This window comes from Microbacterium sp. DT81.1, from assembly GCF_049844955.1.
In the GTDB taxonomy this organism is placed as follows: Bacteria; Actinomycetota; Actinomycetes; order Actinomycetales; family Microbacteriaceae; genus Microbacterium.
In genome coordinates, this window is record NZ_JBNCMA010000001.1 from 209,505 (window position 1) to 437,161 (window position 227,657).

The 227,657-nt window shown below is 69.5% G+C and carries 209 protein-coding genes and 1 tRNA gene (2 of these 210 cut by a window edge); 127 read left to right on the forward strand and 83 right to left on the reverse strand.

Going from position 1 to position 227,657, the window contains the following annotated elements:
* The 7 genes in view from ACLQ2Q_RS00915 to sdhC are tightly spaced (at most 57 nt apart) and all read right to left on the reverse strand, a layout consistent with a single transcriptional unit that may run on beyond the window.
* Positions 1-363, reverse strand: the 5' end (the start) of a protein-coding gene (locus tag ACLQ2Q_RS00915) for an exodeoxyribonuclease III (RefSeq protein WP_425817013.1). 486 nt of this gene lie to the left of the window's left edge; only the first 363 of its 849 coding nucleotides appear in the window; the start codon lies at positions 361-363; its stop codon lies off the left edge, out of view.
* A 36-nt stretch (positions 364-399) separates the two neighbouring features.
* Positions 400-1,632, reverse strand: coding sequence for a YihY/virulence factor BrkB family protein (locus ACLQ2Q_RS00920; RefSeq protein ID WP_425817015.1), 1,233 nt, complete (start codon positions 1,630-1,632; stop codon positions 400-402).
* A gap of 9 nt (positions 1,633-1,641) precedes the next feature.
* On the reverse strand, positions 1,642-2,841 hold the full coding sequence (locus ACLQ2Q_RS00925; RefSeq protein ID WP_425817017.1) for an MFS transporter: 1,200 nt from the start codon (positions 2,839-2,841) through the stop codon (positions 1,642-1,644).
* A gap of 57 nt (positions 2,842-2,898) precedes the next feature.
* The gene (locus ACLQ2Q_RS00930; RefSeq protein WP_425817019.1) at positions 2,899-3,696 is read right to left on the reverse strand and encodes a succinate dehydrogenase iron-sulfur subunit; all 798 of its coding nucleotides are present in this window, start codon (positions 3,694-3,696) and stop codon (positions 2,899-2,901) included.
* 2 nt (positions 3,697-3,698) lie between these two features.
* Complete coding sequence (gene sdhA / locus ACLQ2Q_RS00935; protein WP_425817021.1) at positions 3,699-5,501, reverse strand: succinate dehydrogenase flavoprotein subunit; 1,803 nt, start codon at positions 5,499-5,501, stop codon at positions 3,699-3,701.
* Positions 5,502-5,535: 34 nt separating this feature from the next.
* Positions 5,536-5,997: a succinate dehydrogenase hydrophobic membrane anchor subunit gene (locus ACLQ2Q_RS00940; protein WP_425817023.1), complete on the reverse strand. Its 462-nt coding sequence runs from the start codon at positions 5,995-5,997 to the stop codon at positions 5,536-5,538.
* A complete protein-coding gene (gene sdhC / locus ACLQ2Q_RS00945) occupies positions 5,997-6,425 on the reverse strand; it encodes a succinate dehydrogenase, cytochrome b556 subunit (RefSeq protein WP_425817025.1) in 429 nt (142 codons plus the stop codon). The genes ACLQ2Q_RS00940 and sdhC overlap by 1 nt, the downstream gene beginning before the upstream one ends.
* 185 nt (positions 6,426-6,610) lie before the next feature.
* Here sdhC and ACLQ2Q_RS00950 point away from each other — a divergent pair, with 185 nt between their 5' ends.
* The 8 genes from ACLQ2Q_RS00950 (at position 6,611) to ACLQ2Q_RS00985 (ending at position 16,298) form a co-directional block, all read left to right on the forward strand.
* Positions 6,611-7,726, forward strand: coding sequence for a mannose-1-phosphate guanylyltransferase (locus tag ACLQ2Q_RS00950; RefSeq protein WP_425817027.1), 1,116 nt, complete (start codon positions 6,611-6,613; stop codon positions 7,724-7,726).
* 159 nt (positions 7,727-7,885) lie between these two features.
* Entirely contained in the window at positions 7,886-9,040 is a 1,155-nt protein-coding gene (locus tag ACLQ2Q_RS00955) for a BMP family lipoprotein (RefSeq protein WP_425817030.1), read from the forward strand.
* Positions 9,041-9,138: 98 nt separating this feature from the next.
* Positions 9,139-10,659: an ABC transporter ATP-binding protein gene (locus tag ACLQ2Q_RS00960; RefSeq protein ID WP_425817032.1), complete on the forward strand. Its 1,521-nt coding sequence runs from the start codon at positions 9,139-9,141 to the stop codon at positions 10,657-10,659.
* Positions 10,660-10,700: 41 nt separating this feature from the next.
* Complete coding sequence (locus tag ACLQ2Q_RS00965) at positions 10,701-12,029, forward strand: ABC transporter permease (RefSeq protein WP_425818569.1); 1,329 nt, start codon at positions 10,701-10,703, stop codon at positions 12,027-12,029.
* Entirely contained in the window at positions 12,026-13,324 is a 1,299-nt protein-coding gene (locus ACLQ2Q_RS00970) for an ABC transporter permease (protein WP_425817034.1), read from the forward strand. Before ACLQ2Q_RS00965 ends, ACLQ2Q_RS00970 begins: the two co-directional genes overlap by 4 nt.
* 66 nt (positions 13,325-13,390) lie before the next feature.
* The gene (locus tag ACLQ2Q_RS00975; protein ID WP_425817036.1) at positions 13,391-13,792 is read left to right on the forward strand and encodes a cytidine deaminase; all 402 of its coding nucleotides are present in this window, start codon (positions 13,391-13,393) and stop codon (positions 13,790-13,792) included.
* Between the two features lie 32 nt (positions 13,793-13,824).
* Entirely contained in the window at positions 13,825-15,120 is a 1,296-nt protein-coding gene (locus tag ACLQ2Q_RS00980) for a thymidine phosphorylase (protein ID WP_425818571.1), read from the forward strand.
* Positions 15,121-15,182: 62 nt separating this feature from the next.
* Entirely contained in the window at positions 15,183-16,298 is a 1,116-nt protein-coding gene (locus ACLQ2Q_RS00985; RefSeq protein WP_425817038.1) for an adenosine deaminase, read from the forward strand.
* A 100-nt stretch (positions 16,299-16,398) separates the two neighbouring features.
* On the opposite strand, the gene ACLQ2Q_RS00990 is transcribed toward ACLQ2Q_RS00985, so the two are convergent.
* The 7 genes from ACLQ2Q_RS00990 to ACLQ2Q_RS01020 all read right to left on the reverse strand — a co-directional run bounded on the left by ACLQ2Q_RS00990 (position 16,399) and on the right by ACLQ2Q_RS01020 (position 22,916).
* Positions 16,399-17,184, reverse strand: a complete 786-nt coding sequence (locus ACLQ2Q_RS00990) for an alpha/beta hydrolase (protein ID WP_425818573.1) — start codon at positions 17,182-17,184, stop codon at positions 16,399-16,401.
* Between the two features lie 48 nt (positions 17,185-17,232).
* Positions 17,233-18,384 (reverse strand): mannitol-1-phosphate 5-dehydrogenase, encoded by a 1,152-nt coding sequence (locus ACLQ2Q_RS00995; RefSeq protein WP_425817040.1) that lies wholly within the window; start codon positions 18,382-18,384, stop codon positions 17,233-17,235.
* A complete protein-coding gene (locus ACLQ2Q_RS01000) occupies positions 18,381-18,821 on the reverse strand; it encodes a PTS sugar transporter subunit IIA (protein WP_425817042.1) in 441 nt (146 codons plus the stop codon). Before ACLQ2Q_RS01000 ends, ACLQ2Q_RS00995 begins: the two co-directional genes overlap by 4 nt.
* A 124-nt stretch (positions 18,822-18,945) precedes the next feature.
* Entirely contained in the window at positions 18,946-20,502 is a 1,557-nt protein-coding gene (locus ACLQ2Q_RS01005) for a PTS mannitol transporter subunit IICB (protein ID WP_425817044.1), read from the reverse strand.
* Between the two features lie 47 nt (positions 20,503-20,549).
* The gene (ptsP, locus tag ACLQ2Q_RS01010) at positions 20,550-22,220 is read right to left on the reverse strand and encodes a phosphoenolpyruvate--protein phosphotransferase (protein ID WP_425817046.1); all 1,671 of its coding nucleotides are present in this window, start codon (positions 22,218-22,220) and stop codon (positions 20,550-20,552) included.
* A gap of 12 nt (positions 22,221-22,232) precedes the next feature.
* Entirely contained in the window at positions 22,233-22,508 is a 276-nt protein-coding gene (locus ACLQ2Q_RS01015) for an HPr family phosphocarrier protein (protein ID WP_425817048.1), read from the reverse strand.
* Positions 22,509-22,523: 15 nt separating this feature from the next.
* Positions 22,524-22,916 (reverse strand): PTS sugar transporter subunit IIB, encoded by a 393-nt coding sequence (locus ACLQ2Q_RS01020; protein WP_425817050.1) that lies wholly within the window; start codon positions 22,914-22,916, stop codon positions 22,524-22,526.
* Between the two features lie 174 nt (positions 22,917-23,090).
* On the opposite strand from ACLQ2Q_RS01020, the gene ACLQ2Q_RS01025 reads away from it, so the two are divergent.
* Positions 23,091-25,019: a BglG family transcription antiterminator gene (locus ACLQ2Q_RS01025; protein ID WP_425817052.1), complete on the forward strand. Its 1,929-nt coding sequence runs from the start codon at positions 23,091-23,093 to the stop codon at positions 25,017-25,019.
* A gap of 179 nt (positions 25,020-25,198) precedes the next feature.
* On the opposite strand, the gene ACLQ2Q_RS01030 is transcribed toward ACLQ2Q_RS01025, so the two are convergent.
* From ACLQ2Q_RS01030 to ACLQ2Q_RS01050, 5 genes are all read right to left on the reverse strand, one after another.
* Positions 25,199-26,152, reverse strand: a complete 954-nt coding sequence (locus ACLQ2Q_RS01030) for a hypothetical protein (protein WP_425817054.1) — start codon at positions 26,150-26,152, stop codon at positions 25,199-25,201.
* A gap of 279 nt (positions 26,153-26,431) precedes the next feature.
* Complete coding sequence (locus tag ACLQ2Q_RS01035; protein ID WP_425817056.1) at positions 26,432-27,028, reverse strand: GNAT family N-acetyltransferase; 597 nt, start codon at positions 27,026-27,028, stop codon at positions 26,432-26,434.
* A gap of 9 nt (positions 27,029-27,037) precedes the next feature.
* Positions 27,038-28,447: an MFS transporter gene (locus ACLQ2Q_RS01040; RefSeq protein WP_425817057.1), complete on the reverse strand. Its 1,410-nt coding sequence runs from the start codon at positions 28,445-28,447 to the stop codon at positions 27,038-27,040.
* Between the two features lie 96 nt (positions 28,448-28,543).
* Positions 28,544-30,238, reverse strand: coding sequence for a phospho-sugar mutase (locus ACLQ2Q_RS01045; RefSeq protein ID WP_425817059.1), 1,695 nt, complete (start codon positions 30,236-30,238; stop codon positions 28,544-28,546).
* The gene (locus tag ACLQ2Q_RS01050; protein WP_425817061.1) at positions 30,235-31,065 is read right to left on the reverse strand and encodes a purine-nucleoside phosphorylase; all 831 of its coding nucleotides are present in this window, start codon (positions 31,063-31,065) and stop codon (positions 30,235-30,237) included. Before ACLQ2Q_RS01050 ends, ACLQ2Q_RS01045 begins: the two co-directional genes overlap by 4 nt.
* Positions 31,066-31,181: 116 nt before the next feature.
* On the opposite strand from ACLQ2Q_RS01050, the gene ACLQ2Q_RS01055 reads away from it, so the two are divergent.
* Positions 31,182-32,636: an NAD(P)H-quinone dehydrogenase gene (locus ACLQ2Q_RS01055; protein ID WP_425817063.1), complete on the forward strand. Its 1,455-nt coding sequence runs from the start codon at positions 31,182-31,184 to the stop codon at positions 32,634-32,636.
* Positions 32,637-32,971: 335 nt separating this feature from the next.
* Here the strand turns inward: ACLQ2Q_RS01055 and ACLQ2Q_RS01060 are convergent, their stop codons facing one another.
* Together ACLQ2Q_RS01060 and ACLQ2Q_RS01065 are read right to left on the reverse strand one after the other, a co-directional pair.
* Positions 32,972-34,738 carry an acetyl/propionyl/methylcrotonyl-CoA carboxylase subunit alpha gene (locus ACLQ2Q_RS01060; protein WP_425817065.1) on the reverse strand — a complete coding sequence of 589 codons (1,767 nt, stop codon included), beginning with the start codon at positions 34,736-34,738 and terminating at the stop codon, positions 32,972-32,974.
* A gap of 139 nt (positions 34,739-34,877) precedes the next feature.
* On the reverse strand, positions 34,878-35,528 hold the full coding sequence (locus tag ACLQ2Q_RS01065; RefSeq protein WP_425817067.1) for a Maf family protein: 651 nt from the start codon (positions 35,526-35,528) through the stop codon (positions 34,878-34,880).
* Positions 35,529-35,562: 34 nt separating this feature from the next.
* Here ACLQ2Q_RS01065 and ACLQ2Q_RS01070 point away from each other — a divergent pair, with 34 nt between their 5' ends.
* Genes ACLQ2Q_RS01070 through ACLQ2Q_RS01085 form a run of 4 tightly spaced genes read left to right on the forward strand, consistent with a single transcriptional unit; the run spans position 35,563 to position 39,812 of the window.
* The gene (locus ACLQ2Q_RS01070) at positions 35,563-36,834 is read left to right on the forward strand and encodes a class I SAM-dependent RNA methyltransferase (protein ID WP_425817069.1); all 1,272 of its coding nucleotides are present in this window, start codon (positions 35,563-35,565) and stop codon (positions 36,832-36,834) included.
* Between the two features lie 29 nt (positions 36,835-36,863).
* A complete protein-coding gene (locus tag ACLQ2Q_RS01075; protein WP_425817071.1) occupies positions 36,864-37,529 on the forward strand; it encodes a response regulator in 666 nt (221 codons plus the stop codon).
* Complete coding sequence (locus ACLQ2Q_RS01080; protein WP_425817073.1) at positions 37,519-38,766, forward strand: ATP-binding protein; 1,248 nt, start codon at positions 37,519-37,521, stop codon at positions 38,764-38,766. Before ACLQ2Q_RS01075 ends, ACLQ2Q_RS01080 begins: the two co-directional genes overlap by 11 nt.
* Positions 38,766-39,812, forward strand: coding sequence for a hypothetical protein (locus ACLQ2Q_RS01085; RefSeq protein ID WP_425817075.1), 1,047 nt, complete (start codon positions 38,766-38,768; stop codon positions 39,810-39,812). The genes ACLQ2Q_RS01080 and ACLQ2Q_RS01085 overlap by 1 nt, the downstream gene beginning before the upstream one ends.
* Positions 39,813-40,184: 372 nt before the next feature.
* Here ACLQ2Q_RS01085 and ACLQ2Q_RS01090 read toward each other — a convergent pair whose 3' ends face one another.
* Positions 40,185-40,424, reverse strand: coding sequence for an acyl-CoA carboxylase subunit epsilon (locus ACLQ2Q_RS01090; RefSeq protein ID WP_425817077.1), 240 nt, complete (start codon positions 40,422-40,424; stop codon positions 40,185-40,187).
* The gene (locus tag ACLQ2Q_RS01095; RefSeq protein WP_425817079.1) at positions 40,421-42,010 is read right to left on the reverse strand and encodes an acyl-CoA carboxylase subunit beta; all 1,590 of its coding nucleotides are present in this window, start codon (positions 42,008-42,010) and stop codon (positions 40,421-40,423) included. The genes ACLQ2Q_RS01090 and ACLQ2Q_RS01095 overlap by 4 nt, the downstream gene beginning before the upstream one ends.
* Positions 42,011-42,167: 157 nt before the next feature.
* Here ACLQ2Q_RS01095 and ACLQ2Q_RS01100 point away from each other — a divergent pair, with 157 nt between their 5' ends.
* From ACLQ2Q_RS01100 to ACLQ2Q_RS01130, 7 genes are all read left to right on the forward strand, one after another.
* Positions 42,168-42,950 (forward strand): biotin--[acetyl-CoA-carboxylase] ligase, encoded by a 783-nt coding sequence (locus ACLQ2Q_RS01100; RefSeq protein ID WP_425817080.1) that lies wholly within the window; start codon positions 42,168-42,170, stop codon positions 42,948-42,950.
* A gap of 54 nt (positions 42,951-43,004) precedes the next feature.
* Entirely contained in the window at positions 43,005-43,565 is a 561-nt protein-coding gene (locus ACLQ2Q_RS01105; RefSeq protein ID WP_425817082.1) for a PH domain-containing protein, read from the forward strand.
* Between the two features lie 31 nt (positions 43,566-43,596).
* The gene (locus tag ACLQ2Q_RS01110; RefSeq protein WP_425817084.1) at positions 43,597-44,745 is read left to right on the forward strand and encodes a 5-(carboxyamino)imidazole ribonucleotide synthase; all 1,149 of its coding nucleotides are present in this window, start codon (positions 43,597-43,599) and stop codon (positions 44,743-44,745) included.
* A gap of 67 nt (positions 44,746-44,812) precedes the next feature.
* On the forward strand, positions 44,813-45,280 hold the full coding sequence (purE, locus tag ACLQ2Q_RS01115) for a 5-(carboxyamino)imidazole ribonucleotide mutase (RefSeq protein ID WP_425818575.1): 468 nt from the start codon (positions 44,813-44,815) through the stop codon (positions 45,278-45,280).
* Positions 45,277-46,746: an LCP family protein gene (locus tag ACLQ2Q_RS01120; RefSeq protein ID WP_425817086.1), complete on the forward strand. Its 1,470-nt coding sequence runs from the start codon at positions 45,277-45,279 to the stop codon at positions 46,744-46,746. Before purE ends, ACLQ2Q_RS01120 begins: the two co-directional genes overlap by 4 nt.
* Positions 46,747-46,765: 19 nt before the next feature.
* Complete coding sequence (locus ACLQ2Q_RS01125) at positions 46,766-47,854, forward strand: glycosyltransferase (RefSeq protein ID WP_425817088.1); 1,089 nt, start codon at positions 46,766-46,768, stop codon at positions 47,852-47,854.
* An 80-nt stretch (positions 47,855-47,934) separates the two neighbouring features.
* A complete protein-coding gene (locus ACLQ2Q_RS01130) occupies positions 47,935-49,695 on the forward strand; it encodes a DUF4214 domain-containing protein (protein WP_425817090.1) in 1,761 nt (586 codons plus the stop codon).
* A gap of 70 nt (positions 49,696-49,765) precedes the next feature.
* Here the strand turns inward: ACLQ2Q_RS01130 and ACLQ2Q_RS01135 are convergent, their stop codons facing one another.
* Both ACLQ2Q_RS01135 and ACLQ2Q_RS01140 read right to left on the reverse strand, forming a co-directional pair.
* Positions 49,766-51,481, reverse strand: coding sequence for a hypothetical protein (locus ACLQ2Q_RS01135; RefSeq protein ID WP_425817092.1), 1,716 nt, complete (start codon positions 51,479-51,481; stop codon positions 49,766-49,768).
* Positions 51,474-52,214, reverse strand: coding sequence for a polyprenol monophosphomannose synthase (locus tag ACLQ2Q_RS01140; RefSeq protein ID WP_425817094.1), 741 nt, complete (start codon positions 52,212-52,214; stop codon positions 51,474-51,476). The genes ACLQ2Q_RS01135 and ACLQ2Q_RS01140 overlap by 8 nt, the downstream gene beginning before the upstream one ends.
* A gap of 23 nt (positions 52,215-52,237) precedes the next feature.
* Here ACLQ2Q_RS01140 and ACLQ2Q_RS01145 point away from each other — a divergent pair, with 23 nt between their 5' ends.
* Entirely contained in the window at positions 52,238-52,762 is a 525-nt protein-coding gene (locus ACLQ2Q_RS01145; RefSeq protein WP_425817096.1) for a GtrA family protein, read from the forward strand.
* 103 nt (positions 52,763-52,865) lie between these two features.
* Here ACLQ2Q_RS01145 and ACLQ2Q_RS01150 read toward each other — a convergent pair whose 3' ends face one another.
* Genes ACLQ2Q_RS01150 through ACLQ2Q_RS01165 form a run of 4 tightly spaced genes read right to left on the reverse strand, consistent with a single transcriptional unit; the run spans position 52,866 to position 57,281 of the window.
* Entirely contained in the window at positions 52,866-54,281 is a 1,416-nt protein-coding gene (locus ACLQ2Q_RS01150; RefSeq protein ID WP_425817098.1) for a sugar nucleotide-binding protein, read from the reverse strand.
* Positions 54,281-55,279 carry a dTDP-glucose 4,6-dehydratase gene (gene rfbB / locus ACLQ2Q_RS01155; RefSeq protein WP_425817100.1) on the reverse strand — a complete coding sequence of 333 codons (999 nt, stop codon included), beginning with the start codon at positions 55,277-55,279 and terminating at the stop codon, positions 54,281-54,283. Before rfbB ends, ACLQ2Q_RS01150 begins: the two co-directional genes overlap by 1 nt.
* A 49-nt stretch (positions 55,280-55,328) precedes the next feature.
* Complete coding sequence (locus ACLQ2Q_RS01160) at positions 55,329-56,297, reverse strand: GDP-mannose 4,6-dehydratase (protein ID WP_425817102.1); 969 nt, start codon at positions 56,295-56,297, stop codon at positions 55,329-55,331.
* Positions 56,298-57,281, reverse strand: coding sequence for a GDP-mannose 4,6-dehydratase (locus tag ACLQ2Q_RS01165; protein WP_425817104.1), 984 nt, complete (start codon positions 57,279-57,281; stop codon positions 56,298-56,300). It abuts the gene before it with no gap.
* Between the two features lie 101 nt (positions 57,282-57,382).
* Here ACLQ2Q_RS01165 and ACLQ2Q_RS01170 point away from each other — a divergent pair, with 101 nt between their 5' ends.
* Genes ACLQ2Q_RS01170 through ACLQ2Q_RS01180 form a run of 3 tightly spaced genes read left to right on the forward strand, consistent with a single transcriptional unit; the run spans position 57,383 to position 61,342 of the window.
* Entirely contained in the window at positions 57,383-58,339 is a 957-nt protein-coding gene (locus tag ACLQ2Q_RS01170; RefSeq protein WP_425817106.1) for an FkbM family methyltransferase, read from the forward strand.
* Positions 58,282-59,853 carry a glycosyltransferase gene (locus ACLQ2Q_RS01175; RefSeq protein WP_425817108.1) on the forward strand — a complete coding sequence of 524 codons (1,572 nt, stop codon included), beginning with the start codon at positions 58,282-58,284 and terminating at the stop codon, positions 59,851-59,853. Before ACLQ2Q_RS01170 ends, ACLQ2Q_RS01175 begins: the two co-directional genes overlap by 58 nt.
* The gene (locus ACLQ2Q_RS01180; RefSeq protein ID WP_425817110.1) at positions 59,840-61,342 is read left to right on the forward strand and encodes a glycosyltransferase family 4 protein; all 1,503 of its coding nucleotides are present in this window, start codon (positions 59,840-59,842) and stop codon (positions 61,340-61,342) included. The genes ACLQ2Q_RS01175 and ACLQ2Q_RS01180 overlap by 14 nt, the downstream gene beginning before the upstream one ends.
* 76 nt (positions 61,343-61,418) lie before the next feature.
* Here the strand turns inward: ACLQ2Q_RS01180 and ACLQ2Q_RS01185 are convergent, their stop codons facing one another.
* From ACLQ2Q_RS01185 to rfbA, 5 genes are all read right to left on the reverse strand, one after another.
* The gene (locus tag ACLQ2Q_RS01185) at positions 61,419-62,999 is read right to left on the reverse strand and encodes a hypothetical protein (protein WP_425817112.1); all 1,581 of its coding nucleotides are present in this window, start codon (positions 62,997-62,999) and stop codon (positions 61,419-61,421) included.
* Between the two features lie 95 nt (positions 63,000-63,094).
* The gene (locus tag ACLQ2Q_RS01190; RefSeq protein WP_425817114.1) at positions 63,095-65,431 is read right to left on the reverse strand and encodes a glycosyltransferase; all 2,337 of its coding nucleotides are present in this window, start codon (positions 65,429-65,431) and stop codon (positions 63,095-63,097) included.
* Positions 65,428-67,353, reverse strand: a complete 1,926-nt coding sequence (locus ACLQ2Q_RS01195; RefSeq protein WP_425817116.1) for a rhamnan synthesis F family protein — start codon at positions 67,351-67,353, stop codon at positions 65,428-65,430. Before ACLQ2Q_RS01195 ends, ACLQ2Q_RS01190 begins: the two co-directional genes overlap by 4 nt.
* Positions 67,350-69,278, reverse strand: a complete 1,929-nt coding sequence (locus ACLQ2Q_RS01200; RefSeq protein WP_425817118.1) for a rhamnan synthesis F family protein — start codon at positions 69,276-69,278, stop codon at positions 67,350-67,352. The genes ACLQ2Q_RS01195 and ACLQ2Q_RS01200 overlap by 4 nt, the downstream gene beginning before the upstream one ends.
* Positions 69,279-69,297: 19 nt before the next feature.
* Positions 69,298-70,170: a glucose-1-phosphate thymidylyltransferase RfbA gene (gene rfbA, locus ACLQ2Q_RS01205; protein WP_425817120.1), complete on the reverse strand. Its 873-nt coding sequence runs from the start codon at positions 70,168-70,170 to the stop codon at positions 69,298-69,300.
* 165 nt (positions 70,171-70,335) lie between these two features.
* Here rfbA and ACLQ2Q_RS01210 point away from each other — a divergent pair, with 165 nt between their 5' ends.
* The 7 genes from ACLQ2Q_RS01210 to ACLQ2Q_RS01240 all read left to right on the forward strand — a co-directional run bounded on the left by ACLQ2Q_RS01210 (position 70,336) and on the right by ACLQ2Q_RS01240 (position 77,361).
* On the forward strand, positions 70,336-71,250 hold the full coding sequence (locus tag ACLQ2Q_RS01210) for an ABC transporter permease (RefSeq protein WP_425817122.1): 915 nt from the start codon (positions 70,336-70,338) through the stop codon (positions 71,248-71,250).
* A gap of 3 nt (positions 71,251-71,253) precedes the next feature.
* Positions 71,254-72,477, forward strand: a complete 1,224-nt coding sequence (locus ACLQ2Q_RS01215) for an ABC transporter ATP-binding protein (protein ID WP_425817124.1) — start codon at positions 71,254-71,256, stop codon at positions 72,475-72,477.
* A 258-nt stretch (positions 72,478-72,735) separates the two neighbouring features.
* Positions 72,736-74,040 carry a hypothetical protein gene (locus ACLQ2Q_RS01220; protein WP_425817126.1) on the forward strand — a complete coding sequence of 435 codons (1,305 nt, stop codon included), beginning with the start codon at positions 72,736-72,738 and terminating at the stop codon, positions 74,038-74,040.
* Positions 74,041-74,059: 19 nt separating this feature from the next.
* Positions 74,060-74,926 carry a glycosyltransferase family 2 protein gene (locus ACLQ2Q_RS01225; RefSeq protein ID WP_425817128.1) on the forward strand — a complete coding sequence of 289 codons (867 nt, stop codon included), beginning with the start codon at positions 74,060-74,062 and terminating at the stop codon, positions 74,924-74,926.
* Between the two features lie 26 nt (positions 74,927-74,952).
* The gene (locus ACLQ2Q_RS01230; RefSeq protein ID WP_425817130.1) at positions 74,953-75,684 is read left to right on the forward strand and encodes a glycosyltransferase family 2 protein; all 732 of its coding nucleotides are present in this window, start codon (positions 74,953-74,955) and stop codon (positions 75,682-75,684) included.
* Positions 75,681-76,121, forward strand: coding sequence for a DUF2304 domain-containing protein (locus ACLQ2Q_RS01235; protein WP_425817132.1), 441 nt, complete (start codon positions 75,681-75,683; stop codon positions 76,119-76,121). Before ACLQ2Q_RS01230 ends, ACLQ2Q_RS01235 begins: the two co-directional genes overlap by 4 nt.
* On the forward strand, positions 76,108-77,361 hold the full coding sequence (locus ACLQ2Q_RS01240; RefSeq protein ID WP_425817134.1) for a hypothetical protein: 1,254 nt from the start codon (positions 76,108-76,110) through the stop codon (positions 77,359-77,361). The genes ACLQ2Q_RS01235 and ACLQ2Q_RS01240 overlap by 14 nt, the downstream gene beginning before the upstream one ends.
* Before the next feature lie 20 nt (positions 77,362-77,381).
* On the opposite strand, the gene ACLQ2Q_RS01245 is transcribed toward ACLQ2Q_RS01240, so the two are convergent.
* Positions 77,382-78,260: a glycosyltransferase family 2 protein gene (locus ACLQ2Q_RS01245; RefSeq protein ID WP_425817135.1), complete on the reverse strand. Its 879-nt coding sequence runs from the start codon at positions 78,258-78,260 to the stop codon at positions 77,382-77,384.
* Between the two features lie 164 nt (positions 78,261-78,424).
* On the opposite strand from ACLQ2Q_RS01245, the gene glf reads away from it, so the two are divergent.
* Positions 78,425-79,561, forward strand: a complete 1,137-nt coding sequence (gene glf / locus ACLQ2Q_RS01250) for a UDP-galactopyranose mutase (protein ID WP_425817137.1) — start codon at positions 78,425-78,427, stop codon at positions 79,559-79,561.
* Between the two features lie 52 nt (positions 79,562-79,613).
* Here glf and ACLQ2Q_RS01255 read toward each other — a convergent pair whose 3' ends face one another.
* A complete protein-coding gene (locus ACLQ2Q_RS01255; RefSeq protein WP_425817139.1) occupies positions 79,614-80,744 on the reverse strand; it encodes a glycosyltransferase family 4 protein in 1,131 nt (376 codons plus the stop codon).
* A 138-nt stretch (positions 80,745-80,882) separates the two neighbouring features.
* Between ACLQ2Q_RS01255 and ACLQ2Q_RS01260 the strand changes: the two genes are divergently transcribed.
* On the forward strand, positions 80,883-82,289 hold the full coding sequence (locus ACLQ2Q_RS01260) for a hypothetical protein (RefSeq protein ID WP_425817141.1): 1,407 nt from the start codon (positions 80,883-80,885) through the stop codon (positions 82,287-82,289).
* Here ACLQ2Q_RS01260 and ACLQ2Q_RS01265 read toward each other — a convergent pair.
* From ACLQ2Q_RS01265 to ACLQ2Q_RS01280, 4 genes are all read right to left on the reverse strand, one after another.
* On the reverse strand, positions 82,286-82,795 hold the full coding sequence (locus ACLQ2Q_RS01265; protein WP_425817143.1) for a GtrA family protein: 510 nt from the start codon (positions 82,793-82,795) through the stop codon (positions 82,286-82,288). The genes ACLQ2Q_RS01260 and ACLQ2Q_RS01265 overlap by 4 nt on opposite strands.
* A 78-nt stretch (positions 82,796-82,873) precedes the next feature.
* On the reverse strand, positions 82,874-83,902 hold the full coding sequence (locus ACLQ2Q_RS01270; protein WP_425817145.1) for an NAD-dependent epimerase/dehydratase family protein: 1,029 nt from the start codon (positions 83,900-83,902) through the stop codon (positions 82,874-82,876).
* A complete protein-coding gene (locus ACLQ2Q_RS01275) occupies positions 83,902-84,663 on the reverse strand; it encodes a glycosyltransferase family 2 protein (protein WP_425817147.1) in 762 nt (253 codons plus the stop codon). Before ACLQ2Q_RS01275 ends, ACLQ2Q_RS01270 begins: the two co-directional genes overlap by 1 nt.
* A complete protein-coding gene (locus ACLQ2Q_RS01280; RefSeq protein ID WP_425817149.1) occupies positions 84,660-85,859 on the reverse strand; it encodes a nucleotide sugar dehydrogenase in 1,200 nt (399 codons plus the stop codon). The genes ACLQ2Q_RS01275 and ACLQ2Q_RS01280 overlap by 4 nt, the downstream gene beginning before the upstream one ends.
* 120 nt (positions 85,860-85,979) lie before the next feature.
* On the opposite strand from ACLQ2Q_RS01280, the gene ACLQ2Q_RS01285 reads away from it, so the two are divergent.
* Together ACLQ2Q_RS01285 and ACLQ2Q_RS01290 are read left to right on the forward strand one after the other, a co-directional pair.
* Positions 85,980-86,771, forward strand: coding sequence for an ABC transporter permease (locus tag ACLQ2Q_RS01285; RefSeq protein WP_425817151.1), 792 nt, complete (start codon positions 85,980-85,982; stop codon positions 86,769-86,771).
* Positions 86,771-87,511, forward strand: a complete 741-nt coding sequence (locus ACLQ2Q_RS01290) for an ABC transporter ATP-binding protein (RefSeq protein ID WP_425817153.1) — start codon at positions 86,771-86,773, stop codon at positions 87,509-87,511. The genes ACLQ2Q_RS01285 and ACLQ2Q_RS01290 overlap by 1 nt, the downstream gene beginning before the upstream one ends.
* A 10-nt stretch (positions 87,512-87,521) precedes the next feature.
* On the opposite strand, the gene ACLQ2Q_RS01295 is transcribed toward ACLQ2Q_RS01290, so the two are convergent.
* From ACLQ2Q_RS01295 to ACLQ2Q_RS01310, 4 genes are all read right to left on the reverse strand, one after another.
* On the reverse strand, positions 87,522-90,158 hold the full coding sequence (locus ACLQ2Q_RS01295; RefSeq protein ID WP_425817155.1) for a hypothetical protein: 2,637 nt from the start codon (positions 90,156-90,158) through the stop codon (positions 87,522-87,524).
* Positions 90,159-90,224: 66 nt separating this feature from the next.
* Positions 90,225-91,193 carry a glycosyltransferase gene (locus ACLQ2Q_RS01300; RefSeq protein WP_425817157.1) on the reverse strand — a complete coding sequence of 323 codons (969 nt, stop codon included), beginning with the start codon at positions 91,191-91,193 and terminating at the stop codon, positions 90,225-90,227.
* A gap of 60 nt (positions 91,194-91,253) precedes the next feature.
* Positions 91,254-92,606 carry an O-antigen ligase family protein gene (locus tag ACLQ2Q_RS01305; RefSeq protein WP_425817159.1) on the reverse strand — a complete coding sequence of 451 codons (1,353 nt, stop codon included), beginning with the start codon at positions 92,604-92,606 and terminating at the stop codon, positions 91,254-91,256.
* The gene (locus ACLQ2Q_RS01310) at positions 92,603-94,027 is read right to left on the reverse strand and encodes an O-antigen ligase family protein (protein WP_425817161.1); all 1,425 of its coding nucleotides are present in this window, start codon (positions 94,025-94,027) and stop codon (positions 92,603-92,605) included. Before ACLQ2Q_RS01310 ends, ACLQ2Q_RS01305 begins: the two co-directional genes overlap by 4 nt.
* A 42-nt stretch (positions 94,028-94,069) precedes the next feature.
* Here ACLQ2Q_RS01310 and manA point away from each other — a divergent pair, with 42 nt between their 5' ends.
* The 4 genes from manA to ACLQ2Q_RS01330 all read left to right on the forward strand — a co-directional run bounded on the left by manA (position 94,070) and on the right by ACLQ2Q_RS01330 (position 100,089).
* Positions 94,070-95,242 carry a mannose-6-phosphate isomerase, class I gene (gene manA, locus ACLQ2Q_RS01315; RefSeq protein WP_425817163.1) on the forward strand — a complete coding sequence of 391 codons (1,173 nt, stop codon included), beginning with the start codon at positions 94,070-94,072 and terminating at the stop codon, positions 95,240-95,242.
* A 201-nt stretch (positions 95,243-95,443) separates the two neighbouring features.
* A complete protein-coding gene (locus tag ACLQ2Q_RS01320; RefSeq protein ID WP_425817165.1) occupies positions 95,444-95,767 on the forward strand; it encodes a WhiB family transcriptional regulator in 324 nt (107 codons plus the stop codon).
* Positions 95,768-95,824: 57 nt separating this feature from the next.
* Positions 95,825-98,686: a glycosyltransferase gene (locus ACLQ2Q_RS01325; RefSeq protein ID WP_425817167.1), complete on the forward strand. Its 2,862-nt coding sequence runs from the start codon at positions 95,825-95,827 to the stop codon at positions 98,684-98,686.
* Positions 98,683-100,089: a DUF5719 family protein gene (locus ACLQ2Q_RS01330; protein WP_425817169.1), complete on the forward strand. Its 1,407-nt coding sequence runs from the start codon at positions 98,683-98,685 to the stop codon at positions 100,087-100,089. Before ACLQ2Q_RS01325 ends, ACLQ2Q_RS01330 begins: the two co-directional genes overlap by 4 nt.
* A 33-nt stretch (positions 100,090-100,122) precedes the next feature.
* Here ACLQ2Q_RS01330 and ACLQ2Q_RS01335 read toward each other — a convergent pair whose 3' ends face one another.
* A complete protein-coding gene (locus tag ACLQ2Q_RS01335; RefSeq protein WP_425817171.1) occupies positions 100,123-100,557 on the reverse strand; it encodes a metallopeptidase family protein in 435 nt (144 codons plus the stop codon).
* 96 nt (positions 100,558-100,653) lie between these two features.
* Between ACLQ2Q_RS01335 and ACLQ2Q_RS01340 the strand changes: the two genes are divergently transcribed.
* Together ACLQ2Q_RS01340 and ahcY are read left to right on the forward strand one after the other, a co-directional pair.
* Positions 100,654-100,863 (forward strand): DUF3499 family protein, encoded by a 210-nt coding sequence (locus tag ACLQ2Q_RS01340; protein ID WP_425817173.1) that lies wholly within the window; start codon positions 100,654-100,656, stop codon positions 100,861-100,863.
* A gap of 50 nt (positions 100,864-100,913) precedes the next feature.
* Positions 100,914-102,404, forward strand: a complete 1,491-nt coding sequence (gene ahcY, locus ACLQ2Q_RS01345; RefSeq protein ID WP_425817175.1) for an adenosylhomocysteinase — start codon at positions 100,914-100,916, stop codon at positions 102,402-102,404.
* Between the two features lie 26 nt (positions 102,405-102,430).
* On the opposite strand, the gene ACLQ2Q_RS01350 is transcribed toward ahcY, so the two are convergent.
* Positions 102,431-103,279 carry an RDD family protein gene (locus ACLQ2Q_RS01350; protein ID WP_425817177.1) on the reverse strand — a complete coding sequence of 283 codons (849 nt, stop codon included), beginning with the start codon at positions 103,277-103,279 and terminating at the stop codon, positions 102,431-102,433.
* A 16-nt stretch (positions 103,280-103,295) separates the two neighbouring features.
* Between ACLQ2Q_RS01350 and ACLQ2Q_RS01355 the strand changes: the two genes are divergently transcribed.
* A complete protein-coding gene (locus ACLQ2Q_RS01355; RefSeq protein ID WP_425817179.1) occupies positions 103,296-104,291 on the forward strand; it encodes a stage II sporulation protein M in 996 nt (331 codons plus the stop codon).
* 103 nt (positions 104,292-104,394) lie between these two features.
* Here ACLQ2Q_RS01355 and ACLQ2Q_RS01360 read toward each other — a convergent pair whose 3' ends face one another.
* From ACLQ2Q_RS01360 to ACLQ2Q_RS01385, 6 genes are all read right to left on the reverse strand, one after another.
* The gene (locus tag ACLQ2Q_RS01360; protein ID WP_425817181.1) at positions 104,395-105,225 is read right to left on the reverse strand and encodes an aquaporin; all 831 of its coding nucleotides are present in this window, start codon (positions 105,223-105,225) and stop codon (positions 104,395-104,397) included.
* A gap of 136 nt (positions 105,226-105,361) precedes the next feature.
* Positions 105,362-106,669, reverse strand: a complete 1,308-nt coding sequence (locus tag ACLQ2Q_RS01365; RefSeq protein ID WP_425817183.1) for a DUF58 domain-containing protein — start codon at positions 106,667-106,669, stop codon at positions 105,362-105,364.
* A gap of 8 nt (positions 106,670-106,677) precedes the next feature.
* Positions 106,678-107,673 (reverse strand): AAA family ATPase, encoded by a 996-nt coding sequence (locus tag ACLQ2Q_RS01370; RefSeq protein ID WP_425817185.1) that lies wholly within the window; start codon positions 107,671-107,673, stop codon positions 106,678-106,680.
* The gene (locus tag ACLQ2Q_RS01375; protein ID WP_425817187.1) at positions 107,670-108,839 is read right to left on the reverse strand and encodes a DUF4350 domain-containing protein; all 1,170 of its coding nucleotides are present in this window, start codon (positions 108,837-108,839) and stop codon (positions 107,670-107,672) included. The genes ACLQ2Q_RS01370 and ACLQ2Q_RS01375 overlap by 4 nt, the downstream gene beginning before the upstream one ends.
* Complete coding sequence (locus ACLQ2Q_RS01380; RefSeq protein ID WP_425817189.1) at positions 108,836-109,480, reverse strand: DUF4129 domain-containing protein; 645 nt, start codon at positions 109,478-109,480, stop codon at positions 108,836-108,838. The genes ACLQ2Q_RS01375 and ACLQ2Q_RS01380 overlap by 4 nt, the downstream gene beginning before the upstream one ends.
* Entirely contained in the window at positions 109,477-110,709 is a 1,233-nt protein-coding gene (locus tag ACLQ2Q_RS01385) for a glycerophosphoryl diester phosphodiesterase membrane domain-containing protein (RefSeq protein ID WP_425817191.1), read from the reverse strand. The genes ACLQ2Q_RS01380 and ACLQ2Q_RS01385 overlap by 4 nt, the downstream gene beginning before the upstream one ends.
* A gap of 237 nt (positions 110,710-110,946) precedes the next feature.
* On the opposite strand from ACLQ2Q_RS01385, the gene mtrA reads away from it, so the two are divergent.
* The 5 genes from mtrA (at position 110,947) to hpf (ending at position 116,594) form a co-directional block, all read left to right on the forward strand.
* A complete protein-coding gene (gene mtrA, locus ACLQ2Q_RS01390; RefSeq protein WP_425817193.1) occupies positions 110,947-111,627 on the forward strand; it encodes an MtrAB system response regulator MtrA in 681 nt (226 codons plus the stop codon).
* Positions 111,628-111,634: 7 nt separating this feature from the next.
* Positions 111,635-113,392: an MtrAB system histidine kinase MtrB gene (mtrB, locus tag ACLQ2Q_RS01395; RefSeq protein ID WP_425817195.1), complete on the forward strand. Its 1,758-nt coding sequence runs from the start codon at positions 111,635-111,637 to the stop codon at positions 113,390-113,392.
* Complete coding sequence (locus tag ACLQ2Q_RS01400) at positions 113,389-115,080, forward strand: GerMN domain-containing protein (RefSeq protein ID WP_425817197.1); 1,692 nt, start codon at positions 113,389-113,391, stop codon at positions 115,078-115,080. The genes mtrB and ACLQ2Q_RS01400 overlap by 4 nt, the downstream gene beginning before the upstream one ends.
* Before the next feature lie 91 nt (positions 115,081-115,171).
* Positions 115,172-115,840, forward strand: coding sequence for a ComF family protein (locus tag ACLQ2Q_RS01405; RefSeq protein ID WP_425817199.1), 669 nt, complete (start codon positions 115,172-115,174; stop codon positions 115,838-115,840).
* An 88-nt stretch (positions 115,841-115,928) separates the two neighbouring features.
* On the forward strand, positions 115,929-116,594 hold the full coding sequence (gene hpf / locus ACLQ2Q_RS01410) for a ribosome hibernation-promoting factor, HPF/YfiA family (protein WP_425817201.1): 666 nt from the start codon (positions 115,929-115,931) through the stop codon (positions 116,592-116,594).
* A gap of 134 nt (positions 116,595-116,728) precedes the next feature.
* Here the strand turns inward: hpf and ACLQ2Q_RS01415 are convergent, their stop codons facing one another.
* The 3 genes from ACLQ2Q_RS01415 to ACLQ2Q_RS01425 all read right to left on the reverse strand — a co-directional run bounded on the left by ACLQ2Q_RS01415 (position 116,729) and on the right by ACLQ2Q_RS01425 (position 120,772).
* A complete protein-coding gene (locus tag ACLQ2Q_RS01415; RefSeq protein ID WP_425817203.1) occupies positions 116,729-118,042 on the reverse strand; it encodes a hypothetical protein in 1,314 nt (437 codons plus the stop codon).
* A gap of 322 nt (positions 118,043-118,364) precedes the next feature.
* On the reverse strand, positions 118,365-120,110 hold the full coding sequence (locus tag ACLQ2Q_RS01420) for a DEAD/DEAH box helicase (protein WP_425818577.1): 1,746 nt from the start codon (positions 120,108-120,110) through the stop codon (positions 118,365-118,367).
* Between the two features lie 62 nt (positions 120,111-120,172).
* On the reverse strand, positions 120,173-120,772 hold the full coding sequence (locus ACLQ2Q_RS01425) for a PadR family transcriptional regulator (protein WP_425818579.1): 600 nt from the start codon (positions 120,770-120,772) through the stop codon (positions 120,173-120,175).
* A gap of 202 nt (positions 120,773-120,974) precedes the next feature.
* Between ACLQ2Q_RS01425 and secA the strand changes: the two genes are divergently transcribed.
* From secA to ACLQ2Q_RS01515, 18 genes are all read left to right on the forward strand, one after another.
* Positions 120,975-123,806 carry a preprotein translocase subunit SecA gene (gene secA / locus ACLQ2Q_RS01430; RefSeq protein ID WP_425817205.1) on the forward strand — a complete coding sequence of 944 codons (2,832 nt, stop codon included), beginning with the start codon at positions 120,975-120,977 and terminating at the stop codon, positions 123,804-123,806.
* 221 nt (positions 123,807-124,027) lie between these two features.
* On the forward strand, positions 124,028-124,366 hold the full coding sequence (locus ACLQ2Q_RS01435; protein ID WP_425817207.1) for a hypothetical protein: 339 nt from the start codon (positions 124,028-124,030) through the stop codon (positions 124,364-124,366).
* A gap of 39 nt (positions 124,367-124,405) precedes the next feature.
* Positions 124,406-124,714, forward strand: a complete 309-nt coding sequence (locus ACLQ2Q_RS01440; RefSeq protein WP_425817209.1) for a pore-forming ESAT-6 family protein — start codon at positions 124,406-124,408, stop codon at positions 124,712-124,714.
* Between the two features lie 75 nt (positions 124,715-124,789).
* Entirely contained in the window at positions 124,790-125,134 is a 345-nt protein-coding gene (locus tag ACLQ2Q_RS01445; protein ID WP_425817211.1) for a DUF6507 family protein, read from the forward strand.
* Positions 125,135-125,146: 12 nt separating this feature from the next.
* The gene (locus ACLQ2Q_RS01450; RefSeq protein WP_425817212.1) at positions 125,147-127,261 is read left to right on the forward strand and encodes a hypothetical protein; all 2,115 of its coding nucleotides are present in this window, start codon (positions 125,147-125,149) and stop codon (positions 127,259-127,261) included.
* Positions 127,262-127,323: 62 nt separating this feature from the next.
* Positions 127,324-127,845, forward strand: coding sequence for a DUF6301 family protein (locus ACLQ2Q_RS01455; RefSeq protein WP_425817214.1), 522 nt, complete (start codon positions 127,324-127,326; stop codon positions 127,843-127,845).
* Positions 127,846-127,918: 73 nt separating this feature from the next.
* Positions 127,919-128,443, forward strand: coding sequence for a DUF6301 family protein (locus ACLQ2Q_RS01460; RefSeq protein WP_425817216.1), 525 nt, complete (start codon positions 127,919-127,921; stop codon positions 128,441-128,443).
* Positions 128,444-128,487: 44 nt separating this feature from the next.
* On the forward strand, positions 128,488-128,790 hold the full coding sequence (locus ACLQ2Q_RS01465) for a DUF6301 family protein (RefSeq protein WP_425817218.1): 303 nt from the start codon (positions 128,488-128,490) through the stop codon (positions 128,788-128,790).
* 95 nt (positions 128,791-128,885) lie between these two features.
* Complete coding sequence (locus tag ACLQ2Q_RS01470) at positions 128,886-129,821, forward strand: FHA domain-containing protein (RefSeq protein ID WP_425817220.1); 936 nt, start codon at positions 128,886-128,888, stop codon at positions 129,819-129,821.
* Positions 129,818-130,888, forward strand: a complete 1,071-nt coding sequence (locus tag ACLQ2Q_RS01475; protein ID WP_425817222.1) for a DUF6177 family protein — start codon at positions 129,818-129,820, stop codon at positions 130,886-130,888. Before ACLQ2Q_RS01470 ends, ACLQ2Q_RS01475 begins: the two co-directional genes overlap by 4 nt.
* A complete protein-coding gene (locus ACLQ2Q_RS01480) occupies positions 130,885-131,175 on the forward strand; it encodes a hypothetical protein (RefSeq protein WP_425817224.1) in 291 nt (96 codons plus the stop codon). The genes ACLQ2Q_RS01475 and ACLQ2Q_RS01480 overlap by 4 nt, the downstream gene beginning before the upstream one ends.
* Positions 131,172-132,488 (forward strand): EsaB/YukD family protein, encoded by a 1,317-nt coding sequence (locus tag ACLQ2Q_RS01485; protein ID WP_425817226.1) that lies wholly within the window; start codon positions 131,172-131,174, stop codon positions 132,486-132,488. The genes ACLQ2Q_RS01480 and ACLQ2Q_RS01485 overlap by 4 nt, the downstream gene beginning before the upstream one ends.
* Position 132,489: 1 nt before the next feature.
* Positions 132,490-133,326, forward strand: a complete 837-nt coding sequence (locus ACLQ2Q_RS01490) for a hypothetical protein (RefSeq protein ID WP_425817228.1) — start codon at positions 132,490-132,492, stop codon at positions 133,324-133,326.
* Positions 133,323-137,291 (forward strand): type VII secretion protein EccCa, encoded by a 3,969-nt coding sequence (gene eccCa / locus ACLQ2Q_RS01495; protein WP_425817230.1) that lies wholly within the window; start codon positions 133,323-133,325, stop codon positions 137,289-137,291. The genes ACLQ2Q_RS01490 and eccCa overlap by 4 nt, the downstream gene beginning before the upstream one ends.
* Positions 137,281-137,637 (forward strand): hypothetical protein, encoded by a 357-nt coding sequence (locus ACLQ2Q_RS01500; RefSeq protein ID WP_425817232.1) that lies wholly within the window; start codon positions 137,281-137,283, stop codon positions 137,635-137,637. The genes eccCa and ACLQ2Q_RS01500 overlap by 11 nt, the downstream gene beginning before the upstream one ends.
* Positions 137,634-138,272, forward strand: coding sequence for a hypothetical protein (locus ACLQ2Q_RS01505; protein WP_425817234.1), 639 nt, complete (start codon positions 137,634-137,636; stop codon positions 138,270-138,272). The genes ACLQ2Q_RS01500 and ACLQ2Q_RS01505 overlap by 4 nt, the downstream gene beginning before the upstream one ends.
* 84 nt (positions 138,273-138,356) lie before the next feature.
* Positions 138,357-139,583 (forward strand): pyridoxal phosphate-dependent aminotransferase, encoded by a 1,227-nt coding sequence (locus ACLQ2Q_RS01510; RefSeq protein ID WP_425817236.1) that lies wholly within the window; start codon positions 138,357-138,359, stop codon positions 139,581-139,583.
* A 68-nt stretch (positions 139,584-139,651) separates the two neighbouring features.
* On the forward strand, positions 139,652-140,002 hold the full coding sequence (locus ACLQ2Q_RS01515; RefSeq protein ID WP_425817238.1) for a hypothetical protein: 351 nt from the start codon (positions 139,652-139,654) through the stop codon (positions 140,000-140,002).
* 97 nt (positions 140,003-140,099) lie between these two features.
* Here the strand turns inward: ACLQ2Q_RS01515 and ACLQ2Q_RS01520 are convergent, their stop codons facing one another.
* Positions 140,100-140,537: an Rv3235 family protein gene (locus ACLQ2Q_RS01520; RefSeq protein ID WP_425818581.1), complete on the reverse strand. Its 438-nt coding sequence runs from the start codon at positions 140,535-140,537 to the stop codon at positions 140,100-140,102.
* Between the two features lie 135 nt (positions 140,538-140,672).
* Between ACLQ2Q_RS01520 and ACLQ2Q_RS01525 the strand changes: the two genes are divergently transcribed.
* Positions 140,673-141,293, forward strand: a complete 621-nt coding sequence (locus tag ACLQ2Q_RS01525; RefSeq protein ID WP_425817240.1) for a hypothetical protein — start codon at positions 140,673-140,675, stop codon at positions 141,291-141,293.
* A gap of 25 nt (positions 141,294-141,318) precedes the next feature.
* On the opposite strand, the gene ACLQ2Q_RS01530 is transcribed toward ACLQ2Q_RS01525, so the two are convergent.
* Complete coding sequence (locus ACLQ2Q_RS01530; RefSeq protein WP_425817242.1) at positions 141,319-141,597, reverse strand: helix-turn-helix domain-containing protein; 279 nt, start codon at positions 141,595-141,597, stop codon at positions 141,319-141,321.
* 100 nt (positions 141,598-141,697) lie between these two features.
* Between ACLQ2Q_RS01530 and ACLQ2Q_RS01535 the strand changes: the two genes are divergently transcribed.
* The 3 genes from ACLQ2Q_RS01535 to ACLQ2Q_RS01545 are packed head-to-tail and all read left to right on the forward strand — an operon-like array spanning position 141,698 to position 145,134.
* On the forward strand, positions 141,698-142,324 hold the full coding sequence (locus ACLQ2Q_RS01535) for a hypothetical protein (protein ID WP_425817244.1): 627 nt from the start codon (positions 141,698-141,700) through the stop codon (positions 142,322-142,324).
* Complete coding sequence (locus ACLQ2Q_RS01540) at positions 142,321-143,631, forward strand: AAA family ATPase (RefSeq protein ID WP_425817246.1); 1,311 nt, start codon at positions 142,321-142,323, stop codon at positions 143,629-143,631. Before ACLQ2Q_RS01535 ends, ACLQ2Q_RS01540 begins: the two co-directional genes overlap by 4 nt.
* 9 nt (positions 143,632-143,640) lie before the next feature.
* The gene (locus ACLQ2Q_RS01545; RefSeq protein ID WP_425817248.1) at positions 143,641-145,134 is read left to right on the forward strand and encodes a sensor histidine kinase; all 1,494 of its coding nucleotides are present in this window, start codon (positions 143,641-143,643) and stop codon (positions 145,132-145,134) included.
* A gap of 3 nt (positions 145,135-145,137) precedes the next feature.
* On the opposite strand, the gene ACLQ2Q_RS01550 is transcribed toward ACLQ2Q_RS01545, so the two are convergent.
* Positions 145,138-145,386: a WhiB family transcriptional regulator gene (locus tag ACLQ2Q_RS01550; protein WP_036295594.1), complete on the reverse strand. Its 249-nt coding sequence runs from the start codon at positions 145,384-145,386 to the stop codon at positions 145,138-145,140.
* A gap of 253 nt (positions 145,387-145,639) precedes the next feature.
* Between ACLQ2Q_RS01550 and ACLQ2Q_RS01555 the strand changes: the two genes are divergently transcribed.
* Positions 145,640-146,071 carry a histidine kinase gene (locus tag ACLQ2Q_RS01555; RefSeq protein WP_425817251.1) on the forward strand — a complete coding sequence of 144 codons (432 nt, stop codon included), beginning with the start codon at positions 145,640-145,642 and terminating at the stop codon, positions 146,069-146,071.
* Here the strand turns inward: ACLQ2Q_RS01555 and bcp are convergent.
* From bcp to aroA, 3 genes are read right to left on the reverse strand one after another with little or no spacing between them, the layout of a single operon-like run.
* The gene (gene bcp, locus ACLQ2Q_RS01560; protein ID WP_425817253.1) at positions 146,068-146,544 is read right to left on the reverse strand and encodes a thioredoxin-dependent thiol peroxidase; all 477 of its coding nucleotides are present in this window, start codon (positions 146,542-146,544) and stop codon (positions 146,068-146,070) included. The two genes, ACLQ2Q_RS01555 and bcp, sit on opposite strands and share 4 nt — an antisense overlap.
* Before the next feature lie 9 nt (positions 146,545-146,553).
* Positions 146,554-147,603, reverse strand: coding sequence for a ribosome small subunit-dependent GTPase A (rsgA, locus tag ACLQ2Q_RS01565; protein WP_425817255.1), 1,050 nt, complete (start codon positions 147,601-147,603; stop codon positions 146,554-146,556).
* Entirely contained in the window at positions 147,600-148,994 is a 1,395-nt protein-coding gene (gene aroA, locus ACLQ2Q_RS01570) for a 3-phosphoshikimate 1-carboxyvinyltransferase (RefSeq protein WP_425817257.1), read from the reverse strand. The genes rsgA and aroA overlap by 4 nt, the downstream gene beginning before the upstream one ends.
* A 36-nt stretch (positions 148,995-149,030) precedes the next feature.
* Between aroA and ACLQ2Q_RS01575 the strand changes: the two genes are divergently transcribed.
* Both ACLQ2Q_RS01575 and ACLQ2Q_RS01580 read left to right on the forward strand, forming a co-directional pair.
* Complete coding sequence (locus tag ACLQ2Q_RS01575) at positions 149,031-149,705, forward strand: sigma-70 family RNA polymerase sigma factor (RefSeq protein ID WP_425817259.1); 675 nt, start codon at positions 149,031-149,033, stop codon at positions 149,703-149,705.
* The gene (locus ACLQ2Q_RS01580) at positions 149,702-149,947 is read left to right on the forward strand and encodes a zf-HC2 domain-containing protein (RefSeq protein ID WP_425817261.1); all 246 of its coding nucleotides are present in this window, start codon (positions 149,702-149,704) and stop codon (positions 149,945-149,947) included. Before ACLQ2Q_RS01575 ends, ACLQ2Q_RS01580 begins: the two co-directional genes overlap by 4 nt.
* Before the next feature lie 48 nt (positions 149,948-149,995).
* Here ACLQ2Q_RS01580 and ACLQ2Q_RS01585 read toward each other — a convergent pair whose 3' ends face one another.
* Positions 149,996-150,880, reverse strand: coding sequence for a diacylglycerol kinase (locus ACLQ2Q_RS01585; protein WP_425817263.1), 885 nt, complete (start codon positions 150,878-150,880; stop codon positions 149,996-149,998).
* Positions 150,877-152,532, reverse strand: a complete 1,656-nt coding sequence (locus tag ACLQ2Q_RS01590; RefSeq protein WP_425817265.1) for an FAD-binding oxidoreductase — start codon at positions 152,530-152,532, stop codon at positions 150,877-150,879. Before ACLQ2Q_RS01590 ends, ACLQ2Q_RS01585 begins: the two co-directional genes overlap by 4 nt.
* A 34-nt stretch (positions 152,533-152,566) precedes the next feature.
* On the opposite strand from ACLQ2Q_RS01590, the gene ACLQ2Q_RS01595 reads away from it, so the two are divergent.
* Genes ACLQ2Q_RS01595 through ACLQ2Q_RS01605 form a run of 3 tightly spaced genes read left to right on the forward strand, consistent with a single transcriptional unit; the run spans position 152,567 to position 156,037 of the window.
* Positions 152,567-153,145, forward strand: a complete 579-nt coding sequence (locus ACLQ2Q_RS01595) for a TetR/AcrR family transcriptional regulator (RefSeq protein ID WP_425817267.1) — start codon at positions 152,567-152,569, stop codon at positions 153,143-153,145.
* The gene (locus ACLQ2Q_RS01600; protein ID WP_425817269.1) at positions 153,145-154,683 is read left to right on the forward strand and encodes a glycerol-3-phosphate dehydrogenase/oxidase; all 1,539 of its coding nucleotides are present in this window, start codon (positions 153,145-153,147) and stop codon (positions 154,681-154,683) included. The genes ACLQ2Q_RS01595 and ACLQ2Q_RS01600 overlap by 1 nt, the downstream gene beginning before the upstream one ends.
* Positions 154,684-154,729: 46 nt before the next feature.
* Positions 154,730-156,037 (forward strand): GNAT family N-acetyltransferase, encoded by a 1,308-nt coding sequence (locus ACLQ2Q_RS01605; protein ID WP_425817271.1) that lies wholly within the window; start codon positions 154,730-154,732, stop codon positions 156,035-156,037.
* A gap of 63 nt (positions 156,038-156,100) precedes the next feature.
* On the opposite strand, the gene ACLQ2Q_RS01610 is transcribed toward ACLQ2Q_RS01605, so the two are convergent.
* On the reverse strand, positions 156,101-159,889 hold the full coding sequence (locus ACLQ2Q_RS01610; protein ID WP_425817273.1) for a multifunctional oxoglutarate decarboxylase/oxoglutarate dehydrogenase thiamine pyrophosphate-binding subunit/dihydrolipoyllysine-residue succinyltransferase subunit: 3,789 nt from the start codon (positions 159,887-159,889) through the stop codon (positions 156,101-156,103).
* Between the two features lie 170 nt (positions 159,890-160,059).
* Here ACLQ2Q_RS01610 and ACLQ2Q_RS01615 point away from each other — a divergent pair, with 170 nt between their 5' ends.
* From ACLQ2Q_RS01615 to ACLQ2Q_RS01635, 5 genes are all read left to right on the forward strand, one after another.
* Positions 160,060-161,523: a GuaB1 family IMP dehydrogenase-related protein gene (locus ACLQ2Q_RS01615; protein ID WP_425817275.1), complete on the forward strand. Its 1,464-nt coding sequence runs from the start codon at positions 160,060-160,062 to the stop codon at positions 161,521-161,523.
* A 215-nt stretch (positions 161,524-161,738) separates the two neighbouring features.
* Positions 161,739-162,719 carry a hypothetical protein gene (locus ACLQ2Q_RS01620; protein ID WP_425817277.1) on the forward strand — a complete coding sequence of 327 codons (981 nt, stop codon included), beginning with the start codon at positions 161,739-161,741 and terminating at the stop codon, positions 162,717-162,719.
* Positions 162,720-163,044: 325 nt separating this feature from the next.
* Entirely contained in the window at positions 163,045-164,370 is a 1,326-nt protein-coding gene (locus ACLQ2Q_RS01625; RefSeq protein WP_425817279.1) for a hemolysin family protein, read from the forward strand.
* Complete coding sequence (locus ACLQ2Q_RS01630) at positions 164,363-165,418, forward strand: hemolysin family protein (RefSeq protein ID WP_425817281.1); 1,056 nt, start codon at positions 164,363-164,365, stop codon at positions 165,416-165,418. The genes ACLQ2Q_RS01625 and ACLQ2Q_RS01630 overlap by 8 nt, the downstream gene beginning before the upstream one ends.
* Before the next feature lie 76 nt (positions 165,419-165,494).
* Positions 165,495-166,598, forward strand: a complete 1,104-nt coding sequence (locus ACLQ2Q_RS01635; protein ID WP_425817283.1) for an epoxide hydrolase family protein — start codon at positions 165,495-165,497, stop codon at positions 166,596-166,598.
* Between the two features lie 70 nt (positions 166,599-166,668).
* Here the strand turns inward: ACLQ2Q_RS01635 and ACLQ2Q_RS01640 are convergent, their stop codons facing one another.
* Complete coding sequence (locus ACLQ2Q_RS01640; protein ID WP_425817285.1) at positions 166,669-167,787, reverse strand: NADH:flavin oxidoreductase/NADH oxidase; 1,119 nt, start codon at positions 167,785-167,787, stop codon at positions 166,669-166,671.
* Between the two features lie 32 nt (positions 167,788-167,819).
* On the opposite strand from ACLQ2Q_RS01640, the gene ACLQ2Q_RS01645 reads away from it, so the two are divergent.
* From ACLQ2Q_RS01645 to ACLQ2Q_RS01670, 6 genes are all read left to right on the forward strand, one after another.
* Positions 167,820-168,644 carry an ADP-dependent NAD(P)H-hydrate dehydratase gene (locus ACLQ2Q_RS01645; RefSeq protein ID WP_425817287.1) on the forward strand — a complete coding sequence of 275 codons (825 nt, stop codon included), beginning with the start codon at positions 167,820-167,822 and terminating at the stop codon, positions 168,642-168,644.
* A 65-nt stretch (positions 168,645-168,709) separates the two neighbouring features.
* A complete protein-coding gene (locus ACLQ2Q_RS01650; protein ID WP_425817289.1) occupies positions 168,710-169,960 on the forward strand; it encodes a glycosyltransferase 87 family protein in 1,251 nt (416 codons plus the stop codon).
* 85 nt (positions 169,961-170,045) lie between these two features.
* Complete coding sequence (locus ACLQ2Q_RS01655) at positions 170,046-170,363, forward strand: thiamine-binding protein (protein ID WP_425817291.1); 318 nt, start codon at positions 170,046-170,048, stop codon at positions 170,361-170,363.
* A gap of 19 nt (positions 170,364-170,382) precedes the next feature.
* A complete protein-coding gene (locus ACLQ2Q_RS01660; RefSeq protein ID WP_425817293.1) occupies positions 170,383-171,606 on the forward strand; it encodes an MFS transporter in 1,224 nt (407 codons plus the stop codon).
* A 9-nt stretch (positions 171,607-171,615) separates the two neighbouring features.
* Positions 171,616-172,389 carry an NUDIX hydrolase gene (locus tag ACLQ2Q_RS01665; RefSeq protein ID WP_425817295.1) on the forward strand — a complete coding sequence of 258 codons (774 nt, stop codon included), beginning with the start codon at positions 171,616-171,618 and terminating at the stop codon, positions 172,387-172,389.
* 9 nt (positions 172,390-172,398) lie between these two features.
* The gene (locus ACLQ2Q_RS01670) at positions 172,399-173,130 is read left to right on the forward strand and encodes a hypothetical protein (RefSeq protein WP_425817297.1); all 732 of its coding nucleotides are present in this window, start codon (positions 172,399-172,401) and stop codon (positions 173,128-173,130) included.
* Positions 173,131-173,616: 486 nt separating this feature from the next.
* On the opposite strand, the gene metX is transcribed toward ACLQ2Q_RS01670, so the two are convergent.
* On the reverse strand, positions 173,617-174,822 hold the full coding sequence (metX, locus tag ACLQ2Q_RS01675; RefSeq protein WP_425817299.1) for a homoserine O-acetyltransferase MetX: 1,206 nt from the start codon (positions 174,820-174,822) through the stop codon (positions 173,617-173,619).
* A 160-nt stretch (positions 174,823-174,982) separates the two neighbouring features.
* Here metX and ACLQ2Q_RS01680 point away from each other — a divergent pair, with 160 nt between their 5' ends.
* On the forward strand, positions 174,983-175,678 hold the full coding sequence (locus ACLQ2Q_RS01680; RefSeq protein ID WP_425817301.1) for an SDR family oxidoreductase: 696 nt from the start codon (positions 174,983-174,985) through the stop codon (positions 175,676-175,678).
* 13 nt (positions 175,679-175,691) lie between these two features.
* Here ACLQ2Q_RS01680 and ACLQ2Q_RS01685 read toward each other — a convergent pair whose 3' ends face one another.
* Positions 175,692-176,696, reverse strand: a complete 1,005-nt coding sequence (locus ACLQ2Q_RS01685) for a DUF2332 family protein (protein WP_425817303.1) — start codon at positions 176,694-176,696, stop codon at positions 175,692-175,694.
* Positions 176,697-176,776: 80 nt separating this feature from the next.
* On the opposite strand from ACLQ2Q_RS01685, the gene ACLQ2Q_RS01690 reads away from it, so the two are divergent.
* Positions 176,777-177,739 (forward strand): hypothetical protein, encoded by a 963-nt coding sequence (locus ACLQ2Q_RS01690; protein WP_425817305.1) that lies wholly within the window; start codon positions 176,777-176,779, stop codon positions 177,737-177,739.
* A gap of 52 nt (positions 177,740-177,791) precedes the next feature.
* Here ACLQ2Q_RS01690 and ACLQ2Q_RS01695 read toward each other — a convergent pair whose 3' ends face one another.
* Positions 177,792-179,114, reverse strand: a complete 1,323-nt coding sequence (locus ACLQ2Q_RS01695; RefSeq protein ID WP_425817307.1) for a bifunctional o-acetylhomoserine/o-acetylserine sulfhydrylase — start codon at positions 179,112-179,114, stop codon at positions 177,792-177,794.
* A gap of 147 nt (positions 179,115-179,261) precedes the next feature.
* Here ACLQ2Q_RS01695 and ACLQ2Q_RS01700 point away from each other — a divergent pair, with 147 nt between their 5' ends.
* Genes ACLQ2Q_RS01700 through ACLQ2Q_RS01715 form a run of 4 tightly spaced genes read left to right on the forward strand, consistent with a single transcriptional unit; the run spans position 179,262 to position 181,892 of the window.
* Entirely contained in the window at positions 179,262-180,038 is a 777-nt protein-coding gene (locus tag ACLQ2Q_RS01700; RefSeq protein WP_425817309.1) for an SDR family oxidoreductase, read from the forward strand.
* A 46-nt stretch (positions 180,039-180,084) separates the two neighbouring features.
* Positions 180,085-180,576 (forward strand): phosphoribosyltransferase, encoded by a 492-nt coding sequence (locus tag ACLQ2Q_RS01705; RefSeq protein ID WP_425817311.1) that lies wholly within the window; start codon positions 180,085-180,087, stop codon positions 180,574-180,576.
* A gap of 40 nt (positions 180,577-180,616) precedes the next feature.
* On the forward strand, positions 180,617-181,273 hold the full coding sequence (locus ACLQ2Q_RS01710) for a uracil-DNA glycosylase (protein ID WP_425818583.1): 657 nt from the start codon (positions 180,617-180,619) through the stop codon (positions 181,271-181,273).
* Positions 181,274-181,283: 10 nt separating this feature from the next.
* Complete coding sequence (locus ACLQ2Q_RS01715; protein WP_425817313.1) at positions 181,284-181,892, forward strand: GNAT family N-acetyltransferase; 609 nt, start codon at positions 181,284-181,286, stop codon at positions 181,890-181,892.
* Positions 181,893-181,895: 3 nt separating this feature from the next.
* Here the strand turns inward: ACLQ2Q_RS01715 and ACLQ2Q_RS01720 are convergent, their stop codons facing one another.
* The 8 genes from ACLQ2Q_RS01720 to ACLQ2Q_RS01755 form a co-directional block, all read right to left on the reverse strand.
* Positions 181,896-182,219 carry a protealysin inhibitor emfourin gene (locus ACLQ2Q_RS01720; protein WP_425817315.1) on the reverse strand — a complete coding sequence of 108 codons (324 nt, stop codon included), beginning with the start codon at positions 182,217-182,219 and terminating at the stop codon, positions 181,896-181,898.
* A gap of 31 nt (positions 182,220-182,250) precedes the next feature.
* Positions 182,251-183,321: a M4 family metallopeptidase gene (locus ACLQ2Q_RS01725; RefSeq protein ID WP_425817317.1), complete on the reverse strand. Its 1,071-nt coding sequence runs from the start codon at positions 183,319-183,321 to the stop codon at positions 182,251-182,253.
* 35 nt (positions 183,322-183,356) lie between these two features.
* Complete coding sequence (locus tag ACLQ2Q_RS01730; RefSeq protein WP_425818585.1) at positions 183,357-184,109, reverse strand: ABC transporter ATP-binding protein; 753 nt, start codon at positions 184,107-184,109, stop codon at positions 183,357-183,359.
* A gap of 41 nt (positions 184,110-184,150) precedes the next feature.
* The gene (locus ACLQ2Q_RS01735; RefSeq protein ID WP_425817319.1) at positions 184,151-184,939 is read right to left on the reverse strand and encodes an ABC transporter ATP-binding protein; all 789 of its coding nucleotides are present in this window, start codon (positions 184,937-184,939) and stop codon (positions 184,151-184,153) included.
* A complete protein-coding gene (locus tag ACLQ2Q_RS01740; RefSeq protein WP_425817321.1) occupies positions 184,936-185,832 on the reverse strand; it encodes an ABC transporter permease in 897 nt (298 codons plus the stop codon). The genes ACLQ2Q_RS01735 and ACLQ2Q_RS01740 overlap by 4 nt, the downstream gene beginning before the upstream one ends.
* Complete coding sequence (locus tag ACLQ2Q_RS01745) at positions 185,829-186,779, reverse strand: ABC transporter permease (protein WP_425817323.1); 951 nt, start codon at positions 186,777-186,779, stop codon at positions 185,829-185,831. Before ACLQ2Q_RS01745 ends, ACLQ2Q_RS01740 begins: the two co-directional genes overlap by 4 nt.
* Positions 186,780-186,792: 13 nt before the next feature.
* Entirely contained in the window at positions 186,793-188,292 is a 1,500-nt protein-coding gene (locus ACLQ2Q_RS01750) for an ABC transporter substrate-binding protein (protein WP_425817325.1), read from the reverse strand.
* 130 nt (positions 188,293-188,422) lie between these two features.
* Positions 188,423-189,394, reverse strand: a complete 972-nt coding sequence (locus tag ACLQ2Q_RS01755) for an alpha/beta fold hydrolase (protein ID WP_425817327.1) — start codon at positions 189,392-189,394, stop codon at positions 188,423-188,425.
* Positions 189,395-189,633: 239 nt separating this feature from the next.
* On the opposite strand from ACLQ2Q_RS01755, the gene ACLQ2Q_RS01760 reads away from it, so the two are divergent.
* From ACLQ2Q_RS01760 to ACLQ2Q_RS01775, 4 genes are all read left to right on the forward strand, one after another.
* Entirely contained in the window at positions 189,634-190,101 is a 468-nt protein-coding gene (locus ACLQ2Q_RS01760; RefSeq protein ID WP_425817329.1) for a carboxymuconolactone decarboxylase family protein, read from the forward strand.
* Positions 190,098-190,829 carry a tyrosine-protein phosphatase gene (locus ACLQ2Q_RS01765; RefSeq protein ID WP_425817331.1) on the forward strand — a complete coding sequence of 244 codons (732 nt, stop codon included), beginning with the start codon at positions 190,098-190,100 and terminating at the stop codon, positions 190,827-190,829. Before ACLQ2Q_RS01760 ends, ACLQ2Q_RS01765 begins: the two co-directional genes overlap by 4 nt.
* 49 nt (positions 190,830-190,878) lie before the next feature.
* Entirely contained in the window at positions 190,879-191,343 is a 465-nt protein-coding gene (locus tag ACLQ2Q_RS01770) for an SIP domain-containing protein (RefSeq protein WP_425817333.1), read from the forward strand.
* A gap of 186 nt (positions 191,344-191,529) precedes the next feature.
* Entirely contained in the window at positions 191,530-191,841 is a 312-nt protein-coding gene (locus ACLQ2Q_RS01775; RefSeq protein WP_425817335.1) for a hypothetical protein, read from the forward strand.
* 59 nt (positions 191,842-191,900) lie between these two features.
* Here ACLQ2Q_RS01775 and ACLQ2Q_RS01780 read toward each other — a convergent pair whose 3' ends face one another.
* The 4 genes from ACLQ2Q_RS01780 to ACLQ2Q_RS01795 form a co-directional block, all read right to left on the reverse strand.
* On the reverse strand, positions 191,901-192,359 hold the full coding sequence (locus ACLQ2Q_RS01780) for a Fe-S oxidoreductase (RefSeq protein ID WP_425817337.1): 459 nt from the start codon (positions 192,357-192,359) through the stop codon (positions 191,901-191,903).
* Positions 192,356-193,177, reverse strand: coding sequence for an arginase family protein (locus ACLQ2Q_RS01785; protein ID WP_425817339.1), 822 nt, complete (start codon positions 193,175-193,177; stop codon positions 192,356-192,358). Before ACLQ2Q_RS01785 ends, ACLQ2Q_RS01780 begins: the two co-directional genes overlap by 4 nt.
* 132 nt (positions 193,178-193,309) lie before the next feature.
* Positions 193,310-194,071: a PspA/IM30 family protein gene (locus tag ACLQ2Q_RS01790; protein ID WP_425818587.1), complete on the reverse strand. Its 762-nt coding sequence runs from the start codon at positions 194,069-194,071 to the stop codon at positions 193,310-193,312.
* Positions 194,072-194,156: 85 nt separating this feature from the next.
* A complete protein-coding gene (locus tag ACLQ2Q_RS01795; protein ID WP_425817341.1) occupies positions 194,157-196,187 on the reverse strand; it encodes a TPM domain-containing protein in 2,031 nt (676 codons plus the stop codon).
* 187 nt (positions 196,188-196,374) lie between these two features.
* On the opposite strand from ACLQ2Q_RS01795, the gene ACLQ2Q_RS01800 reads away from it, so the two are divergent.
* The 6 genes from ACLQ2Q_RS01800 to ACLQ2Q_RS01825 all read left to right on the forward strand — a co-directional run bounded on the left by ACLQ2Q_RS01800 (position 196,375) and on the right by ACLQ2Q_RS01825 (position 200,949).
* The gene (locus ACLQ2Q_RS01800; protein ID WP_425817343.1) at positions 196,375-197,208 is read left to right on the forward strand and encodes a DUF3097 domain-containing protein; all 834 of its coding nucleotides are present in this window, start codon (positions 196,375-196,377) and stop codon (positions 197,206-197,208) included.
* Between the two features lie 175 nt (positions 197,209-197,383).
* Complete coding sequence (trmB, locus tag ACLQ2Q_RS01805; RefSeq protein WP_425818589.1) at positions 197,384-198,049, forward strand: tRNA (guanosine(46)-N7)-methyltransferase TrmB; 666 nt, start codon at positions 197,384-197,386, stop codon at positions 198,047-198,049.
* Between the two features lie 74 nt (positions 198,050-198,123).
* The gene (locus tag ACLQ2Q_RS01810; protein ID WP_425818591.1) at positions 198,124-199,368 is read left to right on the forward strand and encodes an MFS transporter; all 1,245 of its coding nucleotides are present in this window, start codon (positions 198,124-198,126) and stop codon (positions 199,366-199,368) included.
* A gap of 4 nt (positions 199,369-199,372) precedes the next feature.
* On the forward strand, positions 199,373-200,230 hold the full coding sequence (locus tag ACLQ2Q_RS01815; RefSeq protein WP_425817345.1) for a CPBP family intramembrane glutamic endopeptidase: 858 nt from the start codon (positions 199,373-199,375) through the stop codon (positions 200,228-200,230).
* Positions 200,231-200,443: 213 nt separating this feature from the next.
* The gene (locus tag ACLQ2Q_RS01820; RefSeq protein ID WP_425817347.1) at positions 200,444-200,857 is read left to right on the forward strand and encodes a hypothetical protein; all 414 of its coding nucleotides are present in this window, start codon (positions 200,444-200,446) and stop codon (positions 200,855-200,857) included.
* A gap of 16 nt (positions 200,858-200,873) precedes the next feature.
* Positions 200,874-200,949 (forward strand) — tRNA-Arg (locus tag ACLQ2Q_RS01825).
* A 102-nt stretch (positions 200,950-201,051) separates the two neighbouring features.
* On the opposite strand, the gene ACLQ2Q_RS01830 is transcribed toward ACLQ2Q_RS01825, so the two are convergent.
* Positions 201,052-201,858, reverse strand: a complete 807-nt coding sequence (locus ACLQ2Q_RS01830) for an SGNH/GDSL hydrolase family protein (RefSeq protein ID WP_425817349.1) — start codon at positions 201,856-201,858, stop codon at positions 201,052-201,054.
* Between the two features lie 159 nt (positions 201,859-202,017).
* On the opposite strand from ACLQ2Q_RS01830, the gene ACLQ2Q_RS01835 reads away from it, so the two are divergent.
* The 10 genes from ACLQ2Q_RS01835 to ACLQ2Q_RS01880 all read left to right on the forward strand — a co-directional run bounded on the left by ACLQ2Q_RS01835 (position 202,018) and on the right by ACLQ2Q_RS01880 (position 214,547).
* Positions 202,018-202,836, forward strand: coding sequence for a transglutaminase domain-containing protein (locus ACLQ2Q_RS01835; RefSeq protein ID WP_425817351.1), 819 nt, complete (start codon positions 202,018-202,020; stop codon positions 202,834-202,836).
* 59 nt (positions 202,837-202,895) lie between these two features.
* Complete coding sequence (locus ACLQ2Q_RS01840; RefSeq protein ID WP_425817353.1) at positions 202,896-204,560, forward strand: arginine--tRNA ligase; 1,665 nt, start codon at positions 202,896-202,898, stop codon at positions 204,558-204,560.
* 2 nt (positions 204,561-204,562) lie between these two features.
* Positions 204,563-205,405: a DUF2993 domain-containing protein gene (locus ACLQ2Q_RS01845; protein WP_425817355.1), complete on the forward strand. Its 843-nt coding sequence runs from the start codon at positions 204,563-204,565 to the stop codon at positions 205,403-205,405.
* A gap of 149 nt (positions 205,406-205,554) precedes the next feature.
* Complete coding sequence (gene lysA, locus ACLQ2Q_RS01850; protein WP_425817357.1) at positions 205,555-206,979, forward strand: diaminopimelate decarboxylase; 1,425 nt, start codon at positions 205,555-205,557, stop codon at positions 206,977-206,979.
* 31 nt (positions 206,980-207,010) lie between these two features.
* On the forward strand, positions 207,011-208,435 hold the full coding sequence (locus ACLQ2Q_RS01855) for a homoserine dehydrogenase (protein ID WP_425817359.1): 1,425 nt from the start codon (positions 207,011-207,013) through the stop codon (positions 208,433-208,435).
* A gap of 1 nt (position 208,436) precedes the next feature.
* Positions 208,437-209,525: a threonine synthase gene (gene thrC / locus ACLQ2Q_RS01860; RefSeq protein ID WP_425817361.1), complete on the forward strand. Its 1,089-nt coding sequence runs from the start codon at positions 208,437-208,439 to the stop codon at positions 209,523-209,525.
* Positions 209,522-210,472, forward strand: coding sequence for a homoserine kinase (gene thrB, locus ACLQ2Q_RS01865; protein WP_425817363.1), 951 nt, complete (start codon positions 209,522-209,524; stop codon positions 210,470-210,472). Before thrC ends, thrB begins: the two co-directional genes overlap by 4 nt.
* Positions 210,473-210,643: 171 nt before the next feature.
* Positions 210,644-212,839 (forward strand): transcription termination factor Rho, encoded by a 2,196-nt coding sequence (rho, locus tag ACLQ2Q_RS01870; RefSeq protein WP_425817365.1) that lies wholly within the window; start codon positions 210,644-210,646, stop codon positions 212,837-212,839.
* Between the two features lie 21 nt (positions 212,840-212,860).
* Entirely contained in the window at positions 212,861-213,940 is a 1,080-nt protein-coding gene (gene prfA / locus ACLQ2Q_RS01875) for a peptide chain release factor 1 (RefSeq protein WP_425817367.1), read from the forward strand.
* Between the two features lie 196 nt (positions 213,941-214,136).
* On the forward strand, positions 214,137-214,547 hold the full coding sequence (locus ACLQ2Q_RS01880) for a phage holin family protein (RefSeq protein WP_425818593.1): 411 nt from the start codon (positions 214,137-214,139) through the stop codon (positions 214,545-214,547).
* A 62-nt stretch (positions 214,548-214,609) separates the two neighbouring features.
* On the opposite strand, the gene epsC is transcribed toward ACLQ2Q_RS01880, so the two are convergent.
* Entirely contained in the window at positions 214,610-215,179 is a 570-nt protein-coding gene (epsC, locus tag ACLQ2Q_RS01885) for a serine O-acetyltransferase EpsC (protein WP_425817369.1), read from the reverse strand.
* A gap of 2 nt (positions 215,180-215,181) precedes the next feature.
* The gene (gene cysK, locus ACLQ2Q_RS01890; RefSeq protein WP_425817371.1) at positions 215,182-216,120 is read right to left on the reverse strand and encodes a cysteine synthase A; all 939 of its coding nucleotides are present in this window, start codon (positions 216,118-216,120) and stop codon (positions 215,182-215,184) included.
* Between the two features lie 125 nt (positions 216,121-216,245).
* Between cysK and prmC the strand changes: the two genes are divergently transcribed.
* The 14 genes from prmC to ACLQ2Q_RS01960 form a co-directional block, all read left to right on the forward strand.
* On the forward strand, positions 216,246-217,142 hold the full coding sequence (gene prmC, locus ACLQ2Q_RS01895; protein ID WP_425817373.1) for a peptide chain release factor N(5)-glutamine methyltransferase: 897 nt from the start codon (positions 216,246-216,248) through the stop codon (positions 217,140-217,142).
* 34 nt (positions 217,143-217,176) lie between these two features.
* On the forward strand, positions 217,177-217,881 hold the full coding sequence (locus ACLQ2Q_RS01900) for an L-threonylcarbamoyladenylate synthase (protein WP_425817375.1): 705 nt from the start codon (positions 217,177-217,179) through the stop codon (positions 217,879-217,881).
* Positions 217,878-219,101 carry an MraY family glycosyltransferase gene (locus ACLQ2Q_RS01905; protein WP_425817377.1) on the forward strand — a complete coding sequence of 408 codons (1,224 nt, stop codon included), beginning with the start codon at positions 217,878-217,880 and terminating at the stop codon, positions 219,099-219,101. Before ACLQ2Q_RS01900 ends, ACLQ2Q_RS01905 begins: the two co-directional genes overlap by 4 nt.
* Complete coding sequence (locus tag ACLQ2Q_RS01910) at positions 219,098-219,589, forward strand: hypothetical protein (RefSeq protein WP_425817379.1); 492 nt, start codon at positions 219,098-219,100, stop codon at positions 219,587-219,589. The genes ACLQ2Q_RS01905 and ACLQ2Q_RS01910 overlap by 4 nt, the downstream gene beginning before the upstream one ends.
* A 144-nt stretch (positions 219,590-219,733) precedes the next feature.
* On the forward strand, positions 219,734-220,543 hold the full coding sequence (gene atpB / locus ACLQ2Q_RS01915) for a F0F1 ATP synthase subunit A (protein ID WP_425817381.1): 810 nt from the start codon (positions 219,734-219,736) through the stop codon (positions 220,541-220,543).
* 40 nt (positions 220,544-220,583) lie between these two features.
* The gene (atpE, locus tag ACLQ2Q_RS01920; RefSeq protein ID WP_425817383.1) at positions 220,584-220,820 is read left to right on the forward strand and encodes a F0F1 ATP synthase subunit C; all 237 of its coding nucleotides are present in this window, start codon (positions 220,584-220,586) and stop codon (positions 220,818-220,820) included.
* A 28-nt stretch (positions 220,821-220,848) separates the two neighbouring features.
* The gene (locus ACLQ2Q_RS01925; RefSeq protein WP_425817385.1) at positions 220,849-221,421 is read left to right on the forward strand and encodes a F0F1 ATP synthase subunit B; all 573 of its coding nucleotides are present in this window, start codon (positions 220,849-220,851) and stop codon (positions 221,419-221,421) included.
* The gene (locus tag ACLQ2Q_RS01930) at positions 221,421-222,212 is read left to right on the forward strand and encodes a F0F1 ATP synthase subunit delta (RefSeq protein WP_425817387.1); all 792 of its coding nucleotides are present in this window, start codon (positions 221,421-221,423) and stop codon (positions 222,210-222,212) included. Before ACLQ2Q_RS01925 ends, ACLQ2Q_RS01930 begins: the two co-directional genes overlap by 1 nt.
* 58 nt (positions 222,213-222,270) lie before the next feature.
* Positions 222,271-223,911 carry a F0F1 ATP synthase subunit alpha gene (atpA, locus tag ACLQ2Q_RS01935; protein ID WP_425817389.1) on the forward strand — a complete coding sequence of 547 codons (1,641 nt, stop codon included), beginning with the start codon at positions 222,271-222,273 and terminating at the stop codon, positions 223,909-223,911.
* An 18-nt stretch (positions 223,912-223,929) separates the two neighbouring features.
* Positions 223,930-224,829 carry a F0F1 ATP synthase subunit gamma gene (locus ACLQ2Q_RS01940; RefSeq protein ID WP_425817391.1) on the forward strand — a complete coding sequence of 300 codons (900 nt, stop codon included), beginning with the start codon at positions 223,930-223,932 and terminating at the stop codon, positions 224,827-224,829.
* 61 nt (positions 224,830-224,890) lie between these two features.
* On the forward strand, positions 224,891-226,348 hold the full coding sequence (gene atpD, locus ACLQ2Q_RS01945; RefSeq protein WP_425817393.1) for a F0F1 ATP synthase subunit beta: 1,458 nt from the start codon (positions 224,891-224,893) through the stop codon (positions 226,346-226,348).
* A gap of 2 nt (positions 226,349-226,350) precedes the next feature.
* Positions 226,351-226,611, forward strand: coding sequence for a F0F1 ATP synthase subunit epsilon (locus tag ACLQ2Q_RS01950; RefSeq protein ID WP_425817395.1), 261 nt, complete (start codon positions 226,351-226,353; stop codon positions 226,609-226,611).
* 81 nt (positions 226,612-226,692) lie between these two features.
* Positions 226,693-227,493, forward strand: coding sequence for a YaaA family protein (locus tag ACLQ2Q_RS01955; protein ID WP_425817397.1), 801 nt, complete (start codon positions 226,693-226,695; stop codon positions 227,491-227,493).
* Positions 227,494-227,570: 77 nt separating this feature from the next.
* Positions 227,571-227,657 carry the beginning of a large exoprotein gene (locus ACLQ2Q_RS01960; protein WP_425817399.1) on the forward strand. Its footprint extends 777 nt past the window's final position, so only the first 87 of its 864 coding nucleotides appear in the window; it begins with the start codon at positions 227,571-227,573; its stop codon lies beyond the right edge, outside the window.

Sequence of the window (227,657 nt, forward strand, 5' to 3'; positions counted from 1 at the left end):
CGTGTCCGCTTCGCCGGTCGGGACGTAGGCGCTGATCACCGCGAGGCGCTCGCCGTCGATGTCGAAGTCGGCCTCGATCCAGCGACCGGAGGTGTCGCCGGCGTCGACGCCCAGTGTCGTTCGGGACTCGAGGGATCCCGCGCGACTCGCGATGGCGACCCCGGCGCGGCCCTTGGCCACCGCTTCGTCGCCGACGATCGTCCACCCGGGCAGCGCGCTCGCGAGGTCCTCCGCGCTCGCACGGACCTCCTGAAGGGTCAGGATGTCGACATCCGCCGTTTCCAGCCAGGGGTGCATGCCCTTGCGCGCTGCGGCGCGGATGCCGTTGACGTTGACGGAGGCGATGCGTACGCGGCGGGGCATACATTCCAGCCTAATCAGCGCCGCGGACACCGGCCGTCATGATCGGAGCGACGCACCCAGGAGGCCACGCGGCTGCGGCTTCGGCTCGAGGCCCTTCACCCGCTCCAGCTCCGCCTCCGCCTTGCGCACCGCGCGGTCCGCCTGCCACGATCTGACCCACGGCGCCGCCTCCCGTTCGCGGCGTGCCTCGCGCAGGGCCACTTCGGCGGTGAGCAGCATCGCCTGATACTCCTTGACCCGGCGGTCGTACTCGGTCTCTGGGATGAGCGGGACATCGGCGTCCTCCGCGGCCACGGCGATCCACGCAGCCGCGACGAGCGTGATGATGCCGACGAGACGGAACCACAGCAGCATCCCGATGAAGACGGCGAACGTGGCGAGCAGAGGATTGGTGGGTCCGCGGGAGAACAGCCACCCGGCACCGATCTGCACGATGACGACCGCGGCGCCGCCGAGCAGGGACCCGGGCCAGATCAGCCGCCACCGCAACGACGTGCCCGAAAGGAACCGGAAGAGCGACGCGAGCGCCAACGCGTCGATGGCGAACGCGACCAGAAGCGCGGCCGCCCGGGCGGTCGATTCGTACCAGAGCGAATCCATGGTCCAGCCGAAAAGCGAGAACACGGTGTTCAACGCCCACGTGGCGAATCCTCCGATGGCTGCGCCGAGGAGCAGCGCCACCCCGAAGACGACCGCGGCCAGCAGATCGCGCGCCTTCATCAGCACGTACGGTCGCGGTTCCTTCGGCAGCCCGAAGATGTCCCGCACGGCGTAACGCGAGTAGGTGACCCAGCCGATCGCCGTCCAGATCAACGCGATGAGGGCGACGCTTCCCGTGAGTCCGAAGAGGCTCGTGCTCGCCGTGGCGATGGAGTCGATGGATTCCGGGGTGATCGGCCCGTTCGCGTCAATGAGGCCCGGGATGTAGGTGTTGATGACCCTGATGAGGGACTCGGTCAGGTTGTCGCTTCCGATGACCAGGAGCCCCGCGACGGCGAAGGCCACATAGATGGCTGCGAAGATCGCGAACAGGGCCTGGTAGCTCACGCCCGCCGCGAGGAGGAAGCCGTTGTGCGCCAGGAAATGCCGCCACACCCGCACGGGGAACCATGCGAGCGTGCGCCGCGTGAGCTCGGTCGCCCGTTCCACCGGCTCTTCGAACCGCTCGCGCCAGGCAGGGCCGGATGCCGCGCCGGATGCCGCGCCGGAATCCTGATCGACGGATGCCGCCTGGCCGCCTTTCACAGGGCGCACGGGCTGGTCGGACACAGCAACAGACTAGCGAGGCGCCGCGGCCACGACGTCGGAGTCTGCGCCCACAGGCACCGGCGCCCGGAACCGCCGGGCCACGAAGAGCACCCCGACGAGCGCGACTGCGGGCAGCAGGAAGGCGATCGCGAGCCCCGGACCGTCCGCAAGAAGGCCGATCAGCACCGCGCCGAGCACCGCCCCCGCGTAGTTGAAGAGGTTGACGCGCGCGATCACCTCGTCCCCCCGGGCCGGTTCCAGCGCCCCCGCCGAGGTGAACGCGAGGGGGACCAGCGCACCGACGGCGACGCCCGCCAGCGCGAACCCGGCGATCGCGGCTCCGACGAAGGGGAGGAACGCAACGACGATGCATCCGAGGATGGAGACGCACGTCGCGGTCACGACCACACGCTGGCGGCCCCAGCGCCGGGTGGCCCGGTCGGCCGCCAGGCGCGTGACCAGCACCGCGGCCTGATAGGCGGCGTAGCCGAGGGGCGCGATCGCGGCGGCGGCCAGGAGGTCGTCGTTCATGTAGACGGTGCTCCAGGTGCTCACTCCGGAATCGAGCGTGAAGGCCGCCAGGATGACGAAGCCGAAGAGCCACATGCCGGTACGCGGCAGCGGCGCCTTGGTGTGGCTGCCGACCGGCGTGGCCGCCCGCGAGCGGTCGAAGCGTCCCACACCCAGCAGCGCCACCGACCCGGCCACGACCGCGGCGAACAGGAGCACCGTTCCGGAGGGCAGTCCGAGTGCGGAGCCGCCGGCGACCGCGAGTGCGCCCACGATCCCGGCCCCGGTCGCCGCGGCGAAGTAGCCGCCCATGATGTCGCGTCCGTACCGCCGCTGGATGAGCACGCCCTGCATGGCGCCGGATGCGTCGACGGCGCCGAGCCCGACGCCGTAGATCCCGAATCCCGCGACGAAGAGGGGGAAGGGAGAATCGGCGGCCACGAGCACGAGACCGGTGACCTCGATGACGAGCCCGACGGCCAGGGCGACGCGGCTTCCGCGCCACTTCGCCAGCACGTCCGCCAGCACCGAGCCGCACGCCGCCGTGACGCACACGAGCAGCACCATCAGGGCCACCGCGGTGTCGTCGATGCCGTACCGCTGCTTGAGCAGCGGCAGCGACGTCACGACGACGGCGTAGCCCAGACCCTGGGCGGCGTAGGCCGCGGTGACGGCGACACGCGAAGATCGAGCGGGGACTTCCGGCGCTCCGACGCTCACAGGGTGGGGCTCGGGCACTGGGGGGCGGCGTTGCTCACGCTGGGAGCATACCGGCGACTACCGCCCTCGCAGGACCGCCTGCTTGACCTCCGCGATCGCCTTCGTGACCTCGATGCCGCGGGGGCACGCCTCGGTGCAGTTGAAGGTGGTGCGGCAGCGCCACACGCCTTCCTTGTCGTTGAGGATGTCGAGGCGCACATCGCCCGCGTCGTCCCGGGAATCGAAGATGAACCGGTGCGCGTTGACGATCGCGGCGGGTCCGAAGTACTGGCCGTCGGTCCAGAACACGGGGCACGACGAGGTGCACGCGGCGCACAGGATGCACTTGGTCGTGTCGTCGAAGATCTCGCGATCGACGATGGACTGCACGCGCTCCTTGCCCTTCTCGGGCACCGAGTTGGCGATCAGGAACGGCTGCACCTCGCGGTACGAGGCGAAGAACGGCTCCATGTCGACGATGAGGTCCTTCTCGAGCGGCAGACCCTTGATCGCCTCGACGTAGATCGGCTGCGAGATGTCGAGGTCCTTGATGAGCGTCTTGCACGCGAGGCGGTTGCGGCCGTTGATGCGCATGGCATCCGAGCCGCAGATGCCGTGGGCGCACGACCGACGGAAGGACAGCGAGCCGTCGACCTCCCACTTGATCTTGTGCAGGGCATCGAGCACGCGGTCGGTCGAGAACAGCTCCACGTCGTAGTCGACCCAGCGCGGCTCGGCGTCGACCTCCGGGTCGAATCGCCGGATGATGAAGGTGATCAGGAACGACTGGATGCCGGTGTCGCCGGCCTCCGCCTGCTTGGCGATGTTCCCGGCGTCGGCGTCGGTGCGCTCGATGATGTCCGTCGCGGTCGTCATGGCTAGTACTTCCTCTCCATGGGCTGGTAGCGCGTGATCACCACGGGCTTCCAGTCGAGCGAGATGTGGTCATCGGCCTGCGACGAGTGGGGGTCGCCGGTGAGGTAGGCCATCGTGTGCTTCATGTACTCGGCGTCCTCGCGATTCGGGAAGTCGTCGCGCATGTGACCGCCGCGGCTCTCCTTGCGGTTGCGGGCCGCGTAGACGACGACCTCGGCGAGGTCGAGCAGGAAGCCGAGCTCGACCGCCTCGAGCAGGTCGGTGTTGTACCGCTTGCCCTTGTCGTCGACGTGGATGTTCAGGAAGCGGCCTCGGAGATCCTCGATGACCCCGAGCATGTGCTTGAGCGAGTCCTCGGTGCGGAAGACCTGGGCGTTCTTGTCCATCTCGTCCTGCAGCGTCTTGCGCAGCACCGCGATGCGCTCCGTGCCGTTGTTGGCGCGCAGGCCCTCGATGAGTTCGCGCACCTCCTTGGCCGGGTCCTCGGGGAGGGGCACGAATTCGGCGGTCTGCGAGTACTTCACCGCGTTCTTGCCGGCGCGCTTGCCGAAGACGTTGATGTCGAGCAGCGAGTTGGTGCCGAGGCGATTCGAGCCGTGCACCGACACGCACGCGCACTCGCCGGCGGCGTAGAGCCCGGGCACGACCGTCGTGTTGTTCGAGAGCACCTCGGCGTCGTTGTTCGTCGGGATGCCGCCCATGGCGTAATGCGCGGTGGGCATGACGGGGACGGGCTCGACGACCGGGTCGACGCCGAGATAGGTGCGGGCGAACTCCGTGATGTCGGGCAGCTTCGTCTCGAGCACCTCCGCGCCCAGGTGCGTGCAGTCCAGCAGGACGTAGTCGCGATGCGGACCGGCGCCCCGGCCCTCCGCGACCTCCTGCTGCATGCAGCGGCTGACGATGTCGCGCGGCGCGAGGTCCTTGATCGTGGGGGCGTAGCGCTCCATGAACCGCTCGCCGGAGACGTTGCGCAGGATCGCGCCCTCGCCGCGTGCACCCTCGGTGAGCAGGATGCCGAGGCCGGCCAGGCCGGTGGGGTGGAACTGGAAGAACTCCATATCCTCCAGGGGCAGGCCCTTGCGCCAGACGATGCCGACGCCGTCACCGGTGAGGGTGTGCGCGTTGGATGTCGTCTTGTAGATCTTTCCGAACCCGCCGGTGGCGAAGATCACGGCCTTGGACTGGAAGACGTGCAGGTCGCCGGTCGAGAGCTCGTAGGCCACCACGCCGGCGATCTTGGTGCCGCCCGCGGCATCCTTCACCGTGATGAGGTCGAGCACGTAGAACTCGTTGAAGAAGTTGATGCCGAGCTTCACGCAGTTCTGGAACAGCGTCTGCAGGATCATGTGCCCCGTGCGGTCGGCGGCGTAGCACGCCCGCCGGACGGGGGTCTTGCCGTGGTCGGCGGTGTGGCCGCCGAAGCGGCGCTGGTCGATCTTGCCCTCGGGCGTGCGGTTGAAGGGAAGGCCCATGTTCTCGAGGTCGATGACGGCGTCGATCGCCTCCTTCGCCAGGATCTCGGCCGCGTCCTGATCGACGAGGTAGTCGCCGCCCTTGACCGTGTCGAAGGTGTGCCACTCCCACGAGTCCTCCTCGACGTTGGCGAGCGCCGCGGCCATCCCGCCCTGCGCCGCGCCCGTGTGCGAGCGGGTCGGGTAGAGCTTCGAGATGACCGCCGTCTTGGCGCCCGGTCCCGCCTCGATGGCCGCGCGCATGCCGGCACCGCCGGCTCCCACGATGACGACGTCGAACTGGTGGTAGTGCACGCCGTCGCGCACGACGGAGTCGGTGGTCTGGGTCACTTGGTGGGAGCCTTCTTCGTTTCGATCCGCTGATTCATGCTGCGGCCTGGCAGGTCGCCCAGAGCACGCTGTCTTCGGTGACACCGAGGCAGGGGTCGAACGTGAACACGACGAGCGTCCCGAGCAGGATGAGGAATGCGGCCGAGAGTCCCAGCGCCCAGACGAGCACCCGGCGCACCTTCGGGGTGGTGACGTAGTCGTTGACGATCGTGCGCATGCCGTTGGCGCCGTGGATGAGTGCGAGCCACAGCATCAGCACGTCCCACCACTGCCAGAAGGGACTGGCGAACTTTCCGGCGACGAAGGCGAAATCGAGGGCATGGATGCCTTCGCCGACCATCAGGTTGACGAAGAGGTGCCCGAAGATCAGGACGATCAGCAGCACGCCCGAGACGCGCATGTAGATCCAGCCCCACTTCTCGAGGTTGACGCCCCGGTTGCGCGGGGCGGTGGAGCGCGGCGAACGAGGCGGATCCAGTGGCACGGCGGTGGTCATCACTCTCCCCCTCCCGCGAACACGTTCATCAGATGTCTGGGTGCGAAACCGGCCATCGTTACGGCCCAGAGGCCCAGCACTCCCCAGAACAGCTGCCGGTGGTAGCGGGCGCCCTTCGACCAGAAGTCGACGACGATGATGCGCAGCCCGTTGTAGGCGTGGAAGACGATCGCCGCGACGAGCACGACCTCGCCGAGACCCATGATCGGGTTCTTGTACGTGCCGAGCACGGCGTCGTACGCCTCGGGGGACACCCGGATCAGCGCCGTGTCGAGCACGTGCACGAGGAGGAAGAAGAAGATCGCGACGCCCGTGATGCGGTGCAGCACCCACGACCACATGCCCTCGCGGCCCCGGTACAGCGTCCCCCGGGGAACCCTGGACGTGGTCTCCGATATGGACGGTGTCACGCGTATTCCTGCAGACACTGTCGTCCTCCCTGCTTCATCTCGGCGAGGCGTTCGCTGCCCCGCAACCCCGCGCGGGCGCTCGCATCCATCCTATTCGGACACGGCAGGGCGGGCGACTGAGCCCCGCCCAACTGTCTCGACGTCGAGATGTCCCGTTCCCCTCGTGTCGCAGGCCGGAAACATGCCCGCACTACCCTGAAGGCATGGCTGAATCGATCCCCGGCTTCTACGCCGTCATCCCCGCAGGCGGCATCGGCAGCAGGCTGTGGCCGCTCTCCCGAGCGGACGCGCCGAAGTTCCTGCACGACCTGACGGGGTCTGGACAGACCCTCCTCCGCGACACCTGGGACCGGCTGGCCCCCCTCTCCGGTGAGGACCGCATCGCGGTGGTCACCGGCCGCGCGCATCGCGCGGCCGTCGAGCGGGAGCTGCCCGACATCGCGGACCACAACGTCATCCTCGAATCCGAGCCGCGCGACTCCGCCGCGGCGATCGGGCTGGCCGCGGCCATCCTCTCCCGGCGCGAGCCCGACGTCATCATCGGCTCCTTCGCCGCCGATCACGTCATCCGCCAGGTGCGCCAGTTCGACTGGGCGGTGCAGCAGGCGGTGGCCGTCGCCCGCGAGGGCTACATCTGCACGATCGGCATCCAGCCGTCGGAGCCGGCGGTCGGTTTCGGCTACATCAAGAAGGCCGGCGAGCTGGTCATCGACGGCGCCCCCGAGGCGGCGTTCGTCGAGCGCTTCGTCGAGAAGCCCGACCTCGACACGGCGCGCGAGTACGTCACCGATCGCGCCTACCTGTGGAACGCCGGCATGTTCATCTCCCGTGCCGATGTGCTGCTCGCGGAGATCGCCGAGAACCAGCCCGAGCTGCACGCCGGGCTCATGGAGCTGGCGGAGGTCTGGGACGACCGGGAGGCGCGGGGTCCGGTGGTCGACCGCATCTGGCCGAACCTGACCAAGATCGCGATCGACTACGCGGTGGCGGAGCCCGCCGCCGACAAGGGCCGGCTCGCGGTGATCCCGGGGCACTTCGACTGGGACGACGTGGGCGACTTCGCCAGCGTCGCCAAGCTCAACTCGCACGGCCGCGGCAACGACCTGGCGATCCTGGGCGAGAACGCGCGCGTGCTCGCCGACGCGTCCAGCGGCATCGTGGTCAGCCAGACGCGGCGCGTGATCAGCCTCATCGGCGTCAAGGACATCGTCGTGGTCGACACCGAGGACGCTCTGCTGGTCACGACCAGCGAGCACGCTCAGCGGGTGAAGGGCGTGGTGGATGCCTTGAAGCTGAACGGCCGGGGCGACGTGCTCTGATCCTGGATGCCGCCGATCACGGCATCGGATGTCGGCACTGTTGCGTCTTTGTAACCATTGCCCCCCGGGGGACTCGTCGATATGCAAACGGGCCGTCACAGTAGGTAATTTCGTACAGTCACCCGCGAGGTCCGCGGGTGCATCCCTGTGGAGGCTGAGTTGACCATTTCAACCCGTAAAAGAGTGCTCGGCGGATTCCTTGCTGCAAGCGTCTTCGTAGCCCTGGCGGGTTGCGCGTCCCCCCCGCCCGAGACCGACGCGACCGAGGAACCCGGCGGCGGCGCCGCCGCGGTCGAGGGCTACAAGCCCTGCCTCGTGTCGGATGACGGCGGCTTCAACGACAAGTCGTTCAACCAGTCCGCGCTGGAGGGCATGGAGCGCGCCGCCGATGAGCTCGGCGTCGAGATGATCGAGGTGGAGTCCGCGTCTGCCAACGACTACGCGCCGAACCTCGAGAACCTCGTGGCCGAGGGCTGCACGCTCATCGTCTCGGTCGGCTTCAAGCTGTCGGCCGACACGGTCGCCTCCGCAAAGGCGAACCCTGAGATCAGCTACGCGATCATCGACGACTGGGCCGACAACGAGGGCGACACCGACGCGGATGGGAAGCCGACGTTCGACGGCGAGACCGACGCGCCCAACATCAAGCCGCTGATGTTCGACACCGTTCAGGCGGCCTACTTGGGCGGCTACGCCGCCGCGGCGTGGTCGGCTCAGTCGGGCGCCAACAAGGTGGGCACCGTCGGCGGCATCCCGATCCCGCCCGTCACGATCTTCATGGACGGCTTCGTCGACGGCGTCGCCAAGTACAACGAGGACAAGGGCGCCAACGTCGCGACCGTCGGCTGGGATGTCGCAGCCCAGCAGGGCTCCATGACCGGTGGCTTCGCCGCCAACGACACCGCGAAGCAGGCCATGCAGGGCGTCCTCGACCAGGGTGCCGACGTGCTCCTGCCGGTCGGTGGCCCGATCTACCAGAGCGCGCGCGACGCGATCGCCGACAGCGGCGCCGACACCGTGATCCTCGGTGTCGACTCCGACCTCGCCGTCGTCGACCCGACCGTCGCCGACATCGTGCTCGTGTCGATCATGAAGCGCATCGACCAGGCCGTCTACGAGGCCACCATGGCCGCCGCCACCGGCGACTTCGACGTCGCCCCGTACGTCGGCACGCTCGAGAACGAGGGCGTCGGACTCTCCGGCTTCGGCGCGTTCGAGTCGCAGCTGCCCGATGGTCTCGTCGAGGAGCTCGCCGCGCTGCAGGAGCAGATCATCTCGGGTGAGCTCGAGGTGACCTCGCCCAGCTCGCCGTAGTCGGCAGCACCACCATCACCGCGGCCGGTCCGGATGCTTCGCATCCGACCGGCCGCGGTTCCTTCCCGCCCCTGACCCGACTCGATAGGGTGCACAGTATGAAGCTCGAGCTCCGCGGAATCACCAAGCGGTTCGGCAGTCTCGTCGCCAACGACCACATCGATCTCGTGGTCCAGCCCGGCGAGATCCACGCCCTCCTCGGCGAGAACGGGGCCGGGAAGTCGACCCTGATGAACGTCCTGTACGGGCTCTATCAGGCGGACGAGGGTGAGATCCTCCTCGACGACGCCGTGCAGCGGTTCCGGGGACCTGGCGATGCGATGGCGGCGGGCATCGGCATGGTGCACCAGCACTTCATGCTGATCCCGGTCTTCAGCGTCGCCGAGAACGTCATGCTCGGGCACGAGGACACCAAGGCCCTCGGTTCGCTGGACCTCCCGAAGGCGCGCCAGCATGTGCGTGACGTGGCCAAGCGCTTCGGCTTCCATGTGGATCCGGACGCCCTGGTCGGCGATCTGCCGGTCGGCGTTCAGCAGCGGGTGGAGATCATCAAGGCGCTGTCCCGCGATGCGAAGGTGCTCGTCTTCGATGAGCCCACGGCCGTGCTCACCCCGCAGGAGACCGACGAGCTGATGGCGATCATGCGCCAGCTGCGTGATGAGGGGACCTCGATCGTCTTCATCACCCACAAGCTCCGCGAGGTGCGTGCCGTCGCAGACCGCATCACCGTCATCCGGCTCGGCAAGGTCGTGGGCGAGGCCGCTCCGACGGCGACGAACGCGGAGCTCGCGTCGCTCATGGTCGGCCGCGCCGTCGAACTGACCGTCCACAAGAACGCGCCTCAGATTCGTGATGAAGGCGGTCTCGTGGTGCGCAACCTGCGCGTCCTCACGCCCACTGGCGCGGTCGTCGTCGACGACATCAGCTTCGACGTGCGGCCGGGGGAGGTGCTGGCCGTGGCCGGGGTGCAGGGGAACGGGCAGACGGAGCTGGTCGAGGCGATCGTCGGCCTCGCCGACAAGGTGACCGGCTCGGTGGCACTCGCCGGGGTGGAACTGGTCGGCAGGAGCGTGCGCGGCATCCTCGACGAAGGCGTCGGATTCGTGCCCGAGGACCGGACAGAAGACGGCCTGGTCGGCACGTTCACGGTGGCCGAGAACCTGATCCTCGATCGCTCGGGCGACCGCGCGTTCGTCCGCGGGGGGACGATCCGCAGCGGCGTGCTGAGCGAGTTCGCCGACGAGCGGATCCGCGAATACGACATCCGCACACAGGGCGCCGGGACTCCCGCCGGTGCGCTGTCCGGAGGCAACCAGCAGAAGGTCGTGATCGCGCGCGAGATGAGCCGAGAACTGAAGCTTCTCCTCGCCGCCCAGCCGACGCGTGGCGTGGACGTGGGCTCGATCGAGTTCATTCACAAGCGGATCATCGAGACGCGGGATGCCGGCATCCCCGTGGTCGTCGTCTCGACCGAGCTCGACGAGGTCGTCGCGCTCGCCGACCGGATCGCGGTGATGTACCGCGGCCAGATCGTCGGAATCGTGCCGGGCGACACGCCGCGAGAGACGCTCGGCCTCATGATGGCCGGCGAGAAGCCGGAGGAGGTGGTGGCCGCGTGAACGACGGAACGAGCGGCAGAACGCCCGGAACCGGCGAGCCGATGAAGGGGCTGCCCTCCGACGAGCTGCCACCGGTCTCCGGGCCGCTGACGGGCACGCCCGAGGTCCGTGCCGATGTGGCGGGCGCCGAGGTCACGGGAGCCGATGTTCCCGGCCCCCCGCGCCAGAACGTGTTCATCAAGGACCTTCTCCGGGGCAGCGCCGTCACCACGATCCTCGCCATCGTCGCGGCGATGGTCGTCGGCGGCATCCTGATGGCCATCACCGACGAGGAGGTGCGCGCCGCATCGGTCTACTTCTTCTCGCGCCCCGGCGACACGTTCGCCGCCGTCTGGAGCGCGGTGTACGGAGGGTACGAGGCGCTCTTCCGGGGGGCCGTCTTCAATGCGCGAGTCGCCGACTTCGCGGCGCAGATCCGCCCCCTCACGAACACCCTCGGCTTCGCCGCACCGCTCATCGCCGCGGGCCTCGGAGTCGCATTGGCGTTCCGCGTCGGCCTCTTCAACATCGGCGGCCGCGGTCAGATCCTGATCGCCTGCGCGACCGCGGCGCTGGTGACGTTCAACCTCGACCTGCCGATGATCCTCCAACTGCCCCTCACCCTTGCGGCCGGTATCGCGGGCGGCGCGATCTGGGGTGGCATCGTCGGTGTGCTCAAGGCCCGCACGGGTGCGCACGAGGTCATCCTCACCATCATGCTGAACTACGTCGCGTTCTACCTCGTGACGTGGATGGTCCGCTCGCCGGCGCTGCTGCAGCGCCCCGCGGGTGACCAGCCGATCTCCTCTCCGACGCCGCCGAACGCCCAGTTCCCGGACCTGTTCGGTCCTCGCTTCCCGCTGCTGGACTGGGGGTTCATCCTGGCGATCGCGGCCACGGTGTTCGTGTGGTGGCTCATCGAGCGCTCCAGCCTCGGCTTCCGCCTGCGCGCGGTGGGCGAGAATCCGCACGCGGCCCGCGCATCGGGCATCTCGGTGCAGCGCATGTACATCTACGCGATGCTCTTCGCGGGTGGGCTTGCGGGCCTCGCCGGAATGAACCAGATCCAAGGGGCGGTCACCACCGGATTCGACGGCTACATCGACGCGGGAATCGGGTTCGACGCGATCACGGTCGCTCTCCTCGGCCGCAGCCGCGCGTGGGGCGTGTTCGTCGCCGGCCTGCTCTTCGGAGCACTGAAAGCCGGAAGCTTCACCATGCAGGCATCGCAGGGCATCCCCGTCGACATCGTGCTGGTCGTGCAGTCGCTGATCGTGCTCTTCATCGCGGCGCCCCCGCTGGTGCGGACCATCTTCTTCCTGCCGAAGACGGATGCCGAGAAGGCGGCCAAGGCCAGAGCCAAGGCCGCGAAGAAGGCGGTGTCGGCATGACGGCGCTCGCCCCCACCCCGGCCCCCGTTCCCGCTCCGGATGACGTCATCCAGCTCGCAACCGTGCAGGTGCGGCACTGGAAGCTCGCCATCTCACTGGCAATCGCCACCGTGCTTCTCGGGCTGCTGTTCCTGCTCGTTCCCAGAGACGGCGTCAGCACGTTCCGGCTCGGCGACCCGACGTCATCGATCGCGCTGCCCAACGTCAGCGTGCCGACCGCGGCGACGACGTGGATCGTGTTCGGCGTGCTCGTCCTGCTCACGGCCTGGGCCTTCTGGGATGCATGGGCCTACCGGCGCAGCGGCATCTGGCTGTCCATCGTCTACGGCGTGCTCGCCATGTTCGGCTTCCTGGTGTGGGCGGCCGCGGGCGGGCTCGTGCCGGTCACCGGCCTGCTCTTCGGGGCGCTCTCGCTGTCCATCCCGCTCATCTTCGGTGCGCTGGGAGGCGTCATCGGCGAGCGCGTCGGCGTGGTCAACGTGGCGATCGAGGGCCAGTTCCTCTTCGGCGCCTTCAGCGCCGCGCTTCTCGCGAGCATCACCGGGAACCCCTTCGTGGGGCTCGTGGGCGCGATGATCGGGGGCGTCCTCGTCGCCTTCGTGCTCGCGGCCTTCTCGATCAGGTACCTCGTCGACCAGGTGATCGTCGGTGTCGTCCTGAACGTGCTCGTGACGGGTCTCACCGGCTTCCTCTACGGTGCACTGCTCGTGCCGAATGAGGCCGCGCTCAATCGTCCGGTCCGCTTCACGCGGTGGGAGATCCCGGTCCTCGGCGACATCCCGATCATCGGCCCGGTGCTGTTCAACCAGACCTTCATCGTCTACCTGATGTACGTCACGGTCGCCCTGGTCGCATGGGGCCTGTACCGCACCCGGTGGGGACTGCGCCTGCGCGCCGTCGGCGAGCATCCGCAGGCCGCCGACACGGTCGGCATCAAGGTGAACACATCCCGGTTCTGGAATGTGTCGCTCGCCGGCGCCATCGCCGGCATCGGCGGCGCCTACTTCACCCTGGTCTCGGTCGGCCAATTCTCGAAGGAGATGACCGCCGGGCTCGGCTTCATCGCTCTTGCGGCGGTGATCTTCGGTCGCTGGGACCCGATCCGAGCCACTCTGGCGGCCCTCCTGTTCGGCTTCGCCACCAACCTGCAGAACCTGCTGACGGTGCTCGGGACCCCGATCCCCAGCGAGTTCATGCTGATGCTCCCCTACCTCGTCACGATCATCGCCGTGGCCGGCTTCGCCGGGCAGATACGCGGCCCCGCCGCGGCGGGCAAGCCCTACGTCAAGGGCTGACGTCGTGAATTCATCGCGTGGTGGCATCACCGACTCTTTTGACACCAACCCGAAAGAAGGCCGTCCGTGACCGACATCGACTGGGACGAGCTGCGTGCCGTCGCGACCGAGGCGATGGAGAAGGCCTACGCGCCGTACTCCCGCTTCAGGGTCGGGGCGGCCGCCCTCGTCAGCGACGGGCGGATCGTCTCGGGGTGCAACATCGAGAACGCGTCGTACGGAGTCACCCTCTGCGCGGAGTGTGCCCTCGTCGGCGACCTCTTCATGTCCGGTGGCGGTCAGCTCGTCGCATTCGTGTGCGTCGACGGCGGCGGGGCCACCCTGATGCCGTGCGGCCGGTGCCGGCAGCTGCTCTTCGAGCACGCGATCCCGGGCATGCTGCTCGAGACGGTGTCCGGCATCCGGACCATCGACGAAGTGCTCCCGGATGCCTTCGGACCCCGCGACCTCGAAGAGGCGTCGCGGTGAGCACGGGATCCCTCGACACGGCGTCGATCAGCATGGTGGAGCCGTTCGACGCGGTCGATGTGATCCGCGCGAAGCGCGACGCTTCGCCGGTGCCCGAAGACGCGCTGCGCTGGATGATCGACGCGTACACCCGTGGATACGTGTCCGACGCGCAGATGTCCTCCTTCGCGATGGCCGTGCTGCTCAACGGGATGACCCGCGACGAGATCCGCGTGCTCACCGACGCGATGATCGATTCCGGCGAGCGGATGAGCTTCGAAGGTCTCGGCAAGAAGACGGTCGACAAGCACTCCACCGGGGGCGTCGGCGACAAGATCACGCTCCCGCTCGCGCCGCTGGTCGCCGCGTTCGGTGTCGCCGTGCCGCAGCTGTCCGGCCGGGGCCTCGGCCACACGGGCGGAACGCTCGACAAACTCGAGTCCATCCCGGGCTGGCGGGCGGCGCTTTCGAACGAGGAGCTGTTCGACCAGCTTCGCGATGTCGGAGCCGTCATCTGCGCCGCGGGCTCGGGCCTCGCGCCTGCCGACAAGAAGCTCTACGCGCTGCGGGATGTCACCGGCACCGTGGAGGCGATCCCGCTCATCGCCTCGAGCATCATGTCGAAGAAGATCGCGGAGGGAACGGACGCCCTGGTGCTGGATGTGAAGTTCGGCTCCGGCGCGTTCATGCGCGACATCGACAAGGCGCGCGAACTCGCCCGCACGATGGTCGAGCTGGGCACGGACTCGGGTGTCGCGACGACGGCGCTGCTCACCGATATGAACACGCCCCTCGGGCTTGCGATCGGCAACGCCAACGAGGTGCGCGAGTCGGTCGAGGTGCTCTCCGGCGGCGGACCCGCGGATGTGGTCGAGCTGACCGTGGCCCTCGCGCGGGAGATGCTCGCCCTGGCCGGTCAGCCCGATGCCGACGTCGAAGCCGCGCTGGCCGATGGGCGGGCGATGGACTCTTGGCGGGCCCTCATCGGCGCCCAGGGCGGGGATCCGGATGCCGCGCTTCCCGCACCCCGCGAGACCCAGACGGTCGTGGCCGACCGCGACGGAGTGGTCGATCGCATGGAGGCGCTGCCCTTCGGAATCGCGGCCTGGCGCCTCGGCGCCGGGCGCGCCCGCGCGCAGGACCCCGTCATCCACGCCGCGGGCATAGACCTGCACGTGAAGCCAGGCGATGCGGTGAGCGCCGGTCAGCCGCTGTTCACGCTGCTCGCCGACGACCCGTCGCGGTTCGGCCGGGCACTCGGCGCCCTCGACGGCGCATGGGGCATCGGCGACGCGGAGACGACGACGCTCGCCCGCGGTCCGCTGGTGCGCGAGCGCATCTCGGTCTGATCGACCCGCGCACGTCGCCGAGCACTTCCCTTCCACGAAGCTTCCCCAACAAAGGAGACACCATGTCGATCGACCAGGCCGGGGACCCGCGCGTCCAGGGGACCTCTCTCCGCTCACTGCCCAAGATCTCGCTGCACGACCACCTCGACGGTGCGGTCCGGCCCGCGACGATCATCGAGCTGGCCGACGCCATCGGCCTCGACGTGCCGGAGACCGACCCCGCGGCCCTCGCCGACTGGTTCTCGCTGAAGAGCGATTCCGGGTCGCTGGTCGAGTACCTGAAGACGTTCGACCTGACGACCGCGGTCATGCAGACCCGCGAGGGACTGACCCGCGTCGCCCGGGAGTTCGTGCAGGACCTCGTCGAGGACGGCGTCATCTACGGCGAGGTGCGCTGGGCGCCCGAGCAGCACCTCGCGGGCGGCCTCTCGCTGGAGGAAGCGGTGGAAGCGGTTCAGGCGGGGATCGAGGAGGCGGAGGACGGCGCGGAGCGCGGCGGTCGCGGCATCCGCGTCGGCCAGCTCATCACCGCGATGCGGCACACCGATCGCTCCCTCGAGATCGCGAGGCTCGCCGTGGCGTACCGCGGCCGTGGTGCGGCCGGCTTCGATATCGCCGGGCCGGAGGACGGCTTCCCGCCGTCACGGCACCGCGAGGCATTCGACTATCTGGCGTCCGAGTTCTTCCCCGTCACCGTGCACGCGGGGGAGGCCGCGGGGCTCGACTCGATCCGTTCGGCCCTTCTCGACGGACGGGCGCTGCGCCTCGGGCACGGCGTGCGCATCGCCGAGGACCTCGAGGTGGTCTCGCGCTCGGGAGAAGAGGTCATGGTGCAGTTCGGCGACCTCGCCCGGTGGGTGCGCGACCGGGAGATCCCGCTCGAGCTGTCGCCGTCATCCAATCTGCAGACCGGGGCGATCGCGGCGTGGGGCACGGAGCTCAGCGATCACCCCTTCGACCTGCTCTACCAGCTCGGATTCGCCGTGACGGTCAACGTCGACAACCGGACGATGAGCCGCACGTCGCTGACCAGGGAGCTGGGGCTTCTCGTCGACACGTTCGAGTACGACCTCGATGACATCGAGACCTTCCAGCTCAACGCCGCGGCGGGTGCGTTCCTCCCCGTCGAGGAGCGCGAGGAGCTGATCGACCTGATCGTCGACGGCTTCGACGCCTGACAGCATTCGGATGCGCCCCGCGCATAGTGCGGCAGATGTCGCCGCCATGGCGGGTGTCAGCCAGGCCACCGCGCAGAGGGGGCTCAACGGCTGATCGCCTTCACTGCTGCAGCAGGAAGGGCGCCAGCGCGTCCGTGATCTGCGCGCGCATCTCCTCGGCCGGGATCGTCGCCTCGCCGTCGCCGGGCTGCGGCCCGTAGGCGCCGAACCCCGCGTGGTTGCCGCCCTCGATCACGACGAAGATCACGTCGGCGGGCAGCAGGCCGGCGGCGGCATCCACCTTCTCGGTCGTGGACAGGCCGTCCTCGGTCGCCGAGATGCTGAGCGCGGCCAGCCCCGAGTCGGAGAGGTCGTTCGCGCAGTAGCTGGCGAAGAGCACCAGTCCCGCGGTGCCCTCCGCGAGCTGGCACGCTCGGACGCCGCCGAGGGAGTGCCCGCCGACGAACCACTCGTCGACCTCTGGAGCGAGCTCGGTGAACGTGGACAGCGGGCGGAAGTCGAAGAAGGCGAGGTTGAGCGTCGGCTTCGTGATCACGACGGTGGCGCCCTCTTCGACCGCACCGACCAGCGTCGACGCATAGGCGACGGCGTCCACCTTGGCGCCGGGGATGAAGACCAGCCCGGTCTCCGATTCTCCGGATGCCGGCGCCAGCACCCACGCGGGGCCCGCATCCGTCAGCGTCACGTCCGGGTTCTCCTGCACCTCTCCGAGCGCGTCGGGTTCTGCGCCCATCACGCCGACATAGGCGTAGACCAGGAATCCGACCACGAGCAGCAGGATCAAGGCGCCGAGCGCACCGAGCACCCCCGCGAGAACCCTGCGGGCGCGGCGCTTGCGCGGCGCCGGCTGTGCGGCGGTCGCCGGCGGCGCGGATGCCGGATCCATGGGTGCGTCGTAGGGACGGGGCGAGGAGTCGGCGGTCACTGAGTCAGGCTACGCGAGCTCAGACTGCCGCTGCTCCACGAGAGCCTTTACGCGCGGGAACAGCGGGTGCGACGGCTCGAGGCCGGTCACCTCGGCCGTGAAGGCTGCGGCATCCGATTCGCGAAGCATGCGCTCCAGGTCGACCGCCTGCGGGTCCTCTGAGTCGTCGAACGCCAGCGCCGCCCCCATGGCGCCGAGCAGGGCGTCCACGCCGAGGCCGCGCTCCGACGCCTCCGCCGCCGGGCCGACGAAGCGCTCGTGCCGCGACAGCTTGCGCAGCGGCTGCCGACCGACCCGCCACACCGTGTCGGGCAGCGCGGGGTTGCGGAACCGCTGAAGGATCGTCGCCCGATACTCGGCGAGGTCGGCCGGATCCAGCCCGTGCTTTGCGGCGAGAAGGGCGGATGTCTCCTCCAGGGCTGCCGCGACGCGGACGGCGATCGACTCGTCGGCGAGGGCGTCGGAGATCTTCTCGACCCCCGCCTGCGCTCCGAAGTACGCCGTCGCGGCATGTCCGGTGTTGACGGTGAAGAGCTTGCGCTCGATGTAGGGAGCCAGCTCGCCGACGAAGTGCGCCCCCGGGATGCGGGGCGGGTCGTCGCCGAACGGCGGTCGCTCGATGGCCCACTCGTAGAACGGCTCGACCGTGACGTCGATGCCCTCGCCGGGGTCCTGAGCAGGAACGATCCGGTCGACCGCCGTGTTGGCGAACACCGCTCGCGAAGCGAGGCCGTCCCACGAGTCACCGGCCTGCGTCCGGATCTCGTCCTGCAGCAGGTCGGTCGCATCGATGGCGTTCTCGCACGCCATGATCTGCAGCGGGGAGGCCGACGGATCCCGCATGGCGAGGCCGGCCAGCACGAGCGGGGCGACGAACCTGAGGATCGTCGGACCGACGGCGGTCGTCACGACGTTCGCGGTCGCGATCTCTTCGATGACGTCCTGCGCATGCGTCGCGCTGTTGAGAGCGCGAAACCCCGTGACGACCTTGTCGACGCCCCCATCGCCCACCTCGTGCACGGTGTAGGACGAGTGCGCATTGATCGCGTCGACCAGGTTGGCGGCGACATCCGAGAAGACCAGCTCGTAGCCGCCCTCGTGCAGCAGCAGTCCGACGAACCCCCGGCCGATGTTTCCCGCGCCGAAGTGGACGGCCTTCATGACTCGTTGACCGCGCTCAGGATGCCGTACAGCTCCTCGGGGGTGCCCGCGTTCTTGAGACGCGCGACGTCGTCGTCGTCGGAGAAGAGGAGCGCGATCTGGGAGAGGATCTCGAGGTGCTCGTCGCCCTTGCCCGCGATGCCCACCACGAACGTGACCGGCTCGCCGCCCCAGTCCACGCCGCCGTCGTAGCGGACGACCGACAGGGCCGAGCCGAGGATGGTGTTCTTCGTCTCGTTCGTGCCGTGCGGGATGGCGAGCTCGTTGCCCATGTAGGTCGAGACGGTCTCCTCCCGCTGCTGCATCGCGTCGAAGTATCCGCTCGTGACCGCACCCGCCGCCTCGAGGATGTCGGCCGCCTCTCTCATCGCCTCTTCCCGCGTGGCGCTGCCGGAGTGGATGCGGACCTGTCCGACTGCGAGGACGTCGCGTGCCATGGTGTTGCCTTTCTCTCGATGGATGCGGCGCTCAGCGCCGCTTCGCCGCGCTCATTGCCGGCGGATGGAAAGGGCCACGGGGCCGGGGGCATCGCGCCGCCCGGCCCCGCAGCGGTCTTATCGCCTACGCACCATCCTTGTGCTGGGCGCGCACGAGGTCTACGACCTCCTCGTACTTCGGCGAGTTCATGAAGTTGTCGACCGAGACGTGCACGGAGTTCGGCGTCTGCTGGCGAGCGCGGTCGGTCAGCTGGTTCTGCGTGATCACGAGATCGGCGGACTTGTCGAGCGCCGCGATCGCCTTGTTCACGACCGTGACGTCTTCGATGCCCGCCTTCTTGATCTTGTTGCGCAGCACGCTCGCGCCCATCGCGGATGACCCCATGCCGGCGTCGCACGCGAAGACGATGTTCTTGATCTGGCGCTCGGTCATCACCGCGGGCTCGATGCCGCCGCCCGCCGCGCTCGCCGCTCCTCCGCGAAGACCGCCGAGAGCGTCGGACGACTTGCCCTTGGCGGCCTCGGTCTGGGTGATGGCCGCGCCGAACGCGTCATCGGTGGCAGCCATCGCCTCGAGGTCGCGCGTCCGCGAGGCTCGGAGGATGAGCGCCGTCAGGACGAAAGTGACTGCGGCAGCGAGGATCACCGACAGGATGACGGCGAAATACGCCCCCGTGGCCGTCTGGGCGAGCACCGCGAAGATGCTGCCTGGGGCCGCCGGAGCGCGAAGCGCGCCGCCGAGCAGCATGTTCGTGGTGACGCCGGTCGCGCCGCCCGCGATGAGAGCAAGGATGACCATCGGCTTCATGAGCGCGTACGGGAAGTACACCTCGTGGATGCCGCCGAAGAACTGGATCACGGCGGCGCCCGGAGCCGAGGCGCGCGCGGCCCCGATGCCGAAGAAGGTGAACGCCAGCAGCAGACCCACACCCGGACCGGGGTTCGCCTCGAGAAGGAAGAGGATCGAGGAGCCGTCGTCCGCCGCCTGCTGGATGCCCAGGGGCGTCAGCACGCCGTGGTTGATGGCGTTGTTGAGGAACAGCACCTTGGCCGGCTCGATGATGATGCTCGTCAGAGGCAGCAGATTCATCTCCACGAGCCAGTCCACCGCATTACTGAGAACCCGCATGAGGCCGTTGACGAGCCAGGCGACGGGGTAGAACCCGACGACGGCCATGACGAAGCCCCAGATGCCGGCGGAGAACATGTTGACGAGCATCTCGAAGCCCGCCTTGATCTTGCCCTCCCAGAGGCTGTCGAGCCACTTCATGGTGTACGCCGCGAGCGGCGCCATGATCATCGCGCCGATGAACATGTGCACCTGTCCGAGTTGGTTGTCCTCGGGCAGGGTCGCGTTGATCTGCGCGATGAGGAAGTCCGATCCTGCGATCGCACCCATGACGCCGATCGAGGCTACGACGCCGCCTCGCACGCCGTAGACGATGTTGCCACCGGTGTAGGCGATGATGATCGGCAGCAGGTAGTGGATGAACGGACCGACGATGGTCGCGAGGTCCGCGTTGGGGGTCCACCCCACCTGGATGAAGAACGCGGTGAAGATGCCCCACGCGATGAGCGCGGGGATGTTCGGCATGATCATGCCGGAGAGGTAGGTACCGAAGCGCTGGACTCCGACCCGTGCCCGGCTGGTGCCCTTTACGGGCGTCGACGCCGTTGTCATTTGCTGTGTCTCCCTTGGTGTGAGTTTTCTGCGGCCGCGTCGGCGGCCTATCGGGTCGCGGCCTCTTGCGCCGCGGTTCTTGCGGTCGCCGCGTCATCCGCGGCGAGGGCGGCCTCGGCGATGCGGCGAGCATCCTCGAGGGAGTGTTGGAGGAGGGTGGCCCGCACGTCGGCGAGCGCGGTGGGAGCCATCGACAGAGTCGTGGCACCGAGCCCGACGAGCACGACGGCGAGCAGCGGATCGGCCGCCGCCTCCCCGCAGATGCCGACGGGCTTGCCGAGGCTCTGTCCTGCGGCGCCCACCTCGCGAATGAGGCGGAGCACCGCGGGGTGCCACGGGTCCTGGAACGAGGCCACCGAGCCCAGCAGGCGGTCGGCGGCGAGCGTGTACTGCGTCAGGTCGTTGGTGCCGATGGAGGCGAAATCGGCGTACTTGAGCACGCGGTCCGCCAGCAGGGCGCTGGAGGGCACCTCGACCATCACGCCGGCGGTCTTCACGCCGTAGTCGCGGGCGAGGGTGACGAAGTACTCGGTCTCCTCGACCGTGGCCACCATCGGAGCCATCACCCACAGGTCGGCCCCGCCCCCGTTCGCCCTGGTGGCGGCATCCGCTTCTGCCAGCGCGGTCAGCTGCTCTCGGAGGATGTCCTCACTGGCGCGCAGCGCGCGGATTCCGCGGAGTCCGAGGGCCGGGTTCTCCTCGTGAGCGTCGTTCAGGAACGGGAGCGGCTTGTCGGCTCCGGCATCCAGCACCCGCACGACGACCTTCTGGCCCGGGAAGGCCGCGAGCAGCTTCTCGTATGAGACGCGCTGCTGCTCGATCGTCGGCGCCTGGCTGGAGCTGAGGAAGAGGAACTCGGTGCGGAACAGCCCGACGCCCTCGGCGCCGAGGGCCACGGCATCCACGGCCCCGTCGGGGTTTCCGAGGTTCGCGAGCAGCGGGACCTTCGTGCCGTCCGCGAGCGCTCCGTCGGTGATGGGGGCGGACGCCGCGGATGCCCTGGCCGCCGCGCGGTTCTGCGCCCGGTCGAGCTCCTCGGCGGTCGGCTCCGTCGTCACGACGCCGCTGGCGGCATCCACGATCACCGTCTGGCCCTCGAGCAGGCCCTTCGCCCCCACGGCGCCGACGACGGCGACGATGGACTTCTCGCGAGCGAGGATCGCGGTGTGCGAGGTGGGACCGCCCTCGGTCGTGATGAGCGCGAGCACCTTGTCGAGATCGAGCAGCGCCGTGTCGGCCGGCGCGAGGTCCTTCGCCACCAGCACGAACGGATGCCCCGGGTCGGGCACACCGGGGGCCGGTACTCCGCGAAGCCTCGCGATGACGCGCTGGGCGACATCGTCGAGGTCCGCAGCCCGCTCACCGAGATAGCCCCCCATCGCAGTGAGCGTGTCTCGGAACGACGCGAATGCGTCGTACACGGCCCACTCGGCCGTCCTGCCCTGCGCGAGGCGGGCGTCGATCTCGGTTTCGAGCGATGGATCCTCGGCCATCATCGCCTGCGCTTCGAGCACGTCCTGGGCCGCACCGCCGGCCAGCGCGCCCCGCTGCTCCAGCTCGCGGGCGACCACCCCGACGGCCTCCCGCACCCGCGTGGTCTCCTCCTCGAGCGTGCGCTCGCTGGGTGCGTCGCTGGGAGCGGGCAGCGGCTCCGCCATCCGTGCGACGGGACCCTGGGCGACGCCCAGGCCGATGCCGACACCTCTCAATTCAGCCATGCGCGGGTCGTCTCACTCGGCGTCGTGGTCGGTGGTGAGCAGCTCTGACAGGGTGTCGAGCGTCGCCTCGGCCCCGTCGCCCTCGGTGCTCAGCGTGACGTAGTCGCCCTGCTCGACGCCGAGCGAGATGACGCCGAGGATGCTGGCCGCGTTCACCGGCTTGCCGGAGTCCTTGGCCACCGTCACCGTCAGCCCGGAGTCCTTGGCAGCCTGGGCGAACATCTTGGCCGGGCGGGCGTGCAGGCCATGCGAAGAGCCGATGCGCACGGTGCGGGTGACGGCGGTCATGGTGTTCCTTCCTGATCAGCGGGATGCCGCGGCGGCGGCGTCGTCTGGGTCTTCTACGACGGCTTCGCCGTCTGGGTCTTCTACGACGGCTTCGCCGTCTGGGTCTTGTGCGACGGCCGCGCGCACCAGGGCGAGCGTGCGGGTGCCGTCGAGGTCTGTGAAGATATCGTCCGGCAGGAGCACGATCTTGGCGCCACGCCAGTCGGCGTCGTGTTGGATGCGGTCCATGGCATGCGCCATGTGCGGCCCCACCAGCACCATGTCGGCCGAGTCGAGGTCGATCGGCAGGGACTGCTCGGTGCCGGCGAAGGCGAGGTACGGCAGTCCCTCGGCCTGGGCGGCGTGACGCACGCGCTGCGCCACGAAAGTACTGGACGCACCGGCACCGCACACCACGAGGATCCTCATCGATCGCCTTCCCACTTCGGCCATTCTTGTGAAAAGGCTGAGAGGGGACAACCACGACGCTTTCCTCCCGGGCGGAAAGGCGGCCCCACGGTGGCGCCGCGATCGGGCTGGTGCCCTCCCGCCGCGTGGTTGACTAGCACCCAACCCGTACGCAGCGAAGCGAGAGGACGGACGGTGACGAGAGAGCGACAGGACCGCCTCCTGTCGCTGCTGGTCCGTGACAACGACTGGGCCACCGCCGCCACGCTCGCAGACGCCCTCGGAGTGACGCCCCGCAGCATCCGCTCGTATGTGACGGCGCTGAACTCCCGCACGCCGACCGGCGACGCGATCGAGTCGGGTCCGCAGGGGTATCGGGCGCATCGGCCGGCCGTCGCCGCTCTTCGCGCCGCCGGCGGTCAAGACTCGTCGACCCCGCGGGACCGGCTGCACTTCGTCGTCCGCGCCCTGCTCGACGCGGACGACGGCATCGACGTCTTCCAGACCGCCGACGGGCTCCACGTGAGCGCGGCGACCCTGGAGGCGGACCTCGCGCGGGTGCGGGCTCTGCTCGGCGGCACCGGTCTGACCCTCGAGCGCTCGGCGGCGCGTGGCCGGCTTCGGGGGACGGAGGTCGCGCAGCGGCGCCTGCTCAGCCGCTTGGCGCACGACGAGATGGACGAGGGCGCCTTCGACCTCGAGGCGCTCCGGCGCACGCTCGGATCCGGCGCGATCGACCCCGACGCGTTCGGGCCGTTCAAGACCGCGCTCGTCGCCGACCTCGGCGCGCTCGGCTACTTCGTCAACGAGTACGGCATCTCGGATGTCGTGATGCACATCGCGATCGCCGCCGACCGGGTCTCGCGCAACCGGGCGCTCGAGGCGGTGCACGTCGACCCACAGCCCGCGCAGGCGGCGATCGCCGACATCCTGGGCGCGCTCACCGAGCGCTACTTCGGCGTCACCCTGGGCGAGGGGGACCGCCAGCATCTCGCGACGCTCGTGCTGACGCGCGTGGTCGCACCGGGAGCATCCGCACCGGCAGGGATGGCCAAGGCGCGCCTCGAGCCCGCGGTGGAGCAGGCGGTGCGCGAGGTCGTCACGGGGGCGGCGGCGGAGTTCCTCGTCGACATCGAGCACGAGGACTTCATCCTGCGTCTCGCGCTGCACGTGCAGAACCTGACGCACCGCGCGAGGGAGCAGGCGTGGTCGCGCAACCCGCTGACCAAGTCGATCAAGTCGACGTATCCGATGATCTTCGAGGTCGCCGTCTACATCGCCAGCGGACTGCAGGAGCGGCTCGGCGTGCCGATCCTCGACGATGAGATCGCATACATCGCCATGCACGTCGGCGGGCGCCTGGAGCGCAGCCGCCGCGCCGACTCGCTGCTCTCGGCGACGATCGTCTGCCCCGGCTACTACGAGCTGCACGAGCTGCTGCGATCCAGCGTGGACCGCTCGCTCGGCCAGGCCGTGGAGGTCGTCGGCGTGGAGACCCGCGTCGACCCCGACTGGAACTCGATCGACACCGACCTGGTGCTCACCACGATCGATCCTCCGACGCCGTCGGAGAGGATCGTCCGCATCCAGCCGTTCCTCACCGACGCCGACGTCGAGCGGGTCACGGCCGCCGCGGGGCGTGTGCGCCGCGGGCGGCGCCTCGCGCGCCTGCGGGCGGAGCTCGAGCGCTATCTCGACGCTTCGGCGTTCGTGCGCGGCCTCGACGGCACAGCGGGCGAGGAGGCCGTCATCCGGCACCTCGGCGGTCTGCTGGTCGCGCAGGGCGTGATCGACGACGGCTACGTCGAGCGGACGATCGAGCGCGAGCGGATGTCGTCCACGGCGTTCACCGATGCGCTCGCCGTGCCGCACGCGCTGGGGATGACGGCGACGCGCACCTCGATCGCGATCGGCATCGGCGAGCAGTCGATCCCGTGGGGAGAGGCGCGCGTGCAGGTCGTGGCGCTGGTCGCCTTCAGCGAGAGCGATCGCGCCGCGTTCCAGACGGTGTTCGAGCAGCTGGTCGAGGTCTTCTCGGAGCGCGACAGCGTGCAGCGGATCGTCCGCCGCGGTGTCGATTTCGCCGGCTTCCTCGACGAACTCGTCGCCGTCATCGACGGCTGAGGGGCGGGACCCTTCGCCCGCGGCGGGCCGAATTCTCCCACAGGTGGCCCTGCGCTGCCCCCGTCCGGCCCTTCCTCTGGCGAGCCGGGTTTGGGGCGCGATCCCTCCGGTGGGGCGCGCGCGGTGCGCCCCGATGTCGCTGATGCGCCCCAAACAGAAGGATCAGAGCGCCGGTCGGCTCACGAGGGCGGTCGGATGCCGAAGGCGACGAGCCGATCGGCCAGAGTCTGTGCGGTGCGGATGTGCGGCCATCCCCAGCGCACGAAGCGGAGCTGGCTCTTGCCGCGGATCCAATCCTCGCGCTGCTTCTCGCGGTCGAAGACCTCTGCCGTCGTCCTGCCGTCGCGTAGCTGTCCGTCGGTGTACTTCAGGGCGCCGTCGAACTCGGCGAGGGCCCCGACATCGTCGAGTCCGAAATCCGCGTAGTAGTTCGTGCCGCCGGGTCCGGACACCCGAACCTGAAGGCGGACACGACGAAAGCCGAGCTCGTGGAGGCGAATCCGGCTGATGCTTTCGCCGGGCAATTGGGCTCTGCCGTCCGCGAAGGCGAGGACGCGTTCGGCTTGCGTTCGTCCGTGCGCGGACCTGCGGGCGATGTCGCGTGCGGTCTTCCGGAACTCATTCGCTCGGTCGAGGAGATACTCGCCCGGCCTTGGGACGCACAGCGCTCTGAGAGCGGCATCCGTGACAGCCACCGCCTGCTCGAACGTCCCCGTGCGCGCCATGTCGGCCACCGTGCGGTCGAGCGATGTGCACCGCAGACCGTCGATCTCCACGACATCCTCGTTCCGAAGCTCGCCCCTATGGCGCACGGCTCCGGCTGCCGCTCCCGGTCGCTCCGCGCTGACGATGACGTGCACAGCGTCCGTGCGCGGATGGAACAGAGGCAGGCGGTGTGCCGCCGCGGCGGTCTCGTGAGAGAAGACGGGCGGGACTTTCGACACAAGGGCAAGCGCCCGGGCGCGGGCGACGAGTCGCGTCTCCGGTGTTGCGGCCGCCCACGTCTCTCCATCGGCGTAGATCCCGGGTCGCACCCGCACGAGGCGCTGCGCGGCGACGGCGCTCGCGACTGCACGGGGTGAGTGCCCCATCGCGAGCTGTTCGTCGTAGCGGTGTAGGCGGACGGCGCTCATTGCTGAACTGTGCCGCCTCGGTCCCGGCGCGCGGGCACACCGGGGCATCCCCGTGCAGGGTGGGATCGCGGGGTCCGCTGTGCAGGAAGCGATGCCCGCTCCGTTGACGCGGGATCGCGGGGTCCGCTATCCGACGCGCCGCCGGGTTGGTTCGGGGCGCGATCGCTCCGCCGGGGCGCGATTGATGCGCCCCGATGAAGGGAATGCGCCCCAAACCCGATGGAAGGATGAGAAGAGGACGATGAGCGAGTCGGCGGACCTCGAGGGGCGATGAACGCCCTAGCTCCGCTCGGCGGCGAGACGCGCCCGCAGCCCGGTGCGGACGGCCGGCCACTCCGACTCGATGATCGAGAAAACCACCGTGTCGCGCAGCGACCCGTCGGGCATGATCCGGTGGTTGCGCAGCACGCCGTCCTGCTTCGCGCCGAGCCGCTCGATCGCCGCGCGCGACCGGTGGTTCAGCCAGTGGGTGCGAAACTCCACGGCGATCGCGTCGCACGATTCGAACGCGTGCGTGAGGAGGAGGAGCTTCGCCTCGCTGTTGACCGCGCTGCGCTGGGACGAGGGGGCGATCCAGGTGTAGCCGATCTCGACGTGCCGGTTGGGCTGGTCGATGCTGCAGAACGTCGTCATGCCGACGACCCGGTCATCCGAGAGTCGCCGGATGGCCCACGGATTCATCGTGCCCTCGGCGAGTCGGGCGAGCCGGCTCTCGATCTCGGCCGGGATGCCCTCCGGCCGCGGAATCCACGTGTACCAGAGGTCTTCCATGCCCGGCTCGGCGGCCGCGACGCGGAGTCCGTGGGCGTGGGCCTGCGACAGTGACTCGAGGCGGACGTGCGTCCCCTCGAGCGTGGCCGGTTCGATGAACTGCACGCACCGAGCCTAGCCGCGGCGGGTCCTCTCCTCATCGGCCTCGGCGGCCGAGGGCTGTTCCTCCGCCTCGGTGGAGTCACCCGCCGCGAACGCCGCCGCCGAAGCCTCCGCGCCGGTCGAGTCGCTCCGCGCCGAGGCGGCGTGTGCGGCGGCGACGGCCCGCCGGCCGGACGGCAGCCACACGGCGAGCGCCACGACGATGAACGTGAGGATGCCGGCGGCGATCAGCACCCACTCCACCGGCACGATGTCGGCGAGGGGACCGAAGACCAGCATCCCGACCGGCATCGCGACGGCCATCACGATGCCGACGAAGCCGAAGACCCGGCCCTGCCGATCGGGTTCCACGGTCTCCTGGAGGATCGTCATCGATGGGGTGGAGAAGAAGGGCACCGCGAGCCCGCAGATCAGCATGAACCCGTAGAAGACCCAGACGTTCGGTGAGAGTCCGAGCCCGATCGAGATGGCGCCGAACGCCAGCGACGACACGATGATCATCGTGATGCGGTTCTTCATCCCGCCCCAGACGGCGATCACGAGGCCGCCGACGACCATTCCGATGCTGAAGGAGATCTCGAGCAGCGTGAGCAGCCAGGCATCCGTGTCTGCGACGCCCGTGCTGAAGGATCGCTCGATCATCAGCGGCGTCAGGTAGCTCGGCGCGACCGTCAGCACGAAGACGATGGCGAAGAGCACGAGGAACCACCGAACGAACGCGTGTCCTGCCACGTAGCGCACCCCCTCGCGGAGGTCCGCCATGTACGACGGGCGCTCGCCCGAGAACGTCCGGACCAGGGGCGGCACCGAGATGGTCGCGAGGATGGCGATGCCGATCGCCGCCGTGATGACATCGACCCAGAAGATCGCGACGAGCGACGCGGCCACGTACAGGGCGCCCGCCGCGGCCGGCGCCAGCAGCATCATGCCCGACTGGATGGCCCCGTTGACGCCGTTGACGCGCATCAGCTTGTCGGTCGGGACGATCTGCGGGATGAACGCCGACACCGCGGGGGTCTGGATGCCGGCGCCGACCGAGCGGATGGCCAGGGTCAGGAAGATCAGCCACAGCTCGTAGTAGCCCGCCATGAGCACTACGGCGAGCACCAGGGTGGACACGGCGATGGCGCCGTCGGCTCCCATGATCAGGTACTTGCGATTGTGCCGGTCGGCCCAGACGCCGGCGAACACCGAGACGATCGCCTGCGGCAGGAAGCCGAAGACGGCGACAAGCGCCATCATGCCGCCGGAGCCGGTCTCCAGGACGATGTGCCACATCACGGCGTACTGCACCAGCATCGACCCGAACAGCGTCACCGTCTGCCCGCCGAGGAAGAGCACGATGTGCCGCCGCCAGTGCGGGCGGTCGGCCTCATCCGCCTGCGCGACACCCGGCCCCGCAGCGGCGCCGTCGTCGGTCATGGTCCGTCCCTTCGCGTGCGCGGTCGCGAGCGCGACTCCGGGAAGTCAAGCACGGACCGGCGACACCGGGGAAGCGCCCCTCGCCGGCCCGCCGGACTAAGAGAGCGAGTCCAGCAGCGCGCGCGCCGCGGCCTCCAGGGCGGCGATGCGGCCGTTCGCCTCCTCACGCGTCTCGCCCCGGGCGTCGAGGTAGACCTTGAGCTTGGGCTCGGTGCCGCTCGGGCGCACGATGACGCGCGACCCATCCGCCAGCCAGAGGCGCAGCACGTCCCCAGGAGGGAATCCGTCCACCCCGAGCAGCAGATCGTCGATGCCGGTCACCGCCGGCTCGCCGACGTGCGTGGGCGGATTCTGGCGCAAGGCGGCCATGATCCGGCCGATGATCGAGACGTCCTCGACCCGGATCGAGACCTGGCCGCTCGCGAAGTGCCCGAAGGCATCGCCGAATTCCTCCAGGAGTCCAGCGAGGGAGCTTCCCCGCCCGCGGGCGTCCGCCGCGAGCCCCAGGATGGCCACGGCGGCCGAGATGCCGTCCTTGTCGCGCACCGTCTCCGGGTTCACGAGGTATCCCAGCGCCTCCTCGAAACCGAAGACCATGCCGGGGGCGCGCGAGATCCACTTGAAGCCGGTCAGCGTCTCGTGGAATGCGAGACCGTAGCTCTCCGCGATGGTTCGGAGTCCCGGCGATGAGACGAGCGAGCAGGCGAGGGATGCCTCTGGGCCGGCGCTGGCATCGCGCGCCCGGCGCGCCGCTCGCCAGCCGAGCAGCAGCCCGACCTCGTTGCCGCTGAGGCTCCTCCAACCGCCGACGACGTCGGCCGGAACGGCGACCGCCAGGCGGTCGGCATCCGGGTCGTTGGCGATCACCAGCTCGGCACCCGCCCTGCGCGCGGCCTCCAGTGCCAGATCCATAGCCCCGGGCTCCTCGGGATTGGGGAAGGCCACGGTGGGGAAGGCGCCGTCCGGCTCCACCTGCTCGTCGACGAGCGTGGGCACCGGGTATCCGGCCCGGTCGACGATGCGCGACAGCGTCTCCCAGCCGACCCCGTGCATCGGGGTGTACACCCACCGGAGTTCCTCGGCCGCCTCCGGAGCCGGCGCCACCTCTGCCGTCGCCTCGACGTAGGCCTCGATCACCGACTCCAGCGCCGTCTCGAAACCGGACGAGCGCGGGAGCCGCGAGACGGGGCCCGCGGCTGCCACGCGCTCGATGTGCGCCGCGATCGCGGCATCCGCCGGCGAGACGATCTGCGCGCCGTCCTCGGCTCCGCCGAGATACACCTTGTAGCCGTTGTCGTTCGGCGGATTGTGACTGGCGGTCACCATCACACCCGCGTCGGCTCCGAGATGGCGCACCGCGAACGCGAGCACCGGGGTGGGCAGCAGGCGGGGGAGGAGGATCGCACGCAGCCCCGCACCGGCGAAGATCTCCGCCGAGTCGACCGCGAACACCCGGGAGTTCTTGCGGCCGTCGTATCCGATCACGACCGTCGGCGCTTCGCCGGCGTCCGTCACAGGCGTGTTCGCCCGCTCGAGCAGATACGCCGCGAAACCCCCGGCCGCCTGGGCGACGAGCACGCGATTCATGCGATTGCTGCCGGCGCCCAGCTCGCCTCGCAGTCCCGCGGTGCCGAATGCGAGCCGGCCGTCGAACCGATCGGCCAGTTCGGCTTCGGCATCCCCGTCGCCGTTCTCGGCTCGCGCGATCAGGGCCGAGAGCTCGGCACGCGTCTCCTCATCCGGGTCCTGTGCCAGCCACGCGGCGGCGAGGTCCGCGACAGCCGCGTTCACAGCGCCTCGAGAACGCGGGCGAGCAGCTGCGAGATGACCGGCTCGGCCGTCTTCCCCGCTTCGATCACCTCGGCATGGCTGAGGGGCGTGGTCTGGATGCCGGCCGCCATGTTCGTGATGAGCGAGAAGCCCAGGATCTCCATGCCCGCCTGACGGGCGGCGATCGCCTCGAGGGCGGTGGACATCCCGACGATGTGCCCGCCGATCGTCTTCGCCATGCGCACCTCGGCAGGCGTCTCGTACTGAGGCCCGCGGAACTGGCAGTACACGCCTTCGTCGAGCGACGGATCCACCCTCCGCGCGAGATCGCGCAGCCGCATCGAATACAGGTCGGTCAGGTCGATGAAGGTCGCGCCCTCGAGGGGCGAGTCGCCGGTGAGGTTGATGTGATCGCTGATCAGCACGGGCTGGCCGGGCCTCCAGTGCGCCTTGATGCCGCCGGCGCCGTTGGTCAGCACCATCGTCCGCGCTCCGGTGGCCGCCGCGGTCCGCACGCTGTGCACCACGCGCCGAACGCCGTGGCCTTCGTAGTAGTGCGTGCGCGCGCCGATCACGAGCACGTGCTTGCCGCGGGCGGTGCGCACGCTCCGCAGCGTGCCCACATGGCCCTCCAGCGCGGGCGCAGAGAAGCCGGTGACCTCGGATGCCGGGATCGTGGCGACCGTCTCCCCGATGATCTCCGCGGCCTTCCCCCAGCCGCTGCCGAGGGTGAGCGCGATGTGGTGCTGCCCGACACCCGTGAGGCGGGCGATGTCGTCGGCGGCCCGGCGCGCGATCTCGAACGGGTCGGCGGCGGGGTCATCGAGGGGATTGCCGGTGAGTGACATGCCCCCCACTCTAGGAACACCCGCGCCCGGGGGCCAGACGGCGCGGAGTCCGGCCGGCCGGCGACCTCCGATCGCGCCGGTCGCCCCTTGAGAGCCCGCTGGGCAAGAATGGAGGCATGTGGATCTCCTTTGAGCGCACCCAGAGCATCGCGATCCTCGGCGGCGGACCCGGGGGATACGAAGCAGCGCTCGCCGCCGCGCAGCTCGGCGCCGACGTGACCGTGGTCGAGAGAGCGGGAATCGGCGGGTCCGCGGTGATCACGGATGTGGTGCCCTCCAAGACCCTGATCGCCACCGCCGATGCAGCGGTGGCCATCAGCGAGGCATCCGATCTCGGTGTGCAGTTCTACGCGAAGGGCCAGGACGGCAAGCCGCTCAAGCCGCAGGTCGCCATCAACCTCACGGGGGTCAACAAGCGACTGCTCGCGCTGGCCCGGCAGCAGTCCGACGACATGCGGGCGGCCCTGATCGACGCGGGGGTCCGCATCATCTCCGGCCACGGCCGCATCGACGGCGAGAATGCCATCGTCGTCTCCACGGGCCCGGGGGGCACCGACTTCGACCGGGTGGAGGCCGACACCCTCGTCATCTCCGTCGGCGCCTCGCCCCGCCAGCTGCCTTCCGCGAAGCCCGACGGCGTCCGCATCCTCACCTGGACGCAGCTCTACGACATGCAGGCCCTCCCCGAGCACCTCATCGTCGTCGGCTCGGGCGTCACCGGCGCGGAGTTCGCCTCGGCTTACATGAACCTCGGCGCCGAGGTGACGCTCATCTCCAGCCGTGAGCAGGTGCTCCCGGGTGAGGACGTGGATGCCGCCAAGGTCATCGAGGAGGTCTTCAAGCGCGGCGGGATGCACGTCCTTTCGAAGTCCCGCGCAGAAAAGGTCGAGAACACGGGCGACGGCGTCCGCGTCACGCTCACGGACGGGCGCGTCGTCGAGGGGAGCCACTGCCTCATGGCGGTCGGCGCGATCCCGAACACGGCCGGCATCGGCCTCGAGCAGGCCGGCATCCAGATGACGGAGTCCGGCAACATCCAGGTCAATCGCGTCGCGCGCACCTCGGTGCCGAACATCTACGCGGCCGGTGACTGCACGACGTTCATTCCCCTCGCCTCCGTCGCCTCGATGCAGGGGCGCACGGCGGTGTTCCACGCGATGGGCGACGTCGTGATCCCGCTCGAGGAGCTCCGCGTCACGGCGAACATCTTCACCGCCCCCGAGATCGCGACGGTCGGCTACTCGCAGCAGGACATCGAGGAGGGGCAGATCAACGGCGTGGTGCACAAGCTACCGCTGGCCGCCAACCCGCGCGCCAAGATGATGGGCATCAAGGACGGGTTCGTGAAGATCATCGCCCACCAGGGCAGCGGCACGGTCATCGGCGGCACCATAGTGGCTCCCCGGGCGTCGGAGCTGATTTACGCGATCGCGATCGCGGCCGAGCGCCGCCTCACCGTGGACCAGCTCTCCCGCGTCTTCGCCGTCTACCCATCGCTCACGGGCAGCATCACGGATGCCGCGCGCGCCATGCACATCGTCAATAAGGGCGAGCCCGCGCCCGCGCCATAGGTTTTCGGGACGCCACCGGGGCGCCGTTTCGGCGTCGCCCCTTCCCGCGCTGCACAATCCTGCACACGTTGCGCCTGTTCGCGCGGCGCGCGGCGAGAACTGCGGCGCGAATCGGAGCGCGAGAATGAGTCCAGCGCGCGGCAACATGCTGCGGAAACCATGGCCGGGACGTTGCCTCAAGCCCGCGCTGTACATTCCTGCACGTGCGGCGCCGATTCCCGCAGCGCGCGGCGAGAACTGCAGCGTGAGCGGTGGTTCCAGAGCGCGCACCGTGGCCGCGCGACGCCGAATCCCGGAGGCTCGGAGGCCGCCCTGGCCTGGGAAGCCGACCGCGCCTAGGAGATCGTCAGCAGCTGATGGCCGGCCGAGACCGTCGTGCCGGCTTCGGCGCTGATCGTTCCGATCACGCCGTCCTTGTGCGCCTGCAGGGGCTGCTCCATCTTCATCGCCTCGAGCACGATGACGAGGTCGCCCTTGACGACCTGCTGACCCTCCTGCACCGCGACCTTGACGACCGTCGCCTGCATCGGGGACTTCACGGCGTCGCCGGAGGCTCCGGCGGTCACGGTGGTGGTGTGGCTGCGACGCGAAGGCGGAACGGCCGCCGGTCGTCCGATGGTCGTCGGCGCCGCCACGATGCGATCGGGAAGGCTCACCTCGAGCCGCTTGCCCGACACCTCGACGACCACCGTGTGCCGCGCCTCCGCGGGCTTCGGGTCGCTGAGCTCGCCGTCCCACGGCGGGATGTCGTTGTCGAACTCGGTCTCGATCCACCGCGTGTAGACGCCGAAGCGCCCGTCCGTGGCCGTGAACGCCGGGTCGCGCACCACCTTGCGGTGGAACGGCAGCACGGTCGGCAGTCCGGCGACCTCGAACTCGTCGAGGGCGCGCCGGCTGCGCTCCAGCGCCTCTGCGCGGTCGCGACCGGTGACGATGATCTTCGCGAGCAGCGAGTCGAACGCGCCGCTCACGGTGTCACCCGCGGTGACGCCCGAATCGAGACGGATGCCGGGGCCGCCGAACGTCTTGAACACGTGGATGGGGCCGGGCTGCGGCAGGAATCCGCGGCCGGGGTCCTCGCCGTTGATGCGGAACTCGATGGAGTGGCCGACCGGCTGCGGGTCGTCGTAGTCGAGGAGGCCGCCGGCGGCGAGCCGGAACTGCTCACGCACGAGGTCGATGCCCGTGATCTCCTCCGAGACCGGGTGCTCGACCTGCAGGCGCGTGTTGACCTCGAGGAAGGAGACCGTCCCATCGGCGCCGATCAGGAACTCGCAGGTGCCGGCTCCGATGTATCCGACCTCGCGGAGGATGGCCTTCGACGAGTCGTAGAGGAGCCGGTTCTGCTCCTCGGTCAGGAAGGGCGCCGGTGCCTCCTCGACGAGTTTCTGGTGCCGGCGCTGCAGCGAGCAGTCCCGGGTGGAGATGACCACGACGTTGCCCGCGGAATCCGCCAGGCACTGCGTCTCGACGTGGCGGGGCTTGTCGAGGTACTTCTCCACGAAGCATTCTCCGCGGCCGAAGGCGCTGATCGCCTCACGGGTCGCCGACTCGAACATCTCGGTGATCTCGTCGAATTCGCGCGCGACCTTGAGCCCGCGGCCGCCGCCGCCGTACGCCGCCTTGATCGCGATGGGCAGCCCGTACTCCTGGGCGAAGGCCACGACCTCGTCCGCACCGGCGACGGGTCCCGGTGTGCCGGGCGCCAGGGGCGCGCCGACCTTCTCTGCGACGTGGCGTGCGGTCACCTTGTCCCCGAGGGCCTCGATCGCCTCGGGCGACGGTCCGATCCAGGTCAGCCCGGCCTCGATGATGGCCCGGGCGAAGGCGGCGTTCTCGGCGAGGAAGCCGTAGCCGGGGTGCACCGCGTCGGCGCCGGAGCGGCGGGCGACGGAGAGGATCTTGTCGATCTGCAGGTAGGTCTCCGCGCTCGTGGAGCCCCCGAGGGCGTACGACTCGTCCGCGAGGCGGGTGTGCAGCGCGTCCCGATCCTGGTCGGCGTAGACGGCAACCGAGGCGATGCCCGAGTCCCGTGCGGCGCGAATGATGCGCACGGCGATCTCGCCGCGGTTCGCGATCAGGACCTTGGCGATGTCAGGCATGGACGTCAGCCTACCGACGGCCGGAGCACCGCTTTTGACCGGTCGGCACAAGATCATCGCCGAAACGTGTGCGGGTGTCTACGACCGGCTCGCCGGTCGACAACGATGGGCTCGCCGACCGTCGACGCCCCACACCCGCCTAGGAGCGGCGATTCCAGAGGCTCGGCCACGAGACGCCCAGCTCGCGAGCCAGCCGGCGCACCGTCGACAGCGACATGCCGACCACCGTGGACGGATCGCCGTGCACCGAGTCGATGAACGGCCCTCCGAGGCTGTCGATCGTGAACGCGCCGGCGACCTGCAGCGGTTCCTCCGACGCCACATACGCGTCGATCTCGTCGTCGGTGATGTCGGCGGCGAACGTGACGGATGCCTCGGCGACGTCGTGCGCCTCGACCGCGTCGACGCCCGGCTCCACCCGGAAGACACTGTGTCCGGAGTGCAGCACCCCGGTGCGACCGCGCATGGCCTGCCACCGGGCAGTGGCCGCCTCGGCGGTGTGCGGCTTGCCGTGGATGGCGCCGTCGAGCTCGAACATCGAGTCGCCGCCGATCACGATGCCGGCGAACCCCGGGTGCTCGGCGCCCACCCGATCCGCGACATCCGCGGCCTTGCGGCGGGCGAGCACGAGCACGTGCTCGGTGGGCGAGAGCGTCCGGCCGGTCTCGGCCTCGATCCCCTCGATGACCGCGTCCTCGTCGACATCCGGCGCGAGCGTCAGGGGCTCGATGCCCGCCTGCCGCAGCAGCATCAGGCGAGCGGGTGACGTCGAGGCGAGGCAGACCTGCATCCCCTCACGCTAGCCGCTGTGGAATGCTCGGAGCGTGACCGAAACCACTGGCCCGAACCCCGGCGACATCCTCGAACTCGACGTGACGAACGTCGCCCATGGAGGCGTCTTCGTCGCGCGGCACGAGGGCCGCGTCGTCTTCGTTCCGGACGCGATCCCGGGTGAGCGGGTGCGGGCACGGCTGACGGATGTCGGCAGGAAATCGTTCTGGCGAGGGGACACGCTCGAGGTCCTCAACGCATCCGCGCACCGGCGGCCGCACATCTGGCGCCAGGCCGATGTCGACGTCCCGCCGGAGTCCCGGCCGGGCGGCGCCGACTTCGGCCATATCGAACTGTCGCACCAGCGTGCCCTGAAGCTCGAGGTGCTGACCGATTCCCTCCGGCGGTTCGGTGGCGTCGAGATGCCCGTCGCGATGGAGCCGGCGGGGGTGCGAGAGCCGGACACCGATGACGGAACCGGCTGGCGCACCCGTGTCAGCCTGCACGTGGACGACTCCGGGCGGGTCGGTCCCTTCGCCGCCCGCAGCCACACGGTCGTGCCCGTCGAGGACTATCCCCTGGCGACGGCCGCCGTGCAGCGCAGCGCCTTGCGCCGCGCCGGCGGAAGGCCGGGCCGCATCGACCTCGTGCAGCCGGCCGACGGCCGCGTGCGGGTTCTGCACCGCCCCGATTCCGCCAAGTCGTCGCCGCCCGAGAGCCGCGAGGTCGTCATCGAGCGCGTGGGGGAGCGGGAATTCCGGGTGGATGCCGGCGGCTTCTGGCAGGTGCATCGCCTGGCCGCGGAGACGCTCGACGCGGCGGTGCGGACGGCCGTGCGCTCGATCGCGCCCGAGGGCCCCGATCCCGACGCGTGGCACCTCGACCTGTACGGCGGAGTCGGGCTCTTCGCCGCCGCCCTCGCCGAGCTGGGAGGCTCCAGGGTGACCTCTGTGGAATCCGACGGGCGTGCGACGGAGCACGCGGGGGAGAACCTCGCGGAATGGCTCGCGGCCCGCACGCTGACGGCTCGGGTGGACCGGTTCATCTCGGCATTGGCCGCCGACGCATCCGCTCTCGAACGGGAGCGCCTGAGCAGGGGCGTCGTGGTGCTCGACCCGCCACGCTCGGGTGCGGGCGGCGACGTCGTCCGCGGCCTCGTCGGTCTCGCTCCCGCAGCGGTCGTATACGTCGCGTGCGACCCGGTCGCGCTGGCCCGGGACGTCGCGACCTTCCGCGAGGGAGGCTACGAACTGCGCTCCGTGCAGGCCTACGACCTGTTCCCGAATTCGCACCACGTCGAGGCGATCGCCACGCTCACCCGGTGAACGGGCGGCCTCGTCGCTAGGCTGACCCCATGACGCGGGTGGCCTTGATCGATGACCACGAGTCCGTTCGACTCGGGCTCGAGGCGGCGTGCGCACGAGCGGGCGCCGAAGTGGTGTTCTCGGGGGCCGGCGTCCTCGCCTATCTGGACTGGCGCGCCAACAGCCACGGGGCCCCGGCCGACGTGGTCGTGCTCGATCTCACGCTGGGCGACGGCACCACCGTGACCGAGAACGTGCGGCGCCTTGTGGCCGACGGCTCGAGCGTCATCATCCACAGCGTCGCCGATCGGCCGGCCGCCGTACGCGAGGCGCTCGCCGCCGGGGCGGCCGGCGTGGTGAGCAAGGCGTCGCCGATCGGCGACGTGATCGGTGCCATCCGCACGGTCGCGCGCGGCGAGCCCCTCAACAACATCGAGTGGGCCAGCGCCGTGGAGGGCGACCGGGCCTTCGCCGACGCGCAGCTCTCCACCCGCGAGCGGGAGGTGCTGCGCCTGTACGCGGCCGGTCTGCCGCTCAAGATCGTCGCCGACAGGCTCGGCGTCGCCTACTCGACGGCGAAGGAGAACATCACGCGCGTGCGGGTGAAGTACGTCGAGGTGGGGCGCCCCGCACCGACCAAGGTGGACCTGCTGCGTCGTGCCATGGAGGACGGCATCCTCGAGCGATCAGAGGGGAACGCGGCCGGTGTCGACTGACACCGATCGGGAAGTCCTCGACGCCGCGTGGGGGCTGATCCCGCAGTCCCACGAGAGCGCCCCCGACCTCGGAAGCTTCACGCGGACGCGCATCGAGCGGATCATTGCGCTGGCGACCGGGGTGGGCTCGACCATAGTGTTCGTGCAGTCGCTGCTTATCGCGCTCGGGGACGGCGAGGGACCTGCCGAGTGGCACGTGGCCCTCATGATCATCACGTTCGTCCCCCTCGCCGGAATGATCGCGGCATGCCTCATCGGGCGCGGCGCCAAGATCATGTCGAGACTTTTCGCCGTGGTCTATCTGCTCGCGCTCGCTCTCTGGCCGATCGCGACCCAGGGGTCCGACCCGGAGCCGCTCCCGCAGCCGTGGATCTGGTACCTCGTCAACATCGCCACCCTCGCGGCCGTCGTCGCCTTCCGAGTTCCCCTCCAGCTGCTCTGGGCCCTCGTGACGCCCCTCCTCTTCGGCGTCGTGCGGCTCATGCAGGGCGGCTTCGCCGCCGATTTCTGGGCGCCCGTCGGCCTCGATGTGTCGTTCGCTCTGATCCTCGGCGGCGTGCTGCTCACGCTCGGCTGGGTTTTCCGCTCCGTGGCCGCGAACGTCGACGAGACGCGCGCTCGTGCCGTCGCCTCGTATGCGCGGGCGGCGGCGGCCGATGCGTCGGAGGAGGAGCGCATCGCCGTCGCGGGGCTCATGCACGACAGCGTGCTTGCGGCGCTCATCGCGGCCGAGCGCGCTTCGACGCCGAGGGAACGCGACCTCGCCGTCGGCATGGCACGCGAGGCCCTCACCCGGCTCGCCAACGCCGAGGGCGGCGGCGAGGAGGGCAGCGACGAGCCCGTGTCGCGCGAGAGCATCGCCGACGGGATCCGTCGGGCTGCGCACGACCTCGGCGTCGACCTGGCGGTCGTTCGGACCGACCTCGATACCCGGCCGGTCGTGCCGGGCCGGGTGGCCCGCGCCGTGGTGCTGGCGGCGACCCAGGCCGTCGCGAACGCCGTGCAGCACGCGGGCGGGGTCGGGCTCGCGGCATCGGTCGTCGGCGTCGGCGAGACGGGTGTGCGCGTGGAGGTGCGGGACCACGGCCCCGGCGTCGACATGGACACCATCCCGGAGGACCGCCTCGGCATCCGGGCGTCGATCTTCGCCCGGGTGGCGGCCGTCGGCGGAGTGGCCGATGTCAAGTCAACCGGAGAAGGAACGATCGTGACCATCTCCTGGGTGGGAGAGGCGTGATGGTGAGCGTCCGCAGCGTGCTCGTAGGTCTCGCCCTCGCTTTCACCGCGTACCTGGCGGTGCGCGGACTGCTGTGGTCACCCAACCCGCTCTACCCGATCGTGATGATCATCACCCTGGGCCTCTACCTCGTCACGACGTGGCTCTGCCTGTTGGTGGACCCTCCTCGTGCAGAGCAGAGCGAGAAGTTCGACGCCCCGCACGTGCGGGGGCCTGCCCTGCTGCCCGCGTGGGCCGCGGGGCTCGCGCTGGCGAACGCGGCCCTCGTGCCCAGCAGCGTCGCGGTGGCCGTCGGTCAGGAAGCCATCGCCAAGTCGTACGCCACGTGGTACATCGGGGGCATCGGTGCACTCATGACGATCGTGATGGTACGCCGGCGCCCGTGGGTCGCCTGGGGTGGCACGGTGCTCCTCGGCATCGGGAGCGCCCTATGGCTCGGCCCAGGGGACGCGCTCACTCTGGGGCTCGTCGGATCCGTCGTGTGGGTCGCCGTGGCCCAGCTGCTGGTGATGTCGATGGACAGGGCGGCCCGCGACACCGCGAAGCTCGCCGAGCTCCAGCAGGCGGCATCCGGATGGCAGGCGTCCCAGGCGGGTCGCCAGCGCGAGCGCCGCGTGCGGGTGCAGCTCGCCCTCGCGGTCGCCGGTCCGGTGCTCACCCAGGTCGTCGCGGAGGGCGGAGCCCTCGACGAGGACGAGCGGCGGGAGGCACGCATTGCCGAGGGGCGCCTCAGGGACGAGCTGCGGGGGGCGCGGCTGCTCGATGACGATGTGCGGACCGAGATCGACGCCGCACGTCGGCGAGGCGCAACCGTCACGGTGTTCGACGAAGGCGGTCTGGACGACGTCGAGGATGAGTCGCTCGCAGTCATCAGGGCCGAACTCGCCGACGCGCTGCGGCAGGCGAAATCGGAGCGCCTGATCATCCGCACCTCTTCGCACACGGATGTCGCGGTGACGGTCGTCGGCCGGTCCGTCGGCGGGCAGGGCCTTACGGATGAGGATGCCGTGGACCTCTGGCGCGAGATCCGGCGCCCCGCCGCCTGAACCGCGGGTCATCCACCGCGAGCGACCCGAGGCGGACGACGAGAGGCGGATGACGAGAGGCCGACGACCCGGATGCGGATCATCGCGGAGCGGATCGACCCGACGCGCTGGGAGCGCAGACCCCCGTTCACCGAGCCGGTTGGGGGAGGAGTCCGGTTCGGCGAGCGGGAGAAGGCGAGGGGCGGCGAAGCCGCCCGCCCCTCGCCTATGGCGGACGGTTACCCGAAAACCGTCCGCAAACGGCCGATTCCGATCGTGATGACGATGGGTCGGCCGAACGCAAAAGCGTTTCAGCTCCTTCAGTATGTGCGGGGCCGCCAGATCGTGTCTGTAGGTATTTTGGGGGACAGGATCCCGAGGCGGCTCAGCGCGTCATCCGACGAAGCGTCCCCAGGTGACACCACGGGGAAACGGCCCTCGCAGACGGCGCTGCGTGCGGGTCCACGTGGAAACGGCGGGGGTCTCATCCACCACCGCGGCGGCCGCTTCGCGCTCGTACGCCTCGCTGACCACGGCCATGAGGGCGGCGAGCTCCTCGTCGGTGGGAAAGCCTCGGCGCACGTCGATCCGCAGCGGCTCGGCGCCGTCGGCGGTGAGTCCGGGATCGCTCACAGCGGGATGTTCCCGTGCTTCTTCGGCGGCAGCTCCGCACGCTTGCCGCGCAGGGAGCGCAAGGCCTTCGCGACGGCGACCCGGGTGGCCGCCGGTTCGATGATCCCGTCGAGCTCTCCGCGTTCCGCCGCGAGGAACGGGGATGCGACGTTGTACGTGTACTCGTTGGCGAGGCGGGTGCGCACCGCGGCGACGTCCTCGCCCGCTTCCTCGGCGCGCTTGATCTCGGGCCGGTAGAGGATGTTGACGGCGCCCTGGCCGCCCATCACGGCGATCTCGGCCGTCGGCCACGCCAGGTTCACGTCGGCGCCAAGCTGCTTGGAGCCCATCACGATGTAGGCGCCGCCGTAGGCCTTCCGAAGGATCACCGTCACGAGGGGCACCGTCGCCTCGGCGTACGCGTAGAGCAGCTTCGCCCCGCGGCGGATGACGCCCGTCCACTCCTGATCCGTGCCAGGCAGGTAGCCGGGCACGTCGACGAGCGTGACGATCGGGATGCTGAACGCGTCGCAGAACCGCACGAACCGGCTGGCCTTCTCGCCGGCCTCGATGTTGAGCGTGCCGGCCATCTGCGATGGCTGATTTGCGATGATGCCGATCGTGCGCCCCTCGACGCGACCGAACCCGATGACGATGTTCGGTGCCATCAGCGGCTGCACCTCGAGGAAGTCCTCGTGGTCGACGATCCGCGCGATCACCTGGTGGATGTCGTAAGGCTGGTTCGGGGAGTCGGGGATCAGCGTGTTGAGCGTGCGGTCGGCATCCGTGGTCTCGAACTCGAAGTCGGACTCGTACACCGGGATGTCGGCCATGTTGTTGTCGGGCAGGTAGCTGAGCAGGGTGCGCGCGTAGTCGATCGCGTCGTCCTCGTCCTCCGCCAGGTAGTGCGCGACGCCGGAGCGCGTGTTGTGGGTGTATGCGCCGCCGAGCTCCTCCATGCCGACGTCTTCGCCGGTCACCGTCTTGATCACGTCGGGCCCGGTGACGAACATCTGGCTGGTCTTGTCCACCATGATCACGAAGTCGGTGAGGGCGGGGGAGTAGACCGCACCGCCGGCAGCGGGGCCCATGACGAGCGAGATCTGCGGGATGACCCCGGACGCCTGCGTGTTCAGCCGGAAGATCTCGCCGTATTTGCCGAGGGCGACGACGCCCTCCTGGATCCTGGCGCCGCCCGAGTCGAGGATGCCGACGCAGGGCATGCCGCCGCGGAGCGCGAATTCCATGACCTTGATGATCTTCTCGCCCGCGACCTCGCCGAGAGAGCCGCCGAAGGTGGAGAAGTCCTGCGCATACACAGCCACCGTGCGACCGTGGATCGTGCCGACGCCCGTGACGACCGAGTCGCCGTAGGGGCGGGACTTGTCCATGCCGAAGGCGGTCGTGCGGTGCCGCACGTATTCGTCGAACTCGACGAAGCTGCCTTTGTCGACGAGCAGCTCAATGCGCTGGCGGGCGGTGAGCTTGCCCTTGGCGTGCTGCTTCTGCTGCGCCGTCTTCTCGGCTTCGACCACAGCCTCCGAGTAGCGGGTGCGCAGGTCGGCGATCTTGCCGGCGGTGGTGCGGAGGTCGGGCTCATCAGTCACGCTTTCCACCCTATCGGCGGGCCTCGCGAGGACGTTGGAGGGTCGGCACAAGTCGATCAGGCATCCGCTGTGCGCTCGGTGCAGTGGCCGGCGCCCTCGCCGACCGCACCGGCCGCGATGCATGCCGCGGCCATGAGGCCTCGCGTAGATTGTGGCCATGCCCATCCCCGACGACGGCTACCCGCGCGCCGCGGCAGTGAGTCCGCGCCTCCAGGTCGCATCCCGCACAGCGTCGACGAACGCCGACCTGGTCTCCACCGTGTCCGAAGGTGCGGCCCAAGAGTGGCCGCACCTCTCGGTGCTGCTCACGACCGACCAGACGGCCGGCAGAGGGCGCCTCGATCGCTCCTGGACGACCCCGCCGGGGACGGCGCTGGCGGTGTCGGTGCTCGTCCGCGTGCCCGGCATCCCGCTCGCCGCCCGCGGCTGGATTCCCCTCCTCGCCGGCGCCGCCATGACGAGGGCGATCGACGCGCGCATGCGCGGCACGGGTCACACCGCCCGGCTGAAGTGGCCGAACGACGTCCTGGTCGATGGACTCAAGATCTGCGGCATCCTCGCGGAGGTCACGACGGATCCGGATGCGATCGTCGTCGGCGCCGGCGTCAACACGACGATGACCCGCTCCGATCTCCCGGTCACCACGGCGACCTCCTTCGCCACGCTCGGCGTCGAGCCCGACGACGACGCGATGCTGGCGGACTACCTCCGCGCGCTCGACGAACAGCTGGCGGCACTGGCCGCCGCGCACGGGGATGCCGCGGCGGCGGGTGTGCACGGGGAGGTCGAGGCGCTGTGTTCGACCGTCGGACGCGAGGTGATCGTCGCCCTCCCCGACGGCTCGGAGCTCGCCGGCGTGGCAGAGATGATCGACAACGACGGCCGCCTCGTGGTGGCCGGCCGCGCGGTCTCGGCCGGCGACGTGGTGCACGTGCGCTGAACCGGGTCCGCGTGGGAGGCGCGCGACGTCGGCGCCCCGCGCGAGAATGGTGGCGTGACTCAGCCGACGACAGTGGGTGGCCGCCCGCAGATGCCGCCACCCGGCGCGCCGGTTCCCGAGCTGCTCGTCGCCAGATTCCGCGGGCATGCGCGGCGCCTCTCCTGGTCGGCGCTGGTGCTCGTCGCCGTGGCGGGTGCCTGCGGGTACTTCTACGGCAACCTTCCGGCTCCCCTCGAGAACTGGATGCTGCTGACCGCGGCCGCCGGAGTCGTCCTGTTCGCCGTCCTGCTTCCGTATCTCGCCTGGTGGTCCCGCACGTACACGATCACCACGCGGCGTGTGATCGCGCGCAGCGGCGTCTTCGCCCGCCGCAGGCGCGAGCTCGCGCACGCCCGCGGGTACTCGATCGACCTGCGCAGCGGCATCCTGCAGAGGATATGGGGAGCCGGCAACCTCACGCTCTCCAACGGCGTCGAAGATCCGCTCCGCCTCGTCAACGTGCCGAGCGTCAACCTCGTGCATGAGGCGCTGGTCGACCAGGTCGAGGTCAGTCAGATCCTCGCCCACCGCGACGCCCAGTCCCACACGAACCCGATCGGCGAATCTCCCGGATGACCCACCCGGCCCCGTGCGTCAAGATGGAGCCATGGGACGTGTCGTTGGAGTCGTCGGCGGGGGGCAGCTGGCCCGGATGATGATCGCGCCGGCCGTGGAGCTCGGGGTCGAGCTGCGCGTGCTGGCGGAGGAACCGGGAATGGCGGCCGCGCTCGCGGCATCGGATGTCGGCGACTACCGCGACGCCGAGACGGTGCTCGCCTTCGCACGCGGGGTGGATGTGGTCACCTTCGACCACGAGCACGTTCCCCACGACGTGCTGAGGGCCGTGCTCGCCGAGGGCATCCCGGTGCACCCCGGTCCGGACGCCCTGCAGTACGCGCAGGACAAGCTGCTGATGCGCGCGAAGCTCGCCGAGCTGGGTATGCCGCAGCCCGAGTGGTCGGCCGTGCGGGATGCCGCGGAACTGCAGGCGTTCATCGACGAGCATGGCGGCCGCGCGGTGGTGAAGACGGCCAGGGGCGGCTACGACGGGAAGGGCGTGCGCGTCGTCTCCGCCGGGACGGAGGCCGACGACTGGTTCGCCACCATCGCCGAGTTCGGCGAAGGTGCCGACGGCCACGGAGGGGCGCTCCTCGCCGAGGAGCTGGTGCCGTTCACCCGTGAACTGGCGCAGCAGGTGGCTCGCCGCCCCGGTGGCGAGGTCGTCTCGTGGCCGATCGTCGAGACGGTCCAGCGAGACGGGGTCTGCGCGGAGGTGATCGCACCGGCGCCGCACGCGAGCGAACGGCTCCTCGAGGTCGCCGCGCGCCTGGGCGTCGATATTGCGACAGGGCTGGGAGTCACCGGGATGCTGGCCGTCGAGCTGTTCGAGACGTCCGACGAGCGCATCCTGGTCAACGAACTCGCGATGCGCCCGCACAACAGCGGCCACTGGACGCAGGACGGCGCCGTCACGAGCCAGTTCGAGCAGCACCTCCGCGCCGTGCTCGACCTGCCCCTCGGCGATCCGAGTCCTCGAGAGGAGTGGTCCGTCATGGTCAATATCCTCGGCGGTCCCGCCGAGGGAACCCTCGAGGATCGCTTCGCGGCGGCCATGGCGGCGCATCCCTCCGTCAAGATCCACACCTACGGAAAAGCGCCCCGTCCCGGCCGCAAGGTGGGGCACATCAACGCGTCCGGAGACGACCTCGACGACGTGGCCTACCAGGCGCGCGCCGCAACGGCATTCTTTCAGTGACTGCCCCTAGCCTGGACGGGTGACTCGGCCACTGCATTCTTCTGACGTGCCCGTCGTCGGTCTCGTCATGGGGTCGGACTCGGACTGGCGCGTGATGTGCGACGCCTCGCAGGCACTCACCGACTTCGGGATCGCACACGAGGTCGAGGTCGTCTCGGCGCACCGCACGCCCGACAAGCTGGTGCGCTACGGGCGTGAAGCCCGCGCCCGCGGCCTGAAGGTCCTCATCGCCGGCGCAGGCGGAGCGGCCCACCTTCCGGGCATGCTCGCCTCGGTCACGCCGCTGCCCGTCATCGGCGTCCCGGTGCCCCTCGCCACGCTCGACGGCATGGATTCCCTGCTCTCCATCGTGCAGATGCCCGCCGGCATCCCCGTCGCCACCGTCTCGATCGGAGGAGCGAAGAACGCGGGGCTGCTCGCCGCCCGCATCCTGGCGACATCCGACGAGAAGATGGCCGACGCCGTCGAGGCCTACGCCCGCGAACTCGAGGCGATGGTCGAAGAGAAGAACGTCCGGTTGAAGGAATCGCTGTGAGCGTCGCCAGCCCGCCGCGCCCGCGGCCCATGCCAGGAGTGCCCTCCGCGTTCGAGCCGCGGCCGCTGCTGAACCCCGACGCCTCGTCGCCGGCCGTCATGACGCGTCGCGGCTGGTGGCTCGTCCTCCTTGGCTTCCTGATCCCCGGATCGGCGCAGATCCTCGCCGGCAATCGCCGGCTCGGCCGCATCGGCCTCGCGTCGACCCTCCTGCTCTGGGGGCTCGCGATCGTGGGGCTGCTGTTCGCGCTGCTCTGGCCCACCGCGGGCCTCAGCATCCTGACCGGCGCCTGGCTCCCCGATTGGCTGAGCCTGCTGCGGCCCGTCCCCCTTTTCGTCGCTCAGGGGCTGCTCCTCGGCTACGCCGTGCTGTGGATCGTCCTGGCGATCGACACGCTGCGCCTGGTGCGGCTGGTCAAGACCGGCCGAGGCGCGCGCTTCGGGATCGCCCTGGCCGCCGTGGTCCTCACCGTGGTCGCCAGCGGGACCGCCGCGTATGCGGCGTCGGCGGTCGGAACGGCACGCGACACCCTGGGCTCGATCTTCCAGGCCAACGGACCCGTGGTGGAGCCCAGCGAGGGCTACTACAACATCCTGCTGCTGGGAGCCGACAGCGGCGAGGGCCGTGATTCGATGCGCTATGACAGCATCTCCGTCGTCTCCGTGAACGCCACGACCGGTGCCGTGACGCTGACGGGGATCCCCCGAGACATCGTCGGTGTGCCCTTCGCACCGGGACCGATGCAGGAGCTCTATCCCGACGGCCACCGCGGTCAGGCGGACGACACCTGCGGGTGGGGATCGGGGATCAACCAGCTGCGCACCGAGGTGGAGGTCTGCCGCGACGGGGACGCGCTCTATCCCGACGCCGTGGCGCAGGGGTCCGAGCCGGGCATCGAGGCGACGAAGGACGCTGCCGAGGGGGCTCTCGGCATCGAGATCCCGTACTACGTCTTCCTGGACATGCACGGGTTCGCCGCCCTCATCGACGCTCTCGGTGGAGTGGACATCACCGTCACGGAACGCCTGCCGAAGGGTGGCGGACCCGCCTATGCCGGTCAGCCGGCCGATGACTGGGCGATCGGCTGGATCGAGGTCGGCCCGCAGCGCATGGACGGCGACACCGCGCAGTGGTACGCCCGCTCGCGCTACACGACGAGCGACTGGGACCGGATGAAGCGCCAGCGCGAGCTGCAGACGGCGATCCTGGCGCAGTTCACGCCCGGCAACGTGCTGGGACGGTTCCAGGAGGTGGCGGCCGCGGGAAGCGACCTGCTGCAGACCGACCTGCCCCAGTCGATGCTCCCGTACTTCGCCGACCTCGCCCTGAAGTCCAAAGAGCTGCCCGTCACGACGATCGAGCTGACGCCCGAGCGCGGTGTCGACCCGGAAGACCCGGACTGGGCCTACGTGCAGGATCTCGTTCGACAGGCGCTGCATCCGCCCACTCCGACTCCGGAGCCGTGACGCAGGAGGAGGCCGATCCATGACGGTTCGCCTGAACGTGGTGCTCGACCAGCTCGTGGCGCCCACCGAACCCGACCTGGCCATGGCGACGAGGCAGCTCGCCGCGGGGCTCGTGGCCGTGGCGCCGGCGGGCTGCGAGGTCGTGGGTCTGATGCCGGCCGGTGCGGCCGACTCCCTGCCGTCCGGAGTCGAGCCTCGCGCCCTTCGGCTGCCGCGACGAGAGCTCGCCGCCGCCTGGCAGGTCGGGATGCCCACCGGAGCGGCGGGGGGAATGATCCATTCGCCGACGCTGATGGCGCCGCTCGTCAAGCACGACCGGGTGCACGACCACGATCAGACCGTCGTGAGCCTCTGGGATCTGCGGTCGTGGGATGCGCCCGACGAGCTTCCGCGGGCCCGGGTGCTGTTCGAGCGGGCGATGCTGAAGAGGGCGGTCAAGCACGCGGATGCCGTCGTCGTTCCGACGCACGCGCTCGCGGGGCGCCTCGGTGAGATCGCACGGCTCGGCGATCGCGTGCGTGTCATCGCCGGGGCCGCGCCATCGGCGTTCCGGGCACCGAACGACGCGGTGGCGCGCCTGCGCGACCTGAACCTGCCGCACACCTTCGTGGCGCTCTCCGGCGGCGTCGGAACCTCTCACGGTCTGGCCGGCGGCCTGCGAGCGGTGGCGGCGGCGGGGCGGGATGCCGTGGTGCTCGATGTGCCGGAGGGCGAGGAGCCGGCCGTCGCGGAGATCGCGTCGGCGGCCGGTCTTCCCGAGCGGCGGATGCACGCGCGCGCAGCCCTGGACGACCACGACCGTGCGGCGGTCCTGGCGTCGGCCACCGCGTTCGTGGCGCCTGCGGAGAGTTCCTCCTGGCCGTGGCGCGCCGTCGAGGCGCTCGCGCTCGGGGTCCCTGTCGTCGCAGCGGAGTCACAGGTGCATCAGGAGGTGATCGCGGACGGCGGCCTCGTCGTCCACGGGGCGGACCTCGGTGAGGCGCTGGCGCAGCTCACGGCCTCCGACGCCGCGCTCCAGCGGGCGCGCGTGCTCGCGCTCGATCGGGCCCGCGCCTTCGCGTGGGATGCCGCAGCGGAGCGGGTCTGGCACCTTCACGCGGAGCTGTGACCGCGGTGAGAAGCGGCGTGTCCTGAGGCCGATTCGAATTCACACTGGTATCAACAGCACTCTTGGGCCACACTGTTCACATGTCTCGCCGTGTGTTGGAACGGCGCCGGAGCGCCTGGGCCGTTCGTTCGGCGAGCGCGGTTGTCGCGATCGTCACGCTCGTCGTGGGGCTGTTTCCGGCCGGTGCCGCCGCCGCGCGACCGCCGCTCGCCCCGCAGTCCCCCCTCGCTCAGGTCGCGGCCGCGGACATCCGGCCGGCTACCCTGGCGGGGTTCACACCAGGCAACATCATCAGCGACGCCGTCTTCTTCAACTCGGGCTCGATGAACGAGTCCCAGATCCAGTCGTTCCTGAACGGCAAGGTCCCGTCGTGCCAGTCCGGCTACGTCTGCCTCAAGGACTTCCGTCAGTCGACGTATACCCGGCCGGCCAGCCTCATGTGCCCCGGCACCTACACGGGGGAGGCGAACGAACCGGCGTCGCGCATCGTCGCGAAGGTCGCGCAGGCCTGCGGCATCAACCCCCAGGTGCTGCTCACCACGCTGCAGAAGGAGCAGGGCCTGGTCACCCACACGTGGCCGAGCGACTGGCGCTACACGATCGCCATGGGGCAGGGCTGCCCGGACACCGCAGCGTGCGACACGAAGTACTACGGCTTCTTCAACCAGGTCTACGGGGCCGCGTCGCAGTTCAAGCGGTACGCCAACCCACCGGGCACCAGCCAGTACTTCACGTGGTACGCCCCCGGCAAGACCTGGAACGTCCGCTACCACCCCAACGTGAGCTGCGGGTCATCCCCAGTCTTCATCCAGAACCAGGCGACGGCGAACCTCTACTACTACACGCCCTACCAGCCGAACGGAGCGGCTCTCGCGGCGGGCTTCCGTGAGGCCAACGACCCGTGCTCGAGCTACGGCAACCGCAACTTCTACAACTACTTCACGGACTGGTTCGGATCGACGCAGACGTCGAGCAGCCCATGCCAGCTGCCCCCTGAGAATCAGATCACCGCAGCAAGTGGAGAGTACATCGTGAACGTCGCTTCGCTGAATGCTCGGCAGGCTCCGAGCACGGCTTGTGGAGACGGCGTGGTGAGCCTCGCCCAGGGAACGACGGTGGTCAAGCTCGGCGAGTACGGGTCGTGGTGGCGGGTGAGCGTGAATGGAGGGGTTTACTGGGTCGCATCACAGTATCTGGTCGTCGTCGTTCCGAGATCGGTCGACGCATTCGTGCGGGCGGTCTATGTCGATCTGCTCGGTCGCGATGGGGCCGCAGAGGAGCGGGTGGGTTGGGGCCAGGCGATCGCCCTGGGTGCGCCCCCGACGCAGGTTGCTCAGGGCTTCGTCAACAGCGACGAGTTCCGCATCCTGAAGATCACCGAGGCGTACCGTGAGGTCCTGGGGCGGGAACCGGACGAGGGCGGCATGACGGCGTGGCTGAACGGGATGCGAGCCGGCATACTCTCGCCCGACGATGCGTACCGGGGCCTCCTGCGATCGGATGAGTACTACACCCGGACGGGGGGAACAGATCCCGCGTTCGTCGCGGCGCTCTACGAGAAGATCCTGCATCGCACGGCGGGTCAGGAGGAGATCGACGGATGGTCCCGTGTAGCAGCTGTTGCGGGTCGCGCAGCGGTCGTGGACAGCATCTGGATGTCGATGGAGGCGGCTGGCGCGAGAGTGGCCATGATGTACAGGTCCTACCTGGGGCGGGAGGCTGACCAGGCCGCCATGGAGGGGTGGGGTGACCAAGGCCTGCGATATGGGGACAACGCCGTCCGAATGGGGATCCTCGGCAGCCCCGAGTATCAATCTCGAGCGATCACTCGGTTCCCCTGATGCCGTCGGCGCACGATCGCCGGTGCGGATCTGAGTGTTTCGAGGGTCGGAGCGAGGAGACGAGCGCAGGTCACTCGAATCCGCGGAGCCGCTTCTCGGCGAGAAGGCTCGACTCGATCCGATCGTTGAGCAGTTGTTCACCCTGTGTTCCGGCGTAGTCGTAGATCATGAAACCGTCGCACTCCTGGACGGACTTCGGCGGTCCGAGCGGCGCGATCGAGTCTTCAGTGACGAAACCCCACGGGTCTTGCACGACGAAGGTGAAGCGCTGGTCGTCGTAACTCGCCAGGTTGATCATCCAGGGAAACACCGTCAGGTCGGAATTGACCTGAAGAATCGCTTCATCGTGTGTGCCGTAGAGATCCCAATTGCGTGTCAGCCAGAATGTTCCTACGCCGGCCTCGGCGTCCGCGGGGAGCTCCGCCGTGCAGCCGGCCCCGCCGCGATCCTCCGAGAACGCGAGCACCGAGGCGCGCTGGACGGACAGCACTCCTCCGACGACGAGCAGAAGAGCCATGCCCGACGCGACGATCATCCCGAACGCGACGAGACTGCGCCGCACCCGCGCCTCGGGTATCGACGCGAGAGTCACTCGCAGGAATCTCACCGTCTCGTACGAGGCGGACAGGAGGGGAACGACGAAGAACGGTTCGAGGTAGCGCGTCGTCATCGTCCCCGTGAGAACCATCCCGACGAGCAGTGAGCTCACGGTGACCCAGGAGAAGATGGCGAGGATCAATTCCGCGGATGTGACCTGCGAGCGGGGATCCGTGTGGCGCGGACGGAACAGAGCTCGTGCAATGGGTACCGCGGTCACGAGGAGCACCGCCGAGGCAAGAAGAAGCTTGAGGAATCCATGCGGGGTAGCGAGCAGGTCATCCGCAACCCTGTTCAGCAACGCGAGCGATTCGCCCATCATCGACGGGTTGAAGTAGCTGCCGACGCCTCGCGAGCCGTACCGCTCCAGGAGCTGACGGAGTAGGAACCCGGCAAGGACGGTGGCGACCATCACGACGGCCAGTGTCCACAGCCACTGGCGGCTGATCCGCCGAAGCAGCGCAGCGATGACCAACGTGACCGCGAAAGGGGCGAGAATCTGCATCCAGAACAGAGGGTTCGATGCGCCGGTCAAAGCGCCGACCATCACGAACAACACCGCGAACACTGCGGTTCGAGCCGCGCGGACAGGTGGATCGGTGAAGCTGTGGGTCACCCAGAGGGTGAGGGCGATCGCCGTCAAGCCGGAGAGGACCACACCTGGGTAGTACGAGACGAGGAGGAAGAGGCTCGCTATCGCCGTTCCATTGATGTCAGAAACCGGCTCGAGCAGCACATAGACGATGTACGTGGCGGTCGCACCGAGAGCGACGCAGACCTCCATTATCCGGTGTCGGGAGTGCCGGAAAAGAAGCCGCGAGCACCAACGAAGCAGTACGTAGAGCAGGACGAGATTGAGCACTGCCACGCCCGCCAGGGCGGCGCGCGGGTTGTCGGTGAAGCTGCTGGCGATCCAGTAGAGCACGCTCTCGGGAAACAGGAACAACTGCGACGAGAACACCCACTCGAAAGGCTCGCCCGCGAGCACGGACTCTCGCACCAACGGAAGAACGAGCGAGTCGCCGTTGTAGAGGAGGTTGGTCTCCCAATCGGTCCCCATCCATCGTCCAAGGATGATCAAGCTCGCCGCTATGACGACGACGACCGCGACGAGTTCGACACCCGCGCGCGCCCACCAGGGGAAGCGGGCGGGCGCGGATGAGCGGGTCGGCCTGGCGTCGCTAGACATCTCCACGTGCCGCCCGAACGCGCGGGACGAGGAAGAAGTTCCGCATGAGGGTGTTGCGCGGAATCTTCGATTCCCCGTTGGTTCGGTCGAGGAAGACGATGGGGAGTTCGACGACACGCTGCGCGGCGAGCAGCGCACGGTACTTCAGCACGAGGATGAACCCGTAGCCGGTCGCCGAGATGGTCTCGGGCTTGATGCGGTGCAGGATGTCACTCGAGAACATGTTGAACCCGCCGGTGTAATCGGAGATCTCCCGGCTCAGCACGAGCCGGGCGTAAGTGTTGCCTCCGCGGCTGAGGAACTTGCGACGAAATGACCAGTCGGGGGTGCCACCCCCGGGGATGTATCGGGAGGCGACGACGAACGGCGCGCCGGCCTGGGCCTGATGAATGAACCCCGAGATGTACCTGGGGTCGTGGGAGAGGTCCCCGTCCATCTGTAGAATATGGTCGAACTCCTCATTCAGGATGAGCCGGAAACCGTGGATATAGGCTGCTCCGAGCCCTTCCTTCGTTGGCTTCACGACGACTCGCACCGCGAAGTTATCCCGTTCGAAGCGCGGGGCTGCATGTTCGACGAAGGAGGCAGTGCCATCGGGGGAGGAGTCATCCAGCACGAAGAGCGTGATCGCGGTGTCGGGATGTTGGGCACCCACACGGGAAATCGACTCCATGAGCGCCTCTACATTGGTGACCTCGTTGTATGTGGGCACGGCGATCGCGAGCTTGAGCATGGTTGTGAAGGATACCTCAGTACGTGAAGAAGCTGCTCTCGAACGAGAAGGTCCGATTCTTGATAGCGGGGTGTCTCAACACTGCGCTCGATTTCATGATACTGAACGTGCTGGTGTTCGCGTTCGCGACGCCGACGCTGGCCGCAAACGTGATCTCGGTCACGACAGGTATCTGCGTCTCCTATCTGCTGAATCACTTCTTCGTCTTCCGCTACCAGAAGCCGATCTCTGTCAAGCGATTCGGGATCTTCTTCCTGGTGACCGGATTCAGTTCGCTCATCCTGCAGAACGCGGTGATCCTCGGGTTCGAGTTGCTGTTCGACACCGAGTTCGGTCGTTCGCTTCTGTTCCTGCCGAGTGAGTCCGGCAGGCAATTCGTCACGATCAACATCGCGAAGGCGACCGCTGTGCTGCTCGGCCTGGTCTGGAACTTCCTCTTCTACAAGTTCGTCGTCTTCGGCACCCGACGGGCTGTCTCTTCGAAGGGGCGCGCCGTCGACGCATCGCCCGCGGCTGGCGGGGCGGTTGTCGACCCTCCCGTAGCGTGATCGTCGCGGTCGTCTTCGGCACACCCCGTTCCCGAGGCCGACTCGATGCGACTCTTGTCGGACCCAGAGCATCGAGGGCGGAGTGCTGCCCCGAGGCTCGGCGTCACCCCAGCGCGCGCACGTACGTCTCGAGTCGCTCGTCACCGTCGCCGGGCGTGAATCCGGTCGATTCGATGCGCGACAGGTCGAGTTCGCTGTAACGAGGCCGTGGGGCGACGGTGTTCATCGACCCGGCGAAGTAGGCGTCGGTCGGCGTCGGGATCACGCGTCCACCATCAGCGCCGATCACATCGAAGATCGTGGCCGCGATGTCCGCCCACGAACGACATGCTCCAGAGGAGGTGAGGTTGTAAGTGCCGTAGGGGGCAGCCGAATCGCGCAGATGACGGATCCCGCGGGCGATGTCGTGGGTGAACGTGAGCCGGCCGACCTGATCGTCGACGACGCGGGGGTCCACCCCCCGACGGGCGAGATCCGCCATTGTGCGTACGAAGTTCTTACCCTCACCGACGACCCAGGACGTGCGGACGATGTAGTGGCGCGGAACCGTGGCCACGATGGTATCGCCCGCCGCCTTTGTCTGCCCGTACACGCCGAGAGGGCTCAACGGATCGTTCTCGCGGTACGGTCGGGTCGACGTGCCGTCGAAGACGTAGTCGCTGGAGACATGGATGAGGAGGATGTCGTTCTCGGTGGCGACGCGGGCGAGCGAGCCCACACCAAGCACGTTCGCGGACCATGCGTGCACCCGGCCTTCGGGCGTCTCCGCGACGTCGACGGATGTGTAGGCGGCCGCATTGACGATCGTGTCGTAGTCGCGCCAGCGGCGAGCGTTCATGAGATCGGGAGACGACAGGTCCAGCTCGGCGCGAGTGGCGTACTCGATGTGCGGCGCATCCCCCCACTCTGCGCGCAGCGCGCGACCGAGCTGCCCGTTCGCACCGAGCACGAGCGTCTTGCGCGGTCCCATGGGCGTCACGTCCGCCAGGCGCGGGTGTGCGAGATCCTTCGGTGAGACCTCGACCTGGTCGAGGGGGATCGGCCATGCGATAGCGGATGCCTCGTCCGCGAGGTTGAGGAATGTGTAGGAGGCGTCGGGCGACCAGTGGTCGTTCACGAGGTACACGTACGCCGTGTCGGGCTCGAGCGTCTGGTAGGAGTTGCCGACGCCGCGAGGAACGTAGATCGCGCGCGACGGGTCGAGCTCCGTCGTGAAGACGGCGCCGAAGGTCGGTCCCTCGCGAAGATCGACCCACGCGCCGAAAATGCGCCCGGTCGCCACGGACACCCACTTGTCCCATGGCTCGGCATGGATGCCTCGTGTCGTGCCCACCGCGTCGTTGAACGAGATGTTGTTCTGCACCGGCCCGAAATCGCGCAGGCCGGCAGCCGTCATCTTCTCGCGCTGCCAGTTCTCCTTGAACCAGCCGCGGGAGTCGCCGTGCACGGGGAGATCCCAGACGACCAGGCCGGGGATGGACGTCTCGGTCGGCGTGAGCGCCTTGCCGAACTCGGTCATCACTGACCCTTCGAGGCGTAGAAGGCCTCGACGCCGTCCTTCGCGGGCGCCCACCACGACTCGTTGTCGCGGTACCAGTCGATCGTCGCCCCGAGGCCCGCCTCGAAGTCCTGGTAGCGCGGTCGCCATCCCAGTTCGGTACGAAGCTTCGTGGAGTCGATCGCGTATCGCAGGTCGTGGCCGGCTCGATCCGTGACGTGGTCGTACGCGTCGGTCGGCTCGCCCAGACGTTTAAGGATGAGCTCGACGACCTCCTTGTTGTTCTTCTCGCCGTCTGCGCCGATGAGATACGTCTCTCCGATCGCGCCGCCGTCGAGGATCGTCAGCACGGCCGACGAGTGGTCGTCTGCGTGGATCCAGTCGCGCACGTTCTCGCCCTTGCCGTAGAGCTTGGGACGGATGCCGCGCAGCACGTTCGTGATCTGGCGCGGGATGAACTTCTCGACGTGCTGGTAAGGCCCGTAGTTGTTCGAGCAGTTCGAGATCGTGGCCTGCACGCCGAACGAGCGCACCCACGCCCGCACCAGGAGGTCGCTCCCGGCCTTCGTCGACGAATAGGGGCTGGAGGGGTTGTACGGGGTTGTCTCCGAGAATCGGGTCGGGTCGTCGAGCTCGAGGTCGCCGTACACCTCGTCGGTGGAGATGTGGTGCAGACGCGTCCCATGGCGGCGGGCCGCCTCGAGCAGCGTGTACGTTCCGATGATGTTCGTGTCGAGGAACGGACGCGGGTCGTGCAGAGAATTGTCGTTGTGCGACTCGGCGGCAAAGTGCACGACGGCTTCCGTGTTCGCGAACAGCTCATCGACGAGGGCCGCGTCCGCGATGTCGCCCTGCACGAAGGTCAGCCGGTCGTCGGGGAGTCCGTGCAACGAGGCTCGGTTCCCCGCGTAGGTGAGCTTGTCGAGCACCGTGACGTGGTCGTCGGTGTGCTCCATCACGTGGTGCACGAAGTTGGAGCCGATGAACCCGGCGCCGCCGGTGACGAGGAGTCTGCGCATGGTTCCACGATACCGGGCGCTCCGGTCGTGCCCGGAGACAGGGGAACGATCAGCGTTCCGCGCGCGCCTCCGCCAAGTCGGCCTCGACCATCGCTGCGACGATCTCATTGAAGGTCTTGGTGGGCTCCCAGCCGAGTGCCGTGCGGGCTCTTCTCGAGTCGCCGGCCTGCTCCGCGGCGTCCGCGGGGCGCACCAGCGAAGGATCGACATGCACCCGCTCGGGCCAGTCCTCGACGCCGGCCGCGGCGAAGGCCGCCGCAACGAATTCCTTCACCGAGTGCGGCTCGCCCGTTGCGATCACGTAATCGTCGGGGACTGTGGCCGCTGATGCCAGTGCGCGGGCGTAGTCCGGCGCCCATCCCCAGTCACGCCGTGCCTCGAGGTTTCCCAGTTCGAGCGAATTCTGCAGTCCCAGCGCGATCCTCGCGGCGGCGCGCGTGATCTTACGCGTGACGAACGAGGGCGGACGCCGCGGGGACTCGTGGTTGAAGAGGATGCAGCTGGCGGCCGGCAGCCCTCGCAGGCGGTACAGGCCGACCAGATTATGGCCATACGCCTTCGCGGCGCCGTACGGATTGGTGGGGCGGATCGGCGTCGCCTCATCCTGAGGGGAGTGCTCGGGGGAACCGAAGATCTCCGCACTCGAAGCCTGCACGAATGCGACCGGTCGCCCGCGGGATTCCTGGAGCCGCCACGCTGCTTCGAGGAGCGCCACCACGGGAACGGCGGTGATCTGGGCGGTCTCGACCGGACGCTGCCACGAAGCGGCGACCGATGACAGGCCGCCGAGGTTCCAGATCGTGTCGGGCTCGACGTCATCGACGAGCGCGGTCAATCGGGCGAGGTCACCGAGGTCGCCCTCATGAAGCGTCGCCGAGGGGACGAGCCGTCGGGTCGCGGCTGCACTGCTGTCAGCGGGCCGGACCAGTCCGTGCACCTCCCAATCCGCCCCGGCGAGCTGCTCCGCGAGATAGCTCCCCGTCTGGCCGGTGATGCCCGTGAGGAAGGCGCGCGGCACTCAGAGCTCCCCGTTGGCGACGCGCTCCACGTCGGCATCGACCATCATGTCGACGAGGCGGGGGAAGTCCACGGTGCGCTCCCAGCCGAGGCGCTCACGGGCCTTGGCCGCGTCGCCGATGAGCAGCTCCACCTCGGCGGGCCGGAAGAATCGGGGATCCTGCTCGACGTACTTCTGCCAATCCTCGATGCCCACCCGCGCGAACGCGCGAACGACGAACTCCTCGACGGAGTGCGTCTCATTCGTGGAGATCACGTAGTCATCGGCCTCCGGCTGCTGGAGCATGCGCCACATCGCCTCCACGTAGTCGCCCGCGAAACCCCAGTCGCGCTGAGCGTCGAGGTTGCCCATCACCAGCTTGTCCTGCTTGCCGGCGGCGATGCGCGCCGCGGCGAGGCTGATCTTGCGGGTGACGAACTCCGGGCCGCGCAGCGGGGATTCATGATTGAAGAGGATGCCGGACGAAGCGTGCAGTCCATACGACTCTCGGTAGTTGATCGTCATGTAGTGCCCGAAGACCTTGGCCACGCCATAGGGCGAGCGAGGCCACAGGAGGGTTGACTCGCGCTGCGGCACGTCCTGCACCTTGCCGAACATCTCCGAGCTCGACGCCTGGTAGAAGCGCACCTTCTCGGGCTCGCTTCCCGCATACAGGCGGACGGCCTCGAGGATGGTGAGGACGCCTTTACCGGTGACATCGGCGGTCACTGATGCGTTCTCCCACGAATAGGCGACGAAGGAGATCGCTCCGAGGTTGTAGACCTCGTCTGGCTGAGCGACCGCGAGGGCGCGGACGAGTGACGAGAAATCCGTGAGGTCGCCGGTCAGCAGCTGGACACCCGGCACGGTTCGCTCGACGAGCTCTCGCTTCGGGTTGTTCTGCCCGCGAATCAGGCCGTAGACCTCGTACCCCTTGCCGAGCAGCAGTTGAGCGAGGTAAAGGCCGTCCTGACCTGTGATTCCGGTAATGAGCGCGCGTGCCATGGTTCCTCTTGGTAGGGCGGTGTTCGGTCGTTGCGAGCCTACCGGTCCTGCCCCGGTCGATACGCATGGACCGTTTCTGCGGTCCGGCTAAGATCGCTTCCATGTCTGACGGCCCCTTCGTTTCGTTTGCCCAGAATGCCGAGGACGTCGTCTTGTGGCGTGCGCTTCAGCACGTGTCCGAAGGACACTACGTGGAGGTGGGCGCCAACCATCCCCGCACCGACTCGGTGACGCGTGCGTTCTACGATCGCGGTTGGAACGGCATCACGATCGAGCCTGTCGAGGAGTTTGCGGCGCTGCATCGCGAGCAGCGCCCTCGTGATGTGCAGCTTCGGGTGGCGATCTCCGACGGCGAGTCTGCGAACGTCACGCTGCACGCCGTCGCCGGGACGGGATTGTCATCCACAGTGGACGCGGTGGGGGAGCGCCACCGAATCACCGGCCGGAAGGTCGAAGACATCGTCGTGCCGGCGCGCACGCTCGAACAGGTCTACTCGGACGCCGGGTGGGCCGACAGACCCGTTCACTTCATGGTGATCGATGTCGAAGGCGCCGAGGCGGCCGTCATACGAGGCCTCGATCTGCGGCGGCATCGCCCATGGGTACTGGTCGTCGAGGCGACCCAGCCCAACTCGACGGTGGCCACTCACGGGGAGTGGGAACCCGCAATCCTGGCCGCCGGATACGAGTTCTGCCTCTTCGATGGCCTCTCGCGCTTCTACGTGGCTCAGGAGCACGGCGAGGAGCTGGCGGCGCGGCTGGCGTACCCCGCATGCGTGCTCGACGACTTCGTCCCCGCGCGATTCGATGACGAGCTGAAGCGTCTGTCCCAACAGTTGGACTCGACCACGTCTGAGCTGGAAGCGCAGGTCATCCACTGGAAGCGCATAGCCCTCACCGAGTGGGCGGATGCGGTCTCGCCGATGAGGCGCTCCGAGGTGGCTGATCCGGACGCTGACCGCTTGCGCGAGGAGCTCGCGGCGATGCATGGATCGCTGTCGTGGCGAGTGACGGAACCCATTCGTGGACTGCGCAGAGCGATCGGCCGAATCCGTTGAACGCAACGCGTCTGTCGAGTGCCGCAGCCCTCCGTGTGCTCGACCAGCGAGTCTTCGAGGCGGCGCGCTTCATCCTTCCCGACCCTCCGACCAGCCCCTCGACGGAAGTCGGCCTCGACACGGCGACACTCTTGGGACGAATGCTGAAGATCGCGAGCGCGGGGTCCTCACGCTCGATCCCGTGGCTCATCCTGACGGCCGTGACGGGCCGGTTCCCGAGTGTCGACGATGTGCGCGCCGTGCAGCGGACCATCCAGCTGGAGCCACTGGACGCCGTCGAGACGGCGTTGTTGGGACGGGCCGTGCGCTTCGCGTCGGAAAGCCGCATCGACCTCCCCATGCGTGTGGTCACGACGCCGCTCGTCGATGTCGACACGTCGGGACGCCTCGACTATCAGTCCGGCATCCACCGCGTCGTCCGCGAGACGGTGTCGCGGTGGGCGGGCGCGCATGAAATCGAGTTGGGGATATGGGACGACACCTACCGCATCTTTCGCTCGGCGGCGCCGCGCGAGGTCGCCCGGGTGGTGCGATTCGGCGCGACGGTCACGTCAGACGAGGTGGACCCCGGTTACGAACCCGAACTCCTCGTCCCCTGGAACACGGTCGTGGTGCTACCCGACGTGCCGATCGGCATGCCGACCGAGGCGCTCGCCGGAATCGCCCATTGCTCGGGCAACCGGCTCTCTGCCGTGGGATACGACCTGATCCCGATCACCAGCGTCGAGACGCGACCGATCCATGACGCGATGGCCGCGGGGGAGTGGTTGGTGCCACTCAAGGCGGCCGACCGCATCGCGGGGATCTCTACATCTGCGACCGCGGAGTTCTCGGGGTTCGCTCAGATGCTGGAGGCGCAGGGATTGACTGGACCCCTCGTCCGCGAAGTGAGACTCCCGGCGAGCACTGCGCCGACATGGTTGGGCGTCCGCAACCGTGCGCGGCGCGATAAGCCTCGCATCGTCTTCTCCGGCACGCGTGAGCCGCACAAGAACCACCGTGCGCTCCTCTTCGCGGCCGAGCGGTTGTGGACCGAAGGTCTCTCCTTCGAAGTGCGCATGGTGGGCGGCAACGGCTGGACGGACGAGCACGTGCGCGAGACGATCGAGCGGCTCACGGCCGACGGGAGGTCGCTCGTCGACCTCGGCCGCGTGTCGGAGGAAGTGCTGTGGAGCGAACTGGCGGACGCCGACGCCGTCGCCTTCGTCTCGCTCCACGAAGGGTACGGACTGCCGCTCGTGGAGGCGCTCGCCGTCGGAACGCCGGTGCTGACGACGTCGTACGGCAGCCAGGCGGAGATCGCGGCAGACGGCGGATGCATCACGGTGGACCCGAGGGATGACCTGTCGATCGTTCAGGGACTTCGGCAGCTGGTCACCGACGCCGACTTCCGTGACGCCCTCGTTCGAGAAGCGCGCGACCGCCCCGACACGACATGGGACTACTACGCAGCGGAGCTTTGGGACTTCCTCGTCGCGCCGTTGCTCGAGGAGGCTTCTCATGAGACTTCGTGACTCCCGACCGCTCGTGAGCGGGTGGATTCGACGTCTCGCCACACTTGCGGAGGCTCTCGGCCACAACCCTGTCACGGTAGAAGACGAAGCGGGCCTGATGTCCGCATTGAGCCGGCTCGTGGATGCGCGCGATCGCAGCCAGATATGGCTCGCGCTCGCCGTGCTGACGGGCCGGCTTCCGGAGTCCTCGCTCGTGCAGGAGACGGCAAGGCGAGCCGAGTTCGATCCCGCGGCGCTGTTCGAGGCCATCCGAAGCGAGACGACCGCGGAGAGCATCCGGTGGACAGTGGTCGTGGAACAGGCAGCCGTGCTCGTCGACGTCTCCGACACGGTCAGCACGACGATGACGACCGGCATCCAAAGGGTCGTCCGAGAAGTCGCCAAGCGATGGCTGACGCGCCCCGGTGTCCGTTTCGTGGCCTGGACCGACGGCTGGCAGGCGATGCGCGAGCTCGAGCCGGACGAATTGGCCCGCGTTCGCGACGGCCGTGCGCGGGTCGGCGAGGACCCGCCCCGGGTCGGCACCACGGTCGTTGTCCCGTGGGAGACGATCTTCGTTCTTCCGGAGGTGTCGGCCGAGCTGTCGCGCGCGGCGCGCCTGCGGTCGCTGGGTCGATTCGGTAGAACTCAGTGCACGGCGATCTGCTACGACCTCATTCCCGTGACGTCCAGTGAAACGCTCATAGCGACCGGGTTGACGGGTGCCTTCGCCCACTATCTGTCGGCGCTCAAGTTCTTCACCAGGGTCTGCACCATCTCGCAGGCAACTGCGATCGAGTACAACGGCTGGCGCGTGATGCTGCGGGGTGCAGGGCTTGTCGGCCCCGATGTCGTTCCCGTGTTGCTGCCCACGTCGGCCGGGGGATCCTCCCCGTCCGACCTCGATGCAGCCCGCGAGAGGCTGGTCGTGGGGACCATGCCGCTTGTCCTCGTTGTGGGGAGCCACGAACCGCGCAAGAACCATCTCGCCGTTCTTCACGCGGCGGAACTCCTCTGGCGGGAAGGCCGACGCTTTTCGCTGTGCTTCATAGGTGGGAACGCGTGGCGCAGCGAGGAGTTCCATGAGCGCCTCGGGGCCCTTCAGGCGGCAGGGCGACCGGTCGAGTCGATCAGCCGCGCCGGAGACTCCTTGCTCTGGGCCGCGTACAGAGTCGCGCGCTTCACGGTTTTCCCATCCATCAACGAGGGGTTCGGCCTTCCCGTCGCGGAATCGCTCGCCGTCGGGACGCCGGTCATCACGTCGGAGTTCGGAAGCACGAGGGAAATCGCCGAGTCAGGTGGTGCGATGCTCGTGGATCCGCGCGACGACGATCAGATCACCCGGGCGATGCGGGCGTTGCTTTCGGACGACGACATCCTCGAACGACTTCGCGACGAGGCGCACGCGCGCCCCACGCGCACGTGGGATGACTACGCCGACCTCGCGTGGGCTGCCCTCGTCCCCGATGGGGGACCGCTCCCGCGGTCGTCCGACTCGCTGCGGGTGTGAAGCGCTGATGCAGCTCCGATGAGTGTTCCGACTTGCCCTTCCGCCATCGAGTCGCCGGCATCGCGAACGAGCGGGGTCAGGAGCGCGGGACCCATTCCACAAGGCCTTCGGGATGAACGAGATCGGACTGATGCGACCAGAGCGCCGTGGCGGAGTCGGCTGAGTCGGCGCGGATGAGCTCCACGATGTTCTCCGGCGTTCCGTCGCACGCGAACGCGCTCGACATCGTCAGTCGTTGCGCGTCGCTGCCCTCCGCGTAGTATCCGCAGACGTCACCCACGCCCTCGTTGCGAAGTGCGGCCAGGAATACGGTGGCGAAGTCTGGCCACAAAGACCCATCCCGCAGATAGATGCCGACTTCTCCATTCGCCCTCGCGTACTCTGCGAGCTCGTCGCCGATCTGGGCCATCCTCGCGATCTGGGGCTGCAGGGCGTACCCGATGGTCGGGTTCGCGATCGTGATCGACCCGAAGAGCGCGATCGCTGCAACCGTGGACAGGATGGGCACGGCCACCCTGACAGCGCGCCAGCCTCCCGCACGCTTCACGCGTTCCGTCACCGTCCCCACCAGATGGACGAGAACGATGGACAGGAAGATCGGCGGCAGCACGAGCGTGTAAACGACGATGTAGCCGTACACCTCGACCGGGCTGACGTAGTCGACCGCCAGCTTCACGTAGAGGATCGAGAGCAGCGCGATGACGCCGATCACCGAGTAGGCCGTCACGGCGAGGCGCCGCCGCGCCGCATCACGCTCGACCACGAGAAGCAGCGCTGCCACGGCGGCCGCGGCGCCGTAGACCCACACGGGGATCCCGATGAGCATCAGGTCGCTGAGGAAATACTGGGCGATCTCGCCCCAACCCGGATGCACGGTCACGCTTCGGGTGAATCCGAACCACCCCTGCCATGGATTGGGCCAATCCAGGATCGTGCGGAGCACGAGCGGCCCTATCACGAGCACGAGTGCGATCGCCGCGAGCGCCGCGGCCACGCGATGCTGTTTCAGTTCCGCTCCGACGCCGCGGCGATGCACCACGAACCAGGCGATGGAGACGCCGACGAAGAGGCCGCCGAACACGAAGAAGAACGCGACGTGGGTATGTACGAGCAGGCCCCCGGCGAGAACCAGCCCGGGAAGGAACGCCGTGCGCCCGTAGGCTACCGCGATGGAGAATGCCACCACCGGTGCCAGGAAGGTGAACGAGGCGAACGGTGGCCAGGTGTTTCCGAGCGCATAGCCGAGGAACGGCGTGTCGCCGAACCATCCCACGAATCCCCAGAACGTCGCAGCGCCGATGAAGATGCCGGCGAACGCTCGGCGGGTCAGCGCTGTCGCCACGCCGCCGACGGCCGCGATGCAGAGGCACTGTATGACAATCTGGGCAAGGACGACCGCGTTGAACGGTGCCGGGACGATGTGCAGCCAGTCGTAGAACAGGGCCTCCCCTCCCGCCAGCAGGTAGAGCCAGCCGGGACCGGGGTGGTTCGTTCCCGTACGGGAGTAGTGCCCCTCGAGCAGGCTGAAGCGTTTCGCCTCGAGAATGAGCAGACCGTTGGAAGCGTCGTCCCCCCACGCCACCATCGGCTCGGCGAAGATGATGCTGCGCAGCGAGAGAGCGGCGATCACGGACGCGACGAAGAGGACGCCGAACACCAACCACGCGTTTCGTGTGGTTGTGGAGGATGGCGTCGCTGCCTCAGGGTGACCCGACGCCTGTGCTCGACCCTTGACGACTGCCGTGGGGGCGGTCATCGCCGACGGCCGTCCGCTCGGAACAGGGCTCGCCGGATGCGAGCGCGCACTCTTCGCAGAAGCGGGGGTCGCGCCGACCTCGCCTCACGGGCGAGTATCTCGTCGCGCCGGTCCCATCCTGCACGGAGCGATTCACGCACCCGCTGTGCCACGACCTCGGGGGAGTGCAGTCGGCGCATGTCCTCTTCGGCTCGCCGGCCGACGGCCGCCGCGGAGTCCGGATCGTCGACGATCCCGCGAAGAATCGCCGCAGCCTGATCGAGGTCGGGATCCGCCCACAGGGTTCCGGCGGGGTACGGATCGGCGTCGGGCGGAATCGCCGTCATCTCGCAGGGCACGAGAAAGGCGTTCCGGTCATTCGTGAACTGCATGTTGCCGGAGTACGCGGTCACGACCACCGGTCGCCCCCACGCCATCGCTTCCGCGATCGTGAGCCCGAGCCCCTCGGCGCGGTGGAGCGAGACGTACGCCGTGCACCTCGCCATCAGAGCCGTGAGCTCCTCGGGTTCGAGGTATTCGTCGATCACGATGACGTCTCGGCGGCCCGCGACGGCGAGGCGAACCCGCTCGGCCTCTCCCAGGCGCAGTCCGGCGTTGAGCGTCTTGATGACCAGAACGGGGCCGTGGGCGTCTGTGTGCGGGAAAGCGCGTGTGAATGCGTCGACGAGTCCAAGCGGATTCTTGCGTTCAACTGTGCTCAGGTAGTCGAACGCGAAGAAGAACCATGCCCTCTCCAGGGGGATGCTCAGGTGCGCCGGGACTCCAGGAGGGTCACCGGCAGACCTCTGCGGAAGTGGCGGCGTGACGGTGCGAACAGGAATGGGGGCGCGCTCGGCGATCGCATCGCGTACGAAGTCCGTGGCCGCCCAGACCTCATCGACAAGCGCGAAGGCGGCGTCGCGCGATTCGGGGAAGGACTCGACCTCCCAGTACCACATGCCGATCCGGTAGCTGCCGTCGACGACGTCCTCCATCGCCTCGCTCACCGCCTGCGTCTGATCAGCATTGACGGCCAGCAGCGTCGTGTCGTAACGCGTTCCCGACGTGTGCCGGTAGGTCGCCGAGAAACGCGACTCGAGGCTCGTCGTGACGGGGAAAGTACTCGTCGCAACGCCCGCGGCGGTGAGTGCGGCATCCATCAGCCTCGCCGACGTGCCGACGCCCAACTCCCCCGAGAGGTAGCCGACCAGGTTGACACCGTGGGGCCGGCCCGTGTCGGGGGGATCGGGTGCCGGCTGAGCGGCGAGCGTGCGCTCAGCGGCGCGCTGAAGGAGGGTGACGTCGTATCCGGGCTCGCCGACGCCGTGATCGAGGGCCCACCGAGCCAATCGGGCAGAGTCGCTGCCCGGCACGTGAGGGAACGCATCGCGAAGATCGGAGCGCAGCAAGCGGATGCCTGCCAGATAGCGAGCTGCCGGTGCACGGTGAGCCGCAGGCAAGAGTTCCAGCAGCCATGTTTCGAGGTCGTGCTCAGCGGCGTCGAGAGATGTGCCCGCATCGACGCCCGCCCGAGCACACGCCCGTACGACCGCAGCGTCCGCGGGAGGCTCGGCGGTGCCGCTCAGCTGGGACAGCTGGCGTTCTGCGAATTCGCTCGCGAGCTGTGCCAGCAGCGGATTCCTGCTGAGCAGCGGACCTGACGATGCTCCGCGGCGGCTGTCGAAGAGGGTCGGATGGACGGGATCGAGGCCATCCAGGGCCAGGGCGAGCACCGGTACGCCGTTCCGACTGAGCGACCCCCGCACATCCCCGAGAACGGTGGCGGCATCCGAATTCCATCGTGACACCAAGAGCGCGTCATCCGCGAGCACACGATGCGGAACGCGCGCCAGGAACAAGTCGAGCCAGCGCCCCACGGTCCGCCAGTCGCGGGCGAGCGCCTCCAGCCCTGGACCGTGCGGGCGAGCGGCGGTGCCGAGCAGGAAGAGCTCGTTCGCGAGGACCGATATCTGCACGGCCTGAGCGGGCTGGACGGCCACCGTCCGCGTGACGGCGACCGTCGCGTCGCCATCGAGCCATGCACCTGTGGGAGGGCTGACGAGCAGGATTCCGGGCGTCAGGCCGAGTACGGATTGTTCCTCGTCCAGCAGACGAGTCGCCCAGAGGGCCGTGGCGGCGATGAGGAAGTCGGCGTCGTCGTGCGTCAGGCGGGTGGCTGCGAGCGGCAGTCCGACGTCGCGCGGCGACGAGACGGTCTCATGCCCGATCGGGGAATAGCGGCCATCCACGTCGAGCACATGACAGGCCAGCTCGGGAGCGACGGCCTGGATGGAGCGCACCGTCTCCCGTGCCGCGGCGGCTGCCGCGCCCGTGGCCGCAACGGCGACGATCATCGGCGCTTCCACCGCAGCGCAGACGCGAGGCGGCGGAGCCTCCTGCCGAGCGGGTGGGACTCGTCGATGCTCCAGCCCAGCAATCGTCCGACTCTCGGATGCAGGTGGAAATACATGCGGACGAAGTCGCGCGGGCGGCCCTGCCCGACGTAGCCCGCCTGCTTGAGGAACATGATCTTATCGACGCTGTCCCCGGGGATGGTCGATGACATCTGATCGAGCTTGAATTCCATCGACGTGTGGCTGATCGACATGTATTCGGCCGTCGAGACGGTACGCGTGTGATAGCCGAGTTCAGCGGCGGCGTACGACGGCATGCGCTCGAGGATATGTGCGAGTCCCCCATCGCGGTAGGCCTCGGCGCCGCCGAAGTCGTCGTAGGACCAGTCGTGCTCGACCAGAAGGAGCAGCGACTCCGGGCGGGCGACGAACATGGAGCCGTAAGGCGCAAGGGGCGAGATCTCATCGAGCGGCACCCGAATGCCGAGCCGCGCGCTGAGCCGCTCGAACCCGGGTTTGTTCGACCACCAGCCTCGGCCCATGGTCGGGTAGCCGATGTGGATCGTCGGGGGATAGACGAGGCCCAGCCCCGGTTCCTTCTGGAAGAGCGCGAGCAGGTTCGCCGCATACCCCGGGCTGTTCAGGAGGTTCGAGAACTGCTGGTTCTTGAAGTGTCGCCCCACGTTGAAGCCGTCTTGCGGGGTCTTCTTGGAGTGGAGCTTCAGGACGAGGTCGTATTCCTCGCTGATCAGCACATCCTTGCAGGCCACCAGGAACGCGCTCTGGTCGCGGCCGTCGTTGGACTCGAGCACGCGCACGTCGACCCGACGGCCCTCGCGGGGGCGTCGCGCGATGATGTCTCGAATCTCGTCGGCCTTGGACGCGTCTGGCGTCGTGACGACCAGATCGTACGCGCCCGGCAGGGTGTCGACCAGATCGAGCATCTCGTCGGTCATCTCCACATAGAAGATGTGCAGCACGGCGACGATGCGGAAAGGATTCGCGGGATCGTAGGAGACGTCGACCTCCGGCAGCACCTCGTGCATCGCGGCATCCGTGTTGAGCACCTTCGGCTCGACGTTGCGCGCGAGGTTGCGCCAGATGAGCTCCACCGGGTAGCCGTAGCGATCGACATCCGCCATGGTCCAGCGACCGATGACGCCGTGGCGGTCGAGGAAGGGCGGCCAGTGGAAGAGCGGTCGTCGCTTGAGGGTGGGGCAGCCGTCGGCAAGCAGCAGATCGGCGTTGAAGAGGGCCGGGTGATCCGTGGGGTAATCCCCGCAGGGAAAGGCGACGTCGTGCGTGTATCCGCGGGAGGCGAAGTGCTCGGTGAACGTGACCTCGTGTCGAAGGACCGCGTCGAGATACTCGGGCATGTCGGGAAGGTCGCGCCAATACGCCGCCCACGCTTCCGAGCGGAGAAGGGTGGCGCGGACCGCGATCCAGTACGACTGCAGGTGGTAGTGCAGCACACCCCTTCCCGTGAAGGGGTTGGGCTCTTCCCGGGCGTGGTCGGTCATGCCCCAGAAATGCACGGGGCGCTCCTCCATTCGCGCGAGCACGGGTCCGTATGGACGGACCGGCCCGAACCATGTGTCGTTCGTGAGGATCACTTCGTCGAACTCGACCACCTCGGCACCCAGGTGATCGAGCGCGTGCTTGTGCGCCCAGATGTCGTAGCCGTGGTTGTCCCGGACGAGGATCTCATCCGACACGGGCTCCAGTTTCGTCCGTGCCTCGGGGGAGAGTGCTCCGTTGACGACAACGAGGATCCGGTCCGCGTGCTCCCGCAGGCCCGCGAGCGCGTATGGGATGTGGTCTTCCACTTCGCCGCGCCTGTCCCACACCACGTAGATCACGAGCCGCCGGCCGGCTGCCGGGAATGCGGTCGCCGCGGCCACGGGAACCGGCGAAGCCGTCATGTCACCCTCCGTGATCCGAGGCGAAGCGACTTCAGTCGGTGAACGGCGCCGCGGGCGGCAGCCGTGAACGGTGCGATCGACTTCGCGGCTTCTGGATGGTTCAGGCGGAGGTACATGCGCGTGAGGTCGAGAGCGCTCCCGCGTCCGGTCGGCCCGGAGCGGTGGAGGAACTGGATCTGCTCGATCGGATACCCGGGGGTCGTCGAGGCGAGCTGATCGAGCTTGAACTCGAGAGCGGTGTGGCTGATGTCGGCGTGCTCGGCATTCATGACGGTACGGGAATGAAAACCGCGCTCCCCGGCGGCATACGTGAGGAGTCGCTCCTGCGTCGGCCCGAGTGGCGCCTTCGGGAACTCCTGCGAGGCTGCATAGTCCGAGGAATGCCATTCATGCTCGCTGAGCAGGCGCAGCGCCTCGGGGCGGCACACGAACATGCCGCCGAGCGGCGCGAGCGGCGACACCTCGTCCATGGGAACCCGGATGCCGAGGCTCCTTGCGAGCGCCTCCGCCCGCGGCCGGTGCAGCGACCAGCCGGCTCCAGAGGTGGGAATGCCGATGTGGGGTGCGGGGGGGAAGACGAGGCCGAGCCCGGGCTCGCGCTGGAACAGTGCCAGGATGTTGGCCGCATAACCCGGTGAGCTCAGCAGGTTCTCGAGCTGGTGCCGGGTGAAGTAGCGGCTCACGTTGAATGACTTTCGCGACGACCGCTTCGAGTGGAGCTTCACGACCAGGTCGTGCCGGCCATCGAGCAGCACGTCGCGGCATCCGATGAAGAAGGCGCTCATATGACGGCCGAGTTCTGATGGCAGGACGCGCACATCGACACTGCGCACCCCGGAGTCCGCTCGCCGATCCAGCGTCTCGCGCAGCTGTCGCGCCCGCGATGGCGACGTGGTCGTGATGATGAGATCGAAGGGATCCGGCAGGCAGGACGCGCGGTCGAGCAGCTCATCGGCCATCTCGACGTGCTCGATGTCCATGACGACGGCCACTCGGAAGGGCCTTGTGGCGTCGTAGGAGACGTCGACCTCGGGCAGGACCTCGAGCGCACCGGCGTCCGCGTTGAGTGTCTTGGGGGCGACATTGCGAGCCAGGTCCTCCCAGATCAACGGCATCGGGTATCCATGACCCGCGACATCGCGCAGGATCTCCCTGCCGATGACGGCGTGCCGGTCCAGGAAAGGCGGATAGTGGAAGAACGGTCTCCTCTTGAGCAAAGGGCACCCGTCCGCCAAGAGAAGATCGGGGTTGAACAGCGCCGGATGATCGGTGGGGTAATCCTCTGAGGCGAAGGCGACGTCGTGCGTGAACCCGGCCGACGCGAAATGCTCTGTGAAGACCGTCTCGTGCTGAAGCACGGCGTCGAAATAGCCGGGCATGTCGGGCAGATCGTGCCAATACTGCTTCCAACGCTCGGAGAGGAACATCTCGCGCCGTACCGCGATCCAGAACGACTGGAGGTGATAGTGCAGGACTCCGTCGCCGGTGAAGGGGTTCGGCTCTTCCCGGGCGTGGTCGGTCATTCCCCAGAAGTGCACGGGTCGGGCGTCCATACGAGAGAGGACACCCGCGTAGGGGCGCACCGGCCCGAACCACGTGTCGTTCGTCAGCACGAGCTCATCGAAGTCGCCGAGCCGATCGCCCATGTGGTCGAGGGCATCCTTGTGGGCCCAGATGTCGAAGCCGACGTTTTCGCGCACCAGGATCTCGTCGCTCACCGGTTCCAGCGCTGCTCGCCCCTCGGCGGAGAGCGCGCCGTTGATCACCACGAGGATGTGGGCGGCATGGCTGCGCATGCCCGCGAGCGCATAGGGAATGTAGTCCTCGACCTCGCCACGGCGGTCCCATACGACGTAGATGAACAGTCGGCGTGCGTTCGCATCGAGACTGGCCGGGGCAATTCCGACCGGAGAGACGTCCGTCATCGTGGAAGTCTCCTGTCGCTCAGTGTCGGCCCTGCTCGAGGGCCTTCAACAAGTAGGCGCCGTATCCGCTCTTCACGAGCGGTTCGGCGCGCTGGCGGAGCTCATCGTCGCTGAGGAAGCCCATCCGCCAGGCGACCTCCTCGGGGCATCCGATCGACAGGCCCTGCCGCTTTTCCACGGTGCGGATGAAGTCGGTCGCTTCGCTGAGAGAGTCGAACGTACCGGTATCGAGCCATGCGGTGCCGCGCGGAAGCAGTTCGACCTTGAGGCTGCCTCCCTGCAGATAGTGGACATTCACATCCGTGATCTCGAGTTCGCCGCGCGGCGACGGCTTCAGATTCTTGGCGATGTCGATGACGTCGTTGTCGTAGAAATAGAGGCCGGGCACGGCGTAGTTGCTCTTCGGTTGGGCGGGCTTCTCCTCGAGTGAGACCACGTTGCCGTCCACGTCGAACTCGACTACGCCGTAGGCCGCCGGATCATCGACCCAATAGCCGAAGATGACGCCACCGGTCAGATCGGTGTACTGGCGAAGGCGCGTGCCCATGCCCTGCCCGTAGAAGATGTTGTCGCCCAGGACGAGGGCCACCGAGTCGGACCCGATGTGCTGCTCCCCGAGGATGAACGCCTGCGCGAGACCGTCCGGCGCGGGCTGGGTCTTGTAGGTGATCGCGACGCCGAACCGGGAGCCGTCCCCGAGCAGTCGCTGGAACTGGTCGGAGTCCTGGGGCGTCGTGATGATGAGGATGTCGCGGATGCCCGCGAGGATCAGTGTGGAGAGCGGATAGTAGATCATCGGCTTGTCGTAGACGGGTACGAGCTGCTTCGAGATCCCGAGGGTGATGGGGTGCAGACGGGAGCCCGTGCCGCCGGCCAAGATGATTCCACGCATGCCACCAGTCTCCGGCATAACGTCGGCACGGCCAAAAGGCCGCCATCGACCGGGTCTGTATGGGCGGAGAGCTGACTCGAGGGCCACTCACTCACTCGGGGGACTCGCATCCGGCGACCGGTATAGTTGGTCGCTGGTCGCCGGCGAAGAAAGTCAAGGTACGAATTGAGTGACAGCGCTCTCACCCGATTCGAGCGTCTGAGCAGACAGCCCCTCGTCGCCCCCGGGGGAAAAGCCGGGTTCCGCGACACCTGGGGCTCATTGCGGGCGGTGTTCGCCCATCGGGAGCTGCTCGGCCTCCTCGTCCGTCGGGACATCAAGGCGCGCTACAAGGACAGCGTTCTCGGCGTGCTCTGGACGCTGATCAATCCGCTCATCCAGTTGTTCGTCTACTACGTCGTGATGGGCCAGATCCTGGGCGCCGCGCGCGGCATCGAGGACTTCGCCCTCTACGTGTTCTCCGGTCTGACGATCTATGGGCTCTTCTCCGAGACGCTCTCCGGAACCACGGCATCGATCGTCGCGAACGCGGGCCTGGTGAAGAAGGTCTACGTGCCGCGCGAGATCTTCCCGCTCGCCTCCACGGGTTCCGCCCTTTTCACGTCCAGCGTCCAGGTGGTGGTGCTCACCGTCGCCTGCCTGATACTCGGATCATCGCCGTTCACACCGGACCTGCTCTACTTCATCCCTTCGGTGCTGCTCATCGTGCTGTACTCGACCGCCCTCGGCATCCTCATGTCGGCTCTCAACGTCTATCTGCGCGACGTCCAGTACCTCGTCCAGATCGTCCTGACGCTGGCGCTGTGGGCCTCGCCCATCGTCTACGGATGGACGATGGTGTACGACGTCTTCGCCCAGTTCAACCTTCCGAGCTGGCTGCTCGAGGTCTACACCAACAACCCGCTCACTCTCGCAGTGCTCGGCTTCCACAAGACCTTCTGGGTGACCGGCACGGAAGCGGATTACCCTCCCGACCTCGCATTGCGGATGCTCATCGCGCTCCTGGTCGCACTGCCGCTCATCTGGATCTGTCAGCGCGTGTTCGCGCGCCTGCAGGGCAACTTCGCGCAGGAGCTGTGAACCATGTCGACTCTTGATCGCGCCACGGGCGAGGAGGGCCCGGAGGTCGTGGTCGTCGACCGCGTCTCGAAGTCATTCGTTCTCCGCAAGGACAACTCCCTGAAAGAGCGGGTCGTGACGCTCGGGCGTCGAGGACGCGCGCACCAGGAGTCGTTCGATGCCCTCAAGGACGTCTCGTTCACGATCCGCGCCGGTTCGTCGATCGGGCTCCTCGGCACGAACGGCTCGGGCAAGAGCACGCTGCTGAAGGTCATCGGCGGCATCATCGACCCGTCGTCGGGCACCGTGCTGCGCCGCGGGCGGCTCGCCGCACTCCTCGAGCTGGGCGCCGGCTTCCATCCGGATCTGAGCGGTCGTGAGAACGTGTACCTGAATGCGGCGATCCTCGGTCTCTCCAAAGAGGAGACGGATGCCGAGTTCGAGAACATCCTCGCGTTCTCCGAGATCGGCGACTTCATCAACAGTCAGGTGAAGTTCTACTCCTCCGGGATGTACGTGCGGTTGGCGTTTGCGGTCGCGGTGCACACCAACCCCGACGTGCTCCTCGTCGACGAGGTGCTCGCCGTCGGCGACGAGGCCTTCCAGCGCAAGTGCATGGACAAGATCCGCCAGTTCCAGCGCGAGGGGCGCACGATCGTCCTGGTCTCGCACTCGGCCGAGCAGGTGATGGAAGTGTGCGATCGGGGCGTCGTGCTCAGTCAGGGAGAGGTCGCCTTCATCGGGTCCTCCGTCGACGCGACACGGGTGCACCGCGAGATCCTCGAGGGCAAGCGGAAAGCCGCCGCCGGTGTTGCGATCGAGAGCGCCGAGGCCCGCCTCATTCCCCAGATCGTCTCCGTCCTCGTGCGCAATGCCTCCGGTGACCCGGTCGAGAACATCTCGACCGGTGAGGAGATGATGGTCGAGGTCCAGGTCGATGTGCCGCACGACATCGACGAGTGGCATTCGAGCCTCAGCATCGACACCCCGAACGGCCAGCAGGTGTTCGGAACCGGCACGCGCCGCAATGCCACGCGGCACGGCCCCAGCTCCGCGGGTCGTCGGATCATCACGTACAGCTTCCCGAGCCTTCCCCTGGCCGGCGGCCAGTACTTCGTGAATGCGGAGGTCCTGGCCGCAGACGGACGGCCTTACGACATCCAGTGGCAGGGGGCGATGTTCTCCGTCCCCGCATTGTCCACGCAGACGGGCGTCGCGCACGCGGAGCCGGCGATCTCCGTCAGATAGGTCACCGAGGCGGCGAGGCGCCGGCGATGTCATCGACAGGCGATGCGGGTATTCTTGCCACGCGCCCTCGCGATGTCGCCTCGAGACTCCTCGAATTCATGCCGACCCTCGCCGGCGGCGAGCCCCCCACGATAGACACCCGTCGAGCACGGGAAGAGACGAGAGACGACATTGGTCGATTCCCTGCCTACGTTCGCGCCGGAAACCGCTCGGTCCGATGGCGGCCGAGTGCGTCGTATCGTGCGTTCGCGCCGAATCGTGGATACGACGATCTGCCTCCTGCTCGTGGTCGCCGCGATGGTGCTCGCCGTGTGGCAGGTGCCCAAGCACACTGCCGTGTCGCCGATCGACGAATACGTCTACATCGACTATCTCGCCAAGGTCCCCACGCAATTCGTCGTGCAACGAGGGGAGGATACGGGCCAGTACGCGCGCCTGTATCTCTCATGCCACGGGGTACGGGCCATCGGGCTGTACCCGCAGTCGATGTGCACCGACTGGCAGCCCTCAGACGTCGACCGCATGCCGCAGGCCGGCAAGACGACGGCGGACATCTACACCCCCCTCTACTTCGCCGCGACCTGGCTCATGGCCCAGCCTCTCCGTCTGGTGGGAGTAGAGGACCTGACGACAGCGGGAAGACTCGCGGGGTGGACGTGGCTGGCAGCCGCGGCGGTTCTCCTCTACCTCTCGCTTCGTCGTCTGCGGGTGCATCCCGTCGTGGCGGGAGGGCTCGGTCTCCTGCTCGTCGGCTCACTTCCCGCCTACTGGTCCAACACATATGTGAGCACGGATGCGACGGCGCTCCTTGCCGGATCGCTCATGCTCTTCGGCGTCACCATGCTCCTGCGACCAGGTGCGGGGCGCGGGGCGCGATGGCTCTTCGTCCTCTTCGCGCTCCTCGTGACGCTCGCGAAGATGCAGAACCTGATGGCGGTCGTCGCCGCCGCCATGGTGCTCGTGATCCTCGCGGCGGGTGCGGCATTCCGCAGGGAGCGGGGCCGGCGTCTGCACACGTTCGTACGCGACCATCACGTTCACACTGCCGTGCTCGCGTTCCTCGTGGCGCTGGCAGGGCAAGCGGCCTGGCTCGTGATCCGCAACGCCATCGCACTCGAGTCCGGCGCGTATGAAGGTGCGCCTTCACCACTGACCGCGACGGCCCTGCTGCGGGAGATGTTCAAGTTCTTCCCCGGGGTCTCGGTAGGCGCCCTCGACCCGGAGGACGTAGGGGTCGCCGCCATCGTCGCATCGACCGTCATGACGTGGGTGATCGTCGCCGGCGTGCTCGGACTGCTCGCGGTGGCGCGCCGGGGCTCGACGGATGAAGCGCTGGCGCTGTCGTCGTTCGTGGTCGCGCTGCTGGCTGCTCCGTTCCTGGCGCTCGCCTCTACCGTCCTGAGCGGCTACTACGTGGACCTCGTGGCCCGCTACGGCATGTCTTTGCTGCCGTTCTTCCTCGCCTGCGCCGGAGTGCTCTTCACGCGCTCCATCTGGACACGCTCCCTCGCCCCCGCGGTGGGGGTTCTGAGCTACGGCGCGATGCTCAGCCTGACCGGGTGAACGCCGTGCGGAAGATCTCATGACCCGGCGGCCGGGTGCACGTGTCGCCGCCGTTGTTCTCGCGTATCACCCCGAGCCCGACATCGTCACGAACATCCAGGCGCTTCTGGCTCAGGTGGACGAGGTCTTCGTCGTGGAGAACTCACCGGATGCCGAATCACGCGACGTGCTCGCGCCACTCCTCGGGGCCGGAGCGGCGGTGACCGCGCTGCCGCAGCCCGGGAACGTCGGCGTCGCCGCCGGCTTCAACGCAGGAATGCGCTCCGCGCTCGACGCCGGAGCAGATTTCGTGTGGATCTTCGACCAGGACTCGACGGTCACCGATGGCATGCTCGACCGGCTGCTCGATGCCCACGCTGAAGCCGGCCCCACGACAGGCATCGTCGCCCCCGCCTTGCGATCTCATGCGACGGGCGTCGTGTACCGACGCGAGACGGGTACCGGCGCCCGCGAGGTCGACGTGCTCATCAGTTCCGGATCGCTCTTCTCGCGCGAGCTCATAGAGAAGATCGGCCTGCATGACGAGCCCCTCTTCATCGACTACGTCGACCACGAGATCTCGCTGAGGGCCCGGAAGCGGGGGTTCCACAACCTCAAGGTGTTCGACGCGCTCCTGGATCACCGATTCGGGGACTCCGATCCGGTGCACCTGTTCGGTCGACGGATCTACCTCGCGAACTACTCGTCCATGCGGCACTTCTACGCCGCGCGGAACCGGATCATCGTGATCCGCAGATACGGGCTCGGCCGGTGGTTCTGGGAGGATCTTTGGTTCACCGGCAAGGCATGGACCAAGGTGCTCCTGCTCGAGCCCGCGCGGTGGTCGAAGATCCGGGCAGCCTCTCGCGGTGTGTGGGCGGGTCTCCGCTACGACGTGAGCGGCTGATCGATCTCACGTAGACTCGGAGCATCATGCCCGAGCATCCTGAGCGCACGCTCGTGATCGTGCCCGCATGGAATGAAGCGGCGAACGTCGGCAACACCGTCCGCGAGATCATGCAGAAGGTCGTCGGCGCCGACGTCGTGGTGGTCGACGACGGATCGACCGACGCCACCGCTCGCGTGGCGGCGCAAGCCGGAGCCCGCGTCCTCAGCCTCGCCTTCAACATGGGTGTGGGTGGTGCGATGCGGACGGGGTTCACCTACGCGCAGCGACACGGCTACGACAGGGCGATCCAGGTGGACGCGGACGGGCAGCACGACCCGCAGGACATCGTCCGGGTGCTCGGCGGGCTCGAGATCGCCGACATCTCGATCGGCGCCAGGTTCGCCGACACGGGCGACTACGAAGTGCGCGGCCCCCGGAAATGGGCGATGAAGTTCCTCGCGGGCGTCCTCTCGCGCGTCGCGAGGACTCGACTGACCGATGTCACGAGCGGGTTTCGCGCCGCGAACCGCCGCGCCATCGACCAGTACGTGCGCTATTACCCGGCCGAGTACCTCGGCGACACGGTCGACTCGCTCGTGAGCGCCGTCCACTCGGGGCTGACCGTCACGCAGGTGCCCGTTGCGATGCGGCCCCGCGTCCACGGCAGGCCGAGTCAGAACCCCGCGGGCGCGACGGCGTACCTCGTGCGCAGCGTGTTCGCGCTGTCGCTCGCACTTCTTCGCGGCCGCCGCCGTCCCGACGAGGTGAGCGCATGATCATCGCCGCCGGCATCGCATTCGCGATCCTGGTCCTCGTCATCATCATCAGCCTGCTGCTCCGGCGGAAGCTGCGCGAGAAGTACGCGATCCTCTGGCTGATCATCGGCGTCGCCCTGCTCGTCCTGGCCATCTTCCCGCAGCTGCTGCTGGGGCTTTCCGATCTGCTCGGAGTGATCGTCCCCTCGAACCTCATCTTCGCGCTGGCGATCGTGCTTCTCGTCGGGGTCGCCCTGCACCTCTCCTGGGAGCTCTCCCTGGCGGAGGACGAGGTGCGACGCGTCGCCGAAGAGGTCGCCATCCTTCGAGCCGACCTCGACGATCTGCGCACGCTGTCCGGCGCGCGCAGGGAGCGGCAGAGCGATGCCGTCGTCCCCTCGGAGACCTCGTTGCCGCGGACCGCCCCCGACGACGCGGACGCGAATGGCGGCGAGTGACTCCACCGCGAGCGGGCTTCGGGCCGTCCTGATCGCCACGGCGATCGTGGGAGCTCTCGGCTATGCCATCCAGCTCCTGGCGCCGGCCCTCCTCGCCGATGAGTCGGTGTACGTCGCCTTCTCGGTCTTCTGGTCGACCCTGTATCTCGGGGTCTCGGCGATGTCCGGCGTCCAGCAGGAGGTCACGCGCGCCGCCCATCCCGCGGCCCATGAACCGCCGAACGCCGTCCTGCGCACCTTCACCCTCGCCGCGGCGGGCGTCGTCGTCGTCGCGAGCGCGGTCGTCGCGCTCGTGTTCGGCGGTCGCATCCTCCCCGGCTCTGCCGTCGTGACCGGCGTCGTGCTCGCGGTGGGGCTGGTCGGCTATCTCGTCGTCGCCGTGCTGAGCGGTGTCCTCTACGGACTCCGCCTCTGGCGGGCGATCGCCTGGTTGATGATCCTCGACGCCGCCATCCGTGCGGTGCTGCTGACTGTCGGCTTCGCCCTTCAGCTGCCGATCGGCTGGCTGGCGCTCCTGATCGCGGTCCCATTCGTGCTGGCATTCGGCATCGTCTGGCTCGTCATCCGGCGTCGCGTGGTCGGCGCCTTCCGCCTCGATGTGCCGCTCGGCCGGTTTGCCGCACATGCGTGGGGAACGGTCGGGGCGGCCGCGGCCTCCGGTGTGCTCATCACGGGCCTGCCGATGCTCATCGGCATCACCGCGGCGGGCAGTCCGCCCGAGACGCTGGGTGCGCTCCTCCTCACGATCACCCTCACCCGTGCTCCCATCGTGGTGCCCATCATCGCCCTTCAGAGCTTCCTGATCTCGGCGGTGTTCCGAGGCGGGCGAGTCCGAACTGCCCGGCTCATCCAGATCCTCGCGGCGCTCCTCGCCGTGGTGGCGGTCCTGGCGGTCGCTGCGGCATTCATCGGCCCCCCGATCGTCTCGTGGGTGTCTGCTGGACGATTCGAGATCGCGGGATGGATGGTGTCCGTCGTCGTGTTGAGCGCCGGACTGGTCGCGGCGATGTCGGTCACGAGTCCGGCGCTGATCTCCGCCCGTCGGCACACCGCCAACCTCGTGGGATGGCTCGTGGCGGCCCTTCTGACCATCGGCGCGCTGCTCCTGCCCGTCGACGCATCGACCGGCATCGCGGTCGCGCTGACTGTGCCGGCTTTCGTCGGTCTCGTCATCCAGGCGATCGCCCTCACGAGGCACCCCGCGAAGGCGGGGGATCCGTCCGCGACCGTCACGGCGTGACGGCCGGGGCCTCTCGGCCCTCAGCGGAAGGCGAGTGCCAAGGCAGCACGCCGTGCCGCGGGGGTACCGCGTCTCAGCACAGCCGGCAGCACGGCGAGACCGTGCAGTCGCGACATGATCCGCAGTCGCGCGGCCCGGCGAGCGCGGTGCCACCCGCGGGACGCCGCCAGCGCCGCCGTCGCGCGGTAGTACGCCCGCTCGTCGTCGAAGCGCGTGCCGTCGAGGATCGTCTTCTGGGAAAGGCTCTCGTTGTGGCGTCGGTAGGAGAACACGACGCCGGGCTCGTAGTGCAGCGCGCCGCCCGCGAACGCGATGTCGATCAGCAGCGCCAGGTCGAGGATGATCGGCAGGTCGTCGCGGAAATCGATCTCGCGCAGCCGCGCGGTGCGGAACAGCAGCGAAGGCCAGTAGAGCCAGTCGCCGACGAGCAGACTGCGGGCCATGTCCTCCCCGCGAAGGGTCTTCGCGCTCCGCGGGGTGAGGAGTCGCAGCTTGACCTCGTCGGCGAGGCTCCTCCGCGCACCGCCCTCCCCGTCGATGACCTCGACGCCCAGCTGGAAGACATCCACGTCGGGATGCGCGGCGGCGGTGCTCCGCATCCGCGAGACGTAGGTCGGGTGGAGGATGTCGTCGCTGCCCAGGATGACGACGTGAGTGCTCCGGGCGGCGGCGACCGCCCGGCGGAAGTTCTCGGTGATCCCTACGTTGCGCTCGTTGCGGGTGTAGGTCACACGCGCATCGCGGAGTCCGGCGAAGTAGGCGGGGACCGAGTCGTCGGGATAGCAGTCGTCGATCACGACGAGTCGCCAGTCGGGATCGTCCTGTGAGAGGACGGACTCGACGGCGACCCGCAGTTCGCCCGGGTCGCCCCAGTAGGGCATGCAGATGTCGATGGTCATAGGAGTTCGGGGGAGGGCCGACGGAGCGGCGGACGGACTCTCATCCTATCGACCGGCCCCGCAACCCCCAGACGCGCGCCGCCAGCCCCTTCGTCGACCCCGGGTAGACTTTTCCGGGCTCGCCACAGCGGCGAACAAGCGCCCCGACCGAAGGCTTCATCAGGATGGATCTCCTCATCGTCGGCTCCGGCTTCTTCGGACTCACCATCGCGGAGCGGGCTGCGGCATCCGGTCGCAAGGTCACCGTCATCGACCGGCGACCGCACATCGGCGGCAATGCGTACAGCGAGGACGAGCCTGAGACGGGCATCGAGGTGCACCGCTACGGCGCCCACCTGTTCCACACGTCCAACCCGGGCGTCTGGGAGTACGTCAACCGCTTCACGTCTTTCACGAGCTACGAGCACCGCGTGTACACGAACCACAAGGGCGTCGTCTTCCCTCTTCCGATAAATCTCGGGACGATCAACCAGTTCTTCCAGGCGGCGTACACCCCTGACGAAGCGCGCGCCCTCGTTCAGGAGTCGGCGGGCGAATTCGACGCGAAGAATGCAGTGAACCTCGAGGAGAAGGGCATCGCGCTCATCGGCCGCCCCCTGTACGAGGCGTTCATCCGCGATTACACCGCAAAGCAGTGGCAGACCGATCCTCAGCACCTGCCGCCGGAGGTGATCAGCCGTCTTCCCGTCCGGTATACCTACGACAACCGGTACTTCAACGACACGTGGGAGGGTCTGCCGACCGACGGATACACCGCCTGGATCGAACGGATGGCCGACCACCCGAACATCGAGGTGAAGCTCGACACCGACTTCTTCGATGAGGCGCAGCCGTTGAACAAGAACGCGACGGTCGGTCAGCTGCCGATCGTCTACACCGGCCCCGTCGACCGCTACTTCGACTACACAGAAGGCGCGCTGAGCTGGCGGACGATCGACCTCGAGCGGGAGGTGCTCCCGGTCGGCGACTTCCAGGGCACTTCCGTCATGAACTACGCCGACTCCGACGTCCCCTACACGCGCATCCACGAGTTCCGGCACTTCCACCCCGAACGGGCCGACCGGTACCCGACCGACAAGACGGTCATCATGCGTGAGTTCTCGCGCTTCGCGGAGCGCGACGACGAGCCGTACTACCCGGTCAACACTCCTCAGGACCGCGAAGGACTGCTGGCCTATCGCGAGCTGGCCAAGGGCGAACCGGGTGTCCTCTTCGGCGGCCGGCTCGGGACATATCAATACCTCGACATGCACATGGCCATCGGCTCGGCGCTGTCGATGTGGACGAACCAGCTCGCCTGATCTCCCAGACACGGCCGGGAGGAGATCGGCCCGAGCGCGGACCGGCCGGTCCTCAACGGGGTGACGACCGCTTGCCGCCACGGGACGGAGCGCTCGAGAGCGCCCGCTCGAACGAGGCGAGCGTCTCGCGGGCGGATCGCTCCCAGGTGAACTGCTTCTCGCGTTCCAGACCGGCGCGTGTCAGCCGGGCCTGAAGGTCGGTGTCCTGGACGATGCGGTCGATCACGTCCGCGAAGGCCTGTGCGTCTTCGGCCGGAAAGTACAGCGCGGCGTCGCCCCCCACATATCGGTGCACAGACATGTCGCTGAGCAGGACGGGAACACCGGCGCCCATTGCCTCGAGCGTCGGAAGCGAGAAGCCCTCCATGAGGGAAGGGATCGCGAGGGCCGTCGCAGTCGAGTACAGCTCGGCGACCTCGTTCTCGTCGACCCAGCCGCGGAGCTCCACCCATTCACTCATCCCGAGTTCGTCGACGAGAGGCTTCAGTGGGTCATCGCCCCGTCCGCCGGTGATGATGGCGCGGGGCCGCCGTGCGGGCGGCATCAGTGCGAGCGCTCTGGGAATGGCAGCCCAGTTCTTATGCGGTCGTCGATTGCCCATCGCGATGATGAGGGGACCCGCGGAGCCCGCCTTCGACCGGTCGACTCCGCCGGGATGCCCGCCGGCGAGCGGCACGACGTCGATCGTGTCGGGTGGTGGGGAGAGGTATTTGGCGATCTCGTCGGCTGAGCCGGGACTGTCTGTGATGATCCGAGTCGCGTTGGCGGCTGCGACCTTCTCCATCCATTTGACGGGCGCCGTGTAGAGCGGGGTCGTCATGAACTCCGGATGGCTCCAATACAGCATGTCGTGCAGCGTCATCACTGTGGGAACCGAGGTCCTCCGGGGCCCGAGCGTCGCCGGACAGTGCACCAGGTCGACCTTCTCCCGCTTCGCAGCGCGGGAAACCGCGAACAGTTCGGCGTAGGCCCAGACGAATCGGTTCTCGCCGCTGAGGCCTGAGTCGATGGTGCGTCCGGGGAACCAGGTGCGGTCGAGGGCGTGGCCTTCCGAGCTCATATAGCCGACGAACTCCCAGTCAGGAGCGATCGAACCGAGACGGCGATACAGTTCCCGGGCGTAGACCTCCATGCCGCCCTTCGTGCCGGTATAGCTGAGCAGGTCTACGAGGACTTTGGGCACGATCAGCCAGCCTATCAAGACTCCACATCGCAGCCGACGGCGGGGTCCGCGCCGGCGGACCGTGTAGATTTCACGGAGTCGAGCTTGCCCATGACCCGTGATGCGCTCGAAAGCAGACCCGAGAGGCGATCGCGAGCAATGACCGGTACGCACGTCGACGCATCCGGTGCCGACCGGCAGGTGGCATCGGATCGCAGGGGGCGTCTGGCCGCGCTGACCTTCGGCCCCTTGCGGCCGCCGACCCTCACCGGCCCGTGGCGGGCGGTTCTCATCGTCGGCCTCATCGTCGTCGGGACGCTGCTGTCACTCGCGCGGACACCGCTTGGCCTGTGGGATGTGCTGTGGGCGGAGGACGGCGCGATCTTCCTGTCCCAGGCGCTCAGCCGCGGCCCGGACGTCCTGTTCCAGGGCTACGCGGGATACATGCACCTCGTGCCCCGTCTCGCCGCCGAGCTGACGGTGCTGCTTCCGATCTCCGTCGTGCCCGTCGCGGTGACCATCATCGCAGCGCTGCTCACGTCGCTGACGGCCTGCGCCTGCTTCGTCTTCATGGAGACGCGCCTCGCCTCCGTGCCGCTGCGTTTCGCCGCCTGGCTCGCCTGCCTCGTGCTCCCGATCATGGGCGGCGAGGTCGTGAACAACCTGGCGAACCTGCACTGGTTCCTCCTGGTCGCCGCCTTCTGCGCCACCCTCGTCCGGTCGCGCTCGTACCCGTTCGCCGTCCTGCAGGGAGTCGCCGTCTTCGCGGCCGTCGCCAGTGACGCGCTCGCACTCCTCCTGCTGCCCTTCCTCGTGTACCGATGGTTCGTGTACGGTGCGCGGCGAGACAGGATCCCGACTCTCGCGTTCGTGCTCGCGGCGGCGCTGCAGATCGCCGTGGTCGTGTCGCAGATGCTGACCGGGGGACGCCCCATCGGCAGCGGCCGCCCGACGGCCGTCGAGTTCTTCGAGCTCTACGCCGTCCGGGTGGCGCTCGGCTCGCTGACCGGTGTGCGGGGGACGGTTCGCCTCGTCGAGGGCGTGGGGCCGTCGCTCCCCTGGATAACGCTCGCTCTCATCACGGCGGCGCTCGTGGCCGCCTGCTGGCTGGACCGGGACCGTCGGGTGGGCATCGCCGCCTTCGCGATCTCCTCCCTCGTCTTCGCCGGCATCGTGCATTCGCTGCAGTGGGAAGCGCTGGCGCCGGTGCCTCTGCTCGACCTCTTCACGGGAGGACGCTACGCCGTCGTGCCGGTCTCGCTGCTTCTGCTCGCGATGCTGCAGGCGGCGGATGCGTTCCTCGTCCACGTGCAGCGCGATCGGCTGCGAAAGGGGATCGCCCTCGCGCTCGCCGTCGCGGTGCTGATCCCCGTGGCGGTCGACTTGCGCTCGAGGAGCGTCCGCGAGGGCACGGCGGATTGGACCGACGCCATCGAGCAGGCGGAGATCGACTGCGACCTGCCGGACAATCCGGCGAACGGAGTGGTCACGGTGATGGTCGCACCGGCGGGGTTCTCGGGCATGCTGATGCCGTGCGCCGTGCTGGAGGGCCCGGCCGAGGACTAGTCGCGATGGTGCGTCGGCTCGTGGTGCTCTTCGATGTACGTGATGGGATCGGCACCCGGCGAGTGCGGGAACACCCAGAGGGTGTACAGCACGTACCTCAGCCCCGTCGCGAGCGCCTGGCCGATGAGCGTCCCTGAGATGTTGTCCGCGAGCAGGGTGTCCAAACCGAGCACGTAGCGGGAGAAGGCCAGGCAGCCGAGCTGCACGCCGATCGCCAGCACGTTGACGACGCCGTATCGGACCACCTGAGCCCAGCTGACGGCGGCTTTGCGGTCACGGTAGGTGAGGGCCCTGTTCCCGACGTACGTGAAGATGAGTCCGGCGATGACGGCGATCGTCTTGGCCAGGAGCGGGTACGAGTACAGGGGACCCGCTCCGCCGGCGAAGACGAGGAGGTTGTACACGACTGCGTCCACGACGAACCCAAGACCGCCGATCGCGAGGAAGATGCCGCCACGGCGTATGTTCCGGATCAGGAAGTTCCGCGTGTGCGAGGTGTCAGGCATCCGCATGGTGATGAGCGCTCCCGTCGATATGACGAACGAGAAGGCGCCGGGTGCAGTGCCCGGCGCCTCCGTCCGACGCTAGATCGTTCCCTCGGAGATCGCGTTCTCGATCCACGGGATGACCTCGTCCAGCATGTCCTCCAGCGTGGTGGTCGCCTCGAAGCCGAGGACAGTCTTGGCCTTCGTGACATCCGGCACGCGCTTCTGCACGTCGTACACGAAAGCCTCGTCGCTGACGATCCGCAGCGGCACGTCGGCGCCCTTGATCTTGCGCCAGATGATGTCGGCCAGCTCGACGACGGTGTGCCCCGCCGCGGTGGAGAGGTTGAAGTCGTTGTTCAGCGCCTCGGGGTGGTTGAGGGTCAGGACGATGCCGCGGGCGAGATCTCCGCCGTACGTGTAATGGCGCACCTGGTTGCCCTCGCCGAGGATGTGGAGCGGGTCCTGGCCCTTGAGCACCTTCTGAACGAGGTCCGGGACGACGTGGCTCATCGCGAGCTGCACGTTGCCGGAGTGGATCTCGACATCCCCGAGCGCGCGGGATTCGCCGATTCCGACGCAGTTGAACGGGCGCAGGATGGTGTAGTCGACGTCGTATTGCCCCTTCGCCGCGCGCGCGAAGTACTCCACGGCGAGCTTCTGGAAGCCGTATGACGACATCGGCGGCGGAACGAGCAGTTCGTCGCCCTCCTTCGAGGGCCACCGGTCGGTGGACTCGAAGACCATCGACGACGACATGTACGTGACCTTCTTGAGCGGCGCCCCGGCCTTCTTGGCGGCGATCGCGGCGTCGCACGATGACGCGATGATGCGCTCGTTCGCGGCGATGAGATCGTACTGGTAGGTGTGGAAGTACGAGATGCCGCCGATCAGCGCCGCGCCGGCGATGAAGTGATCGCAGTCCATCAGCAGCTCGGTCATCTTGGCGGTGTCGAGGACATCGGCGACCACCAGCTGATAGTTCGGGTCGTCGTCGTACGACTTCTTGACCGGACCGTACTTCGAGTAGTTGTCTACGCCGACGACCTTGAAACCCTGTCGCAGCAGTTCTTCGACGACGTACCCGCCGATGAAGCCGGCCGAGCCGGTGATGAGGACCTTCTCCATTAGTGTTTTCCCTTCGAGCCGGCTTGCGCGGCTGATTCGATGTCGCTGGTGGGGAGTGGGCGGCCGAACGCGAAGAGGTACCACCGCAGGTATTTCGGGATCCATTTGCGCAGCTGGAAGTTCGACTGCCCTTCCGTGCGGTCGAGCCAGATCGTGGGGAGCTCGGCGACGGGCCGACGTGCACGCCGCGCCTTCGCCGTAAGCTCCAGCCCGATCTCGAAGCCGTCCCTCGACTGGATCGTGACGGACCGCACGAAGTCCGCGTTGTACGCCTTGAACGAGTTGGTCGCATCGCGCGTGCCGACGTTCGCGAACAGGTGGAGCGACTTCCCGGCGAGGCGCGAGAGCAGCCGCTTGAAGCGCGGACCGCCGATCTGCTGCCCGCCCGCCATGTAGCGGCTGCCGGCGGCGACCACGACGCCGCGTTCCACCAGCTCGGTCAGCGCATCGATCTGACGGGGATCATCGCTTCCGTCCGCCATGGTCACCACCACGGTGGGAGCCGCCGCGACATCGAATCCGTACCTGATCGCCTGAGCCGGCCCGCGTCCATGCGTGTTCACCACGACCTTGATTCGAGGGTCGCGCTCCGACGCCTCGGCCACCACCGGAATCGTGGTGTCATCGGGGCTGTCCACCACGACCAGAAGCTCGAACGGCACGGTGACGGTGTGCGTGACGCGGTGCAGGAACTGCCGGATGTCGTCGCCCTCGTTGTACGCGGGCACGACGATCGACACCCGCGGTTCGACGGTGGTCAAATGAGGACTCCGTTGCCCAGAAGGTTCCAGACATCCGCGACGGGCTTCTCCGTCACGATGTCGCGGTACTCCCGGTGCGGCGTCGCGACGATGAGGATGTCGGCGCGTTCGAGCACCTCCTCCAGCGGCAGGAGAGAGGGGTCCGCGCTCGCCGGTACGTGCGGGTCGGTGGCCAGCACCCTCTTGGCCTTGAAGCGGAGGACGCGCTGCAGCTTGTACGACAGGCTCGAGCGGATGTCATCCGATCCCGCCTTGAACGCCATCCCGAGGATGCCGACGGTCTTGTCCGAGAGGTCGTGGCTGAGCTCGAGCTGACTCGCGATGTAGAGCGGCAGCCCCTCGTTGACCAGCATGGCGGAGTGGCCCAGCTGGAACGTGTTGTCGCTGAAGGCGGCGAGCTGCATCGTGTCCTTGAAGAGGCACGGTCCGGCGGCGAAGCCGGGCCCGGGCATGTCGTTCGCACGCGGATAGTCGTGGGTGAGGCCGGCACGGACGCGCTCGAAGTCGACGCCCTTCGAATTGGCCATCATGTAGAACTGGTTCACGGCGGCGAACTTGATGTAGCGCCACGTGTTGGTGAAGAGCTTGGCCAGCTCGGCCTCTTCCGGCGTCAATTCGACGATCGACTCCGTGAGCGCGCCGAAAAGTGCGCCCGCTCGCGCGATGGCGCGGGGCGTGTAGCCGGAGACGATCTGCGGAAGCTCGAAGAGCTCGGTCATCGCGCGGTGCTCGGCGATGCGCTCCGGGCAGAACGCGACATCCATGTCGATGCCCATCTCGGCCACCATGTCGCGCACCAGCGCGGTGACGCCCGGATAGATCGTGCTGCGCAGGGCGAGGAGCTGCCCGTCACGGAAGAACGGCGCGCAGGTCGTGAGGGCGCGGGGGATGGCATTCGGGTCGGGATTGAGATGCTCGTCGACCGGCGTGCCGATCACCACGACCAGGTTCTCCGCCGTGACCACGACGGCGGGATCGGTGGACGCGGAGAGGCTCCCGTCGGCCACCACCCGGGCGAGGACCTCGTCCGCTCCCGGTTCGATGAACGGCATCTTCGCGGCCATGATCTGATCGACCGCCGCCTGGGAGACGTCGTAGACGACCGTTCTCTTACCGCGGCTGGCGAGTGCGATGGCCAGCGGAAGACCCACGTGCCCACCGCCGCCCACCACAACGACGTCGTTCTCGAAATCCATCACTCAGCTCTCATCCTCGCGATCCGCAACCTGTCAAGGATACCCACGCTCGCGTGCCCATCCTGGACGGGGTACCGCCGCTGACCGGCAAGCACGCGGACGACTCATAGACTCGAAGCCGTGACATCCGCCACCGCCGGGGCCCCGGCATCCGCCCGGCGCTACCTGCACTCACTGTGGCTGCTGTCGGCGCGGGATCTTCGCGTGCGGTACGCCACCAGCGCCCTCGGATATCTGTGGTCGGTGCTCGATCCCCTGGTGATGAGCCTCATCTACTGGTTCGTCTTCACCCAGGTGTTCCAGCGCACCGTCGGCCACGAGCCCTATATCGTGTTCCTGATCACCGCGCTGCTCCCATGGGTCTGGTTCAACTCCGCGGTGTCCGATTTCACTCGTGCGTTCAACAAGGACGCCAGGCTGGTGCGCTCGACGGCGATTCCGCGCTCGATATGGATCAACCGCATCGTCCTCAGCAAGGGCATCGAGTTCCTGTGCTCACTGCCTGTGCTGGCGTTCTTCGCAATCGTTGCGGGCGCACCCGTCGGCTGGGGCCTGCTCTGGTTTCCTGTGGCCGTGCTGCTGCAGACGATGCTCCTCGTGGGACTCGGGCTGCTCGTGGCACCCCTGTGCGTGCTGTACACCGACCTCGAGCGGACCACCAAGCTGATCCTCCGGGTGCTCTTCTACGCGTCGCCGATCATCTACAGCGTCTCCGACCTGCCAGGCATCTTCCCGCAGCTTGCGGCATTCAACCCACTCTCGGGCATCTTCACGCTGTACCGGATGGGCTTCTTCCCAGAGGTCTGGGACACCCTCAGTGTGGCGGTCGGCGCCCTCATGAGCGTGGCATTCCTCGTCGCAGGAGCCCTCGTCTTCCGGCGCCTGGAACGCCCCGTGCTGAAGGAGCTGTGATGGGTGAACCGGCCATCGTGGTGGACTCTCTCGGCGTGCGCTTCCGTCGCAATCGCCGCGGTCGGCGCAGCTTCAAGGACCTGTTCGCCGGTCCGTCGCGGCGCAGTCGTCCCAACGAGTTCTGGGCGCTGCGGAACGTGTCGTTCGATGTGGCGCCGGGGGAGTCGATCGGCGTTGTCGGTCGCAACGGCCAGGGCAAGTCCACGCTCCTCAAGCTGGTCGCGGGGGTGCTGCTCTCCGACGAAGGACGGGTGACCGTGCACGGCGGAGTCGCCCCGCTCATCGAGATCACCGGGGGCTTCGTCGGCGACCTCACGGTGCGCGAGAACGTGCGGCTGACGGCGGGACTGCACGGGATGACGCGGGCCGAGGTCTCGCGCCGCTTCGACGGCATCATCGAATTCGCCGAGCTGGCGGACTCGGTGGACACGCCGTACAAGCACCTCAGCAACGGGATGAAGGTGCGCCTCGCGTTCGCCGTCGTGTCGCAGCTCGACGAGCCGACCCTGCTGGTCGACGAGGTGCTCGCGGTCGGCGACAAGGCGTTCCGGGAGAAGTGCTACAAGCGGATCGACGAACTGCTCGCCGAGGGGCGGACGCTCTTCTTCGTCAGCCACAACGAGCGCGACCTCCGCCGGTTCTGCACGCGCGGGCTCTACCTGGACAAGGGCCGGCTGGCCATGGATGCGCCGATCGCCGACGTGCTCGACCGCTACAACGCCGACTACAACGGCGGCTGAGTCGGCGCTCCTACTGGCCCGGAATTCCGGCGGCGGGCACCCGGAAGTCGTCCTTCTCGTACGTCCAGGTCAGCGGCCACCGGCGGATCACTTCGTCGCGTTCTGTGCTGCTGGCGGTGTAGAAATGGTGAAGCGCGGTCGGGCTCCAGAATCTGGCCACGGGCACGGTGTCGGCGACCGTCGAGTCCGTGGGGTAGACGTAGTAGGCGATCCCCTCGCTCGTCCAGACATCCGGCCACGTGGCGATCACATGATCGCGTTCGGCTGCGCTCGAGGTGTAGAAGTGGCCGTGGTACTGCTCGCTCCAGAACCGGTACAGCGGGACGGTGCCCGGAACCTGTGTCGTGAAGGCGTTGTAGCGCGGTCCTTCGTAGGTCCAGATCGTGGGCCACCGCGCGATGATCATGTCCCGCTCTGAGGCGCTCGTCGTGAAGAAGTGTCCTTTGTAGACGTCGCTGTAGAACCGGTACACGGGCACGGCGCCTTCCGTGGGCTCCACGGGTTCCGTGGGCGCGTCGCCGAGACGGATGGTGCCGTCGACGCCCGTTCGATGCTGCTTCGACGCGAGTTCGACCGTGTCGGCGTCGGCGAGGGTCGGCTTCTTGTTCCACCACTCCTCGTGGATGCCGGAGGAGTCCGGCAGCGTCGTCACGTACGCCTCGAAGCCGACGGTGTACTTTCCGGGCGCCAGCGCGAACGCATACGGGTTGGCGCCGAGCGCCGTCGCGTCCATGCGGACGTCCGGCAGCCGCACCCACGCTCCATCGAGCCGCTCGTAGACGAAAGCGTTCCCGTAGATATTCTCTGCACCAGCGGGGGAGAAGCCCTCCGCACTGATGCTGCCCGCCAGTGAAGCGTCCGCCGCGCGTGCCTGCAGTGCGACGCCCGTGAGGGCATCGCCGGCGTTCAGCTGGATGCTCGACTTTCCCCCGGAGCGCAGGTACTGCACGGACTCCGTGGTCGATCGCTGAGTCGCCTCGTCCCACGAGGTGATCTCGACGGCGACCCGATAGGTGCCTGGTGCGAGGTTGCTGAAGCTCAGCTCGTACGAGCCGTCCGCCGGGAATGCATCACCGTATTGCGACAGGATCTTGCCGCCGGCGTCGGTGAGGGTGACACCGACGCCTCGCCCGTCGGCAGCGCCGAGAGCGGACAGGTCGATCTTGCCGCTGATGCTCGCTCCGTGTTCGAGCGTTGCATCGATTCCCCCGACATCATCGCTGCCCACCGAGAGGACGGCCGCATCCTCGAAGGTCGGCGCATCGTCGTAGTACTCCGATGCCAGGTCCGTCGGCTGGAACGCAGTGCCATCGAAATAGCTGCCGGCTGAGAAGCGAACCCGGTAGTCCCCGGGCATCAGCCGGTCGATCGAGTACTTTCCCGTCGCCGGGTCTACGGCGCTGCCGCCTCCGACGTAGTTGCCGTCCTGGTCGACCGCAGCGACATAGACGCCGCCGAGCCAGGCCGCCGGCGCGTCCGCCGGCAGCGTCACTGTGCCCGCGATGCTCCGACCCGATGAAAGGGAGGCGTCTATGCCGGTTCGGTCACCAGCCGTGACGTCCACCGGTTGGGCGGTCAACGAGGTGAGCGCGTCGTCCCAGTACTCCTCCACGAGATTGGGAGCGGGCGTCCCGGGGGTGTTCGAGGATGACCTGAAGGCCACCGTGTACGCCGCGGGGCTGAGACCCGTGATCGTGTATTCGCCGGTGGTGGGATCCGGCTTGGCGGACTTGAAGCTCCCGACATCCACACCCGAAGCGGTGACGTAGATCGAGTCCATCCACACGTCGGGCGCGCCATCCGGCAGGGTGACGGTTCCCGAGATGCTGCGACCGGCGTCCATGGCGGCGTCGACGTCGGACATATCGCCGGAGGTCACATCGACCAGGACGGCACTCGACCAGTCCGGGGCGTCGTCGTAGAACTCGGAAGCCAGGTTGGGTGTGACGGTGGTGCTGCTGGGGAAGTCCCAGTAGCTGTTCACCGAGAACTGCACGCGATACGTACCCGGGACGAGCCCGGTCAGGGAGTAGCTGCCCGAGGCGGGATCCACTGTGACGGAGCCGGACGGCACATCGCCCGAAGCGCTCACCGAGATCGCGCGAAGCGCATCGGGATCGGTACCCGGGGGGAGGGTGACGGTGCCCGAGATCTTGCGGCCGATCGCGAGTTCGGCATCTACGTCCGCCGCGTCAGCGGTCGAGACGTTCACGGGGGTCGCCGACGTGAAAGAAGTCGTGTCCCGGAAATACTCGCTGACCAGATTCGGCCGCGGGGCCCATGCGGAGCCATCCCGATAGCCGGTGGTCGAGAACTGCACGCGGTATGAGCCGGGCGTGAGATCCCTGATCGTGTACGCGCCCGTTTGCGGGTCCGGCTTGGCGGATCCGAACGAGCCGCCCGACAGCGACGAGGCAGAGACCTCGACCCCGGCCATCCAGCTCGCGCTCGCTCCTGGGGCCAGTGTGACCACACCGGAGATGGACCGATCTCCGGCGGCCTGCGCCGGCGGGGCCGTCGCAAGCTGCGGCAGGAGCGCCACCGCGATGGCAAGGATGAGACCGCCGGCGAGGGCAGCGAAACGACTCGGGCGGCTGAGCCGCCACGGGCGCGCAGGAATCAACGTCTCCTCCAAGAGAACAGACACACACGTGGATGATGAGCCCACGTGGACTCCTGAGCAGACCGTATCAGGAAAATACGGAGGGCTTCGTCAGCTCTCCACAGCGGTGAGCGGTGGCATCGGCCGCCACGACGAATCCTTGGCGAGGGCGCGTCCGTCCCGGACGCCCCGGACGAGATGAGAGATGCCGCGGAACGTGCGCTCGACGAAGGCGAGCCGCACCAGTTCCTTGCCGAACGTCAGCGCCGAGCCGACGAAGAAGCGCACCGGCCGGTACGCGCCGTGGGTCTTGAAGTAGTGCTTCATGTGGCCACGGTTGCGCATGATGTAGTACCGGTACGCGTTGCTGGACGCGTTCAGGTGCCTGATGCCCATATCCCACTGCTTGATCTCGCGGGTGCGCTTCAGGACGAATTCGTCGACGATGACGGACGTCGTCTTCCGGGATGCGAGCCACCCGTACACCGAGTCGTCCCAGTAGATGAAGAATCGCGGGTCGGGCAGGCCGATCTCCGACACGACGTCGCGGTGGATGAACATGCCCTCGAAGCACCCGGAGTTCATCTCCCGGTAGCCGGACTCGTCGAAGCCGGCGGGTGCGAACGGGATCGGGATTCCGAGCGGGATCGACAGCCGATACTGCCAGTAGAACGGGCTTCCGTCGAAGTCGTAGCGCCGCCCCTGGATGCTCTTGAACCGCGGCGCCCACGCGCCCATCCGGGCGAGGCCGTCCGGCAGCACCTCGACGTCGTCATCCATCAGCCAGATCCAGGTGGATCCGAGCTCGTGAGCGACGCGCATGCCCTCGCTGAACCCGCCGGAGCCGCCGGTGTTCGTCTCGAGCCGGCGGTACACGATCTCGGTGCCGATCGAGGCGCGGAACGACTCGACCACCTCGGTGGTGTCATCCGATGACGCGTTGTCGATGATGACGACGTGTCCCGGCTTCGGGTCCATCCCTCCGATGCTCCGCAGGAGACCTCGCAGCAGGTGCGAACGGTTGAACGTGACGATGGCGATGGTCGCGCTCGCCGGGTCGAACGGCGGCGGTGTAGTCATCGGGGAGTGGGTCTCTGAGGCAAGCGACATGGCCTGCACAGCTTACCGTGCGCTCCTGGGTCACCCCTGGAGAGGAGGCAGAGCCTCGCCGCTCCACGCCGGGGGGAGCGTATCGTCCGCGGCGTCCATCGTCTCGCGCCACGAACGCGACTGCCCCGCCATCACGACGCACAGGGCGAGCATCATCCACCCGAATCCGCTCAGGGTGAAGCTCTCGAACATGGAGTCCACCAGCAGCGCGATGAGGATGAGCGGCGTCCAGGCGTACAGCACCGATCGCCGCTCGCTGGCGACCAGCCACGACCGGACGAGCGCGATCCCGGCCATTGCCGCGAAGAGCAGCAGGCCGACCCACCCCACCTGCAGGATCAGGTCGAAGAGCGCGTTCAGCGCCGATTGATGGGTGTCGCGCAGGTCGTAGTTGATCGCGAAGAAGGGGTAATCCATGCTCGTCCACGGTCCGAACCAGCCCCAGCCCTGCATGGGCTGGGACGCGACGTAGTCGAGAATCCTGTTCCACAGCGTCGCGCGTGTGGAGAAGTCCGATCCGGCGCCGAGCCACGCGATGATCGGATGCCGCGCCACGTAGCCGATCGCCAAGCCGGTGACGACCACGGCCCCCAGGGCCCACTGCACGAACGATCGACCCTCCGGTGCCGTGTGCCGCACGAGCATGAGCGCTCCGGAGGCGGCGGCGACCGCTACGGCGAGCACCAGCACCGTGGGCGATGACGAGAGGATGGCGAGAGTGCCCGCGAGGATGACCGAGAAGAACGCGAGTCCGGGGCCGACGGACTGCGTGCGCCACTCGATCACGAACGTGATGAGCGCCAGCACCGTCACGAGCCCCAGAAGATTGCGCGTGCCGAAGATCCCCTGCACGGGGCCCCCGAGGGCGATGTTGCCCTGGATGCCGAGGAATGTGATCGGCATGTCCAGCAGCAGCCCCGAGAGGATCTCCAGGGCGAGCGATGCGCCGAGCAGCGCGCGCAGCACATCCCCCAATGCCCGCACCGTCTGCAGCGTGTCGCGGACGTGCGCGATCGTGACGGCGAGGAAGCCGAAACCGACCAGTGCCACCCAGCCGCCGAGGGTGCGGACGGCATCCGTGCTCCAGATGGTGCTCGCCAGCGCCCACAGGACGAAAGCGGCGAGGGATGTCGGGAGGAACCTCAGCGCGGACAGTTCGCGGCGCCGAGCGACCAGTGTGGCGGCGGCCAGGATGCAGAGGCCGACGACGATGGTGATCGTCGCGACCCTTCCGGCGGTCCTCATCAGGGCGAACGCGGAGAATGCCGCCCCGAACGCAGTGAGGGTGAAGGCGCGGGCAAATTGCGGGGACCGCAGCAGGTCCATGATGCGGCGCACCGCGGGGTGGCGCCCGGAGGGGTTTCGGTAGGCGTCGCCGGTCACGGCGCACGCTTCGGGAGCTCACCGCGCTCCAGCGCGAGCGTCTGCTCGGCGGGACCGATGCCCACGAACGGCACGGACTTGATCTTGAACGCGAACATCACCAGGAAGCCCCAGCCCCAGAGCATCAGCGGTCCCGATTCCGAGAAGCCCTGCACGAGCAGCACGGCGCCGAGAAGGCTCGGCAGCAGTGTCACCGCGGTGTACGGCCGGTCGGCCTGCAGGTCCCAGCGAGGGCGATCGACCGCGAAGAACCACGAACGCCAGATGAAGGCCAGGTACGCGAGCACGAGCACGACGAACCCGACGGCGCCCAGCTGGAAGAATACGTCGACCCACATGTTGTGGGCCTGCAGCACCGTGATGTCGTGGTCGATGATCCAGCCGTCGAACGCCGGCTCCCACGGCACCCATGGCGTCGCGAAGCCCCAGCCGTGCACCGGATGCTGCCATGCCTTCTCCAGGACGATCGACCAGATGCGCTCGCGACCCGTCAGGTCCGAGTCGCGCCCCACCAGTCCGAAGAACCTCTCGCGGAACACCCACAGCGACAGCAGGCCGCCGAATCCGACCACGGCGTAGGCGATGTAGTACCGGGTGCGCTCGCCCGGCCGGGTCGTCCTCCGCATCAGCAGGATGGTGGCGAGGACGACGAGCACGGCGACGGCGCACACATACGCCGTCGCGGACTCGGCGCGGAACATCAGGAAACCCGCCAGCACGATCCAGGCGATCAGCCAGCTTCGACGAGCCGCCCGCGAGGCGATCCGGATGGCGAACACGATGATCCCGAGCAGTGCGGTGATGGCGAGCAGGTTCGCGTTCCCCGCTATGCCCTGGAGGCGTCCACCGTCGACGAAGAGGTTGTTCCGCGACCAGTACCACTGCGGGTCCAGCTCGCCCTCCGGCACCGCGAGGAAGTTCGGAAGCAGCTTCGCCCTCACGACCAGGGACACCCACAGCTCGAAGACGAGGGAGAGCCCGAGCACCCACTTGAGCGCGGATGCCAGGGCACGGACGATCTCGCGCCAAGTGAGCACCGAGGCCATGAACAGCCCCTGGAGCGTCGTGATCGCGAGCGAGAGCCACGTGGTCAGCGTGGCCGCCGGCCATGCCGACCATGTCACGGAGATCAGCGCCCAGGCGACGTAGACGAGCAGAAACCACGGGAGGCGGCGCCACGGCAACGGGTTGGTGGTGCGCTGGCGCACGATGCGCGGAACCCAGATCGCGATGGTCACCGCGCCGAGGGTCAGCGCGAGGATCGTCGTCCCGATCGGTCCGAGGAGGTTGTACCAGGCTGTGGCGGCGAGGAGGGTGAAGAGCACGAGGATGCAGTAGCCGCGCAGCAGCAGATGCCCCGTCGTCTCGCGCGCCGGCGCGGTGGGAGGGGCCGCCACGGGGTGCTTCGTGTGCTCGGCCATCGTGGAATCAGGCTACCGCTGGTCGACCAATAGGCTGAGGTGGTGCTGCTTCCGCTCTCGAACCCGCCCAAGGACTACGCGTGGGGGTCACGCACGCTGATCGCCGGCCTGGAGGGCCGCGAGGCCAGCGAGGCACCAGAGGCGGAGGTCTGGTTCGGGGACCACTCCGGCGGCCCCGCCCGGCTGGACGACGGCAGCGGAAAGACCCTCGACACCTGGCTGGCGCAGAACGCCGATGGTGCGCCGGATCGCCTGCCCTACCTCCTCAAGCTGCTGGCCGCGGCATCCCCGCTCTCGATCCAGGTGCACCCCTCCAAGGAGCAGGCGGTCGAGGGCTTCGCGCGCGAGGCCGGGAAGCCGATGGATGCCGCGGACCGCAACTACCGGGACGACAATCACAAGCCCGAGCTGCTCGTCGCGCTGAGCGAGACGTTCGAGGCGCTCTGCGGCCTGCGCCCCCTGGATGCCACGCGCCGCCTCGCCGCAGCCCTCGGGGACGGGCTGGGCCCCGCCGCGCTGCGCGCCAGGCTCGACCGCACGGAGGATGACGCCGACATCCTGCGCGAGGTGATCGGATGGCTGCTCTCGGGCGCAGCGGATGTCGAGGTCGCATCCCTCATCGAGGCGATCGGCTCCGCCGAGTCGATCGAGTTCGCGGCGGAGCTGTCCTCGGCGCGGCGCATCGCGAGCGTGTATCCGGGAGACCCCGGTGTGATCGTCGCCCTGCTCATGAACCACGTCGTGCTGCACCGCGGCGAGGGCGTCTTCCTGCGCGCAGGACTTCTGCACGCCTACCTCTCGGGCCTGGGAGTGGAGATCATGGCGGCCAGCGACAACGTGCTGCGCGGGGGGCTCACCCCCAAGCATGTCGACGTCGACGAACTGCTGGCGGTGCTCGACGCGCGCCCGGCGGTCGTGCCCGTCGTGCTGCCGACCTCCGCCGACGGCGCATCGCGTGGGGTGGAGGCCTTCGCCACGGATGTCCCGGACTTCGAGCTGCTGCGGGCGCGCGTCTCCTCCGGCGCAGAGGCGACGGTCGCCCTCCGTGGTGCGGCGATCGCACTGGTCACGGCCGGAAGGATCACCGTGACCGGTATGAGCGGCGAGCGCACGGTGCGACCGGGCCGCGCCGTGTTCCTCACGGAGGACGAGTCGCCGGTGCGATTCGCGGGCGACGGCGAGGTCTTCGTGGCCCAGCCCGGCACCGCTCACTGAGTCCGTCGCAACACCCTGCCGCGGCTGCAGCGCCACCGCTGCGGATTCGACGACGAGGCGCGACACGCCGTCGGCGCGTCGTGAAGGTTCAAGAGTCCGTTGAGGCTTTAGTATCTGCGACTTGACCGAAGCGAATGACACCGGTGTAATTAGGTGCAAGCACGCGAGCCAGCGTGGGGGGATTACAGGTGGGAGAACGAAATGGCGGGCTCACAGTACCGTTCCGGCGTTCCCGACAATTGGTTCGTCGATCCGGTCAACCTCGGCGTGCCGGGGGTGCGGCATCCGGTTCAGGATGACGAGAACCCTCTGTCGTGGCAGACGGATGCGCTCTGCGCGCAGACCGACCCTGAGGCGTTCTTCCCCGAGAAGGGCGGATCGACCCGAGACGCGAAGCGCATCTGCACGACGTGCGACGTACGGGGCGAATGCCTCGAGTACGCACTGCAGAACGACGAGCGCTTCGGCATCTGGGGCGGCCTCAGCGAGCGGGAGCGCCGCAAGCTGAAGCGTCGAGCGGTCTAGCCGCTCGCGGCGCGTGCACCCGCAGGGCGGGTGCATCGCGCCTAGGCTGACGACGTCATGCCGTCCCTCGTCCACGCCCTGATCGTCGCGCGGCCCGACGCGCGAATCCCGGGCGCGCTGCATCTGGGGCGCACCCTCGCGGCTCTGGCAGCCCAGACCCGGCCCGTCGACAGGCTGACGGTCGTTATCTGCGGCACGGATGCGGGGCTCCACGACACCGCGGCCGCCTCCGGCGCCGAGGCGGTCATCTCGGCGCCGGCATCCATCACCTACGCCAAGGCTGTGAAGCTCGCCGCGCTCCGCGTCGATCCGGAGAGCGCGCTCTGGCTGTTGGCGCAGGACACCGCCCCGGAGCCGGAGGCCCTCGCCCGGCTCGCGGGGGTGCTCGAACTCTCGTCTTCGCTGGCGCTGGTCGCGCCGAAGCTGGTGCGCTGGCACGATCGCGACCACATCGTCTCGCTCGGTGTCAGCATGACCCGTTTCGGGCGATCTGTCGGCCTCGCCGACGGCGAGTTCGACCAGGGTCAGCACGACGGGGACGTCGAGGCATTGGGCGCGGACGTGCGCGGAGTGCTGATCGGTGCCGAGGCCCGCAGCATCCTCCTTCCCGACCAGGCGCTGGCCGGGGCGGACGAAGGTCTCGACATGGGCGTCCGCGCCCGCCTCGGCGGCTGGCGCATCTCGCTCGTCCCCGGCGCTCGGATCGCCGTGGCCGGTGACGGCGTGGCGGGCCTTCCTTCGGGGCAGGGGAGTCGCGGCATCCGGCGAAGCACCTACGCGGAGCGGACCGCGCAGCTGCACCGGCGCCTCACCTACGCTCATTGGGCGCTGGTGCCTCTGCACTGGCTGACGATCCTGCCCCTGGCGCTCTGGCGCACACTCGCGCACATCGTCGCGAAGGCGCCGAGCCTCGCGATCTTCGAGTGGGGAGCGGCGCTGACAGCTGCGGTGCGCTGGCCCTCGATCGCGCGATCCCGCGGCGACCTGCGTAGACACCGCACGTCGCCGTGGAGCCGGATCGCCCCGCTCCGGCTCTCGCGCACACAGCTGCGCGATCGACTCGGCAGCGACGACGGGCCGGACGCCGGTGGCCTGAACCGCCGAGGCGAGCTGCGGTTCTTCACCGGGGGAGGGGCATGGGCCGTCCTCGCCGCCGCGCTCGTCTCGCTGGTCGCCTTCACCTCCCTGCTGGCGTGGCCCGTGCTCGGCGGGGGTGCGCTGCTGCCTCTGCGCGAAACGGTCGGTGCACTGTGGGCCGATGCGGCGTACGGGCTGCGAGCTTCCGCGCTGGATGTCGTGGGCCCAGCCGACCCGTTCTCGGGAGTGGTCGCCGTGCTGGGAAGTCTGTGGCCGACCGCACCATCGTTCGCGGTGGTGCTCCTGTGGCTCTTGGCGCTTCCCCTCGCCGTGCTCGGGGGCTGGTTCGCCGCTACACGGCTGACGGAGCGCTCCGCCCTGCGCATCGTCGGCGGAGCCGCCTGGGGGCTTGCCCCGACCTTCCTCGCCGCGCTGGTGCTCGGACGGCCGGCGGCGGTGATCGTGCACCTCGTGCTGCCGTGGCTCTTCTACGTGGGGACGGTGGCGCATCGTTCGTGGGGCTCCGCCGGTGCCGCGTCGCTGCTGCTGCTGGTCGTGGTCGCGTGCGCTCCCGTGCTCGCACCCGGTCTCCTGGTCGTGTGGCTGCTTGCGGTTCTCGTCGTCCTCGCGGTCAGGAGAGGCCGTGGGCTCGCCCGCGTGCTGTGGCTCGTCGTTCCGACCGCGGCCTTCTTCGCGCCGCTGGTCTGGTGGCAGCTGGGCCGGGACCCCGTGGCGCTGCTCGCTGATCCCGGCCTCCCGTGGGCGGGGCCCCAAGTGGCCGCCGACCCCGCCGGTCGTGCACTGCTGGCCGCGGGCTTCCCCACGACGGACCCCGGTGGGTGGCTCGCGATGCTGGCCGGGCGGGGGATCGAGGCGCCCGTGTGGTGGGTGCCGCTCCTCGCGGCGCCGCTCGCCGTTCTCGCGCTGCTCGCGCCGCTCACGCCGCGCTGGACGTCGGGCATGGTGCTGCTGGGCGTCGGTCTGGCCGGCATCGGTACCGCGTTCGCCTCGGTGTCGCTGGTGCTCGCGCACTGGCAGTCCCAGAGCGTCGCCGTCTGGCCCGGGACCGGCCTGAGCCTCGCGTGGATCGGGGTGGTGGGCGCCGCCCTCGTGACCCTCGACGCGGGACTCGCCCCACGCCCCGCCTTCGCGCGACCGCTGCTGGCGCTGGTGGCCGTGCTCGGGTTGGCGGTGGTCGCGGTCGCTCCTCTCACCGCTGCCGCCCGCGGCGCCTCCTTCCTGACCAACGGGCCGGCGACCACGCTTCCCGCGTACATCGCCGCCGCCGCGCGCGACACTGCGTCGATGGGGACGCTGATCCTCACCCCGCAGAACCCCGGTGGCGTCGCCGCGCAGGTGGTGTGGGGCGGGAGCGAGACGCTCGGCGGGCAGGCCACGATCCTCACCACGCGCACGGCGGGCACCGAAGCCGACGCCGCACTCGCCAACCTCGTCGCCGACCTGGTGACCCCGAGCGCGGCGGACGTCGCGACGGAGCTCGCCCAGCAGGGGCTGAGCTTCGTGCTGCTCTCCCCGGCCGCGGAGCCGGAATCGGAAGACGCGCGAGCCCTTCGCCTGCAGGCCATCAGCTCGATCGACCAGCGCGCCGGGCTGGTCCCGGTGGGCGAGACGCCGAAGGGCGTGCTCTGGCGCGTGGCGGGGGATGTCGCACCCCGCACGGCGCTGACGGCCGAGCAGCGGCAGGTGTCGCAGACGATCACCGTATCGCAGCTGGCGGTGCTGGGGCTGGCGCTGCTGCTGGCCGTGCCGACAGCCGCTTCGCGCCGAGCGGCGCGCAACTCTCCGCGCATCGTCGGTCCCACATCGAGGGAGGCGCTATGAGCACCAGCCGATGGTTCCGCTGGGCGGCCACAGGTACGAGGACCCTGATCGGCACGGCGGTGGCAGTGGGCTTCACGGCGCTCGTCGTGACGGGAATCTCCGCCCCGTGGCCGGTGGTCGACCTTCCGGTGCCCGTCGTGCAGACGCGCCCGGATGCCGCCGACACCATTGCTGTCTGCTCCGGTCCGGTGCTCGCGCTGGGCCGCACGGCGGAGGACGCCGGCCTGATCAGCGTGGCGCAGGATGCCGACCTCACGGTCGGCGTGCCGGAGGGCAACCCGCAGCCATCCGACGGAGAACTCGCCTCGCCGCAGGTCGACGGCGATCCGGAGGTTCCCTTCTTCGTCGCCACACCAGTGGGGAACGAGGTCGCCGTTCTGTCCGCCGCATCCTCGGCAGAGGTGGAGGAGCCGGATCTCGTCGGCTTCGCGGCGGCCGCGTGCCGCCCTCCGCTGCTGGAATCGTGGATCGTCGGCGGCACCACGACGACCGGTGCCTCCGACATCCTGCTGCTGTCCAACCCCGGCGCGGTGACCGCCAGCGTGCAGCTGACCGTCTACGGCGCCGAGGGGCCGCAGATGCCGCCCGGCGCGGCCGGAATCACGGTCCCCGCCGAATCGCAGCTCGCCCTTCCGATAGCCGCGGTGGCGGGCGGGGAGGAGCGGCCCGTGGTGCGCGTGACGGCCACGGGTGCTCCGATCAGCGCGAGCCTGCAGTCGAGCATCGTGCGCACTCTGATTCCGGGCGGTCTCGACGTCCAGGGCGCGGTCGCGAGCGCCGAAACGGTTCAGGTCCTGGCGGGCGTCACGGTTGCGGGCGAGCCGACGGCCGGGACGGCGGCCACGATCGTGCGGGTGCTCGCACCGACGAGCGACACCGAGGTCACGGTCACCGCCTCACCCCTCGGCGACGAACCGGGCGCGACCAGCACCACAGTGCCGCTCACGGCGGGCATCCCGGCGGAGGTCGAGCTGGCGGACCTCGACGAGGGCGCGTATGTCGTGTCGATCGAGGCCGAGGAGCCGGTCGTCGCGGCGACCTGGCAGACGGCCGGGACGGACGCCGGCTCGGACTTCGCGTGGTTCACACCTTCACCCGTCCTGAGGGACGAGACGCTCTTGGCGGTGCCGGCGGGCCCGTCGCCGCGGCTGACCCTGGCCAACCGCGGCTCGGAGAACGCCTCCGTGGTCGTGAGGGAGTCGGGCGGCCAGGAGCAGGAGGTTGCGGTGGATGCGGGCGGTGCCGCGGAGGTCGTGCTGCGGCCCGACGCGCTCTACACGATCGACTCCGGCGGGGCCGATGGCCTGTCGGCAGGCGTGACATTCGTCGGTCCCGGCGCACTGGCGGGGGTCCCGGTGTGGCCCGCGGATGCCGCTGCGCAGCCGGTGACCGTCTATCCCTGATCTCCGGCTCAGCCGCCGAACGATCGAGGGCGATCAGAAGTAGCGGAACCGCTCCGGCCCCAGATCCCAGGGGTCCCGGTCCAGATACTCGGCGGCGGCGCGGAAGACGCAGCCCTCGACCAGCATGCGCCGGTGCAGGTCGTCGTCGCGGTGCACATGGCTGAGGCGCTCGATCGGCACCCGATAGAGGATGATGCGCTTCTGGTCGCGCAGGGCATGCCACCGCGGGATGCCGTCCTCGTCGGTGCTGAGCGGCATGGCCCCTACCTCGAAGCTGACATCGCGCAGCTCCGGCCACGCCGAACGCAGGAACTCCGCGGCGGTGCCGACGGCCATGTCGAACCGGTCGATGCGCGAATCCAGCGGCGGCAAGGGCGGCCGCACGACCGGGCTGCGGTCTTCGCGGCCGTGTCGACCATGCCGTGCCGGCCGGGCCTTCGGCACCGTTCTCGCCCGTCGCCTGACCATGCGACCATCCTAGGTGGGGCAGGCCGAACGGGGCCTGCCGCCGTCGCGCGGCGGGGCGCCGCGGGTTCGGCATCCGCTCTCGTTAGCATTGCCCCGATGCGCGAGAGACTCTGCTCCAAGGTGGCCTGTGCCCGCGAGGCCGTTGCGACCCTCACCTACGACTACGAAGACCAGATGGCGGTCGTCGGGCCGCTGGGCGGCGGCGATGATCCGCACGCCCACGACCTCTGCGCCATCCACACGGATCGGCTCTCGGTGCCCCGTGGCTGGATCGTCGTGCGGCACGAGACCATCTCCCACCGCTGACCGGAATCCCGGGCAGACGCGCAGGGCGTCGAGTCTGGGAGAATGGTCGGATGAGCATCGACCTCAGCGCCCCCGCCACCTCCCGCCTCGACTTCGAGGTCGCCGACCTCGCGCTCGCGGAGGCCGGCCGTCACCAGATCCGCCTCGCCGAGAACGAGATGCCCGGCCTCATGGCCCTTCGCGAGGAATTCGGCCCCACCCAGCCCCTCGCGGGCGCCCGAATCGCCGGTTCCCTGCACATGACGGTGCAGACGGCGGTGCTCATCGAGACGCTCGTGGCGCTCGGCGCGCGAGTTCGGTGGGCGAGCTGCAACATCTTCTCGACCCAGGACGAGGCGGCCGCCGCGGTCGTGGTCGGTCCGACCGGCACCGTGGAGGAACCGAGCGGTGTGCCCGTGTTCGCGTGGAAGGGCGAGACGCTCGAGGAGTACTGGCGCTGCACCGAGCGCATCTTCGACTGGAGCGCCGAGGGCGCCGACGGTCCGAACCTGATCCTCGACGACGGCGGGGATGCCACCCTGCTGGTGCACAAAGGTCGGGAGTTCGAGGCGGCGGGCGCCGTGCCGGATCCTTCGGCGGGCTCAGGGACCGGTGAAGCGGCGACGCACGAGTTCCGCGTCGTCCTCGAGCTGCTCCGCGCCAGCCTGGGCAGGGACCCGCAGCACTGGACGCGCGTGGCCGATGGGCTGATCGGCGTCACCGAGGAGACGACCACCGGTGTGCACCGCCTCTACGAGCTCGCGGCATCCGGAACCCTGCTCTTTCCCGCCATCAACGTCAACGACTCGGTCACGAAGTCGAAGTTCGACAACAAGTACGGCATCCGCCACTCGCTGCCGGACGGGCTGAACAGGGCGACCGACGTGCTGATCGGCGGGAAGGTGGCCTTCGTGTGCGGCTACGGCGACGTCGGCAAGGGCGCCGCCGAGGCGCTGCGCGGCCAGGGCGCCCGCGTTCTCGTGAGCGAGGTCGACCCGATCTGCGCGCTGCAGGCGGCGATGGACGGGTTCCAGGTCACCACGCTGGAGTCCGTGCTGGGTGACGTCGACATCGTCGTCACGGGAACCGGCAACAAGAATGTCGTGACGGTCGAGCACCTTCAGGGCATGAAGCACCTGGCGATCGTCGCGAACGTCGGACACTTCGACAACGAGATCGACATGGCGGGCCTCGAGTCCCTGCCGGGCGCCGAGCCGGTCGAGATCAAGCCGCAGGTGCACGAGTGGCGCCTTCCGAACGGGCGCAGCGTGCTCGTGCTCAGCGAGGGCCGCCTGATGAACCTCGGCAACGCGACGGGACACCCGTCCTTCGTGATGAGCGCCTCGTTCACGAATCAGGTGCTCGCACAGCTCGAGCTCTACACGCGCACGTCCGAGTACCCGATCGGCGTCTACGTGCTCCCGAAGGCCCTCGACGAGAAGGTGGCCCGCCTGCACCTGGGAGCCCTCGGCGTGCAGCTCACCGAGCTGAGCACCGACCAGGCGTCCTACATCGGCGTGCCGGTCGAGGGACCGTACAAGCTCGACCACTACCGGTACTGACGGCGGGGCCCGGCGGAGCCCTGCGGTCAGCGCTGAGGGAAGCCCCGCGGCGCCCCGGTCGTCCCGACCGTGAGGGCGGCCACGCGTTGCGCCTCCAGTTCGAGGGCGCGCACCTCGCGATCCCGCCGCACGGCGATGGCCGCGCGCAGCATCGTCTCCGGATCGACGGGCGGTAGCGGCGAGACGTGTGGATGCGCCTCGGCCGCGAGCTCCGAGGCGAGGCGAGCCCGTTGCGCGGGTGCGAGCCGATCGGCCTGCCGGAGGAACTGCGCGATGCGGCGGGCCAGGCGATCCGGGATGCGGCCGACGTCTGCGATCGCCGCCCACGGCTCGAGCCCCGGTGGCAGCTCAGGCGGCGCGGCAGGGAGTGCCGGGGTGCGCGTTCGCTCGCTGTAGGTGCCGGCGAGCAGATCGCCGAGACGCTGGGACCGGGGCGTGAACGCGCCGACGAGGAGCGCGATCGCTCCGAACGTGAAGTAGATCTCGAGCACGCCGACGAGCGCGCGGATGAAGGCCTGGCGAAAGCCGGATGCGCCACCGTCGGCCCGGACGATCCGGCCTCCGACGGCGAGCTTGCCGAGGCTGCGCCCGCGGGTGGCGGTCTCCACGACGGTCGGGACGGCGACCAGCACGACCACCAGCATCGCCACCGAGGCGATGGGAACGGCGGACTCCGGGAGTCCGCCCTGCGCCGACAGCACCGAGAACAGCAGGACGATCGCGAGGATCAGCAGAAGGCTGACCGCGACATCCAGAAGCGCGCCGAGAGTGCGGAGGAAGAAGCCGATCGGCTGCACGTCGAGTGCCACGGCCTCGCCGGTGAGCACCTCGTCCTGGTGGACGGCGACGATCCTCGGCTGGCCGGCGGCGGGCATGGGTACAGTAAACCAGGTGGACCTCGACGCACTCACGGCCGCCCGGCGGGAGGAGTGGGCCCGCTTCGACGAGCTGACCCGCGTGCGGCGCCCCACCGGCGCGGAGGTCGACGAGCTGGTCACGCGGTATCGCGCGGCATCCGCCGATCTGGCCGAGATGAAGACCTCCGCGGGCCGCACCCCGCAGGGCGACCACGTCTCGACGCTGCTCGCCCGAGCGCGGCTGCGGCTGACGGGCGCGCCCGAGAACGTGCTGCGCCAGCTCCCGCGGTTCTTCTCGCTGCAGCTGCCGGCGGCGCTGTACCGGCTGAGGTGGACGACACTCGCGGTCGCCGTAGCCTTCGTGGCCGTCGCATCGCTGGTCGCCGCATGGATCGCGCGGGACCCGGTCGCGCTGGCGAGCCTCGGCAGCGAGGCCCAGCTCGAGTACTACGCCGACGAGGAGTTCGCCGGCTACTACACCGAGAACCCCGCCGCCGTCTTCGCGGGGACGGTGTGGACGAACAACGCGTGGATCGCCGCCCAGTGCGTGCTCTTCGGCATCAGCGGCGTGTGGCCGATCATGGTGCTGGTGCAGAACGCCGTCGGGGTGGGAACCGCTGCGGCGGTGCTCTTCGCGTTCGATGCCGGCGACGTGTTCGTGCTGTACATCCTTCCGCACGGCCTTCTCGAGCTGACCTCGATCTTCGTGGCGGGGGCCGCGGGACTGCACATCTTCTGGGCGTGGATCGCTCCGGGTCCCCGATCGCGGGGCGAGGCGCTGGCCGCAGCGGGTCGCTCTCTCGCCGCCGTCGCCGTGGGGCTGGTGCTGGTGCTGCTCGTCGCCGGCCTGATCGAGGGCTTCGTCACGGGTCAGCCGTGGCCGTGGCCGGTCAAGATCGGCATCGGCGCGCTCGCGCTCGGGGGATTCCTCTTCTACATGCTGTACGTCGGCGGCCGCGCAGCGCACGCCGGCGAGACCGGTGACCTCACCGAGTACGAGACGGGCACTGCCAGGCTCGTCGCAGGCTGAGGCGACCGGCCGGCGCGCCGGCAGACGATGTCGGCCCGGTCCGACCCGCGCCGCCCCGTATGGAGCTGATGCGTCGAGACCGGCCGAGGATCCGATCGGGCCGCTACTTCTTGTTGCTCTCGAACGTGGGGGTTGCGCCGGCCTTCTGGGTGCCGTCGAACAGCGCCTTGTACGCGAAGCCGGCGATCAGGGCGCCGACGATGGGGAATACCAGGAAGACCCAGAGCTGGCCGAGGGCCACGGGTCCGCCGTAGATGGCGGTGGCGATCGAGCGGGCAGGGTTCACGGATGCATTGTCGATCGGGATGATGGCGAGGTGGATGAGCGTGAGCGTCAGACCGATCGCGAGCCCGGCGAACGTCGTGCCCCGAGTCGAGTGGGTGACGCCGAGGATGACGATCACGAACAGCGCGGTGAACAGGATCTCGACGATGATGGCCGCGCCGATCCCGAAGCCGGCCGGTGACAGCGAGTCCCATCCGTTGCTGGCGAAGCCGCCGTCCTGAGCGTTGCTCAGCCAGGAGTCGGGTCCGAACAGGCCGATCGCCACGATGAGGGTCGTCGCGATCGCACCGCCGACGATCTGCGCGACGATGTAGGGCAGCACGCCCTTCCACTGGAATCGTCCGGCGGCGGCCAATCCGACCGTGACGGCCGGATTGAAGTGTCCGCCCGAGATCGGGCCGAACGCGTATGCACCCGCGATGACCGTGATGCCGACGGCGAGTGAGACACCGAGGAAGCCGACGCCCTTATTGGCTGCCTCCGTGCCCTCGCCGAAGCCCGCAGCGAAGAGTGCGGTGCTGATGACGCCGAGCACCAGGAGGAAAGTTCCGAAACCCTCCGCGACGAGCGTGGCTCCCGTCGAAGGTGCGTAGGGCGCGTGATCGAGGGGCGTCGGCTCGACGGGCTTGTCGGGGCGCGGGTCGCTCATGGGAAGACTCCTTCGCAGGTGTTCAGGGGCGCCCTCGGGGGAAAGGTGCTCGTCAGGAGCATAGCGGCGCATCCAGCCCACGCTCAGGATCACCGCCGGTGAACCGCCCGATTGCGTCACTCGGCGCAATCCGACGTCACAGACGTCCGGCCGCCTTCAGCGCGAGATAGCGGTCGACGATGCGCACCGGCAGATCCTCCGGTCCCGCGGCGATGGCATCCGCCCCGGCGCGCTCGACGGCGCTCGCCACGAGCTCGGCGTCGCGCAGTGTGTGCTCCGCCGCCGCGGCCCGATACACGTCGTCTCCGTGCTCACGCGCGGTGGCGATGGCCGGCAGCGAGGTGTCGGTCACCGTGCCGACGAGCACCCGTGCCCTGCGCGTGATCGAGTGCAGCGAGCCCAGGAACCCACGGCCCGCCTCCGGGGCGTCCTGGGCGGTGAGCAGCACGATCAGCGACGGCCGCGAGGTGAGCGCCCTCACCTGAGCCAGGGCGCCGTCCCAGTCGGTGTCGATCAGCTGCGGTTCCACCGGCGCCATGGCGTCCACCAGCGCCGGCAGCAGCGCCGCACCGTCGACGCCCGTGACCCGCGCGCGGACGACGCGGTCGAACATCACGAGGTGCACGTGATCGCCCGCCCGGGTGGCGAGGGCCGAAAGCAGCAGCGCCGCCTCCATCGAGGCATCCAGTCGCGTGCCATCGCCCACACGCGCGGCCGAGGTGCGTCCGGTGTCGATCACGATCACGACGTGCCGGTCCCGTTCCGGGCGCCAGGTGCGCAGCATCGTCGTGCCGGCGCGCGCGGTCGCCCGCCAGTCGATGGAGCGCACGTCGTCTCCTCGCACGTATGCGCGGAGCGAATCGAACTCTGTGCCGCGGCCGCGCACCTGCACGCTCGTGTTGCCGTCGAGCTCCCGCAGCCGGGCGATGCGCGAGGGCAGATGCCGGCGCGACGCGAAGGGAGGCAGCACGCGCACAGCGCCGCGCGCATCGGTGCGCGCCTGCCGCCCCGCCAGGCCCAGCGGGCCGAGCGCCCGCACCACGACGAATGCGCTCGCGAGCTCTCCGCGGCGACGAGGGCGCAGCGGCACCTCGAGCCGCCGGCGCTCACCGGGAGGCACGTCCAGCGGTATACGGGCGAGAGGTGCGCCGGCCGTCGGCTGCCACGCGTCGCGCACCAGACCCCGCAGGCGGCGGGTGCCGTCGTTCGCGATCCACAGCTCGGTGTCCACCCGTTCACCGAGCCGGGCGCGCGGTGGTACGCGCCGGTCGACGCGGATCGTGCGGGGGTCGCCGGCGACGGCGGCATCCGCTCCCGCCAGCACCGCGCACAGCAGGGCCCAGCCCGCGCTCGCCGGCCACGCGCCGACCCCCGCGGCCGAGAGGAGCACGACGGGGATCACCCCGAGGGCGACGAGGAGGGGAAGGCGTCCGGTGACGTACATGCGACGGATCAGATGGGAACGCGGGTCTGCTGCAGCACCGAGGCGAGGATCGCGTCGACGGAGACCCCCTCGATCTCCGCCTCCGGTCGCAGGCGGATGCGATGGCGCCACACCGGCACCAGCATCGTCTGCACGTGGTCGGGGATGATCGCGGGGAAGCCGCCGAGCCACGCCCATGCCTTGGCGGCGGCGAGCAGGGCCGTCGAGGCACGCGGGCTCACGCCCAGCTGAACGGAGGGGCTCTGCCGGGTGGCGCGCGCGAGGTCGACCACGTACGCGAGCACGTCGTCCGCGACGGCGACGGATGCGGCGGCCCGCTGTGCGGCGTGGATCTCGGCGACCGTCACCACCGGCTGCAGACCGGCGCCGCCGAGGTCGTTGGGCGAGAAGCCGCCGGCGTGCCGGCGAAGCACCGCCACCTCCGCGTCACGCGCCGGCACATCGATGAGGAGCTTCATCAGGAACCGGTCGAGCTGTGCCTCCGGAAGGGTGTACGTGCCCTCGTGCTCGATCGGATTCTGGGTCGCCGCCACGAGGAACGGGTCGGGCAGCGGACGCGTGACGCCGTCCGCCGAGACCTGGCGCTCCTCCATGGCCTCCAGCAGCGCGGCCTGGGTCTTCGGCGGCGTGCGGTTGATCTCATCGGCCAGCAGCACGTGCGTGAACACGGGACCGTCGCGGAATTCGAACTCACCGGTGCGCGCGTCGTAGACGAGCGAGCCGGACACGTCACCCGGCATCAGGTCGGGCGTGAACTGGATGCGCTTGGTGTCGAGACCGAGAGCGCGGCTGAACGAGCGGACGAGCAGCGTCTTGGCGACGCCTGGTACGCCCTCGAGGAGCACGTGACCGCGCGCCAGCAGTCCGATGAGCAGCCCGGTGACCGCGCCGTCCTGGCCGATCACGGCCTTGCCGACCTCGACGCGGACACGGTTCATGGCGTCCCGAAGCGCGGCGTCGGTGTCTTCTCTGCTCTCTGGACGGGGGAGGGAGGCGTCGCTCATGGGGCGTTCCTTTCGGTGCGGAAGGAGGCTCTGACGGCCGCCTCGAGGTCGCGGAGGCGGTCGCTCACGGCGACGAGTTCGGCATCCGTGCGGGGCACGGAGTCGATCAGAATGCCGCGGACACTCGTCCGCGGGGCGCCGATCCGATCGGCGGCGGCGTCCGCCACCTCAGCGGCGCTCGCCGCGGGGCCGAGGCCGAGCTCACGGGCAAGGCGCCCGATGGCGCCGATGCGCAGCGCATCGGCGGCGTGCACGGCGTCGCGGGAGCGCGCGTAGAGGCGGGCACGGCCCTCCATCGTCTCGGAGGCGCGCACGGTGACGGGCAGATTCTCCGCGACCAGTGGCCCGAAGCGCCGCCCCCGCCAGAGCGCAGCCGCGATCGCGGCGAGGAGCAGCAGGAGGATGGCGGGGGTGACCCACGGCGGCGTCAGCTCGCCCAGGCTCGGGGTTGCGGGGTCGAGGTCGCTGTCCACGAGCGATGGCACGTACCAGACGACGACCGGATGCCGGCCCATCAGGCCGATGGCCAGTGCAGCGTTGCCGTTCTGGGCGAGGTATTCGTTGGTGAAGAGTTCGGTGCCGTCGATGAGGGCCACGCGCGATGCGGCCGACCGCTCGGCGACGAGCAGCCCGAAGCCGTCATCCGAGGGGTAGCACGCCGCATCCGCAGTGCCCTCGGTGAAGGTCGTGCCGGGAACGACGGCGCCGGCGCGCTGAGCATCGGGCAGCGCGCACGACGGGTCGACGGTCTCCTCCGGCGCCACGGCTGCGAGCTCGGCGTCTCCGAAGAACAGGCGGGCCGTGCGGGAGCGGGGCTCGAGCAGCACGGCATCGCCCGCCGCCTCGACCAGCTCTGTCACCGCCTCATCGGAGAGCGCCGCCGCGTCCGGGCTGACGAGGGTCGTGCCCGGCCCCAGTGCGCTGCGAGCGGTGTCGCGGTCGCGCGCGATGACGACGTCCACTCCCTGTTCCCGAAGGATCGAGACGAGCGCCATCGTGCCCTGGGGTCCCGCGCTCTCCGGGTCGAGGCGGTCCCTCTCCGCCCAGCGGCCCACATCCGACAGGCCGGCTCCGACCAGACCGACCGCAACGAGCACCACGACGAGCGCCGTCCAGGCGAGCACGCTCCGGCGCCGCGACGGCACCTCGGTCCCGACCGCCGTCATGCCGGCACGGTCGTGGAGATCGAGCGGGCCGCGACCAGAGCATCGTCGGCGTCGGCGACGCGCGCGTAGAGCGCTGCGGTGCCCGGTCGGCGCAGGTACCGGACGTCGTCGAAGGCGGATGCCGCGGCATCCAGTCGCTCCACCTCGACGGGGAAGGCCAGCGCGGCCTGGCGCGCGAAGGCGTGGACTGTGGCGCCGGGTGCCGGCTCGAGGACGCCTCGCTCGACCACACCACGGGCGAGCGCCCGGAACCGCAGCACGATGGCGTCCTCCCACCGTCCAGCGGCGGCCTCCGCGGCGGCGGCGCGCCGCAGCTGGGCGGCGCTCCGGCGCTCCTCCTCGCCGAACAGCTCCAGCGGGGACGGTGCCGAGCGGGCGGAGAGACGCGGGCGACCCCAGATGAGGAAGGCCGCCACGAGAAGCCCGGTGAGAACGAGGGCGACCACGAGTGCGAGCGGTCCGCTCCAACCGCCGGGCAGCTCGCTGCTCAAGAGATCCTCGAAGAACTCGGCGACCGCCCGGGCGATCCGGTCCAGCGGCGTGGGCTGTGCCTCGGCGTACACGGGACGGGAGAGCTCGCGCTCCGCCCATTCGCGGGCCTCGTCTCCGTCGGGAATCAGCGGCGGGCCGTGCGCGATCATGCCGGGTCGTCGCCGGAGCGGGCACCGGGCGCGGTCCAGGCGGTCGCCGGCGGCGCCGCATACGGCGGAATCGGCGGCGGGGGTCCCGCAGGAGGAGCGGCGGCCGCCGGCTCGGGGGGTTGCGGCAGCGGGGGGATGGGGTACGGATATCGGGACGGGTACTGGTGCGCACCCGCCGGCGCCCGCGGAACCTCGCGGCCGGCGTTCAGTGCATAGGGATCCGGCAGTGAGGTGGCGCCGGCATCCCGTCGTTCGATGTACGACAGCAGATCGAGGTCGAGGCCCTCGGTGCGCATGCGGCAGTCGATATAGATGAGTGTCGCCGCCGTCGCCTGCACGACGATGGCGATCGATTGGACGAGCAGGACGACGATCTGGGTGAGCGCTGTGGCGAAGATGATGCCGGCGATCGCCGCCGGTCCCGGTTCGCCCGTGGGCGCGATGATGGCCGCGACCGCGCTGGAGAGAAGGGAGAACGGAACGCCGACGATCTGGGCGAGGACGTTCATGATCACCGCGATGACGACGAGGACGCCCAGCGCCGGCCAGAATCTGCCCCGAAGCAGCACCCAGGAACGCGTCACCGCTCCGCCGATGGTCGTGTGCTCCAGCACCAGCACCGACGGAACCAGCGCGAGCTTCGTCGACAGCCACAGCGTGAGCGGGATGGCGGCGAGCACCACCACGATCGTCAATCCGATCGCGATCGCCGGTACGGAGAAGGCGAGGGCGAAGATGGCCGCCCCGACAAGCGCGAAGAGCACCAGCAGGCCGAGTGTCAGCAGCAGTGTGTATCCGATCAGGCGCCACGCGACGGGCTTGACCCGCTGCCAGAGGGCTCTCAGCGTCAGTCGTTCCGCGAGCACGGCGTGCGCGACCTCTGCGACCACGACCGCCTGGACGATCACGCTCAGTGCGGTGGCGGTGAGCCCGAGCACGAATCCGGAGAGCCCGGTGATGAGGACCGAGCCGGCCATCACGGTCTCGTAGTCCTCCGATCCCGGTCGCAGGGTGTCCAGGCGGATGAACGACGCGAAGGCGATCCCCGCGACCGCGAGGATGAGCACGATGTACACCACCGTCTGCACGACGAGAGCGAAGCCGAGCAGAACCCTCGGGTTCTGGCGAAGCGCGGAGAACGAGCGGCCGAGGATGGTGCCGAAGGACAGCGGATGGAGCGGGATGATCCCGGGACGGGATGCCGGCGTCCATGCCGGGTACGCGGTCACGGCCCATCCCTCCTCGCTGCGGCACCGGCCGGGCGCCGCCGTTCTATCGTGTCACACGGCACCCCGTGCCAGAGCGGGCGCTGACCCGTCGTGAGGCCGTCCGACACGGCTGGGCGGGGCGGCGGTGCGCTCGGCGCGCGCTCAGGGTGTGTCCACTACTCTGAGAAGAGTGCGCGGGGTCGAAGGCGCACGCCTCAGGGGGACCCCGAGATCTCAGCAAAGGACGATCGCGCTTCTATGACCTCACGCATCCTGGTTGTCGATGACGACACGGCGCTTGCCGAAATGATCGGCATCGTCTTGCGGACGGAAGGCTTCGACACCGTCTTCTGCGCGGACGGCGCCGAGGCCGTGGATGTGTGGCGCGCGGAGCGACCCGACCTCGTGCTGCTGGATCTGATGCTCCCTGGCATGGACGGCATCGAGATCTGCACGCGAATCCGCGCCGAATCCGGCGTGCCGGTGATCATGCTGACCGCTCGTACCGACACGGCGGACGTCGTGCGCGGCCTCGAGGTCGGAGCCGACGACTACATCGTCAAGCCCTTCAACCCGAAAGAGCTCGTCGCCCGCATCCGCACACGCCTTCGTCCGACCCCGCAGGCGGCCAACGAGACGCTGCGGATCGGCGATCTGACGGTGGATGTCGCCGCGCACGAGGTGCGCCGCGACGGCAGCGTCATCGCGCTGACGCCTCTCGAGTTCGAGCTGCTGGTCGCCCTGGCATCCAAGCCCCAGCAGGTGTTCTCGCGCGAGATGCTGCTCGAGCAGGTGTGGGGATACCACTACAAGGCCGACACGCGCCTCGTGAACGTGCACGTGCAGCGGCTGCGCGCGAAGGTCGAGCTCGACCCCGACAATCCGAAGATCGTCACGACGGTGCGTGGCGTCGGCTACCGCGCCGGCGCCGTCGTCTGAGACGCACATGCCCCCCGCCGGAGCTGCGGCATCCCGCGCATCGATGACGGACTGGCGCGACTGGCGTGCGTGGCCCGAGAGTCTCGCGACCTTGTGGCGCCGGTCGCTGCGCTTCCGCACGCTCCTGATCACGGTCACTCTCACGATGCTGGCCATCCTGATCGCCGGCGCCACGATGGCGCTCGCCATCCAGAACGACCTCTTCGATTCCCGCAGGGACGAGGTGCTCATCGATGCCCGGCGCGCCGTCACGGCGGCCCAGCAGACGCTCGATGCGACGGAGGTGCAGGGGGACCGCACGCGTCTGCAGCAGACGATGGGTACGGTGCGCGACCAGATCGCCCGACAGTCATCCAGCGACCGGATCGCCATCTTCCGGATGGACTCCACTCCCAATGCCCTGGCGCCGCAGGACATCTTCGCCGGCGGGCTCACCGAGGACTTCATCCCCGACGCGCTGAGCGCGCAGGTTCAGCGCGATCCCGAGCTGCAGTGGTGGCAGTCCGTCGCCCTTCCGGTCGGTAACGACCGCACCGTGCCGGGCATCCTCGTCGGCCAGCAGCTGCAGGTGCCGGGTCCCGGCGTGGGCGCCTACGAGGTCTATCTCGCGTACGACCTCGCCGATGCCGACGAGACGCTGTTCTTCGTGCAGCGGACCCTGTGGCTGGTCGGGTCGGTGCTGGTGCTGCTGATCGCGGCGATCGCGTGGTTCATCCTCCGATCCGTCGCCACGCCGATCACCGAGGCGGCCGACACGAGCGCCCGGCTCGCGGCGGGGGAGCTGAAGGTGCGGCTCCCCGTGCGGGGCGAGGACGAGCTCGCCACCCTGGGTCGCTCGTTCAACGCCATGGCCGACAGCATCGAGACGCAGATCAAGGAGCTCGCCGAGCTCTCGCTCGTGCAGCAGCGGTTCGTGTCGGATGTCTCGCACGAGCTGCGCACCCCGCTGACCACCATCCGGCTGGCGGCCGACATGCTGAATGACCGGCGGGACGAGTTCGATCCTGCGACCGCTCGCGCGGCGGAGCTGCTGCAGACGCAGGTGCAGCGCTTCGAAGTGCTGCTCACCGATCTGCTCGAGATCAGCCGCTACGACGCCGGATCGGTGCAGCTCGAGCTCGAGCCGACGAGCCTCGCCTCGCTCGCCGAAGACGTCGTCGAGTCGATGCACCAACTGGCGGAGCAGCACGGGACCGACGTGCGGATCGTGGCACCGGGCGGATATTCCCCGGTCGACATGGACGCGCGCCGGGTGCGACGCGTGGTGCGCAACCTGCTCGGCAACGCCATCGAGCACGGCGAGGGCCGGCCGATCGTGGTGACGGTCGACAGCAACCAGCACGCCGTCGCGATCGGTGTGCGCGACTTCGGTCTCGGGATGACGGCGGAGGACGCCGAGCGGGTCTTCGACCGGTTCTGGCGCGCCGATCCCTCCCGCCGGCGCTCCATCGGCGGCACGGGGCTCGGTCTCTCCATCTCCTTGGGCGATGCCCGCCTGCACGGCGGAACCCTGGCGGTGTGGTCGGAGCTCGGGCGCGGCACGAACTTCGTGCTGACCCTCCCTCGTCAGTCGCAGGTGCTCGAGGGCGCATCGCCCATTCCGCTCGAGCCGCCGGATGCCTCCCTCGAGGATCTCGGGATGACTCAGCCGATCGACATCCCGACCGGGCAGGTGGTTTCGGGGCGGTCTGCCCCCGGACCCGTCGGCTCGGGAACCGTCGCTTCGGGCCCCATCGGGTCGGGCCGCGGCGGGGAGTCGCGATGAGGCGGCGCTTCTCCGTGCTCGCGGCAGCGCTCCTGGCGGCACTCGCGCTCACGGCGTGCTCCGGTCTCCCCACCTCGGGATCGGTGTACCCGGGGCTTCCGGCGGAGGAGGTGCCCGCCGCCCCCGACTTCCTGTTCCGCCCGAGCAGCCCGCAGCCGGGCATGACCCCGCAGCAGATCGTGCAGGGGTTCATCGATGCGGGGACCAGCCCCTTGGGGGGCTGGGCCATCGCCCGGGAGTTCCTCGCACCGGAGCTCAGCTCGACGTGGAATCCGGAGGCGCGGGTCACCGTCGCCGAGGATCGCAACTACACGGCGCTCTCGGAGGACGAGGTCGTGCTCACGGTCACGCCGTCGGCCGACGTCGATGAGGCCGGCGCCTACTCCGCGACGGATGGCGGCGCGGCGACCACGCTGCCGTTCCGGCTCGCGCAGCAGGAGGACGGGGAGTGGCGCATCACCGAGGCGCGCGACGGGATCGTGCTCGACCGTGACTTCTTCGTCGCCGTGTTCGATTCCTACCAGGTGATGTTCTTCGACCCCACATGGCAGTTCCTCGTTCCCGACGTGCGATGGTTCCCCGCGCGCACGAACTCCGCGACCCGGGTCGCTCGGGCGCTGATCGATGGCGCACCGAGCCCGTGGCTCACGGCATCCGTCGTCTCCGCCGTCCCGGAGGACGTCGCCCTGGCGACGCAGTCGGTGACGGTGGATTCCGACCTGGTGGCGACGGTGGAGCTCGGCGAGTCGGCGCGCGGACTGGATTCCACGATCCTCGACCGCATGCAGGCACAGCTGGAGGAGAGCCTTGCCAGTGCCGGTGTGCAGTCGGTGCAGATGGCCGTGGACGGCACGCCGCTGGAGGCGACGGCAGTGCCCACCCGGTCCACAGCCGTGGACAGCCGGCCGCTGGTGGTCACCGAGGCCGACTTCGGGTTCCTCTCCGGCGACGAGATCGCGCCGATCCCCGGCCTGTCTACGACGATCATGGAGAATCTCGGCGCCGCCCCCGTGGCGGTCCAGGTGTCGCCGGAGCGCGATGCGGCCGCCGTGCGTATCGCGGGGGGTGCCGTCGCACGCGCCCGCGCCGACGGCACCGTGCTCGAGATCGACACCCGGCCGGGCCTCGTCGACCCGACCATCGATCCCCTGGGCTACATCTGGAGCGTGCCGCAGGACACCCCGACCGCCGTCCTGGTGGCCGGCACCGACGGCGCTCCGGCGACCGCCGTCGGAGGGGCCTGGGTCGAGGCGTCGCAAATCCGCTCGATGCAGGTGTCCCGCGACGGCACCCGCGTCGCCGCCCTGACCACCGTCGGCGGCCAGCACTGGGCGGTTGTCGCCGGGGTGGTGCGGGACGAAGAGGGCAAGCCCATCTCGCTCGGCGAGGTGAATCGGCTGGCGCGGCTGCCGGGGCCGGGGATCGCGGCCGGCTGGCTGGACGACGAGACGATCGGCGTCGTGGCCGATGAGGCCGGCACGATGATCGTGCTCGATCAGCTCGTCGGCGGCGAGGGGTCGCGGACGGAGGGTCCGGACAGCATCACGACGCTGGTGGGCGCCAACCAGGTCACCGCGGTGCGCCTGCGCGCAGCGGACGGCGTGCTCTTCGTGAAACGCGGGTCCAATTGGTCGCAGGCGGCGGCGGGGATCGCGGTGCTGGCATCGCAGCAGGGCGCCCCGCGATAGCGGCTCCTCCCCAAGCGGCGACCCGGGTCCTCGCCTCCACCTTTCCGCCGCCAGTGCCTCCGGGCCCCGGCGCGGCCGCCAGGCTCATCCGATGACACGTTCGCCGGCAGACTCGGTACGGCGGGCTCTCGCCGAAGCCCTCGCACTCGCCTTCCCGGTGCAGTGCGCCGGATGCCGCGAGCCGGGCGCGGCGCTGTGCGACCCGTGCCGGGCGCACCTGGTGCCGATCCCGACGCGCAGGGAACTGCCCTCCGGCCTCCTCGCCTGGAGCGGCCTCGCCTTCGAGGGTGCGGCGGCAGGCGCCCTGCGGGCACTCAAGGAGGAGGGCCGCACCGGGCTGGCCCGCGCGCTGGCGCCGGCGCTCGCCGCCGCGCTGGCGGCGGCCGCCGACGGGCGCCGCGAGCTGCTCGTCGTGCCCGTACCGAGTTCCCGCGCCGCGCTCCGCCGGCGCGGCTACCACGTGGTCGAGCTCCTTGCGGTCCGGGCCGGTGTGCGTCCCGCGAAGCTGCTCGTGGCGACCCGGCGCACCGCGGATCAGCGTGCGCTCGGCGTCCACGAGCGCCGCGGCAACGTGGCCGGCAGCCTGCGCGCGCGGGCGGCCGCCGGGGCGGATGTCGTGCTCGTCGACGACGTCGTCACCACCGGTGCCACCCTCGAAGAGGCGGCCCGCGCCCTCACCGCGGGGGGCGCGCGGGTGATCGCGGCGGCCACTGTGGCCGCCACGTCGAGACGCACGGACCGTGCGCAAACTCACAGGTGACACCGTCAGAGGCGGAGGCTACGGTGGGGAAGACAAGGCGACACGTGGTCCGCCCTTGGCCGGGTGGACCGGAACAAGGAGGTCAAGGATGGAAACCAGCATCGTCGGCGTGGGCGTGGGAGTGACTGATCGCTTCCGCTCGGTTGTCGAAGAGAAGGCGGTTCGCATCGAGCACCTGGCGCCACGCGCCCAGCGGCTCGACATCAAAGTCACCCACCGCGCCTATCACAATGGCCGCGTCGAAGACGAGACGGTCGAGCTCACGCTGGTGGGCAAGGGACCGGTGGTTCGCGCAGAAGCAGTCGACGGCGACAAGTTCGCCGCGCTGGACCTCGCGGTCGACAAGATGGCCGAACAGCTTCGCCGCGCGAAGGACAAGCGCGTCGACGGCCGCAACCACCCCCGCGGTGCCAAGTTCGAAAAGGAGAGCGGTGTTCTGCAGGGTCTCGACGTGCAGCCGGCATCCCTCGATGTGATGCGCGCCGTCGCGACCGGCGAGATCCCGATCATCACGGGCAACGAGGACGAGCAGGATTACACTCCCGTCGTCATCCGCACCAAGAGTTTCGACGCCGAATGGATGACGGTGGAAGACGCCGTCGACCGCATGGAGCTGGTCGGCCACGACTTCTTCCTCTTCATCGACGCTCGCTCCGACCACCCGAGCGTGGTCTATCGCCGCAAGGGCTGGGATTACGGCGTGATCTCGCTCACGGCCGCCGCGCCGCCCGAGGAGGAGGCGATCGCCTCCTAGCGCCACCGACTCCGGCCCGGGTTCCTCGTCTCGGCTGCGGTGACTCACCGGCCAGCGCGAAGGATCCGGGCCGGACTTCGTCCGGCGTGAGGACCTCGGCGACGGGCTTCGTCCGGCGCTCAGCCCGGAGGGCGCTAGCCGAAGAAGTCGCCGAGCAGGCTGCCGATCACGACGCCGCCGAGGATGCCGCCCATGGCGTCGCTCATCCCTCCGCGGCCGCCCTGCACGGGGCCGCCCCAGTTGCCGCCCTGGGGGCGGGACGAGTCGATGTCGCGCTGCGCCAGCTGGAGCGCCTCGCTGGCGAGAAGGCCGGATCGGCGCGCCAGGGCCATGGCCTCCTCGCGGGTGTCCTCGTCGGAGGTGAGCGGCTCGGCATCGATGCGCGTGCGCTCCGCCTCCGCCAGGCGCGTACGCGCGTCGGCGCCGATCCAGCCGCGATGCCCGGCGATGACGTTGCGCGCCACCGCGATCTGTCGGTCGGCGTCATCCAGCGCGTGACGCACGTGCGTCACCGACGGGACCGGCCGTGCCAGGCGCTCGCGCGCCTTGGCGATCGCGGCATCCAGGCCGGTGTTCGCCTCGCGCAGCTGCGTCAGCTCGGCGAAGGGGTCGCCCTTCGCTCCGGGAGCCGGGAGAGCCTTCAGCGCCGACTGGAGAGCGGTGATCGCGGCCGTCACGGCCGGCACCTGCGGCGCCTGTCGAGCGGCCACCAGGTCACCCCGCGAATCCGCGATGACGTCGGCCAGGGTCGACTCCGCACGGAGCGCCTCGATCTCGAAGTCCTCGATGCCGTCGATGATCGCCGCGGCCCGGCGCACGGCCTCGGTGGCCGTCTCGAGCGCGAGGTTCGCCTCTTCCCTGCGGCCGGCATCGCGGCGCCGAGCCGAGACGTCGGCGCTGTGCGCCGCGAACGTCAGCAGCTGCTCGGCCTCGTCTGCGCCGGCGGAGACCTGGCGCAGCGCCTCCTCCGAGTACCGGGTCGCCAGACGGTCTATCGTGGCGCGGGCATGGGGCAGGCGCTGCCCGAGCTGCTCCGTGTCGGCCTTCACCTGCGCGAGGATCTCGGGCGCGCGGCGTACGCGCTCGATGTCGTCGGACAGGGCCTGCGTGCGGTCATCCAGCAGGTCGTCGGCCCACTCGCACAGCTGGACGATGCGCGCGTTTCGCGTGCGGAGCTCGTCGGGGGTGTCGGGGATGTGGTCGTGGTTCAGCTGATTGAGGTGGAACGCCTCGCCGAGGTGGTGCGTGACCGCGGTGAGCGCCTCTCGCAGCTCTCGCGTGGCACCCTCCCCGAGCTCGGCCTCGGCGAACGCGAGCTCGTCCGTCGTCGTGCGGATGCGCTCATCCACGGCCACCAGCGCGCTCTTCGCGCGCCGCGCCAGGTCGGCATCCGCCGCATCCTGCGCCTCTTGCTCTTCGCGCCTGCGTTTTCCCCACAATCCAGCCATGTATCGATCCTAGGTTCGCGCGGCGATCCACTCGCGCGGGTTCCCTCTCGGCGTATCGGGGTTTGGGGCGCGTGGGCTCCCTTGGGGCGCGCGCCGTGCGCCCCAAGGGAGCTGCCACGCCCCAACCCGGGCCCAGGGTCGGTGCCGCTCGATCCCGTGGGGGGTTTGGGGCGCGTGGGCTCCCTTGGGGCGCGCGCCGTGCGCCCCAAGGGAGCTGTGACGCCCCAAACCCGATGAAGGTTCGCCGCACGACCCGCACCACGGACCGCGCGGGCCAATAGAGGCCCCTGGCACACGTGCCCGAAGAGTGCCGGTGTCGCGGTCAGCCGTCGTGCGAGGCTGACTTGTGCCGGGGCTTGCGAGGGGGGCGGTCGTCGTCGCCGCTCCGGCGCCCCGGGCCGCCGGTGTCGGGGCGGATCTCGATCAGGCGCCCAGAGATGCGCGTGTCGGCGAGGCGATCGAGCGTGTCCGGCGGAAGCGATGCAGGCAGCTCGACGAGGGAGAAGTCCGGGCGGATCTGGATCGCTCCGAAGTCGCCGCGGCTGAGGCCGCCCTCGTTGGCGAGCGCCCCGACGATCTGACGGGGCTCGACGCGGTGCCGCTTGCCCACGGCGATCCGGTAGGTGGTCATCGGGCCGCTGTTCGGCCGTGGCCGCCGCTCGCCACGCGGTTCCCGATCGTCGCGATCGAATCGCCCCGGGCGGTCCCCGCGGTCGGTGCGGTCGTCTCGGTCGCTCCGTTCCCGCTTGGGCCGCTCGGGGTCGGGTTCAAGGAGGAGCGGCGACTGGCCCTGGGCGACGACCGCGAGGGCGGCCGCGACATCCACTTCCGGCACGTCGTGGTTGCGGACGTAGTGGGCGATCACGTCGCGGAATCCGTCGATGCGCTCGCTCTGCCCGAGCGCCTCGGTGATGCGGTCGTCGAAGCGGGCCAGGCGCGTGACGTTCACGTCGTCGACACTCGGCAGCTGCATCTGGGTGAGCGGCTGGCGGGTGGCTCGCTCGATCGCGGAGACGAGGCCCCGCTCCCTCGGCGTGACGAAGCTGATCGCCGCGCCGGAGCGACCGGCTCGCCCGGTGCGCCCGATGCGGTGCACATAGGACTCGGTGTCGGTCGGGATGTCGAAGTTCACGACGTGCGAGATGCGCTCGACATCCAGACCGCGGGCGGCGACATCGGTCGCCACGAGGATGTCGAGCTTGCCCGACTTCAGCTGGTTGACGGTGCGCTCGCGCTGCACCTGTGCGACGTCGCCGTTGATCGCCGCCGCCGAGTAGCCACGGGCTCTGAGCTTCTCGGCGATCTCTTCGGTGACGCTCTTGGTGCGGACGAAGACGATCATGCCCTCGAAGTTCTCGACCTCGAGGATGCGCGTGAGCGCGTCGATCTTCTGCTGGTACGACACGATCAGATACCGCTGCGAGATGGTGGCCGAGGTCGTCGTCTTGGTCTTGACCGTGATCTCTTCCGGGTCGTGCAGGTACTGCTTCGACATCCGTCTGATCGTGGCCGGCATGGTGGCCGAGAACAGCGCCACCTGCTTGGTGTCCGGGGTGTCGGCGAGGATCGTCTCGACATCCTCGGCGAAGCCCATCTTGAGCATCTCGTCGGCCTCGTCGAGCACGAGGTACTTGAGCTCCGAGAGATCGAGCGTGCCCTTGTCGAGGTGGTCCATGATGCGACCAGGGGTGCCGACGACGATGTGCACGCCTCGGCGGAGGGCGGACAGCTGCACGCCGTACCCCTGACCGCCGTAGACGGGGAGGATGTGCACGCCGCGCACGTGCGACGCGTACTTCTCGAACGCCTCGCACACCTGCAGCGCCAGCTCCCGCGTGGGCGCCAGCACGAGCGCCTGCGGGGTCTTCTGCGACACGTCCAGGCGATCGAGGATCGGGAGCGCGAACGCCGCCGTCTTGCCGGTTCCGGTCTGTGCGAGCCCCACCACGTCGCGGCCGGCGAGCAGGCTCGGGATCGTGGCCGCCTGGATCGCCGAGGGCGTCTCATAGCCGACATCCCGCAGCGCCTTCAGCACCGCCTCGCCCAATCCGAGATCGGAGAACGTCATCGGGGTGGGCTCCTCGGGAGCCTCTGCCTCGGCGGGGACATCGACTGTGGACACGCTTCAGGTTAGTCCGCGGCGCTCGGATGTCGAAGTGCCGGCCGCCCGCGTCTGGGCCGTGCCGTCGCCAGCTCGAGAGCCATCGCGTGCTCGGGATGCCGCGCCAGGCGTCGCTCGGTGTGGTCGAGCCAACTCAGCTCGGCCCGGACGGCGAAGATCATCGAGTCCATCACGAGCGACCACGCGAGCTCCTCCGCCCCGGATGCGCCGGCGTAGCGGGTGTTCTCCAGCCGCTCGAGCTGTCCGAGCGAGGCGGCCCGCTGCGCCGCGATCACGGCGGTGACGTCGACACCCGGCAGCGTCGCCGCAACGGCGAGTTTGAGCGGGAGCTCGTCGCGCGTGCCCCGCGCTCGCTGCACGGGAGCCCCGAGCCAATCGGCGACCTCGGCGGACCCGGCATCCGTGATGTGGTAGTAGACGTGCCCCTGCGCGTCGCTGTCGCCCTTCGCCACCAGCCCGTCGCGCTCGAGGCGGTCGAGCGTGTTGTAGATCTGCCCGACGTTGAGCGGCCAGGTGGATCCCGTCCGGCGGTCGAACTCGGCGCGCAGCTGATACCCGTAGCAGGGTCCCTGGTCGAGGATCGCCAGCAGGCTCTGTCGCACCGACACCGTCGCCTCCCCGTCCCGGCATCCGAGGAGGATGCCGCCGATCGCCTGCCGAGTATATAGATACCCGGTAGATACCTGTGGATGACCGAGCATCACAGGTCATTTGCAGGTCACGGACGGATAACATAGGCAGGTATGCCTGGCGTCAGCGCCGGCGGCGACGGCGCCTACCGCGCCGCACCCGATAGATGGAGATCGACACGTGGCCAACCCCCTGGAGAGACTGCTCCGCGCCGGAGAGGGACGCATCCTCAAGCGGCTGCAGCAGGTCGTGAAGGCCGTCAACGCCCTCGAAGAGGACTACGCGCAACTGACCGACGAGGAGCTCCGCGGCGAGACGGCGGAGCTGCGCGCTCGCCACGAGGCGGGCGAATCGCTCGACAAGCTCATGCCCGAGGCCTTCGCGGCCGTGCGGGAGGCCGCCAAGCGCACGCTGGGCCAGCGCCCCTACGACGTGCAGATCATGGGTGGCGCGGCCCTTCACCTCGGCAACATCGCCGAGATGAAGACCGGTGAGGGCAAGACGCTCGTCGCGACCCTGCCCGCCTACCTGAACGCCATCGCCGGCAAGGGCGTGCACATCGTCACGGTGAACGACTTCCTCGCCACCTACCAGTCCGAGCTGATGGGCCGCGTGTTCCGCACGCTCGGCATGACGACCGGTGTCATCGTGGCGGGCCAGACGCCGGAGGTCCGCCGCCAGCAGTACCTCTGCGACATCACCTACGGCACGAACAACGAGTTCGGCTTCGACTACCTGCGCGACAACATGGCCTGGCGCAAGGAAGACCTCGTGCAGCGAGGGCACTTCTACGCCATCGTCGATGAGGTCGACTCCATCCTGATCGACGAGGCCCGTACGCCGCTCATCATCTCGGGCCCGTCGTCGGGCGAGGCGAACCGCTGGTTCGTCGAGTTCGCGCGCATCGCCAAGACGCTCGAACCCGGCATCGACTACGAGGTCGACGAGAAGAAGCGCACCATCGGCGTGCTCGAGCCCGGCATCGAGAAGGTCGAGGACTACCTCGGCATCGACAACCTCTACGAGTCCGCGAACACGCCGCTGATCTCCTTCCTGAACAACTCGATCAAGGCCCTCGCGCTGTTCAAGCGCGACACCGACTATGTCGTGATGAACGACGAGGTCATGATCGTCGACGAGCACACGGGTCGCATCCTGGTCGGTCGCCGCTACAACGAGGGCATCCACCAGGCGATCGAGGCGAAGGAGTCCGTCCCCGTCAAGGCCGAGAACCAGACGCTGGCCACCGTGACGCTGCAGAACTACTTCCGCCTCTACGACAAGCTCGCGGGCATGACCGGCACGGCCGAGACCGAGGCGGCCGAGTTCATGTCGACCTACGAGCTCGGGGTCGTCGCGATCCCCACGAACAAGCCGATGATCCGCAAGGACCAGGCCGACCTCGTCTACAAGAACGAAGCGGCGAAGTTCGCTCAGGTGGTCGAGGACATCGCCGTTCGTCACGAGAGCGGGCAGCCCGTGCTCGTCGGCACCGTGAGCGTCGAGAAGAGCGAGCACCTCTCGCGCCTGCTGTCGAAGAAGGGCATCAAGCACGAAGTGCTGAACGCGAAGAACCACGCGCGTGAGGCCGAGATCGTCGCCCGCGCCGGGCGCCTGGGCGCCGTGACCGTCGCCACGAACATGGCGGGTCGCGGCACCGACATCATGCTCGGCGGCAACGCGGAGTTCCTCGCCGTGCAGGAGATGAAGGCCAAGGGGCTCGACCCGGCCGAGACGCCGGACGAGTACGACGCCGAGTGGGAGGGCGTCTACGAGCAGATGCGGGATCGCGTCGCCACGGAGGCCACCAAGGTCGTCGAGGCCGGGGGCCTGTACGTGCTCGGCACCGAGCGCCACGAGTCCCGCCGCATCGACAACCAGCTGCGCGGGCGCTCCGGTCGTCAGGGGGACCCCGGCGAGAGCCGCTTCTACCTGTCCCTCACCGACGACCTGATGCGCCTCTTCCAGTCGGGCGCCGCCGAGGCGATCCTTGCGCGCACGAGCTTCCCCGACGACGTGGCGATCGAGTCGACCATGGTCTCGCGGGCGATCAAGAGCGCCCAGTCCCAGGTCGAGGCCCGCAACGCCGAGATCCGCAAGAACGTGCTCAAGTACGACGACGTGCTGAACCGCCAGCGCGAGGCGATCTACTCCGACCGCCGCCACATCCTCGAGGGCGATGACATCGCCGACCGTGTGCAGCACTTCATCGAGGACGCCATCACCGGCGTGATCAAGGACCACACCGGGACGGGTCACAACGAGAGCTGGGACTTCGACGCCCTCTGGACGGAGCTCAAGACCCTCTATCCGGTGGGCGTGACGATCGACGAGGTCGTCGCAGAGGGGGCCGGCCGAAAGGGCGGCATCTCGGCCGATGGGCTCGTTCGCGAGATCCTCTCCGACGCCCGCATCGCCTACGAGCGCCGCGAGGAGACGCTCGGGACCGCGGCGACACGCGAGCTCGAGCGCCGCGTGGTCATGCAGGTGCTCGACCGTCGCTGGCGCGACCACCTCTACGAGATGGATTACCTGAAGGACGGCATCGGCCTGCGAGCCATGGCTCAGCGCGATCCTCTCATCGAGTACCAGCGCGAGGGCTACCAGATGTTCCAGTCGATGATGGGACAGATCAAGGAGGAGTCCGTCGGCTACCTCTATAACCTCGAGGTCGAGGTGCGCCGTCCGGCGGAGGGCGAGCAGCCGGCGCAGGTCGAGGCGAAGGGATTGGCGGCCGCACCGGTCGATGGCCACGGGCTTCAGTACTCGGCGCCCAACGATGCCGGCGAGGTCGAGGTGCGCAACGACAGGGGCCAGGTGCAGCAGGCCGCCACGGCGCGTCTCCGCCAGGCGACAGCCAAGGGTGCCGGCGCGCCGACGGCGGTCGTCGAGGCGGAGGCCCCGGTCACTCGCGGCGCGTTCGGGCAGCGCACCGAGGCGCCGGCGGGTGCCGCCGCGCAGCCCGCGCCGCAGAACCGCGCGCAGCGCCGCGCCACCGACAAGCGCAAGTAGCCCGCCCCGGGCCGCCGATCGGCCCGCGCCGGGCATTGCCGGTGGGGATGACGACATCCCCCACCCGTCCATGTCATATGCCACCGCGGCCATACCTGAAAGATCCATCAAATGATTTGAAGAGATCGGGATCGCTAGGTAGCCTCGTTGGGCGACGACGTGGATGGCGTCGCCGAAGCCGCGGCTCGCGGCTCCGTTGCGGACAATGAGGGGTAAGCATCGTGGCCACCAAGTTCGACACAGGCGCTGACACGCTCAGCATCCTCAACAAGCAGACCTCGGCGCAGTCCGACAACCTCGGGGCGCTCATCATGCAGCTCGCCCAGGCTTCGGAGCCGGTCGAGAAGTCGTTCCAAGGACCGGCTCGGCAGGTGTTCGACGTGTTCCAGCGCAACGCGCAGGCGATCGCGTCCGAGGTCAACCGCGCGCTGGGTGCGATCCTGCAGGGCTCCGTCGGCATGGACACGTCCGTGCAGCAGGGAGTCCAGGAGCAGGCGGAGCAGACGCGCGGCGTCGACGGCGCACAGGACTACACGGGCTTCTCCGGCCGAGCCGTCTAGCCATCGACATCCGGCACGAGACCACAAGGAGCACGTGACATGCCTGCATCAGACCGCCTTGCCTTCGACATCAACGACTCGCAGTCCTCTCAGGCGAACTTCCTCGCCATCGCCAGCCACCTCGAGCGGCTCATCGCCGAGCGCGACAAGGAAGTGAAGACGGCCATGGCGGATGCCCGCATCGACGGCGCCGACGCGACCTACCTCGCCAAGGAGCAGCGCTGGACGAACATCTCGGAGAACACGAAGAGCATCATCCAGGCGCTCAAGCAGGCGATGACCGAGAACGACGCGACCGCCCAGACCGCGCTTGCGAAGGCGAAGGCGGCCGTCGACGCGATCGCGTAGCCGACGACGGCGCCGCCTCGGGGCAAATCGCCTCGAGGAAGCGCAGTCGTCCGGTATGGCGAGGAGGTGCAGACCATGGGATTCGAGATAGCGCCAGCGGCGGTGCAGGGGATCGTTCACGCCGTCAAGGGCGAGGCGACCGAGCTTTCGGACGGCATCGACGTCGAGAGCCTGGAGGGTGACGTGGCGGCCATGGCTTCAGCCCCGGCGCCCGGCGCCGCCCAGGCGGTCGCCGAGTTCCTGGGACACGAGTCGCCCGTCATCCAGAGCATCGGCAATCGCATCACCGCGTGCCTGCTCGGCGTGACGACCGTGACCAACTCCTACACGACCGCCAGTGACGAGATGCTGCAGACCGTGCAGTCCAAGGCGATCGCGTCCGCCGAATCCGGCGACTTCTCGTACTTCGGGGTCGAGTGAGGTGATCGCCGTATGACCGACCCGAGGCTTCCCGACATCGGCGCCCACCCGCTGAACACCATGGACACCGAGTCCATCGAGACGGCGGCGGCGTCGATCGCGGCGCTCGGCAGGGTCGTCGGCCAGAACGGAGCCCAGGCCGTGACGGCGTGGGCCCCGATCACCTCCGCGTATCAAGGTCCCGGAGACGCCGAGCTCATCGCGGCCATGGCGCCGGTGAGCACGCTCTCGACCGAGGTGTCGACCCGCACCGCCTCGGCGGCCAGGAGTCTGCGGACGCTCAAGCAGACGGCCGATGAGATCAAGGCGACGATGACGACGCTGAAGGCCGACCTGGTCGACCTGCGCGCGGATGTCGCGGCGTTCGAGCCGACGCAGCCCACGGGTGGGCGTGTGCCGCACGGTGCGGTGCGGACCGACTGGTGGGACGACCCCGCTCTCGAGGCCGAGAACCAGCGCATCATCAAAGGCCTGAACGACTGCGTCGAGCGGATGCACGAGGCCGAGAGGGTGTGCATCAACGAGATCCGCGCGCTGCACAACCTGTCGCCGCTGACCGCGGGAGAAGGCAGCTACGCCGACGGACACTACGGCGTCGACGACATCCCGCACGAGGCCGAGACCCCGTGGGGCACGGCCGAGCCCGATGACGAGAACTGCGCTGAAGCCGCGGGAAGCTGGGTCGTCAACGCGGGCAAGGACCTCGCGGGGCTGGTCGGCATGCAGTGGGACAGCGACGGCGACTTCTCCTGGACCCTCGACAATTTCACCGAGACGTGGACCGGCATGGCGGTGCTCATCACCCGCAATCCCGAGACGGGCGAGTGGTTCGACTGGGGCGCCGCCGGGGATGCGTGGCTCGGTGCCGGCAAGGACTTCCTCGCCTGGGACCGCTGGTCGGAGAACCCGCAGGGAGCGTTCACGGACGTCGTGCTCAACGTGGGCACCTCCTTCATCGCCGGTGCCGGCGCCGCCACGAAGATCGCCAAGGTGGGCAAGCTCGGCCGTCGCGGAGACGTGGACGTGGATGTGGACGTCGACATCGACGCGGGCGACTTCGCGGTCCCGCGCATCGACGTGGACTCCGACCTCGACCTCGACATCGACTTCGGAGATCTCGATCTCGACATCGACGTGCCGGCCGACCGCCCGGATGTGCCGGCCGACCGGCCGGACGTGCCGGCGGACCGCCCGGATGTGCCGGGCGACCGGCCGGACGTGCCGGTCGACCGTCCGAATGTCACCGGCGACCGCGTCGACGTTCCTCAGGATGGCGCCGACACGCCGGGCGACCGCGCGGACGGCGCCGGGTCGGACGACACTCCCGCCGCCGATGTCGACCGCGATGCCGTGGACCCGCGGACGGCGGGCCGCACGCCGAACGAGGACGTCGTGTTCCAGCCGTCCCAGGACTACGTCGACGCCGTCGACGCGCGCACAGACGCGGTGGAGGTGCGCCGGGATGCGGTGGCGGAGCGCAGAGACGCCATCGCGCGCCTCGACGAACTGGGGATGCCCGTCTCGGATAAGGATCTCCTGAAGGGCAACATCACCGCCTCGATGAACCGGCTGGAAGCATCCGTGCTCGATGACCCCGACCTCACGCCCGACGAAGCCGCGGAGCGGTTGAACGCCATCGACGATATGCGGACCGCGGCATGGGACGAGCGCGCCTCTTACACGGCGCAGGCGAACGCGTCGGAGCGCCTGGGCGACGCGGCCGCTCGTGATGCGATCCGCTCGCAGGGCGCCGACGTGGTCGTCGACGGAGCGGGCGCCAGCGCCGGACAGTTCGACCAGGTGGGTCTCACTCACGACGGCAGGACGCTGATCGTGGCGGAGGCGAAAGGCGGTTCGGCAGAGCTCGGCGCGAGGGGACGCGTGCTGCCGGACGGCACCCGAGCCGCTCAGGGATCCACGTTGTACTTCAATGACGTCTTCCGCGTCGACCCGACCCTGCAGAGGTACCTCGCGGAGAATCCGGATGTCGCTCACGGCCTTGCCGATGGCACGATCGACGTGAGGTACCAGCTGGTGAAGGCGGACGGGTCAGGGTCGGTCCAGATCGAGGACCTGGCGCTCGACCCGGAGGCGCTCGATCTCACTCTCCCGGTTCCGGTCGGCTGAGCGAACCGAGGGAGCACTGCGCGGCCCGGCACCCGCCGCGGGGGCTCGCATAGACTGAGAACATGACCGTGAGTTCCGCGACCATCGATGATCTGCGCCCCATTGTGGACGCCTTCGCGGAGTTCACCTGGCCCGCGCCGAGGGACTCGATGCACCCCGTCGCTGAAAAGCTCGGCTGGACGCTGCAGCTGGACAGGCCGAAGGGCATCAACTATCAGACCGCCTATGGCTTCGGGCGCGGTCGCGCCAGCGTGCTCATCAGCGACGATGACATCGCCGAGGTGACGGTGCATGTCAGCGCCCGGATCGATGAAGACGATCAGGAGCAGCGTGCGCAGCTCGCGCAGGCCTTCTCCGCCGTTCGAGGCGCCCTCGAGCAGATTCTCGGGACTCCCGCTCACGTGCGCCGCGGCGAGTACCCCAGGATCTCGTGGGACCTGGCCAGCGGCGGTCGCATCGCCCTCGACAGGCTGGGCGCCGTGGTGGCTCTCACCGTGCTGCAGCAGAAGTACGCGGACATCGAGCGCTTCGAAGAATCGCGCGGCATCCCCGACGACCGCGATCCCGAGGCCGACCTGGTCTGACCCCCGGCGTCGCCGGCCCTTCGCTGCACGCCGGCGACGCAGGACCCTGTCGAACGCTGAATATGCTGTCGAGGTGACTGACGTGGAATATGCAAGCGCGCCCAGGCTCAGGTCGATCATCGATGAGTTCACGGCACTCGCATGGCCGGCGGACAGGGCCGTCCTGGGGCCGATAGCCGATCGGCTCGCGTGGGTCGTGCGGCTGGATCTTCCCGGGAGCATCGACTATCTGTCCGAGGTGGGCGCCTCTCGAGCGTTGGTGAACGTCTTGCTCGACGAGGGCCTTGTCGCCGAGGTCAAGGCGGGTGTCAGCTCACAGATCGACGAGACGGATCCCGCGCAGCAGGAGGCGCTCGCGGATGCGTTCACGGCCGTCGTCGCTGACGTGCAGGCGATTCTGGGCGCGCCCGCGCATCGCCGCCGCGGGGAGTATCCCCGCGTGTCGTGGGACCTGCCGAACGGAGGACGTGTCGCCGTTCAGTGGCTCGGCTTCGTCGTTCAGCTGGTCGTGCTGCAGAAGGGGTACGCTGACGTCGAGCGCTTCGAGGAGTCGCGCGGGGTGAGCGCGGATCGCGACGCCCGAGCGGACCTCGGTTGAAGGCTCCTCGGCTCGCATCATGGGTGTGAAGCACGCGACGATCGATGATCTGCGCGAGATCGTCGACGCGTTCAGCGGGCTGGGGTGGCCGGCGCCGAGAGCTCGCAAAGGCGTTCACCGCGCTCCGAGGTGACCTCGAGCAGGTGCTCGGTCGGTGGGCGCACGAGCGACGCGGCGCGAACCCCCGCGTCTCGTGGGACCTTGAGAACGGCGGCCGTATCGCTCTCGAAAGGCTGAGCGCGGTCGTGTCGCTCTACGTGCTGCAGAAGAAGTACGCCGATGCCGAGCGGTCCGAGGAGAAGCGAGGCGTTCCCGAGGAGCGCGATCCTGAGGCCGACCTGATCTGACGCGGCCTCACCGACTGCCGCGCCCTGAGCCGATTCCGGCCGGTCGATTAGGCTGGGCTGGTGACAGACGTGGATGCCTGGTGCGGACGGGCCGCATGACGCTCGTCGACGCCGTCGTCGTCTGCGGCCGGTGCGGGGGACCGGCATCCGCCTCCGCCGTGAGCTGCCCCGCGTGCCGCGGTGGCATCCCCGGCGAACTGCTCCCCATCGTGCGAGTAAGCCCGCTCTCGACCGGGGCGACCAACGCATCCCCGACTCGCCGCGCGGCATCCTGTGCCGTCTCCGTGGCGGTCCCCGTTCTGGCCGGAACCGCCGCCGCGCTCGCCGCCTCGCTGACGACACCTTGGCGTGTCACCCTCGGCGTCACCGTGTTCCTCGCGCTGGCCGCGCTGCAGTTCGCGACGTGGTTGTGGTGGGGCCGAGCGCTCGGCAACGTCCTCACGTCCACGCGCACGGTCCGTGCGGACGACGGCACGGCACTGTCATCGGGAGGGATCCGCCGGCTGTTCCGTGGTGGGGAGGCGGTGCTCGCGGCTCCCGGCGTGCAGCAGGGACCGCTGCTTCGCCGCATCGGGGCCGCCACCGTCTCCGTACGGGGCGACCGCGATCCGCTCCGGCTGGGCGCGGTCGAACGGGTCGAGCTGCCGTCTCGGCCGACCGGTGGAGCTCGACGACACGGGCGCCTACGTCCCCTCATGCTCGTCTTCGACGACCGGCTCCGCGTGCCCCTCGAGCGCAGCATCGTGCTCGGTCGCAACCCCGAGCGTCCGGAGTCCGAGCCGGACACCATCGTCCTCGCCCTTCCCGACATGTCGCGGTCGATCTCCAAGGCGCACGTGCGCATCGACCGGGAGGCCGAACGCGTTTTCGTACAGGACCTGGGGTCGACCAACGGGACCGAGCTGGTCGCCCACGATCGGTTCGTCGAGCTCTCGGCCGGCTCGCGCGTAGAGCTGCCCCCGGGGGCCCATCTGCTGCTGGCCGGGCATCCGCTTCGCATCGAGGGCTGGGAAGAGGGGTCGGCGGCATGAGCGCACCACGGCCCGTCTACCCGCACCCGCTGCTCGACGCGCGCGCGTCCGGGGTCGTCATCACCCGCTCGGTCGCAAGCCGTCTCACCCTCAGCGCTGGGCGCTCCGACTTCCTGCTCGAGGCGCAGCGCAAGGAGCGGCGTGCCGTCCTCACGACGAGCGCGGACGCGGTGCTCAGCGATCACCTCGTCGCGCTCATCAACGCCGTGGGAGCCGCCTGGGGTGTGACGGATGCCGCCGGCGAGGCCTGGGACGGGCTGACGGGACGGCGTCTGGCCCGAGCCGAGGCGGCGGATCATCGGCCGGCGAAGGGACCGGAAGACCTCCACCCCGGATTCCTCACGCCCGAATCGACGTCCATCCGCGTGCGCGTCTCGGTGGCGCGTCGACACCGCAACGCCTTCGAGACGATCCTCGGGGGAGACGTGGAGCAGCTCGCGCCGCTGCTGTCCGGGGCGCTTCCCGCGGGGTGGGGCACCAGTGAGCCCAGCGGCATGCCATGGGATCGCGAGGCACTGACGACCTATGCGCGAGAGGCCGATCGCCCGACGCGGGTCGTCGTCGCGGGGTCCAACGGGGGCCGTGCGCTGACCGGCTACGTCTCCGCTCACCGCACGACCGCCGGCATCGAAGAGGTCTCCGAGCTGCTGGTGAACCTCGGAGGGGAGAACGACGCCGAGACGGCCGGCCGGATCGCCGGGGTCGCAGCCGCCCTCGAGTCCATCGCCCCGGGGGTGCCGCTGTTCGCCGCCGCCTTCGCGGATCCCGGCCGCGCCGACCTCTTCCGTGCCGCGCGCTTCCCCCGCCCGTTCTGGCCCCTCGCCCTTCTCGTCGGCGCGCCGGCCGTGCGCACCCTCGGCATCGACCCCCACGCCGTCGCCGGCCGCCACGGTGGCGCCGTCCTCGGCGGGCGCCGCACGCCTGCGCTGATGCTCGACCTCAGCGGGCTCACCGCCCCCGCGAGCTGGATCCGCCTGCGTGCCTTCGTCGACGATCTGGGAGCGGAGCGCATCGCCGAGGCGTCCCCCGCGATGGCGGGCATGCTGTTCGGGGGGAGTGCGGAGTGAGCGACCGCGATGCGCTCCTGCTGGAAGCCGTCACCGTGCACCGGGATCGACTGTCGTCGGCTCTCGTGTTCGGACCGCCGCGTGCCCGCAGATCCGTCGGGACGAACGTGCGGCGCTTCGTAGGGAGCGTCGTCCTCGCGGCGGTCGTCTGCGCCGTCTGCGTCGCGATCTCCTTCATCGGCAGTGTGCTCGCGCAGCAGGAGCGGGACGCGCGGGAGAGATCGCTGAGCTCGGCTCCCCTCAGCTCCGTGGTGGCGCCGGCGTCGGCGGGATGGGAGGCGGGATGACCGGGTACACGAGGATCACCCTTGTCGGCGAGCGCCTGCGTGGCGACGTCGTCGTTCCGGACGACGAGCCGTTCGTCGGCCTTCTGCCGGAGCTGCTCGATCTCATCGGCGAGGGCGAGCGCTTCGCCGGCGCGCCCGTGCAGCTGGTGCGCCGCACGGGGCAGCAGCTCGACCTGTCGGCGACGGCGGGGGAGCTGGCCATTCCCGATGGCGACGTCCTGCGGGTCGTGCACGCCGAGGAGGCGCCCCCACCGCCGGAAGTCGCCGACGTGACCGACGTCGTCGCGGAGTCGCTCGTCCGGCGATCCGATCGCTGGGGAGCATCCGCACGCCAGTGGGTGGGCGGCCTGGCGGTCGGCGCCGGCACGCTCGCCGTCGCTTTCCAGGTGACAGCCGGGCTGGATCGAGCGGCATCGGTGGCAGCGCTCGTCGTCGGGTACGTCGCATCGCTCGCCGCGGCGATCGTCTTCGGACGCCTCGGATGGTCGTGGTCCCGGCGATGGACGACTGCCGTCGCGCTCGGCATCGCCCCGCCGCTCGCGGTCGCGGTCGGCGCTTCGGCGGGGGCCGACGACGTGTTCGACGCGATTCTCGCCGTCGGGCTGGCGTGGATCGCCATCGGCGTCGGATTCGGTCTGGCGGCGCGCTCGGCTCCCGCCGCGTGGGGGGCGCTCGCGGGGTCAGGCGCAACGGCGGCCGCGGTGGGACTCGCCCTCAGCTCCGTGCCTCTCGTCGTCACCGCCGCGATCGTGGGTCTCGCCGCGCTCGTCGTGATCGGAATCCTTCCCCCCATCGCGCTCGCAGCCTCCGGGCTGTCGCGGCTCGATGATGCCGCCCTGGCGGGATCGCTGCCCTCTCGGCGGAATGTGCAGCGCTCGCTCGACGACGCGTACGCCAGCCTGGCGTGGCTCTGCGTCGCGCTGTCGGTCACGGCAGGCGCGGCCGCCGTCGTGCTCGTGCTCTCTGCCGACATCTTCGCCGTGCTCCTCGGCGTCGCGATCGCGCTCGTCCTCGCCCTGCGAACGCGGCAGTTCCCCCTCGTATCGCACGTCGTTCCGCTGTGGGCCGGCGCCGTGGCCACGATCCTGGCCGTGGCCTACTCGCCGCTGCTCCCGGCGGGCGCCGACGCTCTCGTACTCGTCGGGCTGGCGATCGCCGCGATCGTCCTGGTCGGTGTTCGACCATCCGCGCACGGACGGGTGCGGCTGCGACGCTGGGGAAACGCGCTCGAGCTGCTCGCCGTCATCTCCACCGTGCCTCTTCTGCTCGGCGTGCTCGATGTCTACCCCGATCTGCTGCGGACGTTCGGCTGACATGACGGATGCCGGGCAGCGCGTTCCCCTCATCGCCGGCGGGGCGGGATGGGCGGATCGCCAGCGCGTGTACGTCGACCTCGATCGCCGCGTCCGCACCCCCTTGCCGACCAGCCGGCGCGTGTCGGTCCTCTCTCTCGCGGGCGGAACGGGTGCCAGCAGCGTCGCCGCCGCGGTGGCGGCGCTGGCGGCCGCGCGACGGGCGCGCCCCGTGCTCGCCGTCGACGCGCACGGATCGACGCACGGCCTCGCGGAGAAGCTCGGCTGGGGGAGCGCCGAGCGGATGACGGCGCCGGATGCCGTGCGCGAGCGCGCTCGCACCTTCTCGGAGGCGACGAACGGCCTCCCGCACCGCGGGAGCCTCCACTTCCTCGGGCTCGGCCGTGAGAGCGCGGCGGTGTGGCCGGCGGACGTTGCGGAGTGGCGGGAAGCCGTTGCTCCCATCGGCCGCTTCTTCCCGCTCGTCGTGACGGACTGGGGCCGGAGGCGAGAGCTCACAGCCGTTGCCGAGATCGCCCGTGCCTCGCACTCCGTCTGCGTCGTCGCGGCGGCAGACCGACGAGGCCTCGAAGAGGCCGCGTCGCTCGTGCCCGCGATGCGCGTGGAACCCGGCGCGCCCGACGTCACGCTCGTGCTCGTCGACGTGTCCGACGCGGGCGGGTCGGCCACACGCGTGCGGCTCGGGCCCCTCGATGCCCCCGTGCTGCGTGTGCCGTTCGATGCCAGGCTGGCGTCCGGCATCGGCGCCGGCGGGCGCACCCGCCGTGCGTGGCTCGCCATCGCCGCGGCCGTCATCGCCGGGCGGGCGTCCGATGCGTCGCAGGAGGTCGCATCGTGACGGTGCGGGTCATCCATCGACCGGCGAGGGTCGTGCGGCCCCCGGAGCCTCCCGTTCCCCGCGAGGTCGCCGCGCCGCCGCGCGCCACCGACGAAGGCCGCGGCTTCCCGCTGCAGATGCTGCTTCCCGTCATCGGCGCGATGTCCTCGGTGGTGATGATCACGGTCCTCCGCACGAACCCGCTGATGGTCATCGTTGCGGCGATGATCTTCGTCGTGGCAGTCGTCGGCGGCATCGGGATGGCGCTCACGCAGCGCGGGCAGACGGTTCGGCGTCGGCGAACCCAGCGCCAGCGGTTCCTCGAGCACCTCGAGAACGAGCGCGAGCAGCTCCGCGCGGTCGGCGACGACGTGCGGAGGACCGCGGTGCTCACGGACCCTCCGCCCGCCGCGCTTCCGGACATCCTCCGCGACCCCGCGCGCCGCTGGGAGAGACGGCGGTCAGACGGCGACTTCCTGCGCCTGCGCATCGGCACCGGGCCCGTCGACTGGCATGCCCTCACGCTCCCCGCCGACACCAACCCGGTCGAACCGCACGATGAGCTGCTGCGCGGGGAGCTCACCCAGCTGCTGCACCACTACTCCGTCGTGCGGGACATGCCCGCCACGGTCGAACTCGACCGTGTCGGCGACGTGTCCATCGTCGGTCCCCGGGACGCCACCCTCGGTGTCGCGCGTGCGCTCTACGCCCAGACCATCGCCTTCCACGCACCCGACGACGTCTCGATCGCGCTGGTCCACCCCCCGGAGCTCGAGGGGGATTGGGACGGGCTCGACGTCGTGGGGCACGTGCAGGCGACCGACGTCTTCGACGGCCCGGTCGCGGCCCGGCGTGTCGCCCCGACGCTCGAACGGCTCTCGAGCCTTCTCGCACCGTGGCTGCAGGCGCGAGCCGAGGCGGTGGCCGCGGAGCGTCGAACGGGACGAACGGGGGCGAGCGCGCGGATGTCGCGGCTGCTGCTCTTCGTCGACCACGGAGCCGCGACCGCATCTTCGCTCGCCGCGGCGGAGCGCGAGGCGACGCTGCGAGAGCTCGGCATCACGATCGTGCACCTCGTCGATGATCGGCTCAAAGAACCGTCGGAAGTCTCGGTGCGCATCACGGCGACCGGCGACCGGCTCGTCGTCGACGATGTGCGCAAGCAACCCCCTGCCACCGGTATCCGTGCCGACCAGCCGGGACTGCGCGAAGTGCGGGCGCTGGCGGCGACGGTCGCACCGCTCCGCCTGGGCCGCAGCGACGCACGGCGGGATGCCGAAACGGGTGACGTCATCGGGGTGCTGGAGTCGCTCGGCTACGACGGCCTGTCCGCCGAGCAGCTGGCTCATGCCTGGCGCCCGCGCGCCGAAAGCGCCTTCCTGCGCGTGCCGATCGGGGTCGATGAGAACGACGAGGTCCTCGAGCTCGATCTGAAGGAGTCCGCGCAGCTCGGCATGGGCCCGCATGGCATCGCCATCGGGGCGACCGGCTCCGGCAAGTCCGAGTTGCTCCGCACCCTCGTGCTGGGACTCGTCCTGACCCATCCGCCCGAGGATCTGGCCATGGTGCTGGTGGATTACAAAGGCGGGGCGGCCTTCGCACCGTTCGCCGCCCTGCCGCACGTCGCGGGCGTCATCGACAATCTCGCCGACGACGCCCAGCTCACGCGCCGGGCCCAGACGAGCATCGCGGGAGAGGTGCGCCGGCGCCAAGAGCTGTTGCGCGACGCCGGCTCGGTCGCATCCATCTCGGCATACCGCCGCCTGCGGCGGCAGCATCCCGAGATGCCTCCCATGCCGCATCTCCTGCTGGTGATCGACGAGTTCGGCGAGCTGCTCACCGCCGAGCCGGACTTCGTCGATCTGCTGCTGACGATCGGCCGGATCGGGCGTTCGATCGGTGTGCACCTGCTGCTGTCGAGCCAGCGCATCGAACAGGGCAAGCTGCGCGGCCTCGACACGTATCTGTCGTATCGGATCGGGCTGCGCACGTTCTCCGAGTCCGAAAGCCAGGTGATCCTCGACACGCGGGACGCGTTCCATCTGCCGGCGATCCCGGGCTTCGGCTACCTCAAGGTCGACACCACGAAGTACACGCGCTTCCGGGCCGGCTATGTGTCGGGACCGCTGCCCACTCCGTCCGAGCCGCAGGCGGAGGAGAGGGCGCGCCCCATCCTGCTGCCGCGCTACAACACGATCGAGGCGGATGCCGCTGGTCGCGATGGTGCCGATGCAGAGGTGCGGCTCGCAACCCCGGTGCACGTCGGGCCCAGCCTGCTCGATGCCGCCGTCGAGCTGCTCCGCGACGCACGCCCGCCCGTGCCACCCGTGTGGCTGCCGCCGCTGCCCACGAAGTTCGCGTTCGAGCGCGTACGGGGCGCACGGGCCGACGGTCCTCTGCAGGTGCCGGTCGGCCTTCTCGATGACCCCGCACGCCAGCGCCAGGGCCCCTGGCTGCTGGACCTCACGAGGGGCGGCGGGCACCTCGCGGTGTACGGAGCGCCCCAGACCGGCCGCTCCACCTTCCTCCGCACCCTCGGCATGGGTTTCGCCCTCACCCACACGCCGGTCGAGGTGTCGATCTACGGCCTGGACCTCTCCGGCGGCGGGCTCGCGCGGCTCGAACCGTTCCCGCACGTCGGCGGCGTCGCCACCCGCTTCGATCCCGAGCGAATCGGGCGCCTTCTCGATGAGCTGCTCGCCATGATGCGGGCCCGGGAGTCCATCTTCCGCGAGCGCGGCATCGACTCGCTCGCGGTGCTGCGTGCGCGGCACGCCCGCGGCGAGATCCCCGAGCTGATCGCCCCCGACATCGTGCTCCTCGTCGACGGGTTCTCGCAGCTGCGCGGCGAGTTCGAGGAGTTCGAGGAGCGGCTGATGGCCCTGCTCGGACGTGGCGGATCCTTCGGCATCCACCTCGTTCTCGCGATGAACCGATGGAACGATGTGCCGATGCGGCACCAGTCGCACGTCGGGCAGCGGATCGAGTTCCGCCTCAACGACGCCATGGACTCGCAGGTCGGCCGCAAGGTCGCCGAGACGCTCAAGGAGGCGGGCCCCGGCCGCGCGGTGACCGCGGAGGGGCTGTTCGGTCAGATCGCACTCCCCGTGCAGACCGTCGTCGACGACGGGGAGATCGGCCCTGCGCTCGAAGATCTCGCCCGCCGGTTCGCCGACGGCTGGAGCGGCGTCGCCGCGACACCCATCCGCCTGCTGCCCGAGCTGCTCGACCCGGCGGACCTGCCGGACGCGCTGGACGAGCCGGACCGCGTGCCGATCGGCGTGCGGCAGGACGATCTCGCCTGGGAGTTCTTCGACCCGCGCATCGAGCAGCACCTGCTCGTGTACGGTGACGCCGGCAGCGGAAAATCCTCGATCCTCCGGGGCATCGCGGAGGGATTCATGGAGCGCTACACCGCCGACGAGGTCGTGTTCGCCGTCATGGACGCCCGCGGCCACGTCGCGCCGGTCGTGCCGGAGGAGTACCTGGGCGGGCACGCCCCGAACGCACGCCGGGCCGAAGTGCTCGCCACGTCGGTGGCGCAGGAGCTGGCCCGCCGCAGCGACCCCGCCGAGGCGGCGCGCAAGCCGGGTCCGCGGGTGGTGGTGCTCGTGGATGACCACGACATCCTGAGCTCCGGCGGCGATGACCCGCTCGCGCCGCTCATCCCCTACCTGCCGTCGGCCCGCGACCTGCGGCTGCACGTGTTCCTGACCCGGCCGGTCGCCGGATCGACCCGCGCATCGTTCGAGGTCGGCATCCAGTCGCTCCGCGACACCGGGGGAACCGGCCTCGTTCTCTCGGGAGAACGATCGGAAGGGCAGGTGTTCCCGCGGGTGTACGCCGAGCAGATGGTCCCTGGCCGCGCGCGCATCGTGCGCCGCGGGCGCCCGCCGGGCGTCATCCACCTCGCGCACTTCCCGCTGCGCCGCCCGTCGCCGGCCATGGCCGCCACACCCGCAGGAGATAATTCGGATGCCTCGTGAGTTCATCCTCGTGTCGGAGCGATCCCCCGATACGGACGATCTACGCGCCGCCGCCGGGGCGCTCGGCCACACCGTGACGATCGCGCGCGCGAAGGCCGGCGCGCTCGATCTGGTGCTCGACGGCGAGGGCCGCGTGCTGCTGTCGGTCGAATACACCCAGCGCATCGCCGTGCCCGACGAGATCGAGCGACTGGCACCGGCCGCGTCCTCGCTGCTTCCCGGGCCGGTGTTCTGGACCGAGTGCTGGGCACCGTTCGGGGCCGACGGAGAGGTGGGCGAGCGCATCGCCGAGGGGGTCGCCCGGGCGTGCGGCGGCGTGTGCGTCAAAGAGGATGGCGGGCTGTGACGCAGCCCATCCCTCCGGCGCCGCCTGCTGCGCCCTCGCTCCGGCAGACCCGCCGGGCGACCCGATCAGGCGGGCAGCGCATCGTCGTCGTGTCCGGGAGCGGCGGCGAGGGCGCGACGACGGTCGCCGCACTCGTCTGGTCGATGCTCGCCGACGCCGGCCTCTCGGCGGACGCGCTGTCGCGCGCCGATGACCCGCTGACTGCGCGCCTGCCGTACGCCGACGGGAGCGACGGCGTACTCTCGGTCGTCGACCCCGGACCCCATGCCCTCGACCAGACGCTGTCGGACTCGGACGTCCTCGTGGTGGTCTGCGCCGCGACGACCGTCTCGATCGAGCGCGGCCGGGACGTGCTCGCCGAGGCCGACGACCGGGACGTGCGAGCACCGGCGCTCGTGGTCTGCGCCCGCACCGAGAGCGAGGGTCGGCGCGCACGCGTGCGGGTCGCTCAGGCTCTGCGGGCGGATCCGCGCGTCGTGACCCTGCCGTACGACCCGGCGCTCGCCGGCTCCGCGCGCCTGGATCCGGACCGGATGAGCGCGACGACGCTCGCTGCCGGTCACCGCGTGCTCGAGCTCCTCGGCGCCGCGAGCGGCGGCATCGCGAACCCAGCCGGGTCGGATCGTCGCGGCTGAATCCGGCGCGATCCTGCGTGCGTGCGCCCCGACCCGGCCACCGTCGGTCGATTGGCCGCGTGGGGGCGAGGATATCCTGATCCGATGAGCACCCTCCGTCCGCTCGACCAGTCGTCGAAGCTGAAGAACGTCCTGTACGAGATCCGCGGCAACGCCCTCGTAGAGGCCGCCCGGCTGGAGTCCGAGGGGCACTCGGTGCTCAAGCTCAACACCGGCAATCCCGCGACCTTCGGGTTCGAGGCGCCGTACCAGATCGTCCGCGACATGATCGCCTCCATCCCTCACGCGCACGGGTACTCGGACAGCCGCGGCATCCTGCCCGCCCGTCAGGCCATCGTGTACCGCTACGAGGACGTTCCGGGGTTCCCACGTCTGGATCCGGACGACGTCTTCCTCGGCAACGGCGTCTCCGAGCTGATCACGATGACGATGCAGGCGCTTCTCGATGAGGGCGATGAGGTGCTGATCCCGGCTCCGGACTACCCGCTCTGGACCGCGATGACGAGCCTGGCCGGCGGCACCCCGGTGCACTACCTCTGCGACGAGGACGCCGGATGGCAGCCGGACCTGGAGGACATCCGCTCCAAGGTCAGCCCGCGCACGAAGGCCATCGTCGTCATCAACCCGAACAATCCGACCGGGGCGGTGTACTCCCGCGAGGTGCTCGAGGGTCTCGTCGAGATCGCCCGGGAGAATTCGCTGCTGCTCCTCGCCGACGAGATCTATGACCGCATCCTCTTCGACGACGCCGTGCACATTCCGCTCGCAACCCTGGCGCCCGACCTGCTGTGCCTCACCTTCAACGGTCTTTCCAAGACCTACCGGGTGGCCGGCTACCGCTCGGGCTGGCTCGCGATCACCGGCCCGAAGCAGCACGCGAAGGGGTTCCTGGAGGGTATCAACCTCCTCGCGTCGACACGACTCTGCCCCAACGTTCCCGCCCAGCACGCCGTGCAGGCGGCCCTCAGCGGCGTGCAGTCGATCGACGCCCTGATCGCGCCGTCGGGCCGACTGCACGAGCAGCGGGATGCCGCGTGGCAGGGTCTCGAGGCGATTCCCGGAGTGACCTGCCACCGTGCGGAGGGCGCCCTGTATGCGTTCCCTCGTCTGGATCCGAACGTCCACGAGATCCGCGACGACGGCAAGCTGGTCTACGACCTGCTCGTCAGCGAACACGTGCTGCTGGTGCAGGGCACGGGATTCAACTGGCCCACACCGGACCACCTGCGCATCGTCACGCTTCCGGAGGCGCGCGTGCTCACGGACGCGATCGAGCGCCTCGGCAACTTCCTCGCCGGCTACCGGCAGTGACGGCTAGCCCGTCCGCCGCGGGCGAGCAACCCCCTGTGGCGCAGCGGGGGTCGGCGTAGCGTTCGGGCATGGCAATCGAACTCAATCAACCGGCGCTGCGCAATGCGCGCGCTCTGGTGCGAGACGGCAAGGTCGTGAAGGACGAGCGCGACGACTGGTCGGAAGCCGCCCCGACCGCAGACGAGGAGAACGCGTTCATCGAGCGCGAGGGCTGGACGGAGTACTCGCACTGGCACCTCGGCATCGACAAGAGCGAGAACCGCGAGACGAAGCAGGCGTACAGCTTTCCCTTCGGCGACTTCCGCAAGGTGCACCGCTCGGGGGTGATCTCCGGAGAGAGCCGGGCGGGGCAGCACGACCACACCGAGATCCGGGACGCGCTGAAAGACTTGCTCGACCTCATCGACGCGGAGGAGTGATCTCGCGCCCCGGCCGAGGCCGGGACCGGTTCAGGCATGCGTTGCGGAGACGTGAGCGGGCCGGCCGCTCCGTTGAGGCCGACCCGGGTTCGGGAGGCTATAGCAGCGCGAGGGAGGTCGCGCGCCAGCGGCGATCCATGCCCTCGAGCCGGATCGCCACGGCGCGCGTTCGCGCCGGACCCGCGACGATGACCACCGCTTCGACCACGCCGTCCGCGGGCGACGTGTGCCGGACCGAGAGGATGGCGTGCTTCGGGCGGGAAGCCGGAACTCCGCGAGCGCTGCGGGCGCGAGTGGCGAGGTTGGCGCGACCGACGAGCTTGCGGTATGCGTCTTCTGTGAGCCAGCGTGCCAGTTGGTCCACTTCGCGCACGCCGGCCAGCACCTCGAGCACACCGCGCGTGAGGTTGGTGAGAAGGGGTTCCGGATCGGGTAGCGCCTCGGACGAGGTGCGCTGATGAGTGAAGTACTCGTGCAGTGCGGCGGGGTCGCCGAACTGCGCGTAAGGGCGGGCTGCAGAGCCCGAGGGCGGCATTGCCATCGGTGCCTATCGGGTAAGGGGGGAGACGGTCCGAGAAGTACAACACATCGCAAAGCACACTCAGGAACCGGAACGGCTCCTGTGGATAACTTGTGATGGGGTCGTGACCTTTGCCCTACTCTTCGAAAGGTGCGCTGGGATCTCTTCTTCGAGGACCTCGAGGATCAGCTGGCCTCCGAATGGGAGGCCGAACGCGCCGCGCTCGACACGGAGGCGGAGCGCCTGCGGCTCTCGCGGATGGAGCTGCGGTCGCGGCTGGCAGCGCTCGTGGGAGCGAGGTCGACGGACGATGTGGCTCCTCCGTCGCTGGAATTGGCGGACGGCACGACGCTCTCGGCCCGCATCCAGGCGCTCGGTGCCGACTGGCTGGCGGCCGTTCCCGCGGACGGGGGCCGGTGGGGCATCACGATCGTGCCGCTGGCCGGCATCCGGGGGGTCGGACTGGCGTACGGCGAACTGCTGCGCACCGCTCGCCCGCTCGACGCGCGCGCCGGCCTGTCCGAGCGGATGACGTTCGGATTCGTGATGAGGGATGTCGCGCGGCGGCGCGCGCCCGTCTCAGTGGGTCTCCTGTCCGGCCGTGTGCTGACCGGAACCATCGACCGCGCGGGCGCCGATCATCTGGATGTCGCCCTGCACGAACCAGGCGCTCCCCGCCGTGCGGGTGACGTGCTGGGCTACCGGCTCGTGCCGTTCTCAGCCATCGCGTGGGCACGGCTGGACGGTGCGAACTCGCTTTCCGTGTCGTGACGGAGGTGGTGTCGGTGCGCGCCGCTCAGTCGCCGCGCGCGGTGCGGGAGCCCCACACCTCGGGAAAGCTCGCGGCGTTGGACTCGTTCCAGAGCGCCATGCGACGCGCCTCCTCGACCTGATCATCGAGGTAGTCGGCGACGCTCGCCTCTTCGACGCGCCAGCGGGCCGGCGAACCCAGGCGGGCGCCCCGCAGACGGCCTTCCTGCACGAGCGCGACGACCTCATCGACCGAGATGCTGAGAAGCTCGGCGACTTGCGCGGGTGCGAGGTAGCGCACGCCGGAGGTCGGGTCTACGGGCATGTCACCCATTATGGCGCCGGGAGAGGGGGTCGGCTCCGGGGCCCGAGGGGCTGTGGATAACATCCAGGGCACATCGGCGGCCCCTGCGACCATTGCCTGCATGAGCCATCCGCATCCCGTTCGGCGCCGCGCCTTCTGGGGCGATGCCCGCTTCTTCATCGGCATCCTTCTGATCATCGCCTCCATCGCGGGGGTGTGGTTCGTCGTCGCCTCTGCTCGCCAGACCGCCCCCGTGTTCGCCGCCGACCGCACGATCGTCGTCGGCGAGACGGTCACCGCTGACGAACTGCGCGTGGTGGATGTCGCGCTCGGCCAGGTCGGCGATGCGTACCTCACCCCGGACCGCTTAGGCGACGGACTCATCGCGACGCGCACGATCGAGGACGGCGAGCTCGTCCCGGCCAGCGCGGTCGGCGATGCGACCGCATCCCGCTCCACGACGATCGTCGTCCGCAGCGCCGTGGACGTGCCGAGCTCCATCGAGCCCGGATCGAGCGTCGAGCTCTGGAGCGCGCCGCTGGTGGAGCGGGGAACCTACGACACTCCCCGCATCCTGATCGCCGACGCCACGGTGGCCGCGGTGACGCGGGACGACACCATGATCGGAGGCGGTTCCGCGATGCTCGAACTCGTCATCCCGCGGGCCGAGGTCGCCGAAGCGCTCGCGGAGGTGGCCGCCGCCTCGGCACTGTCCGTCGTGCCGACCGGCGGAGCGGACGCCCCGTGATCGGCGCCCCCTCGGCGCCGCTCGCGCGGGTGGTCATCGCGCACGATCACGCCACCCGGCTCGCCGCGGAGTTGCGGGCCGAGGGCGTCGAGGTGCTCGCGACGCTGGCGCCACAAGCGCTCGCCGACGCCGCGGCCGATGTGGCACTCGAGGGCGAGGCGGCGGCCGTGTGGTCGGTGCTCGCCGAGGCCGACGCGCTCGTGCTGCACGCGAGCCGCGAGACGCTGACCGCGGCGGCCGTCGCCGCGTGCGACCGGCATGGTGTGCGCATCCTGCCCCTCGCCGATGATGCCGCCTCACGCAGGCTGGTCGGCTCCTTCGGGCTCGGAGAGCCGCTCGGGACGGATGTCGAGGCGTGGCGCATCGCGCGGGCGCTGAGCGCGCCGACCATGGCGGCGCCGGAGCCGCTCTCCGATTCCACGCCGACGCGGATCATCGCCGTCTGGGGTCCCGGCGGTGCACCCGGTCGGTCGACGCTCGCGATCGAGCTCGCCGTCGAACTGGCGCGTGGCGGTCGCCATGTGGGCCTCATCGATGCCGACACGCACGGGCCGTCCCTCGCGCTGGCGCTCGGGCTGGCGGATGAGGGCCCCGGGTTCGCGGCCGCGTGCCGGCAGGCCGAGCTCGGCGGGCTCGACGCCAGGGAACTGACCCGCGTGAGCGCGCCCCTGACCCACCCCGACGGCTCCGTCGACGTGCTGACGGGCCTCAACCGGCCGGGCCGGTGGCCGGAGCTGAGCGATGCGCGGGTGACGGCGGCCCTCGCCGCATGCCGTGAGTGGGCCGACTATGTGGTGGTGGATGTCGCGGCCTCGCTCGAGCGCGACGAGGAGATCGTGAGCGACCTCGACGGACCACGGCGCAACGCCGCGACGCTCGCCGCGCTGCGTTGCGCCGACCTCGTGGTCGCGGTCGCCTCGGCCGACCCCCTCGGGGTGTCGCGCTTCCTGCGCGGCTACGACGAGCTGCGGGCGACCATCGGCGTGACGCCGGTGTCGGTGGTCGTGAACCGCCTCAGACCAGGCGCCCTCGGCATAGACGCCCGCGGTCAGGTTCGGCGGACGCTGGAGCGGTTCGCGGGCATCACCCAGGTCACCTTCGTGCCCCTGGACGCCCGGGCAGCGGATGCCGCGATGCTCTCCGCCCGGCCGATCGCGGAGGTGGCGCCCCGATCCGCCGTGACGCAGGCCGTGCGGCGGCTCGTCGGCGACCTCGTCGGGCCGGGCGCGGCATCCGGTTCCCCGGGCACCAAGGCCCGCCGGCGCCGCGGTGTCGCGCAATCCGAAGAGGGTCTTCGCACCGCCTAAGCTGGAACGGTGTCGACCCTCAGCGATCTGGTCTATGCGCAGGGGCGCTCCAGCGAATCCGATGTCGAGTGGCTGCACCGCCTCGCCAGCGATGGGCAGCTTCTCGCCGATCTGGCGTTCGCCGACATCGTGATCTGGGTGCCGACGTCCGACGATTCGTTCGTGGCCGTCGCGCACACCCGCCCGAGCGGGGCGGCGACCCTGTTCTACCGCGACATCGTCGGTGACCGCGTGCGGCCGCAGTGGCGCACGCAGGTGCGCGAGGCCTTCCACGCGGCGCGCATCGTCGACTCGGCGTCACCCGATTGGTTCGAGGAGACCCCGACCCGCGTGCGCGCCGCCCCGATCGTGCGCACCATGGGGCGCGAGGGCGAGGTGCCCACCGTGATCGGCGTGCTCACCCGGCACACCAACCTGGGAGAGACGCGCACGCCGTCGCGTCAGCAGATCACCTTCAACGACTGCGCCGACGACCTGTTCGGCATGGTGGCCTCCGGTGACTTCCCCGATCTCTCCGCTCCCACCGCTCCGCGCCGGGGCGCTCCCCGCGCGTCGGACGGCCTGATCCGCCTCGATGTCGCCGGGGTCACGACGTTCGCCAGCCCGAACGCCCTCTCCGCCTTCAACCGGATGGGCTTCGACGACGAGCTCGAGGGCGAGTCGCTCATCGAGGTGACGAGCGGCATCCTGCCCGCCACGCGCCAGATCGACGAGTCGCTTCCGGTCGTCGTGACGGGCCGAGCGCCGTGGCGCACCGACATCGAGGCGCGCGGCGTCACGGTGTCGCTCCGGGCGATCCCCCTCCGCGATCACGGCCAGCGCATCGGCGCCATCGTGCTGTGCCGGGACGTCACAGAGCTGCGTCATCAGGAGCAGGAGCTCATCACCAAGGACGCGACGATCCGCGAGATCCACCATCGGGTCAAGAACAACCTGCAGACCGTGGCCTCGCTACTGCGCATCCAGGCGCGTCGCACGCACTCGGAGGAGGCCCGCGAGGCGCTCACGCAGGCGATGCGGCGAGTGGCGGCCATCGCGGTCGTGCACGACACGCTGTCGGAGGGGCTGGCCCAGACCGTCGACTTCGACGAGGTGTTCGATCGCGTGCTGCGCCTCGTCGCCGAGGTCGCCGCCGCGCCGAACACGCGGGCGAAGACCTCGTCATCCGGAACCTTCGGCACGCTGCCCAGCGAATACGCGACGCCGCTCGCGCTGGCTCTCACCGAGCTCGTCACCAACGCCGTCGAGCACGGGCTCGCCGGCCGGGAGGGTCAGGTCGAGATCGTCGCCGAGCGCTCGGACGAGAGCCTCGAGGTGCGCGTGCGCGACACCGGGTCCGGGCTGCCGGAGGGTCAGGTCGGCCGCGGCCTCGGCACGCAGATCGTTCGCACCCTTATCCAGGGCGAGCTCGGCGGCACCATCGATTGGCACACGATCGTCGGCAGCGGCACGGAGGTCACGATCGACATCCCGCTGCGGTGGATCGACCGCACGGCGAAGTAGCGCTCAGGAGGCGCGACGTGCGCGAGCGGCGCGACGTTTGAGGGCCCGGCGCTCGTCCTCGCTGAGGCCGCCCCAGACCCCGGAGTCCTGCCCGGACTCGAGCGCGTACTGAAGGCAGATCTCGGTGACCGTGCAACGAGCACAGACGGCTTTCGCCTTCTCGATCTGGTCGACCGCGGGGCCCGTGTTGCCGACCGGGAAGAACAGCTCGGGGTCGACTGTCAGGCAGGCCGCTTTGTCGCGCCAGTCCATGGTGGTGCTCCTCGTTTGCGAAGGGGGATGAGCGAGTGCTCAGATCCCGTGAACGGGTCGGATACCCGGGTGTGTTGCGAGCGATTGCTCGCCCCACGCCGCTGTGGGAGCACATGGCTTCAACCATCGTCCCACAGCGCGTAACGTGAATCAAGGGATAAACGAGCCGTTTCTGTGCGATTTGCTGAGCATTCGCACGGAGGGCTGGAGCTTTCTGACAAACAACACTTCACGGAAGGACCCATAGTTAGGGATGCGCACACACCGGGCCGCGACGGCGGCCGCACTTCTCGTCGGGCTCGAAGCGCTCGGACTCGTCGGTCTTGCCGCGTGGCAGGTGACGGCCCTCCTCTCGGGTGACCTCACATCGCCCGCGACGGCGGTCGCCCTGCTCGTGCTGACGCTCATCGGCGCCGCCTCAGTGCTCGCCTTCGCAGTCGGCACCGCACGCGGGCGGTCGTGGGGACGCTCCGGCGGCGTCGTGACCCAGGTGCTGATCCTCGCCGTCGCGCTGGGCGCGGTGACCGGAGCCTACGCGGATCCGCCGATCGCCCTGGCGCTCGCCGCTCCCGCGGTGATCGCACTCGTGCTGCTCGTGCTCGCGGCACGCAGCGCAGCGGCGGAAGCGTCGGCGGGGGAGCGTCCCGATGCGGACAGCCCGGGCGCCCCCGCGGATCGGAGTTAGGCGTCCAGGCCCACCAGCCGGCGGATGCGAGCGACGTGGCCCGTCGCCTTCACGTTGTAGAGCGCCTGCTCGATGATGCCGTTCTCGTCGACGACGAAGGTGGAGCGGATCACGCCCATGACCGTGCGGCCGTAGTTCTGCTTCTCGCCCCACACGCCGTACGCCTCGTGCACGGCGCGGTCGGGATCGCTCAGCAGATCGAAGGTGAGGGCATCGTTCTCGCGGAACTCGCGCAGCTTCTCCGGCAGGTCGCGGGAGACGCCGAGGACCGTGTAGCCGGCGCCCTGCAGCGACGAGAGGCTGTCGCGGAAGTCGCACGCCTCCGTGGTGCAGCCGGGGGTCATCGCCTCGGGGTAGAAGTAGAGGATCACCTTCTGCCCTCGCAGGGCCGAGAGGGAGACCTCCCGCTCGTCCTGGTCGAGCAGGGTGAAGTCGGGAGCGGGGGAGCCGGGTTCGAGCTGCGTGGTCGTCACGCTTCCACTCTACGTCCGCGTGTCCCGCGTCTCGAAGGTCAGGAGCAGCCGTTGCAGGGAGTCCAGCCTCGCCGCTCCCCGCTCGCCGAGCTCGCCGGCCTCGACGGCCTCCATGATCGCGCAGTCGGGGGCATCCGGCAGGTGCGTGCAGCCGCGGGGGCACTTCTCGGCGACGGTCGCGAGATCGGTGAACGCGGCGAGGATGTTGTCCGGGTTGATGTGGCCGAGGCCGAACGAGCGCACTCCCGGCGTGTCGATGACCCACCCGGCGCCGGCCGGTCCCTCGTAGCGGTACGAGACGGTGGAGGAGGACGTGTGCCGCCCCCGCCCGGTGACGACGTTGACGTGTCCGGTGGCGCGCAGCGCACTGGGCACGAGGGCGTTCACGAGCGTGGACTTGCCCACGCCGGAGTGCCCGACGAAGACCGTCGAGTGCCCGACGAGCGCGGCCCCGATCCGTTCGAGCGGCATCTCCAGCCGCGCGCTCGTGAACACCTCCAGGTCGAGGCCCTCGAAGTGATCGAGGAACTCGGTCGGGTCGGCGAGGTCGGTCTTGGTCACCACGAGCATCGGGCGGATGCCGGCATCCAGCGCGGCGATCAGGTAGCGGTCGACCAGCCGCGCGCGCGGCTCCGGATCGGCCGCGGCCACCACCACCAGCATCTGGTCGGCGTTGGCGACGATGACGCGTTCGACGTTGTCCGTGTCATCTGCGCTGCGCCGAAGCAGCGACGTGCGCTCCTCGATCCCCACGATGCGGGACAGCGTGCCCTCGTCGCCGGTGGTGTCGCCCACGACGCGCACACGGTCTCCCGTGACGATCGCCGTCTTGCGCAGCTCCCGGGCGCGGGTCGCCAGGCCCCGATGCTCCTCCGGCGCGTCTTCGGCGACGAGCACGGTGTAACGGCCCCGGTCGACTCCCAGCACGCGGGCGATCCTGGCATCGTCGTGCGCCGGCCGGCGCTTGGTGCGCGGCCGGTTCGCCTTCGGATTCGGCCGCACCCGGAACTCGTAGTCGGGTTCCTCGTCGTCGTCGTCGGGCCCGTCCAGCCAGCTCATGATGCGACGTTGCGCGGATTCTGCGGGTCGGACGCCGGCTGATCGGCGGTCTCGGTGAGCATCCGCTCCCACAGCTGCGTGAACTGGGGGAGCGTCTTGGCGGTCGTGCCGATGTCATCGACCTCGACACCAGGGACGACCAGCCCGAGAAGCGCGCCCGTCGTGGCGATGCGGTGGTCGTGGTGCGCGCGCCAGAGGCCCCCGCGGAGGGGGCGGGGGACGACGCGGATACCGTCCTCGCACTCCTCCGCTTCCCCGCCCAGGCCCTCCAGGCCCGTGCGGAGCGCCTGCAGGCGGTCGGTCTCGTGACCGCGGATGTGCCCGATCCCGTGGAAGGCGGACGGCGAGTCGGCGAACGCCGCGAGGGCCACGAGTGTGGGGGTGAGCTCGCCAACGGCTGAGAGGTCGAGGTCGACGCCGTGGATGCCGCCGTTGCCGGTCACCGTCAGCGCACCGGCGCGGCGGGTGACCCTCGCGCCCATGAGCGACAGGATCTCGGTCAGGGTCGCGCCCGGCTGGGTGGAGTGCGCGGGCCAGCCGGTGATGGTGACCGATCCGCCCACCAGCATGGCGGCCGCGAGGAACGGCGCGGCGTTGGAGAGATCGGGCTCGATCGGCACATCCTTCGGCCGCACGGGCCCGGCGCCGACGACCCATTCGCCGGGAGCGGGACGCTCGACGTGCACGCCGCGGTGGGACAGCGACTCGATCGTCATGTCGATGTGCGGGATGCTGGGCAGCCGGGTGCCGGTGTGCACCAGGTGCAGTCCGACATCCAGCCGCGGGGCGGTCAGCAGCAGGCCGGAGACGAACTGGCTCGAGATCGACGCATCGATCGCGACCTCGCCGCCTCGCACGTGCCCGCGTCCGCGCACCGTGAACGGAAGGGCCCAGTGCCCTCCGTCGTCGATGTCGACGCCCAGGTCGCGGAGCGCGTGGATCATGACGCCCATCGGACGGTGCAGCGCGCTCTCGTGCGCCGTCACGTGCACGTCTCCGCGCGCGAGGCCGGCGAGCGGCGCGACGAATCGCATCACCGTCCCCGCCTGCCCGCAATCGATCGTGCCGCCGCCGACGAAGGGCGCGATGGGCGTGATCAGCAGGTCGTCGCCGTACTCGCTGTCGCCCGGTTCGGTCTCGATGCCGACGCCGAGCGCGCGCAGCGCGTCGATCATGCGCGCGGAGTCGTCGGAGTGCAGCGGCGCGATGATCCGGCCCGGTCCCTCGGCGAGGGATGCGAGCACGAGTTCCCTGTTGGTGAGCGACTTGGAGCCCGGAATCGTCAGTGTCGCCTGCAGCGGACCGGCCGCCTCCGGGGCACGCCAGAGAGCCCCCAGCGGAGGGCCTGAGGATTCCGCATTCGGGGCGGGGGAATACCGATCAGCACTCATCGGGTTCTACCCTACTGAACCCGCGAAAGGAGTCCGGTGATCGCCACCCTGGAACGGCCCCCGGTGTCCACGGATACCGCGGTCGTAGACTGGCCCGTGATGAACGACGAGGCAGCAGGCGCCGAGAGCGCCGTGGCAGACGCGCGCACCCAATTCGAGGAGCAGGCTCTGCCGTTCATGGACCAGTTGTACGGTGCGGCGATGCGCATGACGCGCAACCCCGCGGATGCCGCCGATCTCGTGCAGGAGACGTTCGTCAAGGCCTTCGGGTCGTGGAAGACGTTCCAGCAGGGCACGAACCTCAAGGCGTGGCTCTACCGGATCCTGACGAACACCTACATCAACACGTACCGCAAGAAGCAGCGGGAGCCCTACCAGGGCACCATCGACGACCTCGAGGACTGGCAGCTCGGGGGAGCGGAATCGACGACGGCGACCAGCAGCCGTTCGGCGGAGGCAGAAGCGATCGACCGGATGCCCGCATCCGTCGTGAAGGAAGCCCTGCAGGCGATTCCCGAGGATTTCCGGCTGGCGGTGTACCTCGCAGACGTCGAGGGCTTCGCCTACCAGGAGATCGCCGACATCATGAAAACCCCTATCGGCACGGTCATGAGCCGTCTGCACCGTGGCAGGCGAATGCTCCGTGAACTGCTGTCCGACTATGCGATCGAGCGGGGCATCGGCCCGGCTGCGACGAGGAGCACGAAATGACCGATTGCGGCTGCGACAAGGCAAGGCGCGACCTCGAAGAGTACTTGCGCGACGAGGTCTGCAAGACCCAGCATTCCGACATCCAGGAGCACCTCGAGCACTGCCCGTCGTGCCGTGACGAGGCCCTCGTCGCTCGCACGCTGACGGACGTGATCGCCCGGGCGTGCAGGGAGACGGCACCCGAGGTGCTGCGCGACCAGGTGCTTGCACAGCTGCGCTCGGCGCAGGCGGCCGCGCACTGACGACGAGACTTCGTCGCCGGTGCGCCGTCAATCGTCGCCGGTGCGCCGTCACGGGACCAGCACCTTCAGCACGGCCGGCAGCACGTCCACGGTGAGCGGAAGCGACCCGATGGGGTCGCCGTCCGCGTACGCGGTGATGTCGCGGGCGTCGAGACGAACACTGCGCCCCCGGAAGGTCTCCACCTCGCGCCGCGTCGTGTGGTTGCCCTTGTAGACCGTGGGCAGCAGCCGCAGCAGGCGAAGCCGCCCGGCCGGGCGGACGATCGTCACATCGAGCAGGCCGTCGGTCTCGTCCGCATCGGGGCAGATCGGGATGCCTCCGCCGTAGGTGCGCGTGTTGCCGACGCTCGCCATCACGAAGGGGCCTTCGATGCGCCGCTCGTCCACCTCGATCGCGTAGGGGCTCGACCGCAGGAAGAGGAACTCCACCAGGATCGCGATGTTGTAGCGCATCTCGCCCCTGGGCCACCGCATCCGATTCGCCCTGTCGTTGACGTAGGAGTCGAAGCCGCTCGCCAGCACGGTCGCGTACAGCCGCACGCCGCCGTCGACATCCGTGACGCGCGCCAGGTCGATCGTGCGCGTGCGACCGGCGGAGATGACCTCGGCCGCCGCCGCCGGCTCCAGCTCCGGGATGCCCAGATGCGCGGCGAAGTCGTTGCCGGTGCCGGTGGGGACGATGCCGAGCGGAACGCCGGTGCCCGCCAGGTGCTGTAGGGCCAGGTTGATCGTCCCGTCGCCGCCTGCCACCACAAGCGCCTTCGTGCCGAGCTCGACCGCCGTGCGGATGAGCGAGGACGACTCCTCGGCGCTTCCTCCGCTGAGGAGGGTGACCGTGTGGCCCAGTTCGCGCAGGCGCTGAGTGGCCCGCGTCGCGGCATGCGTCTGCACTCCGGAGCGCGCGGCGGGGTTGACGACCACGGCGATGTTCACGGGTCTCTCCCGACGAGCGCCCCGGGGTTCATGATGCCCCGGGGATCGAGCGTGCGCTTGACGGCTCGAAGGAGCTCCACCCCCAGGGCGCCGATCTCGCCCTCCAGATACGGTTCGTGGTCGCGGCCGACGGCATGGTGGTGGGTGATGGTGGCGCCGGTCGCGAGGATCGCGCGGGATGCGGCATCCTTCGCCCTCCGCCACTGAGCGACAGGGTCGGCATTCAGTGCGGCGATGACCGTGAAGTACAGCGAGGCGCCGGCCGGGTAGACGTGCGAGATGTGGCACATCACGATGGGCTTGGTGCCGTCGCTCACGAGCGAGTCCGTGAGCGCTTCGGTGACCGCCGACTTGACCGCGAGCAGGCCGGACCACGTGGCAGCGGTCTCGAGGGTCTCCGCCAGCACGCCGATGTCCAGCAGGGTGTCGCGAAGCGCGGGCGCGGCGAAGCGGCCGCGCTCCCACGATCGAGCGGGATCCTGGCCCCGGGGCTTGGCGCCGTGCGCTCGGAAGGCGGCGTCAATCCGCCCGCCGATGGCCTCCGCCTCCGCCGCGCTCATCGCCTCCAAGGTGGCGACCGCGAGGCATCCGCTCATCCGCGTCACGTGCCCGCCCATGGCGGCGTTCACGCGCGTCTCGGCGGCGTCGCTCAGCCGCAGCACGGCGGGGCGGATCCCGCGCTGTGTGACCTCGCGGAGCGCTTCGGCGCCCGCCTCGAAGTCGGGGAAGGACCAGGAGCCGTAGGCGGTCGCTGCGGGGACCGGGCGGATCCGCACGGTGACCTCGGTCAGCACCCCGAAGGCGCCTTCCGACCCGAGGAAGAGCTCGCGAAGGTCCGGGCCCGCCGCGCTGGCGGGGGCCCGGCCGAGCTCGACCTCGCCGGCCGGAGTGGCGATGCGCAGCGCATGGACGAGGTCGTCGAACCGGCCGTATCCACGGGAGGCCTGTCCGCTCGAGCGGGTGGCGGCGAAGCCGCCGATCGTGGCGAACTCGTAGCTCTGCGGGAAGTGTCCGAGCGTGCATCCCTTTTCGCGGAGCAGCTGCTCGGCCTGCGGGCCGGTGGTGCCGGCCCCGAAGGTGGCGAGCAGCGACCGCTCGTCGAAGGCGATCAGCCCGGCCGTGCGTGAGAGGTCGAGGGCGAGAACGTGCGCGTGACTCCCGGCATCCGGATCGACGCCGCCGACGACGCTCGTGCCGCCCCCGAACGGCACGACCGCGATGCCTCGCTCGGCGCAGACGGCGAGCACCGCGAGCGTCTCCGTGTGCGAGGCGGGGGACACGACCCCATCCGGAGCACGCTGCGGCTGTCGCGAACGGCGGGCCAGGAGATCCGGGGTGCTCTTGCCCCCGAGGTGAAGGGCGCGGACCGCGTCCTCGCGGCTCGCCGAGGGCGCACCGACGATCGCCGCCAGCGCCTCGAGGTCGGCATCCGGAATCGTGGACGGCGTGAGCACGAGGTCGGCGCGGGGGATGCGGGGCACGGGGTGCGCCCGGCCCGGCAGCAGGGTGGAGATGAGCGCGTTGGCGCCGACCGGGAGCCTCGCCGGCGCAGAGCCGTCGCCCCAGGCGTCCCACTGCATCGGCGCACGCGGTGCGGGCAAGACCGTGCCGGCGCCACGCTCATCGTTGTCGGGGGGCGTCGTCGCATCCATGGCGACAGTATGACACCGTATGTATGGTTGTCACATGCCGGACGAGCGCCCTTCCGACACCGAGACGGTGCTGCTGGATGCTGCGCTCGCCGAGGTGCTCGCTCACGGCATCCGCCGGACGACCGTCTCGGATATCGCGCGCAGAGGCGGGGTGTCACGCCAGACGCTCTACCGGTACTGGCCCGACGCCCAGGCGCTCTTCGCCGCACTCGTCACCAGGGAGCTTCTCGCGGCGCTTCCCCCCGGCTCGGCGGCGATCTCGCTTCCCGCCCTCGTCGGCGAGCTGGTGGACACAGCGGACCGCATCCGGTCCCTGCCCCTGGTGCACCGCCTGCGCGACACGGATCCCGAGCTCTTCTCGCGCTACATCCTGGAGCGCCTCGGCACCAGCCAGCGGGTTATCCATGCCGCCCTGGCGACGCGTATCTCCGTCGGTCAGGACGCCGGCTTCGTGCGGAAGGGCGACGCCCGGCGGCTCGCCGCGATGGTGCTGCTCATCGCACAGTCCGCGGTCCAGTCGGCGCCCCTGGTGACGGAGTGGATGCCGCCGAAGGCTTGGCGCGTCGAGCTGACCCGAGCGCTTGCCGGATACCTGACGGTCGAGGAGCCGTGATGAGGGTCGAGGGCCGCACGCCGCATTCGACGGCGCTTCACGCCGCGCGGCGCACCCGCGAGCTGTCGGCGCTCGGCGACGACCCGCGTGTCGACGTGCTCGTGGTCGGCGGGGGCATCACGGGGGTCGGCATCGCGCTGGATGCGGCAAGCCGGGGCCTTCGCACCGTGCTCGTCGAGCGGCACGACCTCGCCTTCGGCACGAGCCGCTGGAGCTCGAAGCTCGTCCACGGCGGTCTGCGCTACCTCGCGTCGGGCCAGTTGGGCATCGCGCACGAGAGCGCCGCCGAGCGGCACATCCTCCTGACGCGTACCGCACCCCATCTCACCCGTCCCCTCGCGCAGGTGCTGCCGCTGTACGCACCCGGACATATGGTGCGTGGGGCATATGCCGGTGCCGGCTTCGGTCTCGGGGACGGTCTGCGGCGGCTGGTGGGGACACCGGACGCCGTGCTGCGGGCGCCGGGTCCGATCGGCCGGCTCGAGACGGAGCGCCTCGCGCCCGCCGTCCGGCGGGACTCGCTTCGAGGCGGCATGCGCGGCTGGGACGGGCAGTTGATCGATGACGCTCGGCTGGTGGTCGCCGTCGCACGGACAGCGGCGGGCTTCGGTGCGTCGGTGCTCACGAGGGTCGAGGCGCTCGATGTCTCCGGCGAAGGAGCAACGCTGCGCGACACCCTCACCGGCGAGACCCTCATCCTGCGCGCCCGGGCGGTTCTCGGGGCGGCGGGTGTGTGGGCGGGACAGCTCGACGCCGACGTGCATGTGCGCCCGAGCCGCGGCACGCACCTCGTGGTGCCGACCGCGCGCCTCGGCGGGTCGGACGTCTCGCTCACTGCTCCGGTGCCCGGATCCACGAGCCGCTTCGTCTTCACGGTGCCCTCGATGCACGGTCGCACCTACATCGGGCTCACGGACGTGCCCGCCGACGGGCCGCTTCCCGATGTTCCGGTGGCGACGGATGCCGAGATCGACATGCTTCTCGCAACGATCAACACGGTGCTCGCCGAGCCCCTCACGCGTGCCGATGTCGTGGCGACCTTCGCGGGCCTCCGGCCCCTGCTCGCGGGGCCAGCCGGCGCCCAGGACGACACGAGCGACCTCTCCCGCCGGCACTCGATCATCGAGTCGAGCAGCGGCGTGCTGAGCGTCGTGGGCGGGAAGCTCACGACCTACCGCCGGATGGCGGAGGACGGGGTGGATGCCGCGATCTCGCGCCGGATCCCCGGCGCCAGCGGGATGCGCTCCCGCACGCGGGACATCCCACTCGTCGGGGCATGGCCGCGGGATCGCCTGGGCGAGGTAGCCGCCCCGCCGCGCCTGGTGCGCCGATACGGCGCCGAGGCGCCGTTCGTCGCGCGGCACCGAGGGGGCGTGGACGCCGTCGCCGGCGTCACGGCCCAGGAGCTGGCATGGGGTGTCGATGTGGAGGGCGCCCTCGAGGTCGACGACCTGCTGGACCGCCGGACGCGCCTGGGGCTCGTCGCGGCGGACCGGGCGGCGTCGGCCCCGGCGGCGGAGGCGGCGTTCGCGGGGTGAGCGCCGCTCGTCAGGCGGCGTCCCCGGCGCTCGATAGTGTGTCGGAATGGCAGAGAACAGCACCTGGAAGACCCTGCCCGCCGACCGGGGCTCGCTCGAGACCCTCTCCGCGAGCGGACTGGACTATCGCGTGATCGACACGGCCGATGCCGCCGCGTTCGACCCCTACCTGCAGGCCGAGATGCGGGGATTCCTCTCCGGCGAACAGAGCGACGAGCAGCTCGCCGGGATGCGGGAAGGACTCGCGTTCCGCCGCTTCATCGGCGTGTACGACGCCGGCTCGCTGGAGCGCGCGCAGCCCGTCGGCACGGTGAACTCGTGGGTGACGGACGTCACCCTCCCGGGCGGCCGTGGCATCCCGATGTGGGCGATCAGCGGCGTGACGGTCGCGCCCACGCACCGCCGCAAGGGCATCGCCCGCGCGATGCTCGAGGGCGAATTGCGCACGGCGGCCGCGGGAGGGATCGCGATCGCGGGCCTCACGGTGTCCGAGGCGACGATCTACGGTCGCTTCGGGTTCGCTCCTTCCACGTTCGCGACGGACTGGAGCATCGACACCCGGCGTGCGCTATGGATCGGACCGCGACCCGATGGCCGTCTGGACTTCATGTCCCGCGAGGCCGCCAGGGATGAGCTCGCGGCGCTGCACGACCGGGTGCGCCAAGCGCGCCCCGGCGAGATCCAGGCGTGGCCGGGCCTCTGGCGACGCATGACGGGGCTCGCGCCCGGGCAGGAGGGCGGCAAGAAGCTCCGCGCCGTGCGATATGCCGACGCCGACGGGGTGACCCGCGGCGCCGTCGTCTACTCGATCGGCGAGGAGCGGGACGACTTCTCCAAGCACGAGCTCACCATCAGCATCCTGCTGAGCGAGACGCCGGATGCGTACGCCGCACTTTGGCGGTTCGTGCTCGAGCACGACCTGGTCTCGGTCGTGAAGGCCTCGCTGCTGTCGGTGGACGAGCCCCTGCGCTGGATGATCGCCGATCAGCGCGCCGCCACGCTGCGCACCTCCGAGCACGGATGGCTGCGCATCATCGACGTGCCAGCGGTGCTCGCGGCACGCGCCTACGCCACCGACGGCGACTTCGTTCTGCGGGTCACGGACCCGCTCGGCCTCGCCGAGGGAACGTGGCGGCTCACGATCGACGACGCGGGCACCGGTCGCGCCACGGCGGCCGACGGTGAGCCCGACGCGACGTTCAGCGCCGGCGCGCTGGCCGCGATCGTGCTCGGCGGGGTCCGCGCCGAGACGCTGCGCACCGCCGGCCTCGTAACGGGCGATCCCCATAGCGTCGCCACGCTCGACAGGTCGTTCGCCGCCGCGCAGACCCCGCACCTCGGGCTCTGGTACTGACCGCGAAGCGGAAGAAGACGAGGGGCGGATGCCGCGGCATCCACCCCTCGTCTTCACCTCGGTCTAGAGCGTGAGCGCCTTCTGCATCAGCTGAGCGTGCTCCTGCGCGTGCACCTTCGGTGAGCCGGTCGCCGGCGAGGCGGCCGCCGAGCGCGAGACGCGGCGGATCGTCCGGCCGTGCAGGTGCTTGACCACCTCGAGGGCGATGAACGGCCACGCACCCTGATTCTCCGGTTCATCCTGCACCCACACCAGCTGGGCGTCGGGGTAGCGATCGATCACGGCGTTGAGCTCGGCGATGGGAGCGGGATAGAGCTGCTCCAGCCGCACCAGCGCGATCTCGGGATTCGGGTTCTTCTCCAGCTCGGCCTTCAGATCCCAGTGGATCTTGCCCGAGTGCAGCAGCACCCGCTTCACGGCGCCCGCGTCGAGGCCCCTGTCGTCATCGAGCACAGGCTCGAAACGCCCGCTCGTGAAGTCCTCGACCGAACTCGTCGCCCCGCGCAGGCGCAGCATGGCCTTCGGCGTGAACACGACGAGCGGCTTGCGGGGACGCGCATAGGCCTGACGACGGAGCAGGTGGAAGTGCGACGCCGGCGTCGACGGACGCGCGACGGTCATGTTGTCCTGGGCGCACATCTGCAGGAAGCGCTCGATGCGCGCGGAGGAGTGGTCGGGACCCTGTCCCTCGTAGCCGTGCGGCAGCAGGAGGACGACGCTGGACTGCTGACCCCACTTCTGGTCGGCCGCCGAGATGTACTCGTCGATGACGGACTGAGCGCCGTTCGCGAAGTCGCCGAACTGGGCCTCCCACAGCACGAGCGCCTCCGGCGCCTCCACCGAGTAGCCGTACTCGAAGCCCATCGCCGCGTACTCCGACAGCAGCGAGTCGTAGACCCAGAACCGGCCCTGGTTCTCGCTGAGGTTGTGCAGTGGCAGCCACTCCTGCCCGTTCGCTCGGTCGTGCAGCACGGAGTGCCGCTGCACGAACGTGCCGCGGCGGGAGTCCTGACCGGCGAGCCGGACGGCGGTTCCCTCCAGCAGCAGCGATCCGAAGGCGAGCAGCTCGCCGAAGGCCCAGTCGATCGAGCCGTTCCGGCTCATGTCCAGGCGCTTGTCGAGCAGCTGCTGGATCTTCGGATGCACAGAGAACCCGTCGGGCTTGTTCACGAACGCGTCGCCGATCAGGCCGACCACGTCGGTCGACACTGCCGTGCTCTCGACCTCGCCCCACGTGACCTCCTGCTCGGCGGCCGCCTCCTCGACGATGTCGTGCGTGCCGGTCTCGGCGGCGTGCGTCTCGGCGAAGGCGATCTCGAGGCGGTTCTGGAAGTCCCGCTTGGCCTGCTCGTACTCCTCCTCGCTGATGTCGCCGCGTCCGACGAGAGCCTCGGTGTAGAGGCGCCGCACAGAGCGCTTGGCTTCGATCAGGTTGGTCATGAGCGGCTGCGTCATCGAGGGGTCATCGCCCTCGTTGTGACCGCGACGCCGGTAGCAGACCAGGTCGATCACGACATCCCGGTTGAACGCCTCGCGGTACTCGAACGCGAGCTCGGCCACCCGCACGACGGCCTCGGGGTCATCGCCGTTGACGTGGAAGATCGGCGCCTGGATCGTCTTGGCGACATCCGTGGCGTAGACCGATGAGCGCGCGTCGTGCGGCGTCGTCGTGAAGCCGACCTGGTTGTTCACGACGACGTGGATCGTGCCGCCCGTGCGGTAGCCGCGCAGCTGCGACATCTGCAGGGTCTCGACGACGACGCCCTGGCCGGCGAAGGCCGCGTCGCCGTGCACGAGCACGGGGAGCCAGGAGAACGTGCCGATCGGCTTGCGGTCCTGCTTGGCGCGCACGATGCCCTCGAGAACGCCGTCGACGGTCTCGAGGTGAGACGGGTTGGCGGCGAGATAGACGGGAAGCTCTTCCTGGCTGTCCGCCACGAAGGTGCCCTGCGTGCCCAGGTGGTATTTGACGTCACCCGACCCGCGCTTGTTGCCCAGCGCGACGCTGCCCTCGAACTCGCGGAAGACCTGACCGTAGGTCTTGCCGGCGATGTTCGTGAGCACGTTCAGACGGCCGCGATGCGCCATGCCGATCGCTGCGCCGTCGAGGCCGGCATCGGCCGCGCCCTGCAGGATCTGGTCGAGCAGCGGGATGAGGGACTCGCCGCCCTCGAGGCTGAAGCGCTTCTGACCGACGTACTTGGTCTGCAGGAAGGTCTCGAACGCCTCGGCCTCGTTGAGCTTGCGGAGGATGCGGAGCTGCTCGTCGTGTCCGGGCTTCTGGTACTTCTGCTCGACCTTGTCCTGGAACCACTTGCGCTGGCCGGGGTCCTGGATGTGCATGTACTCGATGCCCGTCGTGCGGCAGTACGAGTCGCGGAGGACGCCGAGGATGTCGCGGAGCTTCATCTGGCGCTTGCCGCCGAAGCCACCCGTGACGAACTCGCGGTCGAGGTCCCAGAAGGTCAGCCCGTGCTGCTCGATCTCGAGGTCGGGGTGCGTTCGCTGGTTGTACTCGAGCGGATCGATGTCGGCCATCAGGTGACCACGCACCCGGAACGAGTTGATCAGCTCCTGCACCCGAGCGGTCTTGTCGACGCGCTCGGCGAGGTCGACGTTGATGTCGGCGGCCCAGTGGATGGGGGCGTACGGGATGCGGAGAGCCGCGAAGATCGAGTCGTAGAAGTCGCGCTGCCCGATCAGCAGCTCGTGCACCTTCTTGAGGAACTCACCCGAACCTGCGCCCTGGATGACGCGGTGGTCGTACGTGCTCGTGAGAGTGATCGTCTTGCCGATCGCCAGCTCGTTGAGCGTCTTCTCGCTCGCGCCCTGGAACTCCGCGGGGTACTCCAGGGCGCCGGCGCCGACGATGCATCCCTGCCCCTTCATCAGACGGGGGACGGAGTGCACCGTGCCGATTCCACCGGGGTTGGTGAGTGACAGCGTGGTGCCCTGGAAGTCGGCGGCCGTCAGCTTGTTGCCGCGAGCGCGAACGATGAGGTCCTCGTACGAGGCGAGGTACTCGCTGAAGGTGAGGGTGTCGGCGCGCTTGATGCTCGGCACCATGAGCGCTCGCGTGCCGTCCGGCTTGGGCAGGTCGATCGCGATGCCCAGGTTGATGTGGGCGGGAGCGACCACCGACGGCTTGCCGTCGATCTCGGCGTAGAAGACGTTCTGACTCGGGAACTCCTTGAGCGCCTGGATGAGCGCCCAGCCGATCAGGTGGGTGAAGCTGATCTTGCCGCCGCGCGTGCGCGACATGTGGTTGTTGATGACGATGCGGTTGTCGATCATGAGCTTCGCCGGGATGGTCCGAACGCTTGTGGCGGTCGGAATCGTCAGCGACTCGTCCATGTTGGCCGCGAGCGTCTTGGTCATGCCCCGCAGGACGGTGACCTTGTCCTCTTCGGTCGACTCCTGCGAAGAGGATGCCTTCGCATCCGGCGCCTGAGCAGGGATCGGCTGCGGCGCCGCGGGCTTCGCGGTCGTGCGGGCAACGGGTTGCGCTCCGACCACCGCGATGGGCGCCGTGACCGGGCGGGGCTCCGCCGGCTCCGGCGCCTGTGTGCGGGATGCAGCGGGGGGAGCAGGGGCGGATGCGGCGGGTGCCGCTGGAGCCGCGGGAGCCGCGGCGGGAGCCTGAGCGGCGACCGGGGCCGGCGTCTCTGCCGTCGATCCCTTGCCATCGCCCTCGACATCGACTGGGTGATAGGCCTCGAGAATCGGCCACCACGCCTTGTCCACAGAGTTCTTGTCGGCCTTGTACTGCTCGAACAGTTCGTCCACGAGCCACTCGTTGGCTCCGAATTCCCCTTCGCTCGAAGCACCGACGCCTGTCACCTGGCTCGACACAGTCGATCGCCCACTTTCTTCGCTGAATTCACCTTGCTCACGCGGCAGAAATGGTGCTCACGCGCACGACTGTTAAGCGTAACCCAGTTGTGCACCCCGATGCGGGAAGCGGAGCATCCGCACCGGCAGTTCTGTGGTGAGGGCGAAATGGGGTGGATAGCGTAGAGAGCATGGAGTTCTACGGGGATCAGCCCAGCGTCGACCTGACCTATTCGGACGTGTTCCTCGTGCCCCGGCGCTCGAGCGTCACCAGCAGATTGGATGTCGATCTCTCCCCGGCGGACGGCACCACGGCGACGATCCCGATCGTCTCGGCGAACATGAACTCCGTGACAGGAGCACGTCTCGCGGCCACGCTCGCGCGCCGCGGGGGGCTCGGCGTGCTCCCTCAGGACATGCCGCTGCAGGAGCTCGACGCCGCGATCCGCTGGGTCAAGGCGCAGCCGGTGCCGTGGGACACGCCGCTCGTGCTGCCTCCCGAGGCGACCGTCGCCGACGCCTCCCGGCTGCTGCCCGCGAGCGATGGCCACGGCATCGTCGTCGCGTCCACGGTCGCAGGCGCCGGCCCGCTGATGATCGACGACGTGCTCGGCATCGTCGCCGCGGGCCGCCTCGGCACCGCCCTCCCGGATGCGCGTCTCGGAGATCTGGCGCGAGGACGCACGCCCTCCATCGACGCCGACGATGTGACATCCGCCCGACATGCGTTCGATCTCCTCGTGGGGGCGGGCGCCGATGTCGTCTGCGTTCTGCACCACGGCGCCGTCGTCGGAACGCTGAGCCGGCGCAGCGCGCTGCGGTCGACGCTCTATTCGCCTGCGGTCGACGCGTCGGGCCGGCTCGTCGTCGCCGCCGCCGTGGGCATCAACGGCGATGTCGCAGCCAAGGCGAGTGCGCTCGCCGCGGCCGGGGTCGACGTGCTCGTCGTCGATACCGCGCACGGACACCAGGAGGGCATGCTGCGGGCGCTGCGCTCCGTCGCCGAGCTGGGACTCGACATCCCGATCGCGGCCGGCAACACGGTCACGGCGGAGGGCGTGCATGATCTCGTGACCGCTGGCGCCGACATCGTGAAGGTCGGCGTGGGGCCGGGCGCCATGTGCACGACGCGCATGATGACCGCCGTCGGGCGTCCCCAGTTCTCCGCCGTGCTCGAGACTGCCGACGCCGCGCGCATCATGGGCGCGCACGTCTGGGCCGACGGGGGAGTCCGGTACCCTCGCGACGTCGCGCTGGCGCTGGCCGCCGGCGCGGCATCCGTCATGATCGGCTCATGGTTCGCCGGGACGATCGAGTCGCCGGGCGAACTCCAGGTGGATGCCGCCGGCCGCACCTTCAAGGAGTCGTGGGGGATGGCATCCACCAAGGCCGTCCATGATCGCTTCGGGCGCCTCGACCCGTACGATCTCGCGCGCAAGGAGCTCTTCGCCGAGGGCATCTCGTCGTCGAAGATCTACCTCGACCCACTGCGGCCGGGGCTCGAGGACCTGCTGGACATGATCACCTCCGGCGTCCGTTCCTCGTTCACGTATGCCGGTGCCGCATCCGTCGCGGAGTTCCACGACAAGGCGCTCGTGGGCCTGCAGTCCGCCGCCGGCTACGAGGAGGGCAAGGCGCTCCCCGTCAGCTGGTGATCGCCGCCGGCGGACTCCCGGACCGTTCCGTTCGCCTCTGACGGGACACGCGCTGCACAATCCACCGCGCGCGGCGCGAATCGACGCGGCGCGGTCCGAGAAGTGCAGCGCGAGGCTGAGCGCGGTTCCCTCCCCAGGTTCATCGGCGCGCTGCAGTTCACGCAACGACTGCATGATCGCGCCGACGCGGTGCCCTCGACCCTCACTCTGGCGGCATGGAACCGCGCATCGAGCACCCCTTGGCTGTCTTCCGACGCCGCGAGCAGGACGTCGGCCTGATCAACGAGCGCAGGCTCCGGCGTTCTCTGGCGCAAGGAACGCATGTCCGCGTGGTCGCCGGCTCGTACGCCGATCGTCGGCACTGGGACCGCCTGTCACCGATGAATCGGCACTTCGTCCGGACACTGGAAACCGCGGATCGACTACGCGGCGCTGCAGTCTTCTGCCACTACGCGGCCGCGGCGATCTGGGGCATCGACATCCTCGGCCGCTGGCCCGCGGTGATCGACGTCCGGATACCGCGCGGGTCCGGCGGTCGCAGTTCCGGAGCGGTGCGTCGGCGCGCTCTCGGGTTCGACGGGGTGGATGTGGTGCCCTGGGGTGCCCACCTGGTCACGACGCCGGCGCAGACGGTGATCGACCTCGCGCGGGAGCTGACCTTCACCGCGGGCGTCGCGGCGATGGATCGGGCGTCGTGGGGCAGACGCGAGGGTGGTCCGCTGACGACGAGCGCCGAAATCCTCGAGTCGCTCGAGAGACAGAGCGGCGCGCGCGGGATGATCCGCGCCCGCCGAGCGGCGGCGTTCGCCACACACCTTTCGGACTCGGTGCGCGAGTCCCAGAGCCGCGTTGCGATCGACCGGCTCGGCTTTCCGACGCCTGAGCTGCAGCGGCGCATCCGGCTTCCCAGCGGACGTTCGGTCTACCCGGACTTCTTCTTCGAGGAGTTCGATCACGCCGGTGAGTTCGACGGCAAGGGGAAGTACTTCGACCCGGACATCCTCCAGGGGCGGAGCCCGCAGCAGGCGCTTCTCGAGGAGAAGGACCGCGAAGACGAGTTGCGCCGGGCGGTACGGGCTTTGTCGAGATGGCGCACTCCGGCTCTCCAGGACCCGAGGATGCTGTACGACATCCTCACCGCGGACGGCCTGCCATCACGCCGCCCACGGCCTCGCGTCGGTCTGCGCTGGGATTGACCCGCAACGGCGTCCGCTCCCGCCAGGCGACTCGGACCTGTCTCGCGCGAGCCGGTTGGCGCCGCTCTTTCCTGTTCCCGCTGCACCGATTGACGCCGCGCGCGGCGAGAAGTGCAGCGCGAAGCGCAGACACCCGAACAGATCGCGACCGCCGGGGGGAGGGCGCCGGACGGATGCCGCCCGACGCGGCGGGTCCGCCGCCGGCGGACTCCCGGACCGGCGGGCCACGCCGTCTGCTCCGGTAACATGGAGGCACGATGGATGACCCTCCTTCTTGTAGACCCTCGCCCCACCGCCTGGCACCTCGTGAGGGGAGTGACGTGTGATGGATTACGTCATGTTGGGCGTGGGGCTCCTGCTCACCATCGGAACCGGGGTGTTCGTCGCGAGCGAGTTCGCGCTGGTGAACCTCGACCGTGCGGACCTCGAGGCCCGTCAGGAACGCGGTGAGACGCGCCTGGCCATCACGATCCAGGCGCTGAAGATCACATCGACGCATCTCTCGAGTGCTCAGCTCGGCATCACGCTGACGACGCTCCTCACGGGCTACGCCATGGAACCCGCGATCTCCAACCTGCTGCGGCCCGTGCTCACGTCCTGGGGCCTGCCCGCCGGGCTGGTCTCACCGATCGCGGTGTTCGTGGGGATCAGCGTCGCGACGGTGCTGTCGATGATCCTCGGCGAGCTGGTGCCCAAGAACTTCGCGCTCGCGCTGCCCCGTCAGACGGCGAAGCTCGTGCTCCCCGCGCAGGTCGCCTTCACCACCGTCTTCCGGCCGGCGATCGCCGTGCTCAACGGCAGCGCCAACGGCGTGCTGCGCGTGATGGGCGTCGAACCCAAGGAAGAGCTGTCCGGCGCGCGGACGGCCGAGGAGCTCTCCTCCCTCGTCCGGCGGTCCGCGAGCGCCGGCGTCCTCGAAGAGGACACGGCATCCCTCCTCAATCGCAGCCTGAACTTCTCGCGGCTGACCGCCGACGACGTGATGACACCTCGCCCGAGCGTCCACGCCGTCGCCGCCGGCGACTCGGCGGACGACATCATCCAGCTGGCCCGACGCACCGGCCACAGCCGCTTCCCCGTCTACGACGACTCCATGGACGACATCGTCGGCGTCGTGCACCTCAAGGCCGCGGTCAGCGTCCCGCGCGACCGGCGCCCCGATGTGCCGGCGGCCGCCCTCTCGACCGAACCCCTGCGTGTGCCCGAGACCGTGCACCTGGATGCCCTCATCGCCGAGCTCAGAGCCCGCGGCTACCAGATGGCGATCGTGGTCGACGAATACGGCGGCACATCTGGTGTCGTCACCCTCGAGGACCTCGTCGAGGAGATCGTCGGCGAGGTGTCGGACGAGCACGACCGCAATCGCGCCGGCGTCGTCCGCGGCGCTGATTCCCTGACCTTCCCGGGAGAGCTGCGCCCGGACGAACTGCTCGACCGCACCGGCGTGCGCGTGCCGGAGGGCGATGTCTACGACACCGTCGGCGGTTTCCTCATGAGCGTGCTGGAGCGCATCCCCGTGCTCGGCGACGAGGTTCAGATCGAGGACGGAACGCTGACCGTGCAGCGCATGGACGGTCGCCGTGTCGACCGCGTGCGCTTCACGCCCGTGCCGATGCCCGAGGGCGCCGAGGCGGGTGAGAGCGATGAGTGACTGGGCCGGAATCGCATGGCTCGCCGTGCTGCTCGCCTTCAACGCGTTCTTCGTCGGCGCCGAGTTCGCCGTCATCTCCGCACGCCGCTCGCAGATCGAGCCGCTCGCCGAGCGCGGGTCGCGGTCGGCCAAGACGGCGCTCTACGCGATGGAGCATGCGACGCTGATGCTGGCGACATCCCAGCTCGGAATCACCATCTGCTCGCTGCTCATCCTCAACGTGTCGGAGCCGGCGATCCACCACCTGCTGGCCGAGCCGCTCGGTCTTACGAGTCTCTCCGAGGGTGCGGTCGATGTGATCTCGTTCATCGTCGCCCTGCTGCTGGTGTCCTACCTGCACGTGGTGTTCGGCGAGATGGTGCCCAAGAACCTCGCGTTCTCGGTTCCCGACCGGGCGGTGCTGATGCTGGCGACCCCGCTCGTGTGGGTGTCGAAGGTCTTCCATCCCGTGATCTGGATGCTGAACTGGCTGGCCAACGCCGTGCTGCGGCTGTTTCGGGTCGAGCCGAAGGACGAGGCCGCATCGACTTTCACGCTCGAAGAGGTCGCGACGATTGTGAATCAGTCGCGGATCGAGGGCGTGCTGGATGACCTCTCGGGCACCGTCGCGGCGGCCGTCGAGTTCACGGACAAGAAGGCCATGGACATCGCGGTGCCGCTGTCGCAGATCGTCACGCTGCCCGAGACGACGACGCCGGATGAGATCGAGCGCGCGGTGGCGAAGCACGGGTTCTCCCGCTACGTGATCGTGGATGCCGCGGGTGTGCCGGCCGGCTACGTGCACCTGAAGGACATCCTGCGCTCCGCCGAGGGACCGGGATCCGGGGCGACCGTCGCGAAGCCCCTGCCCGCGAAGCGCATCCACCACATGGTCCCCGTCCTCGAGACGACCGACCTCGAGGACGCGCTTGCGTTGATGCGGCGCGCCGGCCGTCACCTCGCACGGGTCGTGGACGCCACGGGCGAGACCACGGCGGTGCTCTTCCTCGAGGACATCATCGAGGAGCTGGTGGGCGAGGTGCAGGACGCCACGCGACGCGGGCGATAGCACGCCGGGCGACGCGCGGGGCGCAGGGCGGGGCGTCCGGACGGCCCGTGTCGGTCGTCGCCAATAACATGACGCCATGACAGCGTTCCGGATCGATGTGCCGCAGGCGGTGCTCGATGACCTCGCCGAGCGGCTGGCCCGCACCCGATGGCCGGATTCGATCACCGGCGGCGAGGACGACTGGTCGTGGGGCACCCCGCTTCCCGCCCTCCGCTCGCTCGTGGATCGCTGGGCGGATGGCTACGACTGGCGGAGAACGGAGGCGCGCCTGAACGCGCTCCGGCATGAACTGCACGAGATCGACGGTGTCGGCATCCACCTCGTCCGTGCCGGCACGCCGGGCGCTACCCCCCTGCTGCTGCTTCATGGCTGGCCGGACTCGTTCCTGCGGTTCGAGAAGGCGATGCCGCTGCTCTCCGAGCGCTTCGACCTCGTGGTCCCCAGCATCCCGGGCTACGGGTTCTCCGAACGGCCCGCGTCGCCCGGCTTCGGTCCGGACCGCGTCGCCGATCTCCTCGCGGCCACCATGTCGAAGCTCGGCTTCGGCTCGTTCGGGGTGCACGGCGGCGACATCGGCAGCACGATCGCCGAGGCGGTCGCCCTGCGGCATCCGGACCGGGTGATCGGGCTGCACCTCGGTGACGTGCCCTTCTGGCACCGATACACCGTGGATGCCGCGACGCTCGACGCCGACGAGAACGCGTTCGTGCAGCGCATGGCCGAGTGGTTCCAGACCGAAGGGGCCTACGCGCTGCTGCAGCGGACGAAGCCCCAGACCCTCGCCTACGGCCTCACCGATTCGCCCGTGGCGCTCGCCGGGTGGTTCCTCGAGAAGTTCCGCGCCTGGAGCGACTGCGATGGCGATGTCTACTCGCGGTTCTCCCGGGACGAGCTTCTCGATGACCTGATGGTCTACTGGGTGACCGGCACCGCCGCATCCGCCGCCCGCTACTACCGCGACGCGTCCCTCCGGCAGATCGACCCCGCCTCGCGCGTCAGCGCGCCGACCGGCTTCGCGATCTTCCCGCGCGACATCAACCCCGCGCCGAGGCACTTCGCGGAGCGCTTCTTCGACGTGCGGCGGTGGACCCGGATGCCACGAGGCGGCCACTTCGGACCGTGGGAGGAGCCCGCGCTGTTCGCCGGCGAGGTGACCACCTTCTTCGACGAGCTCGCCTAGGAGGGCACCGTCGGCTAGGAGGGCACCGTCCGGCTAGGAGGGCACCGTCGGCTAGGAGGGCACCGTCCGGCTAGTTCGCCCAGCGCGCGCGCTGGTACTGCTTGGGCCAGTAGTCGACCTCGACGCCGAGCTCGTGCGCCGCGCGCAGAGCGAAGTGCGGGTCTCGCAGCCACTCCCGGCCGACGAACACGGCATCGGCGTCGCCGGCGGCGAGCACGGACTCCGCGTGCGCACCGTCGGTGATCATGCCGACGGCGGTCACAGGCACTCCGGCGGTCTTGCGGATCTTCGCCGCGAGCGGCACCTGGTAGCCGGGGGACACCTCGATGGCCTGATGAGCGACGAGCCCGCCGCTGGAGACGTCGATGAGGTCGGCTCCCGCCTCCACCGCCCATTCCGCCACGATCGCCGCCTCGTCGACGTCGAAACCGCCGTCGGCCGCGTCGGTGGCCGAGATCCGCACGATGAGCGGAACGCCTTCTTGTGGGGATCCGCGCCACACCCCCGGCTTGCCGGCGCGGGCCCCGCCCGCCGCATCCCTGACGGCGCGCACGACCCGCAGCAGCAGGCGTGCGCGGTTCTCGAGAGAGCCGCCGTATTCGTCGTCGCGCCGGTTCGACAGCGGGGACAGGAACTGGTGCAGCAGGTACCCGTGCGCCCCGTGCACCTCGAGCACCTCGAATCCGGCCTCGAGCGAGCGCCGCGTGGCCGCGGCGAAGTCCGAGACGACGGCGTCGATCCCCGCGGCGTCGAGGGCGACGGGTTCGGCGAAGCCCTCATAGGCGACCGCGGACGGGGCAAGGGTCGGCCAGCCGCCGTCTTCGGCGGCGACGCTTCCCCGACGGCCGGAGAACGGCCACCACGTCGAGGCCTTGCGGCCCGCGTGGGCGAGCTGGATGCCCGCCTTCGAGCCGCGCGCATGGATGGCGGCGACGATCGGCGCCCAGGCGTTCCGCTGCTCATCGGTCCAGATCCCGGTGTCACGGGGCGAGATGCGCCCTTCGGGGGAGACCGCGGTCGCCTCGGCGACGATCAGCCCCGCGCCGCCCGAGGCGAACTGGGCGAGGTGCGTGTGATGCCACTCCTGGGGGACGCCGTCGGCCGCGCTGTACATGCACATGGGCGACACCCAGAGCCGATTGCGAAGAGTGGTTCCCCGGAGGGTGAGGGGCGAGAAGAGGATGCTCACAGGGACTCCGAGGTCGAGGCTAACGTGGGGGGATGACCGAGCTCCACGTATGGACGCGCGCGGACGCCGCTTCCCATATCAAGGTGCCAACGGACGCCGACGACAAGTATTCCCGAGGCGTGGTCGGCCTGCGCACCGGGACACCGGCCTATCCCGGCGCTGCGGTCCTCGGGGTGGAAGGCGCGTGGCGTGCGGGCGCGGGCATGGTGCGCTGGGTCGGGGACGCGGATGTCGGCCGGCTCGTGCTCGCCCGTCGACCCGAGACCGTGCTGGCCGACGGCCGAGTGACGGCGTGGGTGATCGGCTCGGGGACGGATGCAAGGAGCCGCACCGACGAGGAGGACTCGGCGCTGCGCGATCTCGTCGGCGGCGACGTTCCTGTCGTCGTGGACGCAGGCGCTCTCGATCTTGCGCGCGGCGCCGCCGCGCCCCTGATCCTCACCCCGCACGCCGGTGAGTTCGCCCGCCTTCGCGCGAACCTCGGTCTCGACGAGCACGCGACCGACGCCCGCGCCGTCGCCGAGACGGCGGTCGAGCTCGGCCACGTCGTCCTGCGCAAGGGATCCGAGACGCTGATCGCATCGCCCGACGGCCGGCTGATCGCGGTGCGCGCCGCAACACCCTGGCTCGCCACCGCCGGTTCCGGGGACGTTCTGGCGGGTGTGCTCGGAGCCCTCGTCGCGCAAGCGGGAGCCCGCGGCGAACTCGCGGTTCTCGCCGCGACGGCGGCCTGGCTGCACGGGCGCGCCGCTCGCATCGCGGCCCGGGCGGACGCGGGGCCCGGCCGGCCGATCGTCGCCCTCGATGTGGCCGATGCGCTGCCGGCCGCCATCGCCGAGGCGATCGCGGGCGTGTAACGGGCCGACTCCACCGGCCGGCGGCCGCGCTCTGGATGAAACGACGCCCGCCTAGGATGGTGCGCGTGTCGAGGCGAGTGGTGCTGTGGGCGGCGTTCCTGCTCGTGCACCTCGGCGTCGCGGTGCTCGGGTGGGTGCAGGCAAACCAGCCCATGGGCGATGTCTACTTCTTGTACGAGCCGTGGTCCACCCGGGCCCTGAACGATGGCGGGATCGTCGGGATCACCGAGCCGTGGGTGTATCCGCCGCTCGCCCTGCTGCCGATGGCGCTCGCGCACGGTCTTTCCTGGATCCATGGCTACACCGTCGGCTGGGCGGTCTTCGTCACGGCATGCAGCGCGGCGGCGTTCGGACTGCTCGTCGGACGGGGGCGCTCGAGCGGCCGCACCGTCGCCGCGTGGTTCTGGCTCGCGTTCCTCGCCCTGCTCGGGCCGATCGGCATGTACCGCATCGACGCCGTCACGGTCCCGCTCGCCGTCGCCGGCCTGCTGTGGCTGGCGAAGGCCCCCTGGGCCGGATCGGTGCTCCTCGCGATCGGTGCCTGGATGAAGATCTGGCCCGCGGCGCTGATCCTCGCCGGCCTGTTGGCCCTGCGTCGCCGCGCCGTGGTGCTCGGTGGGGCCGCGATCGTGAGCGGCGCCGTGCTCGCGGGCGTCGTGCTCGCGGGCGGTGCTTCGCACGCCCTGGGTTTCGTCACTGCGCAGACCGGCCGAGGACTCCAGCTCGAGGCGCCGGTGAGCATGTTCTATCTTTGGCGGGCGGTCGCCGACATCCCCGGTTCGTTCATCTTCTACAACCGTGACCTCCTGACGTTCCAGGTGGCGGGGCCGCAGGTCGACGTGGTCATCGCGGCCATGACCCCGCTGCTCGTCGTCGCCGTGATGGCCGTCGCCGTTGTCGGCGGCGTCAAGGCCCGCCGGGGCGCCCCCTTCGTCACGCTGTTCCCGCCGCTGTCGCTCGCGCTCGTGCTGACGCTCATCGTCGTCAACAAGGTGGGCTCGCCGCAGTTCGAGTCGTGGCTGATCGCCCCCCTCGTGCTGTGGCTCGTCGTCGATCGGCGCCGCGGGTGGCCGCTCGCGGCCACGGGCCTCGCCATCGCGGCGCTGACGCAGGCGGTGTACCCGCTGGCCTACCACCGCGTGCTCGCCGCCGAGCCGTTCGCCGTCGCTCTGCTGACCGCTCGCAACCTGCTTCTCGTCGTGCTGCTCGTGTGGAGCATCACGCGCCTCGTGCGGGTCTCGGCCCCGCGGCGCCTAAGGCGCGGCGCGTTCCCCGGGCGCGTTCCCACGCCGGATGCCGCCGCCGACGTGACATGACTTCTCTGCTCGCCCGCGCATCGACTCGCCTGCTCACGGCCCGTCGCCACCCCCGAATCCATCCCCTTCCCCGCTGGAGGAACTCATGCTGATCGCCTTCTCCGTCGCTCCCAGCGGAACCGGCTCCGCCGACGGTTCCGTGCACGAGGCCGTCGCGGCCGCGGTGCGCGTCGTCCGTGATTCGGGACTGCCGAATCGCACCACCTCGATGTTCACCGAGCTGGAGGGGGAGTGGGATGAGGTCTTCGATGTCGTGAAGCGTGCCACCGAGGCCGTCCTTCCGTTCGGCTCGCGCGTCTCGCTCGTGCTGAAAGCCGATATCCGCCCGGGGCACGCGGGAGAGATCGACGGGAAGATCGAACGGCTCGAATCCGCGGTCGAATCGATTCGACGCCAGGACTGATCGCCGGTACAGTGGTGGCGTGACCACCTCGACTTCGTCGAGGGGTGCGGCGAAGAGGGCGCTCCTCTCTCTCGCGATCGGCAGCTTCGGAATCGGCATGACCGAGTTCGTCGTGATGGGCCTGCTGCCCGACATCGCCCAGGATCTGCTGCCGACCGCGTGGGCGGCCAGCCCGGATGACGCGATCGCACAGACCGGCTGGCTGATCACCCTCTACGCACTCGGCGTGGTGGTCGGGGCTCCGACGATCGCCGGATCGGTCGCGCGGTTCCCCCGGCACCGAGTGATGATCTGCCTGGCGCTCGCCCTGACGCTGTTCAACGCCCTGACGTTCGTCCTACCGACTTTCGAGCTCGTCGCCGCCTCGCGCTTCCTCGCGGGACTGCCTCACGGCGCGTACTTCGGGATCGGGGCCCTCGTCGCGGCCGACGTGCTCGGCCCCGGCAACCGCGCCAAGGGTGTCGCCTTCGTGCTCACCGGTCTGACGGTCGCGAACGTGGTGGGAGTGCCCCTCGGCACCTATCTCGGACAGCAGGTGGGGTGGCGCGCCGCTTTCGTGGTCGTGGCTGGGATCTTCGCCCTCGCCACCGTGTTCATCATGTTCTTCGTGCCGGAGCACCCGGGTGAACCGGGCAGGACACTGCGCGCCGAGCTCGGGGTGTTCCGGGTCGGGCAAGTGTGGGCGACGCTCGCATTCGGAGCGATCGGATTCGGAGGGTTCTTCGCCGTCTACAGCTACGTGGCTCCCGTTGTCACCGAGGTGGCCGGTTCGCCGGAGTGGGCCGTGCCGATCATCCTCGTGGTCATGGGCATCGGAATGACCATCGGCAATCTCGTCGGCGGACACCTCGCCGACATCGATCAGCGCCGCACCCTGCTTCTCGGGCTGTCCGCGCTCGCCGTCGTGCTGGCACTCCTGGCGCTGACGGCGCAGTGGATCTATGCGGTCGCCTTCTTCGTGTTCCTGACCGGGCTGGTCTCCTCGGCCCTCAGCCCCGCCATCCAGACCCGCCTGATGGATGTCGCCGGCGATAACCAGTCCATCGCAGCGGCCCTCAATCACTCGGCTCTCAACCTCGGAAACAGCATGGGGGCGTTCCTCGGCGGCCTGGTCATCACGGCGGGCTTCGGCTTCGCCGCACCGGCGTGGGCGGGCGTGGCGCTCGCTCTCGCCGGACTGGCCATCGCGACGGTCAGTCTCACGCGCGATCGCCGCAGGGTGGCGGTCCCAGCCCCCGCCTAGAGTGGTCGGGTGACCGACGACGCTCCTCCGCCGCCCCGGGCTGCGGAACGCGTTCTGCGGGCGCTCGCGGACGCCGTCGGGGAATCGCGGCCTCGCGTCGCGGGCGATCTCGCCGACCCCGATATCCCGGTCGCAGCCACCGTGATCCTCGCACGCGACGCGGCAGAGGGGCTCGAGGTGCTGCTGATCGAACGTCCGGACCGCGGATCGTTCGCGGGGGCGTGGGTGTTCCCCGGTGGCAAGCTCGATCCCGCGGATGCCGGCGCTGACGCCACCCCTTCGGAAGAGGCGGACGCGCGACGCGCGGCGGTGCGCGAGACTCTCGAGGAGACGGGACTCGTGGTGGATCCAGGCGATCTTGTTCCGCTGTCGTGCTGGGACCCACCGCCGGGGCTCCCGCTGCGCATCCGCACCTGGTTCTTCGCGGCGCGGGCACCGGGCGGCGAGCTCCGACTCGAGCCCCGCGAGGCCGTCACCGCACGGTGGATGCGGCCGGCCGATGCCCTCCGGGGGCACGCGCGCGGCGAGCTGACCCTGTACCCGCCGACGTGGGTGACCCTCACCGGCCTCACGGAGGCGGTCGATGTGGAAGGGCTGCTGGGCGCCACGCGCGTCGCCGGCGTCCGGATCTTCGAGACCCAGGTCCGGCGCGGCGCCGAGGGTCCGGTGTTCTTCTGGCGGGAGGACGAGGAGTACGACCGCGAAGGCGGCCCGTCGGCATCCGGAGCACGCCACAGGCTCGAAGTCGGCGCGCTGCCGTGGATCTACACGCGCGATTTCTGATCTCCTCCCATGCACGCCCCGTTCGGGCGAGTCCCCGAGCCGCCGCCCGTGCTCATCACGATCTCGGGCACCGTCCAGCCGGGGATAGCGGGCCAGCCGTCGGTCACAAACACCGCCACGGTCGCGTCCGCGATCTCCGCAGAGGCATCGGACGAGGTCAGCCAGGACGTCGTCGCCGTGGCCGACCTCGCGCTCACCAAGATCCCGGACGCCGCCGAGTTCGCGGCGGAATCCGTCGCCGGCTTCAGCCTCGTCGCCACCAACGCGGGGCCGTCGGATGCGGTCCTCACGGAGGTGGGCGATCTGTTCCCCCCGGAGCTCGTCTTCGACCCTGCTTCCTCTGTCCCGGCCTGCACCGTCGTGACCCAGCCCGAGGGATGGTTCGTCTCGTGCGCCATCGGCACGCTCGTCGCAGGGGAGAGCCGCACGGTGCGGCTGGGTGCGCGCATCGCGCCCGACCAGGCGCCGGCCTCGGTCGTGAACACGGCGGCTGTAGCGTCGCCGGTGACGGGAGAGTACGACTTCGAGAACAACCTGAGTCAGGTACCCGTGACGATCGCGAGATCGGCCGATCTCGTCGCCGGCAAGATCGCGGATGCCGCGAGCCACCCCGTCGGCGGCCAGGTTTCGACACGGCCACAGTCACCGACGCGGGGCCGTCGGACGCGGAGAGCGTCGTGCTCGCCCGCCCTGCTGCTCGGTGGGGCGCTGCTGCTGCTCAGGCGGCGGCGGGCGGGGTAGCGGCGAGCAAGAAGGACGAGTTCGACAACCGCGACGGGCGCACCGAGCACGTCTACATTCACGGCCTCGAGGCGGTCGGTATGTCGACATGGGTGGATGCCGATTTTCGGAGGAGATCCGGCTTCGGGAGGATCGTTTCTCGCCCGCTGCGCCTCCCGATCCTCGATCTCCTCCCGAAGCTGCGGGCGGGCGTGGAAGGAGTGCGATGAAGGTCCCGGGCATCTCCGCGCTAGGGAGGAGATCCGGCATCGGGAGGACGGTCTTTCCGGGACCCATCCTCCCGATCCTCGATCTCCTCCCGAAGTCGCGACCGCGGGCGCCGAAGGAGACAGGCCCCGGATCCGCGGGAAATCCCGCGGCGGCTCGGCCGAACTCCTCACCGTCCCCGTTCAGGTCGCGAGGGCCCGGTCTAGGTCCTGCGGCCCCTCCACGCCGGTCGCGCGGCGCCTCGGCTCCGGTCGTGCGGCGCCTCCGCGAGCACCCCGCTCATGACGCGAGCAGCCGCCGAAGGTGTGCTCCGACGACGGCGGTCTCGATGAGGAAGCCGTCGTGACCGAAGTCGCTCGAGATCACGACGGCCCGGTCGCCATCGAGCGAACCGGATATGCCGCGCGCGATGCGGTGCTGGCCGTCGATGGGGAACAGGCGGTCACTGTCGATTCCGAGCACGAGCGCGCTCGCGGTCACCCGGGCCAGGGCGTCCTCGACCCCACCCCGATCGCGGCCGATGTCGTGGGAATTCATCGCCTCGACCAGCCGGATGTAGGAGTTCGCGTCGAAGCGCCGCGTGAATCGGTTGCCGTGGAAGTCGATGTACGACTCGACGGCGAAACGCCCTCCGTGCCCGAGGGGGCTGACGCTCGACTGCCACGATCGCTGGAACCGCTGGTTCAGCTCGGTGGGGCTTCGATAGTTCAGCAGCGCCATCCGGCGCGCGAGGGCGAGCCCGCGGTGCGGGCCGTCGCCGTCCGCCGCGTCGTAGTACTCGCCTCGCTGGAAGCGTGGATCGATGTGAATGGCCTCGAGCTGGACGGAGTTCAGCGCGATCTGATCGGCGGTGTTGACGGGGGGCGCCGACAGGATGCCGACCCGCGCGACGCGGTCCGGCCGGCCGACCGCCCATTCGAGGGCGTGCATGCCGCCCATCGAGCCGCCGACGACAGCGGCCCACGTGTCGATGCCCAGCGCGTCGGCGAGGCGGGCCTGTGCGGACACCTGGTCGCGGATGGTCAGGTACGGAAAACGCGAGGCCCACTCGTACCCGTCGGGGGCGATGCTCGCGGGGCCCGTGGACCCCTGGCACCCGCCGAGCATGTTCGGGGCGACCACGAACCAGCGGTCGGTGTCGATCGGGCCGCCCGAGCCCACGACGTCGTCCCACCAGCCGCTCGTGGCATGACCGGCCGTCGCCGGCCCTCGGACGTGGCTGTCGCCCGTCAGCGCGTGCAGCACGAGCACCGCGTTGTCGCGCGCGGCGTTCAGCTCGCCCCACGTTTCGAACGCGAGGCGGAACCCGGGCAGCTCCTGCCCGCCCTCCGTGCGGAAGGCACCGAAGGCGGCGAAGCGCCGGTCGCCGGCGGGATCGCCGTCGCGCCAGGCGCCCGTCGCGGGTGGGCGTCCGAGCAGCATGCGGGCGTCGGCCTCCGTCACGGGCGCCGACGGCACCGTGTCTTCGGAGGTCTGCCAGTCCATCAGCCAGCGCCTTTCGGGGTTGGGGCGGTGTCGCCGGATGGCACCCTGCGGGTGACCGCGGAGGTCTGCCAGTCCATCGCCGATTCCGCCTTTCGCGTGAGGTCCCAGGCTACGGCCCACCGTGCGCCGACACCCCCGTGTTACAGCCCACAATGGTGCCATGGCGCGATTTCTGGTGGTGGCCGCGGGAAGCGGCATCGGGCAGGCGAGCGTGCACCTGCTTCGCGAGGCGGGGCACGAGGTGCTCACAACAGCGCGCAGCGATGCGTCGGGGGCGGACCTGGTGCTGGATGCGACGGACTTCGACGCGGTCGACGCGGCCTTCGCGGCGGCCGGCGTGCTCGACGGCGCGGTGTGCTTCGCGGGTTCCATGCTGCTCAAGCCCGCGCACCTGACCACCCGCGATCAGTACGACGAGGTCATCGCCGCGTCGCTGACCACCGCCTTCGCGACCGTGCGTGCCGCGGGGCGGCACATGCGCGGCGGAGGCTCGCTGGTCCTGGTGTCATCGGCCGCGGCCCTCGCGGGTCTCGCGAACCACGAGGCGATCGCCGCCGCGAAGGCCGGCGTGGTGGGGCTCGCACTCTCGGCGGCCGCCTCATACGCTTCGCAGAACCTGCGCGTGAACGCCGTGGCGCCGGGTCTGACCCGCACGCGCCTCACGGCGTCGCTGACGTCGACGGAGGGGTCGCGGAAGGTGTCCGAGGCGATGCACGCACTCGGGCGGCTCGGGGAGCCCGACGATGTCGCCCGGGCCGTGGTGTTCCTCCTCGACCCCGCGAACGACTGGGTCACCGGTCAGGTGCTCGCCGTCGACGGCGGCCTCTCCCACGTGCGCCCGAAGACCAGGGCCTGAGCTCCCAGACGCCTCAGGCGCGGAACGGCGCGGTCTCGTAGACCGCCCCGTGCTGGCCGGCGAGAGCGATCGCCGTGGCGTCGCGCGTCTGCACGAATCGGTGCGACGTGTCAAGACCCGCCGGCACCTGGGCGTCGATCTCGTCGAGCGTTCCCTTCGTCTCGTTCGACAGCCACATCACCCGCCGCCCGACGGCCGCGCCGAGTCCGCTCATCAGTTCCGCGAACCGGCGCCGCTGCCGGGAATCGAGATACAGCAGGACGGCGCTGTGGAACACCACCAGCGTCGCGTCGGCCGGCGACTCCGCCGCGACGTCGGACAGCAGTTCGAGCAGGTCGCCGCGCGCGATCCGCGGCGGATCGGCGCTCGCGATCCGGGCGGCGGCCCGCAGACGGGCCACCCGCTCATCGTGCACCGGACCGGGCCAGATCAGCGTGGCGAGCCAGTCGATCTGCGCGGGATCGGAGGCGTCGATCGGTGCGAGGTCGATGCCGCGCCGCCACACCACCTCGGGATAGCGAGCGGGAACGGCGTCCGCGTCATCGATGCGGCAGGGCAGCGTCACCGAGGTGGGTTCCGCCGGCTCGAGGCGCCGGATGCCGGGGGGCGTCGTGTACTCGTAGCCGTACCGATCCGGGAACAGGCACAGCCCGGCGGCGGCTCCTACCTCGAGCAGCGCCACCGGTCCGTCGATGCGGGAGAGCGGCGGCATCCACGTCGCGCAGCGCCCCGCTTCGTTGGTCTGCGTCGTGCGCGCCCGGGCCACGTCGGCGACGGCATCCCAGTTCTGCACCAGCCAATCCCGCCACTCGGGATACCCCGCGAGCGGGCCGCCCGCCCACCGGGCGGAGGCGAAGATCAGGTTGGGCTGCTGCTTCTCCGCGGGCAGGGATCTGAGCAGCGTGAGCACCTCCCTGTCTCCGGCGATGCCGAGGGACCACTGTTCGTAGAGCGGAGAGGTGTCGTGCGCCCACCGGCGGCCGAACTCCTCATACTGCGACGCGAGCGGGTCGTTCATGTCGACACTCTAGGCACGTCGGTGCCACTCCCGCGTCGCCGACGGTGCCCATGTCGCCGCCGCGACCTACACTTCCGGGCATGGATGTCCTCGGCTGGCTGCTCGATTCCGACCCCGCGATCCGCTGGCAGGTGATGCAGGACCTGATGGACGCACCGGCGGACGAAGTCCAGGCCGAGCGCGCGCGGGTCTCGACCGATGGATGGGGCGGGCGGCTGCTGTCGATGCAGGGCGCCGACGGCCAGTGGGATGGCGGCACCTACCGGCCGGCGTGGGCCGACGACTCCAAGCCGTTCTTCGATGCGTGGACGGCGACGCACTTCGTCCTGCAGTCGCTCCGGGAGTTCGGGCTCGATCCGCGCAGCGAGCAGGCCCGGCGTGCCGTCGGGCTCGTGCGGGAGAACGCCCGCTGGGACTACAACGGCGAACCCTACTTCGACGGGGAGGCCGAACCGTGCATCAATGGCATCGCCCTGGCCTCCGGTGCCTACTTCGGCGAGGACGCCGCGCGCATCGTCGAACGCCTGCTCGCGGTCCACCTCCGCGACGGCGGCTGGAACTGCTGGGCCGAGCACGGCGATGCCGTCTCATCGTTCCACTCGACCATCTGCTCGATCGAAGGGCTGCTCGAGTGGGAGCGGGCGCGTGGCGTCGACGCCGCCGTCGCCGACGCCCGTCGAGCGGGCGAGGAGTACCTCCTCGAGCGCGCCCTGTTCCGGCGCCGCTCCACGGGCGAGGTGGCCGACCCCCGTTTCCTGATGCTGTCCGATCCGACGCGCTGGTTCTACGACATCCTTCGTGGACTCGACCACTTCCGGATCGCGCGCCCCGAGAGGGATGACCGGTGCGCCGAGGCGATCGAAGTGCTGCGAGCGAAGCAGAGGCCGCGGGGGTACTGGATGCTCGAGAACACGCACGCGGGAGCGACCCACTTCGACTTCGACCAGGCCGAAGGGTTCCCGAGCCGATGGATCACCCTCCGAGCCCTCCGGGTGCTCCGGTGGTGGGACGGGTCGGGGCCGATCCGCGCTGCCGGCGAATGAACGGCGGATGCCCAGGTCGCCGAGGACCGGGGCATCCGCGAAGCGCGAGGATCTACGCGCGTGCGGCCTCCACGACGCGGCGGGCGGCTCCGAGCGCCTGCTCGAGGTCCGCCTTCAGGTCCTCGATGTTCTCGAGGCCCAGCGAGAGGCGCACGAGGCCGGGCGTCACGCCCGTCGTGAGCTGCTGCTCCGGTGTGAGCTGCGAGTGCGTGGTCGAAGCGGGGTGGATGACGAGCGAGCGCACGTCGCCGATGTTGGCGAGGTGACTGAACAGCGTGAGCGAGTTGACGAATTCGCGACCCGCCTGCACGCCGCCCTTGAGCTCGAACGACAGCACGGCGCCGACGCCCTTCGGCGCGTATTGGTTGGCCTTCGCGTACCAGGGGGAGGTGGGCAGGCCAGAGTAGTTGACCGACGCCACGTCCTCCTGGTTCTCGAGCCACTCGGCGATCTCCTGCGCGTTCTGCACGTGGCGCTCGATGCGCAGCGACAAGGTCTCGATGCCCTGGATCAGCAGCCATGCGCTCTGCGGCGAGATGGCGGCACCGAGGTCGCGCAGCAGCTGCACGCGCGCCTTGATGATGTATGCGAGGCCATCGCCGACGGCCGCCGTGTACGAGGCACCGTGGTAGCTGGGGTCGGGGACCGTGAGGCCGGGGAATTTGTCGACGTTCTTCGACCACTCGAACTTCCCACCATCGACGATGATGCCGCCGATGACGGTGCCGTGGCCGCCGAGGAACTTCGTGGCCGAGTGCACGATGATGTCGGCACCGAACTCGAAGGGCTTGATCAGGTACGGCGTCGCGATCGTGTTGTCGACGATCAGCGGGATGCCGTTCTCGTGGGCGACATCGGCGACGAGACGGATGTCGAGGATGTTGATCTTCGGATTGCCGATCGTCTCGGCGAAGAACAGCTTCGTGTTCGGCCGGACGGCGGCGCGCCACTCCTCGGCGTCGTCCTGGTTCTCGACGAACGTCGTTTCGATGCCGAGCTTCGCAAGCGTGTACTTGAAGAGGTTGTAGGTGCCACCGTAGATCGAGCTCGACGAGACGATGTGATCGCCGGCCTCGGCGATGTTCAGCACTGCAGCGGTCTCGGCCGCCTGGCCGCTCGCGAGCAGCAGAGCGCCGGTGCCCCCCTCGAGCGCGGCGAGACGCTGCTCGACGACATCCTGGGTGGGGTTCTGGATGCGCGTGTAGATGTTGCCGAACTCGGCCAGAGCGAACAGGTTGGCCGCGTGGTCGGCGTTGTCGAACACGTACGACGTCGTCTGGTAGATCGGCGTGGCCCGCGCCTTGGTGGTGGGGTCAGGCTGCGCCCCCGAGTGGATCTGCTTGGTCTCGAAACGCCAGTTCTCGGGTGCGGACATGGTGTGCTCCTGCGGTAAGTCGGGTGGGTCCGGGCGTGGTGCCCGGCTCTGCCAAGGTACGGGCGGGCCGAGTTGTCAACAACGAGGGGGAAATGTGACGTAACAAGGACGAGCGAGCATCCGGCGGCGCCCGGGTAGCGTGGAGGGATGACACGACGTGCTGTGGTGACGGGTGCCAGCTCCGGGATCGGGGAGGCGACCGTGCGGGCCCTGCGGGCCGCCGGATGGGATGTCGTCGGGGTGGCGCGCCGCGCCGACCGTCTCGCCGCCCTCGAGGCGCAGACGGGCGCGGCCGTGTTCGCGGCCGACCTGACGAGCCAGGCCGATGTGGATGCGCTGGCGACGTGGCTGGCCGAGTCGGGCCCCGTGCACGCGCTCGTGCAGGTCGCCGGCGGCGCGCGAGGCACGGATCGCGTCGAGAACGCCCGGCCCGACGACTGGTCGTGGATGTTCGATGTCAACGTGCTGGCGGCCCAGCGCGTCGTCGCGGCGCTGCTGCCTCACCTCCGACGGGCGGCGGATGCCGACGGTCACGCCGACACCGTGTTCGTGACATCGACCGCCGCGCAGACGGCCTATCCGGGCGGTGCCGGCTACAACGCCGCGAAGGCCGGAGAGGCCATGCTCGTGCATGCGCTGAGGCTCGAGCTGAACGGTGAGCCGATCCGCGTCGTGGAGGTCGCCCCGGGAATGGTCTACACCGAGGAGTTCACCCGCAATCGGCTCGGCGGCGATCAGAATGCCGCCGAGAAGGTCTACGAGGGCGTCGTGGCTCCGCTGGTGGCGGATGACGTGGCCGACGTGATCGCCTACGCGCTCAATGCGCCGGGCCACGTCAACCTCGACATGATCACGATGCGGCCGGTCGCGCAGTCGGCGCAGCACCTTCTCGCCCGCGGCCCCCTGACGGTGCGCGCCAACTGACGCCCGACGTCCACCCCGACCCCGCTCCACAGACGAAGAGGACGACATGACGGATACTCGAGAGCGGCTCACGTGGGACGCGTTCGGCGAGGCTGCACGCGACCTCGCGCGCAGCATCCTCGGTGACGGCTTCTCGCCGGAGGTCGTCGTGGCCATCGCGCGCGGCGGTCTCATCCCCGGCGGCGCTGTCGCCTACGCGCTCGGCGCCAAGAACTGCGGGGCGCTGAACGTGGAGTTCTACACCGGCATCGGCACGGTGCTCGAGAACCCGGAGCTGCTGCCCCCGCATCTGGACCTCGAGTACCTGGAGGGACGGCGCGTCCTGCTGGTCGACGACGTCGCCGACAGCGGACGCACCCTGAAGCTCGCTGTGGAGCTGCTGCGCGGCAAGGGCGCCGATGTGCGCTCGGCCACGATCTACACGAAGCCGGGCTCGATCGAGCTGCCGGACTATTCCTGGCGCGAAACCGACCTGTGGATCGATTTCCCGTGGTCGGCACACGGCCCCGTGTCGGACGAATCGCGCGTCGGGGCCTGAAGCCGTGGCGAGAACCCTGCCGCAGCTGGCGGAGGCTGGCATGATGGATGCCGGCTGGGCCGATGCGCTTGGCCCGGTCGCCCCCGACATCGCCGCCATCGGCGAGCGGCTGCGCGCCGAGGTCGCCGCCGGACGCCGCTACCTTCCGGCGGGACATCACGTGCTCCGGGCGTTCCAGCGGCCGCTCGCTGACGTGCGCGTGCTGATCGTCGGGCAGGATCCGTATCCGACGCCGGGACACCCCATCGGTCTCTCGTTCGCCGTCGAGTCGCACGTTCGGCCGTTGCCCAGGAGCCTCACGAACATCTACCGGGAGCTGCACGACGACCTGGGCATCGAGCCCGCACCGCACGGCGACCTCTCCGCCTGGTCGGATCAGGGCATCATGCTGCTCAACCGGGTGCTGACCGTCGCCCCCGGCGCCCCGGCCTCCCATCGGGGCTGGGGGTGGGAGAAGGTCACGGAGCACGCGATCCGCACACTGGTGGCCCGGCCGGGCCCGCTCGTCGCCATCCTCTGGGGGCGGGATGCCGCGAACCTCCGCCCTCTGCTGGGCGCCACCCCCATCGTCGAGTCCGCGCACCCGTCGCCCCTGTCGGCCAGTCGTGGCTTCTTCGGGTCCCGGCCCTTCTCACACACGAATGACCTCCTGGTGGCCCAGGGCGCCCGCCCGGTCGACTGGCGCCTCCCCGCGTAGGCTGTTCGCCATGCTGGAGGAGGAGTACGAGAAGCCGCGGCGGCTGCCGCGACATCTCCGCGCGCAGGCCCAGACCGAGCGGCCGTTCGGGTTCGAGATCCGCCCGGCCGAGCTCCGCGACATCCCCGACATCCGCGAGATCTACAACTACTACGTCACCAACTCCTCGGTCACGTTCGACGAGAAGCGCTGGACGCTCAAGCAGTGGCGCGAGAAGTTTGAGCACCTGCAGAAGCTCGGGATGCCGTTCCTGGTCGCGGAATCCCCCAGCGGGCAGGTGCTCGGCTACGCCCTGGTCCAACCTTGGTCCGGCAAGTCCGCGTACCGTTTCACGGTCGAGAACTCGATCTACCTCGGTCCGGGTGCGGCCGGCAAGGGCCTCGGCCGTGCGCTGCTCGAGGCCCTGATCGCCGCCTGCGAGGCGGTGGGCATCCGCGAGATCGTGGCGGTGATCAGCGACAAGGGCGCCGAGGCATCCATCGCCCTGCACGAGAAGCTGGGCTTCGAAGAGGTCGGACGGATGGGTCGCGTCGGGTTCAAGTTCGGCCGGTGGCTCGGCACGATCTCGCTGCAGAAGCACCTCAAGCCGCAGAAGAAGCGCAAGCTCTTCGCGCGCTGAGCGTCAGACCGCCCGGGGACCGCCGCGGCCCGCGGGGCTCACCGGCGCCTCGGGCTTGGCCGGCTGGCTGAACGCACGCACCTCGTCCACCAGTTCCCGCCACGGGCCCTGCACCGCCCGATCGGGAAGCTCGGCCTGCTTCTGCCGTGGTCCGCAGTGCGCCTCGATGTTCCAGACGAAGCGATCGGCGCCGCCGGCGTCGCCGGGGTCGGCATCCCATGGGCACTCCTCGATGAGTGCGATCCAGTGCGGCTCCTCCTTCGGGGGAGGCTCCGCCCGCCATTCGCGCCGCATGCCGGCGATGCCGCCCGTGCGTGCGACGATCACGGTGATTGTGGGTTCTTCGGTAAGCAGGTTGTCAGGCTTCGCTGAGCTCATCCTCGATCACGCCGACGCCGATCCAGCCGGCCCGGACCGCGCGCGTCTCCTCCGAGTCTCCACCGTACTCCGCCGCGGCCGCCGCCACAGTGGCGTCGGCGAAGACGCTGAACGTCGCATCGGAGGGGAGGCTGCTCGTGAGCGCGCGATACCAGATGAGACCCGCGCGCTCCCACGCGTTGCCGCCGAGGGCTTCGGCGGTGAGATAGAAGGCGCGATTCGGGATGCCGGAGTTGATGTGCACGCCCCCGTTGTCATCGGTCGTGCGCACATAGCCGTCCATGTGCGCCGGCTGCGGGTCGCGGCCGAGCACGTCGTCGTCGTAGGCGGTGCCGGGTGCCCGCATCGAACGCAGGGCCTTGCCCTCCACGGCATCGGTGAAGATTCCCTCGCCGATCAGCCAGGACGCCTGCTCGACGTCCTGCCCCAGGAGGTACTGCTCCGTCAGTGCACCGAAGACGTCGGCGATCGACTCGTTGAGAGCGCCGGACTGCCCCTCGTAGGTCAGGCCGCCCTCCCGCTCGATGACGCCGTGCGAGAGTTCGTGCGCGATCACCGAGAGGGAGCCGGTGAATCCGCGGAACACCTCGCCGTCGCCGTCGCCGAAGACCATGCGCTCGCCGTCCCAGAACGCGTTGTCGTAGTCCTGGCCGTAGTGCACCGTGGCATTCATCGGGGCGCCCTCCCCGTCGATGGAGTCACGGACGTACCCGTCCCAGAAGAGGTCGTACGTCGCGCCGAGGCCGTCGAACGCCTCGTTGACCGCGGCATCGCCCACGGGGCCGTCATCCTCTTCCCGCACCACGACGCCGGGCAGATCCTCGAGCTGTTCGGCGTCGCTGATGGTGCGATCAGGCGCCGGAGCGTTCTCGGCCACCAGCGTGTCGCCGTCGATCGAGAGACGAAGCCGCGAACGCCCCGCATTCAGGACGGGATCCACGGCCAGGGTCGCCCTCGCGGCCTGTGCCGCCTTGGGGAAGCGCGGCTCGGCGGCCGCGGCGATGTGTGCGAGCAGATACGGCGGGACGATCGCGTAGGGGATTTTGCTCATCCTCCGAGGCTAAGGGCGTGCCGCGACATCGGGCGTCAGACAGGCCCGGTCTCGATCACCGGGATCGAGGCCAGCAGTCGCCGCGTGTACTCCTCGCCGGGAGCGAGCAGCACGGCATCCGTCGGCCCTCGTTCGATGACGCGGCCGTCCTTCATGACGACGACCTGATCGCAGAGGTTCTGAACGACCCCGATGTCGTGCGACACCATCACCAGGGTGAGGCCGTCCCGCTCCCGCAGCTCGCCGAGCAGCTCGAGGATCTGGGCGCGCACGGTCACATCGAGCGCCGACAGTGGTTCGTCGCCGACGAGCACCCGCGGTCGGTGGGCCAGCGCGCGAGCCAAGGCGATGCGCTGACGCTGGCCGCCCGAGAACTCGTGCGGGAAGCGGTCGGCCATCGACGCCTCGAGCCCGACGTCCTCCAGCACCTCACGCACACGGCCCCGGCGGTCGCCGGGGATGTCGAGCGCCCACAGCGGCTCGCCGATGATGCGTCCGACGCTCATCCGGGGATCGAGGGACGCGTACGGGTCCTGGAACACGATGCCGGTCTGGCGGCGCAGCCAATGCAGCGCGCGGGCGCTCGCCGCGGCATCCACCGGTCGCCCGTCGAATTCGACCGTCCCCTCGGTGGGCGTGTCCAGGGCGAGGAGCAGCCGCACGAGCGTCGACTTTCCCGAGCCGGATTCGCCGATGATGCCGACCGCCTGACCTTCGGCGACCTCGATGTCGGCGTTCTCGAGCGCGGTCGTGAACCGTTTCCTCTCGAACAACGAGTCCTTGGGCATGGGGTAGCGCCGCGTCAGGCTCCGACCGGTCATAAGCGCGCTCATGCTGCACCGCCCGGGCGCCAGAGGGTTGCCGTCGCGTCGCGGAGCAGTCCCCGGGTGATGGCCGACTGCGGGGAAGTCAGCAGCTGCTGCACCGGTCCTTCCTCGACCACTCGGCCGTGCTCGAGCACCACTCCGCGCGTCGCGATCTGGGACAGCACCGCGAGGTCGTGCGTGATGAAGACCAGGGACATGCCGGCACCCTGGACGAGCGAGAGCAGCAGCTCGAGGATCTCGGCCTGGATGGTCACATCCAGCGCCGTGGTCGGTTCGTCGGCGATCAGCAGCCGCGGAGAGCACGCCAGGGCGATCGCAATGGCGACGCGCTGCCGCTGGCCGCCGGAGAGCTGATGCGGGTAGCGCCGGACGAGAGCGGCCGGGTCGGGGAGCGAGACACGCTCGGCGGCCGCGACGGCGCGCTCCCGGGCCTCCGCCTTCGACACGTCGTTGTGGATGCGGATCGACTCGGCGATCTGCCGTCCGACGGTGCGGATCGGGTTGAGGGCCGTCCGCGGCTCCTGGAAGACGATCCCGATCTCGTCGCCTCGGAGCGCGGCCAGCTCGGCATCCGGCATCCCGATCAGCTCCGTGCCGTTCCACCGGACGCTTCCGCCCGCTGTCGCGCCGTCCGGAAGCAGTCCGAGGAGCGCGAGGGCCGTCAGCGACTTGCCAGACCCCGACTCGCCGATCAGCCCCACGCGCGCCCCGTCCGGCACCTCGAACGAGATCCCGTCGACGACGCGCCGCCCGTCGATGTCGATGGTGAGGTCCCGCACCTCGAGGCTCATGCGACCACCTCGGGCACGTGGCGGATCGAGCCCCGAGGGGGGTGCAGGGGGTCCTTCCCCCGCGAGAGGGTCGGGTCGGTGGCCTCGCGCAGGGCGTCGCCGAGCAGATTGAGCCCCAGCACCGTGAACGTGATCGCGAGCCCGGGCCAGATCACCGAGAGGGGGTAGAGGGCGATGTAGCGCTGCAGATCGGCGAGCAGCAGACCCCACGACGCCTCGGTGACGGACGCGCCGAAGCCGAGATATGACAGCCCCGCCTCGGCCAGCACGGCGACGGCCATGGACCACGACAGCTGCACGATGAACACCGGTGCCACGTTGGGCATGAGGTGCCGCCAGAGATTCTGGGCGGGGGAGAGCCCCGATGCGCGACCGGCGAGCACGAATTCGCTCCCCAGCACCCGGCGCAGCTCCGGCCGCGTCACGCGGGCGATGTTCACGCCGAAGCCGATGCCCACGGCCCAGATCACGACCCAGAGTGATCCGCCCCACACCGAGGCGATCATCATCGCGATGATCAGCACGGGGAACGCGATCAGGATGTCGATGAACACCGCCACCGTCTCCCGCACCCACCGCGCGGTCAGGGCGCCCAGGGCGGCGAACAGCACGCCGAAGAACGTCGCGATCAGCCCGGCGCCCACGGCGACGAACACCGTCGTGCGCGACCCGGCGATGATCAGGCTCAGGATGTCGCGGCCGGACCCGTCGGTGCCCATCAGATGCGGCCATCCGGGCAGCGCCCATCGGTTGGCCAGTTCGACGGAGCGGGGGTCGAACGGCGTCCAGAACGTGGCGACGACGGCGGTGACGAGCACCACCGCCACGACGATCAGCCCGAACCGGCCCGTGGAGAGCCCCCACAGGCGCCGCAGCCACAGCCAGCGGTTCACGATGACTCCCTCTGCCGCGGATCGATCACCCGGTGCAGCAGATCGACCACGAAGCCGACCACGAGCACGAACCCCGTCAGGACGAGCAGCTCGCCCTGCACCTTCACCAGGTCGCGGGCACCGACATCCTGCACCAGCATCCGCCCGATTCCGGGAAGGGTGAAGAGCTGCTCGATGACGACCGCGCCGACGATGATGCCCGCGACCTGCAGCCCGAGCACCGTGATGACCGAGAGTCCGACGTTCGGCAGCCCGTGCCGGATCAGCGCCTGGTTGCGCGTCAGCCCCTTCGCGGCGGCGGTGCGCACGTAGTCCTGACCGACGGCCTGCAGGGTTGCGCTGCGCACGAAGCGCATCAGCATCGCCCCCTCGACGATGCCGATCGTGAGTGCGGGCAGCAGGAGAGACGTGAAGGCGAGCCACGGCGTCGACCACGCCGTGCGGGGGAAGCCCTGGGCGGGAAGCCACCCGAGCCACACCGAGAACACCACGACGAGCATCATCCCGGCCCACACCACCGGCACGGCGGCCAGGCCCTGAGCGCCCACAGACAGCGCGGTGCCGTCACCGCGCCCTCGTCGCATCGCCGAGAGCACCCCGAGCGGCACGCTGAACACGATGGCGATTCCGAGGGCCATCATGCCGAGCGGCACGGTGACCTGGGCCTTCTGGGCGAGCTCTGTCGCCACCGACGAGCCGGTCAGCATGGACGATCCGAGGTCACCCCGGAGCACGCCGCCGATCCAGTCGAAGTACTGCGCCGGGAGCGGCTGGTTCAGGCCCAGACGCTCGCGGATGGCGGCGACCTGTTCCGGGGTGCCCTGGGTGCCGGCGATGAGCTGCGCGACGTCGCCCGGCAGCACCCTCAGCGCCAGGAAGATCAGCACGCCGGCCACGAACAGCCCCACCACCAGCAGGGCCAGCCTCGTCAGCGCGTAGCGGATCACTCCGGCGACACCGTTACCTCGAGACCGTCACTTCGGCCAGGTTGATGCGCGAGTTGATCGAGTCGACGGGGAATCCGTCGACCCCGGGGCCCACGGCCGTGATCGTCGCGCCGTTGTACAGCCAGTCCGCGGCGTGGTCCTCCGAGACGAGGCGCGCGGCCTCGGCCAGCAGCTCAGCCGACTCGTCCGGGTCGACCGTCGCCATCGCCTCGGCGTACAGCGCCTGCACCTCGGGGTTGTCGTAGTTGAAGTAGTACTCGGGGTTCGCGAAGTTGGCGAAGTCGCGCGGCTCGACGTGCAGCACGAAGCTCAGGTCGTAGTCCTTGTTGGTGTAGACGTCCTGCAGCCAGGTGGCGAACTCGACGGATTCGACGGTGAGGGTGACGCCGATGTCGTCGAAGTTGGAGACGAGCACCTGCGGCACGGTCGTGCCGTAGAACGAGGGGATCGTCAAGGTCAGCTCGAGATCCTCGGCCCCCGCCTCGGCGAGCAGCTCCTTGGCGCGCTCGGGGTCGTAGCTGACGACGTCGGAGAGGTCTTCGTAGCCGGGGTCGAGCTCGGGGATCGGACCGTACATCGTCGAGCCGGCACCGAGCGCCTCCACCAGGGCTTCGTGGTCGATAGCCAGGCGCAGCGCCTCGCGCACCTTGACGTCATCGAGCGGCGCCTTGGCGTTGTTGAAGGCGAGCGTCCCCTTGTCCGTCGTCTTACCCTGGGTCAGCGCGAAGTCGGTGCCCTCGAGCTGCGGCGCCAGGTTCGGGTCTACGGCCGTCAGCACGTCGAGGCTTCCGTCGAGGGCCGCGTTGACGCCGGCGGTGAAGTCGGGGATGTACTGGAAGACGACCTCGGCGACCTGGGGCGCCTCGCCCCAGTACGCGTCGTTGCGGAGGAAGGTGAGGCTGTCGCCCTGGCTCCACCGCTCGAGGGAGAACGGCCCTGTTCCGTTGGCATCGGTCTGCAGGTCGGTGGTGTCTCCGGCCTTGAAGACGAGTCCCGCGGGGCTGGTCAGCGTGAAGAGGAAGTTCTGGTTCGGCTCCGTGAGCGTGATCACCACGGTGGCCGGGTCGGGAGAGGTGATCGAGGCGACGCCGGCGAATTCGTCGTGGCCGACGATCGTCGCGTCGTCCTTCACCTGGGTGAGCGACGTCACGACGTCCTCCACGACGAGCGGTTCGCCGTTCTGGAAGGTCACCCCCTCGTTGAGCGTGAAGGTGTAGGTCAGGCCGTCGTCCGACACCTCGAAGTCGCTCGCGAGAGCGGGGACGATCTCGTTGTCCTCCGTGCGGGTGACGAGACCCTGGTACACGTTGTCCACGAGTACCTGCTCGAGCGCCGCACCACTGGTGTGGCGGATGTCGAGATTGTCCGGTTCGAGAACCAGCCCGACGGTGAGCGACGCATCCGGATCGGGCGCGCCCGTCTGGGTCGGCGCGGCCTCCGGCGTGCCGGAGCACGCGCTGAGGATGAGCGCTGCCGCGGCGGCGGTGGCGAGGAAGGCGGTGCGGCGGAGCATGTGGGTTTTCCTTTCGGGAGCCGCGTTCTCCGGATTCTGTCCGGAGTCACGGCGGGCGCTCGGTGCGGGATTCAGCCTAGGGGTGGGGGTCTGGGAGGGTCTGGGCGTTACAGAGAACGTCGGAAGGGCATCAGGCGTTCCCCGAATCGTCGGATGCCGCGCGGATGAGCGCCGCGAGTTCGCCGGGAGCGTACTCCTGCACGTTGTGCCCGGCTGCCAGCGTGGTCACGGCCGCCCGCGGCAGGCGACGCGCGAATTCTTCGGCGTCGGCTCGGGAGACGTATCCCTGATCGCCGCGGACAAGCGTGATCGGCACCGCGACCTGCGACAGGTCTTCCCAGCCGGTGGGGCCGAGGGTCGGCGGTGCGGCCGGTGCCTCGACCGCGGTCTCGCCGTCGGCGGAGGGATCGGCCGGGGCAAGGGCTGCGGCCGCGAGATGGGCGAAGTGGTGCTTCCATTCGACCCGGCCGTCCTCTCGCACGCGGGAGTTGAAGTACACGCCGCGTTCGGCCGCGCGGCGCGATCCCCCGAGGCCGAATGCGAGGGCCCGTTCCACGAGTTCTTCGCGCGTCGCCCAATCCGTCGGCCCCGCGAAGAACTCCCGCAGCTGCGACGGACCCGCCGACGTGTCGATCCCGGGCGTGATGTCGATGACCAGCACCTCGCGCACCAGCTCGGGGCGGGATGCCGCGATGGAGGCGGCCGTCAGGCCGCCCAGGGACTGCCCGACCAGCAGCTGCGGCACGTCGGTCCACGCCGCGATGCCGGCGGCGACATCCGGTGCGAGCGTGCGAGGCGAATAGTCGATGTCCGAGCGCCACGACGAGTCGCCGTGTCCCGGCAGGTCGATCGCGAGGGCGGGGAGCCCCAGAGCGAGGATCGTCGTGTCCCAGGTGTGCGCGTTGAGGCCGGCTCCGTGCAGGAAGGTGACCACCGGTGATCCGGTGCCGTAGCGCAGCGCGCTGAGGGCGCGTCCGTCCTCGAGAGTGAGCGTGACGCGCTCGCCAGAGGGGACGGGGTGCCCGCCCCCGAGTTCGCGCGCCTGCTCGGGCAGGAACGAGAACTCATCGAAGGTGTCCGTGGCGGACGTGCCTGTGCTCACGCGCGTACTCCTGGTGTGGCGGTCGGGGACGCTTCATTGTCCGCCCATTTCGGAGCGCATGCGTAATCGAGGTTCAGGGTGCACAGCGAAGGCGCAGTTTGGGTTGGCGATCTGCCAGTTAGTCAGGTTCTTCATTCAGCAGTCTGCATTTCTCGAAGCTATGTTCGCGGGCGAGCGGGTCATTGGGACAGCCGTCGCCGCTCGTTCCCGCCTGCCGCACCGGACCCTAGGCTGGAGTCATGACCGAGACGCGCGTTCATCTCTCCCGGTCCGAGCCGGAGGCCTACAAGACCCTCGAAGCCTTCACCAAGGCCGTCCACGGGATCGCGAAGGCAAACGGGATCGATGTCCGGCTGAAGGAGTACGTGATGCTGCACGTCTCGCAGCTCAACGGATGCGCGTTCTGCGTGCGGATCCACGTCGATCGGGCGCTCGCCGCAGGAGTGACCGTCGACGAGATCGGCCAGCTGCCGACCTGGCGCGACTCCGGCGTCTTCAGCGACCGCGAGCGAGCGGGTCTCGAACTGGCGGAGGCCTTCACCTTCATTCACCGAGCGGGCATCCCCGACGACGTGTACGACCGCGTGGGCGGCGTGCTCAGCGAGAAGGAGTACGTCGCGCTGAGCTGGATCTGCGTCTCGATCAATGCCTTCAACCGCGTCGCGATCGCCGGTCGATATCCGGTGCCGCCGCGGTCCGGGTCATGACGGGCGACGCGCTCGGCTCCCTCATTCCCGGTGCGGTCAACTTCCGCGACACCGGGGGCCTTTCCGCGGGGAATGGCACCACGCGCCCCGGCGTGCTGTACCGCTCGGGCAATCTCGCGCACCTCGAAGAGGAGGGTGTCGAGGCGCTCCGGGCCCTCGCCATCCGCCGCATCATCGATCTGCGTGCGGACGAGGAGGTGCTCCACGCTCCGAGCCGCGTCGAGGCTCTCGAGGTCGAGACGGTGCGCGTGCCGCTGTTCCTTGGTTCCGTCGCGTCGTTCTTCGAGCGCGACACGTCGCTGAGGCAGATGTACCGCGCGCTGGTGGATGAGTCCGGCGCTCGGGTTCTCGAGGTCATCCGTGGACTCCTCGCCGACCAGCCGGTGCTGGTGCACTGCACGGTCGGCAAGGACCGCACCGGCGTGACGGTGGCACTCGCCCTCGTGGCGGCCGGCGTCGACGAGGAGGCCGTGATCGCGGACTACGCACGCACAGAGGGCATGCTGCCGGAGTGGCGCAACCGCGACATCGTGCGCATGCTCTCCTCGCTGCATCCGGAAGCCGTGAATCTCGAGGAGCTCGCGACGCGCTCGCCGGCCGCAGTGATGCGGGAACTGCTGGCATACCTGACGGATCGATACGGGTCGCCGACCGCCTATCTGCGTGCCCTGGGCCTGACCGACACCGAGCTCCACGCGCTCCGACGGATCCTCGTCGATGACGCGTGAAGTCAGGCAAGGTTAGGCAACCCTATTCTCGCGGTATAGTTGGACCGTCATGACGAACCTTCCCGAGCACAACGCCGCGGCCTGCCGGTCCGCGCGTCACACGCGTGTGCAGCACCTCATCACGGCCGACGAGCACTCGCTCGCAGAGCTCGAGGTCCTGCTCGCCACGCTTCCGATCTGCTCGACCGGGCGCCTCTTCGTCGAGGTGCCGGAGGGCGCCGACATCGTCGAGCTGCACGCCCCTGCCCGCATGACAGTCACCTGGCTTGATCGCTCCCGTCGATCCGGGGCACCGGGCACCGGTCGCGGCTGCGCGCCGGGCGTCGCCCTGTCCCGTGCTGTCACGGCGTGGGCCGACGAGATGCTGTGCAACGAGGAGGACCACACCCGCATCTTCCTGCTGGGCGGCTATCTCGGCACTGCCGACATCGTCGACCACCTCACGACCGCGTGCGGGGTCGCCGCGGACGCCATCCACACCCCGGAGCGCTTCGGGCTCCTGACCGCGCGCTGACAGTTCGGCGGCGCTTCGGCTGGTGACCGCGAGCTCACGATCGAGCGGCGCGAGTGCCGAAGCTCGGTCGGACCCGTGGATTCGATGTGTCCCCACCGGGCCCTCTCTTGTGCGCGACCCGAAAGAGGAGTTGCATGTCCGCCGACGAGCGATGATGCTCGCCATCCATCTGGGAAGGGGAGGAATATGCGTAGGAAGATTCTGTGGGGGGTTGCGGTGGGGGCCGCGCTTGTCTTCGGTTCGGCCGGCGGTGCTTTCGCGGGCGAGATCGGCGGCAACGGTGGTGAGACCCCGGCGGGGGAGAATGCCCGCTCGCTCTGCGCGTTCTCGGGTCTCGAGGACTTCGACGGCACTCAGCCGCCGGAGCCCGGTGTGACACAGAACTGGGGCCAGATCCCCAAGGAGGCGCGCGATATGTTCAGCGTGCATGGGGCGGCGCAGGTGGTCCTGCCGTTCGGCGAGGAAGGGTGCAACGCACACCTCTACCCGAACAAGTGACGCCGCGAAACAACGCGTCGTGACGACGGGCGCGGCCGGGGAGGCTCCGGTCGCGCCCGCTACGTTCCGCGCGGGACGTAGTTGCCGTCCGCGAGTCCGGCCTCGATCTCGAACCGGTTGCGCAGCGGGTCTCGGCCGGAGAGCGTGTAGAGCAGGGGCATGAGGATGCCGTACCGCTGCCACTGGCGCTTGTGCACGGCCTCGTGCGCCAGCACCCGATCGGTCGCGGCCGGAGCGCCGTCGCCGGTCAGGAAGCATCCGCCGACGCACACTCCACCCCGCGGGAACGCCCAGCGCGGCATGCCGCGGAAGACCCACAGCCCGTGGCGGCGCTCGATGCGTCCGGTGCTCCAGATCGAGCCCCACACCCACCCCACCGCGGAGCCGTACCAGTAGCCGAGGCGACTGATCGGTGAGTCGAGCAGCGCGGGCGGGATGATGCGCTCGATCCTCTGACTCCTCGCCACGGCGGTCGCGGCCGCCGCCCGCCAGCCGGCCGGAGGAGGCGCGGGGCTCACGCGAGCGCTCCGACGACGCGGAGGATGGTGCCGAGGTCCTCGATCGCGGCGGTGGGCGATGAGGGAGAGAACCCGGTGATCGCCGCGCCGACGAGGGGCACCTGCGCGCGGAGTGAGGCGATCGAGGCCAGGAGGTCGACCAGCGAGACGCCGAAGGGCTGGGCGGATGTCACTCCCGAGATCTCGGAGGGATCCAGCACATCCAGGTCCACGTGCACGAAGACGCTGCGGGCGCCGCTTGTTCGCACCGCCTCCGCGAGGGCACCGGGTTCGGCGAGTGCCGCGGGCGCGAGCTCCCTGAGCTGCCGCCCTTGGGCATACTCCTGCTCGGCGTCATCGAAAGAGCGCGCTCCCGCGAGCACCACGCGGGACGGCAGCACGGTTCCCGGTTCGAGCGACAGGCCGTCGACTCCATCTCCCAGCACCGCACGCAGCACCATGCCGCCGAAGGCGCCGGAGGTGGATGTCTCGGGGCCGTGCAGGTCGGGGTGGGCGTCGAACCAGACGACCGCAAGATCGTCGTGCGCGCGGGCGGTGTGTGCGATGCCTCCGAGCGAGATGCCGCAGTCGCCGCCGATCAGCAGCACGGGCTCGAACTGCGGTGCGAGCGCCTCGTCGACGAGGGCCTTGGTGCGCAGCAGTGCGCTCAGCCGATGGACGCCGGTGCCGAGGGACTCGCCGGCCTCCATCGGCACATCCAGCACGGTCGTCGCCGATCGTGGCAGGTCGCCGGCGATGGCGTTGGCGCCGTCGATGAGCTGCATGGCGCGGGCCGACGGGCTGCCCTGCCACTGGGGGACGACGAGGAAACGGGTCATTCGCCCATCCTGCCTCAGGACCGCCGTGTCGTTCCACGCGGCAACGGGTGCGCCATGCCCGGGGAAGGGGCCGGGCGCCTCCCCGGCCGCTCGTCGAGCGGCGGGCCGGCGCCCGGCATCCAGCGGATCGCCCTACGGCGTGTAGGGGGCGCTCGGCGCGTCGATCGCCGCCTGCGCCGGTGCGGTTCCCGACTTGAGAGCCGCGAGACGCGCCTCCACCTCGGTCAGCTCGCCCATGTCCTCGAGACTGTTGAACTGAGCATCGAGGCTGGACGCGGCGAGCTCCTGCTTGCCGGCCGCGAGGGACTCCTGCCGGCGGATCTTGTCTTCGAAGCGGCCGAGTTCGCTGGTCGGGTCGAGCACGTCGATCGACTTGACCGCGTCGTGCACCTTGATCTGCGCCTCGGCGGTCTTGGCGCGCGCGAGCAGTTCGCTGCGCTTGCTCTTCAGCTGGTCGAGCTTCTGCTTCATGCCGTTGAGGCCGTCCTTGAGCTTGTCGACGACCTCGGTCTGCGAGGCGATCGTAGGCTCGGCGGTTCGCGCCTCGCTCTCGCTGCTGATCTGACGCTGCAGCGCGATCTTGGCGAGGTTGTCGAACTTGTCGGCATCGGCGGTGTTGCCGCTGCCGCGCAGCTGGTCGGCCTTGCGACTGGCGGCGAGGGCCTTGTTGCCCCACTCGGCCGCTGCCTGCACGTCCTCCTGGTGGTCGCGCTCGAGCAGACGAAGATTGCCGATCGTCTCGGCGATCGCCGACTCGGCGTCGGCGATGTTGTTCGTGTAGTCGCGAACGAGCTGATCGAGCATCTTCTGGGGATCCTCGGCCTGGTCGATCATCGCGTTGACGTTCGCCCGGAGGAGGGTGGAGATGCGGCCGAAGATGGACTGCTTTGCCATCATTACTGGTTCCTTTCTATCGAGATGTCAGATCTGTTCCGATTGGTCAATGGGGGGAAGGCGGATGTCGGACCGCCCAGCCGGCTCAGAAGCGACCTCCGCCGCGGCGACCCCGCGTGCCACCCCCGCCGAAGCTGCCGGGGCTCATGCGACCGCCCCCGCCCCCGCCTCCGCCGAACATGCCGCCGAAGCCGCCGCCACCGCGTCCGCCGCCGCCGAGGCCACCCCCGAGCAGCGAGTTGATCACGAGTCCGCCGAGCACCGCGCCCATCATGTCACCGCCGCCGCGTCCGCCTCCCCCGCCGCCTCCGCCGAACATGCCGCCACCCTGGTTCTCGAAGGCGCTGACATCCTGCTGGGCGTACTGGATCGCGTGCCCGGCGAGCTGGGCCGCGCGCTGAGCGAGCCCCAGAGCCTGCTGCGGATCGGAGACCTGCAGCTGCTGCGCCTGCACGAGAGAGGCTCCTGCTTCGGCCAGCCGGGTGCGCGCCTCGGCGCCGATGGCGCCGCGTCTGGCGACGATGTAGTCCTCGGCCGCCGACACCTGGGCCTGCGCCTGGAGCATCGTCTGCCCGAGCATCTGCTGGGCGCGCTGCGCCTGCGCCGCGGCATCCCGGACGCCCTGGATCCACGAGTCGATCTGCGCGTTCGCGGCCTCCAGGCTCTGCAGCGCGACGAGCGGCCGGCGAGCGGGCCCCGCGAGGTGTGTGCGCGCCTGATCGACCTGCTGGCGCGTCGCCGCGATCACACCGGCGAGCCGGCCGTCGGGGTCGGGCAGAGCGGATGCCGTCGCCACGTCCTGCTCGAGCTCGGCGATCAGCGCCGTGGCCCGCGTCTCGCCTTCTGCCAGGTCGGCCCCGAGTTTGTCGATCGCGGCCTCGAGCATCCGGGCCTGAGCGACCGCCTCTTCCGCCGCACGGATGCCGACGGCGGCCTCGCCGCCCCTGCCCGCCCCGATGTCGCGCTGTGCCTCGGTCAGCTGTTGATCGGCGAATGCCAGACGCGACCGCGCCTGTTGAGAGTTGTCGGCCACGGTGGCCAGTGCGTCGGGGGAGTAGCGCTGGGCGAGGCCGGCCAGGGCGGTCTCGGCAGGGCCGAGCGCTGCGCCGACCGCCGCTCGATCCTCCTGCACTCGTGCCAGCGCCTCCGGCGCGTTCTGCTCCAGCTTGCGCAGCTCGTCGAAGGCCGCGGCCTTCTCGTCTAGCCCGGCGTTCGCGTCGGCGCAGAGCTGGATGATCTGTGCGTTCCACGCGCGCACCTGCTCCTCCGACTCCGGTGTCGCATCATCCAGCTGCTGCTGCAGCGAGAACGCCTGGGTGAGATTCTGCTTCGCCGTCGCGAGGGCGGCTTCGAACTCCCGCGTGGCCTCATCGCCGAACTGCGCCTTGGCGAAACCCAGTTCCTCCTCGCTCGTCCGCACCGCGTCATCCGTCTGCACGAGGGCCGAACCCGCCTGCCGCGCCAGGTCTTCCACGCTGATCTGCTCGACCGCCGGCGCTGCCTGACCGGCGACCGCCGGCTGGGTCTTCTTGCGACGGCTGCGTATCACCAGCCACACGACGAGGAGAACCCCGAGCCCGATCACGACGAGCCAGAGGATGCCGGTGAAGAGACCGCTCCCCGCGCCCCCGCCTCCGGCGCCGGGTATCCCGCCGCCGCCTCCGGCCGCATCCTCGAAACCCGCCGCTGCGGCATCCACCGCACCGCTCCAGTCCTCGTTCGCCAGCGCCGGCTGCACCTGCTGCTGCTCGACGCGGCCGAGCTGCTCGGAGGACACCGGTCCCTCGCTGTCGCCGGAGATGTAGAACTGGCGGCCGTCGGTCGCGACCGCCATCAGGTACTGCGTCGGACCGAGCCCGTTCGCCAGCGCCGTCTCGGTCGCCCAGTCCTCGGCGCTGGCGGGATTGGTGAACTCGTCGACGAACACGACCCAGAGGTCGATGCCGGTGCCGGTGCGCAGCTGCTGCAGGCGCGCGTCCGCCTCGGCTTCCTCCGCGGGCGTCAGGACGTCGACGTCGTCGAAGACATAGCCCGTGCTCAGCTGCACCGGGTCGGTGGCCGAAGCAGGAAGGGCCGTCACCGACAGCAGAACCGTGAGACCGGCCGCGAGCGTCATCGACCCACGCGCTCGCATGGCGCCACCCCCTCCATCCGGGCGACGGGTCGCCCTCGCTTCGAGTCTATGCATCCGGGCGCATGAGGCGGTAGGCCGCGTGCCCGGCCGGGGAAGGTCATCTCGATCCCGCGCGCCTCGCCGTCGCCGCGAGCCCCGGAGCCTAGGCTGGGCGGCCGCAGGAGGTTCGATGGATGACAGGTATGGCTCCGATGTGCTGGCGCCGGGGTGGCGCGAGGCGGCGCACAAGAAGCCGCCAACGGTGCTGGCAACGCGAGCCCTCGTCGTCGAGGTCGCCGAGGACGGATTCTGCGGGGCGGTGACCCGGACGGACGGGCGCCTCGTCGAACTCGAGGATCGCCGCGGCAAGAAGCGTCTCTTCCCCGTCGGTCCCGGGTTCCTGATCGATGGCCGGCCCGTCGTGCTTGCGGTGCCGGCGAAGGCCGCGGCATCCACTCCGGCGCGCACCGCGTCGGGGTCGTTCGCCGTTGCGGACGGCCGTGCCCGCACGGCGCGTCCGAGCCGCATCCTGGTGGAGGGCCGCCACGATGCCGAGCTCGTGGAAAAGGTCTGGGGCCACGACCTGCGCGTGGAGGGAGTCGTCGTCGAATACCTGCAGGGCATCGACCTGCTCGATGATCTGCTGCGCGACGAGCCGCCGTCGGCGGAGCGCCGGTACGGGGTGCTCGTGGACCACCTGGTGCCCGGTTCCAAGGAGTCGCGGATGGCCGCGGCGGTCGAGAGCGGCCCGCACGGTCGTCACCTCAAGATCGTGGGTCACCCGTTCGTCGACGTCTGGCAGTGCGTGACGCCGCGCGCGCTCGGCATCGAGCGGTGGCCGGAGGTTCCCAGGGGGACCGACTGGAAGACGGGGGTCTGCCGGGCGCTCGGCTGGCCGCACTCCACTCCGGCCGACAAGGCGCGCGCCTGGCAGCGAGTGCTCGCCTCCGTGTCGACGTACCGGGATATCGAGCCCGCGCTGCTGGGCCGCGTCGAGGAGCTCATCGACTACGTCACGGCCTGAGCGCGTGCCGCGCGCAGGCTCGGCGGGGCAGGAGTGGCCGCCCAGAGCCGCCGCAGGGCCGCACACCGCTGCTGAGCCTGTCTGCCGCACGCCGTAGCCTGGGGAGGTGTCCGCCGAAGTCCCACCGTCCTCCTTCCGTGAGCAACCCGTGTCGTTCGTACGGCGGAGCGGACGGATGTCGGAGGCCCAGGAGCGCGCCTTCGCCGTTCACTCCGAGTTCTACATGCTCGTCCCCCCGCGCTCCCTGGCTGCCACCTCCGTGCACCCGGACGCCCGCCTCGATCATCGGGCGACGTACGGGCGCGACGCGCCGCTCATCGTCGAGATCGGCTCCGGACAGGGTCACGCGATCATCCATGCCGCGACATCCCGCCCTGGCGACGACTTCCTGGCGGTCGACGTGTTCCGGGCCGGCCTGGCGCGCACGATGCTGGATGCGGAGCGCGCAGGCGTCCGCAACCTGCGGCTGATCGAGGCGAACGCGCCCGAGGTGCTCGAGACGCTGCTCCCCGACGGTGCGGCCGACGAGGTCTGGGTCTTCTTCCCAGACCCGTGGCACAAGAACAAGCACACCAAGCGACGGCTGGTGAAGCCGCCGTTCGGCGACATCGTCGCGGGCGCCCTCCGGGACGGGGGAGTCGTCCGGCTGGCCACCGACTGGGAGGACTACGCCCTGCAGATGCGGGACGTACTGGATGCCGCGCCCGATCTCGAGCGGGGCTTCGAGGGCGACTGGGCTCCGCGCTTCGACGGGCGGGTCCGCACCGCGTTCGAGCGCAAGGGCGCCGCCAAGGGGCGTGACATCCGCGATCTGACGTACCGGCGGAAGCCCCGCCCGTGACCGGCAGCCCCCTCGACCGCACCCACGGCACTCCGGACGCCGACCCGCAACCCACGTCCGCGTCCCCCGATCGGCTGCGCGTTCTGCGCCCGCTCGGGCACCGCGACTTCCGGATGCTCTTCAGCGCGGTCGTGCTCTCGGTCTTCGCGGCCGGCATGTGGGCGGTCGTCATGGTCTATGCCGTGATCGACGCGGGCGGCGGGCCGCTCGACCTCTCGCTCGTCGCGGCGTCGAACGCCACCGGCCTGCTGCTGTGCGCCATCCCCGGCGGCATCGTCGCCGACCGCGTGTCGAGGCGGCTGATCGTGAGGGTGGTGGAGCTCGTCAATTTCCTGGCGATCACGTCCATCGTGGTGGTCGGCATGTTCGCACCCGTCGGCATCCCGCAGCTCGTCGTGGTGGCGTTCGTCCTCGGCGCCGGTGCCGGCTTCTTCTTCCCGGCCTACAGCGCCTTCCTGCCCCGCATCCTCCCGCCCGGTCAGCTGCTCGCCGCCAACGGACTCGAGGGCGCCATCCGGCCCGCGCTCCAGCAGGCCGCCGGGCCGGCCGCCGCCGGCATGCTGCTCGCCGCGCTCCTCCCGTCCCAGGCGGCGACGGTCATCGCCATCGCGCATGGTGCGGCGTTCGTGCTGCTGCTGTTCCTGCGGCCGGAGCCCCCGCCCACCGGCGATGCGGCGGCCGAGCAGTCGGGGAACGGGGTGTTCTCCGACCTCCGCGAGGCGGTGCTGTTCACCGTTCGCACTCCGTGGCTGCTCTGGACGCTTCTCTACGCGACGATGTGGGTGCTCGTCGCCGTCGGCCCGGAGGAGGTGCTGCTGCCGTTCCTCACGCGCGAGCGGATCGGCGAGGACCCCCGATGGTTCGGATTCCTCCTCGCCGTCTACGGCGCCGGTGGCGTCGTCGGCTCGATCGTCGTGTCCTCCCGCAAGCTGCCCCGGCGCTACCTCACGACCATGAACCTGGTGTGGGGCGTCAGCACGCTGCCCTTCATCGTGATCGGCATCACCGACCAGTACTGGCTGCTGCTCGCCTCGTGCTTCCTGATCGGCTTCGGGTTCAGCTACGGCAACGTCATCTGGGGCACGCTGCTGCAGCGGCGCGTGCCGCGGCACATGCTGGGCCGCGTGTCGAGCCTCGACTTCTTCGTCTCGCTGGCGCTCATGCCGCTCTCCATGGCACTCGCCGGGCCGCTCTCGGAGGTGCTCTCGATTCAGACGATCTTCATCGCCGCCGGCATCCTGCCGCTGCTCTTCGGGATCATCGCGATCTTCGCCGCGCGGATGCCGCGGGATGAGATCGCGCATCCCCTGACAGACTGAACACGTGCCCGCCGCCCCCGATACCGCCGTGCGGCCCGCCTGGTCGACCGCGCTCATCCCCGCCTTCCTCGTGTGTGCGGCCGCGGTCGCCTTCTTCGGCATCCAGGTCGCGTGGGCGGGCTACCTGCTGCTGGGTGTCGGGATGCTGGTCGCTCTGGGTCTCGGCACGGGATCCCTCGCCGAACGCGTGACGGGCCCCGGCCCGAACCTCGTCCGCGACCTCGGGCTGATCGCGCTCGGCATGCTGATCGTCAGCTCCATCCCGCTGAAGGCCGAGCTCGACAACTTCGCGATGCTGCGCTTCACCCTCGCCCTCGGCGGCGCTGTCGTCGTTCCCTACGTGCTCTCGCGGTTCGCGTTCCGCGACTACGCGACGCGATTCCCCTGGCGTGGCGGCGGCCGGTGGACCCGGTTCCAGTGGGCGTGGCTGGTGGCGGTGCTGGGGCTCGGGTGGCTGATCCTGCCCTTCTACTTCATCACCTCCGGGGTCTACATGAACTGGCCGGTGGTCGACTCGCCGGAGCTGATCGCCCGCCTCTTCGTCGGCGTCGGCGCCGTGGGGATCTGGGACGAGCTGTTCTTCATCTGCACCGTGCTCGCACTCCTCCGCCGGCACTTCCCGATGTGGCAGGCGAACATCCTCCAGGCGATCGTCTTCGTCTCCTTCCTGTGGGAGCTCGGCTACCAGGCATGGGGTCCGCTGCTCACGATCCCGTTCGCACTCCTGCAGGGCTACATCTTCGTTCGGACGCGATCGCTCGCGTACGTCGTGACGGTGCATCTGCTCTTCGACGCCGTCGTCTTCCTTGTGCTCGTGCACGCCCACAACCCGGGGGCGCTGGACGGGCTCTTCCTGGTCTGAGCACACCCGTCGGCGCACTTGCGAGGGCGTCGGATCTCACTCTCAGGTTCAGGGTGACATCAGTTCTCGGGAGGGTCTTGACGAACGAGCCCAGCGGAGTATCTTGTTGCGTGCGAAGAGAAAACGGGAACAGAAGAACCCGCAAGGGAACGGGAAACAGAAACCTAACATCGCACTGATGAACGCCCCCGGCTCCGGCCGAGGGCGTTCCTCATGTCCGCGACGATCAGGATTTTCGCCCCGAGCACCTCGGTGGTCGGCTGCTGGCCGTCGCGCTTCGCGCTGGCGGGTGTCGCGGGCTTTCCGGGGGAGTTCGTCGAGGCGTCCGCGGCCGGGCTCGGCGCCCTGGGTGTCGCGCACTGGTCGGGTCCCCGTTCGCTGCCCCTGTGGCTCCCTGCGGAGATGGCGGGCTTCGCCCGCCGCTCCCATGCCGCCTACGACCGTGCCGGCGGACGGATCCGATCCCTGCGCGAGACCCTGCTCGCCACGCTCGAGGATGAGCGGGCGCGCGGTCTGGATCGCCATCGACGGTCGGGGCTCAGCCGGACGGAAGAGCTGGAGATTCTCGCGGCGCTCGGAAGGGACGGCAACACCCGGCCCGGTGCGGAGCAGACCGCGCGGCGATGATAACCTCGATCGGTGCGCCTCCGTAGCTCAGGGGATAGAGCGTTGGTTTCCGGTATCAAAGGTCGCAGGTTCGATTCCTGTCGGGGGCACCACTGAAATCCCAGGCCACGGCCTGGGATTTCTTGTTCGGCGACGTCGCTGGCCAAGCGCGGAGCGGGCGCCCGCTGCCCGGCCCGCTCCGACCGCCGCGCGGGTCAGCCTCCGGCAGGCACCTCGGCCGCGGCATCCGCCGTCACCGAAAGGGCCAAGAGGTGCTCCGCCAGCCGGCTCGCCAGATACTCGTGTCCTGCCGTCGACGGATGGTTCCGGCCGATCGGCGACGAGTCGATCACGGCGGCGTAGTTGGCCTCGGTGATCCAGTCCTCCGCCAGGGGTGAGATGTACCACCAGCCGCGCGCGGCGGCGAGTTCCCCGAGATCGCGGTCGATGCGCTGGGTCGCGGCCTGCACGGGCAGCGCCTGCGGTGCGGGACCGAGGATCACGATCGGCGTGTCCGGGTACAGCGCCGCCACAGCGTCCCACGCGGCGGTCACGGCCGCCCGATAGCCTTCGGCCCCCTGCGCCCGATCGTTGATCGATCCCTGCAGGATCACGAGGTCGGGATCGAGCGCCGGGTCCAGGGCCGCGATGCGCTCGCCGAAGGTGCCGCCGTCGAGTCCCGGCTTGAGGTAGCCGCTGCCGCGCACGCCGTTCACGACGCTCTCCCAGCCGAGGCTGCGGCCCAGCGCGTAGGCGTAGCCCAGGTCCGGGGCGCTCGCGGCGGAGCCGAAGGTCCAGGAGTCACCGAAGATCAGTACGCGAGGCTCGTCGGGGAGGCTCAGCGCGGCCGGGGCGAGAACGGCGGTCACCTTTTCGCCCGCCGCGATGTCGACCGGCGCGACATCGACCGCAGGCGTCCATGGCCTCCACGCCGCGAATGCGCAGACCAGCGCGATCGCCACGGCGACGGCCGCGAGCGGCCATGGGCGCCGCGCGGAGCGGCCCCGTTCGGGCGAGGTCATGCACCGAGGGTAAACGACGATCCCGCCCCCGTCGAATGCGTGCGCCGCCGGCCGCCCTCACCTGCGGAAACCCACAGGTGAAACTGGGGAACGCGGGCTCCGGGATCACGCTCTGCACAACCGTTCTCGGCCGTGGATCCGGCGTGCGAGGATATCCCGGTGCAACGCGTCGTGACCGCCGAGATGGACCTCCAGCTGGGGGGGTCGATCGACCTCATCTTCTCGCTCACCGCCGCCCAGTCGATGCCGGTGGTGACGGAGCAGCTCACGTTCGTCTCGGGGGATCGCGTGTACACCCCGACCGAGATCGTCGACCAGTCCGGCAGCCGCCTGCACCGCCTCACGGGCGAGGCCGGGCCGCTGCAGGTGCGCTACCAGGCCACCGTCGAAGGACAGGCGGGAACGACCCACACCAGCGACCTCGAGGCGATCACCTATCTGCGTCCGAGCCGGTACTGCCAGTCCGACGAGGTGTTCTCCCAGGCGCGTCGGCAGTTCCGCGGCATTCGGGGCCAGGAGCTGATCACCGCCGTCTCGGCGTTCGCCTCGTCGAGCATCACCTACACCCCGGGACTGAGCCTCGGCACCGACAGCGCCGTGACGACCCTCATGACGGGCCAGGGTGTCTGCCGCGACTACGCCCACGTCGTCATCGCCCTGCTGCGCGCGATGGATGTGCCCGCCCGCTACGCCGCCTGCTACGCGCCGGGCTTGCAGCCGATGGACTTCCACGCCGTCGCCGAGGCCTACCTCGACGGCTCCTGGTACGTGATCGATGCGACCCGCCTGGCGAACCGCCGTTCCCTGGTGCGCATCGCGACCGGCCGGGATGCCGCCGACTGCGCGTTCCTCAGCTACCACGGCGGCAACGTGGGGCTGCAGCACCTCCGCGTCGACGCGTGGGTCGGGGGCGAAGAGGGGTTCGAGATCTCGGATGCCGCGGCCGACGACCTCGAGATGCTCGTCCAGCTCGCCTGACACCGCGACCCTCGGGACCGTCTCGGGCGCGAGCGGCCCGCCCGTAGACTGGTTCGGTTATGAATCCGGACAACCTCACCGCCTCCCTGCTCGCCGTCGTCACCCCGATCGCCGAGCAGCGACGCCCCGGTGAGCCGCTCGGGATCGTCGCCTCCGACATCACGCTGGAACGCCCCAGGAATCGCGATCACGGCGACTGGGCGACCAACATCGCGATGAAGCTGGCGAAGAGCCTCGGGACCAACCCGCGGGAGCTGGCCGCGGAGATCGCCGGGGGCCTCGGACAGACGCCGGGCATCGCCTCCGTCGAGGTGGCGGGCCCTGGTTTCATCAACATCCGGCTCGAGGCGGCGGCCGCCGGCCTCCTGGCCAAGCAGATCGTCGACGCCGGTGCCGCGTTCGGCGCGAACGAGACGCAGCGCGGCGCCTCCATCAACCTGGAGTTCGTCAGCGCGAACCCCACCGGACCGCTCCACATCGGGCACACCCGGTGGGCGGCCCTCGGAGACTCGATCGGCCGCGTGCTCGCCGCGTCGGGCGCGACGATCGTCCGTGAGTTCTACATCAACGACGCCGGCGCGCAGATGGAGCGCTTCGGCGGCTCCGTGCTCGCCGCGCTCCGCGGCGAGCCCACCCCCGAGGACGGCTACCCCGGCGAGTACATCCAGGTGCTGGCCGAGCGGGTGCGCGCGGCCGAGCCCGACATCCTGACGCTCGACGGCGACGAGCTTCTCGCGCGTGTGACGGCGCGCGCCTACGAACTGCAGCTGGGCGAGATCCGCGAATCGCTCGAGAAGTTCAACGTGCACTTCGACGTGTGGTTCTCGGAGCTCGCACTGCAGACTCCGGATGCCTCGGGCCGCAGCCTCGTCGATGAGGCGGTCGATCGCCTGCGCGAGCAGGGGCACGTCTACGACGACGAGGGCGCCGTGTGGGTGCGCACCACCGACTTCGGCGATGACCGCGATCGCGTCATCCGCCGGGCCAACGGCGTCTACACCTACTTCGCCGCCGACGCGGCGTACTACCTGAACAAGGGCGATCGCGGCTTCCGGCACAAGATCTACCTGCTCGGCGCCGACCACCATGGCTACGTGCATCGGCTGAAGGCCCTCGCCGGTGCGGCGGGCGATGACCCCGACGCCGACATCGAGGTGCTCATCGGCCAGCTGGTGTCGATCAACGGCGCGCGCCTCAGCAAGCGGGCGGGCAACATCATCGAGCTCGACGACCTGCGCGAATGGCTCGGGACGGATGCCCTCCGCTACTCGCTCGCGCGGTACCCGGCTGACTCTCCGCTGACGCTCGACCCCGAGCTGCTGCAGAAGCGCACGAACGACAACCCCGTGTTCTATGTGCAGTACGCGCACGCGCGGACGCACAACGTCGCGCGCAACGCGGGCGCCTCCGGGGTCGACCGCAGCGAGTTCGCCCCGGAGCTGCTCGTCCATGAGACGGAGTCTGCGCTGCTCGGGGCACTGCAGGAGTTCCCCCGCACGGTGGCCTTCGCGGCCGAAGTGCGCGAACCGCACCGCATCGCCCGGTATCTCGAAGAGCTGGCGGGGCTCTATCACCGCTGGTACGACCTGTGCCGCATCATCCCGCTCAGCGACGACCCGGTCGAGGCCGTGCACCGCACCCGCCTCTGGCTGAATGACGCGACAGGCCAGGTGCTGCGCAACGGACTGGATCTGCTCGGCGTCGCGGCACCGGAACGGATGTGAGCGTGTCGGGCGACACCCAGCCGACGCAGCCGCTGCCAGATCCGCAGGCGCAGTGGGTGCTCTCGGCGCCGGGCGCGGCCGCGGAGCCGAAGCGCCGGCGCAAGCGCCGGTGGGGCTGGATCCTCGCCCTGGTGATCGTCGTGGTGCTCGCGATCGTCCTCTGGTTCGCCGCCGAGTTCATCGCGCGCTCGCTCGTCACCAGCACCATCCAGAGCGAGGTCGCCAACCGGCTCTCGCTGGCCCCCGAAGACGTGGAGGTGGCGGTCGCGGGGTCGGTGGTGCCGCAGCTCATCGCCGGAAGCCTCGACGATGTGACGGTGTCCTCCGACGACGTCACGCTGAGCCCCTCGATCACCGGCGACGTGGTCGTCCATGCCACCGGCATCCCACTGCGGGGCGGTCCGGCCGACGGTGCGACGGCCACCGCGACGTTCGACGAGGAGCAGCTGCGCGCCCTGCTCGCCACGGTGGAGGGTTTTCCCGCCGAGACGGTCTCGCTCGCCGAGCCGAATGTCGCGATGTCGGTGGAGCTGAACGTGTTCGGCCTCGCCGTCCCCGTCGGCGTGGCGCTGGAGCCGTCGGCCGTCGACGGCGACATCGTGCTCACCCCGGCGAGACTGGACCTCGCGGGAGCACAGCTCTCGGCCGATGACCTGCGCTCCCGCTTCGGTGGGATCGCCGATGCGGTGCTGCGCGACTGGACGGTCTGCATCGCGGAGTACCTCCCCGCGGGAGCCACGCTCGTGGACATCACGGTGGAGGGGGAGACGGTGGTCGCAGACCTCGACATCGACGGCGGCATCGTGGATGACCCCGCGCTGCAGGCGCTCGGAACATGCGAGTGAGGCCCGCGGCGCGTGCCCTAGACTTCTGGAAAACGCCCGGCGCGTGAGTCCCCCGCTGCCGCGGCACACCCGCTGAGCTCGGGCCGGCAGCCCGGCCCGTCCTGTGTCAGACATCTCGCGCCGAAGCACCCACCCACGATTGGTTCCCGTTGTCCGCTCCCGCACCGCTCGCCCCGGATTGGCTCGTCCGGCCGGCCGACGCGAACGCGCTGGCGCCCGGGGTCTGGCCGCAATCCGCCGAGCGGGATGAGGAGGGCGTGCTCCACATCGGCGGGGTGAGCGCCCTCCGCCTGCGCGACACATTCGGCACGCCACTCTACGTCGTGGACGAGGCCGAAGTGCGCGCCAGGGCGCGCCGAGTCCTGGACGCATTCGGCGCGGCGGCGGAGAAGCACGGCACCCGCGCAAGGATCTACTACGCCGGCAAGGCGTTCCTCTCCACGGAGGCCGCGCGCTGGGTGAGCGAGGAGGGCCTCTGGGTCGATGTCTGCACCGAGGGAGAGCTCGCCGTCGCGCTCGCCGCGGGCGTGGACGCAGCGCGCCTCGGCTTCCACGGCAACAACAAGACGGTACGGGAGCTCGAGCGGGCCGTGGACGCCGGCATCGGCTCGATCGTGCTCGACAGCGCGATCGAGATCGAGCGGCTCTCGGCGATCGCCGAGCGCCGCGGCATCCGTCAGAGCGTGCTCGTGCGCGTCAACAGCGGCGTCCACGCCGAGACCCACGACTTCCTCGCCACCGCGCACGAGGACCAGAAGTTCGGGTTCACGCTCGAGAGCGCCGTGGGTGCCGTCGCGCGGGTGCGGCAGCTGCCTGGTCTGGAGTTCGTAGGCCTGCACTGCCACATCGGATCGCAGATCTTCGGCACGGCCGGGTTCCGTGAGTCCGCCTCGCGTCTGCTCGAGCTGCACGCGCTGCTGCTCGACGGCGGCGACATCCCCGTCCTGAACCTCGGGGGCGGCTTCGGCATCGCCTACACATCCGCCGATGACCCCACGCCGATCGAGGAGCTCGCCGAGGGGATCGTGGATGTCGTGGCCGCCGAGTGCGCGGTGCGCGGCATCCCGCTGCCCGCCCTCGCGTTCGAGCCGGGGCGCATCATCGTCGGGCCTCCGGGGATCACGCTCTACGAGGTGGGCACCGTCAAGCCCGTCGAGGTGGGCGCCGGCGCTCAGCGCATCTACGTCAGCGTCGACGGCGGCATGAGCGACAACGCGCGCCACGCGCTGTACGGGGCGGATTTCTCCGCTCGCCTCGCCTCTCGCACCTCGGATGCCGAGGCCGCCCTCGCGCGGGTCGTCGGCCGGCATTGCGAATCGGGCGACATCGTCGTCGACGCGGAGTATCTGCCGGGCGATGTCACCCCGGGCGACCTGCTCGCCGTGCCCGCCACCGGCGCCTACTGCTACTCGCTCGCGAGCAACTACAACTACGTGCCCCGCCCGCCCGTCATCGCCATCCGCGACGGTGAGGCGCGGGTCATCGTGCGCGGCGAGAGCGTGCACGACCTTCTCGCGCGCGATGTCGGCGCCGCTTCGACTGACGCATTCACGACCGATACCGGAGGAGCCTGATGCCTGTACTGAGCGAGCGGAGCGAGTCGAAGTGATCGACTATCGCCGCTTGAGGGTGGCCCTGCTCGGGGCCGGAGCCGTGGGGTCGCAGGTCGCCGCGCTGCTGCTGAAGCACGGGGACGAGCTCGCCGACCGCGCGGGCGCGGCGCTCGAGCTCGTCGGCATCGCCGTGCGCGACATCGACGCCCCCCGCGACACCGAGCTGCCGCCGGAGCTTTTCACGACCGACGCCGAAACGCTCATCATGGGCGCCGACATCGTCATCGAGCTGATGGGCGGCATCGAGCCCGCGAAGCAGTACGTGCTGCAGGCGATCAACTCCGGGGCCGACGTGGTGACGGCCAACAAGGCCCTCCTCGCGACGCACGGTCCGGAGCTGTTCGACGCCGCCGACCAGGTCGGCGCGCAGGTGTACTACGAGGCCGCCGCCGCGGGCGCGATACCGATCATCCGGCCCCTTCGTGACAGCCTGGCGGGCGACCGCGTGCGGCGCATCATGGGCATCGTCAACGGCACGACCAACTACATCCTCGACCGCATGGACACCGAGGGCGCCGACTTCTCCGACGTGCTCGCGCAGGCGCAGCAGCTCGGCTATGCGGAGTCCGACCCGACGGCCGACGTGGAGGGCTACGACGCGGCGCAGAAGGCGGCGATCCTCGCCAGCCTCGCGTTCCACACGACGGTCCCGCTCGACGCAGTGCACCGCGAGGGGATCACGGGCATAGACAAGGCGATGATCGACTCCGCCCGCCATGCCGGCTACGTCATCAAGCTGCTCGCGGTGTGCGAACGGCTCGCCGCCACGAACGGCGGTGCGGATGCCGCGGGTGCGGCATCCGAGTCGATCTCCGTGCGTGTCTACCCGGCCCTGATCCACCGCGACCACCCCCTCGCCAGCGTGCACGGGGCGAACAACGCCGTGTTCGTCGAGGCGGAGGCCGCCGGCAACCTCATGTTCTACGGCGCCGGTGCCGGCGGCGTGCAGACCGCTTCGGCGGTGCTCGGCGACGTCGTCTCGGCCGCCCGACGGCACATCGCCGGCGGGGTCGGCGTGGGGGAGTCCACGCTCGCGAACCTTCCCCTCGTGCCGATCGGGCACGTCTCGACCCGGTACCAGATCACGCTCGAGGTCGACGACGAGACCGGCGTGCTCGCCACCGTCGCCGGCATCCTCAGCGACGGCGGCGTCTCCGTCGCGACGGTCGAGCAGACCGTTATCACAGACTCGGTCGCTGAGCGCCCTTCGTCTCATCGCTCCGCTCCTGGCTCAGGAACCGCGAAGCGAGACGAAGCGCTGGCCGGTCATCACCTGGGCGAGGAGGGCGGCGTCGCCCGTCTCGTCATCGGAACCCACACCGCACGGGAGCAGGACCTGAGCGACACCGTCGATCGACTCGCGGCAAGCGGCGTCGTCGAACGGGTCGTCTCGGTGCTGCGAGTAGAAGGAGAGTGACATGGCACACGTCTGGCGCGGAGTTCTGCGCGAATACGCCGACCGACTCGGAGTGACCGACGCCTCGACCGTCGTGACCCTCGGAGAGGGCGGCACGCCGCTCCTCCCGGCGCCGGCGCTCTCGCGCCGCACGGGGACCGATGTCTGGGTCAAGTTCGAGGGGATGAACCCGACCGGCTCGTTCAAGGACCGCGGCATGACCGTCGCCCTCTCGCGCGCGGTCGAGCACGGCGCGAAGGCCGTCATCTGCGCGTCGACGGGCAACACCTCGGCATCGGCCGCAGCCTATGCGGCCCACGCCGGGATCACGGCCGCGGTGCTCGTGCCCGAGGGCAAGATCGCCATGGGGAAGCTCAGCCAGGCCGTCGCGCACAACGGCCAGCTCATCCAGATCCGCGGCAACTTCGACGACTGCCTCGAAATCGCCCGCGAGCTCGCCGACTCCTATCCGGTGCACCTGGTGAACTCCGTCAACCCCGACCGGATCGAGGGCCAGAAGACGGCAGCGTACGAGGTCGTGGAGGTGCTGGGCGACGCGCCCGACTTCCACTTCATCCCCGTCGGCAACGCCGGCAACTACACCGCCTACTCGCGCGGCTATCGCGAAGAGGCCGAACGAGGGGTCGCGACGCGCGTCCCTCGCATGTTCGGATTCCAGGCCGAAGGCAGCGCGCCGCTGGTGCGGGGCGAGATCGTGAAGAACCCCGAGACCATCGCCAGCGCGATCCGCATCGGCAACCCGGCATCCTGGGACCTCGCCCTCGAGGCGCGGGAGGCGACCGACGGCTGGTTCGGCGCGATCGATGACACGCGCATCCTCGCGGCGCAGAAGCTGCTCGCGGGCGAGGTCGGCATCTTCGTCGAGCCCGCGTCGGCGATCAGCGTCGCGGGCCTGCTCGACCGCGTCGAGGCGGGCGTCGTGCCGCAGGGCGCGCGGGTCGTGCTGACCGTGACGGGCCACGGACTCAAGGACCCGCAGTGGGCCCTCCGCGCCGCCGACGGCAGCGACATCCGCCCCACCGTCGTGGAGGCCACCACGTCGGACGTCGCGTCCGTGCTGGGATTGGTGCCGGTAGGGGCGCCCGCGTGACACCAGCCCCGGTTCCTGAGCCTGTCGAAGGGCGCACGGTCGCCGTGCGCGTGCCGGCGACGAGCGCCAACCTCGGACCCGGCTTCGACACCCTCGGGCTCGCCCTGTCCGTGTACGACGAGCTCGAGGTGACATCGCTTCCGGAGCCGGGCCTGGAGATCGAGGTCTCCGGGCAGGGCGCCGCCGACGTCCCGCGCGACGCGTCGCACCTCGTGGTGCGCGCGATGGCCTACGCCTACGAGGCGTTCGGCAGGCGGATGCCGGGGCTTCGCATCGTCGCACGCAACGTCATCCCGCACGGGCGGGGGATGGGCTCATCGGGCGCCGCCGTGGTCGCGGGCCTGCTCGCCGCGAAGGGCCTGCTGGAGGGCGACGTCGAGATGAGCAGCGATGACCTGCTGCGACTGGCCACCGAGCTCGAAGGTCACCCGGACAACGTCGCGCCGGCGCTCTTCGGCGGGCTGACGATCGCCTGGATGTCGAACGACGGCCCCCAGCACAAGAAGCTCCTCGTGCACCGGGGCGTTTCCCCCCTCGTCTTCGTCCCCGAGTTCACCATGTCCACCAGCCTCGCCCGGAGCATGCAGCCGTTGCAGGTTCCCCGCGAGGACGCCGTGTTCAACGTGTCGAGGTCCGCGCTGCTGATCGCGGCGCTCATCCAGAGCCCCGAACTGCTGCTCGCGGCGACCGAGGACAAGCTGCACCAGGACTACCGGGCCGACGCCATGCCGGCCACCATCGGCCTCGTCCGCGACCTTCGGGCGCACGGATATGCGGCGGTGGTATCGGGTGCCGGCCCCAGCGTCCTCGTGCTCGCCGATGGGCCTGGGCGGCGGCTGGAGGCCGCCGAGATCGTGGCCCGATCGGACACTCCGTGGGACGCGCTCATGCTGGCCGTCGACTTCAAGGGTGGTACAGTGAGGGACATAACGGAGGGTTCCACGTAACTGCGTGACTCTGGCCTCCGATCGCAATCTGCGAAACCCTGCACGACCCCGCCTCCCGGTATTGAGCATGTCCACCGGACCCTGAGCTTGTCGAAGGGCGGCGCGGGCCGACGTCGTTGTGGCGTACGTCGCGTGCAGTCTGATCATCCACACGTTTACAAGGGAGAACTCGTGGAGTCCATCTCCGAGATCCACACCGACAACGCGCCCGCCGAGGGCGAAGAGTCGATCGACCAGACCGAGGCGCAGGGCACCGAAGCCCCTGCCGAGGATGCGACAGCAGCCGACGCGCAGGCCCCAGCCGAGGACGCCGTCGCACAGGCGGAGGTCGCCGAGGCGATCACCTCCATCGAGGCATCCGAGCTCTCGACCTCGACGGTCGCACCCGTCGAGCCCGAGCAGGCGCCGGCCGAGGCCCCCGCCGAGAAGCCCGCACGCAAGCGCGCGCCCCGTCGGGCGAGCTCGGCCGACACCGCAGCAGGCGCACCGCCGCGCGCACGCGCTCCGCGTCGAGCGAAGACCGCCGACGTCGCACCGGCCGAGGCGCCCGTCGAGCCGGCCGAGCAGGCGGAGGCGCCGGCGGAGCTGATCGAAGCGCCGGTCGAGCCGACCGAGGCGCCGGTCGAAGAGTCCGAGCAGGCCGAAGCGCCCGTCGCGGGCGCCGAGGAGGCCGCAGAGCCGACCGAGGCCCCGGCGGAGGTGCCTGCCGCCGAAGAGGCCCAGACGCCCGCCGACGAGGCGCCCGCCGACGAGTCGCCCGCCGACGAGTCGCCCGCCGACGAGTCGCCCGCTGACGAGACGCCCGCCGACGAGACGCCCGCCGACGAGACGCCCGCCGACGAGACGCCCGCCGACGAGGCTTCCTCCGCCGAAGAGGGCGGCGAGTCCGCGGCATCCGCCGACGCCGGCGATGACGCACCCAGCCGCGGTCGCAACCGCAACCGCAACCGCAACCGCAACCGCGGTCAGGGCGGCCAGGGCGGCGACAACGGCCAGGCGACCCAGCCGGCCGCGCACGGCCAGCAGGGGGGCCAGCAGCAGCCGCAGCGCGGGCAGAACAACAACGCCCAGCAAGCGGCTTCGAAGGATGCCGACGCCGACGACGAGAGCTCGCAGAGCGCCCGCAATCGACAGCGCAACAAGCGCCGCGGTCAGGTCGGCGACGAGTTCGAGACCGAGATCGGCGAGGATGACGTCCTCATCCCCGTGGCCGGCATCCTCGACGTGCTCGACAACTACGCGTTCGTGCGCACCACCGGCTACCTCCCGGGCACGAGCGATGTCTACGTCTCGCTCGGCCAGGTCAAGAAGTACAACCTCCGCAAGGGCGACGCCGTCGTCGGTGCGATCAAGCAGCCCCGCGAGGGCGAGCAGTCGGGGCGTCAGAAGTACAACGCGCTCGTCAAGGTCGACTCGGTCAACGGGCTGTCCGTCGAGGACGCCGCGACCCGCGTCGAGTTCGGCAAGCTGACGCCGCTGTACCCGCAGGAGCGCCTGCGCCTGGAGACGGCGCCCGAGAAGCTGACCCAGCGGATCATCGACCTCGTCGCCCCCATCGGCAAGGGCCAGCGCGGCCTCATCGTCGCGCCCCCCAAGGCGGGCAAGACGATCGTGCTGCAGCAGATCGCGAACGCCATCGCGACGAACAACCCCGAGGTCCACCTCATGGTCGTGCTCGTCGATGAGCGTCCGGAAGAGGTCACCGACATGCAGCGCACCGTGCGCGGCGAAGTGATCGCCTCGACATTCGACCGTCCGGCGGAGGATCACACCACCGTCGCCGAGCTGGCCATCGAGCGGGCGAAGCGCCTCGTCGAGCTCGGCCGCGATGTCGTCGTGCTGCTGGATTCGATCACCCGCCTCGGCCGTGCGTACAACATCTCTGCACCGACGTCCGGTCGAGTGCTCACGGGCGGTGTGGACGCCTCGGCGCTCTACCCGCCGAAGCGCTTCTTCGGCGCGGCCCGCAACATCGAGAACGGCGGATCGCTCACGATCCTCGCGACCGCGCTGGTGGAGACCGGATCCAAGATGGACGAGGTCATCTTCGAGGAGTTCAAGGGCACCGGCAACAGCGAGCTGCGCCTGTCCCGCCAGCTCGCCGACAAGCGCATCTTCCCGGCCGTCGACGTCAACGCGTCGAGCACCCGCCGAGAAGAGATGCTGCTCTCGGCCGACGAGGTCAAGATCACGTGGAAGCTGCGTCGTGCCCTCGCAGGCCTCGACACGCAGCAGGCGCTCGAGGTCGTGCTCGGCAAGCTCAAGGAGACGCAGTCCAACGTCGAGTTCCTGGTGCAGATGCAGAAGTCGATCCCGACGCCCACCGGCGGCGGGCACAGCCACGGGCACGAGAACAACATTCGCTGACCCGCGTCGTTCGGAGCATTCATGTTCGATTCGGTGAAGACCCTCATCGAGGAGCACAAAGCCGTCCAGGAGGAGCTCTCCGACCCGGCCGTGCATGCCGACGCGGCGCGCGCCAAGCGCGTCAATCGGCGTTACGCAGAGCTCTCGAGGATCGTCGCCGCCTACGACGCGTGGAACGCGGCATCCGATGATCTGGATGCCGCGCGCGAGCTGGCGCGCGACGACGAGGCCTTCGCCGCCGAGGTCCCGGCCCTCGAAGAGGCCCTCGCGACGACTCAGGAGCGCCTCCGGCGCCTCCTGATCCCTCGCGACCCCGACGACGCGCGCGACGTCATCATGGAGATCAAGGGCGGTGAGGGCGGCGCCGAGAGCGCCCTCTTCGCCTCCGACCTGCTCCGGATGTACATGCAGTACGCGGCCTCGAAGGGCTGGAAGACCGAGTTGCTGGAGCGCACCGAGTCCGATCTCGGCGGCTTCAAGGACGTGCAGGTCGCCATCAAGGGCTCCTCGACGGACCCGGCGCAGGGCGTCTGGGCGCACCTCAAGTACGAGGGCGGCGTGCACCGCGTGCAGCGTGTGCCCGCCACCGAGTCGCAGGGCCGCATCCACACTTCGACCACCGGCGTGCTGGTGTTCCCCGAGGTGGACGAGCCCGACGAGGTCGAGATCAACCCCAACGACCTGAAGATCGATGTCTTCCGATCCTCCGGCCCCGGCGGGCAGTCCGTGAACACCACCGACTCGGCCGTGCGCATCACGCACCTCCCGACGGGGATCGTCGTCTCGATGCAGAACGAGAAGTCGCAGCTGCAGAACCGCGAGGCCGGCATGCGCGTGCTGCGCGCGCGCATCCTCGCCAAGCAGCAGGAGGAGCTGGATGCCGCGGCATCCGATGCCCGCAAGTCGCAGATCCGCGGTATGGACCGATCCGAGCGCATCCGCACGTACAACTTCCCGGAGAACCGCATCGCGGACCATCGGACGGGGTACAAGGCGTACAACCTCGACCAGGTGATGGACGGCGCCCTCGGTCCCATCGTCGAGTCGTGCATCGCGGCCGACGAGGAGCTGCGGCTCGCCGCCCTCGGCTCCGACGACTGACCGGGCCCCGGCCCCGACCGCCTCTCCACAGCGGTGCGTGGTTCTCGAGCGATGTGTCGCCGCCGTCCTGCCAGGACAAACGCCCGCAGCAGCGCGCGCGGTTCAGCACCGCGGGAGCGGGGCACATTGCGCCATCGGGCGTGAATGCGGCTGGTCATGCCCTCCCGTGCCGTCGCGCTACGCTCGGCACGTGATCATGCTTCTGTTGCGCGGGTTCATCTTCCTGCTATCGGCCGCCCTCGGTCTGATCGTGGCCGACTGGGTGCTGCCCGGCTTCTCGATCGACTGGTCCGACTGGTGGGGCTTCGCCCTCGCCGTGGTCATCTTCGCCGTTCTGCAGAGCGTGCTCGCGCCGTTCATCATGAAGATGACGCACCGCCACGCTCCCGCGTTCCTCGGCGGCATCGGCATCATCTCGACATTCGTCTCGCTTCTCGTCGTCGAGGCGTTCGTCGACGGGCTGAACATCGGCACGCCGGTCGTGCTGACCTGGATCCTCGCACCGCTCATCGTGTGGCTGGTCACCGCCCTCGCAACGTGGCTGCTGCCGATGGTGTTCATCAAGCGCACGGTGCAGGAGCGCCGGGCGCCGGCCGTGCAGGGCTGATCCGCGGCACCCGCACGCCGCCGCCGCAGCCGCAGCCGCAGCCGGCACCGCGGCCGCGGCCGCTAGATGTGGTACTCGGGCGCCGTCAGCAGCGCCCGGGTGTCCTCACCGGGTCGACGAACGCGCGACGTCGCGGGCACCCCGACGAGCACCGAATCCGGGGCCGCATCCCGCGTTACCACCGCGTTCGCGCCGATGACCGTGCCCGCGCCGATGGTGATGGGCCCGAGCACCTTCGCGCCCGCACCGACGGCGACGCCGTCGCCGAGCGTCGGGTGCCGCTTGCCGCCCTCGCGCTGACGGCCGCCGAGCGTGACGCCGTGGTAGAGCATCACGTCGTCGCCGATCTCGGTCGTCTCGCCGATGACGACGCCCATGCCGTGGTCGATGAAGAATCGCCGGCCGATGACGGCACCAGGGTGGATCTCGATGCCCGTCAGCCAGCGCGTGAACTGCGACAGGGCGCGGGCCGGAAAGCGGGCGCCCCGTCGCCACAGCACATGCGTGACCCGGTACGCCCAGACGGCGTGCAGGCCGGGGTAGAGCAGGGCGATCTCCAGACCGCCCCGCGCGGCGGGGTCGCGAAGCTTGGCCGCGGTGACGTCTTCGCGGACGCGGCCCCAGACCGTCACCCTCAGTCCTCGCGGATGTGCTCGTAGAGGGCGGTGCTGAGGTACCGCTCGCCCGCGGAGGGCACGATCACGACGATCTTCTTGCCGGCGTTCTCCGGACGCTTGGCGACCTCGAGGGCGGCCCAGATGGCGGCGCCGCTCGACATGCCCACGAGGATGCCCTCTTCCGTCGCCGTGTCGCGGGCCACGCGGATCGCGTCGTCGAATTCGACGTCGATGACCTCGTCGAGCACGCTGCGGTCGAGGATCGCCGGCACGAAGTTGGGGCCGATGCCCTGGATCTTGTGGGGGCCGGGGTGTCCCTCGGTCAGCACGGGGGAGTCCTTCGGCTCGACCGCGATGATCTGCACGTCCGGCTTGCGCTCCTTGAGCACCTGGCCGACGCCGGTGATCGTTCCACCCGTGCCCACGCCGGCGATGAAGATGTCGACCTCGCCGTCGGTGTCGTTCCAGATCTCCTCGGCTGTCGTCTTGCGGTGGATGGCCGGATTCGCCTCGTTCTCGAACTGGCGGGCCCAGATCGCACCGGGGGTGTCCGCGACGATCTGCTTCGCGATGTTGACGGCCTCCGACATGCCCTTGGTGGGGTCGGTGAGCACGAGCTCGGCGCCGAATGCCTTGAGCAGCGTGCGGCGCTCCTTCGACATCGACGACGGCATCGTCAGGATGACCTTGTAGCCGCGGGCCGCGCCCACCATCGCGAGGGCGATGCCGGTGTTGCCGCTCGTGGACTCCACGATCGTGCCACCGGGGGGAAGCTCACCGGATGCCTCCGCGGCATCGACGATGGCGATGCCGAGGCGATCCTTCACGCTGGAGACGGGGTTGTAGAACTCGAGCTTGACGAGGACCTCGGCGCCGAGGCCCTCTGTAAGCCGGTTCAGACGTACCAGCGGTGTGTTGCCGAATGCGGTTGTGATGTCGGGGTGGATGCCGGCCATGGCCTGCCTTTCGCGGACGGGTAAGCGAGTGGGTTCCAACGCCGACCAAGCCTAGAGGAGGTCCCCGCGCCGGAGCCGCGTGTGACGCAATAACGCAGGAGGCCCCCGGTAGGCTGGGGCCGCCCATGCCTGAATCCTCCGACCAGCCCGAGCGCGCGGCGACCGCGACGGCGCGTGCCACCCTCGAGCGCACCGCGGAGCGTCTTGAGAGGGCGGGCATCGCCGACCCGATGGTGGATGCCGAGCTGCTGCTCGGGCACGTGCTGCAGGTCAGTCGTGGCGCCGTCCAGGCCGCGGTGGTGCGAGGCGACGCTCTGCCGGCCGAGGCGGTGGCCGCTCTCGATGAGCTGACCGAACGGCGGGCCGGTCGCGAGCCGCTGCAGCACATCACCGGGGTCGCGCCGTTCCGGCATCTCGAGCTGAAGGTGGGACCCGGGGTCTTCGTGCCACGCCCGGAGACCGAGATCGTCGCCCAGATAGCCATCGACGCGCTGAGCGCGGTCGCGTCGGCGTCACCGATCGCCGTCGATCTCGGCACGGGCAGCGGGGCCATCGCCCTCGCGCTCGCGACCGAAGTGCCGCATGCCCGGGTCTACGCGGCGGAGAACTCCGTCGATGCCTTCATCTGGACCAGGGAGAACTTCGAGCGGGTCGGTGCGGACAACGCCCGCCTCGCCTTCGTCGACCTGGCGAAGGCCTTCCCGGAGCTCGACGGTACGGTGTCGGTCATCGTCTCCAACCCACCGTACGTGCCGGAGAACGCGATTCCCCGCGACCCCGAGGTGCGTCTCTTCGACCCGCAGGCGGCCCTCTATGGCGGCCCGGACGGCCTGGATGTCGTGCGAGAGGTGAGCCGCGCTGCGCTCCGTCTCGCACACCCCGGCGCCACGGTCGTGATCGAGCATGGCGAGTGGCAGGGAGCCGACATCCGCGCGCTGCTCACGGCGGACGGCTGGCGCGCGGCCGCCACCCACCCGGACCTGACCCTCCGCGACCGCGCGACGACGGCCGTCCGGCCCTGAGTTCCCAGCCTGCTCCCCGTAGACTTGAAGCGACATGTCTCCCGTATACGACTGCAGCGACGAGGCGCAGCTGCTCTCCGGCATGCGCCACGCGCGCCAGGCGATCGGCCGCGGCGAGCTCGTGGTGCTGCCGACCGACACCGTCTACGGCGTCGCGGCCGACGCGTTCAGCGCCCGAGCGGTGCAGCGCCTCCTCGATGCCAAGGGCCGAGGGCGACAGCAGCCCCCGCCCGTGCTGGTGGCGGGTGTATCGACGCTGAACGCGCTCGTGCAGGAGGTCCCAGAACCCATCGAGCGACTGGTCGCCGAGTTCTGGCCCGGCGGCCTGACGATCGTGCTCCCTTCGCAGCCGTCCCTCGCGTGGGATCTCGGGGAGACCCGCGGCACGGTCGCCGTGCGGATGCCCGCTCACCACATCGCGCTCGAACTGCTGGAGGAGACCGGTCCGCTCGCCGTCTCCAGCGCCAACCTCACCGGGCGGCCGGCCGCCGTGGCGGTCGACGCCGCGCTGCAGATGCTCGGGGACAGCGTGTCGATCTACCTGAACGGCGGCCCGTCCACGACGGGCGTGGCGTCAACCATCATCGATGCCACCAGCCTCGTCGGCCCCTCCTCGGACGACGCCGACCGGCGAGTGCGCGTGCTGCGCGACGGTGCGGTCTCGCGCGAGCAGTTGCGAGGGGTGCTTGCCGACCTCCTCGAAGAGGACCCGGACGAGCAACCGGACGGCGCCGAGTGAAGCAGTACGTCTTCACCATCCTCTTCACCGCCGCGATGACGCTGTCGCTCGCCTGGGCGGTGTGGCAGCTGAGCCTCCGGTACAAGCTCTACCCCGGCATCCGCGAGCGGGACGTGCACAAGAACCCGACACCGCGGCTCGGGGGAGTGGCGATCTATCTGGCGATCGTCGCGGCCATCGCCGTCTCGGCGGCGAACCCGTTCTTCGAGATCTTCTGGGTGAATCCGAGACCGGTGGTCGCCATCCTGATCGCGAGCACCATCATCGTCCTCATCGGCGTCGCCGATGACCTGTGGGACCTCGACTGGATGATCAAGCTCGGTGCGCAGTTCCTGGCCGCCGGCGTGATCGCGTGGTTCGGCGAGCTCCAGATCTACTCGCTGCCGATCGGTGGCCTGGCCGTCGGCTCGAGCGTCGTGAGCGTCACCCTGACCGTCTTCGCGATCGTCATCGTGATGAACGCGGTGAACTTCATCGACGGACTCGACGGGCTCGTCGCCGGCGTATGCCTCATCTCGAACGGCATCTTCTTCGCCTATTCCTACATGCTGGTCCGCGATATCGGCTCGAGCACCTACTTCAACCTCGCTTCCTTCCTCGCAGCCGTGCTGGTCGGCGCCTGCGCCGGCTTCCTGCCGCTCAACTGGAACCCGGCGAAGATCTTCATGGGGGACTCAGGGGCCTTGGTCCTCGGTCTGCTGATGGCCACGTCTGCCATCGCGATCACGGGACAGCTCGATCCGGCGGTACTCGACCCCGACGAGATCGGCCGCTCCCAGCTGCTCGGTGCCTTCATCCCGATCCTGCTGCCGGTCGTCGTGGTGATGCTGCCGCTGCTGGATTTCGGCCTTGCCGTCATCCGTCGCATGCAAGCAGGCAAGTCGCCCTTCTCGCCCGACCGCAAGCACCTGCATCACCGGATGCTCGACATGGGCCACACAGACCGCGACGCTGTGCTGATCTTCTACGCATGGACGGCCGTCATCGGCATCGCCGTGCTGCTCATGTACATCGCTGTCCGCGAGGACTGGCCCGGCACGTACTGGATCGGCGTCGCCTTCGGCGTCGTCGGCGCCGCCGCGTGCCTCGTGGTGACCCTCATGCCCTCCCGTCGCGCATCAGCCGCGGCACGCCCGCTCGCCACCGCGCCGAAGCCCCCGCGCGCTGATGCGCCGAACCCCCCGAGCGCGAACGCGCAGAACCTGGAGGAGGCCCGATGAGCGGCGCCACCGTCTCGAGCACACCCGTCCTTCGCGCCACCCTCACGTGGAGCGCCGTCGTGACGGCCGCCCTCGCCGTCGTCGGCTCGGTGATCGGCTACCTCGTCGCCGGCCAGGACGGCCTGTGGAGCGCCCTCGCCGGCGTGCTGCTGGCGGCCGTCTTCCTCGCGATCACCGGGGCCAGCATCCTTGTGGCGAACCGGTGGTTCGGAAGCGACCTCTACGTGCCGGTCTTCTTCGCCATCGTCCTCGGCGGCTGGATCCTCAAATTCGTGGTCTTCATCGTCGTCCTGCTCCTCGTGCGGGGGCAGCCCTGGGTGAATCCGACCGTGTTCTTCGTCGCCATCGTCGTCAGCATCCTTGCGTCGCTGATCATCGACATCATCGTGATGATGCGCATGCGGATGCCGCACGCGTCCGATGTCACCCTTCCCGGCGACGAGTCGTCGTCCTCGGACCGACCCGGTTCGGGGCCGTCCGGTTTCTGACCGCGCGGAATCCTTGGTAGGCTGAATCCGTTCCCGCGGGCCTGCACATCGCCGTCATTGGCGTCATGCCGCCTCGTGGATGACGCTCATCACTCATCGTCGCATCGGTCCCCAATCGGTGCCCCGAAGCTGGAGCCAGCCCTGTTGACTCAAGCCGCGACTTTCATCGCCAAGGCATCCTCATCCGACGGTGAGTTCCATCCGCCGTCCATCGAGGAGTTCTTCCCCGAACCGATCTTCTTCGAGGGCACTCTCTTCGCCATCACGCGGATCAATCTGATCCAGATCCTCGCGACGATGGTCCTGATCATCGTCTTCCTCATCGGCACGCGCCGCATGAGGATGGTGCCGAGCCGGTTCCAGAGCGTCATCGAGATGGGGCTGGACTTCGTCCGCGTCAACATCGCGCACGATCTCCTCGGCCGCAAGGACGGCAATCGGTTCCTGCCGATCCTGACGACGTTCTTCTTCATGATCCTGTTCATGAACATGACGGGCGTCATCCCGTTCCTGAACATCGCCGGCACGAGCGTCATCGCGGTCCCGCTGCTGCTGGCGATGGTCTCGTACGTCACCTTCATCTACGCCGGCATCAAGAAGAGCCCGTCCAACTTCTTCAAGAACTCGCTGATGCCCTCGGGCCTGCCGTGGGTGCTCTACATCCTGATCATTCCGCTCGAGTTCCTCTCGACGTTCATCATCCGGCCGATCACCCTGACGCTCCGACTGCTGATGAACATGATCGTCGGCCACCTGATGCTCGTCCTGTTCTTCTCCGCGACGCAGTTCTTCGTCGTCACCCTCGGCGGCTGGTGGACGCTGCTGGGAGCGGGAACGCTTGCGTTCGGCTTCGTCTTCACACTCTTCGAAATCCTGGTGGCTTTCCTCCAGGCGTACGTCTTCACGATCCTCACCGCGGTCTACATCCAGCTCGCGGTCGCGGAAGAGCACTAGCGGGCAGGCTTCGCCGCCCACAACGAAAGGAAAAACACCCGTGGATGCAACTACGGTTCTCGCCGAGGTCTCCGGCTCCATCGCCACCGTCGGCTACGGCCTTGCTGCGATCGGCCCGGCCATCGGCGTGGGCATCGTCGTCGGAAAGACGATCGAGGGCGTCGCGCGTCAGCCCGAGCTCGCGGGGCGCCTCCAGGTGCTCATGTTCATCGGTATCGCGTTCACCGAGGCGCTCGCGTTCATCGGTATCGCGACCGGCTTCATCTTCGGCTACTAGCCATCCGCTCACGACGTAAGGAGACAGGATGCTGAGCGCTCTTGTCACGCTCGCCGCCGAAGAGGGCGAGGCGGCGTCGAACCCGCTGATCCCGGCGTGGTACGACATCATCTGGTCCGGCGTGTGCTTCATCGTCATCCTGCTGGTGTTCTGGAGGGCCGTCCTGCCTCGCATGCAGGCGCTGCTCGACCAGCGCGCCGCCGCGATCGAGGGCAACATCGAGAAGGCCGACGAGGCCCAGAAGAAGGCCGAAGCGGCCCTGGCGCAGTACACGGCTCAGCTCGCCGACGCCCGGCGCGAAGCCGGCGAGATCCGCGAGCACGCCCGGGATGAAGGCAAGCAGATCGTCGCAGAGGCGAAGGATGCCGCATCGGCGGACGCCGCTCGCATCACGGCCACCGCGCACGCGCAGATCGAGGCGGAGCGCCAGAGCGCTCTCGTGTCGCTGCGCTCCGAGGTCGGCACCCTGGCTCTCGATCTCGCCGGGGGCGTGATCGGCGAGTCGCTCTCCGACGACCAGAAGGCGCAGAACGTCGTCGACCGGTTCCTCGCGGAGCTCGAGGCGTCCGAGAAGACGGCGTCGGAAAAGGCAGCCCGCTGATGGGCAGCGCGTCCACTCAGGCACTCGGGACGATCGTCGCCGCGCTCGACGCCGAGAAGGCTGTCGACCTCGAGACCGCCCAGGAGCTCTTCGCCGCGGCGCGTGTCATCGGCGAGTCCTCGCACCTGAGCGGCGCGCTGGCCGACCCGACGGCAGCCCTCGAGTCGCGCTCGCGGCTCGTGTCGGACATCTTCGGATCGAGCTTCCAGCCGGGCACCATCGCCCTCCTGACCTCGGTCGTCGGGCAGCGGTGGTCCAACTCGGCCGACCTGGTCGACGGCATCGAGGAGCTCGCGGTGCGGGCGGCCACCGTCGCCGACAAGCGCGCCGACGTCGAGGGCGAGCTGTTCCGCGTGTCACGGATCGTCGCCGAGAACCCGCAGCTGGAGCTCGCGCTGGGCAGTCGCCTCGGCGACACGAGCGCCAAGGGCGCACTGGTGCACAAGCTGCTCGACGGCCGCGCCAACACGGCGACGGCCCTCATCGTGTCATCGCTGGTACAGCAGCCTCGCGAGCGACGCGTTCGCCAGCTGCTGACGCGCGCGATGCAGATCGTCGCCGACCAGCGGGGGCGTACTGTCGCCACCGTCGTCACCGCGGCACCGCTGAGCCTCGCCCAGCAGAACCGCCTCATCGAGACGCTCTCCCGCCGTTACGGCTCGGGCGTCTCGCTCAACGAGGTCATCGATCCGGCCGTCGTGGGCGGATTGCGCGTGCAGATCGCCGATGATGTCATTGATGGCAGCATCGCGTCCCGCCTCGCGGATCTCCGACAGAAGCTCGCGGGCTAGTACCTGGATTTCCCGCCTCGCGCGGAGGGGCGAAAGCCCCACAACACGAAGGAAGACAATGGCAGAACTATCGATCAGCCCCGACGTCATCCGTGACGCGCTGAAGGACTTCGTCGCCGCATACGAGCCCACCGGCGCCGCGGCGACCGAGGTCGGAACCGTCATCGACGCCGCCGACGGCATCGCCCACGTCGAGGGACTCCCCGGCGTCATGGCGAACGAGCTCGTGACGTTCCAGGACGGCACCAAGGGGCTCGCGCTCAACCTCGACGAACACGAGATCGGTGTCGTCGTGCTCGGCGAGTTCTCCGGCATCGAGGCCGGCCAGGAAGTCACCCGCACGGGTGAGGTCCTCTCGGTCCCCGTCGGCGACGCCTACCTCGGCCGCGTGGTCGACCCCCTCGGCCAGCCCATCGACGGGCTCGGCGAGGTCGTCTCCACCGACCGCCGCGCGCTCGAACTGCAGGCACCGGGCGTCATGCAGCGCAAGTCGGTGCACGAGCCGATGCAGACGGGCATCAAGGCGATCGACGCGATGATCCCGGTGGGCCGTGGCCAGCGCCAGCTCATCATCGGCGACCGCCAGACCGGCAAGACCGCGATCGCGCTCGACACGATCATCAACCAGAAGGCCAACTGGGACTCGGGCGATGTGACGAAGCAGGTGCGCTGCATCTACGTCGCCATCGGGCAGAAGGGCTCCACGATCGCGGCCGTCAAGGGCGCGCTCGAGGACGCGGGCGCACTGGAGTACACGACGATCGTCGCCGCCCCGGCATCCGACCCCGCCGGCTTCAAGTACCTCGCCCCGTACACCGGCTCTGCCATCGGCCAGCACTGGATGTACGACGGAAAGCACGTCCTGATCATCTTCGACGACCTGACCAAGCAGGCCGAGGCGTACCGCGCCGTGTCGCTTCTGCTGCGCCGCCCGCCGGGCCGCGAGGCGTACCCCGGCGACGTCTTCTACCTGCACTCCCGCCTGCTCGAGCGCTGCGCGAAGCTCTCGGACGAGCTCGGCGCGGGCTCGATGACCGGCCTGCCGATCATCGAGACGAAGGCCAACGACGTGTCGGCTTACATCCCGACCAACGTGATCTCGATCACCGACGGCCAGATCTTCCTGCAGTCCGACCTCTTCAACGCCAACCAGCGCCCCGCGGTCGACGTCGGCATCTCGGTGTCGCGAGTCGGCGGCGACGCGCAGGTCAAGTCCATCAAGAAGGTCTCGGGAACGCTGAAGCTCGAGCTGGCCCAGTACCGCTCGCTCGAGGCCTTCGCGATGTTCGCGAGCGACCTCGACGCGACGTCGCGGCGCCAGCTTTCCCGTGGCGCGCGCCTCACCGAGCTGCTCAAGCAGCCGCAGTACTCGCCCTACCCCGTCGAGGAGCAGGTCGTCTCGATCTGGGCCGGCACGAACGGCAAGCTCGACACGATCGAGGTCGAGGACGTGCTGCGCTTCGAGCGCGAGCTGCTGGATTACCTTCGTCGCAACACGACGGTGCTCGACACCCTGCGCGACACCAACGTGCTCGATGACGACACCGCCGCCGAGCTCGGCAAGCGCACCGACGAGTTCATCCTGGAGTTCCAGGGCGGCCGCGGTCAGGCGATCGATCGCCCCGGTCACGAGGAGTTCGCGCCGGCGGATGCCGAAGACGTCAACCAGGAGCAGATCGTCAAGGGACGCCGGGGTTAGGAAGCCGACAGGCACACTATGGGCGCACAACTGAGGGTCTACAAGCAGAAGATCAACACTGCTCAGACGACCAAGAAGATCACCAAGGCGATGGAGCTCATCGCTGCCTCGCGCATCCAGAAGGCGATGACGCGCGTCCGCGCATCCTCGCCGTTCGCGCGGGCTGTGACGCGGGCCGTCTCGGCGGTTGCGACGCACTCCAACGTCGATCACCCGCTGACGCGCGAGCCCGACGTGGTCCGCCGCTCGGCGGTCGTGATCTTCGCGTCCGATCGCGGCCTCGCCGGCGCCTTCAACTCGCAGATCCTCCGCGAGGGACTGGAGATGTCCGAGCTGCTGAAGTCGCAGGGCCGCGAGGTCACCTATTACCTCGTGGGGCGCAAGGCGGTCGGCTACTTCCAGTTCCGTCGCCTCGAGAGCGCCGCCGAGTGGACGGGCGACACCGACACGCCGCACTTCCACACCGCGGAGGAGATCGCCGCGACGCTGCTGGATGCGTTCGCGCGCGACTACGAGGCCGGCGGCGTCGACGAGATCCACCTCGTGTACAACCGCTTCGTGAGCATGATGACTCAGTCGCCCGAGACCGTGCGCCTGCTTCCCCTGCAGATCGTCGAGGCCGATGCGTCGGCCGCGGCGGACAACCAGGTGTACCCGCTCTACGAGTTCGAGCCGGATGCCGAGACGGTGCTCGACGCGCTGCTTCCCGTGTACATCCAGAGCCGGGTCTTCAACGCCATGCTCCAGTCCTCCGCCGCGAAGCACGCGGCAACGCAGAAGGCGATGAAGTCGGCGAGCGACAACGCCGACAAGCTCATCACCGATTACACCCGGTTGCGCAACAACGCGCGTCAGGCCGAGATCACCCAGCAGATCGCCGAGATCGTCGGCGGCGCCGACGCGCTGTCGTCGAAGTAGTTCACCACTCCCGGTTCCTGTTCACCGCTGAGTCCATTCACCGCTGAAAGAGAAGAAGACAATGACTCTCATTGCACCCGCCGAGAAGAAGGCGGAGACCGCGGTCGTCGGGCGCGTCGCGCGCGTCACCGGACCCGTCGTCGACGTCGAGTTCCCGCACGACTCGCTCCCCGACATCTACAACGCGCTCAAGACCACCATCGTGATCGGCGATGAGTCGACCGAGATCACCCTCGAGGTCGCGCAGCACCTCGGCGACGACCTCGTGCGCGCCATCGCTCTGAAGCCGACGGACGGCATCGTCCGCGGCCAGGAGGTGCGCAACACGGGCGGGCCGATCACGGTTCCGGTCGGCGACGTCACCAAGGGCAAGGTCTTCAACGTCATCGGCGAGGTGCTCAACGCCGAGCCCGGTGAGAAGATCGAGATCACCGAGCGCTGGGGCATCCACCGCAAGGCTCCGAACTTCGACCAGCTCGAGTCGAAGACCCAGATGTTCGAGACCGGCATCAAGGTCATCGACCTGCTGACGCCGTACGTGCTCGGCGGCAAGATCGGCCTCTTCGGCGGTGCGGGCGTCGGCAAGACCGTCCTCATCCAGGAGATGATCCAGCGCGTCGCCCAGGACCACGGTGGTGTGTCCGTGTTCGCCGGTGTCGGCGAGCGCACCCGTGAGGGCAACGACCTCATCCACGAGATGGAGGAGGCCGGCGTCTTCGACAAGACCGCGCTGGTCTTCGGCCAGATGGACGAGCCGCCGGGCACGCGCCTGCGCGTCGCGCTGTCGGCCCTGACCATGGCCGAGTACTTCCGCGATGTGCAGAAGCAGGACGTGCTGCTCTTCATCGACAACATCTTCCGCTTCACGCAGGCCGGCTCCGAGGTGTCCACGCTGCTCGGTCGCATGCCCTCCGCGGTCGGCTACCAGCCGAACCTGGCCGACGAGATGGGTGTCCTCCAGGAGCGCATCACCTCGACCCGCGGTCACTCGATCACGTCTCTGCAGGCGATCTACGTGCCCGCCGACGACTACACCGACCCCGCGCCGGCGACGACGTTCGCGCACCTCGACGCGACCACGGAGCTCTCGCGTGAGATCGCGTCGAAGGGCCTCTACCCGGCCGTCGACCCCCTCACCTCGACCAGCCGCATCCTGGACCCCCGCTACATCGGCGAGGACCACTACCGGGTGGCGACGTCGGTCAAGCAGATCCTGCAGAAGAACAAGGAACTGCAGGAGATCATCGCGATCCTCGGCGTGGACGAGCTCTCCGAGGAGGACAAGGTGGTCGTCTCACGCGCCCGCCGCATCCAGCAGTTCCTCTCGCAGAACACCTACATGGCCAAGAAGTTCACCGGTGTCGAGGGCTCCACGGTGCCCATCAAGGAGACCATCGAGTCCTTCGACGCGATCGTGAAGGGCGACTTCGACCACGTCGCCGAGCAGGCGTTCTTCAACGTCGGCGGCATCAACGACGTCGAAGAGGCCTGGGCGCGCATCCAGAAGGAGAATGGCTGATCATGGCCATCAACGTGAGCCTGGTCGCGGCCGATGCGGAGGTGTGGTCCGGTGAGGCGACTCTCGTGATCGCGCGCACCGTCGAGGGCGAGATCGGCATCATGACCGGCCACGAGCCTCTTCTGGCGATTCTCGCCGAGGGTCAGGTTCGCATCACGAAGGCCGACGGGACCAAGATCCTCGCGAACGCGCAGGACGGGTTCCTATCGATGGAGGGAAACGACCTTACCATCGTCGCGGGCAACGCGGCGCTGATCGCCTGACCCGGCAACCATCTCGCGGAACGCGCCGCCCCTGCCCTCCATGGCAGGAACCGGCGCGTTTCGCCGTCTGCGAGCGAGCACGTGCTGATCCTTCTTCCACCTTCGGAGACGAAGCGGCCGGGCGGCGGTCGTCGTCCCCTCGACATCGCCGGCCTCGCGCTGCCTTCGCTCACCGCCGAGCGGGAGGCGACCGTCGATGCGCTGATCGCACTGTCCCGTGACCCGGAGTCGGCGCGTCGAGTGCTGAAGCTCGGTTCGACGCAGGCCTTCGAGGCCTCCGTCAACGCCCTGCTGCGCACGGCGCCGACGCTCCCGGCGGTCGATCGCTACACAGGTGTGCTGTACGACGCGCTCGACGCCGCATCGCTGGATGCCGGGGCCAGGCGGTGGCTGTCCGCGCACGTGCTGATCCACTCCGCCCCGTTCGGGCCGGTGGGGGCGCTCGACCGAATCCCCTCCTACAGGCTCGGTGCCGGGATCTCGCTGCCGGGGCTCCCGCCGCTGCGGCGGGTGTGGGCGGATGCCGTCACCCGTGCGATCGCGGACAGCTCCGCCTTCGTGCTCGACATGCGCTCCGAGGCATACGTGGCACTCGGGCCCGTGCCTTCCGCGTCACCCGCGGCGTATGTGCGCGTCGTGGCGGACGACGACGGAGGGCGGACGAGGGCTCTCAATCACTTCAACAAGCATGCCAAGGGCGCCTTCGTGCGCGCCCTCGCCATGGAGCGGGCCCGGGTCGCCTCGCGCGCCGGACTGCTCCGTTGGGCCGATGAGGCCGGCTGGGCCCTCCGGGAATCGGGGGAGCCCGGCATCCTGCACCTCGTCGTGTCGGAACGACATACGGGGGCCAGCCTCCTGCATCCCGGCTCCCGCCCTCGCTAGCATGTAGCACGCGGGCCGGAAGGCTCCCGGTGACGCGCGCACACGCGGCCCGAACTCATCCGTAAAGGAGCACATCCGTGTATGACGACTATGAAGGGATGGGGGCGTGGCTCGCCTTCGTCCTGATCTTCCTTCCACTCTTCCTGCTCTTCGCCCTCGCCGGG

Bases quoted from the DNA above. Each gene is read 5' to 3' on its own strand.
- ACLQ2Q_RS00930 (WP_425817019.1), bottom strand. From the start codon at position 3,696: ATGACGACCGCGACGGACATCATCGAGCGCACCGACGCCGACGCCGGG.
- ACLQ2Q_RS00940 (WP_425817023.1), bottom strand. From the start codon at position 5,997: ATGACCACCGCCGTGCCACTGGATCCGCCTCGTTCGCCGCGCTCCACC.
- ACLQ2Q_RS00950 (WP_425817027.1), top strand. From the start codon at position 6,611: ATGGCTGAATCGATCCCCGGCTTCTACGCCGTCATCCCCGCAGGCGGC.
- ACLQ2Q_RS00960 (WP_425817032.1), top strand. From the start codon at position 9,139: ATGAAGCTCGAGCTCCGCGGAATCACCAAGCGGTTCGGCAGTCTCGTC.
- ACLQ2Q_RS00965 (WP_425818569.1), top strand. From the start codon at position 10,701: ATGAAGGGGCTGCCCTCCGACGAGCTGCCACCGGTCTCCGGGCCGCTG.
- ACLQ2Q_RS00970 (WP_425817034.1), top strand. From the start codon at position 12,026: ATGACGGCGCTCGCCCCCACCCCGGCCCCCGTTCCCGCTCCGGATGAC.
- ACLQ2Q_RS00980 (WP_425818571.1), top strand. From the start codon at position 13,825: ATGGTGGAGCCGTTCGACGCGGTCGATGTGATCCGCGCGAAGCGCGAC.
- ACLQ2Q_RS00985 (WP_425817038.1), top strand. From the start codon at position 15,183: ATGTCGATCGACCAGGCCGGGGACCCGCGCGTCCAGGGGACCTCTCTC.
- ACLQ2Q_RS00990 (WP_425818573.1), bottom strand. From the start codon at position 17,184: ATGGATCCGGCATCCGCGCCGCCGGCGACCGCCGCACAGCCGGCGCCG.
- ACLQ2Q_RS00995 (WP_425817040.1), bottom strand. From the start codon at position 18,384: ATGAAGGCCGTCCACTTCGGCGCGGGAAACATCGGCCGGGGGTTCGTC.
- ACLQ2Q_RS01000 (WP_425817042.1), bottom strand. From the start codon at position 18,821: ATGGCACGCGACGTCCTCGCAGTCGGACAGGTCCGCATCCACTCCGGC.
- ACLQ2Q_RS01005 (WP_425817044.1), bottom strand. From the start codon at position 20,502: ATGACAACGGCGTCGACGCCCGTAAAGGGCACCAGCCGGGCACGGGTC.
- ptsP (WP_425817046.1), bottom strand. From the start codon at position 22,220: ATGGCTGAATTGAGAGGTGTCGGCATCGGCCTGGGCGTCGCCCAGGGT.
- ACLQ2Q_RS01015 (WP_425817048.1), bottom strand. From the start codon at position 22,508: ATGACCGCCGTCACCCGCACCGTGCGCATCGGCTCTTCGCATGGCCTG.
- ACLQ2Q_RS01020 (WP_425817050.1), bottom strand. From the start codon at position 22,916: ATGAGGATCCTCGTGGTGTGCGGTGCCGGTGCGTCCAGTACTTTCGTG.
- ACLQ2Q_RS01030 (WP_425817054.1), bottom strand. From the start codon at position 26,152: ATGAGCGCCGTCCGCCTACACCGCTACGACGAACAGCTCGCGATGGGG.
- ACLQ2Q_RS01040 (WP_425817057.1), bottom strand. From the start codon at position 28,447: ATGACCGACGACGGCGCCGCTGCGGGGCCGGGTGTCGCGCAGGCGGAT.
- ACLQ2Q_RS01050 (WP_425817061.1), bottom strand. From the start codon at position 31,065: ATGTCACTCACCGGCAATCCCCTCGATGACCCCGCCGCCGACCCGTTC.
- ACLQ2Q_RS01055 (WP_425817063.1), top strand. From the start codon at position 31,182: ATGTGGATCTCCTTTGAGCGCACCCAGAGCATCGCGATCCTCGGCGGC.
- ACLQ2Q_RS01060 (WP_425817065.1), bottom strand. From the start codon at position 34,738: ATGCCTGACATCGCCAAGGTCCTGATCGCGAACCGCGGCGAGATCGCC.
- ACLQ2Q_RS01065 (WP_425817067.1), bottom strand. From the start codon at position 35,528: ATGCAGGTCTGCCTCGCCTCGACGTCACCCGCTCGCCTGATGCTGCTG.
- ACLQ2Q_RS01075 (WP_425817071.1), top strand. From the start codon at position 36,864: ATGACGCGGGTGGCCTTGATCGATGACCACGAGTCCGTTCGACTCGGG.
- ACLQ2Q_RS01085 (WP_425817075.1), top strand. From the start codon at position 38,766: ATGGTGAGCGTCCGCAGCGTGCTCGTAGGTCTCGCCCTCGCTTTCACC.
- ACLQ2Q_RS01100 (WP_425817080.1), top strand. From the start codon at position 42,168: ATGCCCATCCCCGACGACGGCTACCCGCGCGCCGCGGCAGTGAGTCCG.
- ACLQ2Q_RS01110 (WP_425817084.1), top strand. From the start codon at position 43,597: ATGGGACGTGTCGTTGGAGTCGTCGGCGGGGGGCAGCTGGCCCGGATG.
- purE (WP_425818575.1), top strand. From the start codon at position 44,813: ATGGGGTCGGACTCGGACTGGCGCGTGATGTGCGACGCCTCGCAGGCA.
- ACLQ2Q_RS01125 (WP_425817088.1), top strand. From the start codon at position 46,766: ATGACGGTTCGCCTGAACGTGGTGCTCGACCAGCTCGTGGCGCCCACC.
- ACLQ2Q_RS01130 (WP_425817090.1), top strand. From the start codon at position 47,935: ATGTCTCGCCGTGTGTTGGAACGGCGCCGGAGCGCCTGGGCCGTTCGT.
- ACLQ2Q_RS01135 (WP_425817092.1), bottom strand. From the start codon at position 51,481: ATGTCTAGCGACGCCAGGCCGACCCGCTCATCCGCGCCCGCCCGCTTC.
- ACLQ2Q_RS01140 (WP_425817094.1), bottom strand. From the start codon at position 52,214: ATGCTCAAGCTCGCGATCGCCGTGCCCACATACAACGAGGTCACCAAT.
- ACLQ2Q_RS01150 (WP_425817098.1), bottom strand. From the start codon at position 54,281: ATGACCGAGTTCGGCAAGGCGCTCACGCCGACCGAGACGTCCATCCCC.
- rfbB (WP_425817100.1), bottom strand. From the start codon at position 55,279: ATGCGCAGACTCCTCGTCACCGGCGGCGCCGGGTTCATCGGCTCCAAC.
- ACLQ2Q_RS01165 (WP_425817104.1), bottom strand. From the start codon at position 57,281: ATGGCACGCGCGCTCATTACCGGAATCACAGGTCAGGACGGCCTTTAC.
- ACLQ2Q_RS01170 (WP_425817106.1), top strand. From the start codon at position 57,383: ATGTCTGACGGCCCCTTCGTTTCGTTTGCCCAGAATGCCGAGGACGTC.
- ACLQ2Q_RS01180 (WP_425817110.1), top strand. From the start codon at position 59,840: ATGAGACTTCGTGACTCCCGACCGCTCGTGAGCGGGTGGATTCGACGT.
- ACLQ2Q_RS01190 (WP_425817114.1), bottom strand. From the start codon at position 65,431: ATGATCGTCGCCGTTGCGGCCACGGGCGCGGCAGCCGCCGCGGCACGG.
- ACLQ2Q_RS01195 (WP_425817116.1), bottom strand. From the start codon at position 67,353: ATGACGGCTTCGCCGGTTCCCGTGGCCGCGGCGACCGCATTCCCGGCA.
- ACLQ2Q_RS01200 (WP_425817118.1), bottom strand. From the start codon at position 69,278: ATGACGGACGTCTCTCCGGTCGGAATTGCCCCGGCCAGTCTCGATGCG.
- rfbA (WP_425817120.1), bottom strand. From the start codon at position 70,170: ATGCGTGGAATCATCTTGGCCGGCGGCACGGGCTCCCGTCTGCACCCC.
- ACLQ2Q_RS01215 (WP_425817124.1), top strand. From the start codon at position 71,254: ATGTCGACTCTTGATCGCGCCACGGGCGAGGAGGGCCCGGAGGTCGTG.
- ACLQ2Q_RS01225 (WP_425817128.1), top strand. From the start codon at position 74,060: ATGACCCGGCGGCCGGGTGCACGTGTCGCCGCCGTTGTTCTCGCGTAT.
- ACLQ2Q_RS01230 (WP_425817130.1), top strand. From the start codon at position 74,953: ATGCCCGAGCATCCTGAGCGCACGCTCGTGATCGTGCCCGCATGGAAT.
- ACLQ2Q_RS01235 (WP_425817132.1), top strand. From the start codon at position 75,681: ATGATCATCGCCGCCGGCATCGCATTCGCGATCCTGGTCCTCGTCATC.
- ACLQ2Q_RS01240 (WP_425817134.1), top strand. From the start codon at position 76,108: ATGGCGGCGAGTGACTCCACCGCGAGCGGGCTTCGGGCCGTCCTGATC.
- ACLQ2Q_RS01245 (WP_425817135.1), bottom strand. From the start codon at position 78,260: ATGACCATCGACATCTGCATGCCCTACTGGGGCGACCCGGGCGAACTG.
- glf (WP_425817137.1), top strand. From the start codon at position 78,425: ATGGATCTCCTCATCGTCGGCTCCGGCTTCTTCGGACTCACCATCGCG.
- ACLQ2Q_RS01260 (WP_425817141.1), top strand. From the start codon at position 80,883: ATGACCGGTACGCACGTCGACGCATCCGGTGCCGACCGGCAGGTGGCA.
- ACLQ2Q_RS01265 (WP_425817143.1), bottom strand. From the start codon at position 82,795: ATGCCTGACACCTCGCACACGCGGAACTTCCTGATCCGGAACATACGC.
- ACLQ2Q_RS01270 (WP_425817145.1), bottom strand. From the start codon at position 83,902: ATGGAGAAGGTCCTCATCACCGGCTCGGCCGGCTTCATCGGCGGGTAC.
- ACLQ2Q_RS01280 (WP_425817149.1), bottom strand. From the start codon at position 85,859: ATGGATTTCGAGAACGACGTCGTTGTGGTGGGCGGCGGTGGGCACGTG.
- ACLQ2Q_RS01290 (WP_425817153.1), top strand. From the start codon at position 86,771: ATGGGTGAACCGGCCATCGTGGTGGACTCTCTCGGCGTGCGCTTCCGT.
- ACLQ2Q_RS01300 (WP_425817157.1), bottom strand. From the start codon at position 91,193: ATGACTACACCGCCGCCGTTCGACCCGGCGAGCGCGACCATCGCCATC.
- ACLQ2Q_RS01310 (WP_425817161.1), bottom strand. From the start codon at position 94,027: ATGGCCGAGCACACGAAGCACCCCGTGGCGGCCCCTCCCACCGCGCCG.
- ACLQ2Q_RS01320 (WP_425817165.1), top strand. From the start codon at position 95,444: ATGGCGGGCTCACAGTACCGTTCCGGCGTTCCCGACAATTGGTTCGTC.
- ACLQ2Q_RS01325 (WP_425817167.1), top strand. From the start codon at position 95,825: ATGCCGTCCCTCGTCCACGCCCTGATCGTCGCGCGGCCCGACGCGCGA.
- ACLQ2Q_RS01330 (WP_425817169.1), top strand. From the start codon at position 98,683: ATGAGCACCAGCCGATGGTTCCGCTGGGCGGCCACAGGTACGAGGACC.
- ACLQ2Q_RS01335 (WP_425817171.1), bottom strand. From the start codon at position 100,557: ATGGTCAGGCGACGGGCGAGAACGGTGCCGAAGGCCCGGCCGGCACGG.
- ACLQ2Q_RS01340 (WP_425817173.1), top strand. From the start codon at position 100,654: ATGCGCGAGAGACTCTGCTCCAAGGTGGCCTGTGCCCGCGAGGCCGTT.
- ahcY (WP_425817175.1), top strand. From the start codon at position 100,914: ATGAGCATCGACCTCAGCGCCCCCGCCACCTCCCGCCTCGACTTCGAG.
- ACLQ2Q_RS01350 (WP_425817177.1), bottom strand. From the start codon at position 103,279: ATGCCCGCCGCCGGCCAGCCGAGGATCGTCGCCGTCCACCAGGACGAG.
- ACLQ2Q_RS01360 (WP_425817181.1), bottom strand. From the start codon at position 105,225: ATGAGCGACCCGCGCCCCGACAAGCCCGTCGAGCCGACGCCCCTCGAT.
- ACLQ2Q_RS01365 (WP_425817183.1), bottom strand. From the start codon at position 106,669: ATGTACGTCACCGGACGCCTTCCCCTCCTCGTCGCCCTCGGGGTGATC.
- ACLQ2Q_RS01370 (WP_425817185.1), bottom strand. From the start codon at position 107,673: ATGAGCGACGCCTCCCTCCCCCGTCCAGAGAGCAGAGAAGACACCGAC.
- ACLQ2Q_RS01375 (WP_425817187.1), bottom strand. From the start codon at position 108,839: ATGACGGCGGTCGGGACCGAGGTGCCGTCGCGGCGCCGGAGCGTGCTC.
- ACLQ2Q_RS01380 (WP_425817189.1), bottom strand. From the start codon at position 109,480: ATGATCGCGCACGGCCCGCCGCTGATTCCCGACGGAGACGAGGCCCGC.
- mtrA (WP_425817193.1), top strand. From the start codon at position 110,947: ATGACCTCACGCATCCTGGTTGTCGATGACGACACGGCGCTTGCCGAA.
- mtrB (WP_425817195.1), top strand. From the start codon at position 111,635: ATGCCCCCCGCCGGAGCTGCGGCATCCCGCGCATCGATGACGGACTGG.
- ACLQ2Q_RS01400 (WP_425817197.1), top strand. From the start codon at position 113,389: ATGAGGCGGCGCTTCTCCGTGCTCGCGGCAGCGCTCCTGGCGGCACTC.
- ACLQ2Q_RS01405 (WP_425817199.1), top strand. From the start codon at position 115,172: ATGACACGTTCGCCGGCAGACTCGGTACGGCGGGCTCTCGCCGAAGCC.
- hpf (WP_425817201.1), top strand. From the start codon at position 115,929: ATGGAAACCAGCATCGTCGGCGTGGGCGTGGGAGTGACTGATCGCTTC.
- ACLQ2Q_RS01415 (WP_425817203.1), bottom strand. From the start codon at position 118,042: ATGGCTGGATTGTGGGGAAAACGCAGGCGCGAAGAGCAAGAGGCGCAG.
- ACLQ2Q_RS01420 (WP_425818577.1), bottom strand. From the start codon at position 120,110: ATGACGTTCTCCGATCTCGGATTGGGCGAGGCGGTGCTGAAGGCGCTG.
- ACLQ2Q_RS01440 (WP_425817209.1), top strand. From the start codon at position 124,406: ATGCCTGCATCAGACCGCCTTGCCTTCGACATCAACGACTCGCAGTCC.
- ACLQ2Q_RS01445 (WP_425817211.1), top strand. From the start codon at position 124,790: ATGGGATTCGAGATAGCGCCAGCGGCGGTGCAGGGGATCGTTCACGCC.
- ACLQ2Q_RS01450 (WP_425817212.1), top strand. From the start codon at position 125,147: ATGACCGACCCGAGGCTTCCCGACATCGGCGCCCACCCGCTGAACACC.
- ACLQ2Q_RS01455 (WP_425817214.1), top strand. From the start codon at position 127,324: ATGACCGTGAGTTCCGCGACCATCGATGATCTGCGCCCCATTGTGGAC.
- ACLQ2Q_RS01465 (WP_425817218.1), top strand. From the start codon at position 128,488: ATGATCTGCGCGAGATCGTCGACGCGTTCAGCGGGCTGGGGTGGCCGG.
- ACLQ2Q_RS01470 (WP_425817220.1), top strand. From the start codon at position 128,886: ATGACGCTCGTCGACGCCGTCGTCGTCTGCGGCCGGTGCGGGGGACCG.
- ACLQ2Q_RS01475 (WP_425817222.1), top strand. From the start codon at position 129,818: ATGAGCGCACCACGGCCCGTCTACCCGCACCCGCTGCTCGACGCGCGC.
- ACLQ2Q_RS01485 (WP_425817226.1), top strand. From the start codon at position 131,172: ATGACCGGGTACACGAGGATCACCCTTGTCGGCGAGCGCCTGCGTGGC.
- ACLQ2Q_RS01490 (WP_425817228.1), top strand. From the start codon at position 132,490: ATGACGGATGCCGGGCAGCGCGTTCCCCTCATCGCCGGCGGGGCGGGA.
- ACLQ2Q_RS01500 (WP_425817232.1), top strand. From the start codon at position 137,281: ATGCCTCGTGAGTTCATCCTCGTGTCGGAGCGATCCCCCGATACGGAC.
- ACLQ2Q_RS01510 (WP_425817236.1), top strand. From the start codon at position 138,357: ATGAGCACCCTCCGTCCGCTCGACCAGTCGTCGAAGCTGAAGAACGTC.
- ACLQ2Q_RS01515 (WP_425817238.1), top strand. From the start codon at position 139,652: ATGGCAATCGAACTCAATCAACCGGCGCTGCGCAATGCGCGCGCTCTG.
- ACLQ2Q_RS01520 (WP_425818581.1), bottom strand. From the start codon at position 140,537: ATGCCGCCCTCGGGCTCTGCAGCCCGCCCTTACGCGCAGTTCGGCGAC.
- ACLQ2Q_RS01530 (WP_425817242.1), bottom strand. From the start codon at position 141,597: ATGCCCGTAGACCCGACCTCCGGCGTGCGCTACCTCGCACCCGCGCAA.
- ACLQ2Q_RS01535 (WP_425817244.1), top strand. From the start codon at position 141,698: ATGAGCCATCCGCATCCCGTTCGGCGCCGCGCCTTCTGGGGCGATGCC.
- ACLQ2Q_RS01550 (WP_036295594.1), bottom strand. From the start codon at position 145,386: ATGGACTGGCGCGACAAAGCGGCCTGCCTGACAGTCGACCCCGAGCTG.
- ACLQ2Q_RS01555 (WP_425817251.1), top strand. From the start codon at position 145,640: ATGCGCACACACCGGGCCGCGACGGCGGCCGCACTTCTCGTCGGGCTC.
- rsgA (WP_425817255.1), bottom strand. From the start codon at position 147,603: ATGAGCTGGCTGGACGGGCCCGACGACGACGACGAGGAACCCGACTAC.
- aroA (WP_425817257.1), bottom strand. From the start codon at position 148,994: ATGAGTGCTGATCGGTATTCCCCCGCCCCGAATGCGGAATCCTCAGGC.
- ACLQ2Q_RS01580 (WP_425817261.1), top strand. From the start codon at position 149,702: ATGACCGATTGCGGCTGCGACAAGGCAAGGCGCGACCTCGAAGAGTAC.
- ACLQ2Q_RS01590 (WP_425817265.1), bottom strand. From the start codon at position 152,532: ATGGATGCGACGACGCCCCCCGACAACGATGAGCGTGGCGCCGGCACG.
- ACLQ2Q_RS01595 (WP_425817267.1), top strand. From the start codon at position 152,567: ATGCCGGACGAGCGCCCTTCCGACACCGAGACGGTGCTGCTGGATGCT.
- ACLQ2Q_RS01600 (WP_425817269.1), top strand. From the start codon at position 153,145: ATGAGGGTCGAGGGCCGCACGCCGCATTCGACGGCGCTTCACGCCGCG.
- ACLQ2Q_RS01605 (WP_425817271.1), top strand. From the start codon at position 154,730: ATGGCAGAGAACAGCACCTGGAAGACCCTGCCCGCCGACCGGGGCTCG.
- ACLQ2Q_RS01615 (WP_425817275.1), top strand. From the start codon at position 160,060: ATGGAGTTCTACGGGGATCAGCCCAGCGTCGACCTGACCTATTCGGAC.
- ACLQ2Q_RS01620 (WP_425817277.1), top strand. From the start codon at position 161,739: ATGGAACCGCGCATCGAGCACCCCTTGGCTGTCTTCCGACGCCGCGAG.
- ACLQ2Q_RS01625 (WP_425817279.1), top strand. From the start codon at position 163,045: ATGGATTACGTCATGTTGGGCGTGGGGCTCCTGCTCACCATCGGAACC.
- ACLQ2Q_RS01630 (WP_425817281.1), top strand. From the start codon at position 164,363: ATGAGTGACTGGGCCGGAATCGCATGGCTCGCCGTGCTGCTCGCCTTC.
- ACLQ2Q_RS01635 (WP_425817283.1), top strand. From the start codon at position 165,495: ATGACAGCGTTCCGGATCGATGTGCCGCAGGCGGTGCTCGATGACCTC.
- ACLQ2Q_RS01645 (WP_425817287.1), top strand. From the start codon at position 167,820: ATGACCGAGCTCCACGTATGGACGCGCGCGGACGCCGCTTCCCATATC.
- ACLQ2Q_RS01655 (WP_425817291.1), top strand. From the start codon at position 170,046: ATGCTGATCGCCTTCTCCGTCGCTCCCAGCGGAACCGGCTCCGCCGAC.
- ACLQ2Q_RS01670 (WP_425817297.1), top strand. From the start codon at position 172,399: ATGCACGCCCCGTTCGGGCGAGTCCCCGAGCCGCCGCCCGTGCTCATC.
- metX (WP_425817299.1), bottom strand. From the start codon at position 174,822: ATGGACTGGCAGACCTCCGAAGACACGGTGCCGTCGGCGCCCGTGACG.
- ACLQ2Q_RS01680 (WP_425817301.1), top strand. From the start codon at position 174,983: ATGGCGCGATTTCTGGTGGTGGCCGCGGGAAGCGGCATCGGGCAGGCG.
- ACLQ2Q_RS01685 (WP_425817303.1), bottom strand. From the start codon at position 176,696: ATGAACGACCCGCTCGCGTCGCAGTATGAGGAGTTCGGCCGCCGGTGG.
- ACLQ2Q_RS01690 (WP_425817305.1), top strand. From the start codon at position 176,777: ATGGATGTCCTCGGCTGGCTGCTCGATTCCGACCCCGCGATCCGCTGG.
- ACLQ2Q_RS01695 (WP_425817307.1), bottom strand. From the start codon at position 179,114: ATGTCCGCACCCGAGAACTGGCGTTTCGAGACCAAGCAGATCCACTCG.
- ACLQ2Q_RS01700 (WP_425817309.1), top strand. From the start codon at position 179,262: ATGACACGACGTGCTGTGGTGACGGGTGCCAGCTCCGGGATCGGGGAG.
- ACLQ2Q_RS01705 (WP_425817311.1), top strand. From the start codon at position 180,085: ATGACGGATACTCGAGAGCGGCTCACGTGGGACGCGTTCGGCGAGGCT.
- ACLQ2Q_RS01710 (WP_425818583.1), top strand. From the start codon at position 180,617: ATGATGGATGCCGGCTGGGCCGATGCGCTTGGCCCGGTCGCCCCCGAC.
- ACLQ2Q_RS01715 (WP_425817313.1), top strand. From the start codon at position 181,284: ATGCTGGAGGAGGAGTACGAGAAGCCGCGGCGGCTGCCGCGACATCTC.
- ACLQ2Q_RS01725 (WP_425817317.1), bottom strand. From the start codon at position 183,321: ATGAGCAAAATCCCCTACGCGATCGTCCCGCCGTATCTGCTCGCACAC.
- ACLQ2Q_RS01730 (WP_425818585.1), bottom strand. From the start codon at position 184,109: ATGCCCAAGGACTCGTTGTTCGAGAGGAAACGGTTCACGACCGCGCTC.
- ACLQ2Q_RS01735 (WP_425817319.1), bottom strand. From the start codon at position 184,939: ATGAGCCTCGAGGTGCGGGACCTCACCATCGACATCGACGGGCGGCGC.
- ACLQ2Q_RS01750 (WP_425817325.1), bottom strand. From the start codon at position 188,292: ATGCTCCGCCGCACCGCCTTCCTCGCCACCGCCGCCGCGGCAGCGCTC.
- ACLQ2Q_RS01760 (WP_425817329.1), top strand. From the start codon at position 189,634: ATGACCGAGACGCGCGTTCATCTCTCCCGGTCCGAGCCGGAGGCCTAC.
- ACLQ2Q_RS01765 (WP_425817331.1), top strand. From the start codon at position 190,098: ATGACGGGCGACGCGCTCGGCTCCCTCATTCCCGGTGCGGTCAACTTC.
- ACLQ2Q_RS01770 (WP_425817333.1), top strand. From the start codon at position 190,879: ATGACGAACCTTCCCGAGCACAACGCCGCGGCCTGCCGGTCCGCGCGT.
- ACLQ2Q_RS01775 (WP_425817335.1), top strand. From the start codon at position 191,530: ATGCGTAGGAAGATTCTGTGGGGGGTTGCGGTGGGGGCCGCGCTTGTC.
- ACLQ2Q_RS01785 (WP_425817339.1), bottom strand. From the start codon at position 193,177: ATGACCCGTTTCCTCGTCGTCCCCCAGTGGCAGGGCAGCCCGTCGGCC.
- ACLQ2Q_RS01790 (WP_425818587.1), bottom strand. From the start codon at position 194,071: ATGGCAAAGCAGTCCATCTTCGGCCGCATCTCCACCCTCCTCCGGGCG.
- ACLQ2Q_RS01795 (WP_425817341.1), bottom strand. From the start codon at position 196,187: ATGACGCTCGCGGCCGGTCTCACGGTTCTGCTGTCGGTGACGGCCCTT.
- ACLQ2Q_RS01800 (WP_425817343.1), top strand. From the start codon at position 196,375: ATGGATGACAGGTATGGCTCCGATGTGCTGGCGCCGGGGTGGCGCGAG.
- trmB (WP_425818589.1), top strand. From the start codon at position 197,384: ATGTCGGAGGCCCAGGAGCGCGCCTTCGCCGTTCACTCCGAGTTCTAC.
- ACLQ2Q_RS01820 (WP_425817347.1), top strand. From the start codon at position 200,444: ATGTCCGCGACGATCAGGATTTTCGCCCCGAGCACCTCGGTGGTCGGC.
- ACLQ2Q_RS01830 (WP_425817349.1), bottom strand. From the start codon at position 201,858: ATGACCTCGCCCGAACGGGGCCGCTCCGCGCGGCGCCCATGGCCGCTC.
- ACLQ2Q_RS01840 (WP_425817353.1), top strand. From the start codon at position 202,896: ATGAATCCGGACAACCTCACCGCCTCCCTGCTCGCCGTCGTCACCCCG.
- thrC (WP_425817361.1), top strand. From the start codon at position 208,437: ATGGCACACGTCTGGCGCGGAGTTCTGCGCGAATACGCCGACCGACTC.
- prfA (WP_425817367.1), top strand. From the start codon at position 212,861: ATGTTCGATTCGGTGAAGACCCTCATCGAGGAGCACAAAGCCGTCCAG.
- ACLQ2Q_RS01880 (WP_425818593.1), top strand. From the start codon at position 214,137: ATGCTTCTGTTGCGCGGGTTCATCTTCCTGCTATCGGCCGCCCTCGGT.
- cysK (WP_425817371.1), bottom strand. From the start codon at position 216,120: ATGGCCGGCATCCACCCCGACATCACAACCGCATTCGGCAACACACCG.
- prmC (WP_425817373.1), top strand. From the start codon at position 216,246: ATGCCTGAATCCTCCGACCAGCCCGAGCGCGCGGCGACCGCGACGGCG.
- ACLQ2Q_RS01900 (WP_425817375.1), top strand. From the start codon at position 217,177: ATGTCTCCCGTATACGACTGCAGCGACGAGGCGCAGCTGCTCTCCGGC.
- ACLQ2Q_RS01910 (WP_425817379.1), top strand. From the start codon at position 219,098: ATGAGCGGCGCCACCGTCTCGAGCACACCCGTCCTTCGCGCCACCCTC.
- ACLQ2Q_RS01925 (WP_425817385.1), top strand. From the start codon at position 220,849: ATGCTGAGCGCTCTTGTCACGCTCGCCGCCGAAGAGGGCGAGGCGGCG.
- ACLQ2Q_RS01930 (WP_425817387.1), top strand. From the start codon at position 221,421: ATGGGCAGCGCGTCCACTCAGGCACTCGGGACGATCGTCGCCGCGCTC.
- atpA (WP_425817389.1), top strand. From the start codon at position 222,271: ATGGCAGAACTATCGATCAGCCCCGACGTCATCCGTGACGCGCTGAAG.
- ACLQ2Q_RS01940 (WP_425817391.1), top strand. From the start codon at position 223,930: ATGGGCGCACAACTGAGGGTCTACAAGCAGAAGATCAACACTGCTCAG.
- atpD (WP_425817393.1), top strand. From the start codon at position 224,891: ATGACTCTCATTGCACCCGCCGAGAAGAAGGCGGAGACCGCGGTCGTC.
- ACLQ2Q_RS01950 (WP_425817395.1), top strand. From the start codon at position 226,351: ATGGCCATCAACGTGAGCCTGGTCGCGGCCGATGCGGAGGTGTGGTCC.